The sequence below is a fragment of the Pyxidicoccus xibeiensis genome, assembly GCF_024198175.1.
Classification (GTDB): Bacteria; Myxococcota; Myxococcia; order Myxococcales; family Myxococcaceae; genus Myxococcus; species Myxococcus xibeiensis.
Genome location: NZ_JAJVKV010000002.1, coordinates 748,090 through 978,775, shown reverse-complemented (window position 1 = coordinate 978,775; position 230,686 = coordinate 748,090). Strand labels below are relative to the sequence as shown.

Genomic DNA, 230,686 nt, shown 5'->3' with positions numbered 1-230,686 from the left:
ATCTGCGCGGCCATCAGCGAGTTGCCGCCCAGCTCCAGGAAGTCGTCGTGGATGCCGAAGTCCGCGCGGCCCAGCCGCTCGCGCCAGATGGCCAGCACCTTGCGCTCCACGTCCGTGCGCGGCCCGGCCTTGTCCGCCGGCAGCTCCACCGCGGCGAGCGCCTCCAGCGGCTCCTCGCGCGGCGCCGTGACGGACGGTGCTGGCGCGGAGGCCACCACCGTGGGCAGGTCCATCGTGAAGGTCTGACGCTCGAACGGGTACGTGGGGAGCGGCAGCCTGCGGCGCCGCTCGTGCGCGTAGACGCCCTTCCAGTCCGGCCGCAGCCCCTGCTCCCACAGCGCGCCCAGCGCCTCCATCAGCGTCGCGTGCTCGCCCGCCTTCGCGCCCGCGCGCGGCGACGACGCCACCACCCGGGCCCCCTGCCCCTTCAGCCCCAGCCGCGCCAGCGCCGTGAGGTTCTGGTCCGGCCCCACCTCCAGGAACACCGTGCAGCCTTCCGCCTTCAGCGCCTCCAGCCCGTCCCCGAAGCGCACCGGCGCCCGCATCTGCCGCGCCCAGTACGCCGGGTCCGTCGCCTCCTCCGCGCGAATCCACGTGCCGGTGACGCTCGACACGTACGGCACCTGGGGCGCGGACAGGCGCAGCCCCGCCACCACGCGCCGCAGCTCGTCCATCAGCGGCTCCACGGCGGCGGAGTGGAAGGCATGGCCCGCCGGCAGGCGCAGCACGCCCACGCCGCGCGACGCCAGCTCGCGCTCCAGCGCCTCCACCTCCGGCGTGGGGCCGGACACCACGCAGCGCTCCGGCCCATTCACGGCCGCCAGCGACAGGCCGCCCGTCAGCAGCGGGCGCACGTCCTCCTCCGCGCACCCCACCGCCGTCATGCTCCCGGGCGGCATGCGCGCCATCAGCCGGCCGCGCGTCGCCACCAGCACCAGCGCGTCCTCCAGCGGCAGCACTCCCGCCAGGCACGCGGCCACGTACTCACCGAAGCTGTGACCCAGCAGCGCGTGCGGCTTCACGCCCCACGCCTCCCACAGCTTCGCCAGCGCGTACTCCACGCAGAACAGGGCCGGCAGCGCGTGGCGCGGGTCCGTCAGCAGCTCGCGCGCCTCCGCCTCCGTGCCCGGCGCGGGCAGCAGCAGCCTTCGCACCGAGGCCGCCAGCGCCGTCCCCAGCCCTTCCAGGCAGGCGTCCACGGCCTCGCGGAAGACGGGCTCCGCCCCGTACAGCTCGCGCCCCATCCCCACGGACTGCGCGCCCTGTCCGGGCAGGAGGAAGGCCACGCGCCGCTCGCGCGCCGCCTCCAGGTCCTCCACGACGTGCGACTTCCCCGGCGTGCGCAGCCGCGACAGCAGCTCCGCCCGGTCCTTCGCCACCACCGTGCGCCGGTGCTCGAAGGCCCGGCGTCCCACGTTGCGCGTGAAGGCCACGTCCGCCAGCGACACGGTCTCCGGCGCGGACTCCAGCCAGTCCGCCAGCTCGCGGGCCGTTGCCTCCAGCGACTTCGCCGTGCGCGCGGACAGCGTGAAGAGCTGCGTGGGGCGGGCGCTCGGCGCGGAGGGCGGCGCCAGCGGGGCCTCCTCCAGCACCGCGTGCGCATTGGTGCCGCCAATGCCGAACGAGCTCACCGCCGCGCGCCGGGGCACGTCCCCGCGCTTCCAGGGCGTGCGCTGGCCGACGACGTAGAAGGGGCTGTTGGCGAAGTCGATGGCCGGGTTGGGCCGCTCGAAGTCCACGGTGGGCGGCAGCTCTTCATGGTGCAGCGCCAGCGCCGCCTTGATGAGGCCGGCGACGCCCGCCGCGGTGTCCAGGTGCCCGATGTTCGTCTTCACCGAGCCCAGGCCGCACCAGCCCTTGCGCTGCGAGTGCTGCCGGTACGCGCGCGTGAGCGCCGCCACCTCGATGGGGTCGCCCAGCGCGGTGCCCGTGCCGTGCGCCTCCACGTAGCCGATGTCCTCCGCCTCCAGCCCCGCGTACGCCAGCGCCTCGCCGATGACGCTGGCCTGTCCCTCCACGCTGGGAGCCGTGTAGCCCACCTTCAGCCGGCCATCGTTGTTGATGGCCGAGCCGCGGATGACCGCGTAGACGTGGTCCCCGTCCCGGAGCGCGTCCTCCAGCGGCTTGAGCACCACCACCGCCACGCCGTTGCCCGGCACCGTGCCCGCCGCCTTCGCGTCGAAGGCCCGACAGCGACCGTCCGGCGAGAGGATCATCCCGTCCTGGAAGAGGTAGCCCGTGCGCTGCGGCAGCGACAGCCGCACCGCGCCCGCCAGCGCTACGTCCGACTGGCGCAGGATGAGGCTCTGACAGGCCATGTGCACGGCGACGAGGCCCGTGGAACATGCCGTGTACACGGACAGGCTCTCGCCGCGCAGGCCCAGCTTGAAGGAGGCCTTGGTCGCCAGGTTCTCCCCGGTGGTCCCCAGCAGCTCGTAGAGCGACGCGGGGTCCAGGTTCCCCTGCCCCAGCAGCCCCACCGAGTGCAGCGACGCCCCCGCGCCCGCGTAGAGGGAGATCTTCCCCGGGAAGCGCTCCGGGTCGCACCCGGCGTCCTCCAGCGCCGACCACGCGCACTCCAGGAACACGCGCTGCTGCGGGTCCATCCACCGCGCCTCGCGCGGGGCCACGTCGAAGAAGCCCGCGTCGAACGTGTCGCCGCCCTCGAGCACGCCGGCCGCCGGAACGAAGTCCGGGTGCTTCCTCACCGACTCCGGCGTCAGCGGAGATGCCTCCAGCGTTTCCGGTGCCAGCCGGGAGATGGAGCCCACGCCCTCGCGCAGGTTGCGCCAGAAGGCGCGCACGTCCGAGGCGCCCGGAAAGCGCCCCGCCATGCCGATGATCGCGATGTCATTGCCCGTGATGCCGCTGCCTTCGCCCGTCTCGTCGTGTTCAGCCATGGCCTCGGGGATTCCTTCCTCCGCGGCGCTGGAGGGCCTGACGGCGGGCCTCCGCGCGATCCTGGTGCTTCACGTCTGCTTCCCCTTCCGGCCGCGCATCGGACGACAACCTCCGGGCGAGCGCGTGGACGGTGGGATGTTCGAAGAAGTGGGTGATGGGGACGTCGCGGCCCAGCGCCTCGCGCAGCCGCGAGCACGCCTTCACCGCGCCCAGCGAGCTGCCACCCAGGTCGTCGAAGAAGTGCGCGTGCACGTCCACCACGGCCAGGCCCAGCGCCTCCGTCCAGGACTTCGCGATGGTCTCCTCCAGCGGCGTGCGCGGCGCGCCGTCGGCCGCCACCGTCCGCGTCGGAGCGGGCAGCGCGCGCCGGTCCACCTTGCCGCCGACGGTCATCGGCAGCGCCTCCAGCGAGACGATGTCCACGGGCACCATGTGCTCGGGGAGCCGGGCCCGCAGCCGCGCGCGGACCTCGCCCGGTGGCAGCGGCTCGCCGGGGCCGGGCACGACGTACGCCACCAGACGCGCCTCTCCGTCCGCCGGAGGCTTCCACACGGAGACGTGGGCCTGGAGCATGCCGGCCAGCTCCCGCAGCGCGACCTCCACCTCGCCGGGCTCGATGCGGAAGCCGCGCAGCTTCACCTGCGCATCCGCGCGGCCCACGAAGTCCAGCCGACCGTCGGGCCGCCAGCGCACCACGTCTCCGGTGCGGTACAGCCGGGCGCCCGGCTCGCCGCCATACGGGTCCGGCACGAAGCGCTCGGCGGTGAGCGCGGGCTGGCCCAGGTAGCCGCGCGCCAGGCTGGGGCCGCCGACGTACAGCTCGCCGGTCACGCCCACGGGCACGGGGTTCAGCGAGGCGTCCAGCACGTAGGACTGGAGGTGCGCCATCGACCGGCCGATGGCGGGCAGGCCCGGCTCGTCAGGAGGGTTGAACTCCCACGTGGCGCAGACCGTCACTTCCGTGGGGCCATAGCCGTTGATGAACGTGCGGCCCGTGCCGAAGCGGGTCACCAGCTCGCGCGGGCACACGTCGCCGCCGGTGATGAGCACCGCCAGGTCCGGCAGTGGCGCCTCCGGCAGCAGGGTGATGACTGAAGGCGGCAACAGCGTGCAGGTGATGCGCTCTTCACGGAGGAGGCGGTGCAGCACCTCGCCCGCGAGCACCTGTCCAGCGGGCGCCACGTGCAGCGCCGCCCCCGAGGTGAGCGCCATCACGTACTCCCAGACCGACATGTCGAAGGCAGGCGAGGAGAACTGGAGCACGCGTGAGCCAGGCCCCAGTCGCAGCGGCGACGTGGAGCGCGCCAGGTGCTCCAGGCCCCGGGTCGGGACCACCACGCCCTTGGGACGCCCCGTGCTGCCGGACGTGTAGATGACGTACGCGGCCCGGTCGAGTGACGGCGTGACGGACGGAAGCGTCTCGGCCGGTGCTCCGGCGAGCACCTCCGGCGCGCCGTGCTCCTCCCAGCGGAGCAGTTCCACGCCCGCGGGCAGGGACAGCCGCTGAGCGAGCCGGCCCTGCGCCAGCAGCACCCGCGCGCCGCAGTCTCCCAGCATCCACTCCAGGCGCTCGGCGGGCGAGGCGGGCTCGAACGGGACCACCACGCCCCCGGCCCGGAGCACCGCCAGGAAGGCCACCGCCGCCTCCGGCCCGCCGCGCTCCAGCAGGACCGCCACGCGCAGCTCCGGCCCCACGCCCTGCCGGGCCAGTCTCGCCGCGAGCCGGTCGACCCAGGCGCTCAGCTCGGCATACGTCCACCGCCGCGGGCCCGCGACGAGCGCCACCGCGTCGGGGGTTCGTGCCACCCACGCGTCGAAGTGGTGGAGCAGGCCTCCCTCCTCCGGCACGGCAGCGACGGAGGCCGCACCGCGCCCCAGCTCCAGCAGCGCGCGCCGCTCCTCCGCGTCCAGCACGGGCAGCTCCACCAGCGGCAGCTCCGGAGCGGCCGCGGCGGCCTCCAGCAGGGCGCGCAGGTGGCGCGTCATCCGCGCGATGGCGTCGGCATCGAAGAGGTCCGCGCAGTACTCCAGGCTGGCCGCGAAGCCTCCGTCCACCTCCGCCATCATCAGCGAGAGGTCGAAGGCGGCGGAGCGGCTTCCCAGGGGAACGGACTCGAGCTCCAGTGCGCCCAGGCTGACGCGCGCACCCTGCTCTCCGAGCGCGAAGGCGCCCAGCGGCTCGCGACCGGGCCGGCCGGTCTGCAGGGCGAACATCGTCTGGAAGACGGGGGCGCGGGACGGGTCTCTCCGAGGCTGGAGCCACTCGACGAGCCGCGCGAAGGGAAGCTCCTGGTGCTCCAGCGCCTCCAGCACGGTGCCGCGCACCTGGGCCAGCAGCCCGGTGAAGGTCAGCGCTCGCGGCAGTTGCACGCGCAGGGGCACGGGGTTGACGAAGTAGCCCGCCTGCCGGGACAGGTCCGCGCGAGTCCTCCCCGCCGTGGGGATGCCGACGACGACGTCCTCCTGCCCCGAGTAGCGGCGCAGGAAGGCGAGGTACCCGGCCAGCAGCACCATGAATGGCGTGGCGCCCTGCGCGTTCGCCAGGGCCTTCAGGCGCGCGGCCGTCTCCGGCTCCACGCGGAAGGAGCTGCTGGCGCCACGGAACGACTGGAGCCGGGGACGCGGCCGGGACGTGGGAAGCTCCAGCACGGGCAGCTCACCGCCCAGCCGCTCGCGCCACCACGCATGGAGCGCCTCGCCGCGCGCGCCCGTGTACCGGGACTGCTGTGCCTGGAGGATGGGAGGCGCCGGCGGCGGTGGCGGCAGCAGCGCGGCGGGGAGGCCCCGACTCTCCGCGGAGTAGAGCGCGCCGAGCTCCTCGGCCAGGACCTCGAGCGACCAGAAGTCGGTGACCAGGTGGTGCAGGACCATCAGCATCACGGCACCGCCCGGGGCACCGGTGAACAGGCGCACGCGCACCAGCGGCCCGCGCTCCAGGTCGAAGGGACGGTGGGCCTCCGCGTCGAGCCGCTCGCGCAGCGCCTCCGCCGTCAGCGCGGAGGCCTCCTCCACCTCCAGCGCGGGGGCAGAGGCGGCGGTCCGGAGCGCGGGCGCGCCCTGCTCCTCGGGGAACGCGGAGGAGAGCGCCGGGTGACGGGCGACGAGCGTGGAGATGGCGCGTCCGAGGACGCCCGCGTCGACAGGCGCCGTGAAGCGCACTGCGCGAGCCACGTGGTACGCCGTGCTCCCCGGGGCCATCCGCTGGAGGAACCAGAGCGCGCGCTGGCCGTCGGACACGAACGTCGCCGCGTCGGCAGAGAGGCCGCCCTCGACACGGGGCTCCGAGGTGACAGCCGCGTCGCGGCGCTTGCGCTCCACCCACTCCGCGACCTCACGCAGGCTCGGTCCCTGGAGGAGCAGCGCGGGAGGCAGCGACACACGCCAGCCCTCCTCCACCGCGTGCAGCACCTCCAGCGCGCGCAGCGAGTCGAGGCCGTAGTGGGTCAGCGGCGCGTTCACGTCCAGCTCCTGCGCGCTCACGCGCAGCAGCCGCGACACCCGGGACACGAGCCAGGGGAGCACTTCTCCTTGCGCGGCACCGTCTGCTCCCGGGGCCCCCGGCGTGACACCGCCGGCCTCGGCACCCTGCTCCGGCGGAGCCTTCATCCTCCTCGCCGACGCCGTGCCTCCGCCGTCGGAGGCGCGGTCCTCCGAGGCATCATCCAGCCGCGCAGCGGCAGACCCACCTGGCAGGTGCGCAGCCGATGCGCCCACGCGCCCCTGCTCGGGCGCGGCAGCCACGGCCGCCGCCGACAGGCCCTCGCGCCCTTCCCGCCCCGCTCCTGGCGCACCGGCCCCCGCCATCGCGCCCTGGCGGTCCTCCTCCGCGCCACCAGTCCCCTGCGCCAGCGACGCGCCCTCGCGCCACTCCCGCACCACGTCGAGCGCGCCCGCGAGGAACGCCTCGCGGGTGGCCCGGCGCTGCACCTTGCCGCTGGACGTCTTGGGCAGCGAGCCCGCAGTGATGAACACCACCGAGTGCGCGGCCACCCCGTGCTCCTCGGCAAGCACCGCGCGCACGCGCGCGAGCACCGCCTCCACCTCGCCCGCCACCTTCGCGGAGACCTCCTGCACGAGCGCCAGCCGCTCCTCGCCGTCCACCTCCACCGCGAACGCGGCGCCACAGCCGGGGCGCAGCCCCGGGTGGCAGCGCTCCACCGACAGCTCCAGGTCCTGCGGGTAGTGGTTGCGCCCGCGCAGCACCAGCACGTCCTTCAGCCGCCCGGTGACGAACAGCTCGCCGCCGTCCACCACGCCCAGGTCCCCGGTGCGCAGGTACGGCGCCTCCTCCGGCGCCGCGCCCGCCAGCCGCCCGTGGAACGTGCGCTCCGTCTCCTCGGGCCGCTGCCAGTAGCCGTCCGCCACGCTCGGGCCGCGCACCCAGAGCTCCCCTACCCGGCCCGGCGCGCTGGGCCTGCACGTCTCCGGGTCCACCACGCGCAGTTCCTGCCCGCCCAGCGCCGTGCCACACCCCACCAGCACGGCCTCCACCTCGCCGTCCCCCGGGGCGCGCGCCTCGCCGTGCCGCAGCGCCTCTCGCGAGAGCCGCTTCACCACCGGCGCCGCCGTGCGCGCTCCGCCCGTGACGATGAGCGTCCCCTCCGCCAGCCCGTAGCACGGGTAGAACGCCTCTCGCCGGAAGCCCGCCGGCGCGAACGCGTCCGCGAAGCGCTCCAGCGTCTCCGTCCGCACCGGCTCCGCGCCGCAGAACGCCACCTCCCAGCGGCTCAGGTCCAGCGAGGCCCGCTCCTCCGGCGTGCTCTTGCGCACGCACAAGTCGAACGCGAAGTTGGGCCCGCCGCTCACCGTGCCGCCATGGCGGGACACCGCCTCCAGCCACCGCATGGGCCGCTGGAGGAAGGACAGCGGTGGCAGCAGCACCGTGGGGATGTCGCGGAACAGCGGCTGGAGGATGCCGCCAATCAGCCCCATGTCGTGGTACGGCGGCAGCCAGATGATGCCCACGCCCCCGGGGCGCGCGTCGAACCCGCGGGCAATCAACCCCGAGTTGTGCAGCAGGTGCCGGTGCTTCAGCACCACGCCGCGTGGCGTGCCGGTGGAGCCGGACGTGTACTGGAGGAACGCCACCGCGTCGCCCCGCAGCTCTGGCGCCCGCCACGCCTCCGCCTCCTCCGCGGGCACCGCGTCCGTGGCCAGCCAGCGCAGCGCGCGCAGGTCCGGCGCATCCTCCGTCAACGGCTCCACCAGGTCCGCGATGCCCGTGGTGGTGAGCGCCACGCGGGCGCCGCAGTCCGCCACCAGCGCCTGGAGCCGGGGCAGCGTGCGCCCCAGCCGCATCGGGTCCGGCGGATAGGCCGGCACCGCGACCACGCCCGCGTACAGGCAGCCCAGGAAGCCGAGCACATAGTCGCGCCCCGGCGGGTACAGCAGCAGCGCGCGCTCGCCCGGCGCCAGGTGCCGCCGCAGCAGCGCCGCCACGGCCCTCGCGCCCGCATCCAGCTGCGCGTAGGTGAGCGTGTGCTCGCCTTCGTCTTCCAGGAACGTGAAGACGCGCTCACCGGGCTGCGCCGCCGCACGTGCGCGGCATACGTCCACGAAGGTGGAGTCCTCGGGGCAGACGAATTCGGACGCGGGCTCGGCGCGAGTCGGCAGGTGCATGTCGGTGTCCCGGGGGGGCCTTCCCAGGAGGACGCTGCAGTCGGAACTTCGCGGCACGGCCCTTGGGAAACCCGGGGCGCCCTCCACTCCGCTCCGCTCAGCGCCCCCTCGGATTCCACGTACATCTAGCGGATTCTCGGCGGTCAGAAAAGACGCCAGTTCCGTATGACCCACCCATCCAAGGTATGACGCGACGCATGGGCGGCGAAGTGGACGTGTGCCTTGCCCGCACCCGGCATCAAGGAGGAAATTTCCGATGAAATTCACCAACCTGGGACGCACCGGCCTGCGGGTGTCCCGCATCTGCCTGGGCTGTATGAGCTACGGCACGCCCACCTGGCGCCCGTGGGTGCTGGACGAAGAGGCCGCGCAGCCCTTCTTCCGCCGCGCGGTGGAGCTGGGCATCAACTTCTTCGACACCGCGGACATGTACTCCAACGGGGTGAGCGAGGAAGTCACCGGCCGGGCGCTGCGCAAGTACGCCCGCATGGACGAGGTGGTGCTGGCCACCAAGGTGTACTTCCCCATGGGGGACGGGCAGAACATGCGCGGCCTGTCGCGCAAGCACATCGTCCAGGGCTGCGAGGCGAGCCTGAAGCGGCTGGGCGTGGAGGCCATCGACCTCTATCAAATCCACCGGATGGACCCGAACACGCCGCTGGAGGAGACGCTGTCCGCGTTGGACCAGCTCGTGCGCCAGGGGAAGGTGCGCTACCTGGGCGCCTCGTCCGCGTATGCGTGGCAGTTCGCTCGGGCGCTGGGCGTGGCGGACCTGCGCGGCTGGTCCCGCTTCGTGTCCATGCAGGGCCACTACAACCTCGTCTACCGCGAGGAGGAGCGGGAGATGCTGCCCCTGTGCGAGGCGGAGGGCATCGGCGTCATCCCCTGGTCTCCCCTGGCGCGCGGCCTGCTCGCGGGCTCGCGCAAGTCGCTCACGGACCGGGCCTCCACGGCTCGCGCGAAGTCGGACACGTACTCGGGCCAGCTCTATGACCAGCCCGGGGACTGGGAGGTGGTGCAGGCCACCCAGGCCGTGGCCACCGCGAAGAACGTGCCGCCCGCGCAGGTGGCGCTGGCGTGGCTGCTGTCCCGGCCCGCGGTGACGGCGCCCATCATCGGCGCCACGAAACCGGAGCACCTGGAGGACGCCGTGCGCGCGGTGGACCTCAAGCTGACGGCGGAGGAGCTGAAGGCGCTGGAGGCGCCCTACAAGCCGCACGAGGTGCGCGGCGTGTGAGCCGTGCCGGGCGGGGGCCCCTGGGCGAAGTCAGGGGCGCCACGGCCGGGGAGTCGCAGGGCTTCAGAGGTCCAGCCGGGCCTCGCGCATCAGGGCGCGCGAGGCAGCCGCCGCAGCCACTCCGCCGCCGAGCGCAGGTCCGCCTCGAAGTGGATGCGCGCCTCCGCCCGCTTGCGCGGGTCCGGCATGCGCAGCAGCGCCGAGGGATGGAACGTGGCCATCCACCCGTCCGCCCACGGCGTCTCGAACACCTGCCCCCGGCTGAGGTGGATGCGGAAGCCCGGCCCCAGGAACGCCTGCGCCGCCGTGGCCCCCAGCGCCAGGATCATCCTCGGCCGCACCGCCGCCACCTCCGCCTCCAGCCACCCCCGGCACGCCAGCACCTCCGCGCGCCCCGGGCTCTGGTGCAGCCGCCGCTTCCCGCCCTCCCCTGGCGTCCACCCGAAGTGCTTCACCGCATTCGTCACGTACAGCTCCGAGCGCTTCAGCCCCGCCCGCCCCAGCACCTCGTCCAGCAGCTGCCCCGCGGGGCCCACGAACGGGCGCCCCTCGCGGTCCTCCCAGTCTCCGGGCTGCTCTCCCACCAGCATCAGCGCGGCCCCCACCGGCCCCTCGCCGAACACCGCCTGGGTGGCCCGCTCGTGCAGCGGACACGCCTGGCATGCCCGCGCCGCCTCCGCCAGCGCCGGCAGCTCGCGCCGCTCCGGAAGCCACGCAGTGGCCGCGGACACCTCCCGCACCGGCGCCACCATGGCCGAGGTGCGCGTGGGCGCCCGCCGCACCAGCTCCGGTATCAGCCGCGCCTCCGGCAGCGTGGGCCAGTGCTTCTTCGGCAGCTCCGCCCGCATGGCCCGCACGTTGAGCCGCGCCGGGTTGAAGATGGACGCATAGTACGTCCCCCACAGCGTCTCCAGCGCATCCCCCTCCGGAGCCTCCGAGCGCGACACGCCGTCCCCGAAGGACAGCCGCTCCAGATCCCAATGCACGCACGCGTCCGGCGTGAGGATGCTCCAGCGCATGGACGGGAAGCGGCGCACGAAGAACGGGGCCACGTGCCGGACGATGAGGTGGTCCGGCCGGTGCCACGCGATGAAGTGCTCCACCCCGTCCCGCTCCACCCGCCGGAAGCGCACGAAGGCCGTCATCTTGTGCGCGTCCCGCCGCACCGCCCGCTCCATCATCCGCAGCCGGTGCACGTCCACGTCACTGTCCACCTCCAGCAGCTGGCGCTCCCCGTGCGTCAGCCGCCACAGCACCCGGTACAGGAGCGCCCAGCGCCCGGAGTCCCGGTGACACGCCACCTGCTCCGCCAGCCCCAGGAAGTCCCGGGGCACCGCGGGCGCCGGCCCCCGCGCGGGCGCCAGCTCCGTCACCGGCGCCCCCACCGCCAGCAGCGAGCCCTGCCGCGCCCGGGCCTCCTCGAAGAGCACCCGCTCCGGCGGCTCTCCGAGCGCCAGCAGCCCGCGCGCCACCGTCCGGAAGGACGCCAGGTCCGGCTCCACGCTCACCCGCATCAGAGCTCCCCCGAGTGCGCGGAGGCCGAGGCCTCGAAGAGGGACAGCTGCGACGCCGGCCGCACCCGCTCCACCAGCCGCTCCGTGTCCAGCAGCAGCGTGGGCCGCCAGTCCGCCGTGACGATGAAGGGCCGCGCCCGCCGCAGGGGCACCTTGAGCCGCACCAGGTCCGCCAGCGTCACCGCGTGCCACCGGCGGATGCGCACCACCCGGTCCACCGTGCGCACACCCAGCCCCGGCACCCGCAGCAGCAGCTCCCGGGGCGCCCGGTTCAGGTCCACCGGGAACATGTCCCGCCGCCGCAGCGCCCACGCCAGCTTCGGGTCCACGTCCAGCGGCAGGTCCGGCTGCTCGGGCGGCGCCAGCTCTCCCACGCGGAACCCGTAGAAGCGCAGGAGCCAGTCCGCCTGGTACAGCCGGTGCTCGCGCACCAGCGGCGGCGACTTCGCCGGCAGCCGCACGTCCGAGCGCGGAATGGGGCTGTAGGCCGAGTAGTACACCCGCTTCAGCCCGAAGCGCGTGTACAGCCGGTGCGCCGTGTCCAGGATGGCCGCGTCCGGCGACGGCGTGGCCCCGACAATCATCTGCGTGCTCTGCCCCGCCGGGGCGAAGCGGGGCGCCTTGGGGCTCTGCGCGCGCTCCGCCTTCGCCTGCTCCAGCCGCGCATGGATTTCCCCCATGGTGCGGCCGGTGACGGCCAGGCTCTTCTCCGGCGCCAGCCGCTTCAGGTCCGCCTCCGTGGGCAGCTCGATGTTGGCACTCAGCCGGTCCGCGTAGCGCCCGGCCTGGGCAATCAGCTCGGGGGACGCGCCCGGCACCGCCTTGAGGTGGATGTACCCATGGAACGCGTGCTCCTCGCGCAGCAGCCGCGCCACCTGCACCATCTGCTCCATGGTGTAGTCCGGGCCCTTGAGCACGCCGGAGCTGAGGAACAGCCCTTCGATGTAGTTGCGCCGGTAGAAGTCCAGCGTGAGCCCCACGACCTCCTCCGGCGTGAAGCGCGCCCGGGGCGTGTCGCTGGAGATGCGGTTGACGCAGTACTGGCAGTCGTAGACGCAGAAGTTGGTGAGCAGCACCTTCAGCAGCGACACGCAGCGCCCATCCGGCGTGTAGCTGTGACAGATGCCGCTGCGCTCCACGCTGCCCAGGCCCTCCGGCGGCGCGGGCTCGCGCTTGCCCCCACTGCTCGCGCAGGAGGCGTCGTACTTCGCCGCGTCGGCGAGGATCTGCAGCTTCTGGCGGACGTCCATGGGCGCTCGGTGGTGACGTTCAGGAAGCCCCTCCAGGCCCCCTCCCCTCACCCCACGTCCTACCTGCCCGGTCTGACATCCCCCACCCTGCCTGTAGCGTCCGACCGGGCAGGCCCCCGCTCGTGGCCTGCCCGGCAGGAGTGGGTCCGGGTCCCCCGCCCGGCTAGAAGCCCACGCGCGTCATGGTGAACGGAACCGGCGCCGCCATGCCGCCCTTCACCAGGACGATGCCGGTGATCTTCCCGGTGATGGGGCTGCGCTGGAGCTGGGTGATGGCGTAGTAGTCCCGCTCCGCCCCCGCCAGGTCCTTGAAGACGATGAGGGCGCCCACCGCCGGGTTGTTGGGCAGCGCCCAGAAGGTGCCGGACTCCGTGTTGCAGCCGTAGAAGGGACAGACGCGGCTCACCGTGCGGACGTAGCTGCCCTCCACCCGGTCCACATGCTCCACGCCCGCCAGCGTCATGGAGGTGAGCTCCCCCGCGGCGGCCGGCGGCCAGTAGCGCGTATAGCTCCCCAGCAGCCCGGCGAGGCTGTCCGGCGCCTCGTACACGGCGGCCTCCGCCGTCTCCAGCGCCTCCGCGCCCGCGGGCCCCTGCGGCTCCTGACCTCCGCAACCCGAGACCAGCGCGAGCCCGACGAAAAGACTCCCAAGACGACCCACTGAGTGCATGCGTTCCCCTGAGGTGTGGTGGAGCAGTGAAAGCCTGAGTTGAATACTGATTCAGGTTTCAGAACCACTACCGGCGCGTCACGGGTCGGTCAAGAACCCACAGGGTCCGCGAGAACCCTGGAATTCATTTAAAAGCCAAAATTACACGCTTAATCTGCCAGTTGCGTATTTCACGCCAAGTGTGGTTTCTTGCCGCGCGTCGCCTGTCCCTTCCAGGGGGGCGATTTCCTCGCGGTGCAGGAGCACGCCATGTCCTCAGGTCCTTACCGAAGGCGCCTTTTCCACGCGGTGGTTGTCATGGGAGCCCTCACCGGCTCCACTGCCCTGGCCGCGACGTTGGAGGCCGACGAGCATCGCAACTACGACGCTCGTGAGCGGTACAACGCGCAGGCCCGCTTCGGCTTCTCCGTGACGCAGCAGGACGGGGTCGCCGCGCTGCGCCAGAGCGTGCCGGAGCTGCTGGTGGAGACGGACGAGTCCAACGGCCTGGTGCGCTCGCTCACCAACCCGGTGGGCGCGCTGTCCGGGCCCTCCAGCGGTGATGCGCTGGCCATCGGCCTGGACTTCGTCCAGAAGCACCGCGAGGCGTTCGGCCTGGAGCTGAGCGACCTGGCCAACCTGCAGGTGACGGACCGCGTCTATTCGAAGGACAGCGGCATCACCAACATCTACCTGCGCCAGACGCACAAGGGGCTGCCCGTCTACAACGCGCAGCTGCAGCTCAACGTGGACGGCGAAGGGCGCGTGCTCAGCGTGCACAGCGACTTCCTGCCCTCCATCGACAGGGCGCTGGCCGGCGTGGAGCCGCGGGTGAGCGCCGCCGAGGCCGTCGCGGGCCTGGCGAAGCACCTGGGCGTGTCGCTCAAGAGCGCGCCCCAGGGCCTGAAGCCCGAGCCCGGGGTGGAGCAGCAGACGCGCGTGGAGGCCGAGGGCCTGTCCACCGAGCCCATCAACGCGAAGCTGGCGGTGCTGCCGGTGCGCCGCGGCGAGGCGCGCCTCGTGTGGCACTTCCAGGTCCACACCCCGGACCAGCAGCACGACTTCGACGTGACGGTGGACGCGCAGACGGGTGAGGTCTGGACGCGCTTCGACTGGGTGGCCTCGGACAGCTACAAGGTCTACGCGATGCCGGTGGAGAGCCCCAGCCACTCCTCGCCCGCGACGCCCTCGGACGGCCGCACGACGGTGACCAACCCCGCCAATGCGCTGGCCTCGCCGTACGGCTGGCATGACACGAACGGCGTGGCCGGCGCCGAGTTCCTCATTCCGCGCGGCAACAACGTCCACGCGTACGAGGACCGCGACGCCAACAATGCTCCGCCCGCGTCCGAGCCCAGCTGCGGCTCGACGCTGGCGTGCAGCTTCGCCATCAACCTCTCGACGGGCGCGCCGTCCACGTACATCCCGGCGGCCGTCACCAACCTGTTCTACTGGAACAACATCATCCACGACGTCACCTACCAGTACGGCTTCAACGAGCTGGCCGGTAACTTCCAGGTGAACAACTACGGCCGCGGCGGCCTGGGCAACGACGACGTGCGCGCCGAGGCGCAGGACGGCGGCGGCACCAACAACGCCAACTTCTCCACGCCGCCGGACGGCCAGCGCCCGCGCATGCAGATGTACATCTGGACGGCGCCCACGCCGGACCGGGACGGAGACCTGGACGCGGGCATCGTCGTCCACGAGTACGGCCATGGCATCTCCAACCGCCTGGTCGGCGGCCCCAGCAACGTGTCGTGCCTCACCAACCGCCAGCAGCCGGGCGAGGGCATCAGCGACTTCCTCTCGCTCTGGTTCACGGCGCTGCCGACGCACACGGCCGCGCTGGGCCGCGGCGTGGGCACCTACGCGCTGAACCAGCCCACCACCGGCGCGGGCATCCGCACCCAGCGCTACAGCACCAGCTCGACGGTCAACACGTGGACCTACGCCAGCATCAACGGCATGGCCGTGCCGCACGGCGTGGGCTCGGTGTTCGCCCAGGCGATGTGGGAGGCCTACTGGGCGCTCGTCACCCAGTACGGCTTCAGCGCCGACTTCTACAACGCGACGGGCACCGCGGGTAACCAGCGCTTCATGAGGTACTTCATCCAGGGCCTGAAGAACACGCCGTGCAGCCCCACCTTCACCCAGGTGCGTGACGGCATCATCACGGCGGCCACGTCCATCAACGGCGGCGCGGACGTCTGCCGGCTGTGGACCGCGTTCGCCGCCTTCGGCCTCGGCACCAACGCCGTGTCCGGCGGCTCCGCCAGCACCACGCCGACCAACGGCTTCTCGAAGCCGGCCACCTGCCCGTAAGGCGGCCCGCCCGTAGCACCTGACACATCCGACGTACCCGGGCCGGGTGGGCTTCTCGCGAAGCCTGCCCGGCCCTTCGCTTTCCGGGCCTCATGGCAGGCCGTCCAGGAGCGAACGGGAGGACTGCCGGGACGCCTGCTCCAGGGAAGCGGCCCGCCAGGCGAGGCACCGGGTGCGAAACGAGGGCGGTGCATGTCTCCTGACAGGACGTTGTCAGGAGGGGGGGCGCACTGTGCAGGGCGTGGAGGTCGGGCCGCGGGCACTCCCGCTCGCGCCTCGGGCCTCCGGACATGGAGCCTGTCATGAAGCGCCCTGACGCCCTCACCTGGTTCGAGATTCCCTGCACGCAGCTGTCCCGCGCCGCCACCTTCTACGAGCGGATGACGGGGCTGACGCTCAAGCGGGAGAGCTTCCTGAACGTGCCGCACGCCATCTTCACGACCCAGGGCGTGGGCGGCGCGCTGGTGGAGGACCCGGACAACAAGCCGAGCCCCACCGGCCAGCGCATCTTCCTCAACGCCGCCGGGGAGCTGGACGCGTGGCTGGAGCGCGTGGAGGCCGCCGGCGGCAAGGTGCTGCTGCCCCGCACCTCCATCGGCCCCCCGGGCTACATCGCCATCATCCAGGACACCGAGGGCAACCACGTCGGCCTCCACACGCCGCTCGCGGCCTAGCCGGACTCCCGCGCCATGCGCCGCGCCGATCGCCTCTTCCAGGTCGTCCAGCTGATGCAGCGCCAGCGGCTGGTGAAGGCCGCGCAGCTGGCGCGGAAGCTGGGAGTCTCCGAGCGCACCGTGTACCGCGACGTCAGCGACCTGGCCCGCTCCGGCGTCCCCATCCACGGGGAGGCCGGCGTGGGGTACACGCTGGACCGCGGCTACACGATGCCGCCGCTCGCCTTCAGCGAGGAGGAGCTGGAGGCCCTGGTGCTCGGCGCACGCATGGTGCAGGCGGGCGCGGACCCGGCGCTCGCCCGCGCCGCGGACTCCGCGCTCACGAAGATTGCCGCCGCCCTCCCCATCTCGCGGCGCGACGAGCTGGCCGCCCCCGCCCTGATGGTACCGCTGGGGGGCAGCGACGCGCGGCGGCCGGGAGCCCCGGGCCCCACCCGGGCGGAGGGCCTCCCACGAGGCTGCCCGACCGCGGGCCCCGACGTCCGCGCGCCGGCCCTGCATGGGCTGCGGCGCGCGGTGCGGGAGCGGCGCAAGGTGCGCTTCCGCTACGACTCGCTGGACGGCGAGACGTCGCTGCGCACCGTGTGGCCCCTGGGCCTGACCTTCTGGGGCCGGGTCTGGTCGCTGGCCGCGTGGTGCGAGCTGCGCGACGACTTCCGCACCTTCCGCGTGGACCGCGTCGACGGGCTCGAGACGCTTGACGAGCCCTACCCCCTCGTCGCCGGCCGCACGCTGGAGGACTTCCTGCGGCTGGTGCGGGCGAGCGTGGCGGGGGACGCGCCCGCGGCGACGCCGCGCCCGAGCCGGGCCACGGCCGTGTAGCCGCTCAGTCCTCCTTCACCAGCGCGTCCACCTGCTCCACAAGGCCGTCCGTCTCCTCGAAGAAGGTCTCCACGGGCTGGGTCCCCGCCAGCCGGAAGGCCGGCGGCAGCAGCGTCCGGGGGAAGTCCAGCTCCGGGCTGAAGCTCTCGTTGCCCAGCAACTCGTCCGCGCGCGACAGCCCCCCGAAGACCAGGGTGACGACGGCGAGCACCCGCACCAGCCGGCGCGGGTCCCACCGCGTCACGTAGCGCAGGTGCCAGAACAGGCCCCAGCCCAGCAGCCCCAGGAAGGCGACGTGGTGGAGCGCCGACAGGCCGCTGCCCAGCGCCAGGCTGAAGCCCACCAGCGTCAGCAGCAGGGGCAGGACGAAGGCGCCCAGCAGCACCAGCGAGCCGATCGCGGCGTGCGAGCGGTAGTGGAACTGGCGTCGGGCGATGCGGCTCGCCACCGACCAGCCGCCGGCCCACAGGAGGACGAGCGCCAGCGGGATGACGACGGACACCACCAGCTCGCTCCAGTCGGTGCGGCCGTAGTTGGTGAGGTACGCCTCCAGCACGCTCGCGCCCAGCAGGGCGGCGAGTGCCAGCGCGAACGTCCGGGGCTGCTCGAACACGCGAGGCCGGGGCGCGGTGGGCGCGGGCCCCACGACGGTGTCCTCCACGGGGTGGTTGCGCGCGCGGAAGCGCAGCACGGTGTCCCCCACGGCCACGCGCGTGTCGGGCGTCAGCTCCAGCTCGGCAAGCGGCGCCCACGGGTCGACGCGGTACGTGCCGTTGTGGCTGCCCACGTCGCGCAGCACCAGGGCGCCGTCCTCGCGCCGGTCGATGCGCAGGTGCTCGGCGGACACCTTCGGGTCGTCGAGGATGACGTCGTTGCCATAGCCGCGCCCCACGCTGGCGGGGAAGCGCTCCAGGCGGTGGCGGGCGTGGACGGCGTCGCCCTCCAGCACCTCCAGGAAGATCACTTCGTCCACGACAGCCCCTCCAGGTAGCGACGGGCAATCCGGCGGCCATTGTCCGCGGTGAAGCCGGCCAGGGTGAGCGACGTGTCCAAGCCGCTGGTGCCCGCGTTCAGCGTGGCGGCGCGCAGCACCACGTCATAGAGGCCCGGGAACTTCCGGTACGCGCGCAGGCACAGCGCGGTGCGCACGGACAGGCCGCCCACGTCCACGAACTCGGACCGGCAGCGGTAGTTGGTGACGTCCTGGCGCGTGGCCTCCACCGGGTCCGGGTCGTTGGAGAACAGCGCGCTGTACAGCGCGGAGAAGCGCAGCGGGCCCAGCTCCTGGCTGGTGGCGTGCTGGTGCAGGAAGGACACCACGCCCGTGCGGTGGCGCGAGGACAGGTAGATGTCCTCCTCCGACGAGCACTGGTAGTTCGTGACGGTGTACGGCACCTCCGGGTCGTGCGGCGTGTCGCCCCAGCACTTGAGGAAGGGGCTCCAGCGGCCGGGGACGCGGTAGCCGCCCAGCGCATGCTTCGGCGGCGGGGCCGACAGGAGCTGCTCGGTGAGCCGCTGCTGGTTGTCCATCAGCTGCGCGCGCACGCCGTCCAGCAGGGCCTGCGGGTCCTCCGCCTTGCGCTGGAGCGCGCGGGCGAGCAGCTCTCGCGCGTAGCGCACCGGCACCAGGAAGCCCACCTGGTTGCCCATGGTGGCGACGTTGACGCCCACCACCCGCCCCTCGCCCGTGAGCGTGGGCCCGCCGCTCATGCCGGGGTTGATGGCGCCGCTGAAGTGGAGCCGCTCGTAGAGGGCGTCCTGGATGAGGCCGTTGTAGGTGCCCTCGACGATGGTGGTGCCCAGATCCCTGGGGTTGCCCATGGCGAACAGGCGCGCGCCGTGCGGGGGCTCGCGCTCCTCCAGGGCGAAGAAGTCCTTCACGGGCGTGGCGAGCCGGATGACGGCCAGGTCGTGCACCACGTCCACGTCCACCAGCTTCACCGGCACGGGCTCCCCTCCGCCCTTCAGCACCAGCTCCGCGGTGTAGTCCTCCGGGTGGATGACCACGTCGGAGACCACGTGGTAGTTGGTGATGGCGTGCCCGTCGGCGGAGACGAAGAACGCCGAGCCGATGGACGAGCGCGTCCCGGACCGGCGCTCGATGATGCGCACCTGGGCGACGCGGCCCTCGATGCGCTGGAACAGCTCGTGCGTGGCCGGGGGCAACGCGGCGATGGGCACCGGCGCGGGCTCGGCAGGCTCGGCAGGCTCGGTCGTCCCGGCGGATGGAGGCGGCCCTGGCTCCACCGGAGGCACCGGCGCTTGCGCCAGCACGGCGGCGAGGATGAAGGCAATCATGGATGCCTCCCACCCTACCCCAGCGGGCCCTGCCCGGGGCGGCGAGCCACGGGAAGAAGCGGCCGCAAGGGACGGGCCGGCGGCCTGCCTCGCAGGCTGGCGCTCCGTCCCAGGCGCTCGCTGGCGCCACGCCGGGTTGCGTACCCCTCCGCCAGTCCCGGGATGTGACGGGCGCGGAGCACCCCTCGGCTCCCTCCATGGCACCCAGGTGTCCTGACAGCGGACCTCGGGGCCCGTGGGACGCCATTCACTTTGGAGGCGCCGCACTCCATCCCTGTGGAGGGCCGCCATGGGATTCCCGCCCGCCCTGGACCACCAACGGACGGGGCCGCGCAAGGCGCCGTCGCTCCACCTCCCCCCACCCCCTCCCGGATGCATTCATGAACTACCGCTCGCGACATTCCGTGCCCCTTCCAGCGCTTCCGCGGGACGCGTCCAGCGCCACGCGCACGCGCCCCTCCCACCGCGTGCGTGCACGGACTCCAGGCCCCCGCCTCCTGACGCCCGCCGACACGCCCCTGCGGCTCGCCCTGCGCGCCACGGCCGCGCTCATCTTCTTCGTGCTGGGCTACCTGAAGTTCTTCGAAGCCATGCCCCTGGGCACGGATGCCGTGTCGCTGCCCGTGGGCGTGGAGGGCTTCGGCATGTACCTGGCCGCCATCGGCGTTCCCTTCCCGCTGTTCAACGCGTACCTCGTCTGCCTGGTGGAGATGATCTGCGGCACGGGGCTGCTGCTCAGCGCCTTCCTGCCCGCCCCCGCCCTCCTCACACGCCTGAACGCACTGCCGCTCTTCGTCGCCATGACGGTGGCCATCGTCACCGTCGGCCTGGGCAATGCGCTCGGAGACCCCGTCACGATGAATGGCATCGCCGTCACAGAGCAGGCCTGGAGGCTGCCCGTCGAGGTGGTCCAGTGGCTCATCACGCTGCTGCTCCTGTGGAGGCCCGTCCCCCTCGACGTGCTCTCCGCCGTTCCGGTGCCAGAGCGGAGCTCCTGAACCTCCCGCCCCGAGCCCACGGGGAGGCGCTGCCGCCGTCTCCGGGCTGTCGGTCGGACACGACTGTCAGTTGGAGTGCTCGGCCGGTTCCATGGGAACGGCCGAGCAGACGCGTCTGCCCTTGGCGACAGGTCACTTTTGTCGCCGCGGCCCCTCCATCGCTTTGCGGCGGGAAGAGCCCCGTCGCCTCACTCAAGGCAGGTCGACATGGTTCATCACGGCGCGATGGAAATCCGAGGCATCAACCCTCCCAGGTCCCGGTACTACGACCGGGGGCAGTTCGGCAGGCTCTTCCCGGGGCTGCCCCCCTTCGCGGCGGACAGCCATCAGGTCCGGGAGGCGCTCCTGGAGCTGGGCAAGAAGGGTGGCGTGATGGATCCGGGCACGACGGACCCGAGCAAGAACCCGGAGAACCCCGCGAAGCTGTCCGCGGGCTTCACCTACCTGGGACAGTTCATTGACCACGACATGACGTTCGACCCGACGTCCAGCCTGGAGCGGCAGAACGACCCCGAGGCCGTCGCCAACTTCCGCACGCCCATGCTGGAGCTGGACAACGTGTACGGCTCCGGCCCCATCGCGTCTTCGCACCTCTACGACGCGAGCAAGCCCGGGAAGCTCCTCATCGACGCGGCGGCCCCGAGGGATGTGCCGCGCAACAGCCAGCTGCGGGCGCTCATCGGGGACCCTCGTAACGACGAGAACGTCATCGTGTCGCAGCTGCACGTGGCCTTCCTGAAGTTCCACAACGCCGTCGTCGACCACGTCATCTCGAAGGGCGGGGTGCCGCGCGGCGAGGTCTTCGCGGAAGCCCAGCGCATCGTCCGGTGGCACTACCAGTGGATGGTGGTCAACGAGTTCCTCCCCCACATCGTGGGCGAGTCGCTGGTGAAGGACCTGATGAAGGACGATTGCCACAACCGGTGCTACCGGTGGAGGCATGAGCCCTTCATCCCCGTGGAGTTCGCGGTGGCGGCCTACCGCTTCGGGCACAGCCAGGTGAAGGGAGGCTACCAGGCGAACACGACCTTCGCGGCTCCCGTCTTCGACATCACCCTGGACCCGTCGCTGCCGGATCCGAACGACCTGCGAGGCGGCAGGCGCGCGGAGCGGCGGTTCGTGGAGTGGAAGTTCTTCTTCCGCATGGGGACCGACCCCGCGCCCAACCTGCCGCAGATCGGCCAGCGCATCGACACCAAGCTGTCGACCGTCCTGTTCGAGCTGCCCTTCGGTCCTCCGGGGCTGCCTGGAGCGAGCCCGGCGTCCCTGGCGCAGCGCAACCTGCTGCGGAGCCTGGCCTTCGGAATGCCCTCGGGACAGGACATGGCCCGCGCGCTGCGCATCAAGCCCCTGCAGGCCGATGACCTGGCGGACGTGAAGCACCTGAATCTCGACCGCTCGACCCCGCCGTGGTTCTACATCCTGCGCGAGGCCGACAGGTGCGAGGAGGGCAAGCGGCTGGGCCCCGTGGGAGGCCGCATCGTCGCGGAGGTGTTCCTCGGAATGCTCGAAGGGGACCGGCTCTCGTACCTGCGGGCAGACCCCGACTGGAAGCCCTTCCTGGGAAGGAAGCCCGGCGACTTCTCCATGGGCGAGCTGCTGAGGTTCGCCGGGGTGGCGTAGCACGCCGCCCCTTCCAGCCACCGCAACCGTGCACCCGCGAGAGGACAGACGATGACCGCGAGAACACCCCGGGGCGCTCAGCCGCCACCACGTCATGGAAGCGTCCTCCCGGCCCAGGGCAGGGGCCCGCTCCGCTTCACCCCCTGCTGGAGGCTCCGCTCGACGCGGCCCGGGCGGGTCCTGGGCGCTCCCGTGCCGGCTCCCCGGTCCGTCGAGACGGACGCCGTGGCATTGGTGTGCGTGGGCCTGTCCCACCAGACGGCGCCGCTGGCGGTGCGCGAGCGGCTGGCGATGAGCGAGGCCCGGCGGCTGGAGCTGCTGGGCCGGTGGGGGCGGGCCCCCGACGAGGCGATGATCGTCGCCACGTGCAACCGGGTCGAGGTGTACGTGGCCACGCAGGACGCGGCGGGTGCGCGGGCCCGGGTGCGCGAGGAGCTGGAGCGGATGGGCGGGCCCGAGCTCCAGGGCTACCTCTACGAGTACGAGGGCACCGGGGCGCTGGAGCACCTGTTCCGGGTGGCCTGCAGCCTGGACTCGCTGGTGCTGGGCGAGTCGCAGATCCTGGGCCAGGTGAAGACCTCCTTCGAAGCGGCGCGGCGCGCGGGCGCCGCGCGTGGGAGGCTGGCCCGCGCGTGCGCGGCGGCGTTCTCGTGCGCGAAGCGCGTGCGCACGGGGACGGCCATCGGCCGGGCGCCCACGTCCATGGCGTCCGCCTCCGTGGCGCTGGTGTCCCGCGAGCTGGGTGACCTGTCGGACAAGACGGTGCTGATGGTGGGCGCGGGAGAGATGGGACGGCTGGCGGCCCGGCATCTGGGACAGGCGCGGGTGGGACGGCTGCTCGTCACCAACCGCACGCGGGCGCGCGCGGAGCTGCTGGCCGCGGAGGTGGGCGGTGAGGCGAGGCCGTTCGAGGCCCTGCATGCGCTGCTGGAGGAGGCCGACGTGGTGGTGTGCTCGACGACCTCGCCCGTGCCGCTGTTCACGCGGCGGAGCATGGGCGCGGTGGGCCCGGCGCGGCGGTTCCGCCCGCTGCTGATGGTGGACCTGGCCGTGCCCCGGGACATCGCTCCGGACGTGTCCGAGCTGGGGTGGGTGTCCACCCATGACGTGGACGACCTGCAGCGCTTCGTCGCGCGCAGCGCGGCGGCACGCGCGGAGGCGGCCCGCGCGGCGGGCGTGCTGGTGCGGCAGGAGGTGGGGCGCTTCATGCGGGCCGAGGCGGAGCGGGACGGACCGCGGATGCTGGTGGAGCTGCGCCGGCGCGCCGGGCACATCGCCCGGGCGGAGGTGGAAAGGACCCTGGCGACCCTGGGCCCGGACCTCACGGACAGGCAGCGCCAGAGCGTGGAGGCCCTGGCGCGCGCCATCGTCAACAAGCTGCTGCACGCGCCGACCTCGTGCCTGCGCAGGGAGGCTCACGGAGCGGATGGCCAGGCACTCTCCGAAGCCGCTGCCCGGCTGTTTGGCCTCGGCGCAGGGTGATCGAAGCCCGCGACCCGGAGTCCTCCGAGCGAGCAGCCACACGTCGGGTGTCGGTCCTGGCCTCCGGCGGAAGCGGCGGAGAACAATCCGCCCGGCAGCGACAACACCTCAGCCTGGGAGACATTGGGACATGGAGATCAAAGGCACGGCCTTCCTCGCGCGGCACGAGTCGGTGGTGGCCGACTTCGGCGAGCCCGCCTGGCGCTCGTTCCTGACGGAGTACGCGAAGAAGGACCCCGTCTTCGCGAAGCCGGTGCTGCCGATGACGTGGATTCCGGCGGACGCCTACGTCCGCTTTTCCGAGGCGCTGCTGGCGCGCTTCTACAAGAACGACCCGAAGGCCTACTGGACCTTCGGGGAGAACGCCGTGGAGCACGCGCTCACCAAGGGCCAGCTCAAGGCCATGTTCAGCCAGGCCGACCATCACCGCTTCCTGCAGTTCTTCCCCGGCGTGTGGAAGGCCTACTTCAGCGCGGGCAGCGCCCTGGTCGAGCCGGGCGAGGGCCGCGCCGACCTGCGCATCACCGGCGTGCCCATGCCCCACGCGTACTTCGAGTTCATCACCATGGGCTTCATGAAGCACGGGCTCGAGGTGCTGGGCGCGAAGCACGTGCGCTCCGAGCGGCTCAAGGGCTTCTCGCAGGGCGACGCGGAGTGCCACTACCGCTTCCACTTCGTGGGCTGAGCCCGGGGCCTCACGCGCCCGGGTCCTGGCGCACGCGCCGCCTCCGCCACGCCGCGTAGGACGCCACCAGCGCGCCGGCCAGGGCCCCCGCGAGCGCGCCCAGCAGCCTGCGCGGCACGGGCCCTGGCGCGTTGGTCGACTCCAGTCGGAACGTCTCCAGAGAGGCGCGGATGCGCGGGGCCAGCTCCTCCCAGCGCACCGCGGGCGCGCTCACCGTCACCACCGCGTGGCGCCCCTCGGACGCCAGCGCCGCCACCAGCACCGTGCGCACCTGCCCCGCCTCGCGCAGCGTGCCCAGCACCTCCACGCGCGGCACGGCGCCGCCCAGCCGCTCCACGCGCTCGGGGGACAGCGTCAGGCCCAGCTCGCGCTGGAAGTGCTGCATCACCGCCGCGGCGAAGTCGTCCCGCGCGGAGGGGCTGGCGGAGAAGCTCCGCTCCACCACCGACACCAGCAGCGTCGCCGCCTCCGGCCCCTCGCCGTCCGCCAGCGCCGCGGACAGCGCGCGCGGCGCATCCGACTGGAGCGCCACCGCGCCCGCGCGCGAGCCCGCGTACTGCTCCCAGCGCACCATGTGGAAGCCCTCGGGCGGGCGGAACTGGTAGCCGTCGCGGCGCAGCTCGGAGCCGAGCGCGCCCGTCAGCGCCAGCAGTCCCACGACCAGGAGGGCGGAGTTCACGGCGGCCAGCATAGGTCCGCGCGTCACCCACGCGCCTTCGTTGTGACATCCCCCAACGTCGCGGGTAACCTCCCCGGCTCGATGAACCCAGCCGCCCGGGCCGACATGGAGGCACGCGCCGACCGAGCCCTGCGCCGGGGCGAGATTGCCGAGGCGCTCGGCCTCTACGAAGCGCTCGCCCGCTCCTTCCCGGACGACGAGGCCCTCGCCCTCAAGCTCGCCAACCTGCGTGACTCGCTCCAGCCGTCCGAGCTCCAGGCCCTCCTGGCCTCCCGCCCACCCGAGGAGGCCTCCCTTCCCCTGCCCCCTTCCTCACCCGTCCAGGAGGGCGAGCGCCTCTTCGCCCTCGGGGACTACGTAGGGGCCGCAGCCGCCTACCGCCGCGCCCTCCAGGAGCGTCCGGACAGCGAGCTGCTCAAGGAGCGGCTGATCGAGCTCTACCGCCTCGCCCGCGAGATGCCCCTACAATCCCCCACAGACAAGGCCCTCCCGAAGGAGCCCGAGAACCGCCTCCAGGCCCTGCTGGACCGGGTCGCCGCGCGCCGCCGGCTCAAGCGAGATTGACGGAAGGCCCCGTATCCACTCGCAAATCCGCCAAGCCGGGTGATTCGCGCGTTGCACCCCCCGGGGGGCACCCCTAGAATCAGGTCCGACGTTCCTGTCATGGTGGTACCCCGCCCCTCTGACACCCGCGTCCGACCTGTATGCCCCGCTCCCTGCGACTCGGAGTCCTCACCGGTGGTGGCGACTGCCCCGGGCTCAACGCGCTGATACGTGGCCTCGTGAAGCGGGGAACGCACGAGTTCGGCCATGAGTTCGTGGGTATCGAGAACGGCTACATGGGTCTGGTCGAGCCCGGCCTCACCCGCCCCCTCACCGAGGAGGATACCCGGGGCATCCTTCCCAAGGGGGGCACCATCCTCGGCACGTCCAACAAGGCCAACCCCTTCGCCTACGCCTTCCATGAGGGCGGGCGCTGGGTGGAGCGGGACGTGTCCGACGAGGTCCTCCGCCGGTGCGAGGAGCTGAAGCTGGACGGGCTCGTGGCCATCGGCGGTGACGGGACGCTGTCGATTGGCCACCGATTGGCCGAGAAGGGTCTCAAGGTGGTGGGCTGCCCGAAGACCATCGACAACGACCTGTCCGGCACGGACCAGACGTTCGGCTTCGACACCGCGCGGGTCATCGTCACCGAGGCGTTGGACAGGCTGCACTCCACCGCCGAGGCGCATGACCGCGTCATGGTGGTGGAGATCATGGGCCGCCACGCCGGCTTCCTCACCCTGGAGAGCGGCATCGCCGGGGGCGCGGACGTCATCCTCATCCCGGAGATTCCCTACAAGGTGGAGTCCATCCTGGAGAAGATCCGCCGCCGCGCCACGCGCCGCCGCAGCTTCTCCATCATCGCCATCTCCGAGGGCGCCTTCCCGGAAGGCGGCGCGCTGGCCGTGCTGGAGAAGGCCGAGGACGTGCCCGGGCGCGGCGTGGTGCGGCTGGGCGGCTCCGGCAAGGTGTGCGCGGACCTGCTGGCGCGGCACCTGGACGCGGAGATTCGCGTGACGGTGCTGGGCCACGTGCAGCGCGGCGGCAGCCCCAGCGCGGAGGACCGGGTGCTGGCCACCCGCTACGGGTGCAAGGTGTTGGATCTCGTGCGTGACGGGCAGTGGGACCATATGGTCGCGCTGCGCGCCGGGGAGATTGTCGCGGTACCGTTGGCCGAGTCGCGCAAGGAGCGCCGGGTGGACCCGTCCGGTGAGCTGGTGCGCTTCGCGAAGAGCATGGGCATCAGCTTCGGGGACTGAGGGGGAGGACCGCGCGACACCATGACGCTCGTCGGCCGCCATATCGGTCGCTATCGCATCCTCGAGCAGCTCGGCTCGGGGGGCATGAGCGTCGTGTACAAGGGGCTCGACACCGCCCTGGACCGCGAAGTCGCGGTGAAGGTGCTGCACCCGCACCTGGCCGGCAAGGACGAGTCGCGGCGGCGGCTCGCGCGCGAGGCCCGCGCGGTGGCCAAGCTGCACCACCCCAACATCCTCGAGGTCTTCGACTTCTCCTCGGCGGACGCGCAGGACGCGTTCATCGTCACCGAGTACATCCGCGGCCAGACGCTCAAGACGTTCCTGGACGAAGGCCCCATGGACCCGCCGGAGCTGGCGGCCATGGTCATCCACGAGCTGGCCGCCGCGCTCGCCCATGCCCACGAGGCCGGCGTCATCCACCGCGACCTCAAGCCGGAGAACGTCATGGTGCGTGAGGACGGCGTCCTCAAGCTCATGGACTTCGGCATCGCCCGGCTGCTCGACATCGAGGAGCGGATGACCGTCACCGGCACGCTGGTGGGCTCGCCGGCCCACATGGCCCCGGAGATCATCGAGGGCCTGGAGGCCGGCCCCGAGGCGGACGTCTTCAGCGTGGGCATCATGTTCTACGCGGCGATGACGGGCCGGCTGCCCTTCACCGCCACCAACACCACGGCCACGCTCAAGCGCATCCTCGACGGCGACTACGAGGACCCGCGCCGCCGCGTGCCCACGCTGTCGGACGAGCTGGCGGACATCTGCGCCACCTGCCTCCAGCGCGAGCCGGAGCGGCGCTACCCGGACGCGGCCAAGCTGCGCGACGCGCTCGCGGACTACCTCGCGGGCCTGGGCTTCGCGCGCGTGGGCGAGGAGCTGGTCTCCTTCTTCGCCGACCCGCAGTCGTACCGGAAGCTGGCCCGCCAGCGCATCGTCGCCACGCTGCTGGAGCGCAGCGAGCGGCTGCTCGCGGAGAAGCGCACGCCGCGCGCCCTGGGCTGCCTCAACCACGTGCTCGCGCTGGATGCGACCAACGCCCGCGCGCTCGCGCTCCTCAAGGGCCTGCGGCGCGCCCAGCGCATCAAGAAGTGGCAGCGCCGGGGCCTGCGCGCGGGCCTCGGACTGGCCGCCGTCGCCGTGCTCGGCCTGGGCGGGTGGAAGGCCCACCAGTCGCACGCCACCCCGGCGCCCACCGAGGGTGGCACGGCCGGGACGACCGGCGGCGCGACACCTCCTCCCTCCGACGGCAGCAGCGCCAACGGCCCCGCGATGACGCGTGACCCCTCGCGCCTGCCCGACGGCTCTGACGACGGAGCGCCCGAGCAGTCGCGGACGCCGCCTCCCGGCACGCCCCCGGCCCTCGTGGACCGGGGCCCCGACGGCCCCCGGCCGCCGGCCTCGCGAGGCGCCCTCCCGCAGACGCCTCCCGGCGGCCTCACGCCTCCGCAGGACGCCAACCCGAGCACGGGAGGAACGCCCCGGCCCACGCCGGCCCGCGCCGCGGCACCGGCCGAGCGGGCTCCGTCGGAAGAGGCCGCCCTGCGCAAGCCGCTGCTGCGCAAGGTGCCGGTGTCCATCCTGGTGCGCCCCTTCGGCATCATCCGGGTGGACGACGGCCCGCCCAGCCCGCAGCCGCTCGCGCAGCACGCCATGGAGCTGCCGCCGGGCCGCCACTCCGTCACCATCTCGTGCGACTACTGCGAGGACGTCGTGGACACCATCGACGTGAGCGCGGAGGGGGAGAACCTCTTCCACCTGCGCGCCCAGCCCAAGCCCGCCCTGCTCTCCTTCGAGTACGAGCCGGCCGGCGCCACGGTGCGCGTGGGCGAGCAGCTGCGCACGGCACAGGAGAGCCTCCAGTCGCCCTTCGAGGTCCGCTCGCCCAGGGGCCCCGCCGGCTTCCAGCACACGGTGGTGGTGGACATCTCGCACCCCGGCTACCAGCCGGAGCGGCGCGTGGTGCACCTGCGGCCCGGGACGCCCACCATCCTCCGAGGGAGCCTCCTCCCCGAATGAGCCGCGGACTCCTGCTCCTCCTCGGGACGCTGGCCCTGGTGGCCCCGCGCGTCGCCCTCGCCCAGGCCCAGGACTCCGGGGACCCGGAGGTGGCCGCGCTGCGCGCCAGCTTCGAGTACGGAAAGTACGCGGAGGTGCTGGACCGCGCGGGCGCCCGCATCGACCGGGGCGGCCTGGCCGAGGACGAGCTGGTGGAGCTGCACAAGCTCGCCGGCCTCGCGGCCTTCAACCTGGGCCGCATGGAGGACGCCACGCGCCACCTGCGCGCGCTGCTCCGGTTGGACCCGGACTACGGCCTGGACCCCTTCGTCGTCCCTCCCCCGGCGGTGACCTTCCTGGAGGACCTCAAGGGGGAGATGACCAGCGAGCTGGAGTTCCTCCGCCAGGAGCGGCGGCTGCGCCAGGAGCGCGAGAAGGCCGAGGCCGAGCGCCGCGAGCGCGAGCGCCTGGAGGCCGAGGTGCAGCGCCGCCGCGCCGAGGAGCTGGCCAGTCAGGTCACCGTGCGCACCGTGGAGAAGCGCAACTTCCTGGTCAACTTCGTCCCCTTCGGCGCCGGGCAGTTCCAGCAGGGCCGCAACAGCCTGGGCATCGTCTTCGCCGCCACGGAAGGCGCGCTCGCGGTGACGAGCATCATCTCCTTCTTCGCCTACGAGTCGCTCTTCGAGGAGCAGGACATCCCGCTCGACAACGTCCTGGACCCGGACGGCCGGGCGACCGTCAAGGTCCGCTTCATCCCCACCAGCCGGGGCCGGCAGGCCGACACCTGGCAGTTGCTCAAGCTGTCCTCGGCCGCGGGCTTCTACACCGTCTACGCCCTGGGCGTGGTGGACGCGCTCTACCACCACGAGGACCAGGTCATCCGCACCACCGTGGAGCCCCGCGCGGAGCTGCCCGCCGCGGCGCCCTCCCCGGCTCCGCTTCCGAGCCGCACCTCGGCCGCACCCGGTACCCAGGCTCCCAGCGCTTCCGCGCGGGTGGGCCTCTACCGAACCTCCGGCGGACTCGGCGCCGGCCTCACCCTCTTCTTCTGAGTCTTCCGCTCCAGGTACGCGAAGCCATGGCCAGCCTCACCGTCCGCTCCCCCGATGGCAAGGTCCGCTCGGTCTCCCTGCTCAAGCGCATCACCAGCATCGGCCGGGGCCGCGACAACGACGTCCAGCTCGAAGACCCGGGTGTGCCCGACAGCGCCCTGCACGTGACGTTCGACGGCAGCCGCTACGAGGTGGGCAGCCTGGGCGCCACGTTCCACGTCAACGGCAAGAAGCGCGACGCCCACGCGCTGTCCACCGGCGACGTGGTCCGCGTGGGCGGCACCGAGCTCATCTTCGCCCGCGAGGACGCGCCCCGCGCCCCGCCGCCCCCGCCCGTCACCCCGCCCCGCGAGGTGGTGCGCACGTCCAACCCGGACTCGCACACCTCGGAGCTGCCCGGCGTGCCCGGCCGCGAGCTGGTCCTGCTGCGCCGGCTCACCGCCTTCAGCGAGCGGCTGCTGGGCCTCTACGACGTGGAGCGCATCCTGGAGGGCCTGATGGACGAGGCCATCGAGGTGACGCGCGCCGACAAGGGCTTCCTCATCCTCATGGAGAGCGGCGAGCCGCGCGTGAAGGTCGCCCGCAACGTGGCCCGGGAGAACATCGAGGACGCGGTGGAGAAGCTGTCGGACTCCATCATCGCCAAGGTGGTGGCGGACCAGAAGCCGCTCATCGTCGCCGACGCGGTGGACGCCCCGGAGTTCAAGGCCAGCGAGTCCGTGGTCAACCTGCGCGTGCACTCCGTCATGTGCGTGCCGCTGATGCACAAGGGGGATTTGTTCGGCGTCATCTACGTGGGCAATGACCGGCTGGTGAACCGCTTCGAGCCCAAGAGCGCGGACATGCTCACCATCTTCGCGGCGCAGGCGTCGCTCGTCCTGGCGAACGCGATGCTGGTCAACGACCTGAAGCTGGACAACACGGAGCTGCGCCGGAAGCTGGAGGACCAGCGCTATGGCGACATCGTCGGCGCGTGCCAGGGCATGCGCGACGTGTACAAGCGCATCGACAAGATTGCGCCCACGGACATCTCCGTGCTCATCACCGGCGAGACGGGCACCGGCAAGGAGCTCATCGCCCGCGAAATCCACCGCCGCTCCCCGCGCGTCAAGGGCCCCTTCATCACCATCAACTGCGGCGCCATTCCGGAGAACCTCCTGGAGAGCGAGCTGTTCGGCCACGTGAAGGGCTCTTTCACGGGCGCGGTGGCCACCAAGGCCGGCAAGTTCCAGGCGGCCATCGGCGGCACCCTCTTCCTGGACGAGATTGGCGAGATGCCGCTCCAGCTCCAGGTGAAGCTCTTGCGCGCGCTGCAGGAGAAGATTGTCTACAAGGTGGGAGACAACCGCGGCGAGCCGGTGGACATCCGCGTGGTGGCCGCCACCAACAAGGTCCTCGAGGACGAGGTGAAGAAGAACACCTTCCGCGAGGACCTCTACTACCGCCTCAACGTCGTCACCCTGAAGCTGCCGCCCCTGCGCGAGCGCGGCGAGGACGTGGTGGTGCTGGGCAAGTTCTTCCTCCAGAAGTACGCGCGCGAGTTCAACTCCAAGGCCAAGGGCTTCACCCCCTCCGCCGCCGTCTCCATGCGGAAGTACGGCTGGCCTGGAAACATCCGCGAACTGGAGAACCGCTTGAAGAAGGCGGTGGTGTTGGCGGACAAGCCGCTGCTGGGCCCGGACGACCTGGACCTCAAGCCGGAGAACCTGGAGCCCATCATGCCGCTGCTCCAGGCCAAGGAAGAATTCCAGAAGCGTTACATCAACGAGGTGCTGGCCCGGAACAACGGGAACCGCACGAAGACAGCCAAGGACCTGGGCGTGGACCCGCGCACCATCTTCCGCCACCTGGAGAAGCTGGAGGCGGAGAAGTCGGGCCGGCCCCTGCCGCCCGAGGAGGGTGACGAGCTGCTCTAGAGGAGCGGCCCGCACGGACGATGGAAGGCACGACGCGGCGATACAGGTGGCCGGCGCTGGTGGTGGCGGCGTGGGCTGCCACGGGCTGCCTCATTCCCCAGGACGACACCCAGCTGGAGGGTGTGCCCGCCTTCATGAACCGGCCCCCCCGCATCATCGAGAGCCTGGTGTCGCCCCAGCAGCGCATCATCTCCGACTTCGGCGCGGGCGCGTGCGACCTGACCTTCGAGGTCGTCGTCGAGGACCCCGACGTGGACGACCGCATCGTCGTGCACTGGTACCTGGACTACAACCCGCAGGACCCGCGCGGGCCCTACCGGCAGTACGAGCTGTCGGGCGACTCGAGCGGGCCGCGCCGCTCGGACCGGGGCTCGCTGCTCATCAGCCTCGCGTCGGCCAACAGCCCGCTGGGCACGTCGGGCCCGCACCTGGTGGAGGCGGTGGTGTCGGACGCGGAGCTGGTCAACCGGGTGGCGCGCTCGCGCCCGGTGCAGCTGCCCGACGGCACCTTCATCGAGAACCCGGGCTACGTGACGACCTATGCGTGGGTGGTGAACACCGTGCAGGGGGACTGCCGGTGAGGCCGCCGCGCCGCGCTTCGTGGGCGCTGCTGGGGGTGCTCGCCGCCGCCGCCGGGTGCGCGCTGCTGGAGGACGAGCCGGACCCCAGCACGCTGGTGTGCCGCACGGATGCCGAGTGCGGGGCCAACGAGGTCTGCTTCCCGGACGGGTGCGGAGACCCGGGCCGGGACATCGTCGTCGAAGTGACGCCCAACCCCGAGGAGGGCCTGCACGCGCAGGACTTCCCGGTGCCCGACCTGCGGCCCGAGCAGGACCTGACGCTCTTCGGCCCCGCCAGGGTGCTGGGCCGGGTGGTGCGTGCCACGTCGCTGCCGGAGGCGGACGGGGGCGTCGCGACTCGGCCCTACTCGGAGCCGCTCCACCTGCGCGCCACCGGGCAGAGCGCCCTGCTGCCCGGCGTGGCGCGGCAGTACGACGCGACGCTGGTGCCCATCAACGGCACCTGGGCGCTGCCCGTGGGCACTGGCGACTACACGGTGACGCTCACCGCCGCGGACGCCGAGGTGCCTCCCGTCCGGGGCCTCAGCCACCTGGAGCCGGGCGCCGAGGTGCCGCTGGAGCTGGTGCTGCCCGCCCCGGACGCGGTGGCGCCCCTGCGTGGCCGGGTGGTGAGGCAGGGGGACGTGCTGGTGGACTCGCCGCTGGAGGTCCAGGCCCTGGACGCGGACCTGACGCCGCTGTCCCAGCGCGTGCCGGTGGTGCGGGGCTCGGGGGACTTCACCCTGGTCATTCCGGCGGAGGCGGCGCAGCGCTCCGCCATCCTCGTGCGGGTGACGAGCGCGGGCAGCACGCCGTGGGTGCCGCAGAAGACCTTCACCGTGGACCCGCGCGCGCCGCTCACCGAGCCGCTGGAGCTGGGAGACACGGGCGACCCGGTGCGGCTGACGGGCCGGGTGGTGGGCCCGGACGGCAGGCCGGTGCCGGGCGCCACCGTGGCGCTGCGCGGAGAGGTCGCCGGAGGGGGCACGTTCCACGGTCCGCTCGCGACCACCGGCACGGACGGACGCTTCGGGGTGGACACGCTGCCGGCGGTGCCCGGGGGGACGCTCCAGCTGGTGGTGGTGCCGCCCTCCGGCCTCGCCGCGGGGCTCACCGTGCTGCCGGTGGAGGTGCCCGCCACGGGCGCCACGCTGCCGGACATCGTCTGCGCCACCCGGCGCGTCGTCAGCGGCGACATCCTCCTGCCGGACAGCACGGAGGCCGCGGCCGGCGTGCGCGTGGTGGCCGAGCCCATCGACGAGGTGCCGGGCTGGCCCCGGCCTCCGGGCGGAGGCGAGGCGCTGGGCACCACGAATGACCAGGGGACGTTCGTGCTGAGCCTGGACCCGGCCGTGTACCGGGTGGACTTCCTGCCCCCGGACACCCGCCCCCGCGTCAGCCGCGTCATCACCGTGCTGCCCGGTGACGACACCGAGCCGCAGGAGCTGGCCACATTCTCCCTGCAGAAGGGCCGCACCGTCACCGGCCGCGTGACGGACGGCGCGCGGGCGCTGCCGTATGCGTCCATCCGCTTCTACCGGGTCGTCACGCTGGAGGGGCGGCCCACGACGGTGCTGCTCGCGCAGACGGTGTCGGACCACCAGGGCCGCTACACCGCCCTCATCCCGGTGCGCTGAGCCCTTGCTGGCTCAGGGGAGCCGGCCGGCACCGGGGCTGCGCTTCGCGGTCTCGAAGGCGTCATGCAGCGCGTCCACCGCGCCGCCCACCTCGCCCGCGTACTGCACCGCGTGGATGGTGTAGAGGTCCTGCACGCCCTCCAGGCGACGGAAGACGGCGCGCAGGGGCTCGCGCTCCCTCGAGTTGAGGGCGCACTCGGACTCGCGCTGGCGCAGCCGCTCCAGCCACGCCGTCCGGAAGCGCATCCACTCCTGGTCCACGTCCTGGGCGGGCGACACGTTCACCAGCTTCTCGCGCCCGGACTCCAGCTCCGTCCACAGCGTCCGCGCGCCGTCCAGGCACTCGCGGAAGGTGAGCGCCTGGGTGGCGTTGGGCGGCTTCTCCGGCGTCATGGCCGCCACCGAGCGGCCCACGCTCCAGAGAATCCAGATGGAGAAGAGGGTGGTGAGGAGGATGTACACCCCATACGCGGCACCACGGTAGCGGCGGAAGCGGGGGTCTTTCCGGGGGTCGGGAGCGGACACGGGGCCCAGGTCTTACGACCGTGGACCCCGTGTGGCAACGCTTCCGTGTTCCCACCGTTGACGGGTGGGAGGTGGCGCGTCCCCCACCGTCCTCCGGTGGGGGTGGGACGACACCGCGTGGCCCGACTACTGGCCCGCGGGGGTCGCGACCTGCGCGGGGGCGGCGGCGGGCGCGGCGCCCGGGGCAGCGGCGGCGGCCTCCGGGTTCATGACGCGCTTCACCGTGGCGATGCGGCCCCGGTACTGCGGCTGGTACTGGCTGTTCGGGTAGGTGCCGGCCGCGTCACGCGCGGTCTCCAGCGCCTTATCGAACTGGCCGACCTCCTGGTACGACTGGGCCAGCAGCAGCATGGCGTAGTCACGCGTCTTGGAGGCGCGGTCGCCCTCGACGAAGCGGGCCAGCAGGGGCACGGCCTTGTCGTGCTTGCGCGTCTGGTTGTACGCCGTGCCCAGGAAGAAGGACGCGTCCAGCGCCTGCTCCTGCGGCGGGTTCATGGCCAGGAAGCGCTCCATCTCCGTCACGACGACGTCCATCTCGTTCTTGCGGAAGGCAATCTTCCCGCGCTCGAAGGCGGCGTCGCCCGTCTCGCGGCGGAGCACGGCGGCGCGGTCGTTGAGGGCCTGGCGCTCCAGGGAGCTCAGGCGGGACGTGTCCAGCTTCACCAGCGCGTCGATGCCCTTGAGGCGCTCGTCACCGGGGAGGTTGGTCATCATCTTGTAGACTTCGGACGCGGCGCGCTGGGCCGTCTGGTGCGTCGCGGTGTCCGCGCGCTGCTTCTCCAACTGCCCGGTGAGGTCGGCGACCATCTTCTCCAGGCGCTCGCGCTCGCCCGTGGCGCTGGAGCTGCGCGCGCTGGTGATCATCAGCGCGGCGCCCACGGCGATGACGGCGAAGAGGACGTAGGCCGCGGCGGAGGAGATCCACTGCCGCTTCTGGAAGTCCTCGTGGCGCTTGCCCACCGCCTTCACCTCCGCATGGAGGTTCTTCAGCAGGTTGTCGCTCTTGATGACGAGGTTGCGGGCCTCGACGATCTCACGGCGGAGGTCCGCCAGCTCCTTCTCAACGTCTGTCTTGGGCTGCTCTGGCATGGACATCTTCCTGGGCGTGGAAACGATCTCGGCCGACTCACGCATCGTAAAGAGTTCTCCCGGGCGTATGGCGATAATTTCCGGAGCGGAACACCGCCGTCACGGCGGTCCATTTCCGGTAGCCGACAGCCCGAGTCTCGACCGCCTGCCCGCTCTACAGGCCGGAGGGCAAGGGCCGGGTGGGCTCCGCCGGGAAGCTGTAGGTGACGCCCAGGGTGAGCCAGTTGCCGCCCGTGCTGAAGGAGCTGGTGGGCGGCTTCTCGTTGCCCGGCTCCAGGGGGTGGACCACCGGCCCGCGCGCGAAGGCCAGGCGGTACTCCGCCGTGAGGCCCCAGCGGGGAGACAGGCGCAGGGTGGCCCCCAGGGAGCCGACCCACGCCTGGGTGGTGGCCTCCTGGACCTTGTCCCCCTGGCGCTTCGAGGAGACGAGCGAGGGCCCGGTCAGGATGCCGGCGAAGGGCACCAACCCGTACGGCCCCACCTCGGGCAGCACCGTCTGGAAGCGCAGCCCCACCAGCGCGCCGAAGCTCAACGTCTCGAAGCGACGCTCGGTGATGACGTCCGAGCCCGCCTCCCGCTCGTTGAGGTACAGCCGCCCGCCGGTGGCGAACAGGTCAATGCCCAGTTCCACCATGTCGGTGATGGCGAAGGCGAACGAGCCCACCACCAGCGGCCCTCCCGCCGCCTCGCGGGCGCGCGGCAGCCCCGCGTTCAAGGGGCGCCCGTACCAGCTCGTGTAGAGCGTCTCGTTGGAGGTGACGCGCCAGCCGCCCTGGATGGAGATGCGCCCCACCCCATTCAGATCCGTGGAGACCTCCTCGGCGGCGTCCTCGGGCGCCTGGGCGTCCTGGGCGAAGGCGGGGGCGGCGAGCAACAGGGAGAGCGTCGGCAGGAGGCGGCGGAGCATCGAAGGGAACTCTGGCGTCAGGGACGCTTGGGGCACAGCGCGATTTCCAGGAAGGTGGTCCGCTTGCGGCGCAAGGTGGCCAGCAGGCAGCGCATGGCGCAGCCGGCGCCATACTCGCGGAGCACCACACCCAGGTTGGCGACCACGTCCCGCAGGGTGATGACGCCGTGCATGTGCCCGCTCCCGTTCGTTGCCGTGAGTGCTCGTGCCGTACGTCCTTGCTGGGTCCGCCCCGTGCTACAGGCGTGTGGCGCACGGTAGCAGCGACCTCCCACGCGTCAATTTTCCGGACGCGCAAGGGCCCGGCGCGACTGGGGATTCCGGCCGCCCGGCTCGGACACAGGCGTCAGCGGGCGCGGCGCTCCAGCTCCAGCAGGGGCATCTCCAGCACCACCACCGTGCCGTGGATGCAGGCGGGGTGGAAGTCCGCGCGGTCCAGCTCGCCGAGCAGCGCGCGGAACTGCGCGTCGGTGAGCGGCGAGGCCCCGGCGCGGCGCGCGGCATGGCACGCCATCACCCGCACCGCCTCCGCCAGCGAGACGGCGTCCAGGGTGGCCCCCTTCGGCGGGAGCGCGCGGGCCAGCGCCTCCAGCAGCGAGCGTGCGTCCACGCCCTCCAGGCCCGGAGGCACCGTCTTCAGCGCCACCGTGGTGCCGCCGAAGGGCTCCAGGTCGAAGCCCAGGCGGGACAGGGCCTCGCGCCCCTCCACCAGCGCCTTCGCGGCCGGCACCGGCAGTTCCAGCGTAGTGCCGAACAGCGACGGTGGCGGAGGCGCCTTCGCGTCGTCCAGCGCGCGCAGGTAGCCCGTCAGGCGCGCGCGCTCCAGCGCGGCGTGCGGGTCCAGCACCACCAGCGTGCCGCCCGGGCCCTCGCACACGTGGAAGCGGCCGCCCAGCAGTCCCAGGGGCCGCAGCGCGGCGAAGTAGCCCGGCGGAGGCGCCTCGTTGAGCTGGGGCTGCGCCTGTCCGAAGGCCGGCGCCTGGCCCGGGCTTGCGGCGAAGGGCAGCGCGCCCGGCGCGGCGCCCGGAGGCATGTTCCCCGGCACATAGGGCCCCAGCGGCGCCCGGCCGCTCCCGGCGGGCCCGGCCCCCGGCGCATCCATGGCGGTGGGCAGCGGCGCGCCCCAGGTGGCCTCCTGCGCGCGGGTGAGGAAGCGCTCCACGGCGAGCGCGTAGTGGGCGGCCTCGCGCGGCTGGCCCGGCTGGGGCGCCCCACCCTCCGGCACGGCGCCCAGCCACGGGGCGGCGCGCAGCATGCGGGTGAGCGCGGCCGTCACCGCCTCCTGCACGCCGCGCGCGTCGGCGAAGCGCACCTCCTGCTTCTGCGGGTGCACGTTGACGTCCACCGCGCGCGGGTCCACGTCGATGTGGAGCACGACGACGGGCTGGCGGCCCGCGGCGAGGAAGTCCTGGTACGCGCGCTGGACGGTGCCGATGAGGCCCCGGTCCCTCACGTAGCGGCGGTTGACGTAGGTGTAGAGGCCGCGCGCGTTGTTGAAGGTGAACTCGGGCGACGCGGCGTAGCCGGTGACGGCGATGCCCAGCCGCCGCTCCTCCACCGGGAACAGGTGCGGGTGCGCGGTGGGGCCCAGGGCCGCGGCGATGCGCTCGCGCGGGTCCTCCGGGCAGGCCGCGCTGGAGAAGAGCGTGGCGCCGTCGTGCGAGGCGAAGAAGCCCACCTCCGGGTACGCCAGCGCCAGGCGCACCACGGCCTCCTCCGCGTGCTTCAGCTCGGTGTCCCCGCGGCGCAGGAACTTGCGGCGCGCGGGCACGTTGAAGAACAGGTCCTCCACGCTGATGACGGTGCCCGTGCGCGGCGGCGCGTCCTCCACCACCGGCGCCCCTCCCCCCTCCACCGTCACGCGCGTGCCCACGTCCGCGCCCACCTCGGCGGTGTGGAGTGTGAACCGGGAGACGGAAGCGATGGCCGGAATCGCCTCGCCCCGGAAGCCCATGGAGTCGATGTGGAAGAGGTCGTCCAGCTCGCGCAGCTTGCTGGTGGCGTGACGCTCCAGGCAGGCCACGGCGTCCTGCCGGCCCATGCCGTGCCCGTCGTCGGAGACGATGATGCGGTCCACGCCGCCGCCCTCCAGCTCGACGCGCACGGTGCTGGCACCCGCGTCGAGCGAGTTCTCCACCAGCTCCTTCACCACGGAGGCGGGGCGCTCCACCACCTCACCGGCGGCAATCTTGTTGATGAGGACGTCACTCAGACGCGCGATGCGGGCCATGGCGATCGTTCACCCTCCGCCACCCAAAGGACGTTGTCCAGCGAGTCGGCACGGGTGGCGGCTGACATTCCCGGGCGTCTGGGCTAACACCCGCCACCGCGTATGGACGTGTCACGACCAGGCAAGGGGCGGCTGCGCGTCGCCGTCACCGGCGCGAGCGGCGACTACGGGAAGCTGCTGCTCCAGCGGCTGGAGCGCGACCCGGACGTGGAGAGCATCCTGGTACTGGACGTGGCACGTCCTGAAGGTGCCAAGGTGGAGTACCACCGGGTGGACCTCACCCGGTACGACGCGGAGGCGGAGCTCACGGACGCGCTCAGCGAGCGCCCCGTGGACGCGCTCTACCACCTGGCCTTCCTGTACGGCCCCATCCGCAGCGGCTCGCTGGCGCACGAGCTGGAGGTCATCGGCACCATGAACGTGCTGACGGCCTCAGGCCGGGCGCGGCTGCCGCGGCTGGTGGTGCCCTCCATGACGGCCGTCTACGGCGCGCGCGGCAACAACCCCGCGCTCTTGCGCGAGGACTCGCCGCTGCAGGGCTGTCCGCACAGCCGCTTCGTCACCGACAAGGTGGAGGTGGAGGGCCAGGTGCGCGCCTTCCGCGAGCGGCACCCGGACATGCGCGTGCTGGTGCTGCGCTTCGCGCCGGTGCTCGGCCCTTCGGTGGACAGCCCCGCCACGCGCCTGTTGAAGCGCGACCTGGTGCCCACGCTGCTGGGGTTCGACCCGCTGTGGCAGGGCCTGCACGAAGAGGACGCCGGCCGGGCGCTGCACCATGCGCTGCGCGCGGAGGCCTCCGGCGAGTTCAACATCGTGGGACGGGGCGTCCTGCCGCTGTCCGGCCTCATCCAGCAGGCGGGTGGCCGGCCGCTCCCCCTGCCGGGGCCGCTCTTCCGGGCCGCCCTGCACACGCTGGATGTGGTGGGAGCGGCCACGTTGCCCGTGGCCCTCCTCGACTACATCCATTACTCGTGGGTCGCGGACGGCGAGCGCGCCGGGTCCGTGCTCGGCTTCATTCCCTTCCATCACGTCAGGGACGCCGCTGCGGCGCTGAGGAGGAGCTAGTCATGGCCAAGGGTGTCCTCGGGAATGATCCCTTCCAGCGCGGTGCCGCGTCCCGCGACGGCGAGCCCGCCGGCGGTGCGAAGGACGCCGACAGCGCGAGCACGCGCTCCGGGCGCAAGGCCGCCGCGAAGAAGTCCGCGCCGGCGAAGCAGTCCTCACGGGTGAAGGAGGGCGGAGGCAAGGCGGCCTCCGCTTCCGGGAAGAAGCCCGTGGCGGCGAAGGCGGACGGCTCGGCCGGCAAGGGGCGCAAGGCGCCCGCGTCACGGGAGCGCAAGCCCGCGGCCGGCGGCAGCGCGCCGCGTCCGTCCGACTCCGCGCGCATGACGGAAGAGGAGCCGGGGCTGCCGCTGCGAGAGCCGGCCGCGCCCGTCACCCCGCGCCGGCCGCCTCCGGCGCGCAAGCCGGTGCTGTCGGACGAGGCAGGCGCTCGCACCCCGAAGCAGCGGGAGGTGGACCACGCGCTGGCCGAGGCGCTGGCCGCCGAGGTGGCCGAGGCCACGGCGAAGGTCGCGGTGGACGAGGCCCTGGAGCGCCAACATGGCCAGGGCCCCGAGGCGGACGTCGACCGGCTGATGGCCACGGAGCTGGCCACCGAGCTGGCCGAGGCCGCCGTGGAGGAGGTGCTGGACCACAGCCCCTCCACGCAGCGCCCGGAGCGTGAGCGCGAGCTCGCGGCCACCGTCGCGGCGCAGGTGGCCGAGGCCGCCGCCGAGGTCGTCGTGGCCGAGGTGCTGGACCGCCATGCCGCCGCGCAGGCCCGGGGCTCCGCCGAGGACTTCGACGACGAAGCCTCCGAGTCGCCCGACGGCGACGAGGACGGAGAAGGGCTCGAGCCCGACGGCGCCTATGACCTGGAGGCCGAGGCCGAGGGAGGCTTCGGCCCCGCCGGGGACGACGAGCGCGACGACGAGGAGGACGAGGACGACGCGGAGGACTCCACCTGGGACACGTCCGGGATGGAGCTGTCCGTGACGCTGTCGGTGACGGAGGCCAGCGGCGACGGAGACACGTCGGGGCTGGAGCCAGAGGTGGAGGTGCCGGACGCCACGCGTGACGAGTTCCCACCGGGCCGCCGGGGGCCGCTGTCCCTGGTGCCACCGCCCCACGCGAGCGAGACACCGAGCGAGCCGTTCTTCACCGAGCAGGTGCGCGAGCCCGAGGCGCCGCGTCCGCTCGCGCAGCGGGCCGCGGGGATGCTGTCGCTGGCAAGGGACATCGCCGGCCAGGCGCTGGCGAGCGAGGGGCTGGGCCGGGCCATGGGCGCGATGAACGGGCTGATGGGCGCGGTGCGCGCCGGGCTGGGCACGGGCGGTGGCGCCAGCATCGACGAGTACGGCAAGGACCCGTCGCTGGTGGAGCGCCTGGACCCGGTGCTGGAGTTCCTCTACTCGCAGTACTGGCGCGTGGCCGTGCAGGGCGTGGACCACGTCCCGCGCGGCGCGGCCATCCTGGTGGCCAACCACTCGGGTGCCCTGCCCTACGACGGGCTGGTGATGTCGCTGGTCATCTCGCGCGAGCGCCCGGACCTGCGCGAGGCGCGGTGGCTGGTGGAGGACCAGGTCTTCCACGCGCCCGTGCTGGGCACGCTCTTCAACCGCCTGGGCGCGGTGCGGGCCTGCCCGGAGAACGCGCTGCGGCTGCTCGACGAGCAACGCCCGCTGGTGGTCTTCCCGGAGGGCTACCAGGCCCTGAGCAAGCCCTTCGCGGAGCGCTACAAGCTGAAGCGCTTCGGGCGCGGCGGCTTCGTGAAGCTGGCGCTGCGCACCGGTGCCCCCATCGTCCCGGTGGCCATCGTCGGCGCGGAGGAGACGTCCCCGCTGCTGGGCCGCCTCCCCGCGTCCTTCCTCGGCCTGCCCTTCGTGCCGCTCACCCCGCTGGGGCCGCTGCCCCTGCCCGCCAAGTGGAGCATCCGCTTCGGTGAGCCCATGAGCATGGACGGCCTGTCCCCGGAGGCCGCGGAGGACCTGGGCGAGGTGCAGCGCCTCACCGAGCGCACCCGCGAGTCCATCCAGGGCATGCTCCAGTCGCTGCTGCGCGAGCGCCGCTCGGTGTTCGCCGGCTGAGACGACGGGGGGCCCGGGGCTTCCGGAACGCCGGAGCCCCGCGGGGCTGGGAGCCGTGCTCAGCCCACCACGCGGTTGCGGCCGGCTGTCTTCGCCTCGAAGAGGCGCTCGTCGGCCGTGCGCACCAGGTCCGCGGGCTCGCGGTGCTGGGGCTCCAGCGTGCAGATGCCGAGCGACACGGTGACGGGGATGACCTGCCGGTCGAACTCGAAGCGCTGCTTCTCCACCAGGCGCCGCACCTTCTCCGCGAGCTGCCGCGTGCCGCCCAGCGACACCTCGGGCAGGAGGATGGCGAACTCCTCGCCGCCGTAGCGCGCGAACACGTCCTCGCGGCGGATCTTCGTGCGCACCGTGGACGCGAGCTGCTTCAGCACCGAGTCCCCGGCCAGGTGCCCGTACCTGTCGTTCACCTGCTTGAAGTGGTCGATGTCCAGCAGCACCAGCGACAGCACGCGCTCGTAGCGCCGGCTGCGGGACAGCTCGCGGTCCAGCTGCTCGTCGAAGTAGCGGCGGTTGTAGATCTGCGTCAGGCCGTCCATGGTGGTCAGCCGGTAGATCTCGTCGTGGTACGCCGCCTCGATGTTGCCGCCGGCGATGTACTTGAAGATGGTGCGGCCAATCTTCACCAGGTCGCCGTTGCGCAGCTCGCGCCCGCCTTCCACCAGCTCGTCGTTGATGAACGTGCCGTTGGTGGAGCCCAGGTCGCGGATGCGCACGCCCTCGCGCGTGTTGGTGATGCCCGCGTGGTTGCGGCTCACCGACTCCTGGTCGATCTGGATGTCCGCCTTGGAAGAGCGCCCGATGAGCGTCTCCTCGCGCGTGAGGTCGAACTTCCGCCCCAGGTCCAGGCCGTAGATCACCACCAGCGCCGCGTCGAGGTTGACCGGCCGGTCGGAGATCTTCGAGATGACCGTGACGACCGTCTCCTTCTGCACCCTGCCTCCCGGTAGCCCAACGGTATCACCCGGTAAATCCTGAAAGCGAATCTCACTGCGGGAGCCCGGGTGGGGAACTCCCGCAGGTGGAGCGGCGACCTACCACGTCCTACGCCATCACGGGATATCCACGCCACGCACGGCGGTGACGGGCGGGCGCAGGGGGATGCCTGCGGGGTCCGCCAGCTCCGCCACCAGCCTGACGCCCGTCCCCGAGCAGCCAGGTGGGAGCTGCAGCTCCACCTCCCCGTCCCCCTTGGGGACGGCCTGGTCTCCGGTCAGCACCGTGCCCTCGCAGCCGGTGCCCCCGCGCAGCACCAGGCGCACCTGGCCGTCCACGGGGCTTCCCGGCCCGGTGCTCGGGCCCACGCGGAAGCCCGTGACGCGCACCCGCACGGCGCTGCCGCGGACGAGCCGCTGGCCCTCCAGCTCCGGGAAGAGCCACGCCACCTCCGGGCGCCCCACGTCCAGCGAGGCCATCGCACGCGTGAGGTCGCCCAGGCGCTCCCACCCGGGGCCCTCCGCCGCGGCCAGGCGGGCCGGCCCCAGGCCGTCGCCCGGGGCGGTGTCCGCCGTCACCGTCAGCACCTCCACCAGGAGCGACGCGCGTGAGCCCTCGAGGTCACCGGAGTACGTGCGGTCCTCGAAGGGGGCGGGCACGCGGGGCACGCGCAATCCCTCACGGGCCTGCTGCGGCGTCGCCACCACCGTCCACCGGCGGCCGGAGCGGGTCGTGAAGACGACGCGCACCAGCGTGGCCTTCGCGTCCACGTCCGCGCGGAACTGGCGGCCGGCCAGGCCTCCGTACGTGGCGGTGTCGAAGTTGTAGCGGGCGTCCTCGGGGAGCTGGAGGAAGGCCGTGCGCAGCTCCACGGGCCTCGCGCCCGGCGGGTCGAAGGTGGGCCCGGCCAGGTCGGCCAGCAGCGTGGTGGTGGCCACGGCGGAGGCCGCGTCCTCGTCGCGCGGGCCCGAGGTGGCGGACACCACGAGCCGGTACGGCTGGCCCTCCAGGCCTCCATGGGCGGGGGCCATGCGAAGCAGGATGAGCCCGGGGCCGCCCAGCCGGTTGTCCACCCAGTCCGTGTTGGGGTCCCTGGGGTTGAGATTCGGGGCGGCGCCCAGTCCCAGCGGCACCCGTCCCCGGCCCGGCGCCTGCACGGTGGCCAGGACGTAGGCGCGGTTGAGGTACAGGCCCCGGAAGCGTGGCAGCGCCGGCACCCGCACCGCGAAGGGGAAGGCCAGCCGCACCCCGCCCTCCGCGAAGGACTCGGTCCGCGAGAACTCCACCGCCGCCAGGTCCGGCTCGCCGGAGGCACCGAGGGGCGTGGACGCAAGGGTGAAGCGCGTGTCGCGCAGCACCGTCGACTCGAAGGTCTGCGACCACGGCAGGACGCGCCCCAGCAGCAGCAGCGCGTCCCCGCCCTGCTGCAGCCCGGTCAGGGGCACCTGACGCAGGGGCAGCTCTCCGGTCAGCGCCCATGCGACGCGGGTGCCGCACGCGCCGGTGCGCACCCCGAGCTCCGGCTCCAGCACGTCCGCCAGCGGTGCATCACAGACGCCGGCCACGCCGGGCGCGGCCACCTCCAGCGGAGGCGTGCCGGCCAGCCAGATGGCCACGGAGGACGGCAGCCGCAGCGGGCTCCGGCTGCTGCCCGCGCCGACCTGCACCTCGCGCTCCGGCCCCAGCAGCGTCTGCGGTGCCGCGTCCGAGGGGAGGCCCGGCAGCGCCAGGCCCGTCAGCGCCAGCCGCAGCGACGCGACCTCCGGCGCCTTCGGGTCGGCGAAGGTGCCACGCACGCCACCGAAGCGGTCCAGCGGGTTGCGCCGCAGGGCCAGCCGGAGGTCACGGGTGCCCGTCGCGTCATGGCCCGCCAGCGTGAGGTACCCGTAGTCGGCGTGGAAGACGGACAGCGACACCTCGCCCGTGGCCGGCACCCAGGCCGCGCCCTCCGGGCCCGTCACCGCGCTGGCCGTCACGACGCCCGCGGCATTGGACACCGCCACGGTGGCGAGAGGCAGCGGGCGGCCCGTCAGCTCGTCCACCGCCAGCACGCGCACGCCTCCCGGTGGCACCTCCGCGGGCAGCACGGTGACGCGGGCGCGGCAGGTGACGTTGCCCACGCGGGCCTCCACCGCGTCGCGCTCCACGCCAGGCTCGGCGAGGACGAAGGTGGCGCGCACTCCCTCACCGCCCCCCGTCACCTCCCGCGAGCGCGCCTGCCACGTCACTCCGGCGCGCGGCACCACCGGCGCGCCCCGAGCATCCCGGGCCCACACGTGGAAGACCATGGACAGGCCCGGACGGCCGACGACCACGTCCGGCGTCACCTCGCAGGCCGCCGCCGTCTCCGCGGCTGGAGCCGGGATGCACGCCCCATCCCGGCACACCGTGCCCGCATACCCGGCGCAGTCCGCGTCGGCGGCGCACACGGCGGGCATGCACCGGCTCATGTCGCACTGGCAGCCCAGCGGGGAGTCGTCACATTGGGGCAGCGCGTACTGCTGGCCCCGCCGCTCCCGTGCGCAGTCGGTGCGGATGCGACACGCGGGCTCGCAGCGCGAGGCCACCGTGTCACAGAAGAAGATCGCCGGGTCCGGACAGTCCTGGTCCACCGCGCAGCTCAGCGGCGGCAGGGGTGGAGGCTCGGGGATGGCGGGCCCCGGAGCCTCGTCCGCCGCGCAGCCGGCCAGGGCCAGCAGCACGCAGGCGAGGCCGGCCAGCAGGTGGGTGCGCGGTGAGAGGCTCATGCGATGCGACTCCAGGGGGACCGTCCGCGACCTTACAGGCTGGCAGCCCGCTGTGCGACGGTCCATGACACCGTCCGCCGTCCTTCCGACAGCGACGGTGCCCGCCCGCCCGCTGTTCACCCTCACGGCACAATCGCCGGTTGGCTTTCCGGTGGCAGGGAACCATGATCGCCCCCATGGCGCGCAGCGAGCCCAAGACCCTGGAAAGCCTCCTTCCCCGTGTGCTGGCGCGCCTCGCCGGAGAGTCCGGCCGTGGCCATGCGCTGGCGCCGGTGTGGGCCTCGGTGGTGGGGGCCAACCTGGCCCGTCATACCTCCCCACACGCCCTGTACGGCACCACGCTGGTGGTGGCTGTCGAGGGCGAGGCGTGGGCGCAGTCGCTGGAGGCCGAGTCGGCCTCGCTGTGCGAGCAGCTCAACGCGCGGCTGGGGCCGGGCACGGTGACGGCCCTCACCTTCCGGGTGCAGCCGCGATGATGGCCGTCCTGGCGCTCGGCGTGCTGCTGGCCGCGACGCCGGCTCCGGCACCCTCGCCCGTGGACGCCATGGAGCGTGAGGCCAACCAGCACGTGGTGCGCGAGTTCGAGCGCGTGGGCCGGCGCGCCCCTTCGCGGGACGCGGCGCTGGCGGCGGCGGCGCGGCGGCTCGCGCGGGAAGCCCTCACCGAGTACCCCACCGGCGCGCCGGACCTCTTCACGCTCACGGAAGCCGTCAGCGACGCGGGGGCTTCGGACCCGTCGCCGCGCACGCTCGTCATCCGCGCGTGGGCGCACCGCCATGCGGTGGAGACCTTCCTCGCCCGCGCGGACTTCAACGTGGAGCGCGCCTCCCACTTCGGCGTGGGCATGGCCCTGGACGGCGAGCGCGCCGCGCTGCTGCTGCTGCTGGCGGACCGCAAGGCGGAGCTGCAGCCCTTCCCTCGCACCCTTCCCGGAGAGAAGGCCGCGCGCACCCTCTGCGGCAGCCTGGTGCCGCCGCTGCGCAAGCCGGAGCTGTACGTCACGCGTCCGGATGGCGAGGTGGACCAGGTGCCCATCTCCCGCCGGGGCGGCGACTCGCACTTCTGCACGCGCCTGGAGCTCTCCACGCCCGGCAGCTACACGGTGGAGGTCGTGGGCCGTGGAGAGGGAGGCCCCGAGGTCGCCGCCCTCTTCCTCACCCAGCTCGGCGAGCCCCGGAAGCGGGACTCGCGCGCGCAGGACGTCGAGCCCACCACGCTGCACGACGCCCGCGTGGCCGTGTACGAGCGCATCAACTCGCTGCGCAAGGCCCACCGCCTGCAGCCGCTGGCGCCGGACCCGGTGCTGGAGGGCGTGTCCCAGGCCTACAGCGACAAGATGTCCGCCGAGGGCTTCTTCGCCCACGTGGCCCCGGACGGCTCCACGCTGACGAAGCGGCTGCCAGCCGACGCGCGCTATGTGCGCGCGGGGGAGAACCTGGGCCTCGCGTCGGGGCCGCTCGCGGCGCACTTCGGCATCGAGCACAGCCCCGGCCACCGCCGCAACCTGCTGGACCCGGGCTTCCGCTTCATGGGTGTGGGTGTCGCCTTCCAGAAGGTCGGCGGGCGGGACGAGGTCATCCTCACCGAGGTCTTCACCGCCGCGTCACCGTCGACGCAGGAGCCGGACGACCCGAGGCAGGAGGCCTACGACGTGCTCACCCGCTGGCGCGCCACGCGCAAGCTGCCGCCCCTGGAGCGCAGCGCGGCGCTGGAAGCGCTGGCAACGGCCCACGCGAAGCGGGCGCTGGAGCTGGACCAGCCCTCGGCGCAGCCCGGTGAGAATCCACTCCACGAGCGCGCCTTCCAGGCCCTGCCGGACGCGGGGACGGTGGCGGTGGATTTCTTCGTCGTGTCTGACCCGACGGCCCTGCCCGAGTCGCGCAGCCTCGCGGATGCCACCCACAACCGCGTGGGCGTGGGCGTGGTGCGGGGAGACTCCCGTCGCTTCGGCAAGAAGCAGTACTGGGTCGCCGTCATCTACGCCGCGGTCCACTGACGTGGCGCCCCTGTCCCAACACAGGGGCTGCCCCGGGACCAGGACACATTCAGGACTGTCAGACGGGACGGCGCTGCGTGGCGTAGGCCTCGAGCCCCATCTGGGGCGGCGCCACGTGCTGGTACATCGGGCACTTCATGCACGTGAAAGACTGCCAACCCCGCCGGACGGCCTCGTCCAGACAGTTGTCATAGTGGTGGCAGTTCAGGTTGCGATGCGTCTCGACGCCGGCACGCTTCGGCCCGGCCTCGGGGTTGATGGTTTGCGGCAGATCGGCTGGACACGGCTTCATGGAGCCCTCCCTCTGAGCTGATTCCCCCCCCGAGCGCTGTGAACGAGCAGTGCTACCGGACGACGGACCCGCCTACGCAGCGGGTGGACCGGAGTGGCGCGTTACGGCCGCGCAAACTAGTGATTCACTCCAGGTGTTGCAATGGGCCGACGTTTCCTACCCAAGAGCACGTAATCGTCTGGACTCTTTCAACGAATGTTGACGGTTCCGAACAGCATGGGTTCCGTCCCGACGCCGCGCGGATCTAGGACTTGTCGAGCCTGCTGTCAAACCACCCCCCCTCCAAGGCAAGGGGAATGATCGGCTGGCCCGTCTCGTTGGCAGGCCGCAAAGCCGCGTCAGGAAAGGAAGACCACATGAGTTGGACAGGGCTGGTGGCGGGGCTGGTTGCGGGAGTGGCCCTGGGGCAGTCCCCAGCGACGCTGGAAGCAGTCAGGCTCCACAAGCCGGAAGCGGCGGGCCTGGCGCGAGCGGAGCTGGAGGCCTGCGTGGCGAAGAAGTGCCCCGATGCTGGCCGATTAGCGCTGCTGGCGGGCACCCTGGCGCTCTCCGACGGGCAGGCGGCCGAGGCGAGGGCGCTGCTGTCCGCCCACCCCGCTCCCGCGCCCCTGGCGCCCTTCCATGCGTTCTACCTGGGGCAGGCGCGCTTCTATGCCGGTGACGCGACGGGGGCCGCGGGCGAATTTTCCAGGGTGCTGGCAGCCCAGCCTCCGGCCCCCGCCGAGCTCGCCGCCCGGGCCCGTGCCCGGCTGGGTGAGGCACTGCTGAAGGCCGGCAAGGCGAAGGAGGCCTCCGGGGTGCTGGAGGCCGCCGCCAAGGCCACACCCACCCCGGAGCTGCTCTATCAGCGCGGCCTGGCGCGTGGCGCCTCGGGCAACCGCGCCGGCCAGGTGGCGGACCTCCTGGCGGTGGCGCTGCGCTTCCCCTCGCACCCCTACGCGGACGAAGCGGTGAAGTGGCTCACCGAGGGGAAGAAGCCCGCGGCGACGCTGGGCTTCGCCGAGCGCACGCGCCGCGCCGAGGGCTTCCTGGACGCGGGCGCGCCGCAGCGGGCGCTGGACGAGCTGGACCTGCTCGAGGGCACGAAGCTGACGAAGGCCCAGCGCCCCAAGGTGTCGCTGCTGCGCGCGCAGGCCCTCTTCGCGCAGGGGAAGCTGGAGGACGCGCAGAAGGCCCTGGCCCTCGCGGAGAAGGGCCCGCCGGACGTGGCCGCCGAGGCGGCCCTGGTGGTGGCGCGCCGGGCGCTGCGGAGCGACGACAACGTGAAGGCCCGCGTGCTGATGGCGGCGCTGGACGTGAAGTACCCCTCGCAGCCCGCGGGTGACGAGGGCGCCTTCTTCGCGGGCTGGTTGGACCTGCAGGGCGGCCGGTTCGCGGACGCGGTGAAGTCCCTCACCGCCTTCACCGAGCGCTACCCGCGCTCGCGCCGCCGGGACGAGGGCCTGTGGTTCCGCGCCCTGGCGCACCTGCGGCTGGAGGAGTACGCGAAGGCACGCGAGGCGCTGGAGGCCCTGGTGACTGCCTTCCCGCGCAGCAGCATGGTGCCGCAGGCGCGCTATTGGATGGCGCGCAGCCGCGAGCTGGGCGGCGAGAAGGCGGACGTGGTGGCGCCTGCGTACGAGGGGCTCATCACCACCGCGCCGGCGTCGTTCTATGCGCTGATGGCGGCCGAGCGGCTCAAGGAGCTGGGGCGCGCGCCGCCCGCGCACTTCCCCCGCCCGCCCAAGCAGCTGGAGCTGCCGCGCCCGCCGGAGCTGGAGCTGGCGGTGGAGCTGACGCGCGCGGGCCTGTTCCGCGACGCCGCGGACGAGGTGGAGGCCCACGCGGCCCGCCTGCGCACGGCCGACCAGGCGCTGCCCTTCGCGCACGCGCTGCTCAAGCTGGGCGAGTACGGCCACGCGCACGCGGTGGCGGCGCGGCACCTGTGGGGCCGGGCCTTCGGCTCGCGCGAGCCGGACGCGCTGGCGGCCTTCTACCCGCAGGCCTACTCCAACGCGGTGGAGCAGGCGGCGGCCTCGCACAAGGTGGACCCCTTCCTGGTGTGGGCCATCATGCGGCGGGAGAGTGCCTTCAAGCCGGAGGTGATGAGCGCGGCGGACGCGCGCGGGCTGATGCAGATCATCCCGCCCACGGCCACGGCGATTGCCGAGCGACTGGAAGAACCGGCGCCCGCGCCCGCGGACCTCTTCTCCCCGGAGCGCAACATCCGCTACGGCGCCTGGTACCTGTCGCGGCTGATGCAACGCTTCTCGCACCCGGTGCTGGCGGCGGCGGCCTACAACGCGGGGCCGGGCCCGACGGTGAAGTGGGCGCGGGAGCGTGGCTCGCTGCCGTTGGATCTCTTCGTGGAGACGATTCCGTTCAAGGAGACGCGCGGCTACGTGAAGCAGGTGGTGGCGGACCTGTTCCTCTACCACGCCTTCTACGGCAAGGCCGGCACGCCGCTCCGGCTGTCGCTGAAGGTGCCCGAGCCCTCCGTCGAGGGCGTGGACTTCTGACGCGCGCTACTTCCGCGCGGCCATGAGGCGGAGGATCTCCGCCTCCAGCCGGTGCACCACCTCGGACAGGGGGCTCGCGCTGGAGTCGATGCGCACGGCGTCCTCGGCCGCCTTCAGCGGGGCCACGGCGCGCGCGGAGTCGTCCTTGTCGCGCTTCATCTGGTCCGCGAGCACCTCCTCCAGCGTGCTCTCCACGCCCTTCTGGAACAGCTCCTCGAAGCGGCGCCGGGCGCGCACCTCGGGGTTGGCCTCCAGGAAGAACTTGGCGTCCGCGTCGGGGAACACCACAGTGCCGATGTCGCGCCCCTCGAGGATGGCGCCCTTCCCGGACTCCAGGGCCAGCCGCCGCTGCAGCTGCAAGAGCCCCGCGCGCACCACCGGGCGGCCGGACACCTGCGACGCGGCCATGGAGATTTCGGGCGTGCGGATGTCCCCGGACACGTCCTGCCCGCCGAGGAACACGTGGTTCTCCTCGCCCACCACCTGGAAGTGGATGTGCACGCGGCCCATCAGCTCGCCCAGGCGCGCGTCGTCGTCGAAGGCAATCCGCTCGCGCGTGGCCATCAGCGCCACGCAGCGGTAGATGGCGCCGGTGTCCACCAGCGCGAAGCCCATGCGCCGCGCCAGCAGCTTGGACACGGAGGACTTGCCCGCGCCGGCGGGGCCGTCGATGGCGACGATGAAGGGACGCGCGCTCATGTGAGGATCTCCTTCAGGGCCTTCACGCACCGCTCGTTCTCCGCGGGCGTCCCCACGGAGATGCGCAGGCAGTTGGGGAAGCCCTGGCCCGCGAAGGGCCGGACGATGACGCCCTTGCGCAAGAGCAGCTCGTACAGTTCCACCGCGGGCCGGCGGAAGTCGGCGAACACGAAGTTGGCGTGGCTGTGCGTGAGCGAGGCGCCCAGCTTCGGCAGCTCCTCTCCGTAGTAGCGCAGGCCCTCGCGGTTGTTGTCGCGCGTGCGCCGCACGTGCTCGGCGTCGTCCAGCGCGGCCAGCCCCGCCGCCTGCGCCACCACCGTCAGGTTGAAGGGCATGCGCGTGCGCTGCACGTAGGACACCAGCTTCGCGTCCATGACGCCGTAGCCCAGCCGCACGCCGGCCAGCCCGTGAATCTTGCTGAAGGTGCGCAGCGCCACCAGGTTGGGGTGCTTGCGGAACAGCTCCACCGCGCTGGCGTAGTCGGGCCACTCCACGAACTCGAAGTAGGCCTCGTCGTGGACCACCAGCACCTCGGGCGGCACCGCGGCCAGGAACGCCTCCAGCGCCTTGCGCCCGAAGGCCGTGCCCGTGGGGTTGTCCGGGTTGGCCAGGAACACCATCCGCGTGCGCGGGGTGACGGCCCGGGCCATGGCCTCCAGGTCGTACTGGTACCCCTCGCGCATGGGCACCTCCACGAAGGGGCGCCCGTGCGCCTGCGCGGAGATGCGGTACGCGGAGAAGGAGCCCTTGCAGAGGAGGATCTCCTCGTCCTGCGTGGTGAAGGTCCGGATGAGCAGCTCGATGAGCTCGTTGGAGCCGCTGCCGAGTACGACTTCCTCCGGCCGCACGCCCAGGTGCGTGGCCAGCCGGCGCACCAGGTGGAAGGACGTGGCGTCCGGGTAGAGGTGCGCTCCGCTGGACGCCGCGCGCATGGCCTCCAGCGCGCGCGGCGAGGGCCCGAGCGGGTTCTCGTTCGACGCCAGCTTGATGACGCCCTTGAGGCCGAACTCCCGCTCGGTCTCTTCGATGGGCTTGCCCGGCACGTACGGCTTGAGGGTCTCGACGTAGGGAGGAACGAGAGGTCGCATGAAGGCCCTGGAAGTAATGCTTCAGCGACCGGAGAACACGCCGAGGGCGCGGAACTTGTCGTAGCGGTCCTTCACGAGTTCATCGGGCGACAGCTCGGCCAGCTGGCCCAGGAGCTTGCGCAGCGTCTTGCCCAGCGCCTCGGCCGCCTTCGCCGGGTCTCTGTGCGCGCCGCCCGCGGGCTCGGGCACCACCTCGTCGACGATCTTCATCTCCAGCAGGTCCTTGGCCGTGAGCTTCATCGCGTCCGCCGCCTTGTCCGCCTTGGTGGCGTCGCGGAAGAGGATGGAGGCGCAGCCCTCCGGGGAGATGACCGAGTAGACGCTGTTCTGCAGCATCAGCACGCGGTTGCCCACGCCGATGGCCAGCGCGCCGCCCGAGCCGCCCTCGCCCACCACGGTGGAGATGATGGGCACGCGCAGCCGGCTCATCACCTCCAGGTTGACGGCGATGGCCTGCGCCTGCCCGCGCTCCTCCGCGCCGATGCCCGGGTACGCGCCCGGCGTGTCGACGAAGGTGAGGATGGGCTTCTCGAAGCGCTCGGCCAGCTCCATGAGCCGGCGGGCCTTGCGGTAGCCCTCCGGGCGCGGCATGCCGAAGTTGCGCGCCATGTTCTCCTTGGTGTTGCGCCCCTTCTGGTGGCCCATCACCATCACCGGCTTGCCGTCGAAGCGCGCGAAGCCGCCCACAATCGACGGGTCCTCGCCGAAGTGCCGGTCGCCGCACAGCTCGACGAAGTCGGTGAAGAGGAACTGCACGTAGTCGAGGAAGTAGGGACGGTTGGGGTGGCGAGACATCTGCACCACCTGCCAGCGCGTCAGGTCGCTGAAGATCTCCGTCTGGAGCTTCTTCGCCTTCTTCTCGAGCTTGGAGATCTCGGACGTGAAGTCCGCGGAGCCGCCGGTGGACAGGGCCTTGAGCTCATCGATCTTCTTCTCCAGCTCGATGAGGGGACGCTCGAACTCGAGCGCATAGGTGGTACCGATAGCCATGCGCCGGGACTAGCATCCCGGTATGGCCGCTTTCAACGCGCAAGAGGTTACGCACCGCGTAGAATCGACCGGCCATCCCCTCCGTCGGAAGGTCCATGCTCCCCGCCCTGCCACTGCTCGTCCTGGCCCTGGCCTCCGCCGCGCCCGCCCCTGCCGCGAAGGCGCTGAACACCGAGGGCTTCCGCCTGTACCAGGCCGGCAGCTACCCGGAGGCCCTGGAGAAGTTCCAGGAGGCCGCCCGCCAGGCCCCGGACTATGCCCTCGCCCGCTACAACGTCGCCGCCACCTTGGGGCTGCTGCGGAAGAAGGGGCAGGTGTGCCAGTACAGCGCCCACCGGGACGTCATCGTCGAGCACCTCACCCAGGCGGTGAAGCTGGACTCAAGGCGCCTGGCCCGGGCCAAGGTGGACGCGGACCTGGACCCCATCCGGGACACGCTGGGCTGGCAGCGCCTGCTCGGCCGCACTCCCGAGCGGGAGGCCGACGTCCCGCTGCTGCTGCGCGCGGTGTCCTGGTTCGGCCCGGGCGTGGGCGTCTACGGCAGCACCCAGGGCCTGCGCTTCCATGCCTCCGACAGGGTGGTGCTGTGGACGAAGGTGGTGGGCGAGGACGGCGTGCCCCGCCCCCAGCAGACGTCCGGCACCTACCAGGTCCGCGGACGAAAGGTGGAGCTGCGGCTCAAGGGCCGGGCGCCGCTGACGGGCACGCTGACGCAGAAGGGCGCCCTCACCTTCCCCGAGCTGGGCACGTTCACCGACTCACCGTCCGAGTGCGAGGCCTGAGACACCCGGTGCCCCAATGACGTCCCGCCACCACTCGGGGTGATGGGGCGCGCACGCTTACACGTAGGCAGCCGGTGGCCGCCCTTGGCGCTCACGACGCAAGTGGTCATGGTGCGCGGCGGGGGCGGAGGGGGAAGTCGTTCGGGGTGGTTTCCAGGGCGTGGGGAGTACGTGGCGGCGGGCCCCCTTTCCCCCGACGTCTCCGTGAGGCGACACCCCTGTCGGGGCGTCAGCCGTCACGGTGAAGCAGACCTCAGGCCGCCTTGATCTTCGCGGCGGGCGGGGACAGCGCGTACCACGCGGTGCGGAACGCCTTCAGCTCGCGCAGGCCGGCCGGGTGGCGGCCGAGCGCCGGCGCCATGGTGACGGGCAGGCCCAGCTTCTTTTCAATCGCCTTGGCCGCGTTGAGCTCCAGCTTGCGGCGGTTCTCGCACTTCTCGCAGGTGGACTTGGGGCCCACGCGGTTGACGAGCACCCGCTCCACGGGGAGCTTCTTCTCCTTGAGGTACTCCACCAGCCGCTCGGTGCGGGCCGCGGCCAGCTCCTCGCCACGGGTGACGACGACGAAGCGCGCCTCGGTGGGAGAGGCCAGCGCGTCCTCGAAGCGCTTCACGTGCTTGATCATCGCCGCGATGTCGTCCGCCAGCTCGCCCAGGCCCTTCGCGCGGTGCTTGCTCAGCACGGTGTGCAGCGTGCCCAGCCAGGCCTTGGCCGTCTCCGCCAGCTCCACCACGCGCACGGACGTCACCACCGGCGACGAGTCCACGACGATGCGCTTGAAGCGCTCCTGCACCAGCGCGTCCGTGAGGCAGGACAGCGCCGCCAGCTCGTCGATGCCCGGGGGCGCGCACTCCAGCAGGTTGCGCAGGTAGACCAGGTCCGCCGGCACGTCGTTGCCCGCCTTGGGCGCGCCCTCGAAGGCCTTCTCCGCCTTCTCCTTCACCCGCTTGCGCAGGGCGTTGAACCAGCCGGCCATGTCCAGCTCGCGCGCGTACAGGCCCTTGGTGCCCTTCACCTGCGTCTCGGTGTCCGTCAGCCGGCTCTGCAGCACGTCCGACAGCGAGTGCGCCGGGTCCGTGGAGATGAGGAGCACCGGCCCCTCCTTCTCCGTCAGCGTCACCGCGGCCGCGGCGGCACAGGAGCTCTTGCCAACCCCGCCCTGGCCCACGAAGAAGATGAGCCGCGTGGGAGGCAGCGGCGGCGCGGCGATGGGAGGCATGGACGGCGCGCGGACCAGCGCCGGCGGACCTTCCGCGGCGGCGAACTCCAGCGCCTTCGTCTCCTTGCCACCCGCCCACGCCTTGGCGAACAGCGCCAGCCCGTCCAGCCCGCGGGGCGCCACCTCGCGCCGGCCCAGCAGGTGCACCGGCACCGCCTTGTCCAGCGCCTGGAACTTGCGCACGTGCGGCGCCTGCAGCCCCCGGCGGCCCTGGCACGCCGGGCAGCCGTCGCGGTCCTCGACCTGGTTGACGATGATCTCCGTCACCGGGATGCCGCGCTCGCGCAGCTGGGTGAAGAGCATGCGCGTCTGCGCCTCGGGCACCGGCTCCGCCAGCGCCACCAGGTGGAAGGCCGTGCGCGCCGGGTCCTTCACGAGCGCCAGCAGCTTCTCCGCCTTCGCGCCCACCTGCTCCAGGAAGCCCGGCTCCGCGGCGGCCTCGGCGGCCTTCTTGCCCTTGCCCGAGGTGGCCGGCTTCTCACCGCCCGCCTTCACGAAGCCCAGGAACTTGCGCAGGCCCGCCGGCAGGTCGAACAGCCGCAGCGTGTGGCTCGTCGGCGACGCGTCCACGACGATGCGGTCGAACTCCTTGTCCTTGCCCTCCAGCAGCCCCACCACGTGGAAGAGCCCCACCAGCTCCTCCAGGCCCGGCACGGCCTGCTGGTACAGCTTGCCCATGTCCTCGTCGGAGATGTGCTGGCCCTTGTTCGCGGCCTTCGCCAGCGCGGGCAGGTAGTCCGCCAGGAAGGGCTTCATCAGCGCGGCCGGCTCCAGCTCCAGGCCCCACACGCCACCCTCGCCCTTGCCCGGCACCAGCTTCGTCGGCTTCGCGGAGAGCTTCTTCTTCAGCAGGTCCGACAGGGAGCGCACCGGATCCAACGAGACGAGCAGCACCCGTTCTTTCGGCGCATCTTCCGACAACCGCAACGCGTACGCTGCCGCGAGCGTGGTCTTGCCTGCCCCGCCCTTGCCGCCGAAGAAGTGGAGAACTCGCGCGTCGCTCATTGGGTTGTGGCCTTCCTTGTGCCCCCCCGGCGGCACTGATGCAGACTCCTGGACAGCCAGAGAAGAAGGCGTCGGAGTTGCCCGATGCGTAACCTCTGCGGCCGGGCCCTCCCTGTGGGTGGGAGATTACCGCAGAATCCCCCGCCCAGAGGTCAAAAGTCAAGAATTGACGCGGGGTTTCGAGGTCGGGGGGAGCCCCTGACAGCCCCCCCTCCGAGCCCCGCCAGGAATGCGGAAGCCGGAGGGGATTTCCTACCCGTCAGGTCAGCGGACGACCATGCTGTTCGCGCCCAGGGGCCCGTCGCTCCCCTGCCCGCCGAGCGGGCCTCCATCCCGGACGGGGTTCTGCTGGGCGCGAGCCTCCGCGGCGTACCGATTGAGCTTGTTGTAGAGCGTCTTCTCGCTCACCCCGAGCACCTCGGCCGTGCGGGCCTTGTTGTTCCCGTTCCGCTGGAGGCTGCCGAGGATGTACTCCCGCTCCACCGCGTCCAGGCTCAGCCCGAAGGGCAGCCGGAAGGTGTGGCGCTCCGGGGCCTTGCCCGCCATGTCGGGCGGCAGGTGCTCGCGGGTGATCAGCTCCCCGTCGCAGAGGATCACCGCGCGCTCCACCGCGTTGCGCAGCTCGCGGATGTTGCCCGGCCAGTCGTAGTTCTTCAGGACCTCCATGGCCTCCGGGTGAACCCCGCTCACACGCTTGGCGGAATCCCCGCGGTACTTGTCCACGAAGTGCTGGACCAGGATGGGCACGTCCTCGCGCCGCTCGCGCAGGGGCGGCAGGTGGATCTGGAACACGTTGAGGCGGAAGTAGAGGTCCTCGCGGAACCGCCCGTTCTTGATCTCCTGCTTGAGGTCGCGGTTGGTGGCGCACAGCACGCGCACGTCGACTTCGATCTCCACCTTGCCGCCCAGCCGGCGCAGCCGCCCCTCTTCCAGGACGCGCAGCAGCTTGGCCTGCAGCTCCAGGGGAATCTCCCCCAGCTCGTCCAGGAACAGGGTGCCGCCGTGCGCCATCTCGAACACGCCGGGCCGGCGCTGATCCGCGCCGGTGAAGGCGCCGCGCTCGTGGCCGAACAGCTCGGACTCGATGAGCGTGTGGGGGATGGACGCGCAGTTGATGGCGATGAAGGGCTTGTCCCGGCGCAGCGACAGGTTGTGCACCGCGCGTGACACCACTTCCTTGCCAGTGCCGGACTCGCCGCTGATGGACACGCTGGCCTTCGACGGGGCCACCTTCTCCACCAGCTCGATGACCTTGCGCATGTTCGCCGACTGGGCGATCAGGTCCGACGAGCCGAGCTGCTTCAGCCGCCTGCGCAAGGTCTGCACCTCGCGCATCGTCTCCTTCTTCTCCAGCGCCCGGTCGATGCAGACCTTGAGCCGCGCGGTGTCCAGCGGCTTGACGATGAAGTCGTAGGCTCCCTCGCGGATGGCCTCCACGGCCGCGTCGATGGTTCCGCGCCCCGTGAGGAAGACCACCGGGCAGTCCGGCAGCTCCTCCTTCAGGTTGCGCAGGAGCCACAGGCCATCCGTCTCCGGCATGGCCAGGTCCGACAGGACGACGTCCGGTCTGAACTCTCCTGCCTTGCGGAGTGCGTCGTGCCCGTCGAATGCGATCTCGACCTTGTGACCCCAGGTGCTGAGCATCTCTGCCAGCGCCTCGCACGTGTCGCGTTCGTCATCCACGGCCAGGATTCGTGCGCTACCCAAGATGAAGACCTCCCGTACTGCGTCGTGACGCGAAGTTGTCTGAAGCGAAATCGAAACCCGGAGCGAGAGCCGCCAGCACGGCGCTCAGGCCCGGGGGAAGACCAGGCGGCAGTGGCCGCCCCGCAGGTGCAGCTCCACGCCCAGCTGCGCACAGCGCAGCTCCAGGGCCGCCACCGCATCCGGCATGGACTCGGCGGTGGCACCCGCGGAGTCCTCCACCTCCAGCACCGCCGCCCCGCCGTCCGCGCGCACCATCACCCGCACCGAGCCGCCCCCTTCCGCCCTGCGGAAGGCGCGCAGCAGCGCCTGGATGATGAAGAAGCCCAGCTCCGACGTGTCCCCGAGCCGCACCAGCACCCCGGCCTCCACGCCCACCTGCACCTGGACCCGGCGCTTGCGGCTCTCGTGGGACAGCACGCCCAGCGCCCGCGTGGTGGTGTCCGACAGGTCGGCCTCGCCCGGCGCACCGCCGCGGTGGACGACGAAGTCGGAGAACAGCCGGAGGATGCCGTCCACGCGCTGGATCTGCTCGCGCATGGCCTTGAGGTTCTTCTCCTGCGACGGCGGCACCTGGCCGGTCTCCGCCTTCAGCTTCTCCGACAGGACCTCCAGGTGGATGGCCAGCGCGTTGAGCGGGTTCCTCACGTCGTGCAGCAGGCTGTCCATCAGCGTGGGGACCGCGCCATAGCGGGCCGCGCCCACCACGGGATCCGTCACATCCTGCACGGAGGGAGCGCTATTCGACACTGCCGTCGAGCTAACCAACGGTAACTCCTCGGGAATTTTTCGCCTCGCCACGCCGCCGCCCTTACCGGAGCCAAGAGTTAGGGAGCCCCTTTCGGAACGTCAACCCTGGGTCGGTAATTCTTGCCGGAAGCGGCAAATTCCCGTGGAGGGACGCCCACTTGAATGAGCTCCCGAGTGTCCTTCAGCAGACGTTTTCCGGCGTGTGGCGATCACTCCGCCCCGCGCGATGTCCGGCGCAGGACGGAGGTCCGCGTCACAGTCCGCTGGCAGGGGGCCTGGCGGCCTCGCCCAGGCCGACGAGGTCCAGCTTGAGCCGGCCGGCGTACTCGAAGATGCGTGGATCCCGGTAGAACTCGCCGAAGACGATGCGCACCAGGCCCGCGTTGGCGATCAGCTTGAAGCACGGCCAGCAGGGACTGGCGGTGGTGTAGATGGTCGCCCCGTCGATGCTGACGCCGTTGGTGGCCGCCTGGATGATGGCATTGGCCTCGGCGTGGACGGTGGCCACGCAGTGGCCGTTCTCCATCATGTGGCCCACGTCGTCGCAGTGCGGCAGGCCGCGGATGGAGCCGTTGTAGCCGGTGGACAGGATGGTGCGCCCACGGACGATGACGGCGCCCACATGCTTGCGATCACACGTGGCCCGCGTGGCCACCTGCTTCGCGATGTCCATGAAGTACTGGTCCCACGAAACACGTCCGGACATCCCGCACCTCCGGGGCCGGATGTACCCTGGCCCCGGACGCTGTCGAGCTTTCGGCCGGAGCCGGTGTCGGCTGTCGGGGCTCCGGTCCTGCGCGGCGGCTAGCGGCCCGCTGCCTGGGCGACGCCGCCCTCGGTGGCCGCGGGGCGCTGGATGAGCCGGCCGAAGCCCTTGGCCTGGAGGAACTGGCGCACCTTGGCGCTGGGCGCGGCGAACGTCTCGCCGGGCATGGGCACGTCGAAGCTGTAGTTCTGTTCCTGCACCTCGAAGTCCACCTTGGCGGTGCGGTAGCCCTCGACGATGGCCAGCAGCCGGCCCGTCTCCAGGCTGAAGATGCCGCCGCCGGACGCGCCATAGCCGATGGGCGCGTCCGTCTTCACCATCTTCGGGCGCTTCGTCTCGCGGTCCCACTCCACCTGGGACAGCATGCCGCCGGACAGCGACAGCGCGCGGCCGAAGGGCGACGCGGCGACGACGACGTCCTCGCCCAGCTCCAGCTCGGCGTCATCCGCCAGCTCCACCGCCGGCAGGTCCAGGCCCGTCACGCGCACCAGCGCCAGGTCCAGGTCCGGCACCTGGCCCTTCGCCACCACCTCGCCGGTGTGCTCGAGCACGTCGCCCCGCCGGTCCACCATCACCCGCAGGACGGGGTCCTTCAGGTGGCCCAGCTCCACCGCGTGCGCGTTGGTGACGACCCACGCCACCACCCCGCCCTTCTCGTCGCGCTCGGTGCCCACCACGACGCCGGACGCGGTGCTGCGCGCCTTGCCCGCTTCGGCCACCTGCAGCCGGACGTTGTGCGGGAGGATGCGCCGCACCATCTCCTTGCGGGACGGACGCGCGGCCTCGACCGCCGCCAGGACGCGCTCCACCACCGGGGCCGCCTGGGGCGCCGGAGCGCTGGAGGCCTGCTGCGAGGGAGCACTGGCGCACGACACGAGGGTGAGCAGGGCGGGGACGCCCAGGAAGAAGCGGCTCATCGACTCTCCGGTAGAGGGGGACGACCTACGAGGCTGCAACCCACTTGCAGCTCGAATCATCCCGGGCCCTCTCCGGCATTGGAAGCAGACGACCGGCGTGGCCCCGGCCGCCTGCCCGCTCATGGCCCCGCGTTCTTCACCCGTAGCGCTTCTTCATCAGGAACAGGATGGCGTCCTTCGCGCAGAACTCGCAGTAGCCGTAGCGCTCCGCGAGCGTCTTCAGCGTGCTCTGCACCTGCGTCTGCTCGCGGGGGGTGAGCTGGCCGCGGTCCTCGGAGAGGTACTTGAGGACGTTCTCCTTGTTCTTGCGCAGCACCCGCTTGCGCTCCTCGAAGTAGTGATCTCGCAGCCGCCGGAACATGTCCGGGAAGATGCGCGGGTAGTCCATCGTCGCGTCCGGGTTGTCCAGGCGGTGCGCGCCGATGGACGAGATGAGGCCGCGGCGGAACTCAGCGGGGTCCTCGCCCTTGGGCATGATGATGGCCTCCAGCTCCGCCATCCGGTGCTCGTCCGGCTTCTCGTTCTCACCGGTGACGCGGTTGCGCATCTTCTCCCCGCGCACCCAGTGGCTGACGCTCTGGATGTAGCGCTCCACCAGCTCGCGGTACTGCCCTTCCGACACCAGGCCCATGGACTCGCGGACCTCGGAGTCCACGCGGTCCAGGTACTCGGCCTCCGCCACGCGCACGAAGGCCTCGTGGTCGTGGTAGCCGTCCACCACCTCCTGGAGGAGGAACTCGTAGACGCTCTTGTCCTTGCAGATGGCGTCCAGCTCCTCCAGCACGGCCAGGGCGTTGAGGCACTTGTAGTCGGGGTTCTGCGCGGCGTTGAAGAGCGCCGTCTTGATTTCGCGCGCGCTGGCGCCGGAGCGGCCCTCGTAGTTGGGGTACGCGTCCGACTCGGTGAACAGCTCCTCGCGCAGCTTGCGCAGCTCCTTGGTGTTGGCCAGGCTGAGCCGGTCCGGGGGCGCGCCCTCCTCGTAAAGGTGCAGCTTCTCCACCGGGGTGACGTGGTCGATGAGCTCCTTCACGTCGTTGGGGTAGCGGTCCGGAATGGGCTTCTTCAGGCGGGTGAGCACGGCCCACATGGCGGCCAGCTCGGTGGCGTGGGGCGCCACGTGCTTGCCCACGGTGGTGGACGTTATCTGCGCGTCGTAGATCTGCTGCTCCGTCCGGTAGCGGCGCAGGTAGGGCACGCGCACCAGCTCGATGCGGCCCTTGAAGGACGCGAAGTCCGGCAGCTCCTTGAAGGCGCCCAGGTGCTTCTCGTTGGCGGAGGCGATGAGCACCTCGTCCAGTTGGAGGACGAAGGGCTCCAGGGGCACCTCGCCCGTCTCGCTGAAGCCCAGCAGGTACTTGAAGGCCTCCAGGGGGCGCTTGAGCAGGTCCGCGTACTCGATGAGCCCCCGGTTGGCGTGGACCAGGGGGCCGTGCGGCTCGTAGAGCACGGTGCTGTGCAGCGGCGCGGGCACGTTGAGCTGGGTGCGGTCCGCGGTGATCTGCTGGACCATGGCGTCCACGCTCATCTGCGGCTCCACCGTCACCGTGCCCACCTGGTAGCGGCGCGACACGTAGAAGCGCTCCACCTGGACGTGGCGCATGACCTTGAGCCAGTCCCCGCCGTACGAGTTGAGCAGCGCGGTGTAGATGCGGCGGCACTTGGAGCACAGCTCGCCGTCACGCACGTAGTCGGAGAGGATGAAGTCGCCCGTCTCCCCGTCCCCCGTGCCCAGGCCCTTCTTCTTGAGGGCGGACTCCAGGAGCTTCCGGCGCTCGCCGGGCGGGACGGCGAAGAGCGGGTGGTCCCTCAGCTCGCAGGGCATCCGCAGGTCGATGGACTCCGCCTCCAGGTGCGCGTAGGTGGTCACCTCCTCCTGGCCGGGGGCACGCTCGCCGAAGCCGATGGAGCCCTTGATGAGCTTCTCGGACGGGAAGACCCAGGCGATGCGGTAGAGCGCCCCCTGGGGCTGCCGGGAGTACGCCTCCATGCCCTCCTTGAGGGCGTTGACGAGCGTGGACTTGGCGCTGCCGTTGGGGCCGTGCAGGAGGATGAGCTTGTTGATGCGGCCGGCGCGCACGAAGTTGCCGAGCAGCCGGTAGATGGCGTTCTGCACCTCCTCCTGGCCGGCCACCCGGCCGTCCCGCTCGGAGCCCGGCGCGTCGAAGACCTTGAACCGCCGGATGGTGCCGGTGGGGTGCGTCACCGTCTCCGTGCCGAAGTGGTCCATCACGTCCCGCAGGTACTGGGCCGCGTTGCGCGCCTGGGCGCGCGGGTCGTTGAAGAAGAGCGAGAGGTATTCCTCGAACGAGAGGATCGACCGGTTCTTGACGAAGTCGGCACTCACCTGCGAGCCGACCTCTTGCAGATAGCCCTTCGCGTCCACGCTGCTCTCCTCGTACGGGGTCAGTTCGATCTAGCCATGGCGCCGGACGGCCGCACGACCGCGACGGTGGGAGAAGTCTTCCGCCCGCCCGCCGGAAGTCCAGGCCCTCCCAGGGCTTGTGTTCGGGGCCCGCCAGCCCGGGGGCGCCGCCAGGCCCCCTGCCCTCCCCGGGAAGTGGAACAGTGGCCTTCCCCCGGGTTCCGCCAGGGGGAGCGGGCGGGCCTCCCAGCCCCCCACCTGAGGAGGCAGGGGGCCTGGACGCAGGCCCGGAAGTGTGCGGACTCGCGCACCCGCGCGGGCTGGGGTACGGTCCATTGCTTCTCTGCGGCGCCCCCCACCCGGAGTCCACACACGATGCACAAGGAGCCCATCATCGGCATCGACCTCGGCACGACGAACTCGTGCGCGGCGATCGTCGAGGACAGCGGGAACGTCAAGCTCATCCCCTACAAGGGGGGCGAGTACACCATCCCCTCCATCTTCGCCATCGACGACAAGGGGAACGAGCTGATCGGCTACGAGGCCAAGCGCCAGTGGCAGCTCAACCCGCGCAACACCGTCTACGGTTCGAAGCGCCTGGTGGGGAAGCCCTTCAGCAGTGACGTCGTGGACACGATGAAGAAGGTCGTGGCGTACAACATGCGCCCCGGCAAGAAGAACGACGTCACCCTGGACGTGGGGAAGAAGGAGTTCACCCTCCAGGAGATCAGCGCCAAGGTCCTCGGGAAGATCCGCGAGGTCGCGTCGAACTACCTGAAGATGCCCATCAAGCGGGCGGTCGTCACCGTCCCGGCCTACTTCAACGACCGGCAGCGCCAGACGGTGAAGGACGCCGGGAAGCTCATCGACCTGGAGGTGGTGCGCATCATCAACGAGCCCACCGCCGCGGCGCTGGCGTACGGCGTGGGGAAGAACCTCAAGGAGAAGGTCGTCATCTACGACCTCGGCGGCGGCACGTTCGACGTGTCCATCATCGAGATCCGCGACCGGGTCTTCGAGGTGAAGTCCACGGGCGGCGACGTCTTCCTGGGCGGCATCGACTTCGACAACGCCATCATCCACCACGTCCTGAAGGACTTCGCGGCCAAGACGGGCATCGACCTGGCCACGGACCCGGTGGCGATGCAGCGCATCAAGGACCTGGCCGAGCGCACCAAGATTGACCTGTCCGCGCGCGACGAGGTGCCCTTCAACATCCCCTTCATCACGATGACGGCGCAGGGCCAGCCGCTGAACATCGAGATGAAGTTCACCCGGAAGATGCTGGAGCAGCTCACCAACCAGTTGGTGGACCGCACCCTGCAGATGGTGGCGCGGGTGCTGGTGGACTCCGGGCTGTCCACGAAGGACGTGGACGAGGTGATGCTGGTGGGCGGGCAGACGCGCATGCCCATCGTCCAGGACCGGCTGACGAAGTTCTTCGGCAAGCCGCCCAGCAAGGGCGTGCATCCGGACGAGGCGGTGGCCATCGGCGCGGCGCTCTACGCGCACTCGCTGCAGGACGACACCAACCTGCGCATCCAGCTGCTGGACGTGATTCCCATGGCCATCGGCCTGGAGAAGGCCGGCGGCGCGTTCCACGTCGTCTTCCCGCGCAACGCACCCATCCCCAACGCCAAGCAGCTGCTGGCCACCACCAGCGTGGACAACCAGACCGAGCTGGCGGTGCGCATCTACCAGGGCGACAACGAGCTGGTGGCCCGCAACGACCTGCTGGGCGAGTTCACGTTCTCCGGCATCCAGCAGGCCCGCGCCGGCACCGTGCAGGTGGAGATCACCTTCGACGTGAACATCGAAGGCATCCTCACCATGCGCGCGAGGGATCCGGCCACCGGCCGGGAGATGAAGACCACGGTGCGCGTGACGTAGTCCCGCGAAGCCGGGGCCGCCGCCCTGCCCTGGCTAGCGGGACGGCAGCGCCGCGAGCCCGGGCGTCCCGGGCTCCTCGGGGGGCTCGGACGCCACGAAGGGCGTGGGCTCGTCCGGGGCGACGCGGCTGTCGCCCTCGCGGCGCACCAGCGCGAACAGCTCCATCGGCGTGCCGACGCCGGGCACGAGCTGCTCTCCCAGCGGCGTGTACTCGAAGGGCTCTCGCGAGCGCTCGCGGGCCCGGGCGCTGACCAGCACCTGCCCCCGGGAGGCCAGCGCCGCCAGCCGCGCGGCCGTGTTCACCACGTCGCCCAGCACCGTGAAGTCCAGCCGGCCGGACGCCTTGGCGCCGACGCTGCCGGAGACCAGGTCCCCGGAGTCCAGGCCGATGCAGACGCCGTGCGCATATGGGGCGTGCTCGCCGCCCCGGTCCGCCAGCGTCCCCAACTGCCGCCGGATGGACAGGCACGCCTCCATGGCCCGGTCCACGTGGCCCGGCCCCCGGAAGACGGTCATCACCGCGTCCCCGACGAACTTGTCCACCGTGCCACCCCGGGACAGCAGCTCCGGGACGATGGCCTCGAAGTTGGCGTTGAGCCGGCGCAGCGACTCCGCGGGCGCCTCCTGGTGGAAGACGGGGGTGAAGGCGTCCACGTCGATGAACACCACCGTGCCCTCCACCCGCTCCCCCGCCAGCGCGTCCGAGCCCTGCAGCAGGGGCGGCAGCCGCTCCAGCACCCCGCCCGGCACGAACATGCGCAGCAGGCCGTTCTCCTCCGTGGAGCGCACGGTGCTGCGCAGCTCGCGCACGTGCTTCAGCGTCTTGACGAGCGTCGCCTCCAGGTCCGGGAAGTCGATGGGCTTGGTGATGAAGTCGTACGCGCCCCGGTTCATCGCCGTGCGGATGTTGTTCATGTCCCCGTACGCGGAGACGATGACCACGCGGGTCAGCGACGTGACTTCACCGATGCGCGACAGGAAGGTGAGCCCGTCCATGCGCGGCATGTTGATGTCGCACAGCACCACCTGGGTGTCGGGGTGCTGGCGCAGCTGCTCCAGCGCCTCCTCGCCGTCGGCCGCGAAGAGGAACTCGTAGACGGAGCGGCGGATCTGCTTGCGGAAGCTCTGCTCCATCAGCACCACGACGTCCGGCTCGTCGTCGACGACGAGGATCTTCGCGGGGCGCGACGGCCGGCCCGCCTCCACCCGGGAGGTGAAGGCCGAGGCCAGCTCGTGCGCGGACTGGAAGCGCCGCGCGGGGTCCGGGTCCAGGGCGCGGGCGAAGAAGGCGTCCATCTCCGCGCCCAGCTCGGGCACGAGGCTGGAGGGCGCGGGGGCGGGCGGGGGCGCGTTGCCCAGGCGCATCTGCCGCAGGGACTCCAGGGGGAACGGGTGCTGGCCTGTGAGCGCCCGGTACGCGACGACGGCCAGGGCCCACAGGTCGCAGCGGTGGTCCAGCCGGGGCTCGATGCCGCGGAGCTGCTCGGGGCTCATGTAGCGGGGCGTGCCCGCCATCCCCTCTTCGGGGTGGGGCTTCGCCGCGCCACCGGACATCAGCAGCGCCAGCCCGAAGTCGAGGACCTTCACCAGCTCGCCGCTCGCGGTGCGCGCGAGGAAGAGGTTGGCGGGCTTGAGGTCGCGGTGGATGACGCCAGCGGCGTGGGCGGCCGTCAGCGCGCGCGTGGACTGCGTGAGCAGCCGCTCCACCATGGCCAGCGACAGGCGGCCCCGGCGGTTGAGCAGCGCCTCCAGGTCCTCCCCCTCCAGCAGCTCCATCACGATGTAGGGCGTGTCGCCGGAGAGGTCGCAGTCATGCACCTGGATGACGTGCGGGTTCTGGAGGCGGGCAATGGCCTGCGCCTCCCACTCGAACTGCTGGCGGGACAGCGGGGCCGGGGCGGCGTGCGACGCCATCAGCTTCACCGCCACGCGCCGCTGGAGCTTCGGGTCCAGCGCAACCCAGATGGTGCCCATGCCGCCGCCGGCGAGCTTGCGCTCCAGGACGTACCTGCCGCCAATGGTCTGGCGCTCGGACATGCCGTGTTCATCCATGGTGGTGGCCTCGGGGGGGTCCGCCCCGTGCCGCGAGAGCGGGGGCTCTCGCGGACCCGGGAAGCTTCTCACACCGGTACACCGGTTGTACCGCGTGAAACAGGTGTCACCGCTTCCTCCCAGAGCGGACGGCCGGCCGGCCGACACGGCGCTGTCGACACGCGTGATACCTTGCCGCCCCCCTTCCCCGACGCGGCGTGCCCTCGCCCTGCCCCCAGGAGCCGTCATGCGTGAAGCAGACTCCGCCATGAAGAACCCCGCTGCCCCCGCCCTTCCCGAGGAGCTCCCCGCAGACCCGCGCCAGCCGGACGGGCACGGGTATCCCGGGCTGAACGTGCCCCCGGGCCTGCGGCCGGGGATGCCCCGGAACACGATGACCACCAGCCCGGTGGAGTACGTGGACGAGCCCCTGAAGGTGCTCGCCGGCGCGCTCCCGCCCGACCTGCAGGGTCACGTCTTCGTCGCGGGCCCGAGCGTCCACGCGGGCTCCCCCGCCCTCGCCTCGGACGGGCTGGTGCTGCGGCTCGACTTCCTCGGGGGCGGGGCGAAGTTCACCTCCGCCACCATGCGCACGCCGTCCTACTACGCACGTCAGTCGGTGGACGCGGGCGCCACGGCGCGCGGCCCCCTGACGCGCTACCTCAACCAGTTCCGGGACACCACGCTGGCGGATGTCTCGCTCACGCTCGGCGTCCAGGAGACGCCGAACACGGCGCCCTTCCTCGTCGAGGGCGAGAAGATGCTGCTGGTGACGACGGACGCGGGGCGCCCGTGGGCCATCCACCCGAAGACGCTGGAGGCCTACACGCCGCTGGGCTACCGGCGCGAGTGGAAGACGGCCATCCCCGCGCCGTGGGCCTTCCCGCTGCTGCAGAGCACCGCGCACCCGGCGTTCGACCCGGAGCCCGCCCAGCCGATTTCGCCCGAGTCACCGAACCAGCAGCGGCCGCGCCTCTTCTTCACCAACCACGGGCCGAAGTGGCCGCTGGGCGCGGGCTACACACAGCTGGTGAGCTGGGACACGTGGGAGAACCGGCTGCACCACTGGAAGCTCATCGACGCGGCCACGGGCAAGCCGGTGGTGACGGCGTCGCTGCACCAGATTGCGGCGACGCGCGACTACGTCATCCTCCTGGACTCGAACTTCCCCATCAACTTCTGGCAGATCGCCAGCCAGGCGGTGGCGCCGTGGCTGCCGGGCTCGAAGCGGCTGGTGGAGTGGCTGACGGCGGAGCCGTCCTATCCGCAGGCGGTGTTCTGGGTGGTGCGGCGCGCGGACCTGCGGCCGTCTCCCGGCACGATGGACGCGGAGGACCCGCCGGCCATCATGGCGCACCGGTTCCAGTCGGGCGGCGGCGGGCTGCACTTCGCCGCGGTGTACGAGAACCCGGACGACGTCATCACCCTGGTCGCGGGGCACTCGCCCACCGAGGACCTGTCCCACTCGCTGGAGGAGGGAGAGCTGCTCATCAACGGCAACCGGGTGCAGGACTGGCAGGTGGGCATGCCCACCGCGGTGCCGGTCACGCGCAGCTCGCTGGGCGTGCACAAGATCGACATGAAGCGGCTGCGCATCCAGTCGGCCCTGTACTCGCACGACGACTTCACGTGGGGCCTCACGGTGTTCTCCAACGCGGGCCTGGTGAATGGCGAGCTGGAGACGCACCTCAGAATGAACCACACGCCGGTGAACGAGGTGGTTCCGCGCGAGGAGCTGGCGCTCTACTTCAACTCGGACGGCTTCACGGCGGACATGGTCCCCGAGGCGCTGTACCAGCTGTACAAGCCGATTGTCGGGGACAGGGACTCGCTGCCCATCCAAGAGGGGCGCGCGGCGAGCTTCTTCAAGTTCTACGTGCACTCGGGGCGCTTCGAGGGCTACGTGCTGCCCACCGGCTGGTTCGGCTTCGCGCCGCAGTTCGTGCCGAGCGCGCGCTTCCCGGCGGTGTCGCACTGGAAGGGCTACGTGGTGGCGCTGGTGGTGTCGGACCCGACGCCGGACCTGCCCGCGGACTCCACGGGTGACGAGGTGTGGATCTTCGACTCGCAGGACATCGCGAAGGGGCCCATCTGCCGGCTGGGGAGCCGGAACTTCGACATCGGCATGACGCTGCACACCACGTTCCTGCCCACGGGGCTGCTGGCGGAGCTGGACGGGCATGACCCGAACCAGGCGCCCTACCGCGTGGACGTGGAGAAGGACTTCGACCTCGAGGAGATCGAGAAGACCTACCTCGAGTGGCCGGAGACGCTGCTGCCGCGTGTGCCGAGGGCGCTGTTCGCCCCGTGGCGGCTGGGCGTGAGGTGGGCGCTCAACTTCCCGAAGCTGCGCGAGGTGCTCGAGCAGGACGTGTACCCGCACTTCCCGAAGCGGCGCTGAGCAGGGGGCCGAGGGGAGCGGACGCTCAGGCGGCGCGGGCGATCACCGTGTCGACGATCTTCGCTGAGCAGAGCACTGCGGGCAGACCCGCTCCGGGCGCGTGCCCACACCTACCAGAGCAGGACAAGCGCTCTCTAGAGTCCATCGGGTGCCGGTAACCTATCCAGCCCGTCTACGATTACCCAGCAACCAGCGCGGCCTCAAATCTACTAGGATTCAGTACCGCACTTTCCACCCCTTATGTGACCGCATGTCCAACAAATCACGACTCAGGGTCAATCTTTCAATCCGCAACCACGAGGGCACCCGCGGAACCGCCTTGGCAAACACGCTCAAGCGCCTCGCCCTAGTGTTCGACGATATTTACATTACACCGCCAAACGCAAGCATCCTTAACGAGTCATTCCTCAACAACCCCCAATACGTAACCACCGCCCCAGACGGTAAAATAATAATACACGCAGACAAATTCAACTACTTCCGAGACACAACCGAAGCATTCGAGCTAACATTTGAAAGTTTCCGCAACTCAGACCTAAAGGAAACACTACTCTCCTTCAGGGAGGCAGGAATCATAAAAAACCCAGACACGAACAAAACAGAAGACACCAAAGAGATAGCCGAACTTAGAAACAGAATCGTCGCAAACGACGTCTCCGACAAGGAATTCAACAGACTCAGCAAAACAAAACAAACCGACTACGCCCTTGAGAACAACATTAAAACAATCATGCTTAAACGGGCGGACGAACCAGACGACAAGGGAATTGTAGTGCACACCTTTCGAGATCCACCAGCCGTATTCGACTCAAAATCCATAACCAGAGACCTATTCAATTCCGAGCGCCTCGAATCCGCACCAGTATTCCTGGAGCCAACTCATCGCGCAGAAATAGAATACAAATACAATCAGTACAAAAACGGGCTCGATATTCTCAGAAGATACCACCCGAATGCCTTAACAGAACTCGACTTCAGGAGCAAACTGGGAGAGGTGGCATTCACAGTCTCCAATGAGCTGTTTGACAGCGGAGCCCTATCGCTTTGCACGCCTGCGGAAATCATAAAATACAGAGTCGCAATGGAAGAGGCTCGCCTCAAATATGTATCTGGCGACATCATCAACATTGCCTCCATGATCAAAGACAGCCCATGGAGCCCTCAAACACGACTAGAGATCTCCAAGTACATAGTCGGCAAGCTAAATGTCGATCTTAAGCAGTATGAATCCCAATCAAAAAATACCTACCGGAAATTCTTTGGCCAAATCGCAACCCACACCGCAAGCATGGCAATCGGGGGAGGAATTGGGACTCTTCTGGGAAATATCCTTCCAAACAGCAGCCCATGGAGCCTGGTGCTCATTGGCTCTCTCGTAGGAGCAGCCAAGGAGAGTCCTCAGATTGTAAGATCCATCGTTGACATGTGGCTACAAAGAAAGACCGACCGAGGCAGCGCAATCGCATTTGTGGCTGAATTCGAGAACAGGACATCCATCAAGAGGCGCAAGCAATTAATGGGAATAGAAAAGTAAGTTCGATAGTTCTGCGGGCTAGCATCATGCGCGGGCAATCACCGTATCGACAATCTTCGCCGAGCACAGCACCGCGGGCAGGCCTGCTCCGGGGTGCGTCCCCGCCCCCACCATGTACAGCCGCTCCACGTCCTCGCTCTGCGCCTGGGCGCGGAGGAACGTGGTCTGCATCAGCGTGGGCGCGAAGCTGAACGCCGCGCCCCGGAAGGACCGGAGGTCGTCGCGGAAGTCCGCCGGCGTGAAGACGCGCGAGGTCGCCAGCTCCTCGCTCAGCCCGGGCAGCACGGAGCCCGCCAGCCGCTCCTCCAGCGCACGGCGGAAGGGCTCCGCGCGCACCCGCCAGTCCGTGCCGTCGCCCAGGTGGGGCACCGGTGCCAGGACATAGAACGCGTCGTGTCCCGGCGGCGCCAGGGCCGCGTCCGTCGCCGTGGGCCGGTGCAGGTAGAGCAGCGGCTCCTGCGAGGGCTGCCCCTGCCCTTCCAGCCCGGAGAACATGCCCCGGAAGTCCTTGCCGAACAGCAGCGTGTGGTGCGCCACCGCCGGGTACTGCTTGCGCGTGCCGAAGTACCAGAGGAACACGCTCATCGAATAGCGCGCCTTCTGGATGCGCGCGTCCGTCCAGTGCCGCCGCGCGTGCCCGGGCAGCAGGTACCGGTACGTCCACGCCGCGTCCGCGTTCGACACCACCGCATCCGCCGCCAACCACGTGCCGTCACCCAGCCGGACACCCGTGGCCCGGCGTCCCTCCAGCGTGATCTCCGTCACCTCGCTGCCGTACCGGACCTCGCCGCCCAGCTTCTCCAGCAACGCCACCAGTCCCCGCACCAGGGCCCCCGTCCCGCCCACGGGGAAGAACGCCCCCCACCTGCGCTCCACGAACTGGATGGACGCGTACACCGCGCTCGCGGGGGTGAAGGGACTTCCACCGATGAGCAGCGGGTGGAAGCTGAGCGCCTGCCGCAGCCGCTCGTCGCGCACGTGCCGGGACACCAGCCCGTACATCGTCCGGAACGCCTCATCCCGCACCAGCGCCGCGGTGAAGGGCGCCAGGCTCAGCAGGCCCGGCACGGGCGCGCTCATCAGCGGACCGATGCCCGCCTCGTACATCCGCTCCACGCGCTCGCACAGCGAGTCGAAGCCCGTCTCGTCCCCGGGCGACAGCCGCCGCACGGACTCCCGCATCTGCTCGCGGTCCGTGTGGTAGTCGAACGTGGCGCCATCCGGGAAGCGCATGCGGTAGAGCGGCTCCACCGGTCGCAGCTCCACGTGGTCCGCGAGCCGCTGGCCCGCCAGCGCCCACAGCTCCTCCAGCAGATGCGGACACGTGATGACCGTGGGCCCCGCGTCGAAGGTGAACCCGTCCTGCTGGAAGGCGTTCGCCCGCCCGCCTGGTCCGTCCCTCCGCTCGAGCACCGTGACGCGCCAGCCTCGCGCCGCCAGCCGTACCGCCGCCGCGAGCCCTCCGAACCCGCTGCCGATGACCAGCGCTCGCCTGCCGTCGTGTCGCGTTGCCACACCTGCCGTGCCAGAGGGTCTCATCACCGTGCAGCTTCCATCGCACACCCGGGCCACGCGCTCCACTCCTGCCGGCCGGGTCTGCGCTTCCGACCCGGGGGAGGTGTTGTTGCTACCCCTGGGGGCCAGGGCTAGCCTCGCTCCGCAATGAGGGGCGCGCCCCTGGCGCACGGGTGTACGCAATGACTGAAGTCGCCGGCTACCGCATCGTCAGGGAGTTCGCTGGCTTTGGCCCCTTCCAGTTCCTCCGAGCCACGCGCGAGGAAGACGGCGCGGCGGTCACCCTCAAGGTTCCCGCGCCCTCCTCTCCGCCATCCATCGCCGCGCGCCTCCGTCATGAGCTCGAGCTGACGCAGCACCTGCGCATCGACGGCGTCCTCCAGCCCCTCGCGCTGGTGGAGCCGCGCACCGGCCGCCTCGCCCTGGTGCTGGAGTCCTTCGGCGAGGCGACGCTCGCACAGCGCCTGTCCCAGGGTCGGCTGGAGCCTCGCACCGCCTGCCGCATCACCCTGGCGCTCGCCCGCGTCCTCGGCGCCGTCCACGCGGCGGGCATCGTCCACCGCAACCTCCACCCCGGCTGCGTGCTGCTGGGCCCCGGCGACGAGGCCTTGAAGCTCACCGGCTTCTCGCTGGCCACCCGCCGCCCCCGCGCGGAGGTGGCTCCCGTCGCGCCCGACCGCCTGGAGGGCACGCTCGAGTACCTGTCGCCCGAGGGCACGGGCCGTACGCACCGCAGCGTGGACTCGCGCAGCGACTTCTACTCCCTGGGCGTCGTGCTCTACGAGCTGCTCACCGGCCGCCGCCCCTTCGCGGACACCGACGCGCTGGGGCTCATCCACGCGCACGTGGCGCTTCCTCCCCTGCCTCCGGGCTCGCTCGTCCCCGGCCTTCCCGCACCGCTGTCGGACATCGCCCTCAAGCTGCTCGCCAAGTCTCCCGAGGACCGCTACCAGAGCGCGTACGGCTTGGTCGCGGACCTGCGGCGCTGCCTGGACGGGCTGGAGGGCACGGGCAGCGTGGCCCCCTTCGCGCTCGGCACGAAGGACGTCCCCGAGCGCTTCACCGCCCCCGAGCACCTCTACGGCCGCGAGAAGGAGCAGGCCGGACTGAGGGAGGCCTTCGAGCGCGCCGCCTCCGGCCGCTCCGGCTTCGTCCTCGTCTCGGGCGCGGCGGGCATGGGCAAGTCCGCGCTCACCGGCACCCTCAAGCGCTCCGTCTCCGCGCGGCACGGCCTCTTCGTCCGCGGCAAGTACGACCAGCTCCTGCGCGACACGCCCTACAGCGGCATCTTCGAGGCCTTCCGCGAGGTGGCGCGCAGCCTCCTCGGCGAGGAGGAGCAGGCCCTGGACGCGTGGCGCCGCCGGCTGCTGGACGCCGTGGGCGGCATGGGCCGGCTCGTGGTGGACGCCGTGCCACGCATGGCCCTGGTGCTGGGTGAGCAGCCCTCCGTCCCCGAGCTGGGCCCCGCCGAGTCGGAGCTGCGCTTCCAGCTCGTGCTGCGCAAGCTGGTGGCCGCGCTCGCCACCCGTGAGCACCCGCTCGTGGTGGTGCTGGACGACCTGCAGTGGGCCGACAGCGCCAGCCTCCAGCTGCTGCGGCTGCTCCTCTCCGACCGCGACATCGGCCACCTGCTGGTGGTGGCGGCCTGCCGCTCGGAGGAGCTGTGGTCCGAGCACCCCGTGGAGGGACTCGCCCGCGCCCTGCAGGAGGACGGCACGCCCGTCCACCGCGTCTCCCTGGAGCCGCTGTCCGCCGAGCACGTGGCCCGGCTGGTGGCGGACGTCTTCCCGCCCGCGGCCGGACAGCCGGACGCGCAGCTGGGGGCGCTGGTGCTCTCGCTGACGGAGGGCAACCCGTTCTTCGCCGTGCAGCTGCTGCGGACATTCTACGAGCGCGGCCTCGTGCGCTTCGACGCGCAGGGGGGCGGCTTCCGCTGGGATGCGGGCGCCCTGCGCGGTCAGGACTTCAGCGACGGCGTGGTGGCGCTGCTCACCTCCCGCATCCGCGAGCTGAGCCCCACCGCCCAGGCCCTGCTGCCCGTGGCCGCCGCGCTGGGCCACAGCTTCGACCTGCGCAGCCTCGCCATCGTCCTGGAGCGCCCGCCCGCGGAAGCCGCGGCGCAGCTGGGCGAGCTGCTCCAGGCCGGACTGGTGACGCCGCTGAGCGAGCCCGAGGCCGAGGCCGAGGCCGGCGGCGCCTACCAGTTCACCCACGACCGCGTGCAGCAGGCCGCGCTGGAGCTGACGCCCGCCGAGGCCCGGCCCCAGCTCCACGCCCGCATCGGCCGCCTGCTGCTCCGGCACACTCCGCCCGAGCGGTTGGATGAAGGGCTGGTCGACGTCGTCAGCCACTTCCATCTGGCCCTCCCCGTGCTGACGGACCCGGACGAGCGCTACCGCGTGGCCGCGCTGGACCTGCGCGCGGGCCGGAGTGGCAAGTCGCGCGGCGCGTGGGCGTCGGCCCTGCGCCTGCTGTCCACCGGACTGACGCTGGTGGGCGAGGATGGCTGGAAGAAGGACCGCCGCCTCACCTTCGACCTGCACGTGGAGGCGGCGGAGGCGGCCTACCTCGCGGCGGACTTCGACCTGATGGAGCGCCTGGCCGCGGCGGCCCTGGCCCATGCGGCGGACGGCGCCGAGGAAGTCCGGGTGCAGGAGGTCCGGCTGCAGTGCTACGCGCACCGCGGCGAGCACGCGCGCGGTGTGGACCTGGGCCTGGAGGTGTTGCGCAAGCTGGGCCAGCCGCTGCCCGCAAACCCCAAGCCCCCGCACGTCCTGGCCGCCGTGGCGAAGACGAAGGTGCGCCTGGGCCTGCGCAAGCCCGAGGACCTGGCCTCGCTGCCGGAGTGCACGGACCCGCTGCTGCTGGCCACGCTGCGGCTGCTCGTGAAGCTGTCCTCGGTGGCCTTCATGGCCCGGCCGCTGCTCTTCCCGTTGGTGGTGCTGCGCATCCTCCAGCTCACCATCCGCCACGGGGCCACCGGCGTGGCCGCCTTCGGGTACGTGGGCTACGGGCTGATGCTCAGCGTGCACCTGGGCAACCCCGAGGAGGGCTTCCGCTACGGCCGGCTCGCGCTGAAGACGCTGGACCGCTTCCAGGCGGAGAGCCTGCGGTCCATGGTGACGTTCGTCTTCAACCTCTTCATCCGTCACTGGAAGGAGCCGCTCTCCGCCTGCATCGACGACTTCTACTCCGCCGCCCGGAAGGGCCAGGAGACGGGCGACATCGAGTACTTCGGCTATGCCGCGAGCGCCGGCTGCGCCACCTCGCTCATCGCCACCGACGGACTGGCGGAGGCCGGCCCGCGCATCGACCGCTACCGCGACGCGCTCGCCGCCCAGCGGCACAAGAACGTGCCCTTCGTCGAGTACATCCGCCACACGCTCGACACGCTCACCGGGACCTTCACCGGGGACGCGGACGCACGCGAGGAGGAGCTGGTCGCTCCGTACCGCCAGCTCGGCTACACCAACGGCATCGCCACCTGTGACGTGCTCCGCACGCTGCGCCGCTGGCTGTCCGGTGACGCGCTCGGCGCGCTGGAGAGCGCCTCCGCCGTGGACGCCCAGGCGGAGCTCATCGCCGGGCAGATCTACTTCCCCTGGTACAAGTTCTTCCAGGGCCTGGCCCTCATCGCGCTCCACCCGTCGCGCGGCCCGCTGGAGCGGCTGCGCATGTCGCGCTCCATCGACGCCATCCGCAAGGCCATGCGCGGCTGGGCCCGCATCGCCCCCATGAACTACGGCGCCCGCGCGGAGCTGCTGGACGCGGAGCGCGCCCGCCTGGACGGCCACCTGGACGACGCGGCGGACGGCTATGACCGCGCCATCCGCCTGGCCCGGCAGCACGAGCTGTCGCTCGACGAGGGTGTGGCCTGTGAGGCCGCGGCCCGCTTCCACCTGGCCCAGGCCCGCGAGCGCGTGGCCCGCGCGTACCTGGAAGACGCCCGCACCGCCTTCCTGCGATGGGGCGCCCGCGCCGTCGCCGCGCGCCTGGAGCGCGAGCACCCGCGCCTGCTGCCCTCCGCGCCCGCCGCCGCCCAGCGGACGGACGAGGTGGCGGGGACGTCACTGGCGGCCCTGGACCTGGAGTCGGTGCTCAAGACGGCCCGCGCGCTGTCGGGCGAAATCGTCCTGGACAAGCTGCTGCGCAAGCTGATGACGCTGGTCATCGAGAACGCCGGTGCGCGGCGCGGCTTCCTCATCCTGAAGAAGCCCGAGGGCCTGTTCATTGCGGCCGAGGGCTCGGTGGACGGCAGCGGCGTGGTGGAGCAGGCGTTGCCGGTGGAGTCCTCCACCGCGCTGCCTGCCTCCATCATCCACTACGTGGTGCGCACCGGGGAGACGGTGCTGCTCCACGACGCGGCGACCGAGGAGCCCTTCTCCGAGGACCCGTACATCCGCGCCGCCCGGCCCAAGTCCGTGCTCTGCAGCCCGCTCTTGAAGCAGCTGTCACTCACCGGCGTGCTGTACCTGGAGAACGACGCCACGCCCGGGGCCTTCACCCGCGAGCGGCTGGAGGTGCTGCGGCTGCTGTCGTTCCAGGCCGCCATCTCCCTGGAGAACGCCGGCCTCTACGCCAGCCTCGAGGACTACAGCCGCACCCTGGAGCGCCGCGTGGAGGAGCGCACCGCCGAAATCCAGCACAAGAACGCGGAGCTGGCGGACACCCTCACCCGCCTCCAGGAGATGCAGCGCCAGCTCGTGGCCCAGGAGAAGCTCGCGTCCCTGGGCGCGCTCACCGCCGGCATCGCCCACGAGCTGCAGAACCCGCTCAACTTCGTGAACAACTTCTCCGAGTTGTCCTCACGGCTGGCCCGCGAGCTGGAGGAGTCCCTGCGCGCCCTGGCGAGCCGGCTGGATGCCCAGGCCCTGCAGGACGTGCTGGAGCTGCTGGAGGACCTGCGGCAGAACTCGCAGCGCATCAACACCCATGGCAAGCGCGCGTCGGACATCATCAAGACGATGCTGCGGCACTCGCGCCGCTCCGAGGGGACGCGCTCCCGCGCGGACCTCAACGCGCTCATTCGCGACAGCCTCAACCTGGCCTCGCAGGGCCTGCGCAGCCGCCCGGGCGGCGCCAGCGTGGTGACGGAGTCCGACCTGGACCCGGGCGTGGGCACCGTGGAGCTGGTGGCGAGCGACATCAGCCGCCTGTTCATCAACATCCTCGAGAACGCCTTCTACGCCACCGTGCAGAAGCAGCAGGGTGCGCCCCCGGGCTTCGTCCCGCGAATCCACGTCCGCACCCGCCGCCAGGGCGACAAGGTGGAGCTGCGCGTGCGCGACAACGGCTCCGGCATCCCCGAGCACATCCGCGCGAAGCTCTTCGACCCCTTCTTCACCACCAAGCCCGCCGGCGTGGGCACCGGCCTGGGCCTGTCGCTCTGCCACGACATCGTCCAGGAGCACCACGGCGAGATTCGCGTGGAGAGCGAGCCCGGCGAGTACGCCGAGTTCATCATCACCCTGCCCGCCGCCCCTTCCGCCTCGTCGGGCGCCGCCGCCTGAAAAAGCGAAGGCCCCGCTTCCCACGCGGGGGAAGAAGGGCCTTCCTGCTTCAGGAGCCGAAGCGGCGCGCTACGCCGTCTTCTTCTCCTTCTCCATCACCAGCTGGGGCGGCTCGTGCTTGGTGATCACCTGCTCGGTGATCTTGCACTCCTTGACGCCCTCGCGGAACGGCACGTCGTACATGATCTCCAGCATCGCGTCCTCCAGGATGGCGCGCAGGCCGCGCGCTCCGGAGTGACGGCGCATCGCCTCGCGGGCGATGGCGCGCAGCGCCTCCTTGGTGAAGGTCAGCTTCACCTTCTCCATCTCGAAGAGCTTCTGGTACTGCTTCACCAGCGCGTTCTTCGGCTGCGAGAGGATGATGACCAGGTCCTCTTCCTTCAGGTCGTTCAGCGTGGCGATCATGGGCAGGCGGCCGATGAACTCGGGAATCATCCCGAACTTCATCAGGTCCTCCGGCTCCGTCAGCGCCAGCAGCTCGCCGACGCTGCGCTCCTCGCGGTGGGTGATCTTCGCGCCGAAGCCCAGGCCCTTCTCACCCACGCGGCGCTTGATGACGCCGTCGATGCCGTGGAAGGCACCGCCGCAGATGAAGAGGATGTTCGTCGTGTCGACCTGGACGTACTCCTGCTGGTTGTACTTCTTCCCGCCGCGCGGCGTGACGTTGGCGCGGGTGCCCTCGATGATCTTCAAGAGCGCCTGCTGCACGCCCTCGCCGCCCACGTCGCGGGTGGCGCTCGGCATGTCACCCTTGCGGGCAATCTTGTCGATCTCGTCGATGTAGACGATGCCGCGCGCCGCCTTCTCCACGTCGTAGTCGGCGTTGTGGAGCAGGTTCTGGATGATGTTCTCCACGTCCTCGCCCACGTAGCCGGCCTCGGTGAGGCTGGTGGCGTCGGCGATGGTGAAGGGGACGTTGAGGAACCGCGCGAGCGACTGGGCCAGCAGCGTCTTGCCGCTTCCCGTGGGACCGATGAGCAGGATGTTGCTCTTGCTCAGCTCCACGTCCTCGCCGCCGGGCGCCTTCACCCCGGGGCGCGGCCGTGCGGCCGGCTTCTTCTGGTAGATGCGCTTGTAGTGGTTGTACACCGCCACCGCGAGGACCTTCTTCGCCTGGTCCTGACCGATTACGTAGTCGTCGAGGAACGCCTTGATTTCGGCTGGCGTCGGCAGGCTGACCTGCGGCTTGCCCTCTTCGCGCTCGTTCTCGTCCGCGATGATGTCGTTACACAGCTTGATGCATTCGTCGCAGATGTAGACAGTCGGGCCCGCGATGAGCTTGCGGACCTCGCGCTGCGACTTGCCGCAGAACGAACAGGACAGGTTGACGTGGTGCTCCTTCTTCACTGCCGCCTCCGAGTTCGCCGACTCCGGCCCAGCCGAAGCCTACTTCGCCGTCCACCGCTCCCCTACCCTCACGGCCTGCCCACGTCTCGAACAGCCGTCAGGCCCACCTACATGGGGCCCTGAACCACTATAGGGCCCTCCCCCTCGGGCAGGAAGCCCGGCGGTACAGGCCCGTTGCCGAGCGTACAGCCCCGGCAGCGGGTCAGCGTTCAGTAACAGCGGTTCAGGCGTCCGTCACGCCCGCGGCGATGTCCTCGACGTCCTCGGCCAGGGCGGCCGCCCGCTCGGCGACAGCGTTCGGGATCCGACGGCACCCCGCCAGCTCACTGGCGAGCTTCCGAGCGGTCTGCGCCAGTTTCCGCACCTGGGCGCTCTCCGGGGGCGGCTCCGGCGCCGGGCGGGGAAACCGCTCGGAAAACTCCTTCTTCAGCTCTGTCGGGGACTTTTCCGGGCTCCAGATGCTGTCGCGGAGGGACTTGTATTCGGTGGGGGACAGTTGACCCCGCTCCTCGGCGTCCGCCAGCACTTCGATGACCTCGAAGGCGGGGGCCTTCTCGGGGAACTCCTGCGCCTTGAGCTCCTCTTCGGGCTCGTGCTTGGCCAGGAAGCTGAACGAGCGCGTGAGCTTCAGGGCGGTCTGCTTCTTGATGTGCAGTTCCTTGAGACAGTAGGCCTCGAAGGTGGGGTAGCCCCACTCCTCGAACTTGGCCTCGTCCCGGACCTGGACGAGCAGCTGGCCCAGCTCGGCCCAGGTGGACTTGAAGCGCTTGGCGGCCACCAGCACGGTGTGCCGGAAGGTACCCGGGGGTACGCTCAGCGCCTTCTTCGCGATTTCGGCCTCGGCAACGGATGCAGCAGCGGACATGGCCCAGGTATCGGCCATGCCCGGGGGGTGGGCAAGAAACTGGCCCTACCCCCGCTTGCCGATGTTGAACGTCAGGCCGACCGTCGCCCGCTCGCCCTCGTAGGGGCGGAAGGGCCACTTCTGGAGCTCCACCAGCAGGCAGTCGTAGAGCGGGCCCTTCTTGAACTGGGGGTTGTCCACCCAGAGCTTGCTGACCCGGCCGTCGTTGCCGATGACGAACTCCAGCGGAATCTTCGCCGCCAGGCCCGGGCTGCGCTCGGCCTCTTCCCTGAAGCACCTGGAGAGCGCGGACCGGTTGCCGGAGACCACCTTGTTGATGGACGACTGGTCGAACGACTGGGCCACCTGCATGCCGTCCGGGTCCGTGGCCACGCTGCCCGCGGGACGCGGCGGGCGCCGCTCCTCGGTGCGGGTGGTGGACGCCATGGCAACCCTGCCCGGGCCGCTGGTGCCGGTGGCGGGCTTCGTGCCGCTGGCGACCGCGTCGGGGCGCTTCGTCCCGTTCGTCGGATACTCGAAGAGCTCCTCGTCGTCCGGGCGCGCCTGGGCCACGCGGATGACGATCTCCTCCCCGCCGAAGTCGTCCTCGAGCTCCCCGCCGCCTCCGAAGACGCCGTGCACCGCGACGTTGCGGGCCAGCTGCAGGCCGAAGAAGCCCAGCACCAGCACGCCGACGCCGGCCGCGGTGCCGAGAATCTTGAGGCGCTTGCGTGACTTCGCCCGCTCCACCACGACGGCGGCGTCCACCCGCGCGCGGGCCTCCGCCCGGGCCACGTGCACCCGGAAGGCCTCCACGTCTCCCAGCCGGTGGAAGTCGCGCTCCCCCGCGAGCGCCACCGGCGTGTCCGGCGTCAGCTCTCCCGTGGTGAGCTTCTCCACGAGCTGCCCGCCGCTCACCGGTCCGAGGACCAGGTCCCCCTGTCGGAAGAGCCAATGACCTTCCACATCCACCGCAAAGTCTTGTCCGGCCGCCATTTCGCGCGCGAGTATCCCGCGTTCCCCCACACACTCGCAACGGCGTGCTCCCTTCGACCTCCAGACGGATTCCTGTCGCACTGTGGATCTGGTACCGCGGCGGAAACTTCCGAGGCTTCCAGCGGCAGCCTGCCGGCCCCACCGTGCAGGAGGCGCTGGAGGGCGCCCTCTCCTCGGTAGGGGTCCCCGCCACCATCATGCCGGCGGGGCGCACGGACCGGGGCGTCCACGCGCGGATGCAGGTGGTGAGCGTGCGGCTGGAGCCCGGCGACTCGGCGGACGCGCTCGCCCGGCGGCTGCCCGAGCGCCTGCCCCCCGGCCTGGGCCTGGTCTGCGTGCGCGTGCCCCGCTCGTTCCATGCCCAGTGGAGCGCCAGCGGCAAGGCGTACCGCTACCGGCTGCGGCTGGGGGGCGCGAGTGACGCGGCGTGGGCGCCGTACGCGCTGGACGTGCCCGCCGAGCCCCTGCTGCAGGGGGCCGGAAGGCCGGTGACGCCCGAGCGGCTCGAGGAGCTGCTCGGCGCGGCGGTGGGCACGCGGGACTTCATTGCGTTCCATGAGAAGTCCAGCCCCCGCAAGCCGCGCACGCTGGAGTCCGCCACCCTGCATGAGCTGGGCGGTGGGCTGTACGAGGCGAGGCTGAGCGGGGACGGCTTCGCGCGCTACCAGGTGCGCTACCTGGTGGGGAGCGCGCTGAAGGTGGCGGCGGGACTGCTGCCGGAAGCGGAATGGAAGGCGGCGCTGGAGTCAGGGGAGGCCATCGAGGGCTTCAAGGCGCCCGCGCACGGCCTGATTCTCTGGGAGGTTCGCTACCCTCCGGGAGTGGACCCCTTCTCCGCCGGGGAGCGCCTGCATCCCCCGGGGCTGCCGCTGGAGCCACCCTTCCTTCCATAGGTGACACGCGGCGGGGTCCGGTCGTGGCCGTCAGTCGACGAGCCGCTCTTCGTACTTCGCCAGCAGATCCGAGATGGCCTCTCGCAGGTACTCGCTCTGACGGATGCGCGTGGTGCGCGACAGCTCCTTCAGGGCGTCGAGCTTCTCGCGGTTGAGCCGGAAGACCACTGAGGTGAGGCGGGGATTCATGTCCAAGTGCGCGACCTCCTACAGATGCGCACACCATCTCACAGACCTGTCGGATCGCAACAAATTCACTGCTGCGAACCTACCGGGAAGATCCACTGCACCCCGGTGAAGACTTCGGCGTCTGCCCGCAGGCCCGAGCCGAACCCGAGCGTGAGGCCGAGTCCTCCGAAGACCGCGAACCGCTCGGAGAAGGTGTGCCGCAGGCCCAAAGCTATGCGAGGCCCCACCCACGGCCCAGAAAACGGCCTGATCATCGCGCCCAGGTCGAAGAAGCTCTGCCACGCGTCCTGGCCGAAGTAGCTCCGGTAGCCGCCCACCAGCGAGAGATCCGGCCCGCGCAGGCTGCCGCGGATCATCAGGAAGACCTCGTCCCCGTCGTAGCCCACCGTGCGCGTGCCCCCGAGGTCCAGGTGCACGTCCCCGCCGGACTCCACGTCTTCGTCGGAGCGGTTGATCAGCTCCGCATAGGATGCCCCCGGCCCGAGGAGCAGCGACAGGGCGCGGCGCTCGCGGTAGGGCCCGTCGACATACTCGGCGGCGGAGGCGACCGCGGGCAGGGCCGCCATGATCACGGGCAGCACCGCGCGGATCATCCGTGTCAGGCCTTGCTCCCTTCCAGACGTCATGGACCGCTCGCGAATCATCGGTGGGCGGTGACTTCTACCAGCCTTCGATGAGCGCGGATGAAGGGTCCGAGGCGACCCCTCTGTCTCTCATTTGACAATACAAACCCGCATCCCTAGGGTCCGCCGCCTCGCAAGGAGTTTCAATGAGGAAGTTCAATTGCAGTGTCATTGCGCTCGCGCTGCTGGTGTGGGCGTGCGGCGGGGCCTCGTCGACGGAGCCGCGGGAGCCCCTGGCCCACGAGGGAGTGATCCAGCTTCCGCTGACCACGACGAGCGCGGACGGCCAGCGCTACCGGCTGGTGGGGGCGACCTTTGCCATCACCGGGACGCAGTCGCTCAACATCACCGACACCTCGGTGGACACCTTGAGCGTGCCGCTGCCCGCGGGCCCCTACTCCATCCGGCTCGAGGGAGAGTGGCGCATCGAGCGCGTTGAAGCGCCCGGACAGACGGTGCCGGCCAGTCTGATGTCGCCGAACCCGATGGCATTCTCCCTGTTGGAGGGAGAGACGCGCACGGTGCGCTTCCTGTTCAAGGTCCCCGGAAACGGCACCGCGGACGTGGGCTTCACCGTGGACTCGGGGGGCTGGCTCTCCGGCACGTTCGACTTCGACCCGCTCCCGCAGCCGGAGCCCTTCAATACGCTCGGGGAGCTCGCGGGGCGGAGCGTGCCCTTCATCATCAGCTGGAATACGGCGACGGTAACCAGGGTCGGGGGCCCCCGGGGGTTCGAAGTGCGCACGGGCCCCATCACCGTCCAGTTCGGAGGTCCCTACTCCGAGCTCCTGCACGACCGCCTCGCCCCGTCCTTTGAACAGGGAGGACCCATCAACTTCTCTCTCCTGGCGTTCGAGTACGGGGAGGTCATGTTCATCCCCTGGGCGTTTCACTCGCGCGAGAGCGAGAACTACGAGCTGGGCCTGGAGTCGGTCGACGTGACCTCCGGAGGGCTGGACGCGGAGGGTTATCCCTCCTTGCGGCCGGTCAACTTCGAGACCCCCTTCCGCCTGATGCAGGTGACTCCTGACAATTTTGGGCGCGCGGAGGGCACGGTGCGCGTGAACCTCTCTGTCCGGTAGACGGGTTCCCTCAACGCCATGACGAGCCCGCGGCCCATCCGGTCGCGGGCTTTTTCTTTGCCGTGAGTGAAGACAGAGGGTCGGCCTCTACCCATGCCCACCGAGCGGCGGTCCCCTCGTCCGCTCACACTCACAGTATGTGCGAGCACTGGCGCTGAGCGTCTTGAGCCTGACATCAGCCCAGGACGAAAATACCGTCATTCCTGAAACGGCGTGCAATCCCTTCATCAGGGTCTTCCAGGTCGGAGGCCCGCGGCGGGAAGCAGCGCCCAGGGCACGAGGAAGCCGTGGCCTTCGAAGTGGATGAGCACACCGTAGCCGCTGACGTGGAGTCCCTCTTCGCTCCGGATTCCGGCCCCGGTACCGGGAACAGCAGCCCCTCCAATCCGTCTTTCGGGGACACGTCGTCGGAGGGCGCGGACCACCTGCCCCGGCCGGGCACACGCATCCACCACTACGAGCTCATCCGGCAGCTCGGCAGCGGCGGAATGGGGACGGTGTTCCTGGCGCGAGACACGCGGCTGGGCCGGCGCGTGGCCATCAAGTTCCTGCACACCACGGACCCGGACGTCACGCGGCGCTTCATCCGCGAGGCCCAGGCCACCGCGCTGTGCAGCCACGAGAACATCGTCATCATCTACGAGGTCGGCGAGTTCCAGGGCAGCCCGTACATGGTGCTGGAGTTCCTCCAGGGCCAGCCGCTCAACAAGCTGGTGAAGGGCAGCCAGCGCCTGCCGCCCACGCGCGCCGTGGAGCTGATGGTGCCCGTCGTCCGGGCCCTGGCGTGCGCACACGAGCGGAAGATCGTCCACCGCGACCTCAAGCCCGACAACGTCATCGTCACCGACTCGGGCGGCATCAAGGTGCTCGACTTCGGAATCGCCAAGGTGCTCCAGGGCGGCGACTCGACGGTGGACGTGGACCTCGACGTGGCCGCGCCCTCCCCTGCCGCCGCGCCTGGCGCGTCCGAGGACAGGAGCGAGCTCACCCGCTCCGGCGCCATCATGGGCACGATGCCGTACATGTCCCCGGAGCAGTGGGGCATCGGCGTGGAGATCGACCACCGCACGGACATCTGGGCGGTGGGCATCATGCTGTTCCGGATGCTGGCCGGGAAGCACCCGTTGGATCCGCTGTACGGCCCGCAGCTCATGGTGACGGCGCAGCTCGACGAGCCCATGCCGCGCCTGGGCGACGTGGCCCCGGACGTACCGCCGGACCTGGCGGCCGTCGTGGACCGCTGCCTCTACAAGCTCAAGGACCTGCGCTTCCCGGACGCGGCGTCGCTGCTGCGCGCCCTGGAGCCCTTCCTCCCCGGGCGCTACACCCGCGAGCTGCGCATCGACGAGAGCCCCTACGCGGGCCTCAGCTCCTTCCAGGAGTCGGACGCGGACCGCTTCTTCGGCCGCTCCCGTGAAATCGCGGCGCTGGTCAACCGCATCCAGGACCGGCCGCTGATGGCCATCGTCGGCCCGTCCGGCACGGGCAAGTCCTCGTTCGTGCGCGCCGGCCTCGTCCCGGTGCTGAAGCGCTCCGGCGAGACGTGGGAGTCGCTCGTCATCCGCCCCGGCCGCCAGCCCCTGGCCGCGCTGGCCAGCATCGTCGCGCCCCTGGTGAGCAGCTCCACCACGCTGGAGGGCGACATCCAGGAGCAGCGCCAGCTCGTCGAGCGCCTGGCCCAGGAGCCGGGCTATGTCGGCACCGTGCTGCGCAGCCGCGCCCGCCGCTCGCGCCGGAAGCTGCTCTTGTTCGTGGACCAGTTCGAGGAGCTCTACACCCAGGTGCCGGACGTGCAGGAGCGCCTGGCGTTCACCGCCTGCCTCGCGGGCCTCGCGGACGACGCGACGTCTCCGGTGCGTGTCGTGCTGTCCATCCGCTCCGACTTCCTGGACCGGGTGCCCGAGGACGAGCACTTCATGGCGGAGCTGAGCCAGGGGCTGTTCTTCCTGTCCCCGCCCAACCGCGAGGGCCTGCGCGACGCGCTGGTGCAGCCGGCGGAGATGGCCGGGTACCGCTTCGAGACGCCGCAGCTCGTCGAGCACATGCTCGGGCACCTGGACGCGACGCAGGGCGCGCTGCCGCTGCTCCAGTTCGCGGCGACGCTGCTGTGGGAGCAGCGCGACACGGCGAGCAAGCTGCTCACCGAGCAGAGCTACGACTCCATGGGCGGCATCGCCGGCGCGCTCGCCACGCACGCCGACAGCGTGCTGGAGGAGCTGTCCCCCACGCAGCGCACGCTGGTGCGGGCCGTGTTCCTGCGCCTGGTGACGCCGGAGCGCACGCGCGCCATCGTCTCCATGGGCGAGCTGCGCGAGCTGGCGAAGGACACCGGCGAAATCCAGCGGCTCATCGACCACCTCGTCCAGGCGCGCCTGCTGGTGGTGCAGACGGGTGGCGGCGCCACGGGCGCGACGGTGGAGCTGGTGCACGAGTCGCTGCTGCACAGCTGGCCCACGCTGCGCCGCTGGCTCGACGAGGGCCAGGAGGACTCGGCCTTCCTGGAGCAGTTGCGCAACGCGGCCCGGCAGTGGCAGGCGAAGGGCTTCGACGCCGGCCTGCTGTGGCGCGGCGAGGTGGTGGAGGAGGCGCGGCGGTTCCAGCGGCGCTACCGGGGGGAGCTGCCGCAGCTGCAGCGCGACTTCCTGGAGCACGTGCTCGCGCAGGAGCAGAAGGCCGCCCGCCGCCGCAAGGCGCTGGTCATCGGCTCCACGGCCTTCCTCGGCCTGCTGGCCATCGCCGCGGTGATTGCCCTGGTCATCATCCACCAGGCGCAGCAGGAGGCCGAGCGCCAGGCCATCATCGCCCGGAGCGCCGCGTCCGAGGCGCGCGAGGCGGAGACGGTGGCGCGCACGCGCCTCGCCGAGGTCCAGGCCAAGGAGCTGGAGCGGCAGAAGGCACAGGAAGCCGCCGAGGCCGCCAACGCCCAGGTCGCCGTCACCAACGACGAGCTGGTGCGAAAGAACGACGAGCTGCTGGACGCGCTGGAGAACGCCAACAAGGCCCAGCTCCGGGCCCGCTTCGCGAAGCGGTACGCGGAGAAGAACGCGACGGCCGCGCGCCAGGCACAGGACGACGCCATCCGCGCCGCCCAGCAGCTCCAGTCCCTGCTGCGCCGCGAGCAGGACCGCGTGCAACGCCTCCAGTCGCAGCTCGGCAGCCCCGTCATCGACGAGTTGAAGTGAAAGCCCCCCACATGCTGATGAAGAGCTCCACGATTGGCCTCGTCCTGTCGCTCGCGCTGCTGGCGCCCTGGACGGCGCCCTCCGCCTCCGCGCAAGACGCCGCGTCCCCCACCACGGCCACCGGGAAGAAGCGCATGCGCAAGGCCGCGAAGGTGTCCCCGGCTCCGAAGGCGCCGAAAGCACCGAAGCTCGGGAAGAAGCGCCCGGTGAAGACCCCGGCGTCTCCCGACGCGGCGTCCGCCACCGCGAAGACGAAGACGAAGACGAAGCGCCTGAAGAAGGGCGCGGCCGTGGAGCCCGTGGTCGCCGAGCCCGTGGACGTGCCAGCGGCCGTGGAGCCCTCCCCGGCCACGGTCGCCACGCCGGCCCCTGCCGAGGCCGAGCCCACCGAGCGGACCTCCTCGGTGGTGCTGTCCGGTGACGAGCGCCCCTGGGCACGCGGCGTGTCGCAGCAGCGGCAGCAGCTCGCCATCGACCTGTTCCGCACGGCCAACACGCTCCTGAAGGAGTCGCTGTTCCCGAAGGCGGCGGAGCAGTACCGGCAGGCGCTCACGCACTGGGACCATCCGGCCATCCACTACAACCTGGCGCTGGCGCTGCTGAACCTGGACCAGCCCATCGAGGTCCACCAGCACCTGGAGGCGGCGATGCGCTACGGCGCGGCGCCCCTGGACACGGAGAAGCTGGAGAACGCCCGCGCGTACAAGACGCTGGTGGAGAAGCAGCTGGCGCGGCTGGAGATCACCTGCGAGACGCCGGGCGCGTCCGTGGTGATGGACGGCCGGCCCCTGTTCGTGGGCCCGGGCCGCTTCGAGGGGTGGGTGCGCGCCGGACCGCACACGCTCGTCGCCACCGGCGAGGGCTACCTCACGCAGGACCAGAGCCGCACCCTCTCCCCGGGCGAGCGGACGTCGCTGGACCTGCGCCTGTTCACGTCGGACGACCTCATCCAGTACCGGAGGAAGTGGTCCGCGTGGAAGCCGTGGGCGGTGGTGGGCACCGGCGTGGCGCTCGCGGCCGGCGGCGTGCTGCTGCACTCGGGGGCGCGCAGTGACTTCGAGAAGTTCGACACCGCCATCGCCAGCTGTGGCGGCTGCGTGCCGGAGCCGGCCGTCGCCGACCATCGTTCCCGGGGAGACACCCTGCAGACAGGGGCCTTCGCCGCGTACGCCGTCGGCGGCGCGGCGGTGGTGACGGGCGCGGTGCTCGTCTACCTCAACCGGCTCCAGCCCATCCAGGTCGACCCGTCCGAGGCCGCGAAGGCTCCGAAGTCCACGGCGAGCGTCACCCCCTACCTCGGCGCTGGCGGCGGTGGCGCCTCCGCGACGTTCCGCTTCTGAGATTCCCCATGCGACGTCTCTCTTCCCCTTCCCTGCTCCTGCTGCTCGCGCTGGCCATGCCGCTCTTCGCCTGCGTGCAGCCGGAGAGCGTGACGTGCCCCTCCGGGCTCGTCTGTCCCTCCGGCCAGCAGTGCGCCGCGAACCAGGACATCTGCATCCGGACTTCCTGCGGCGACGGCGTCATCCAGGCCGCCGAAGACTGTGACGACGGCAACGTCCGCGAGGGCGACGGCTGTAGCGCCGACTGCGCGTCCAACGAGTCCTGCGGCAACGGCACCGTGGACGTCGCGGCCGGCGAGGTCTGCGACGACGGCAACACCCGGAACGAGGACGGCTGCAGCGCGGACTGCCGCTCCAACGAGCTGTGCGCCAACGCGACGGTGGACAGCGCCGTCGGCGAGAAGTGCGATGACGGCAACTCGCGCTCGGGCGACGGGTGCAGCGCGGACTGCCTCTCCACCGAGTTCTGCGGCAACCGCTACGTCGACACGTCGAAGGGCGAGAAGTGCGACGACGGCAACAACGAGAGCGGCGACGGGTGCAGCGGTGACTGCCGCTCCGAGGAGTCCTGCGGCAACGGTGTCGTGGACGTCGCGGGCGGCGAGAAGTGCGACGACGGCAACAACGTGAACGCCGACGGCTGCAGCTCCGACTGCCGCTCCGACGAGTCCTGCGGCAACGCCATCCTGGACACCGCCGCCGGCGAACTGTGCGACGACGGCAACTCCGCGGACGGCGACGGCTGCAGCTCCGACTGCCGCTCGGGCGAGGGCTGCGGCAACGGCGTGCGCGACCTGGACGAGGAGTGCGACGACGGCAACAACATCGACACCGACAACTGCCTGCGCAACTGCAAGCTGCCCCGCTGCGGCGACGGCGTGACGGACCGCCAGTCCCCCGGCCTGGAGCAGTGCGATGCCGCGGGCGAGTCCCCGGAGTGCAACGCCAACTGCACCGCGCACGCCTGCGGCGATGGCTTCGTGAACGTCAGCGCCAGCGAGCAGTGTGACAACCCGGGCGCGACGGACACCGCCAACTGCGACGGCGACTGCAGCATCGCCTTCTGCGGAGACCGCTACCGCAACCCCGCGCGCGGCGAGCAGTGCGACACCGGCGGAAACTCCGGCACCTGCGACTCCGACTGCACCACGCCCCTGTGCGGAGACGGCCTGCTCAACACGGACGCCAGCGAGGCCTGCGACTCCGGCGGCGAGTCCTCCTTCTGCGACTCCGACTGCACCCCGGCCTTCTGCGGTGACGGCCGGCGCAACACGGCCGCGCGCGAGGAGTGCGACGACGGCAACGCCACCGAGGAGGACGACTGCCTGGCCACCTGCGTGCGCAACACCTGCGGCGACAACTTCGTGGACACCCAGGGGCCGGACCTCGAGGCGTGCGACGACGGCAACCGCTTCTCTGAGAACGAGTGCCCGTACGGCACCCGCACCTGCACCCGCTGCAACGCCGCCTGCACCGCGCCCCTGCCCCTCACCGGGCGCTACTGCGGTGACGGCGCCCGGAACGACGCCAGCGAGGTCTGCGACGACGGCAACACCGCCACCGAGTCCGAGTGCGCCTACGGCACCCGCAACTGCACCACCTGCGACGCGACCTGTGCGACGGCCCTCACGCTCACCGGACGCTACTGCGGCGACGGCGCCCGGAATGACGCCAGCGAGGTGTGCGACGACGGCAACACCGCCACGGAGTCCGAGTGCCAGTATGGCACCGAGAGCTGCACGCTCTGTGACAGCGCCTGCGCCAATCCCCTGCCCCTCGCCGGCCGCTTCTGCGGCGATGGCAGCCAGAACGACGCTCGCGAGCGCTGCGACGACGGCAACAAGGTGACGGAGACGGAGTGCGCGTACGGCACCCGGAACTGCCAGGCGTGTGACGCCACCTGCACCGCGTCGCTCAACCTCACCGGCCGCTACTGCGGTGATGGCTCCCTCAACCACCCGAGCGAGGTGTGCGACGACGGCAACACCACCACCGAGACCTCCTGCCAGTACGGCGACCGCACGTGCATGGTGTGCAACGCCACCTGTACCGAGCTGGTCCCGCGCACCGGCCCCTTCTGCGGCGACGGCTTCCAGGCCCCGAACGAGGCGTGTGACGACGGCAACAACGTCACCGAGACGACGTGCGACTACGGCACCCAGAGCTGCGTGGGCTGCAACGCCACCTGCACCGGCGTGCTGAGCCTCACGGGCCCCACCTGCGGCGACCGCATCAGGAACGGCAACGAGGTCTGCGACGACGGCAACACGACGACGGAGGACTCGTGCCCCTACGGGACGGCGGAGTGCACGCTGTGCCGGTCCGACTGCATGGAGGAACTGGAGCTCACCGGCCCCGTCTGCGGCGATGGCTTCAAGAGCAGCGTCGAGGTGTGTGACGACGGCAACGTCGTCACCGAGACCTCGTGCGACTACGGCACGCGGAGCTGCACGGGTTGCAACGCCACCTGCACCGGCGAAGTGAGCCTCTCCGGCGCCTACTGCGGCGACGGCTCGCGCAACCACCCGAGCGAGGCCTGTGACGACGGAAACGGCATCGAGGAGACAGAGTGCCCCTACGGGCAGCAGACCTGCATGCTGTGCAAGGCGGACTGCTCGGACACGCTGGCGCTCACCGGGCCACACTGCGGCGACGGCGAGCTGAATGGCGGCGAGGCGTGCGACGACGGCAACGCCGATGCCTGCGGCGCCTGCAGCCTCACCTGCTCGCGCACCCAGCTGGCCCCCGCCCGGGGCCGCATCCGCGCGGTGGCCAGTTCGGAAATCCGGGACGGAGAGGTCTTCTTCATCTCCGACGGCATCAACTCCTTCACGGTGTTCGAGCTCGACAGGGGAACCAACCACAATCCGGCCCACATCCGCGTCGCCATCGGCACCAGCAGCACGGAGTCGCAGGTGGCCCAGGCCATCGCCACAGCCGTCCTGAGCGCCCCCAACCTCGACATCACCGCCACGGCCACGGCAGGTTCGAGAACGGTGGAGCTCGTCAACGACCTGAACGGCTCGCACGGCAACCAGACCATCGTCGAGGGCGTTCAGAGCCCGCGCTTCGCGGTGGAGAACATGTCCGGCGGCGCGGGCCAGGACTGCCTGGAGGGAACGCGCTGCACCCAGGACGTGGACTGCGCGCACGGGCTGGAGTGCGCTGACAGCGGGCTGTGCGCGGTGGCGCCCCCCTGAGCTCCCGGGCTCTCGAGGCAGGTCCGCGGCGAGTTTGCCGTTGACCTGCCTCCAGGAAGCGCACTTGGCTCACGGCACCTGACCGTGAAGAGGTGCGTGCATGAGGAGTGGGCTGTCGTGGTGCGTGGGGCTGCTGTTGCTCGTGGCGGGCTGCGCCACGGTCCACGTCCCGCCACCACCCCCGCCCGCCCCGGCCGTGGAGCCGCCACGCCCCCTGCTCCGGGTGTATCGGCGCCTGCCGGATGGGACGCCTTCCGAGGCGGGCCTGCTGCCGGTGCAGGAGTCCGGCTCCCAGCCCCCCACCGAGGGTGAGTGGTACGCGGAGCCGCTGGAGCCGGTGAAGACGGAGGACGCCGCGCGCGCCGTGGCCGCGGTGCTGCGCGACCACCGGGTTCCCGGGCTCTCCTTCGCGGACGTGGGCCTTCCCGCGCCTGCGCTGCTCTCGATGCTGGTGGAGGGCACGAGCCTCCGCTCGCTCCATGTGACTGGCACCGACTTCGGGAACGCACACCTCGCCGCGCTCACGGGCGCGACCGGACTGGAGGCGCTGCACCTCGACGGCACGCGCGTGAGCGACGCAGGGCTCACGCACCTCCGGGGCATGGCGCGCCTGGCGGTCCTGGAGCTGAGCGAGACGGCCGTCTCCGACGCGGGCCTGGCTTCCCTGGCCGGCCTCACCACGCTGCGCCGGCTCACACTCGCGGGCACCGCCGTGAGTCCTGGCGCACAGGCACTGCTCGCGGCACAGGCGGAGCTGGAGTGGCTGGACCTCTCCGACACGACGGTGGATGACACCGTGCTCGCGGCCCTCCCCGGGGCCCGGCTGCGGACGCTCATCGTGAGCGGCACCCGGGTGACGGACGCGGGGCTGCGCGCGCTGCGCGGCCTGCCGGACCTGACGTGGCTGGGCCTGGCTCGCACGAGTGTCTCGGACACGGGCCTCGTCCACGTCTCCGAGCTGCGCGCGATGGAAGCCCTCCACCTGGGCAGCACCCGGGTGACGGACGTGGGGCTGGCCCACCTCGTGGACCTGAAGGCCCTGCGGGCCCTGGTGCTCAGCAGGACCCGCGTCCGCGGGCCGGGGCTCCGCCACGTCGCGGGACTCACCCGCCTGGAAGCCCTCCACCTCGATGACACCCGCACCGACAACGCGGCGCTGCGACATCTGCAAGGTCTCACGTCCCTGCGCGAGCTGGAGCTGTCCCGCACCGCCGTCACGGGCGCCGGCCTCCCGTCCCTCTCCGACCTGGGAGTACTCGAGGTCCTCGGGCTGTCGGGACTTCAGGTGGAGGACGCGGCGCTCGTGGTGCTGGCTCCGCTCCAGCAGCTCTCCCGGCTGGACCTTGGCGCCACGCCCATCGGCGTGGATGCGCTGAAGCACCTGGGTCCGCGCCCGGCGCTCCGTCACCTGGACCTGAGCCGGACCGGCTTCAGCGACGAGTGGGTCCCCGCACTCCAGGCCTTCCCGCATCTCCAATCCCTGCGCGCCGCGCGGACGCTCCTCACGGACCTGGGACTGGGCCGGCTCGCGGCCCTGCCGGAGCTGGAGGCCATCCACGTCTCGGGCACGCCCATCAGCGGCTCGGGCCTTCCGGCCCTCCAGGGGCTCGCGCGGCTCACGACGCTGGACCTGGGCGCGACGTGGCTGAGCGACGGCGAGGCGAAGGCGCTCCAGGACCTCGCGAAGCTGACCTGGCTGAGCCTCGCGGGCACGAAGCTCGGAGACCCGGTGCTCCCCCACCTGCCGGGCTCCCTGCGGACACTGTACCTCACGCGCACGAAGGTCACCGATGCGGGACTGACGGCGCTCCACCGGCTGCTGTCGCTGCGCGAGCTCGACCTGCGTGGGACGGCGACCACTGACGCGGCCCGGGACGCCCTCGCCCGGGAGCGGGGCATCCGCTTCGTCTCCTCGCCGTAGACGGCTTCAGCTCACCACGGGCAGCGCGAAGCCCTCGGCCTTGCCCGTGCCGGGACGGGCCACGCCGGCCGCCTCGTTCATGCGGCCGGAGCGGAACGGCTCCAGGTCCAGCGACACGAACTTGAAGCCCAGCGCCAGGAAGGCCCGGTTGATCTGCTGGCGCACGTCGGCGGAGAGGAACCGCTCGTACTCCTCGGCCGCCACCTCCAGCCGCGCCACCTCCTGGTGGTAGCGCACGCGGAACTGGCGGAAGCCCAGCTTGCGCAGCTCGGACTCGGCGGAGGCAATCTGGATGAGCCTGTCCCGCGTCACCGCCGTGCCGTAGGGAATGCGCGACGCCAGGCACGCCATCTGCGGCTTGTCCCAGGTGGGCAGCCCCAGCGACTGGCTCCACGCGCGAATCTCGTCCTTCGTCAGCCCCGCCTGCGCCAGCGGCGACACCACCTTGTGCTCCTGGGCCGCCTTGTGGCCCGGCCGGTGGTCCTTGAAGTCGTCCGCGTTGAAGCCGTCCAGCACCACCGCCAGGCCCAGCTCGCCGCGGCGGGCCTCGCAGATGTCGTACAGCTCCGTCTTGCAGAAGTAGCACCGGTTGGTGGGGTTGGCCGCGTACTGCGGATTGGCCAGCTCGTTGCTGCCCACCACCACGTGCCGGGCGCCGATGCGCTCCGCCAGCTCGCGCGCCTCCTGGGCCTCCTCGGGCGCCACCGACGCGGACAGCGCGGTGAGCGCCAGGGCGCGCTCCCCCAGCTCCTCCACGGCGACTTTCAGCACGAAGGTGGAGTCCACTCCGCCAGAGAACGCCACCAGCGCGCTGCCGTGGGCGCGCAGCGCGGCGCGCATCGCCTCCAGCTTGGGGCGCGAGGACTCACACAGGGCCTGGATCCGCTCGGGGCTCAGCATGGGGGGACTCCTAAAACGGAAGGGCCCCGGATTGCACGCCTGATGCGCGGCAACCTGGAGCCCTTCAGGGGTTGGAAGCGAGGGCCGGCTCGGCCCCGCGCTCAGCGGGCCTTGTTCTTCGCCGGCTTCTTGGCGGCGGCCGTGGGCTTCGCCACCCGGGCCGCGCGCGTCGCAGGACGGGCCTTGGCGCCCTTGTCCGCCTTGGGAGCCTTCGCGGCAGGACGGGCCTCGTCACCGCGGCGGGCCTTGGCGCCCTTGTCCGCCTTGCCACCCTTCTCCGCCTTGCCGCCCTTCTCGGAGCCGGAGCCGCGCTCCTCCTTGGCCGGCAGCGGGTTGGCCTTCATCTTCTTGCCGGTGATGATCTTCAGCTCCTCGGTGTTCATGTAGCCGAGGTCCAGGAGCGACTGGAAGATCTTCGCCGCGCCGTCCTCCACCGACTCGACGTCGGAGTGGATGGTGACCTCCGGCGAGTTGGGCGGCTCATACGGCTCGGTGATGCCGATGAAGTTGGGGATCTCCCCGTTGAGCGCCTTCTTGTACCGGCCGGTGCTGTCGCGCTCGATGAGCTTCTCGGTGGGGCAGTCGACGTACACCTCGACGTAGCGGCCGATGGCGCGGCGGTTCTCCTCGCGGCCCTGCTTGTACGGGCTCACGCAGGGAACCAGCGCGGCCACGCCATTGCGGGTCAGGAGGTTCGCCACGAAGCCCAGGCGGCGGACCACCGTGGTGCGGTCCTCCTTGGCATCGCTCAGGCCGGCCCAGAGCGCCTCGCCAAGCTCGCCCTCGTCGAGGATCTCCACGTTGCGGCCAACCTGCCGCAACCGCGCCGCGATGTACGCAGCCGTCGTGCTCTTCCCGGTCCCGGACATGCCGGTCAGCCAGAGGGTGAAACCAGTGTTGGGGGCCATAAGCCTGTTCAACTCCCTGCGTCCGGAGCGCTTTTTGCAAGCTCCGTGTGGACGCCGCAATCCAGAAGATGCGCGTGGTTATAGACGAAAACCCCCTCACTTGACAATTGACACGCACCTTTCCGCAGGTGGGGGTGACGAGCAGCCAAGTGCCTGCCCCTACAGGGCTTTTTCGTTTCTGAAATGCCTTTTTCAGCCCTGATGGGACGTGAAATCGCCTCCGGTCCACTCGTACTCACACACCCAGATCACACAGCCTTGGTGTACGGATCCGATGAGGTAGGAAACTCCGGGCAGTAATGGCTCACCCGCCGGGGCGGCCTGTACGAGATCTTCGCGGGAAAAGGTAGGGGGTGCCTCCACATGCGAGTGGAAGACGCACACCACCTGCTCTCCCCGTGCGTCCGCCTCCGTGGAGACCGCCAGCCACTCCTCGAGTGAGAAGGCGTAGGCAGTCCGGGGACGGGGAGACACGTTGCGCAGTGGGCGCACCCGCCAGGGCCCGGCGTCTCCAGCACGGAGAATCACCCCGCAGCCCTCGTGCGGGTAGGCGGCCTCCAGGTGCCGTGTCACCTCGTCGCGCACGGGCTGCGGCCAGCCGGGCTCGGGCCAGCGGCTCACGGCTGGAGCAGCTCCGTGCTGGCCGCGCAGCGGGCACACCGCCGGAGCTCGAGGGGCTCCACCGCCCCTGGCGCGAGCAGCCACCGGCCTCCCAGCGCGGGCTCCATGCCCAGCCGCAGCCGCTGGAACACGAGGGCGCCCAGCGCCCCCAGCGCCACGCCCAGGGCTCCATCCGGAGGCTGGACGAGGTGCCGCACCGTCTCACCGAAGCACCACACGCACCCGTCGGGGCCCCGGAAGACGACCGCCGCGCGCATGCCGTCGCCGCCAAGGGCCACCCAGGGGGCCTCGCCGCTCCAGGCCGCGGGCAGCTCCGCCACCAGCCCCCCGCCCCGCCCGGCGCCGGCCGCGTCCGGGTTCAGCTCCGGCACTCCCCGGGACAGCGCCTCCGCCGCGGGACGGCCCACGTCGTCCGCGGCCACCAGGAAGCCGGGCGCCCAGGGCCCCAGCGGCAGCGAGCCCGTGCCGGACACCGGCGTGCCACCGCCCGCGAGGTACGCCGCCGCCGTCATGCCCGAGGCCCCGGTGGCGTCCACGCGCGTCGCGCCTGCCAGCAGGGCCTCCTGGCCCCGGCCACCCACGTCGCGCAGGAGGATCTGCCGGGAGTAGCGGAGGATCTGGTCTTCGCGCAGCGCCATGGTGGAGCTTCAGCCTCCCGCCATCGCGGGGATGAGGGTGAGCCGGTCCGCGTCCTTCACGGGCGTGTCCAGCTCGCCCAGGGCGCGGATGTCCTCGTCATTGAGGAAGATGTTGACGTAGCGGCGCACGGCCCCGCGCTCGTCGAGCACCCGCGCGCCGATGCCGGGGAAGCGCGTGTCCAGGTCCTTCAGCACCTCGCGCACGGTGGCGCCGGAGGCGGTGACCTCCGTCTGGTTGCGCGTGAGCGGCCGCATGGGAGTGGGGATGCGGATGGTCGCCATGGCTTATCTACCCTGCTTGCGGAGCACCAGCCGGTGCGTCCCGTCGGGGCGCGCATCCAGGGACACGACCTCGTGGCCCTCTTCGCGCGCGTTGCGTGGCACGTTCTTCAGCGGCTCGGCACCCCGGAGGAGCACCTCCAGCAGCGCGCCGGACTCGAGCGCTTCCAGCTTCAGCTTGGTGCGCACGTAGGTCATCGGGCAGACCTCGCGGGTGATGTCGAGGGTGGCAATCGTCGCGCCCGGCCCCGTCGTTACCTCGGACATGACTCGACCTCGCGCGCGGCCTCCGGGAAGGCCGGAACGGCGGTGACCTGGCAGCCCGGACAGTCCGGCGCGCGCTCCACGCGGACGCGGCGCCCCAGCAGGGACACGCCGTCCAGCACGTGCAGGGTGGCCTCGCCAGGAGCGGGTCGCGCGGCCCCGGACAGCAGCTCCAGCGCGAGCAGCGCCTGCACCGCGCCCACCAGCCCCGCGAGCGAGCCGAGCACTCCCGCCTGCGCGCACGTGGGCACGGCATCGGGCGGGGGCGGCGCCTCGTACAGGCAGCGCAAGCACGGCCCGCGAGGGTCCACCCTCATGGCCTGTCCCTGCATCCGCAGCACGCCGCCATAGACGAGCGGCACGCCGGTCAGCACCGCGACGTCCGACAGGAAGAACTTGGTGGCCACCCCATCCGTGGCGTCGATGACGGCATCGTGCGCGCGGAACAGGGCCTCGGCGTTGCCGGCGTCCACGCGCTCGGGCAGGGCCTCGGTGCTCAGCGTGAGGAAGGCGCGCGCCAGGCCCGCCGCCGCGGACTCGGCCTTGTTGCGGCCCACGTCCTGGGTGCGGTGCCAGAGCTGGCGTGGCAGGTTCGTCACGTCCACGCGGTCCGGGTCCGCCAGCGTCAGGTGGCCGACACCGGCCTGGGCCAGGGCCAACGACGCCGGACAGCCCAGGCCTCCCGCGCCCACCAGCAGCACCCGGGCGCCTTCGAGGCGCGAGGCGTGGGGGATGCGGGGGTGGTGGTCGGTGTCGTGGCCGTGCATCGGATTGCCCCTCCGCGAAGGGGTCGGAAGCGAATAAGGTGCGTGCCCCTGCGTCCGACCGTGAAGAAGGGCGCAGGCGCCCACCCACACGTGCCGCCTCGCGCGGACCTCACCTGCCAGGACATATGAGAAACCTGCCCGGCGTGCTCGTCTTTTCCACCGCCCTCCTCCTCGCGGTCGGCTGCCACAAGAACACCGGCGAGACGGCTGGCCCCGGCGATGCCGCCTCCACCGCCGACACCCGCGATGCCATGGAGGCCGGGAAGGACGCGGGCGTCCCCTCGGAGGGCACCCAGACGGGCACCCACCGTGGCGCCCTCACCGGCACGGAGGACGCGGGCACCGCCATGGGTGACGCCGGCGCCCGCGCCGCCGGCAAGGGCACGGTCGGTGCGAGCCGCGAGGCCCAGGAGGCCTGCGTGGACCGCTGGCTCCAGTCCCAGAAGCTCGACAAGTATGGCCATCCCGAAGGCACCATGTACGCGGGCGGCACGCCGCTCTTCGACGAGCGCACCGGCGAGTCGACGGACCGGCTGGACTACGTCTTCAAGCGCAAGCCCGAAGCCCGCGAGGCCTGCGCGGGCAGCGCCCCCACGAAGTGAGCCCCAGGGGCCCCGGGCGTGCCTCCTCCCCCACCATGGAAGGAGGCGGGCCGCCCCCGGGATTCCCGGACACCCGGCCGGTCCCTTAAGCTGCCTGCCCGATGAACACCAATCTCGCGCTGGGCGAGGAGACACCAGCCAACGACCTGCGCGCCCGCGTGCGGGAGGTGCTGGAGCGCCGAAAGCTCACGGACAGCGTGTCCGCCGAGCAGGCCACCGCCTCCTGGGAGCAGGACCGCTTCGTCGCCCGCGCCCGTGCGCTCTTCTACGCGCGGATGATGTTCCTCACGCTGGGCCTGCTCATCCTCGCGGTGCCCGCGTGGAGCGGCTACTTCGGCCTCACCGGCCCGTTCGCCTTCGTGGGCTACTTCACGATGCTGCTCTACAGCGTCGCGAACCTGCTGGTCATCGACCACCCGAAGGCCGGCCGCTGGGTGACGTACACCACGCTCTGCCTGGACCTGAGCATCATGGTCGTGCTCATCGCCAAGCCCCAGGTGGGCGGCGGTCTGCAGAGCCCGCTGCTGGCCACCCAGCTGCTGTTCACCACGCTCTTCTCCATCCTCTACCCCAAGCCGCTGGCCATCCTGCCGCCGCTGCTGGCGCTGCCGATCACGACGCGCCTGGACCTGCTCCTCAACCGCTCGGTGACGGCGGTGGAGCTGCTGACGCTGCTCTGGTACCTCGCGCTCAACTTCATCATCGTCTACGTGCTCGTGTACCTGAACGAGCGAGAGGCCACCGCTCACCGTGAGGTGGTGTCGCTCCAGGGAGACCTGAAGGAGCTGGCGGTGGTGGAGGAGCGCAACCGGCTGGCTCGGGAGATCCACGACGGCCTGGGCGCGTCGCTCTCCTCGATGATCATCCAGGCCGAGTACATCCTGAACCTCACCCGCGAGGACGGGCTGCGCTCGGAGATCCGCGAGCTGAAGCTCACCGCGGAGGAGTCGATTGAAGAGCTGCGCCGCAACCTGCGGATGATGCGCGAGGACTTCGAGCTGGCGCAGGGCCTGGAGGACTACGCGAAGACGTTCCGGGATCGCACCGGGATGGACATCCGCTTCGAGCGCACGGGCCTGCAGCGCAAGCTGTCGCCGGACGCGCAGCTGGCGCTGTTCCGCATCCTCCAGGAGTCCCTGTCCAACGCGGTGAAGCACGCGGAGGCGAAGGCGGTGCACGTGCGGCTCGACTACAGCGAGGACCGGGTGCACCTCATCGTCCGCGACGACGGCAAGGGCTTCGACCCGAGCCGCACGCCGCGCGGCCACTACGGCCTCTTGAACATGCGCGAGCGCGCCATGAAGCTCGGCGGCCAGCTCATCGTGGACTCGTCGCCGGGCACGGGTGCCCAGGTGGCCTTCTCCCTTCCCTGCCTTCCCGCCTGACCGGAGCCCTCCGTGGACGCCCCGCAGCCCGCCGCCTCAACGCCCATCCGCGTCTTCGTGGTGGAGGATCAGACGAAGATCCTCAAGAACCAGCTCCGCCTCTTCGAGGGCCACCCGGACATCGACATCGTCGGCACCGCGCTGTCGGGCGAGGCCGCGATGGACGAGGTGCCGAAGCTGATGCCGGACGTGCTCCTGCTGGATTTGGGGCTGCCGCGCATGAGCGGCATCGACGTGACGCGCGAGGTGAAGGCGCGCTTTCCGAAGATTGAGATCCTCATCTTCACCATCTTCGACGAGGAGGACAAAGTGCTGGAGGCGGTGAAGGCCGGCGCTTCGGGCTACCTTCTCAAGGGCGCCCCGGTGGACAAGATCATCGAGGCCATCAAGGAGGTGCGCGCGGGCGGCACGGTCATCCAGCCGAACCTCGCGCGCCGCCTGCTGCGCCACTTCCGCGTAGATCCGGACGCGGGCCCCGTGCCCACCGAGCCCGTCGCCGCCCCGCCCGTCGCGCCCGAGCCGCAGCCCGAGCAGTTCGTCCCGGCGGCGGAGCCACTGCTCAAGCCGCTGTCGGACCGCGAGCGGGAGATCCTCCAGCTCATCGCCAAGGGTGTCTCGAACAGCGAGGCGGCGCGACTGCTCAGCCTCAGCAAGGCCACCATCCGGACCCACCTCGAGCACATCTACCGGAAGCTGGAGGTGACCAACCGCGTGGAGGCCGTCACCGAGGGCATCCGCAAGGGCCTGATCTCCGTGTGAGCAGGGCCGCTGGATTTGTTTGGCGCTGCGGGACTCACGGCTTTTACCGGCTTCACTCGCAACTCCCGATCCCAGGCCTCGATAACTCTCTCGAACTGAGAAATCCGCCCCACCCCCCGGGCGAGAGAGAGAACGAGGCCCCCCAATGCTCAAGGTCGGTTCGCGCGGTTCCGATGTGACGCGGCTTCAGCAGACCCTGGCTCGTGCTGGCTACAACCCGGGTGGTACGGACGGCATCTTCGGTGCGAACACGAAGGCGGCGGTGGTGCGCTACCAGCGTGCGCACGGCCTGGCGGCGGACGGCATCGTCGGCAACAACACGGGCAGCAAGCTGTTCAAGACGCGCAACGACGACTTCTGGGATGGCAAGCCGGACGGCGTGGGTGGCACGCCGGGCAGCTTCCCGGTGAACGGCAGCAACCGGCAGAAGCTGGACTACGCGACGAACCTGGCCCGGCAGATGGGGCTGAGGATCACGTCCACCACGGGTGGCAAGCACGCGCCGGGCTCGTACCACTACAAGGGCCGCGCCATCGACGTGGCGGGCAGCCCGTCGAAGATGGCGGAGTACTACCGCCGCCTGGCTGGCACACGTCCCACGGAGCTGTTCTACGACCCGCAGGGCGGCATCAAGAACGGCCGTCCGATTGGCGCCATCGGTGGCCACCGCGACCACGTGCACATCGCGTACTGATTCGAGCGCGGCAGAGCCGTGAAGCACCGGGCCCGGTGGGAGCGAGACTCCCTCCGGGCCTTCGTGTATCCGGAGGTTCGGTTGTGCTACCGAGGCATGCATGGCTCCACGGTGGATGGCGCTGTTGCTGGTGGCACTGGCCGGGTGTAGCGGGACGACGCGGGTCGTGCGGCTTGAAAATGCACCAGGCGCGCCGCTGATTCAGGTGTCCCCTGCTTCGGGGGTCGAGCCCGCCGAGCTCGATGAGGACGAGGTCCAGGAGGCGCTGACGGAGCTGGCCCGCGAGGTCCGGCCCTCGTCTCGGCCCCAGGCCGCAGCCCTGCGCTTGTTCGCGATTGAGGCGCGCAGTGGTGCGTACCTGTTCGATGTGCGCAGCCGACGACTCACGCCGCTGACGCCCGGCGAGCATCCCGTGCTCGACCCGCAGGCGGCGGACGTGGAGCTCACGCGCCGCTACCTGCTCTGGTGCGCACGCACAGGGAGGAACGGAGACTGTCTGGGGTTGCTGACGGAAAGCCCTTCGGTCACCGGGGATGCCCGCTTCACGCTGGCGCTGGCGATGGCCAAGGGCGCGGTACTCGACGAGATGGCGGAAGCGTTCAAGGACATGGCCGAGCCGGAAGCGATGCTGGCGGCGGCACTCTGGACGGCGGGCATGTACGCCATCTTGTGGACGGTGCCCGAGCCCGCGACCAAGGGCGTAGCGGCAGCATTGACGGCGGCACTCATTGGCTATGTGGGCCTGGATACCTTCTACACGCTCATCGCTGGCTTCCAGCGATTGATGGAGGCAGTGGACCGTGCGGTGACTTTCGATGAACTACGCGTGGCCGGAGAACAGTTCGGCAAGGTGATGGGGAGGAACGCGGCACGCGCGTTCGCGATGCTGGCGACGGCGGTCATTGGCAGCACGGCCGCGACCTTCAGCGCGAGGCTCCCGACCCTTCCCGGGGCTACCAAGGCTGCGGTGAACGCCGAATCACAGCTTCGGGTCGCCTACGCTGTAGTCGGCGAGGTCCAAACCGTGGGCGTGGTCGCCGATGGCCTGGCAATTGGCCTTGCACCTGGGGCACTGGCGATGGCCTCGCGGGGCTCGCGCGGCGGAAGGAGCGCGCCAGCCGGCTACAGAGAATGGCAGACGCACGGCGGCCTCTATAAGGGCAGAGGTAGCGCTGGCAAAGGGAAGGAATGGCACCACATCGTCGAGCAAACAGAAGGAAATATTCAGCAATTTGGACCTAAAGCCGTACACAACACCAGGAACGTCATCTCCCTGGACAAGGCGCTGCATGACCTCATCAGTGCGTTCTATTCCAAGAAGCGCCCTCGAATCACGGGCTCGACTGACCTGACCGTGCGCGAGTGGCTGAGCACACAATCCTACGCAGCACAGCGTGATTTTGGCGTGCTCGCCATTGAAATGATCAAGCAGGGAGTATGGCGATGACATTGGAAGATCTTGTCCGAGAGTTTGCTGAGAACGTAACGGCTCAAACCAACGCCATTTCTCGAGGCGAAGCTGGACTCGAAGATACGTATGGAGACCGATATATCGCGGCGTTCAAGGAACTCCGGTCACGAGGCGACACCGGCAGGGATGCTCTTGCTGTCCTCCTAAAGCATCCGAATCCAGATGTGCGGACGACTGCTGCGGCGTTCTTGCTAAGGCACCGAACTGCCGAGGCCAGAACAGTGCTGGAAGAAGCGGCGTTGGGACAGGGGCTGGTCGCGTTCGAAGCGCAGCAAGCGCTAAAGCGATGGGAAGAAGGGACCTGGGCTTTAGACCCAGAGTAACGCCATGAGCCTTCAGCCTCTTCCTCCACGTCCCCCACCAAGCCAACCGCTGAGCCTGCCGGCATCCCTTGCGCCACACCGGGCCGTTCTGGAGCGTTCGCTGGTTCCCTGCATCTACTTCGACAAAGTCGAAGGCCCCCAGGGCCCGCGAGGCTGCCGTTACGGTGGCCTGCCCTTCCTGCCACCCGGAACACCGTGGCCACGCTCACCGGAAGGCCCACTCCACTTCCTCGGGCAGCTCGACTTCGCGGAACTGGCCGGCTGCCGAGGAGCGATGTTGCCCGAGCTCCCCACGGAAGGGCTTCTGGCTTTCTTCTATGACGTGGAGAACCAACCCTGGGGTACCGAACCTCCTCACCGGACATTCTGCAAGCTCATCTACGTCCCACCGGGAGCCGAGCTCGTCCCGCTCTCTCCACCCGAAGAACTGATGCAGGCCGAGCGGCCGGTCCTCCCGATTCGCCAGCTTCATCCGACCGTGGGCCTTTCCCTGCCAGGTTGGTCCGACATCAACGCCCCCGTGGACCCGGACTTCTGGAGCGAAGAGCAAGGCGAGGACATCATCGAACTCCGTCGCCAGTTGATGGGAACCGACACGGCGGACCGGGGGGCTGATCAGCTTCGCGGCCATCCCAACTGGTGGCAGGAAGATGGGCGTATCGATGCGCAGCTCGCGTCGAATGGGCTCGACGCCTACGCCTCGGAATCGACTCCAGAGGCGGAACGTCTTCGGCCCGGAGCCAAGGGGTGGAACCTGCTCTGGCAGGTGGGCACGGACGAGGCCATGGGCTTCGTCTGGGGCAGCTATGGCACGATCTACCTGCTCATCCGAGACGAAGACCTGCTTGCGCGCCGCTTCGAGCGGGCCTGGCTGATTCTCCAGTGCTCCTGAGACTCGAACTCAAGGCCGCACCGCCCCCGCCGCCTCGATGATCAAATCCGCATACCGGTTCACCGGGTCCTCCGGCACCGTGCCATCACGGAAGTAGAACGTGTGCGCGTCCCACGCGTCCGGCCGTGAGTCATTCGCGAACATCCACAGCGCCCCGCCACCCACGCCCTGCTTGCGCAAACACTCCAGCCAGCCACGGTACAGCGCGCGGCGCTGGGACAAATCCAGGCTCCCCTCGTTCCGCAGTCCCAGCTCCCCTACGAACAGCGGCTTGCCCAGGCTGCGCGCAATCGCCGCGTGCTCGACAATCCACCGCGCCCCTGCCATCGCCGTCCCCGGACCATCCAGTCCCCACGCCTCCGGATAGAAGTGCACCGACGCGAAGTCGATGAACGGCGACGCCGTGTTCCGCGTGAAGCTCGAGCCCGGCGTCCGCAACATCGGCGTCCCCACCGCCGCCCAGAACGTCGCGTCGTAGCCCTCCGGCGACGGCTCGAAGCCCTCCTCCCCCGTGCCCACCAGGTGACCCGGCGCCTGCGCCTTCACCTCCCGCGCCACGTCATCCACCCACGCCCGCAGCCGCGCCCCTTCCCTGTCCAGCCCCCACCCTCGCGGCTCGTTCAGCAGCTCCCACGCCAGCACCGCCGGATGGTCCCCGTAGCGGATGCCGTCCACCGTGTTCACCCGATTCAGCACCCGCGCCACGTGCGCCTTGTAGTGCGCCACCACCGCCGGCTCCGTGAAGAACCGCGGGTCCCCCTCCACCGGCCCGGGCAGCCCCGCCCAGGCCACGTACTGTCGCGCACCGCCGTACGCGTCCCAGTAGTTCCCCAGCGTGAGCACCAGCCGCACCCCGTGCACCCGCGCCCGCGCGAGCACCCGGTCCAACCCTTGGAACGCCACCTCGTCGTACTGCAGCGGCCCCACCTGGATGGCGCTGTCGCCCACCTTGTCCACCGCGTCGTTGTGCCCGTTCGTGCGCACCGCGCGCACGCCCAGCGCCGCCGCCTTCGCCAGCACCTCCTCCACCACCGCCGACTCCGGCAGGCCCCGCCGCACGTCGCGCGTCGCCTCCTCCTGGAGGAAGTACGCGTTCAGCACCATGCTGCCCGAGGGCAGCCGGTCCAGGTGCTGCGGCGCCTCGCTCGCGCAGTCGGCCGCCACCGCCTCCAGCATCACCGGCTCACCCTCGCCACAGGCGCTGAGAACGACGGCCAGCGCCACGGCGGTGCTCCGGAACGGTGAGGACATGCCCCCATGCTACCGGCCGCACGTGCCCCGCGCACCCGCCCCGGAAGTTCGGCTAGCTTCTCCCCACCATGGAGCTCCGACTCGAAGGCGTCACGAAGACCTATCCCAACGGCACCCGCGCGCTGCAGGGCGTCTCCCTCACCATCCCCCGGGGCATGTTCGGCCTGCTGGGCCCCAATGGCGCCGGCAAGTCCACCCTCATGCGCAGCATCGCCACGCTGCAGGACGTCGACTCGGGCACCATGACCTTCGACGGCATCGACATCCGCCGCGACAAGGACCGCCTGCGCGAGGTGCTCGGCTACCTGCCCCAGGACTTCGGCGTGTACCCCAAGGTGTCGGCCTGGGACATGCTCGACCACCTCGCCCAGCTCAAGGGCCTGGCCCAGCGCCGGCCGCGCCATGACGCCGTGAAGGCGCTGCTCCAGAAGACCAACCTCTGGGACCACCGCGACCGCCGGCTCGGAGGCTTCTCCGGCGGCATGAAGCAGCGCTTCGGCATCGCCCAGGCCCTGCTCGGCAACCCCAAGCTCCTCATCGTCGACGAGCCCACCGCCGGCCTCGACCCCGCCGAGCGCTTCCGCTTCCACAACCTCCTCGCGGAGATCAGCACCGACGTCGTCGTCCTGCTCTCCACCCACATCGTCTCGGACGTCGCCGACCTCTGCCAGAACATGGCCGTGCTCGCCCACGGCACCGTCGTGGCCAGCGGTCACCCGCTCAAGCTCGTGGACGCGCTCGGCAACCGCGTGTGGAAGCGCTTCGTCAACCAGCCCGAGGAGCTGGACGCCCTCTCCAAGGAGCTCCAGGTCATCGCCGTGCGCCGCGTGGCCGGCCAGCGGCTCGTCCACGTGCACTCGGAGAGCCCGCCCCCCGGCTTCGAGCCCGCGAGCCCCGACCTGGAGGACGTCTACTTCCACGCCCTGGCCCAGGCACAGCCCCAGGCCCGGAAGCAGGCGTGAGAGGACTCTCCATGTTCAGCGCGCTCATCACCTTCGAGCTGTGGCGCCGGGTGAAGATGATCTCCACCTGGGTCTACGCCGCCGTGCTGGCCGGCGCCGGCCTCATCCTGATGCTCGGCGCGGGAGGTGTCTTCAAGAGCTTCTCCGTGGGCTCGGGCGCCGACCGCGTCCTCGCCAACAGCCCCTACCTGCTCTTCAACTTCATCTTCATCATCTCCCTCTTCGGCCTGCTGATGGTCGCCGCCGTCTTCGGCCAGGCCGCCAGCCAGGACTTCAACCACGGCACGTGGATGCTCATCTTCACCAAGAAGGTGAAGAAGGCGCCGTACCTCCTCGGCCGCTTCGCCGGAGCGTTCCTCTTCAGCTCGCTGCTGATGCTCGCCATCCTCCCGGGCATGCTGCTGGGCGTGGGCGTGGTGTGGGTGGTGGACGCGTCCCAGCTCACCACGCACCAGACGGCGGCGTACCTGTGGCCCTACGTCATCGGCGTGTGGCCCTCGCTGTTCGCCGTCGGCGCGGTGTTCTTCGCGCTGGCCGCGCTCACCCGGCGCATGGCCCCCGTCTACGTGGGCATGGTGGTGCTGGTGCTGGGCTACCTGCTGCTCGGCATGGTCATCACCGACGTGCAGCACCGCGTGCTGGCGGCCATCCTGGACCCGTTCGGCTCCATGACGTTCGACCACGTGACGCGCTACTGGACGCCGGCCGAGCGCAACCGGGACCTGGTGCCCCTCTCCGGCGTCATGCTGGCCAACCGCGCGCTGTGGCTCGCCGTGGGCGCCGCCCTGCTCGCCCTCACCGTGGCCCGCTTCCGCCCGGCCGTGGAGGAGCACCGCGGCGGCCGGAGCGCGGAGCACGAGGAGTCCTCCAGCGCCCCCGTCGCCATCCCCACCGTGGCGGCGGCCCCCACCACGGGCAGCTGGCTGCGCACCGCCCTCGACGCTGGCTGGCTGGCCTTCCGCGACGTCCTCCGCTCGCCGGTGTACTGGTGCTTCGTCGTGGCGGGGCTCGTCTTCGTCATCCTCGGCACGCTCGTCATGAAGACCCTCTTCGGCACCCCCACCTACCCGGTGACGTGGCAGGTGCTCGAGGTGGCCACGGGCATGTTCCGCCCCTTCGTGCTCATCACCCTCACCTTCTACGCGGGCGAGCTGGTGTGGAAGGAGCGCGACGCGGGGCTGGGAGAAATCATCGACGCGACGCGCGCCCCCACCTGGGTGGGCTACGCCTCGAAGCTCGGCGCTTTGCTGATGGTTGCCCTGTCGCTCAAGGTCGTGGTGGCGCTCGCCGTGCTGACGTCGCAGCTGGGCCGGGGCTTCTTCGACATCGACTGGCCGCTCTACTTCACCCAGCTCATCCTCATGGGCTTCCTGCGCGACGTGCTGCTGGCCGTGCTGGCCTTCTTCGCCCAGGTGCTCATCCACCAGAAGTACCTGGCCTACCTGGTGATGGTGCTCTACTTCGTCTCCCAGGCCGCGCTCGGCTTCCTCGGCGTGGAGGACAACCTCCTGCGCTACGCCGCCGAGCCCGCGGCGCCGTACTCGGACATGAACGGCTATGGAAACTTCCCCGCCGTCATCCTCTGGCACCGGCTGTACTGGTATGGGCTGGCGGGCATCCTCGTCGCCGCGGGCTACCTGCTCACCGTGCGCGGGCGGGAGACGCGGTGGCGCGAGCGACTGGCGGCGGCACGGGCCCGGCGCTCCACCGCGTGGACGCTGGCCACCGCGGTGTCGCTCCTGCTGTTCCTCGGGGCGGGCACCTTCATCTACTACAACACCCACGTCCTCAACCCGTACGTCACCGCGAAGGACCTCGAGCGGGCCACCGCGCGCTACGAGAAGGAGTACAAGTCCTACGCCGACCTGCCCATGCCGCGCATCATCGCGGCGGACGTCGCCTTCGACATCTTCCCCGAGGAGCAGCGCGCCGAGGCGCGAGGCACCTACCGCCTCCGCAACAAGCTCGAGGAGCCCATCGCGAAGGTGCTCCTCTCCATGAACACCGACGTGCGGGTGCGCAAGCTGTCCGTGGCCGGCGTGGAGCAACCCGCGCAGCATGACAAGGAGCTGGGCACCTACGTCTTCGAGCTGCCCTCGCCCCTGGCCCCGGGCGCCGAGGCCGACCTCGTGTTCGACCTGGAGCTCGGCCCCCGGGGCTTCAAGCACGGCGGCCCGAGCCAGGCGGTCGCCTACAACGGCACGTTCTTCAACAACGACAACCTGCCCAGGCTCGGCTACCAGTACGACGCGGAGCTGCAGCAGGACAGTGACCGCAAGGAGTACGGGCTCGCGCCGAAGGAGCACCTGTATCCGGACCGCGATGACCCCAAGGCGATGCAGGTGAACTACATCCGCCAGGACTCGGACTTCATCAGCTTCCAGGCCACGGTGAGCACGTCGCCGGACCAGCTCGCGGTGGCGCCGGGATATCTGGAGAAGGAGTGGACCGAGAACGGCCGGCGCTACTTCCGCTACAAGATGGACCAGCCCATCCTCAACTTCTTCTCCGTCCTGTCCGCGCGCTACACGGTGATGCGCGACACGTGGCGAGACGTGAAGCTGGAGATCTACCACCACCCCACGCACACCTTCGCGCTGGACCGGATGATGGCCGGCATGAAGGACGCGCTGGAGTACTGCAGCACGAACTTCGGCCCCTACCAGCACCGCCAGGCCCGCATCCTCGAGTTCCCCCGCTACGCGACGTTCGCCCAGTCCTTCCCCAACACCATCCCCTACTCGGAGGCGCTCGGCTTCATCGCCCAGGTGCGGCAGGACCACCCGGACGACGTGGACTTCCCGTACTACGTCACCGCCCACGAGATTGCCCACCAGTGGTGGGCGCACCAGGTGGTCGGCGGCCGGGCGCAGGGCGCGGCCATGACGTCCGAGACGATGTCCCAGTACGCGGCGCTGATGGTGATGAAGCACCGCTACGGGCCGAACAAGATGAAGCGCTTCCTCCGGTTCGAGCTGGACCGCTACCTCGCGGGCCGCGCCGTCGAGCGGAAGAAGGAAGCCACGCTGTCACGCGTCGAGAACCAGCAGTACATCTATTACCAGAAGGGCAGCCTGGCCATGTACGCGCTCCAGGACTTCATCGGCGAGGAGCGGGTGAACCGCGCGCTGCGCCGCTACGTGGAGAAGGTGCGCTTCCGGGGCCCGCCCTACACCGGCTCCGCGGAGCTCATCGGCTTCCTGCGCGAGGAGACGCCCCCGGAGTACCAGTACCTCCTCGAGGACCTCTTCGAGACGATCACCCTCTACGACAACCGGGCCGTGTCCGCGACGGTGCGGAAGAACGCCCAGGGCACGTGGGACGTCACGCTCAAGGTGATGGCGAAGAAGTTCCGCAGCGACGACAAGGGCGCGCAGCAGGAGCTGGAGTTCAGCGACTGGATGGACGTCGGCGCGCTCGACGAGAAGGGCGAGGCCGTCTTCCTGGAGAAGCGCAAGGTGGCCAAGGGCGAGTCGGAGGTCACCTTCACCGTGCCCGTGAAGCCGGCGCAGGTGGGAGTCGATCCGCTCAACAAGCTCATCGACCGCACGTCCGACGACAACGTGACGCAGCCGACCGAGGGCGAGCCCCTCGCGATGGGGACGCCCTCCACGCCGTGAGCGCACCGGCCCTCCCTGGCGGACAGCCGCCGGGGAGGCGCCGCGCTACCAGCGGATGCGCAGGTCGAAGCCGTTGGGCGGCTCGAAGCGCTCCAACTCCACGCGCGGCGCGGTGGCGCCGGCCTGGCGCAGGGCTCCCTCGCAGGTGCCCGCGGCGGCGTCCGCCGGGAAGGGGTAGCCGCGGAAGCGGACGCGCCAGTCGGCGGGCCCCAGGGACTCGGTCTGGATGTCCACCGGGGACACCACCGAGCTGAAGCTGAGCCCCACGCGCTTCATCGCACGCTCGGGGCCGGCCATCTTCAGCGCCACGCCCACCACCCGGCCCACCAGCGTGTCGAAGTAGGCGCGCACCATCTCCCGCCCCAGCTCCCTCAGCGCCTCCTTGCGCTCCCGCCCCGGGAAGAGGTGGCGCACCGCCGCGTCCTGGCAGGCCAGGTACACGGAGGCCGGATAGGTCGCGCGGGGCTTGTCCACGTCGTACCCCGCCGAGAGGTACGCGGCGCGGAGCTTCGTGTCGGGCCTGGTGAAGCGGACGAGGGACTCGAACAACGTGGACTGGACGATGACCTCGGTCGGCATGTGGGGCCACGCTATGGGAGTCGGGGCAACCTGTGAAGTCGGCCCCCTGCCCTCCAGGCAGGCAGGACCTCCCGTGAACGGATGGCCGCCTGTCCCCTGTCACGCCTCCGACTCATCCCCATCTTGGTCGGAGACCTTTTCACGAACGGAGGCGGTGATGAGCACGCGAAAGCCGAACCAGCCAGAGAAGACTCCGGAGACCCGGCAGGGCGCGGGCGAGGAGGAGCCCATCCGTCACAAGGGGCCCGACCGGGCCACGACCGAGGAGAAGCACTCCGGGCCCCAGCCCGACGGCAACGGCGCCACCGGCGAGCCCCCGGCCTTCCCGACGCACAACTGAAGAGACCTTCAGCGCTGAAAAGACGACGGGCCCGGCATGCGACACGCCGGGCCCGTCTCGACTTCAGGCCCCGAGGGCCGTGACGACTAGAACCACTTCGGCGACGGACGGCGCGGAGGCGGCGGCGGGGCGTCTGCGCCCTTCGCCTGCGTGCCGGTGGCCGCCGGACGGGGGCTCATCGCCGGCCCACGCGACGGCTGGGAGCTACGGCCGGAGCCACCGCCTCCACCGCCCTGGCCGGAGCGCCCGCCACCATCGAAGCGGCCTTCACCCCTGCCGCCTCCCGAGCTCCCACGGCGCCGCGACGGCCCCGAGGGATGCCCACCACCACCGCCACCACCACCCGAGCCCCGGGCCTGCCGGCCACGGCCGCCACCCCGGCCCGAAGGCGGAGGGCCGCGGTCCGGCTCGGCGGGCGCCGTGTAGTCGGCGGGACGGGGACCCGTCTTGCCCGCGCGGTACGGGTGGTCCTCCACCACGGGCACGCTGCGGCGGATGGTGCGCTCGATGTCGCGCAGGTACGCGCGCTCCTCGCCGTCGCAGAACGACACGGCGATGCCGCTGGCGCCCGCGCGGCCGGTGCGGCCGATGCGGTGCACGTACTGCTCGGGCACGTTGGGCAGGTCGTAGTTGATGACGTGGCTCAGCCCGTCGATGTCGATGCCGCGCGCGGCGATGTCCGTGGCCACCAGCACCCGCAGGGAGCCAGCGCGGAAGTCGTCGAGCGCACGCTCACGGGCGTTCTGGCTCTTGTTGCCGTGGATGGCCGCGGCCTGCACGCCCGCGCCCTCCAGCTGCTTCGCCACGCGGTTGGCGCCGTGCTTCGTGCGCGTGAAGACGAGCGCGCGGGCGATGCGGCCCTCCTTGAGGAGGTGCGTCAGCAGGCCGCGCTTCTGCTCGCGCTCCACGAAGTACACCTGCTGGCTCACCGTCTCCGCGGTGCTGGAGACGGGCGTCACCTCCACCCGGATGGGGTTGGTGAGGATGTTGCGCGACAGGTCCACGATTTCGGGCGGCATCGTGGCGCTGAAGAAGAGCGTCTGCCGCTTCGGGGGCAGCGCCTTGATGACCTTGCGCACGTCATGGATGAAGCCCATGTCGAGCATGCGGTCCGCCTCGTCGAGCACGAACACCTCGAGCGAGCGCAGGGACACGAAGCCCTGGTCCATCAGGTCCAGCAGACGCCCGGGCGTGGCCACGAGCACGTCCACGCCGCTGCGCAGCGCCTGCACCTGGGGCGACTGGCCCACGCCGCCGAAGATGACGGCATGGCGCAGGGGGAGATTCTTGCCGTAGTTGGCGAAGCTCTCACCGACCTGCCCCGCCAGCTCGCGGGTGGGGGTGAGCACGAGGCAGCGCACGGGCCGGGCGCCGCCCGCGGGCGCCTTGGCGGAGAGCCGCTGGAGGATGGGCAGCGCGAAGGCGGCCGTCTTGCCGGTGCCCGTCTGCGCCACGCCGAGGATGTCCTTGCCGGCCAGCGCATGCGGGATGGCCTTCTCCTGGATGGGAGTCGGCGTGGTGTAGCCCTCCGCCTTGACGGCGCGCAGGAGGGTGTCGTGCAGCTGGAGTTCGTCGAAAGTCATGTCGTCCTGGCAAACGGTGAGCCCGCCCCCTCAGAGAGTGAGGGGGCCCGCGCAGCGTGCCCAGCCGGTCTCATTACCGGGGGCACCTGGCGGTGCGCGGTCAGACCCGATTGGCCGAACCGCTTTGGGAGCGTGGTGGAACAGGGGGGCTACCCCACCCATTCCTTTGATAACGCCGGAGGACCCTGCCCGCTCCCCGCGTTGAAGTCCCGTGAAATCAATGACTTGACACACGTTTTCTCGGGCTGGCGTCCAGGTCCGGGCAGCGCACGGCCTCCCGGTGCCCCTCTTCCTGGGGAAACACTGGAAAGCGGGAAAGTGAGACACCCGCCCTTGGTAAGGTCCGGGGCCATGTGGCGAGAGCCGAGCCTCGATGACTTCGTCCTCCTGAAGCGGCTGGCGCTGGGTGCCATGTCCGAGGTGTTCCTCGCCGAGGTGAAGGGCGCGCAGGGCCCGGACCGGCTGGTGGCGCTCAAGCGGATGCGCCCGGAGGTGGCGGGAGACGAGGCCTGGGTGCGGCAGTTCCTGGACGAGGCGCACCTGGCCAGCCTGCTCAACCATCCGTCTCTCGCGCGCCTGCGCGCCTTCGGCCAGCAGGACGGCCTGCTGTTCCTCGTGTTCGAGTACGTGCACGGCCTCACCCTGGCCCAGCTCCTGGAGGCGCGCCGCGCCGCGGGGCACGGGCCGCTGCCGTGGCCTCCGGCCGCGCGCATTGCCTCGCACGTGGCCGAGGCCCTCGGCTACCTGCATGCGCTGCGAAGCCGGGAGGGACAGCCGCTGGGGCTCGTGCACCGCGACCTCCATCCGGGCAACGTGATGGTCGCCGACACCGGCGCGGTGAAGCTGCTCGACGTGGGCATCGCGTGCAGGGCGGGACGGCTGGCGGAGACCCTGCCCGGCACCGTGAAGGCGCGCCTGGAGTACGCCGCGCCGGAGCAGCTGCGCCAGGAGCCGGTGGATGGCCAGACGGACGTGCATGGCCTGGCGCTGCTGCTCTTCGAGCTGCTCTCGGGCGTGCAGCCCCAGCGGCGGCCCCATCCGGCGCGCACCCTGGAGGCGGTGCTGACGGAGGTGCCCGAGGGCCTCGAAGTCCTCCGTCCCGCGGTGCCGGAGGTGCTGCGGCGCTGCGTGACGGCGGCGCTCGCCAAGGAGCCCGGGCGCCGTCCTTCGCTGCTGGAGCTGCGCACCGCGCTCGACCAGGCCCTGCGCACGGCCGGAGCCCCGGTGATGGGCCTGCCCGAGCTGGCCGCGCTGGTGGCGCCCTGGCTTCCCGGCTCCGGGCGCCTGCCCTGGAACCCCGGGGGCTCGTCAGCGGACGTCATCACCGCCCGGACCCCCACCGCGCGCACGTCGCCGGAGCCGAAGGGCTGAGCCTCAGTCTCCGCCCTTCAGTCCGTAGCGGTTGAGCAGGCCGTGGACGTGGCTGCGCGCGAGCCCCGCGGTCCGCGCCACCTCCGAGATGTTGTTGCCGCACTTCTCGAGCAGCGCCGTGAGGTACTCGCGGGTGAAGGCCTCCACCATCCGCTCCTTGGCCTCCTTGAATGTCAGGCCGCTCAGCTCCTCCGACATGGCGGGGGGCGCGCTGCCCACGGGCCGGGCGTCCGGCAGCTCCACGTCCCCGGCCGCGAGGACGCGGTGCACGAAGTTGCGCAGCTCGCGCACGTTGCCCGGCCAGTCGTAGCCGACCAGCCGCTTCACCAGCTCCTCCGTGAGGGGGAAGTCCGGCTGACCGGCCTGCGCGAAGAGGTGGCGCGCCAGCAGCGGGATGTCCTCCGAGCGCTCGCGCAGCGCGGGCACCCGCACCGGCACCACCGCGAGCCGGTAGTACAGGTCCGCGCGGAAGCGCCCCGCGGCCACCTCCGCCTTCAAGTCGCGGTGCGTGGCGGCCACCACGCGCACGTCCACGCTCCGCGCGGCGTTGTCCCCCACCCGGCGCACCGTGCCCGACTCCAGCACGCGGAGCAGCTTCGGCTGGAGCTCCAGGGGAAGCTCGCCCACCTCGTCGAGGAAGACGGTGCCGCCGTGCGCCTGCACCAGGTGGCCGTGGCGCTCGGCGTGCGCTCCCGTGAAGGCGCCCTTCGCGTGGCCGAACAGCTCGCTCTCGATGAGCGAGGGCACCACGGCGCCGCAGTCCACGATGACGAACGGGCCGGCGCTCCGGGGCGAGGCCTGGTGGAGCGCCTCGGCCAGCAGCTCCTTGCCGGTGCCCGTCTCTCCCAGCAGCAGCACGGAGAACGAGGAGCGCGCCGTCCGCTCGAGCACGCCGAAGAGGCGCTGCATCACCGCGCTCTGCCCCAGCGCCCGGCCAAAGGACGTGAGGGGCGTCGCGGCCTCGCCGTCCTCGGCGGGCTCGGGCAGCACGAGCAGCGTCGTCTTGCCCAGCGTGAAGCGGGCCTCGCTGGCCACGGTGACTTCGTGGATGCGCACGCCCAGGGACCAGGTGCCGTTGCGAGAGCCCACATCTCGCACCCGCACACCCTCCGGGCGGGCCTGCAGCTCCAGGTGGACGCGTGACACCGTCGTGTCACTCAGCCGCAGCCCCCCCTCCACCTGCGTCCCCACCAGCAGCGTGCCTTCGAGGAGAAGCTCCCGCCGCGCATCGGGCCCTGTCTCCACGATGACGCGGAAGCGCGGGCCGCGCACGGCAGGCTGCCCCTCCGCCAGTGCACCGGGTGAGAACGGTTCGGTGGAGGATGCGCCCATGGGGTATGGCAACATAGGGCCGTCCATGGCGGCCTACAAGCAACCCTCGGCATGTGGCTCCTGCGGGGGGCCCATCCCCTTTCCGGGGGCCTCCTGTACGGAGTGCACCGCCATCACCCAGCACGCCGGCGAGGCCGGGTGGCGCGCTCGCACGCCGACGCGGCGCCCGCTGCAGCCCGGCGACGTGCTGGAGGGCAAGTGGCGGCTGGAGGAGCTGCTGGGCGCGGGAGGCATGGGGCAGGTGTACCGGGCCCGAGATCTCGCGCTCGAGCGGAGCGTGGCCATCAAGCTGCTCCACGACGCGCTGTGCGAGGACGCGCAGAGCGTGGCGCGCTTCGAGCGTGAAGCACGGGCGATGGCGCGGCTGGAGCACGCGCACATCACGCCCATCCACGCCGTCGGCCAGCAGGCGGGGCGGCCCTTCATCGTTATGAAGCACCTGGAGGGAATGTCCCTGGCGCGCTACCTGCGCTCGGTGCCCGGCCCCCTGCCCGTCCCCGAGGTGCTCGCCCTGGCCCGGCAGCTGTGCGCGGGGCTGGAGTTCATCCACGGGCGCGGCTGCGTCCACCGCGACATCAAGCCGGGGAACATCTTCGTGTCACCGGGCGGGCACGCGACGCTGCTGGACTTCGGCATCCTCTGGGAGCACCGGGGCGCGGAGTCCACGGGCAGTGGCGTGCGGCTCGGCACGCCCAGCTACATGGCGCCGGAGCAGGCGCGAGGAGAGCCCGTCGATGGCCGCGCGGACCTGTACTCGCTCGGCCTGGTGTTGCTGGAGGCGCTGACGGGGCTGGCGCCTTCGAGCACGTGCCGGCTCCTCGGTGACGGGCCCGAGGGCGCGGTGCGGGCGCTGCGTGAGCAGGCACCGTGGCTTCCGGCTCGGCTGGCCTCGGTGCTCGTGCAGGCCACGGCGCTGAACCCGGAGGCGCGCCACAAGAGCGCGCTCGCGTTGCTGACCGCGCTGGAGACGGCGGAGCGTGCGGGCACCGCGGCTCCCGGGCCCGTGGTCAGCGTGGTCAGCGTGGTCAGCGTGGCCGCGGAGCCGCGTGCCTCCGCACCGCTTCCGCGCGCACCGGAGAAGCGCGGGCTTCGCATGCCGGTGGCGATAGCGGGGGGCGTGGCGGTCGCCGCGATGCTCGTGCTCGGAGTGGTCGTTCCGTGGAGCGCGGGTGAATCGTCAGCGACGACGGCTCCGGGCTCCCTGACGGAGTCCGCAGTCGTTCCGGCTCTGGCTCCGGCTGCATTCGCCCACCCCGCAGCGGCTGGGTCTGGCGGTCCTCCGCCCTCTTCGACGACGGCAGCCGCGCCTCAGGCTTCAGGTTCCGTAGCGACTCCTCCCGCCACTTCAGCTCCGACCCCGGCGACCTCCGCGACTTCGGCACCGGACGCCAGGCGCCCACCCTCCGCTTCCGCGCCTCCAAAGGTGCCGCCTTCGAAGCGGAAGCCCGCGTCGCCTGCCCGCGCCGTGTCGCGGTCCGCGCAGCCGCGCGGCTCGACCCGCACCGAGGCCCCCTCGGCGGCATCCGCGGAAGGCGACTCCAAGCCCAAGGCCGGCAAGGGGCGGGGCGAGCTGCGCGTCGTCACGGTGCACGCAGGCCGGACGGTCTGGGCCAACGTCAGCGTGGACGGCAAGCACCACGGCGCCACCCCGGTGTCGCTCGACCTGCCCGAGGGCCGGTACTCCGTGCGCGTGGAGCGCGGCGGCTTCGCTCCCGTCGAGCGTGCCGTCGATGTTTCCCCGGGCACGAAAGCGGTGGTACGCATCGAGCTTCACGAATGAGCGCGACCCTGCTGGTGATGTCCCTGCTGCTCTCCGCGAGTGCGCCTGTAGAGGAGCCGCGCGAGCTGGACGCAGCCCTCCAGGCACTGTCCGAGGGAGACTTCGAAGCCGCGCTCTCCCACGTGGACAAAGGGCTGCAAAGGACGCGGGAAGAAGCCAGCGAAGCACGGCTGCACCTGGTTCGAGGCGAGGTGTACGCGGCGCTGCGCCAGTACACCCAGATGGAGGCCGCCTTCGCGCAGGCGCTCGAGTCCGACCCGGACGTGCGCCTGGACCCGGAGCGCGTCCAGCCCACGGTGGTCACCCTCTTCGAGAGCCTGCGCGAGCGGCTCCGCGGAGAGCTGGTCATCGACGTCGAGCCCGCGGGCGCGGACCTGCGGCTGGATGGCCAGCCGCTCGGACAGTCACCCTGGCGGGGCCCCGTGCCCATCGGCACGCACACGCTGGACGTGGGCTCGGGAGTCACCACGCTCGACGTCACGGTGCGCCCGGGCAGGGTCGAACAGGTCCGCGTCGTCCTTCCTCCGACGAGCCTTGAAGCCCCGTCGCCTTCGGGGCTCGCCTTCGGCGCCCAGGTGCGGGCCGCGCTGGGCCTGGCCCCGCTGTCGGGCGTGGGCCTGGAAGCAGGAGGAAGACTGGCGGGGCGCTACCTCTACGGCGAGCTCAACGCGACCGCGGGTCGGCGGTTCGGCGCCTCCGCGCGCCTGGGAGTCCAGGCTCCGGAGCTGGTGGGACCGGTGACGCTCTTCCTCTCTCTCGATGGCTACGCCCTCGCGAAACCAGGCCTGTTCGGTGCCGGAGTGTCGGCGGGAGCCAGCCTCCCCCTCTCCTCGCGGCTCGCCCTCTTCGCCGAGCTGAGCGGACGCTGGCTCCCATCGGACTCCGACTACGAAACCACGCACCTGCTGGGCGTGTCCGGACTGCGCTTCACGCTCAGCAGGTAGCTGCCTCCCGAGCCGACCTCACCTGCCTGTCGGCCCGGGGCAGCGGTCCACCGCTCAGAAGAGCTGCTGGTAGCGCTCCCCGGAGCATCGTGCCGCCGTCTGGCAGCACGGCTCCGGGGAACGGTCCACCCTGCGTGACTAGCGGAACACCGTCAGGTCCACCCGGTCCGCGTTGATGACGTAGCCCGAGGACGCCGTGTTCTTCCGGCCCGACACCGTCACCGTGAGCGTGTGCGGCCCCGCGCTCAGCTGCGGACTGGTCCACAGCAGCTTCTGGTCCTGGCGCGTGGAGGCGTAGAAGTCCACGTCCACCGCCGCACCGCCGTCGATGGACACCGACGCAATGCCGTGGTGCGAGGCCGCCGAGCCATACAGCCGCGCCTGCGTGCCGCTGAAGCGCACCGAGAACGCGGCGCCCGTGGCCGACGCGTAGTGGTCATCCTGCTGGTACTTGCCGGTGCCCGTGCCCGTCTGCCACGTGCCCGTGTACTCGAACTGCTCCAGCCCGGTGCCCACCACCGCGTCGTTGACCTGCACGTCGACCGCCGTCGCACCCACCGTCACGGCGACCGTGGCGCTGGTGCCCCAGTTGCCCGCCGCGTCCCTCGCCTTCGCCACCAGCGAGTGCTGCCCGGCCGTGGCGTTCCAGGTGAAGGCATAGGGCGAGCTCGCGTCCTCGCCCAGCTTCACGCCGTCCACCCACAGCTCCGTCAGCACCACGCCGACAGCGTCGGTGGCGGACACCTGCACCGCCACGTTGCCCGGCGCCACGGTGCCACCCGTGGGCTGGGTGATGCCCACCGTGGGCGCCGTCGTGTCACCCTGGGCCGGCCGCGTCACGTCCACGCGGTCCGCGTTGATGACGTAGCCCGAGGACGCCGTGTTCTTCCGGCCCGACACCGTCACCCGGAGCGTGTGCGTGCCCGCGGCCAGCGTGGGGCTGGTCCACAGGAGCTTCTGGTCCTGACGGGTGGCGGAATAGAAGTCCACGTCCACCGCCGTGCCGTTGTCGATGGACACCGAGGCGATGCCGTGGTGCGGCGCGGCCGAGCCGTAGAGCCGCACCTGCGTGCCGTCGAAGAGGACCGCGTAGGAGGCATTCGCCGCGCTGGAGTAGTGGTCGTCCTCCTCGTACTTGCCGGCGCCGGTGCCCGACTCCCACGTGCCCACGTACTGGAACTGCCACTGCCCGCTGCCCACCGTGGCGTCGTTGAGCTGCACCGTGCCCGTCGGCGGCGGAGGCGGCGGCACGTTGGCCAGCGGGAAGTCGCGAATCATCGGGACGATGGGGTCATTGGGCCCGAAGGTGTGCTCGCACGCGGTGATGGAATTGGGGCCCCAGTTCCAGACGAAGACGGCCGCCGCGCCGCCCGCCAGGTACTGCTGGAACTTCTGGCGCATGGCGTCCCGGCGCGTGGTGGGGTTCGTCCGGCAGTTGCTGGGGGCCGCGTTGATGCCGGTCTCACCGATGATGAGCGGCTTGTTCAGCGCGTTCATCGCGCGGATGGAGGGCCCGAAGTGCGGCGAGACGATGGTGTTGCCGTTGTTGTAGTCGTAGTCGTACTCGTGGAGGCTGCCCACGTCGATGTTGGGGAGGTCGTGCAGGCTCCGGAAGCCCGCCTCGCCGTCGTAGGCCCACGGCGCCCACGAGCCCGAGCTGATGAGGTGGTTCGGGTCGATTCCCTTGATGGTGGTGCTGATGTCGCTGAAGAAGGTCTTGATGGTGGCGGTGTTGGCGTCACCGGGCTCGTTGATGATTTCCCACATGCCCACCGACGCGGAGTCCCGGAAGCGGGTGACGACCTCGCGCACCCAGGGGACGTAGTTCGTCCGGTAGCCGCTGGAGTACCAGGAGGGCTGCTTGCCGCTGCCGTCCGAGCCGTTGTAGCCGTCCCACTCGCCGCAGTAGCTGCGCCCGTCGGCGAGCGTGAGGATGAGCTTCTGGTTGTACTTCTCGGCCGCGCGGACCACCCGCTCGATGCGCGCCAGGCCCTGCGGCCTGAACGCCCAGGTGCGCGTGAGGCTGTTGGGGCGCTGCCCCGCGAAGAAGGCGTCCAGCTGGGCGTCGGTCGGGACCGCGCCACAACCCGTCAGCGAGAAGGCGTTGACGCCCACCATCTGGTAGGGCGCGCCATTTAGGTAGAGCTGCTTGCCCTGCCGGTAGAGGAAGTTGGCGGGGACCGCCGCCTGGGACTCGGACTCGAGGTTGTCCTCGGCTGCTTCTTCGGGAACCGCGTTGCACGCGGCCAGCAGGGAGAGGGCGGCCAGGCCGATGAATCGACGAACTGGGGGGAGTGTTCGCATGAGACGTTCTCGGAGTTGATGAGGAAGCAGGACCTCGCGGCCCCACGCCGCCCTCCTTGAGCAAGCCCGGGGCCACTCCGGGCGCGCCCGTAGATTCCAGGGGTTACGCAGGAGCGGGCCCGCTCCTCCACCGCAGGTGTCCTGTCGAGTGAACAGCTCCTGTTCTCTCGACAGGACAGGTCCCCGGAATGCCGCCGTGGTAGGGAACGGGCTCGTGCGTCAACGCGTCGTCGTCACGGAAGACCCCGAGGGCCTGCGCACCCTGCGCTTCGAGCAGGGCGGCGCGCGCCAGAGCGTGGTCTGGCCCGGTGAGCCGCTGCGGCTGGAGATTCCGTACACGCGGATGTCCATGGCGGGGCTCGCCTTCGTGCCCGAGCCCGAGCGCATCCTCGTGGTGGGCCTGGGCGGCGGCGCCATCCCCATGTTCCTGCGCGCGGTGCTCCCAGAGGTCGCCATCGACGTCGTCGACGTGGAGCCCGACGTGGTGGAGGCGGCGAAGCTCTACTGCGGCTTCCAGGAGGACGACGCCCTCCGCGTCCACGTGGCGGACGGGCGCAGCTTCATCGAGGCCTCCGGCCCGGCGTACTCCCTCATCGTCCTGGACGCGTATGGCCCCGACAACATCCCCCCGCACCTGGCGACGCGGGAGTTCCTGGGCGCGGCGCGCGCACGCCTGACCGCGGATGGCGCGGTGCTGGGCAACGTCTGGGAGTCGGTGTCCAACCCGCTGTTCCCCTCCATGCTCCGCACCTGGCGGGTGAGCTTCCCGCAGCTTCACCGGCTCGACGTGCCGTCCACCACCAACCGCATCCTCGTCGGCCTCTCGCACACAGAGGCGTACTCGCACGTGGACCTGGTGGACCGCGCGGCGCGACTCGAGCGCGAGCTGGGCCTGCCCTTCGAGCTGGGCCGGATGGTGTCGCGCGGTCACCGGCAGGTGCCCCGGCGCGTGAAGGACGGGCACATCCTCACCGACGCGGCGCTGGACTGAGCCGACCGGCAGGGCCCCGGAACCGTCGTCGCGGTCCCGGGGCCCCTCACGTCACTTCACCTCACGCACGCGCTTCGGCCTGGGCCGCGTAGAGCGACTCGGGCACCGGCTCGTACGCACCCAGGCGCATGCTGGCCTGGGCCCGTCCCTGCGTGCGGCCGCGCAGGCCCGTCACGTAGCCGAAGAGGCTGGCCATGGGCACTCGCGCGGAGACGACTCGCACCACCCCGCGCGCTTCCATTCCCAGCACCCGCCCGCGCCGCGCGGACAGGTCCCCGAGCACCTCGCCCAGGTACTCCTCCGGAGTCGTCACCTCCACGTCCATGACGGGCTCCAGCCCCTGGAGGCCCGCGCTCCGCACCGCCTCCTGCAGCGCCAGGGAGCCGGCCATGGAGAACGCCTGGGGCGTGGAGTCCTTCACGTGCGTGCTGCCATCCACCAGCCGCACCTCCACGTCCACCAGCGGGACGCCGTCCCGCACGCCGCGCTCCATGGCGCCGGCCACGCCCTTTTCGATGGCGGGGACCAGCTCCCGGGGAATGTTGCCACCCCGGGTGTCGTCCACGAAGACGAGCCCCGCCCCTCGCGGCGCCGGACCGACGTCCAGCACCACGTGCGCGTACTGTCCGGGCCCGCCCGTCTGGCGGACGTGGCGGTACTCCTGGCGCACCTTGCGCCGGACCGTGTCGCGGTATGCGACCTTGGGCTGTCCCACGCGGGCCTCCACTCCGTACTCCGTCAGCAGTCGGGACACGATGACCTCCAGGTGCAGCTCACCCATGCCGGACAGCAGCACCTGGCCGCTCTCCGGGTCCACGCCCACTCGCAGCGACGGGTCTTCCGCCGCCAGCCGATGCAGGCCCTCTTCCAGCTTCGGAAGCTCCGCGGGAGAGCGCGCCTCCACGGCGAGCTGCACCACGGGCTCCATGACTCCCAGCGACTCCAGCACCACCGGAGCCTCCGGGTCGCACAGCGTGTCGCCCGTGCGCACGCCCTTCAGGCCGAGCGCCGCGCAGATGTCTCCCGCATGGACCTCCGCCACCTCCTCGCGGCGGTTGGCATGCATGAACATCAGGCGCCCCACCCGCTCGCGCCGGCCGGTGACCGGATTGATCAGGACGGTGCCCGCGCGAAGCGTGCCCGAGTAGACGCGCAGGAAGACGATGCCTCCCACCGCCTTGTCGCTCATCAGCTTGAAGACGAGCGCGGTGGGCGGGCCCGCGTCCGACGCAGGACGGGAGACACGCTCGAGCGTGACAGGGACACAGCCCTCGACGGCGGGAAGGTCCGACGGCGCGGGCAGGTAGTTGACGACGGCATCCAGCAACATCTGCACTCCCTTCTTCTTGAAGGCCGACCCGCACAGCACCGGCACCAGGGTCCGCGCGAGGGTGCCCGCGCGCAGCGCGCGCTCCAGGTCCTCGGCGGTGACTTCGTCCAGCCGCCCTTCCACGAACTTCTCCATCACCGTCGCATCCACGTCCGCGCACGCCTCGATGAGCCGCAGGCGCAGCCGCTCCGCTTCCTCCCGCGCCTCGGCGGGCACGGGCTGCTCGTCGCCGTAGCGGCCCTCTTCTCCCTCGAAGAAGACGGCCTGCATGCGCACCACGTCCACGAGGCCACGGAAGTCCATGCCCTCGCCCAGGGGGAGCTGCACGGCCACCGGATTGGCGCCGAGCCGCTCTTCGATGGACGCCACGCTCATCGCGAAGTCCGCGCCCACCTTGTCCATCTTGTTGAGGAAGGCGATGCGCGGCACGTGGTACCGGTCCGCCTGCCGCCACACCGCCTCCGACTGGGGCTCCACGCCCTGGCTGGCGTCGAACACCGCCACCGCGCCGTCCAGCACGCGCAGAGAGCGCTCGACTTCGATGGTGAAGTCCACGTGTCCCGGCGTGTCCAGGATGTTGATGCGGTGGGGCACGCCCGCCGCGCTGCCGCGCGTGGGCTTCCAGGACGCCGTGGTGGCCGCCGAGGTGATGGTGATGCCGCGCTTCTTCTCCTCGGGCATCCAGTCCATCTCCGTGGAGCCGGTGTGCACCTCTCCCGTGGAGTGGATGCGACCGGTAAAGAAGAGGACGCGCTCGGTGAGCGTCGTCTTCCCCGCGTCGATGTGGGCCATGATGCCGATGTTGCGGTACCGCTCGATGCGAGTGCTGCGGGACATAGAGGACTCCCGTTCCCGTCGGGCAGCGAGGCCCGCGGGTGGTGTGTGAAGACACACTGGTTGCGTTGAAGGACGCGAGACGGGCCGTGCCTCAGGCACACGCACGCGCGACACGCCGGAGGGGCACGACAGGCCCGCTCAGGGACGCGTGAGGACACACGAGGGCACAGCGAGAGCGATGGCGGAGCCGGAGCTCACGGAACGCGGGAACCAGCCAACCCGCGAACCGGAGGACACCGGTCCGCCTGCTCAAATGTCGAGCAGAACCTCGTGACGGGGGGCGAGGCACACGTCCGCCGCCGGCGCACAGATGCGCGCACTCAGCAGGGCGATGTTGGAAACGGGCCTCATGATGCACATGAGGTAAAGCACCGGCGCCCGCTTGTCAACCCAGGGGCAGCTCGCGCGCGAACTGCGTGCGGTAGCGCCCCTTCAGCGCATCGAGCGCTTCACGCATCCCGGCCGCGCGGTACTGCTCGGCGAGCAGGCGCCACGCCTCCGCGTGCAGCGGCTCGAGCGTGACGACGCGCTCCAGGTGCGTGCGTGCCTCCTGGCGCGAGCCCGCATTCACCGCCAGCCACCCGAGGATGAAGTGCGCCTGGACGGCTTCGTCGTGCACGGCCACCGCCTTGCGGCACGACGTGCGCGCCGGCGCCAGGCGGCCCGAGCGCAGGTGCAGCTCGCACTGGAGCACGTGCACCACCGCGGCCCTGGGGAACTCGCGCGACAGCCACTGGAGCTTCGCCTGGGCCTTCGCCACCGTGCCCTTGTCGAGCTGCGCCTCCACTTCCTTCGCGGCGCGGACGAGCTCGCCCTCGCGCTCCACGGGCACGCCGCTCTGCTGGGAGTCCACCGGCAGCGCCACCCAGCGCCGCGTCTGCGAGGCCCAGGTGAGCACCTTGCCCGCCTCCTTCACGCCGGCGGCCTTCGCCGCCACCTGCTCGGCCCAGGTCAGGGCTCCGACCTCCTTGAAGAGGATGGCCAGGTCTGCCCAGAGGTCATGGCCCGCCGCGGGATGGGCCTCCGCGCGCTGCCGGACCTGGACGAGGTACGCCTGTGCCTCGGCCCGGTTCCCCTGCTCCAGCTGGCTCCGGGCCAGGTACATCAACGGAACGGGCTGCCAGGGGAAGCGTGTGGCGATGGCCTCACAGCGCTCGCGCGTGGCGGGCAGCTTCGGCGCGGTGCGGACGGCCAGGTAGCACGCCGTCGACTGCACCTCCTCATGATCCGGATGGCGCCGGGCCACGGGCTCCAGCCGCTGCGCGGCAACCTCGAAGCGGCCCTCCCTGTCGAGCGCGAGGACCTCGTCGACCACCTGTCGGTCCACGGGCGGCAGCGGCGCGGGCCCGCGCTCCGGCGTCAGCTGACCCGCGGCGTTGCGCTCGGCCCAGGCGATGACCTCCTGCTTCTCGGGGCCGTCCCAGTCCGGCCCCTGGATGGACGCGAGCTTCTCCTTCAGCTCGAGCGCCCAGGCCTTCCGGGCCGCGGCATCCCTACGGCCCTGGGGCAGGTGGCGCAGGCTGACGGCGAGCAGCTCCAGCGTCTGCGGAGGGAAGGCCGCCTGGTTCGTCGCGTAGTGCGGGTACATCATCCAGGCGGAGTCCTGGACGTGGAACGCGCCGAGCGTGTGCGCCCACTCGTGGAGCAGCACGGACGTCTCCTTGTGCAGCTTGCGCTCGTGGTACAGCGTCTCGCGCTCCTCCGCCGGCAGGTGGGTGAGCGCGGCCATGATGTTGCGCACCTCCTCCGGGTTGCCCATCTCGCGCAGGACGAAGTGCCGGCCGAACATCCGCGCCAGTCCCAGGTGGTCCTGCGAGGTGCTGAAGACCTTGAGCCGGGACACCAGACCGATGACGAGGTCCACGTCCTCGCCCGGGTCGAGCGCCTCCAGCTCCGCCAGCGTGTCGTCGAGCGCGCCCTCCGAGCTGCGCCGCTCCCACTGGTGCGTCGACTCCAGCTCGAACACCACCCCGAGCGGCGCACGCACCACCGCGCTGGCGCGCTGGAGCTGGCTGACGATGCTGCTGCGCCAGCGCATCACCTGGTCCCGGTAGTCGGAGTCGACGTACACGCGGACGCGCAGCTTGCGCACCGGGCCGGAGGCGGACGCGGAGGACGCCTCCAGCTTCTTCGGGGCGAGCTGCTTCGCGTACTCGCGCTCGTAGTCCACCGGCCGCTTCACACAGGCCACGCCCGCCAGCACGAGCAGGACGGACAGCGCGGCCCCTCGGCCGGCCTTCCACGACAAAGGGCTGCGCTCCATCGAGAATCCCCTACGGCCCGTCCCGGAAGAGTGCGACGAGCCTCCTCCTGGCGCCTGGCCATCCATCAAGACGTCCTGCCCCCGCTTCCTTGCGGGGGCGACCCACGCGTGACGGCGGTGGGGCACGGAATCTGACAGAGGTCCGCGCTCGCGGTCACCCGAGTCACGCGACTCCCGGGTGGGCGGCTACCCTGCCCTCAGGTGCTGAGGGCGCGCACGCGCGCGGCGAGGTTCTGCGTGAAGAGGCGGAAGATGCGCAGCGCGGCGGCCTCGTGCGTGTCCAGGTAGTGCTGGAAGCCGGCGCGGGTGATGCGCAGCGCGCGGACGGCCGTGCGCGCGCGCACCTGCGCGGAGACGGGCGCGTCCTGCACCAGGGAGATCTCCCCCAGGTACGCACCGGGCCCCAGCGTGTTGAGCAGCCGCGCGTCGGGCTCCGAGCCGCTGTAGACCTCCACCGTGCCCTCCAGCAGCACGAAGAGGCCCACGCCCTGCGCGCCCTTCTCCAGCAGCACGGCGCCGGCGGGGATGAGCACCTGCCGGGCCACGCGGTAGAGGTCCTTCATGTCGTCCAGTGACAGCTCGCCGAAGATGGGGATGGCCTTCAGGTAGCCATAGCCATTGGCCTCCGGGGCCGCCGCGCTCGCGGGCAGCCGCGCGATGACCGCCTCGGCCTCCGCGTCCATGCCCATGCGGCGCAGCAGCCGCGCCTTCTCCGTCGCCAGCGCCGGGTCCGCGCGCGCCGTCTCCGAGCCGCGCAGCGTGTCCGCCAGCAGCGCCAGCGCCCGCCGCGTGAAGCCCTCGGCGTCCAGCAGCTTGCACATGCGCAGCACGGACTCCAGGTGCCGGGGGTCGCCCGCGGGCACGCTGCCCAGGGCCTCCACCTCCGCGTGGGACTGGCCCAGCTCGCGGTAGAGCATCGCCGCCTCGTAGGGGCGCCCCAGCCGGACCAGGCACTGCGCCATCGGCTCGCGCGAGCCCAGGCCCCGGTACACCTCCAGCGCCCGCTCCAGCGCGCCGCCCCGCTCGAAGGCCGCCGCCGCGCGCTCCGCCTGACCGGCGCGCAGGTACGCCTCCGCCGCGTCCACGTACTGCCCGCCCTGCACGTACAGCTCCGCGACCAGGCCTTCCGCGCCGCAGCCATTCAGCATCCGGGCCGCGCCAGCGAAGTCGCGCGCCTGCCGCATCACCTCCGCCAGCCGCTGCCGCTCCTGCGCCGGGGACTGCGCGGCCTCCTTCTGGATGCGCTCGCGCTGCGCGGAGCCGAGCTCCTCGTACAGCTGGGCCGCCCGCTCCGGCTCCGCGAGCATCATCAATGCCTGCAGCGCCTGGAACGCACCTTCACCCAGCCCGCCGTCCTTGAGCCTCTCCGCCTCGGACCCTGACATCGCTCGTCCCCCCGATTCCGGGATGTTGGACCACCGCTCGGGGGCCGGGAGGTGCCCGGCCCCGCGCCCCGGAAGACAGGGCAAGGCTATACCACCGCGGCAGGGCCTGGAGGCGAAACCCTGGAGGGGGTGTCGGCGCGTGGACGCCCGAAGGGCGCGTCAAGCCGTACCCTCCTGGGCACTTCACCGCACGAACATCAGCTCCGTGTCGAAGATGAGCACCGAGTGCGGAGGAATCACCCCGCCCCCGCCGCCGCGCTCGCCATAGCCGAGCTCCGAGGGGATGACGAGCCGCCGCGAGCCGCCGACCTTCATGCCCTCGATGCCCTCGTCCCAGCCCTTGATGACCGCGCCGACGCCCAGGGTGAAGCTGAGGGGGGCCTCGTCCCGGCTGCTGTCGAACTGCGTGCCGCTCGGCAGCCAGCCGGTGTAGTGCACCTGGACGCGGCGGTTGGGCTGCGCCACCGCCCCGGTGCCCGGGTCTCCCAGGTCCTGGATGTACAGGCCGCTGGGCAGCCGCGTCATCGCGGACAGGTCCACGCCCAGCGCCTCGGCATACGTCACCTTGGTGGGGTCACCTGAGTCAGGATTGCCGGCGTCATCTCCACAGCCGAGCAGGGGGAGCAGGAGGGCACAGAGCAGCAGGGAGCGGAGCATGTCGTCCTCGGAGAAGTGCGGGCCGGAAGTCGGGCTCGCGAGCGACGGAAGACTGCCCCGGCCCGGCACCACACGGAAGGGGCCAGGCGGCCGGGCCACGCCTGCCACCCTGGAATACAGGGGCGCGTGGGCCCGACTTCCATTATTCAGGAGGCCTCGATGCCACGCTGGCTCAGCTTCCTCCTGTTCTTCATTCCGGTGCTCGTGCTGCTCGCGGCCGGGCACGTCTACCTCTACCGCCGGCTCGTCCGTGACGTGACGGAGCGCCGGGGGCCGCGCCGCGCCGCCCAGGTCCTGTTCGCGGTGGGCTTCGCGGGGGCCATCGGCGCCCGGGCCCTGGGCGCCATCCTCCCGTCGGAGGCGTCGCGCCTCATCGGCATCGGCTTCCTCGCCTGGATGGGCCTCATCCTCTACCTGCTCGTCTTCACCCTCGCGGTGGACGTGGCGCGGGCAGCGCTGGCCTGGAGGGCGCGGCGCAGGGCGCCCGTGGCCCCGCCGTCGGAGCCGCCGTCCCCGGAGCGCCGGGCCCTGCTCACCCGAGGCCTCGCCGTCGGCGCCGGCATGGCGGGCGCGGCGGTGAGCTCGTATGGGGGCTGGCGCGCGTTCCATCCGCCCGACGTGCGCGACATCCCCGTGCGCCTGCCCCGGCTGCCCAAGGCGCTGGAGGGCTTCACGCTGGTGCAGCTCACGGACATCCACATCGGCGGCGTGCTGCAGCGCCGCTTCGTGGACGAGCTGGTGTCGCGCACCAACGCGCTGAAGCCGGACCTCATCGCCATCACCGGGGACCTGGTGGACGGCTCCGTGGACGCGCTGGGGCCGTTCGTCGCGGGCTTCGGCGGGCTGCGCGCCCGGTACGGCACCTTCTTCGTCACCGGCAACCACGACTACTACTCGGACGCGGACGCGTGGGTGGCCTTCATGGAGGGCCTGGGCATCCAGGTGCTGCGCAACCGCTCGGTGTCCATCGGCGGTGGCCCAGCGTCGTTCGACCTGGCGGGCGTGGACGACTGGAGCGCCCACCGGCTGGGCGAGCCCGGCTATGACCTGGACGCGGCCCTGCGCGACGTGCGCCCGGACCGGGCCTCGGTGCTGCTGGCGCACCAGCCGTCCAACTTCGACGAGGTGGCCCGGCGCGGAGTGGGGCTCCAGGTCTCCGGCCACACCCATGGCGGGCAGATGTTTCCCGGCAACATCGTGGGCGACGTCATCTGGGGCGACCGCAACGCGGGGCTGAGCCGGACGGGGGACTCGCTCATCTACGTGAGCCGGGGCTGCGGCTTCGTGGGGCCGCCGATGCGCGTGGGCGCTCCGCCCGAGATTGCACGACTGGTGCTGCTGCCCGGCTGAGAAGACTTGCCACCGGGCCCGCGGGCGGCCTTGCATGGCCCCATGCTCCGCGGGCCCCACCCTCCCCTCCCCTCCTGGCCGACCGGAATGGACGTTCCATTCCGCTGCCCGCCCGCCGACCTGCCCTGCGGGGCAACGCCTCCTGACTTCCCTCGTGTTTCCGCCAGCTTGGCGACGCCCTCCAGGCACCTCGCGGGGCCGGAAACATTTTCGGGGATGGGCCGTACGGGAGACGGGTGATGGGGAGTCCGACGGACGAAGAACTCATGGAACGGTTTCGCGACGGAGCACATGACGCCTTCGAGGCCCTCTTCGCCCGGCACTCGGGGCGGGTGCAGGGCTTCCTGGCGCGCATGGTGCGCAGCGGCCCGCTCGCGGAGGACCTGTTGCAGTCGACCTTCCTGTCCGTCATCCGCTCCCGGGGCCGCTACGAGCCGGGCACCCGCTTCGTGCCGTGGCTGATGACCATCGCCGCGAACGCCGCGCGGGACGCCCTGCGCCACCAGCGCCACGTGGACGCGTACGCCTCCCACGAGGACGTGGCCTCGCCAGGCTCGGTTCCGCCCACCGCCAGCGACCCCAGCCTGCGCCGGCACCTGCTGGATGCGCTGCAGCAGCTCCACCCGGACCACCGCGAGGCGGTCGTCCTCAGCAAGGTGGAGGGCTGGTCCTTCGAGGAGATTGCCGCCCTGCGGGGCATCAGCACGGGCGCCGCGCGCCTCCGGGCCCACCGCGGCTACGAGAAGCTGCGCGAGCTCTTGGGCGCGCTGGAGGAGGCACGATGAGCCGGCCTCCCGACCTCGACTCGCTCCTGTCCGAGCAGCCCCCACCCGACGGTGGCGCCGCGGCGCGCGTCCTCGCGGCGGCCCGAGGGGAGCTGGCGCTGCGGCGTCCCGTCCGCCCCTGGCGCACGCAGGCCCTGTGGCTGATAGCGGCCTCGGGGGGGATGGTCCTGCTGATTGCCGCGGTGATGCTGGCGACGGGAGCCGTCACCGGCACCGCGCTGCTCGGCCGGGCCCATCTGCTGGCGCTGCTGCTGGGCACGGGCGCGGTGTGCGCGTGGGGCGCGCTGTCGCCTCGCGGGCGCTGGCTGCAGCGCGGCGGCGTGGCCCTGTCGATGCTCACCGCGACGGTGCTGGTGCTCGCGCGCGGGACGCCCCAGTCCACCCCCACCCTGCCCGGCTGGGTCTGCACGGCCGGCCACGTCGCGGTGGCCCTGGTGCCGCTGGTGGTGGCGCTGGTCGCGCTGCGCAGCGCGGTCTTCGAGCCCTTGCGGAGCCTGGCGGCCGGGCTCGCCGTGGGCACGACGGGGGCCCTGCTCGGTGAGCTCGCGTGCGAGCAGGACTGGCGGCATGTCGCCGGCTACCACCTGTTCGCGTGGGGCACCGTCGTCATCGTGTCGGTGGTCATCTCCCGGTCGCTCAAACCCCGCTCCTACGCGCCATGACCCAGGACCCCTCGCTCATCCTCTGCAGTGACGTGGAAGGCGCGCCGGTGCGGCTGGGCGAGTCGGTGAAGATCGTCAGCAGCTCGGCGGACGGCACCATCAGCCTGAGCTTCCTCGGGCAGACGGGCGTGGTGGTGGGCCTGGTGTTCGACGACCCGGCGACGCAGTACCCGCAGGACCCGCTCATCCAGGTCCGCGTCGAGGGGCTGGGCGAGGACCTCTTCTTCCCGGAAGAGCTGGAGCTGGCGCCGGCATGGGCACGCAGCCTCATCGCCCGGCACCGGAAGACCACACGGGAGGTCGGCAGGACACCGCCACACCCCTGAGCCGCCGCTTCACGTGGAGCAGCTTGCAAAACGGCCCCTGTCCGGGAGGGGTGCGGCATCGGTGCTACCGTTTCGCGGGTGCAACCTGGCCCCATCCCGGACTTCCGCCCGCTCGGCCGCAAGGCCTATGGCTCCATTCCGCACCTGCCCGGCTCTCGAACCGGCCCCGCGGACCGCCACCTCTCCCCTGCCCTGGCACGCCTCTGCACCGAGCGGGTCCGCGACGCGCGCGACCACGTGGTGGTGCTGGAGAAGCTGGATGGCTCGTGTGTGGCCGCTGCCCGCATGGGGGACTCGGTGGTGGCCCTGGGTCGTGAGGGACGCCTGGCGGCGCAGTCACCCAACGAGTCACGCCGGCTCTGGGCCGCCTGGGTCGCCGCGCACACGGAGCGCTTCCTGGCCGTGCTCCAGCCCGGAGAGCGGCTCGTCGGCGAGTGGCTGGCCCTGGCCCATGGCACCCGCTACGCACTGCGCCACGAGCCCTTCGTCGCCTTCGACCTGATGCGGGACGGTGAGCGGCTGCCATGGTCCGCCGTGGTGGCACGCGCCGAGGCAGGTGGCTTCGTGACGTCGGGCGTGCTCCACGAGGGCGGGCCGCTGGGAATCGCGGCGGCGCTGGAGCGGCTCCAGGCGGGCGGCTTCCATGGCGCCCTGGACCCGGTGGAGGGGGCCGTCTGGCGGGGGGAGCGGCGGGAGGGCGACGCTGTCAGGGTGGACTTCCTCGCCAAGTATGTACGGCCGGACAAGGTGGATGGCAGCCTCCTACCGGAGAACACAGGGCAGGCCGCCGTGTGGAACTGGCGCCCCCAGGCGCCGCAGCCGTAGGAGGGCCCGCCGTGGCTCGCGCGATCTTCGTCACCGGGAACCAATACAAGGCCGACGAGGTGGCCCGGCTGCTCGCCGGCCTCGACGTCGAGTGGCGGAAGCTCGCGCTGCCGGGGCTGGAGGAGACGGCGCCCGAGGGTGGGCCCATCGACCTGGCGGCCCTGGCGAAGCGCAAGGTGTTGGCGGCGTACGGGGTGCTCGGCGTGCCGTGCTTCGTGGAGACGACGGCGCTGGAGCTGGAGGGTGGCCCCGCGCTCACGGGCGCACGCTTCAAGAAGCAGCTGCTCGCGCAGGGCGAGCGCGCCCTGCTGGCCGCGCATGGAGGCCGCCGGGGCCGCACGCGCGTGGCGGTTGCGTACTCGGAGGACGGAGCTCCAGAGCGCGTGGCCCTCTTCGAGGACGCCATCGAGGGCACGCTGCTGCCGGAGCCTCGCGGCGAGGGCGGCCATGGCTGGGACCGGGCGTGGCTGCCGGACGGCTACCAGCGCACGCTCGGGGAGATGCCGAGGAACAAGTTCTTCCTCAACATGCGGCACCGGCCCTACCTGGAGCTGGCGGACCGGCTGCGGACCCAATCGCAGGGCGGCGCCTTCGAGGCGCACATCACCGTCTCCGCGCGCTCCGAGGAGGACCTGCGGCGGTTTCGCGCGTTCTGCGACGCGGCGGCGGTGAAGTGCATCTTCATCGAGCTGGGCCGGGGCGCGGAGCCCTTCCAGCCGATGACGGCGTCGTACCACCACGGGACGCTCCGGCAGGCACGTGAGGAGGTGCAGGCCATGGCGCGCGCACTGGCGGCCGAGGGCTTCGACGTGACGCGCCTGAAGCTCGAGGCGCTGGGAAAGAATCGGGAGATGCCCGAGGACGACGCGACGGCACAGGCGCAGCCGGCGAACTACTTCGAGTTCCACGTGAAGGCGCTGCTGCCTTCCGAGAGCGCGGACGTGGAGGCGCTGCGGGCGCGGTGTGAGCGGCATGGCGCGCACCTGTCTCGCAACGCGCGGAAGGTCCGGGACGACGGCGCGTCCGAGCGCTTCGTGACGCTCCGGGTGTACGGCCTGGGCCGGGCGAACGCGGACGCGCGCTTCACGGCGCTGCTGGCGGACCTGGCGGGACTGGGGCTGACGCTGACCCAGCGGCTGCGGGAGTGGACGGTGTACGACTCGAACCACGGGTTGGACCGTGGCTGGCTGGAGGGTGCGAAGTGAGCGCCCATGAGCTGCCACTGCGCGCGGGGGCCGCCGTGCTGCGGCGCCTCGCACGGTCCTCCGAGGTGGAAGCGCTCGTGCTGCGGGGCGGGCTGATGATGCGCCTGTGGAGCGGGCAGGTGCCGCGGCCGGTGGAGGACCTGGACTTCCTGGCCCGGTTCCCCTTCGACGCGGCGGACACCGTGAGGCGGTTGGACGCCGTGCTCGGGGTGGACGTCGATGATGGGTTCTCCTTCTGGGCGCTGAGGTCCGAGGTCATCTGGGCGGAGACGGCGTTCCCCGGCGTGCGCGTCTTCGTGGAGACGCGGCTGCCCGGCGTGGACGAAGTCTTCGAGCTGCGCATCGACACGGGCTTCGGCGACCCGATGGACCCGGGACCGGAGTGGACGGAGTACGACGTCGGGGAAGGCGGCGCGGCGCGGGTGCTCGCATGTCGCGCGGAGACGCTGCTGGGCTGGAAGATGCACGGCCTGTTCGAGCGTGGGAAGGGCCGCTTCCGCCCCAAGGACCTGTTCGACGTGTACCTGCTCACACGCCACGCGCCGCTGGACCCGGCACTGTTGCCACGCGCGCTGAAGCTGGCGTTCCAGTCGCGCGGGGACTCGCTGGAATTGATGGAGCGCCTGATGGCGGGCGAGTTCGGCCGGAGCCCGTGGAGCAACGAGAAGTGGGCGCGCTACCGGAGCAGCCAGCCGGAGGGCCGGCCCGAGGCACTGGCGGAAGTGGTGACAGCGGTCGCCACCGCGCTCCGGCCTGTCTGGGAGACAGCGCGCGCCCCTCTACGCACCAAGGTGTAGAGGGGAGTCCACCCCTCATTCTCACCGCGCGGTAGACATTTCCCCTGGCGTATCAGTGCTGTGATTGCTGTTAACATCGCAGGCATGCACTGGCACCTGCACTCGAAGCGCGCGGCCGTGCTGACCGTGCTGCTCGCGATGTCCGGCCTCGCCGGAGTCGACGCACACGCTCAGCAATGCACTCCCGAGCCGCCTCCACCGGTCAAGCCGCTGAATGACCGGATGAGTGATACACGGCTCCTCCGGCGCATCGTGCTCGGGCTCACGGGGACGACGCCGACCGTCGAGCAGTACGAGGCGATGGCGGCCGCGGCCACGCCTGAAGCCCGCGAAGCGCTCCTGCGCTCGACGCTCGATGCCGCGCTCGCCTCGCCGAAGTTCTACGAGCGGATGCTGCGCTTCGGGCACGAGTGGATCGCCGTGGGCGCGTACACGACCGGAGCTGCTGGCGACGCGTACCAGGGCGACATGTCCGGCCACCTCCACAGGTGCGCCGGCAACACGCCGCACGCGGGCGCGTACTACCACGTGAGTGAGTTCGGCTCGAAGGACCCGACCAGGCAGTGCAGCAACCAGGATCCAGACGGCAACCCCGCCGTGCCCGAGGTGCACACCGTCGAGCCCTGGTGGGCGCCGGGAACCACGGTCTCCGTGCTCGGCAAGGCCGGCTCCAACGTCACCCAGGTCGTCGACTCCGGAGGAAAGCCGGTCGACTGCGGCATTGCGAATGGCGGCTACTACGACCCCGGGCTGCCCGCGGGGTGCGGCTGCGGACCGAACCTGGTGTGGTGCTCGCCACTCTCCGGCCTGGGCAGCAACGGCACTCACGACCTCAACATCCAGCGGCGCCATCCGTACGAGGAGCCTGCGCGCCTGTTCGCGCACCTCGCATGGCACGACCGGCCGCTCTCGGACCTCATCATCGGCAACTACACGGTCGGCACCAACTGGCTGCGCGCGCTGTACGTGCGCTTCGGCCGGCAGATGGGCAGCAACGCGCTGGACGCGAATACAAAGTGGTGGCGCCCGGACGCGGACAGCGCCCCTCGCGACCCGATGCACCCGGCGCCGAATGATCCGCAGGCATGGCGTGAGTTCGTGGTCGAGGACCTGGAGCCCTTCCACCTCGCGCTGACCAACGACCGGGTGCGCTCCGGCAGCATGGACCGCACCTACCGCTACGATCCCCGGACCACGACCGAAGCGCCCAAGGGCCTGCCCGCCGCCGGGGTGCTCACCATGATTGGCGCGATGTCCTCCTTCCCGCGCGAGCGCGTCCGGGCCGCGCGCTTCCTGGAGATCTTCGCCTGCCAGAACTTCGCGCCGCCTCCCGCGGACGTGCACTTCCCCCCGTATGAGGTAGACCCGGCCACCGGCGGGACGTGCCTGCACTGCCACAAGACGCTGGACCCCGCGGCCATCTCCTTCAAGCGGTGGGACTTCACTCCGGCTCCGAGCTACTACGTCCCGTGGCCGTTCATCCCGGGCCTGGGCCGCTACCGCGTCACGAAGGAGTGGCTGTCCGGGCAGTACCCGCACATCGGCAACATGCCGGGCTTTCGCTGGAAGAACGCGTTCCTTCCCAACACCCTGCTGACCCCGGTCACCCCCGAGCAGATCCAGGCCAATCCCGAGGCCGTGCTGCTCGACACGATGCCCGAGTCGTACACGCTGCTCGGCGAGCACGGCGACGGCACGATGGGGCCGCTCGGGTTCGGAAAGCTCCTCGTCCGCTCCGGCGAGTTCGACCGCTGCGCCTCGCGCAAGCTCTACGCGATGTTCGTCGGCCGGGAGCTCAACCCGGCCACCGAGAAGGGCTTCATCGACAAGCTCGCGAGGGAGTTCGTCGCCGGGGACCGCAAGCTCCGGCCGTTCCTCCGATACCTCTTCGAACAGCCCGAGCTGAGGAGGGGCCTGTGATGAGCACCTTGCGTTCGCAGTGGAGAGCCGCCGCGCTGTGCCTGCTCCCCCTCACCCTGGCGGGCTGCTTCAATGACGACCTGCCCCGCGCCAGGGACCTGGGCCCGTCTGCTGGTGGTGGGAGCTGCGAGGCCCAGGGCCGGAACGATGAAATCCGGCTCGCGCTCGCGCCCGCGTGCGAGGGCTGCCACGTCACCGGCAACAAGCCCTTCTTCGCCTCGCTCTCCGCGTTCGAGACCGGGCTCGTCTACGACGAGAAGTACGTGAAGCGCGGGGACCCCGGCAACAGCGTGCTGGTCCAGATGCTGAAGGGCGTCGCCCCTGGCAGCTATGCCCAGATGCCGCCGGGCCAGCACTACAATGATCTCGTCGCCAGCGGCCGCGTCACGCTGACCATCGAGCAGGTGGAAGCCTGGATTCAGGACCTGCCGGCTCCGCCCGAGCAGCTGGAGACGCCGTCGCCCGCCGAGTTCCACGTCCGCCGGCTGACCGCCGAGGAGATGGTCGTGAGCCTGATGGAGCAGCTCGGGCTCACGCTCGAGGACTTCGTCAGCACCAGCGACCCCAACTGGCGCAACACGGCGTACACCGTGAATGGCGGCAAGTTCTTCGTGTGGCCCGGTGACTGGTCTCCCGGCATCTCGGGCCAGTACGTCTCCGACTCGCGCACCCCCGAGCGGTTCGAGGCGCTCGGCGGCGGCAACTCCCTGCTGTACCGCAAGCGGGACGTGGGCTTCGGCCCCTCCGCCGCGCAGGTGCTCGTCCAGATGTCCCAGGCCTGGTGCGCGCGTGCGGTGGACAAGCGTAACAACACCGCGGTGCTGCGCCACGCGACGCTCGCCGACACCTCGACCAAGAACCCGGACGCCGTGCGAAAGAACCTGACCACGCTCTACCTGCGCATGCTCGGGCAGCCGCCCTCGGAGGCGGAGGCGAAGGCGCTGTACGACCAGGTCTATCTCCCGCTCGAGCAGCAGAACACGCGCCTCGCCTGGATTGGCGTCTGCGCGGCGCTCATCCGCCACCCGCTGTGGATTACCTACTGAGCCGAGGACACCATGACGAACACCTCTCGTCGCACGCTGCTCAAGTGGGCCGTCGGAGCGGGGCAGCTCGCGCTCCTCGAACGGGCGGGGCTCCTCGGCTCGGGCACCGCACATGCCGCGGGCACCGACGGCCCCTCACGGCTCGCGGTGCTCTACATCCCGGGAGGCTACCGGCCGGCGTACTGCTTCACCCCGATGGAGGACGCGGAAATCCCACTCTGTGTCCCGGCGCCCGCCGGCTACAGCGGCGAGCCCGTCTTCTTCGATGCGAGCAAGGTGGTGAGCCTCGCGCCCGCGAACGGCCCCTACAAGCCGCTGCGCACCTGGCAGTCCTGGAACCCCCAGGACCCCGCCGCACGCAACGGCTTCAGCCCGCTCATGTACGGCTACTCGCACTTCGCGCTGCATGAGCAGCTGAGCGTGCTGCACGGCATCGACCAGGGCACCAACGACCACGCCAGCGCGTTCATCTCCGCGATGTGCGGTGTGGCAGGTGCGGACTACCGGGCGCCCGCCGTCCACTCGGTCATCGCGAACCACCTGTTCGAGAAGTACCGCGAGAGCAGGCCGCTGCCGTTCGTGGTCGTCAGCGGCGACCGGGGCGCGCCTTCCGGCATGGGGCTGCCTTCCCACGCCTCGCCCGTCCGCGTTCCGTCCATCGAAGCGCTCAAGCCGATGCTCTCCGCGAAGCCGGCGGACAACGCCTGGTGGACGGGGCTCGACGCGCGCACCGAGGCGCCCGAGCTGGACGCGCGCGGCCGGCCCACCGGGAGCAACCTGAAGGCGACCACGGTGGAGCGCTTCTCGCTGTCTCAAGCCCAGCAGCTGATGGACCGCTCGACGGCGAAGGTGGACAACTACCTCGAGGGCCTGCATGGCTCGCTGTCGTCCGTCTCCCGTGTGCTGGCGACGGATGTCGTGTCCGTGCTGGAGGGGACGAAGGGCATCGACGCGCTGAGGACGAACCGCCCCGCTTACCTGGCGAACTACCTCAACGAGACGTTCACGTACACCTTCGGGCTCGCGAACTTCCATCTCACGGGGCTCGACCCGCGGATGGACCTGGCGCTGCGCCTGCTCAAGTCGGACCTCTGCACCTCGGTGCACGTCTCGCTGCAGCTCGACTTCGACACCCACAACGCCCATGGCCATGCCTTCAGCTGCGCGCATGGCCGCGGGCTGATGGACTGCGTCGCGCGCTTCCTGGGTGAGCTCAAGGCCTCGCCCGCGCCCGGCAAGCCGGGCAAGACGCTGCTCGACGACACGCTCGTGCTGGTGATGAGCGAGTTCGGCCGGAGCTGGGCCTCCCGAGGAAGAGACGGCACCTACTCCCTGCCGGATGACCACCACCCCTACACCTCGGTCAGCTTCGCGGGCGGAAACGTGGCCGGGAACCGGCAGGTGGGCTCGTACACGCCGCGCGGGCTCGGCGTCCCGGTGGACATCATCGAGGAGAACGGACAGGCGTCGAAGCGCGTGCCCAGGTCCGCGGACGTGGTGACCACCGCGCTGCGCATCATGGGCATGGAGACGCACGACTTCTTCATCCCCGGCGGCTACGGCGAGGTCGTGGGCCTCAGGAAGGCGTAGGGCCGGCCGTTCCCGGCCCTGGCGCCGTCACAAGTCCGTCCTGACCACTCCTCCCATGCGGAGGAGTGCGCATGGACCTTCCTTCTGAGCTCCAGGTAGCGACACCTGCCCGGTATCCCGCCCGCATGCTGTCATTGCTGCCTCACGAGGAGGGAGCGCACGGCATTCCCGCCATCCAGGACTGGGGCCGCATCGTCTCCTTCGAGCCCTCGCTGTATTTCAGACCCAGGGACCTGGACTCGCTCGGCCGGTTCCTGACCACGCTGCTCGGAGGGGGCTTCCCCCAGCGCCGGGTCCGCATCCCCGGCAGCCTGCACTCCTGCTCGCGCATCTGTGAGTCGGACGCCATCCTGGACGTGAGCGCCCTGCCCAGGACGCTGGAGTACAGCGAGGACCACCGGGCCGTCACCGTGTCGGCGAACTGGCGCCTGCACGACTTCCTCCTGGAGTTGAGCCGGCACGGCCGGGCACTTCCTGCGACGGGCGGCACCGATGAGCAGACGCTGGCGGGCCTCATCTCCACCAACACCGCTCCCGCCACGCCCCAGGTCACCCTCTACGATACGCTCGAGTGGCTCGAGTACCTGTCACCCGGCGCGGACGGCGCCTCCTTCGTGGAGAAGCGCGTCTCCCGGGACGACCCCACCTTCCTCTCCGTCGTCGGCTCGCTGGGCGCCATCGGCGTCCTGACGCGCGCCCGTTTCCGGCTCATCGACGAGCCCTTCTTCGAGACCCGGCAGCAGGTGCTCCCCATCGACGAGGTGCTGGGCGACCTCGAGCGCACGTCCCGCGAGTACGACTTCTGGCGCATCGACTGGATACCGGACTCGAGGAACGGCCTGCTCTGGACGGCGAAGCGCATCCGCCGAGCGAAGGCAGACCCCGACGGCGACTACCCCGCGGACCAGGCCGCCAACATCCTGGAGGCGGTCTTCGCCTTCTATGACAGGTTCACCCGTGGCGCGGGGGGACCGCTCCTGGATGACTTCATGCGGCTGACCTACCGCATCATCGCGGCGACCTACGGCGAGACGCGGGCGCGCGGCCCCCTGCGCAACATGCTCCCGGTGGACCGGCGGACGCCTGTCCGTGTGGCGATGGCGGAGTGGAGCTTCGACCCGAGCGACCTGAAAGCCGTCCTCGCGCTGTGCAGGCAGTACTTCGGCGAGGCGGGCTGGCCCAACTTCCCCATCGAAATCGAGCTGTCGCGCACGGACAGCTACTCCATGTCCGCGTGGAACTGGGAGGGGCTGGAGTACGTGGTGAAGTTCAACTTCATGTACCTCACCGACGTCTGCAAGACGGACGCGGAGAAGGCGCTCATCTCCACGCACCTGAGGGGGCTGTGGAACCGCCTCCTGGCGAAGGGGATTCCGTTCAAGGCGCACTGGGGAAAGCTCAACTTCATGGACCCCGCCTTCGTTCGCGAGCACTACCGGATGGATCGGTTCCAGCCGCTCATCCAGCCCCTGTTCCTCAACGACTACCTGGCCGAGCGGCTGGTATTGCCGCCGGCGCATTGAGCTACCGGCGCTCGCTGTCGAGGTGGCGCATCTGCTCCGGCGCGTAGCGCTCGCCGGAGATGGACCCCAGCGACTCCAGCGCCGCGAGGTCCTCCTGCGACAGCGGGCGGCCCAGCGCGCCCAGCGCATCCTCGAGCTGCGCCACCGTCCTCGAGCCCACCACGGGCACGAAGCCGGGCTGCTTCGCGAGCACCCAGGCAATCGCGAGCTGCCCCGGCGTCATCCGCCGCTCCTGGGCGAAGCGCTGGAGCGCGGCCACGACACCCTCGTTCTTCTCGCGGTTGGCACCGGTGAAGCGTGGCAGGTAGGCGCGGAAGTCGCCCTGCCCCTTCGGCTTGCTCCCCGACAGCAGCCCTCGCGAGAGGACGCCGTAGAGCGTGGCGCTGATGCCCAGCTCCTTCAGCACGGGGAAGATGTCCGCCTCCGGCCCGCGGCTCGCCAGCGAGTACTCAATCTGCAGGTCCACGATGGGGTGCACCTTGTGCGCTCGGCGGAGGGTCTCCACGCCCACCTCGGACAGGCCGATGTGGCGCACGTAGCCGGCCTTCACCAGGTCGGCGATGGCGCCGATGGTGTCCTCAATGGGAACGGCCGGGTCCAGCCGTGCGGGGCGGTAGATGTCGATGACGTCCACCCCCAGCCGCTTCAAGCTGTAGGCCGCGAAGTTCTTCACCGCCGCCGGGCGCGTGTCCACGCCGCCCCAGCTGTTGTCCGGCCCGCGCAGCGCGCCGAACTTCACGGAGAGCTGGACGCGCTCCCGCCGGCCGGCGATGGCTCGCCCGACGAGCAGCTCGTTGTGGCCCATCCCGTAGAAGTCCCCGGTGTCGATGAGCGTGACGCCCCGGTCGATGGCCGTCTGGATGGTGCGGATGCCCTCCGCGTCATCCGACGCTCCGTACATGCCCGACATGCCCATGCAGCCCAGCCCGAGCGGGTAGACCTCGGGGCCCGTGGAACCCAGCTTCACCGTGCGCTGCGCCTGCTTCGTCTCTTGCGTGCCCATGTGTCGTCCCTCCGTGATGGAAGGAGATTCATCATTCGCCACCCTGAAATCCATTGAATAGGATGTATCTCACTCATGCATGGCATCTATGGAAGGAACCTGGACCTCAACCTGCTCCGTGTGTTCGTGGTCGTCGCGGAGGCGGGCAGCGTGACGGCGGCGGCGGACCGCCTCTACCTCACGCAGCCGGCGGTGAGCGCGGCGCTGCGGCGGCTGGCGACCACCGTGGGGGTGCCGCTGTTCGTGCGCTCGGGACGGGGCCTGGCGCTCACCACGCGCGGCGAGCGCCTGCTCGCTTCCGCGCGACCACACCTGGGGGCGCTGGTCGACGCCGCGCTGTCACCGGCGACGTTCGACCCGAAGACGAGCGAGCGGACGGTGCGGCTCGGCCTCTCGGATGTCACGGAGGCCTGGCTGCTGCCGCCGCTCCTGCGAATCCTCGCGAAGGAGGCGCCGCGGATGCGGCTGGTGGTGCTCCCGGTGCAGTTCCGCACCGTGGCGGAGGCGCTGGCCACCTCGGCCGTGGACCTCGCGGTGACAGTGGCGGACGAGCTGCCCGCGGGCACGCGGCGCCTGGAGCTGTTCAACAAGGGGTTCGCGTGCGTGTACGACCCGCGCCACGCTCGCGTCGGCAAGCGCCTCACGCTGGAGCGCTACCTGGAGCACGAGCACGTCATCGTCTCCTACAACGGGGACCTGCGGGGCGTCGTCGAGGACCACTTCGGCGTGCAGCGCCGGGTGCGCGTGTCGGTGCCCACGTTCCAGAGCATCGGGGCCCTCGTGGACGGCAGCGCCCTGCTCGCCACGGTGCCGCTGGTCGTGGCGCGCGACATCCTTGCCCTCCGCCCACACCTCCGGACGACGGCGGTCCCCCTTCCGCTGCAAGGCACGCCGCTGGAGGTGCTCTGGCGAGGCGCGGTCGAGGATGACGAGGCCATCCGCTTCATCCGCGAGCGCATGGTGGAGGTGACGAAGCAGCTGCGGCTCGGGGAGTGAGCACTCGCACGCCCTGGCCCGCGCGTTCAGCGCTCGCGGAAGACGGCCTCGATGTTGTTGCCGTCCGGATCGAGCACGAAGGCGGCGTAGTAGCCCGGCGGGTTGCCCTTGGAAGTCGAGCGGATTCCGGGCGGGCCGTTGTCCGTCCCACCGGCCTTCAGGGCGGCGGCGTGGAAGGCGTCGACCTCGGCGCGGCTCTTCGCCGCGAAGGCCGTGTGCTGCTTCACGCCATGCGGGTGATAGCGGTCGATCCAGAAGACCGGGTAGTCGAGCCCATAGCCGATGCCATCGGTCCCCTCATTCGGAGGAAGCTGCATGGACCGGCGGAGGCCGAGCGCACCCAGCGCCGCATCGTAGAAGGCGGCGGAGCGGGCCATGTCCGCGACACCGATGCCTGTGTGGTCGATCATGAAGAGCCAGGAGAAGACGGGCTCAGGGTGATGTCAACACGATCAGGGCGTGCCGAAGGCCAGGCCTGGTCCGTTCGCGGCAACGAAGCACTGCGTCCGCCGTTACCCCTTGAAGAACCGCTTCCCCGCACACCTTCGGACATCCCCTCCCCACCGTGCCAGCCATTACCCCTTGAAGAACCGCTTCCCGGCCTCTGGCCGGAGGACGCTCTCTTCAATCGCGCTCTTGAAGTCCTCCAGCGAGTGCGCCTCGGCGATGGGGACCTTGAAGCTCGCGGGCGCGGACAGCGCCGCGATGTTGCGGAGCATCGGCAGGTCCTCCGGCTTCGGCGGCTCGAAGAAGTACCGGTACACGTACGCCCCGAGGCGCAGGCCCTTCATGAGGATGTCGAAGTTGTGCAGCTCGAACTTCTGCGCGCTGTAGCCGCCGTACACGATGACCTGCCCGCCGAAGGCGCTGCTGCGGATCAGCTCCCCCAGCAGCGGCCCGCCCACGCAGTCGATGATGCCGCTGACGCCCTGCCCTCCCGTGAGCTCGAGGAGCCGCTGACCCACGCCCTGTGTCCCGCCCGACAGCTCGAGGACCTCCGAAGCCCCCAGGGCCTTCAGGTCGAGCCGCGGCTGCACCCGCCTGACCAGGGACACGACCTTCACGCCCCGCGCCCTGGCCAGCTGCAGGAGCATCGTCGCCACGGTCGAGTTCCCAGCCGTCAGCGCCAGCCACTGGCCGGGCTGCACGCGGGACTCCTCGAGCAGGTCCCACGCGGAGATGAGATTGAAGAACTGGGCCGCCTTCTCGAGGGGGTAGTCCGGAGGCAGCGGAATCAGCCGCTCCGAGGGAACCACGACGTACTCAGCCCAGGTATCGACATGGCTGAACGCCACGAGCGTTCCCGGCTCCAGCGAGACGCCCCTCCCCACCCTGGCGACGATTCCCGCCCCGTGGTTGCCGGCAATCTGCCCCGGCAGCACGGGCTTCGCCGGCTCCGGGTACAGGCTCTGGATGAAGAGGAAGTCTCCCGGGTTGATTGAAGCGGAGACCATCCTGACGAGGACGTGTCCCTCTCCCACTTCGGGAACCGGGACCTCGCGCAGCTGAAGCACCTCCAACGGCGAACCAATCCTGTCGAACACGAGCGCCTTCATTCCTGCCTCCCAACGGGTTGCAGGAACTCCTGCCGCCGTCGGGAGCGGATGGCGCGCACGAACGGACACGCGCTGAACACGTTCGGACGCGAAAGCCCGGCTCGCGCTCAGCGCGTCTCGCTCTGGAACGCCTTCACCAGCGTGTTGATGCGCCGCCCGCTGGGGTCCTCCTTGCGCGGGTCGGCGATGACGAGCACCAGCTTGCCGGAGACGACCGTGGAACCGACGGAGTTGCCCACGAGCTTCCAGCCGGCCTCCTCGGCCTGCTGGGCCTTCTCGGTGCTCTCGAAGGTGCACACCGTGGCCTCCAGGCCGCTCACCTTGCCGGCCTGGCACTTGCCACCGGGCAGCTTCTCGCCCGCGTCGGTGAACGCGGAGGGCGACTCACCCGCCGCCTTCCACGCAGCCACCACCTCATCCACACCGCTGGAGCAGCCCGCCACCAGCAGGGCCATCAACGGGAATGCCGCACGCCGCATGCTCAGTGCCGTCCCTTGTGCTTCTTGTGCTTGTGCTTCTTGTGCTTCTTGTGGACGTGGTGCTCGCAGTGGTCGTGGTGCTCGTGGACGACGCGCTCCTCGCGGATGATGACCACCTCCCGCTCGGGCGGCGGAGGCGGAGTGCCCACCCGCACCTCGACGCTGGGCATCGGGATGTTCAGCCCCACCTGGATGATGGGACCCCGGTACTCGGGCGGCGGGGCCACCCTCACCACGGGGCGCGGGGTGTTCCACGTGCGGTACACCGAGTTGACGCGCACCAGCTTCGGGCTCTCCTGCCTGTACTCCTCAGGGTACTCGCCCGCGTAGTAGGAGACGTCCTCCTTCTCCACGAACTCATGGCGAGGGGGCGGCTCGTACGCGTGGTAGTGCGGCCCGTCGTGGTAGCAGTACTCCACCACGTCCACGTCCACCTCGATGTTGATGAGCACGTTGAGCACCACGGGGTGGTGCCCATAGTAGGAGTGCTTCGGACCCTCGTAGCCGAAGGGCGTCGGGTCGCCGATGAAGACGTAGACGTTGTCTCGCGTGCGGTAGAGCACGTCGGCATTCACCGGCGCGGCGGTGTGCACGTGCGTCGTCTCGATGTGGCACAGCCCGTCCGGGGGCTGCCCCGTGCGCGGATGCATGCCCGCGTACTTCCACTGCTTCGCCTCGGCCACTCCGGCGGCGGCGAGCAGCAGCAGCGCGGACAGGCCGGCGAGGTTCATTCGTGACATGGGGGTTCCTTCTGGGGGACGCACGGTATAGCGGACCCCGAGCGTCTGGTGTCGAGCACACCCCGGAGCGCGATTCCCACACGGAGTGTCTGTCCGGCTGCTCTGGGAGCAAGCCCCGCACAGCCACCCCAGAAGATTTCTACGTCGCGACACTCCGCAGCAGGATGCGCGCGCCGGAGTAACCTCCACCCCTGTCTCCAGATGCTTCCCTCTCCCCACATGCTCCGCCGCTGGCTGCTCGCGACTACGGGCGTGCTGACCGCCCTGGGCGTGGGCGTGGAGGTCGCGTACTACACGCGGGACGCCCGGACGCCGGAGCCCCTCGTCTCGTTCCTCTCCCTCAGCTACGAGCGGAACCTGCCCACCTGGTACGCCTCGGGGCTGCTGCTGGGCTGTGCGCTCCTGCTCGCGGCGATTGCACGCATCGCCTGGCTCGCGCGCGCTCCGGGACGCCATCACTGGTGGGCGCTGGCGGGCGCATTCGCGTACCTGTCGATGGACGAGAGCGTGGGCCTGCACGAGCACCTGGGAGGGCTGCTCTCGCTGGGCGGCGTGCTGTTCTTCACGTGGGTGGTGCCGGCGGCCATCATCGTGGCGCTCGGTGGGCTCGCGTTCCTCCCCTTCCTCGCGCGGCTCCCGTCGCGTCGGCGCGGACAGTTCATCCTGGCGGGCGTGCTGTACGTGGGTGGCGCGCTGCTCATGGAGCTGCCGCTGGGGTGGTGGACGGAGCAGCACGGCAACGACAACCTCGTGTACGCGCTCATCGACCACGTGGAGGAGGCGCTGGAGCTGGTGGGCGCCAGCCTCTTCCTCGCGGCGCTGGCGGAGGAGCTGGGCGAGCGCGTGGTGCTCACGGCGCGAGAGGAGGCGGCGGCACATGGGCCGGCCCCAGACAGCCCTCGCTGAGCCGGAGCGCCCGTTAGAGGCCGTGCGTGAGGTGCCTCCGGCGCCCGCGCGCTCGCCGTACATCGTGGGCCCTGCCTTCGACTGGGCCTTCTTCCTGCTCCCGCCCCTGCTGGCACTCGGGCTGGGCATCACCATCTCGGGCACGGCCTTCAGCGACGACCCCGTCCGCTTCTTCGGCCAGGAGAAGACGCGGGCCGGGCTGATGGTGGGGAGCATCATCCATGCGCACCTGGTGGCGGTGTTCTTCCGCAGCCATGGCAACCCCGCCATCTTCCGCCTGTACCCGCTGCGCTTCGTGCTGGTGCCCGTGCTGGCGTGGGCGGCCATCCGTGGCTCCGCCGTCATCGCCGTGGCCGCCACCGTGCTCGCGACGTTCTGGGACGTGTGGCACTCGGGACTGCAGACGTTCGGCCTGGCGCGCATCTACGACCGCAATCGGGGCAACCCGCCCGCCATGGGACGGCGGCTCGACTTCTGGCTGAACCACCTGCTGTACGCGGGCCCCATCCTCGCGGGCGCGACGATGCTGGACCACTTCAGCAGCTTCGAGGGCTTCGACGCGGTGGGCATGCCGTGGCTCGCCTCCGTGCCGGCCCACATGACGGCCACCCATGGCCTGTGGACGCGGGCCGTGCTGGCGGTGGGCGGCGCGTTCCTCGTGTTCTACGTCGTGGCCTCGGTGCGCCTGGCGAGGCAGGGCCACCCGCCCTCCTTCCACAAGGTGTTCCTGCTGGTCACCACGGGCGCCTGCTCCATCTACACGTGGGGCTTCAACACGTGGGGTGAGGCGTTCTTCATCATGAACCTGCTCCACGCCGTGCAGTACCTGGCGCTGGTGTGGGCCATGGAGGGAGACCGCCTCCGGGAGCGGCTGCGGCTGCGGGGGCGCGCCCTGGCGCTCGCCCTCTTCCTCGGCGCCGTGTTCGCCTACGGCGTGGGCGCCGAGCTGCTGGACCCGGACCTGGAGAGCCTGTGGGCCTTCACCCTCGTCGTGTCCCTGATGCACTTCTGGTACGACGGCTTCATCTGGTCCGTGGCGCGCAAGCAGGTGTGAAGGCACGCCGGACCCAGCCTCCGTTCCCGGAGCGGGCTTGTTATCGTGCGCGCCCATGAATGAGCCCACTGCCGTTTCGGACCCCCGCATCGGCTCGGTGCTGCAGGAGCGCTACCGCATCATCGAGCGGCTCGCCGCGGGCGGCATGGGCGTCATCTACCGGGGCGAGCGGCTGGAGGTGGGCAGGCCGGTCGCCATCAAGTTCCTCCATGCCTGGGCGGCGCGGGACGAGGACTTCCGGAAGCGGTTCCATGTAGAGGCGCGGGCCACGAGCCGCCTCACCCATCCGTGCTGCGTGTCCGTCATCGACTTCGGCGTGGACCAGGACTCGCCGTACATGGTGATGGATTTCGTCACCGGAGAGACGCTGCGTGGCCTGCTGCGCGACGGAGCGCTGCCGCCGGCCAGGGCGCTGAGCACCGTGCGGCAGGTGCTCGCCGGTCTCGCCCACGCTCATGCGCAGGGCATCATCCACCGGGACATCAAGCCCGAGAACATCATCGTCACCCATGCCGTCGGCCTGGGGGAGCAGGTGCGCATCCTCGACTTCGGGCTGGCCAGGCTCCGGGACGAGGTGTCCGGCCTCACCTCGGGGAACATGCTCGGGACTCCCTCGTACATGGCCCCGGAGCAGATCCAGGGCGAGCCGGTGGGTCCACCCACGGACCTGTACGCCACGGGCGTGCTGCTCTTCGAGCTGCTCACCGGCAGGAAGCCCTTCGCGGCGTCCGGCACCGCGGAGCTGCTGCGCATGCACCGCGAGGTGGCCCCGCCCTTGCTGCGCGACGTGGCCCCCGACGCCGGCTTCTCCGCCGAGCTGGAGGCGACGCTGGTGAAGGCGCTGGCCAAGGCCCCGGCGGACCGCTTCCAGTCCGCGGCGGAGTTCCTGGCCGCGCTCGAGGCGGCTCCAGCGCTCTCCAGCGCGAAGGCGGGAGTGCAGGACGCGCCGACACCGGCTCGGAGTACCGACGCTTCAGTGCCTTCGCGGCCCACGCAGTCGGGGGAAGTCAGCGCGGCGGCGGCGGCGGTCGAGAAGCGGAACGAGCCGACGGAGGTCATCCCCGCGAAGCAGCCCTGGGCCGCGTCCAAGGTCTCCACCCGGCAACCGTCGTTGCTCGCGACGGCGCGCTCACGCGCGACGGTGGGAGTCACGGCAGGCGTCATCCTGCTCGGGGCGGGCCTCGCCTGGTGGATGGCGTCAACGTCCTCGCGGCGCTCGGCCGCCTCGGGTTCGTCGAGCGGGGAGTCGCGGGAGCAGCCCCGGACGGACTCGACGCCCACGCGCGCCTGGCAGCCCGTTCCTGAAGCGCTCCCCGGTATCGAGGAGGTGCACGGGCACATCAAGGCCCAGCGAAGGGACCCGGCCCTGGCGGCCTTGAAGAAGCTGGCCGCGAGGCACCCGAAGAGCGCCTACGTCCGCTACCTGGAAGGCAACGTCAACTTCGACAACCTCCGCTGGGTGGACGGCGTGGCGTCGTACCGGGCCGCGCTGCGCAACGACGCCGCGTACCGGAACGCGCCCGTCGTCATCCAGAACGCCATCCGCTGCCTCGTCAGCGACCGGTTCCACGACATCTGCCAGGACTTCCTCCGCGAGGATCTGGGCGACGCCGCCGTGCCGTACCTGGAGGAGGCCGCCCGCTCCGACCCCATGGCCAACGTGCGGACCCGGGCCGCGGCGCTGCTCCGCCGGCGTTAGGCTCGAGGCCATCGCGAGTCCAGGCCGAGCCCGCGGAAGGGAGCTTCCGCCACCCTCTGCACCGACTCGCTGGAGTCCGCCTGCAGGGCTGTAGGCACGTGGGCCCACGGGGGGGAGGCAGCTGAACGCCGTGGCCATTGGCGCCCCCTGCCGGTCTTCCGCCGGAGGTTTCATCATGACTCGATGGTCAGCGGCAGTGCTGGTGGCGCTCACCCTGGTGGGCTGCGGAGAGGACGAGCCGCCACCGTCTCCGGGGCGCTTCGGTGAGGTGACGAGCGCGGTGGTGCTGGTCAACCCGGTCATCAACCAGGCCTCCACCACGTCGGTGGTCACAGGCAGCGAACGCGCGGACGTGGAGTTCCAGGCGGAAGACCTGCCCGTTCGGCGCGTAGTCTCCGACGCGGGGACCGCTGTCCGTCATCGAGGGCAACGTCACGGTGCCCAGCTCCAGCGCGGTGCTGGTGGACAACACGGGAATCCCCTGACGCGGCACCGTCAGTTGATGTTGTACCAATGCGCGTAGAGGTACAGGAACAGCCCCTGGAGGAGCGCGCCCGCGAGCACAGCGGGCATCAGCACTCCAGGGCGCCGGGCCGCCCATGCCCCGAGCGGAAGGAACGCGGGCCAGCATGACGCCGCGTAGCGGCCGAGGCCCGCCAGCCCCACCGTCCAGATGGTCAGCATGAGCCCGAGCGCGAAGGGCGCCAGCACGCGCCACCGCGCCTGCCGGAGCAGCAGCACCGCACCCACGCCGGGCACCAGTGAGAACAGCACGTAGAGGTGGACCTCCAGCGGCAGCGCGCCACCTCGACCGAGGTCTCCCAGTCCGGCCCAGGCGAACTTCCCCCAGCCCTCCTCGCGGTGCGTCCACCACGCGAGAGGCTCTCCGCGCGTCTGCCCCAGGTAGAGCATGTAGAGCCCCACGAACACGAAGGGCAGCGCCAGTCCGAGCACGGCGAGACTCGACAAGAAACGCCGGGGAGCAGCACCGCGCTCCCGCACCTGCGCGGCCAGCAGCGACAGGCCCGCGACAATCGTGAGGTGCCGAGCGAGCACGCCCAGCCCCAGCACCGCGCCCGCCGCCACGTGCCGCCCGCGCAGCGCGAGCAGCATCGCCCCCGCGCTGGTGAGCACCATGAGGGACTCGGGGTAGCCGGCCGCCTGGAAGAAGGCGAACGGGAACGCGGCGAACAGCAGCAGCGCTGACCGCGCCACCTCCTCGCCATCCAGCTCGAGGAACACGCGGTACACCGCCACCAGCGCGCCCAGCCCCGCGAGGTTCGCCACCACCACGAGGGCATGCGGCATGGACAGGCCCGTGAGCAGCGCCAGCCCCTTCCCCAGCAGCGGGAAGAGCGGGAAGAAGTTCGTCCAGAACAGCTCGCGGTACCCGTGCAGCGCGATGTTCGCGTAGTACAGGCAGTCCCACCGGCACAGGCCGCCCAGCGAGGGCACGTCCAGCAACGCAGGGCCCTCGAAGTGGAGCCGCGGGTCCACGCGCAGCGACACGCTGGTGAACGCGAGCAGCGCCACGCGCGTGAAGACGAACACCGCCAGGGGGAAGGCGGCCCAGCGCAGTCGGTTCATGGCTGCTCGCGAGGGACCGATGGGGGCACGAGGCGGGCCATCACCGGCGCCGCCACGGCCAGCAGTCCGTACACGGCCGCCGCGCACACCAGCGTCACGCGGATGCCCGAGGACACCGAGAGGAAGACCGCGGCCCCCGAGCCCACGACGGACATCACGCCGTTGACGCCCCAGCACCACGCGGCAGCTTCAGGAGCCAGCGCCAGCACCCGACGCAGCCCCAGCGGGAAGAGGAACCCGAGCACGATGCCCGGCAGGCCCGCCACCAGCACGCACACCAGGGCGCGCTCCAGGAACGGACGGGCCAGCACCGCGGAGATGGCCGCGGGAGGCACCAGCGCCCAAAGGCCGATGACCAGCGCGGCCAGCCCCGGCAGCAGCCGCAAGGTCTTTCCCGACGTGGGGTCCAGGCGCTCGGACAACGTGGCGCCCAGCCCCGCCGCCAGCGTGAGCGGTGCGAGCGTCAGCGCCAGCGCCCAGGTGGGGTCCCCGAGCAACAGGTGCAGCCGCTGCGCGGTGGCAATCTCGAAGAGCATGAACCCCGCGCCCAGCGCCGCGAACCACGCGGGCACCATCCACCGGCCCGCGGGCGACAGCGGCGCCAGCGTGCCCTTGCGCCGCCACAGCGGTGGGAGAATCCAGAGCGCCGCCAGTATCGCCGCCGTGATGAACGCGAGCGCCACCGCGCCCACCGCGACCACGTTGCCACGCAGCATGCCTCCGCCGCCCTCTCCCAGCAGCGACTGGATGCGTCCCGGAGACAGCCATGCGGACAGCGGAACCTGGAGGAAGAAGTAGGGCCGGTCGTCCGTGGACGCCGTCAGGTCGATGCCCGCCTCCCGGGACAGCGCCTCCACCTTCGCGTCGTCCTTCGCCAGGGCCACGGCCGCCAGCCATTCCGAAGCGGGAGGCTCGCCGGGCGCCAGCAGCAGGCTCAGGCCTCCCGAGCGCGCACGCTCGCGCATCACCGCGAGGTCCTCGGGCCGCAGCGGCGAGGGACTGACGAGCAGGTTGGCCAGCGACTCGCGCGCCACGAGCAGCATGTGGCGCGACGGGTCCTCCACGCCCCGGTCCCTCAGCGCCGACGCGGCCAGGGACACCAGGCGGGCCACCTCCAGCGGGCGCTCGGGGTCGTACCAGCGCGAGAAGCTGACCAGGCCCTCCGGCTGGAGCTTCTCCAGGAAGAGCCGCCACGCCTCGCGCGTGTAGAGCGAGTTCTCCGTCAGCGTCATCGCGCCCATGCCCGTCGACGCCCACGTGTCGACGAGCGAGGCCATGATGACCTCGAAGCGCCCCGGGCTCCGGGCCAGCCACGAGCGCCCGTCCTCCGCGTGCAGCTCCACGCCAGGCTGTGTGGCCAGCGGTGAGTACTTCCCCAGCGGGCCGCGCACCATGTCCAGGATGAGCGGGTTGACCTCCACGCCGACGACGGACGGGTGGTCGTAGAGCAGCGCGGTGGCGACGTCGCGCCCTCCGCCAACGCCGATGACCAGCACGTCGCCCGTGGGACGCAGCCAGTGCGCCGCGCTGGTGAGGTCGAAGCGCAGGTAGTCCAGCTCGGGACGAAGCTGCGTGAAGGCGGGGCTCGCGGTGCCCGCCTCGCCGTCGATGACCAGGAACGCCTGGGGCACGGGCGCGGCGGGCGCGTCCTGGAGCGCGGCCCAGTAGATGGGCGGGACGCGGTGGAAGCGGCTGGCCCGGACGTGGGAGATGGAGTTCCACCCCTCGGCGGCGGCCGGGCCGGAGTCGGGCGGCGGCACCTTGGAGTGGCGCAGCGCCAGCGCCCCCGGAGAGAGCACGAGCGGGAGGACCAGCAGCGCCATCACCCCGGCCTGGAGCCTGCCCCTGCGGGAGCTTGCCAGCGCGAGCATGGCCAGCAGGGGAAGCAGGGCCGTGGCTGCGAGCGCGCGCGGGGCACCGAGGTACGCCAGGGCCGGCGCGGCCAGCAGCGCACCGGCGGCGGAGCCCGCGAGGTCCGCGCCATAGACGAGCCCGGGCCGCTGCGCGCGGGTGAGCAGCGCCGCCAGCGCCGCGCCCTCCGCCGCAAAGGGCAGCGCGATGCCGACCGAGAGGCGCAGCAGACTGACGAGCGTCTCGGACAGGCGCGTCAGGTCCAGCACGATGGGCACATGGACGAGCGCCGCCGTCACGACACAGATCAGCAGCGAGGCCAGGGCCAGCGCCGCGGTGACGGAGGAAGACAGCCGCTCTGGCGAGAAGCCTCGCGGCCACAGGTGCACGGCCAGCGCGCCCGCGCTCATCCCCAGCAGCCCCAGCGTCAGCGCCAGGTAGCCCAGCGAGTACCACGTCGTCACCGACAGCAGCCGCGCGATGAGGATCTCCTGCGCCAGCAGTGCGGATGCAACGAGGGCCGCGGCGAGGGGGGCACGCGTGAGGGGAGCGGGCGAAGTGCTCATGTGCGCCCCACCCTAGCCCGGATCAGCGACTGGGAGGATGCCCGTCCACAAGGGAGCAGCCTCGGCGGGCCCAGGGACAGCGGGGCCTCAATCCCTGTCATCCAGAGCAGGCACACGCCCGGTCTCCAGGAAGGCGATGTAGCGCAGCAGGTACTCCTCGGCTCCGTGCTCCAGGTAGTCCAGCCATCGCCTCGTCGCGACGGTGGGCACGTGCCGCTGCTGCTGCTGCCACTCGGCATCGAGCTCACTCCGCGACCGGCCTCCGAGCCGCCGCAGCGCCTTGTCGTACTCGGCGACCGTCTCGCGGAGCTGCTGGTAGCCGGGCTGGATGGCCCCCCACCACGAAGCCACGAGGGAAGGTGTCCAGTACTCGTTTCCATCGAAGGCGTATTGCGACACCACGTTGAGCTCCGCGGCGTCGACGAGCTGTCGCAGCTCGTACTCCGTGGAGGCCTGGCGGAAGATGAACTCGCCCTGGGCGTCGTGGAGGTACACGTTGTTCGGAGCCGCCTCGGGCCCCGTTCCACAGGCGTCGTCTTCGGCGACGTAGAGCGGCCCGGGGATGCCCCACGGCTGACGGCCCTTCCATCGTCCCAGGAACGGCTCCGTGTCCTGGGTGAAGCCCCAGCGCCGCAGCACTGCCACGGCATCCAGGAAGGGCTCGTTCACACGCTCCGGAGTGGCCATGCCCTCGACATAGACCGAAATGGGTGGGGCAGGACGGGCACGCTCGAGCAGTACTACGTCCTCATCCCCCAGCCGCCCTCCCCTTGACACCTTAGGGGAAGGCGGGGGACTCTCCCCTAAAGCGTTGAGGGGAGAGCCGGACGCATGGCGGACACGTCGCTGGAGCTGGTGCAGGGCACGCTGGACGTGCTCATCCTGAAGAGCCTGTCGTGGGGCGCGCTGCACGGCTACGCGGTGGCGGAGGCCATCGGCGAGCGCAGCGGCCAGGTGCTCAAGGTGGAGGAAGGCGCGCTCTACCCGGCACTCCACCGGCTGGAGAAGCGCGGCCTGCTGGAGGCGGAGTGGGGCCTGTCGGAGAACAACCGGCGGGCAAAGTTCTACAAGCTCACCTCCGCCGGCCGCGCCCACCTGCGCGCCGAGGCCCAGACGTGGACGCGCTACGCGGCCGCCGTCTCGCGCATCCTCGAGGCCGCCTGAGGCACCCCATGCGACTGCCTCCTGGCTTCAAGCGCCTGCTCAAGCTCGCCGTGCGCCCGCGCGCGGTGGAGCAGGACGTGGATGACGAGCTGCGGTTCCACCTCGAGCTGCGCGCGGAGAAGCTCCAGCGCGAGGGCCTGTCCCCCGCCGAGGCGCGAGAGACAGCGCAGCGCGAGTTCGGCGACGTGGAGCGCGTGCGCGCCGAGTGCGTGCGCCTGGGCCATGAAAGGGCGGCGGAGATGAAGCGAAGCCTGTTCCTCGACGCGCTGGCGCAGGACCTCCGGTACGCCCTGCGCACGCTGCGCAAGGCACCCGCCTTCGCCCTGGTGGCCATCCTCACGCTGGCGCTGGGCATCGGCTCCACCACCGCCCTCTTCAGCGTGGTGCGCGGCGTGCTGCTCAAGCCGCTCCCCTTCCCCGCCCCGGAGCGCGTGATGCGGTTGTGGCAGGCGAGCCCCGCGCTGAGCTCGCCCCGCGTCTCCCTCTCCCAGAATGACCTGGACGACTGGAAGGCCCGGCAGCAGTCGTTCTCGGACATCGGCGCGTGGTGGCACGTCGAGAACATGTCGGGCGTGGACCTGAGCGGCCTCGGGGATCCGGAGGAGCTGTCGGCCACCTACGTGACGGACGGCTTCTTCTCGACGCTCGGGATGGCGCCGCAGCTCGGCCGCGCCATGCTGTCGGAGGAGCACCAGGCCGGCCACGATGCCGTGGTGGTGGTGAGCCACGAGGCGTGGACGCGGAGGTTCGGCGCGGACCCGTCACTGGTGGGACGCACCCTCACGCTGGACGGCGAGCCCCACACGGTGGTGGGCGTCATGCCGCCCTCCTTCACCTTCCCCTCCGAGAAGATGGACGTGTGGCTGCCGCTGTCGCGCATCAACGAGCGCAGCATCCCGCGCACCCGCTTCAATCGCTTCCTCAACGCGGTGGGCCGCCTGAAGCCCGGCGTCACGGTGGAGGCGGCGCGGCTGGAGCTGGGCGGAATCGCCCGGCAGCTCGCCGAGGCCTACCCGGAGAGCAACGCCCAGTACGGCGCCATCACCGTCCTGCCCCTGCACGAGGCCATCACCGGCGACGTGCGCACGGCCCTGCTCGTGGTGCTGGGCGCAGTGGGCTTCCTGCTGCTCATCGCCTGCGCCAACGTCGCCAACCTGCAGCTCGCCCGGGCCACCCTGCGGGACAGGGAGCTGGCGGTGCGCGCGGCGCTGGGCGCGGGACCGGGACGGCTGGTGCGCCAGCTGCTCACCGAGAGCCTGGTGCTCGCGGGCCTCGGCGGGGGGCTCGGCGTGGCGCTGGCGGTCTGGGGCACGGAGGCGCTGGTGGGCCTGTCCCTGAAGCAGCTCCCCCGGCTGCGCGAGGTGCAGGTGGACGGCGAGGTGCTGGCCTTCGCGGCGGCGGCCACGGTGCTCACGGGGCTGCTCTTCGGGCTGCTCCCCGCCCTACGCGCGAGCACCACGCAGTTGGAGGCCGTGCTCAAGGCGGGCGGGCGCGGCACGGTGGGCGGTCGAGGGGCGCGGCTGCGCGGCCTGCTGGTCGTCGCCGAGGTGGCCATCGCGGTGGTGCTGGCCACGGGCGCGGGCCTGGCCACGCGCAGCCTCGCGAGCATGCTGTCGGAAGACCCGGGCTTCCGCGCGGAGGGCGCCGCGGTGGTGAGCTTCTCCGTCCCGCCCCCGAAGCGGGAGCGGCTCCGGGAGTACCTGGCCGAGGTGCTGGAGCAGGTCCGCGCCCTGCCGGGCGTCGAGTCCGCGGCCATGGTGAAGACCCTGCCGCTGGAGAACGTGGGCGAGGACCTGGGCTTCAGTCGTCCGGACCATCCCGAGGACGAGGCCAACCCGCCGCACATGTCGATGATGCACGTGAGCACCGATTACTTCCGCACGTTGGGCATTCCGCTGCTGGGCGGCCGGGTCCACGAGCCCACGGACACGCAGGACACGCCCCTGGTGCTGGTGGTGAACCAGACCTTCGCCCGGCGCTTCTTCCCGGGCGAGGACGTGGTGGGGAAGAGCATCAAGCTTGGAACCACGGAGCTCACCATCGTCGGCATGGTGGGTGACGTGCGGCAGGCCGGGCTGGCCGAGCCGGTGCCGCCGCTGGCCTACCTGCACCTCCAGCAGTCTCCCCGGGGTGCCATGAACCTGGTGGTGCGTGGCCAGGGTGCGCTGCTACCCCTGGCCGCCTCCGCGCGGCAGGCCATCTGGTCCGTGGACCCCAGCCAGACCATCAGCCGCATCACCACGCTGGAGCAGGTGACGGCGGAGGCGGTGACGCGTCCCCGGCTGCTGGCCATGATGCTGGGCCTGTTCGCGGTGCTCGGGCTGGCCCTGGCGGCGGTGGGCATCTACGGCGTGCTGGCGTACACGGTGAGCCAGCGGCAGCGGGAGCTGGGTGTGAGGCTGGCGCTCGGGGCGCAGCCGGCGGACGTGCTGCGCCTGGTGCTCAAGAGCGGCATGGCCCTGGCCGGCGCTGGCGTCGCGATGGGCGCGGTCGGAGCGCTCGGGCTGTCACGGGTCATGGGCAGCATCCTCTACGGCGTGGCACCGCATGACCCGCTGACGTTCGGCGCGGTGACGGCGCTGCTGCTCGCCGTGGCGCTGCTCGCATGCCTCATCCCCGCGCGCCGGGCCATGCGGGTGGACCCGGCGGTGACGCTGCGCGGAGAGTGAGCGGACCTCAGCGTGCCGTGCCGCGCTGAGCGGACTCCACCGCCCTGCTGATGGCGGCGGAGTCCGGGAGGATGCGCCGGGCCTGGTCGGCCACCTCCAGCGCGGCATCCACCTTGCCCTGCTCCCCGAGCGCAGCAATCCAGCCCGCCCACGCCTCCTCCAGCAGCGACAGCGCCGCGCTGGCGGCGGAGGCGAACGCGCCCTCCGCCTCGGTGGGTTCCTTGCGGACCGTGGCCAGGAAGCGGCCGAGCTCGAGGAGCGGCTCCGGTGCTCCGGCGGAGACGTCGACCGCGGTGCGGAGCGAGTACTCCGCCTCCGCGAGCCGGGCGTCGGGATCGCCCGCAGTGTCCAGGCCCGTCAACAGGGCCCGGCTCAGGGACAGGAGGTTGGGGACGAAGGCGGGACACTCATCCGCCACGTCGCGGTGTGCGTCGATCCGGCGGGAGTCCTCCGCCGGCTCCGCGTTCGCCGCCTTCCACTTCCGTCTCAGCTCCTCGGACGTCCAGTGCGCGCTCATGGCCGTACTCTAGGCCCGGAACGCGCACCGTGCGCCAGTCCTCAGGGCAGGTTCGGGTCGCCTCCGATGCCCTTGAACGGATTGAACGTGTACGTCGTCGAGAAGCGTGAAGACGGGCTGAAGTAGTACGCCGCGAGCTTCGCCGGGTCCGTGGCCAGCTCGCCGCGCAGGATGGGCCCGTCGTTCTGGTCATCCCAGCCCCAGGGCGCGTTCGCCGAGTTCGTCCCGCACTGCCCCGCCACCAGGCCACACCCTCCGCTGGTGTCTCCCCGGAACGTGCCCTCCGACGCGAAGAGCGTGGTGAGGCTCCGGCGCGGCCACAGTCCCTCCGAGCCGTAGATGTCCACGAGCTTGTAGCGCACGTCGGAGTCCGACGGAGACGAGGGCTCCTCCGCGGTGCTCAGCGACGGGAAGTACTTCACGCCGTCGCCGACGATGTCGTAGGCCGGCCACGCCTTGAGCCCGTGGCCCTTCGCCTCCTGCGCGGTGATGGGGTGCTGCACGCCCTCGAAGAGCGCCATCGACAGCTTCCCGTCCAGGTTCTCCGAGCCCGAGCCAACAGGGCTGCCATCCGGCACGAAGGAGAAGAAGTCCTTGTGCGCCACCGTCACCGCGCCGATGAGCGCGCCGTACTCCGTGCCGTTGCGCTCCACGACGAGCATCACACCCTCGCCGTCGTTCTCGTGCTCCGAGTCGAAGATGTTGTCGGACCAGTCGCGCGGGTGGAAGAACGTGTAGACGAGGTACCAGTGCGTGCTCGTCTCCACCAGCGAGTGGTACGCATGCGCCGTCAACGGCCGCGACGCGGTGTTCTCCCAGTTGTTCGTCCCGCTCCAGTCCCCGTCGAAGTCCACGCGGGTGAGGTAGTCCGACCGGCCCGACAGGCTGTGCGAGCCCGTCACGTCCACGTCCTGGTAGTGGATGGGCGCCCAGCGCTTCGCGAGCGCGGCCCGGAACGCCGTCGACGAAGGACCGCCCGCCAGCGCCGAGCTCGAGGACCCAAAGTCATCCTCTTCCAGCACGCCCTCTCCGCAGGCGGTGAGCAGCAGCACGACAACCGGGACGAGGGCGCGCACGAAGGCGCCATGAGACGGACGACGGACGGAGTGCATGGGGGTCCTCCCTTTCAGGAGGATCCCTAGACTAATTCATGGATAATTGGGAAATACGATTTTGCGGTTTACCCGCTTTTCACGCCGCGCCCGGTCCTCAGTACGAGGCGGTCAGGCCCCAGTGGAGGCTGGAGTAGGTCTCCTCCGCGACGCCGCCAGCGCTCCACCCCTGCCTCGTGCCGGCACCGGAGAAGGTGTCCTGGTAGCGGGACAGCCGGAAGCGGACCGAATAGCCGAAGGGCCCCCAGACCTCGCCGGCCACGCCCAGCTCCGCCTCCCAGCCGAAGCTGGACACCGACGCGCCGTACTCGCTGACCTCCAGGTCCAGCGCGCCGCCCTCGTCGTCGAAGCCCTGCCCCGGCTTCGGACCGATGAAGACCTGCCCCGCGCCCTCCAGGCGCACCGAGCGCAGCAGCGGCACGGACACCTCCAGGCCCACCGCGGGGAACAGCCGGTGCGTGCCCTGGAGCGGGCTGTCCGCGGACTCGTCCACGTGGAAGGCGCGCGTGAGCAGCCCGGCGCGCAGCCCCGCGTAGCCCAGCAGTTGCCGGGACTCGCCCAGCCCGAAGAAGTAGCGGTACAGCGCCTGTGCGGTGAGCACCGAGTCGGTGGCCACCACCTCGCGCGTCACCGACTGGCCCGCGTCCCCCACCAGCGTCACGTCGGTGGACGCGTACCCTCGCCGGTAGCCCAGCCCCAGGCCCAGCCCGCGCAGCGCCGAGGTGTGGCGCGCCAGCGGCAGCAGTTCCAGCTCCGCGGACACGCCCAGGTACGGCGCAGAGGACGTGTAGTCCACCGTGTCACCGAGCTGCTGCTCCGGCGGCTTCCGGTCGTACTCGCCACACGACTTCACCCCGGGGCGCGCGCAATACCGGCGCCACGTCGTCGTGCCGCCGAGGAACAGCCGCGCCAGCGGCGGACGCTCCGGCTCGGGGCCCACCGTTCCACCCGAGCCCGTGTCCAGCTTCACCTCCAGGAACGGGGCCTCCGGCTCAGAGGGCGCCTGAGCCACCTGCGGTGGCAGCTCGGCGGGGACGACGTCCGGCGCGGGTGAATTGCGCGGCGCGGGCACCGACGAGGCGATGGCGAGCGCCACCTCTTGCCCATTCGCGGCGGCCAGCGCCGACGGAGAGGCCAGCACCACCGCCAGGGCAAGGCACATGCCCCCGCGGACCATCGCGTGTCCGGTGTTCATCATTCGCCTGCGAGGTTCACCCACCCCGCAGGCGAAGTCCAGGTTCGGCGCCCGGCCCCTCAGGCGTTCAGCGTCGCAGGGGCGCCGAGCTGCGCGTGGCCCACGGGCAGACCGGACGACTCCGGCACATGGGAGGGCGACGAGTCCGCCGCCGCATGCGCCTGCGTAGCCGCCAGGTGCTCCGCGCGACCGATGCCCAGGAAGTCACGGCGGTAGATGCGCACCATCGCCATGAAGATGGACGCGATGAGCGGGCCCACCAGCAGCCCCATCATCCCGAACACCGCCAGCCCGCCGAACATCGACAGGAAGACGAGCAGCGGGTGCAGCGCCATGCGCGAGCCGCACAGCTTGGGGCGGATGAAGTTGTCGATGCTGCTCACCAGGAAGGTGCCCCAGGACAGCAGGAACACGCCCTCCGTCACCTTGTTCGCGGCGATGAGCACCACGCCGATGGGGCCCCACACCAGCGCCGTGCCGCCCACGGGCACCAGCGCCACCAGCACCATGGCCGCGCCCCACACGCCCGCATGCGGCACACCGGCGAGGAGCAGCCCCAGGAAGCCCACCGCGCCCTGGATGAGGGCCGTGACGGTGTTGCCGTAGACAATCGCGTAGGCGACGTCGGTGAACTCGCGCGAGAAGGCCTCGAAGTAGCGCTTGTCCAGGGGGATGAGCCGCATCACCTCGCCCACGAGCCGGCGCCCGTCGAGGAAGAAGTAGTACATGGCCACGGTCATCATGAACATGTTGATGACCAGCTCGGTGCCCGCGCCCACCAGGTCCTTGAGCAGCGCCGCGCCGCCCGTCACGGCCGCCATCAGCGCCCGCTCCGTCTCCGCGCTCTCCGGATCCAACCGGATGTAGCGGCTGAAGCCCCGGGGCAGGCTGGACGCGAACTGGTGCCGCAGGTCCACCTGCTCCAGCAGGTCCTGCGCCTGGCCCACGAACTGGAGCACCTCACGCGCCACCATCCACCCCACCAGCGCCAGCGGCGCCAGGATGAGGAGGAACACCGTGAGGGTGGACAACCCCGCGCACAGGGACTTGCGGCCCCGGAACTTCTGGCACAGGTAGTCCTGCACCGGCATGAACAGCACCACCAGGAAGCCACCCAGCAGCACCGGCATGAGGAACGGCAGCAGAATCCTGGAGAAGAGAATCAACGCCAGGGCGAAGAGCCCGGCGAATACGAAGTTCGACCACCGCCGCGAATCACCCACCGCCCCACCCCACCCGCCCCGCGAGCCCACACCCACCAGCCGACCCCAACCTAGGAACCGCGCTTCCATCCGGGAAGTCCGGGTTCCCCTTCGGAGAGGTACCCTGCAATGACTTCTGGACGTTTGGCGCTCGCGGGCGCCGCCGTGATGACGGCCGTACTCACCCTCACCAGCCCGGGTTGTGGCGACGGCGCCACACCGTGTACCGACTGTCCGCCCCTGGAGGGCCGCTATCGGATGGGGTTCGCCGGAGACGCGGGCGTGGGCGGCGACTGCGCCACACTGGGCGTGGCCCTGCCCCGCGACAAGCCGCTGAACATCGCCCGCACGGGCGACCGGCTCACCGGCACGCTGGAGGGGGTGTCCCTGACGGGCTCCGTCTCCGGCCAGGGCACCTTCAGCCTGGCGGGCACCCTCGCGGGCGGTACGGATGGGGGCCGCACGGACACGCTGAGCCTGGCCGGTCGCTACACGCCCTCCGTGGCGGATGGCGGAACGGCCCAGCTTGCGGGGACCTACACCGGCACCTTCTCGCGCACAGGGCCTTCCGGCCCCCAGCGCTGCAACGTCGTCAGCCCGTTCTCGGCGACCCGGGAGTGATGGCCACGGGTCGCACGAGGCCGGGACGGGCTACTTCTTCTTCGCGTCGGCGGCCTTCGCCTCGGCCTTCTGCTTCTTCGCGCGCTTCTTCCAGGCCTGCTTGATCTTCATCTGCACGCGGCGGTGCTTGCTCTTGCTGCGGGCCATCGTTGACTCCTGTGCTCCGATAGGGAGACGTGAAAAGGTGGGCTTAACTATCAGAACCCGATGGGCTCCCGGAAGAGGAACCCTCCGGGGGGGCTGCCGGAGGGGCTCCAGGAGCCTCTTCCGGGGCAGGCCGGGTGGGGTACGGGATGCCCTCCGCCCCTCGGACCTGGGTAGGTCTGGCCGAGGACACCGTCACCTCCCCCTCCCGGTCCTCGTCGCTCGGCCGCTCGCGTGACGCGGGAGCGCTGCTCTGCTGGGGCCGCTTCTTCACCGAGGCGAAGATGGGCTTGCACGCGTCCAGGAAGCGGCGGACCTCGTCCAGCGGGAGCGCCGGGCAGAAGTTGTCGTTGGCCCCACGCATGGAGGTGGCCATGCACATGGCGTTGAGGATGGCCTCCTCGGTGGCCTCCATCACCGCCTCGTAGAGGGGGTCCAGGCGCTGGTCCAGCAGCAGCTTCAGCTTGTAGACCATCTTCTGCGTGCGCCTGGGGATGATGTTCGCCGTGGAGAAGCCGACGACGATTTCGCCCGAGCCGTGCGCCGCGTAGCTGCCCACCCGGCCGATGCCCAGCGCCACCCGCTTGCAGATGCGGTTGATCTGGTGGCTCAGGAGCGGCGCGTCGGTGGCCACCACCGCGATGATGGAGCCGTACGTCTGGCCGCGCTTGGGCGCGCCCTTGAACTTCTCCGCCAGCACCTCGCCCACGGGCAGGCCGCCCACGCGCAGGTTGTGCATCTTCCCGAAGTTGGACATCACCAGCACGCCCAGCGTGTAGCCGCCCAGCACCTCCGGCAGCTTGCGCGACGACGTGCCGATACCGCCCTTGAAGTCGCACGTCACCATGCCGGTGCCGCCGCCCACGTTGCCCTCGGCCACCGGGCCGCTGGCGGCGTTGCGGATGGCCTCGTAGACGTGCTCCTCGCGCACGTGCCGGCCGGAGATGTCGTTGAGCCACGAGTCGTCGCACTCGCCCACCACGGGGATGATGACGTCGTGCTCCCCGCCGATGCCGGGGTAGCGCTCCACCAGGTGGCGCGCCACGCCGTCCGACACCGCGCCCACCGCCATGGTGTTGGTGAGGAGGATGGGCGTCTCGATGAGGCCCCACTCCATGAGCTGCGTCATGCCGGAGACCTCGCCCGCGCCGTTGAGCACGAAGCCGCCTCCCGTCATGCGCTCCATGAAGATGTTGCCGTTGTTGGGGAGGATGGCGGTGACACCGGTGCGCACCGGGCCATGGCCGGGCCGCAGCGGGCCCTCACCCTGGATGAGCGTGCTGTGCCCGACGAGGACGCCCTCGACGTCGGTGATGGCGTTGAACTTTCCGGGCTTGAAGCGCCCCAGCGGCAGGCCCAGCTCCCGTGCACGGACGCGAGGCCCTTTTTCCTCGGGGATGTTCACCATAGAGGGCGGACACTAACCGACCAACCCCCACCGTCAACCACTCCGCGCGCGGCCTGTCAGGGTGTCTTCGCGCGCGGGCCCGCCCGTCCGGAGTCCGGGCCGGCGAAACGGCGACGCCCCGTCCCGGCCGCCAGGGAGGCGAGCACGAGGCGGGGCGTCAGGTCGCTCCGGTGAAGCTCAGGCCTTCGCTTCCGCGCGCGGCGGTGCGTCCGGGGACGACGTGCCGTTGCCATTGCCGGAGCCCTGGGCCGCCGGAGCGGACGCGGGCTGCGCGGCTGCGGCAGCGCCCTGCTCCTCGAGCGGCAGCCCCTTGCGCAGCACCGCGGACGGGTGCTCCGTGGCCGCGCGGCGCGCCTCGCGCTCCTTGTAGCGGCGGATGGCGGGGGCCATGATTTCGCCGATGAGGCCGCGGTAGTCCATGCCCGCGCCCTGGGCGATGAGCACCAGGTCGCTCCAGCCCGGCGTCAGGCCCGGCAGCGGGTTGCACTCGATGAAGTAGATGCGGCCCTTGTCGTCCATGCGGAAGTCGATGCGGGCCACGTCGCGGCAGCCCAGCGCCATGAACGAGTTGCGCGCCGCGGTCCGCAGCTTCTCCAGCAGCGAGGGCTCCAGCTTGGCCGGCGCGTCGTAGCGGATGCGGTCCGTCCAGTCGAGCTTGTGCTGGAAGCTGTAGACGGGGTTCTTCTCCGCCTTGTCGAGGAAGACGATCTCCATCGGCGGCAGCACGCGCGGGCGGCGCTCGCCCAGCAGGCCCACGGTGAACTCACGCCCGCCGATGTACTCCTCGATGAGCGCGGGCTGCTGGTACTTGCTGGCAATCTCGCGCACCACCTCGCGCAGCTCCGCCTCGCTGTGGCAGACGCTCTTGGTGACGACGCCCTTGGAGCTGCCCTCCGCCACCGGCTTCACGATGAGCGGGAAGGAGGTGAACTCCTTGTTGAGCCGCTCCTTGCCCGTGGCCATCAGCTGGAAGTTGGGCGTGAGGATGCCGGCCTGCCGGACGATCTTCTTCGCCAGCGCCTTGTCCAGGGCAATGGACAGCGTCGCCGGGTCCGAGCCCGTGTACGGGATGTCCAGCAGCTCCAGCATGGCCGGGACCTGGCTCTCGCGGTTGCGGCCCTTGAAGCCCTCGGCGATGTTGAAGACGATGTCGAGCGGCGTGCTGGACAGCACGGTGGGCAGCTCCGCGGTGGCCTCCAGGTCGATGACCTCGTGGCCCCAGGACGCAATGGCCTCGCGGATGGCCTGCAGCGTGTTGGGCGAGTCGTACTCGGCCTCGCTGTCCTCCACCGCCTCGGCGCTGGCCATGGGCTTCACGCGCTTGACGTTGTAGGTGAAGCCCACGCGCAGCGGGCCCGTCTTGCGCGCCGGCTTGCCCTGGCGCTTGCCATCCTTGATTTTGTAGCGCTTCGCCGCGCTCTGGATGATGGAGTTGATGACCCCGTCCAGGTGCAGCCCGTCCAGCTCCGCGGAGGCGTAGATGCCCGCGCCCGGCTCCAGGCTGGGCAGCGCGTTGATCTCCAGGAAGTACGGCACGCCCGCGTCGCTGAGCCGGAAGTCGATGCGGCCCAGGTCGCGGCAGTCGAGCGCGGAGAAGATCTTCTGCGCCATCTTCCGCACGTCCTCCGCCGTACGGGCCGGAATCTGCGCCGGGGCGCGCACGCTGACGGCGTTCTCCTTCTTCGTCTTCAGCTCGTAGTCGTAGATGGCGTACTTGCGGCCCGCCGTGACGGCCGGGTCCACCACGTACTCCACCGGCGTGAGCACGCCGTCGTAGTCGTTGTCCACCGCCGCGAGGAAGGGCACCGTGAGGTCGCGCCCGGCGATGAACTCCTCCACCAGCACGCCGGCCGGGTACTTCTCCAGCGCCGAGGCCACCTTGGCGCGCACCTCGTCCAGCGTCTCCGCGATGGAGTCCTGGGTGATGCCCTTGGAGGAGCCTTCGAAGTTGGGCTTCACGATGACGGGGAAGCGCAGGTTCTCCGCGGTCAGCTCGCTGAGCTTCTCCACGTACTGCCAGCCCGGGGTGCGGATGCCCTGCTTGGTGAGGACCAGCTTGGTGAGCTGCTTGTCCAGCGTCACCGCCAGCGCGTACGCGTCCGAGCCCGTGTACGGGAAGCCGAGCTCGTCGAAGAGGGCCGGGTAGAAGGCCTCGCGGAAGCGGCCGCGGCGCCCCTCGGCGGTGTTGAAGATGAGGTCGGGGCTGTAGGCCTCCAGCCGCGCCACGGTGCGCGAGGCGGGACCGCTCACCTCGAAGCGCTCCAGCCGGTGGCCGAGCCGCTCAATCGCCGCGGCCAGTGCGTTGACCGTCTCCTGGGTGTCGAACTCCGCTTCTTCTTCTGAATCGGACAGCCTGAGATTGTGGGTCAGCGCGATGCGCACGGCGGCTCCCTTCTCTTCTTCAGCGAGCGACCACGGCGCACCTTCGCCGCGGACATGATTCTTCCCGGGGCGCGCTGATGCGCCACGGGCGTGCGGGCTGCAACGGTTGCGCCCGCGACAACCTTCCCGTCCACCACCTGCGTCTGCGCCCAGGTATCACCGAGCCGCCAGCCGAGCGGATCCCTCACCACGCGCCACGCCTCCACCCCGCCGATGACGAGCAGCCCGGCGCCCGCGGCCACCAGGCCCAGCGGCTCCGGCATCATTCCCAGCAGGACGATGAGCGCGAGCGGCGCATTGCGAAGCGTGCTGTCGCGGTGGCGCGCCGCCGACTGCGTGGGCAGGTGCATCACCTTCACGCCGAAGATGCGCTTGCCCACGCTCTGGCCTTGAATCATCCCGTCGGCCAGCAGCAGGAACAGCAGCGCCACCACGCCGCCCGCTGCGCCGCACACGACGTACAGGCCCCAGGCCACCCCCACGTCGACGACGCGGGCGCCCAGGCGCAGGAAGAGCGACGCCTTCGGGTAGGGCGAGCCGGGCTCGGCCTCGCCCGCGACGATGCGCAGCACCCGCCCTCCGCTGCGACTGGCCGCCATGACCGCGGGACCGCGCTCGGCGCTCACTCCTCGGGCTCCAAGGTGAGACCCTCCTCGTGTGGCTCGGGCTCGTCGAGGCCCGCCAGCCGGGCCAGGCGCTCGTGCGCGCTCAGTGGATGCACCATGGGCGCCGCCCACGCGGCGTGCTCCTGCGTCTGGCCGGCGGCGAGCGCCGCGGTGGGGCTGCCCGTCTCCGACATGCGCAGCAGCCGGTTTCGCGCGGCGTCCACGTCAGGCTCGGCGGGGCTGCCCTCGCGGGTGAAGAAGACGAAGGCCATGGCCGGCCGCTTGGAGGACTCACGCATGGCGAACTGCACGCCGTCCAGGTTCCAGCCCTTCGACGTCCACTCGTTGAGCGTGCGCTCCAGGGCGCCCTCGTCCACCGTGGAAAGCTCCACCACTTTGTACTGCAACGGACCTGGGGCGCGGATGACGGGAGCGTGCCTGGCGCCAGGGCGCTTCCCCGTCCCGCGCTGGCGTTGGGGCGGGGGCTTCTCGGACTTGCGTGCAGGCCGCTTCTTCTTGGTGGGCATCGTGCGCGACTCATTTGGACGCAACGCGGCGCGCGGATCAAGCAGCAAGCCGCGCGACGTGCGTCTGGCTGTTGTCTACAGGAGCTTCGCGGCTTCCAGGGCGTGGTAGCTGATGATGAGGTCGGAGCCGGCGCGCTTGATGGAGGTGAGCGTCTCCAGCATCACGCGCTCGTAGTCGATCCACCCGTTCTGCCCGGCGGCCTTGAGCATGGAGTACTCGCCGGAGACGTTGTAGGCGACCACGGGCAGCTCGAAGCGCTCGCGCACGGCGCGGATGACGTCCAGGTAGGCCAGCGCGGGCTTCACCATGATCATGTCCGCGCCCTCCTCCACGTCCAGGGCCGTCTCCTTGAGGGCCTCGCGCACGTTGCCCGGGTCCATCTGGTAGCCGCGGCGGTCGCCGGACTTCGGCGCGCTCTGGGCCGCCTCGCGGAAGGGGCCGTAGAAGCCGGAGGCGTACTTGGCCGCGTAGGACAGAATGGGGATGTCGGTGAGGCGGACCTCGTCCAGCGAGCGGCGGATGGCGGCGATGCGCCCGTCCATCATGTCCGACGGGGCGATGATGTCCGCGCCGGCCTGGGCGCAGGTGACGGCCATCTGCGCGAGCAGCGGCAGCGTGTCGTCGTTGAGGACGTGGCCCTCCTCCAGGATGCCGCAGTGGCCATGGTCGGTGTACTCGCAGAGGCACACGTCGGCGATGACCTGCAGGTCCGGCTCGGCGGCTTTGATTTCGCGGATGGCGCGCTGGACGATGCCGTCCTGCGCATAGCCCTGGGTGCCGCGCGCGTCCTTGTGGTTCGGGATTCCGAAGAGGAGGACGGAGGGCACGCCCAGGGACTTCGCCAGCCGGGCCTCGGCCACGGCGTGCTCGAGCGACAGGTTGAAGACGCCCGGCATGGAGGCGATGGGACGGCGCACGTCCCGGCCTTCCACGACGAAGAGGGGGTAGATGAAGTCACCCGGCTCGAGGCGCGTCTCGCGCACCATGTCTCGCAGGGCGGCGGTACGGCGGAGGCGGCGGGGGCGGTGGACGGGATAGGCCATGGCGTCACCGGTATAAACCGGCGGCGTCCGGCAATCATCGATTCCGTACGCCTGGCCGGCCGCTCAGCCTGCGACGAGCCGCCAGCTGCGCTGGTGCCGCATGTTCTCCCGGGCCCGGCGCTCGGCGCGGCGCTCCGCGAGGTCCGCCTCGTGCAGGGCGCGGGCGTAGCGCACGCGCGCCGCCTCCGTCCCTGCGGCCAGCCCCTGTTCAGCGGCCTCCAGCTCACGGCGGGCCTCCTGGAGCTGCGGGTCGAGGCGGATTTCGGACGTCATGGGGGATTCCTCCTGTACGCGGAATGAGCCGGGCTCGGGATGCATGTGACGGGCCTTGGAGCCCCAAGGAGTACAAGCACGCGGAAGGACGGGGTGTCGCGGCGCGGCAGGGACGAAAGGAGTGCGAAACGGGTTTCCCAGGTGCGCGAAACCGGTGGCACGGAGGGTGGAACGCGCGCTCCCCCGGCTGGCTGCCCTGTATCGAACCGGGTGAGGCAATCGCCGGCCGCTCCGGTCGTCTACAGTCGCAACCGTGACAGAGCGACTGCCAGCCATCGAGGTGAAGGGCCTGCGGAAGACGTACCGGCGTCCGTTCCGGAAAGTGGGGACGGATGCCCTGCGGGGCATGGACCTGACGGTGCCGCAGGGCAGCGCGTTCGGGCTCATCGGCCCCAACGGCGCGGGCAAGACGACGTTCATCAAGAGCATCCTCGGCATCGTCCAGCCCACGGAGGGCACGGTGCGCGTGCTGGGAGGCTCGCCCGAGGACCCGCGCATCCGCGCGCGCATCGGCTACCTGCCGGAGCGCTTGCACCTGCCGGGCTCCTGGTTGCCGACGGCGTTCCTGGGGACGGTGACGCGGCTGAAGGGGCTGAAGGCGGACCCCGCGGGGAACCTGCGCCTCTTGGAGCGGGTGGGCCTGGCGGACGCGGTGGGCCGGAAGATTGGCGGCTACTCCAAGGGCATGCGGCAGCGGCTGGGGCTGGCGGCGGCGCTGGTGGGCTCCCCTTCCCTGCTGATTCTGGACGAGCCCACGGACGGCATCGACCCCATGGGGCGGCTGGAGGTGCGGCGGATTCTCCTGGAGGAGGTGCAGCGGGGAACGACGCTGTTCCTCAACTCGCACCTGCTGGCGGAGACGGAGCGGGTGTGTGACCGGGTGGCGATCCTGGCGGACGGGCGCGTGCTGCGCGAGGGCCGGCTGGAGGACCTGGCGCGCGGCGGGGCCCGGTGGATGGTGCGCTTCGCGCCCGGGGTGGACTCGGGGGCGCTGGTGTCGGCGGGCTTCGCCCGGGGGAGCACGGACGGCATGTACCACGTGGAGGCGGAGGACCCGCCGGCGCTCAACGCGGCGTTGGACAGGGCTCGCGCGGCCGGGGCGCTGCTGGTGGAGCTGCGGCGCGACGGGACGGACCTGGAGTCGGTGCTGCTGGGGACGGTGGCGCGGCCGCCGGAGGCGGTGGCGGCGAATGGCTCGGGGACGGCGGTGTCCGGTTCGGCGGGGGTGGCGGCGTGAGCCCGGTGTTCGGAATCGCGGGGTACGTGCTGCGTGAGGCAGTGGCGCGAAAGTTCATCCTGGCCTTCATGGTGGGAATCACCCTGGTGCTGGCGGTGGTGGCGCTGAGCCTGCGCATCGAGGTGGTGGACGGGGCGCTGGCGGCGTCACGGCTGTTCGGCGAGGAGATTCGCGCGAGCATCCGCTCCGTCGACGTGGCGCTGCGGCCCGTGTACATGGCGGCGGCGTACATCGTGTTCTACGGGGGCATCCTCTTCGGCATCGTGGCGTGCTCGGACTTCGCGCCGTCGCTGCTGTCGCCGGGGCGCATCGAGCACCTGCTCGCGCTGCCAATCCAGCGCTGGCACCTGCTGGCCGGGACGTTCCTGGGGGTGATGACGCTGGCGGTGGGCGGGACGCTGTATGGCACCACGGGGCTGGTGCTCATCTTCGGGGTGAAGGCGGGGTACTGGACGGCGGGGCCGCTCATCGCCGGGCTGATGGCGTGTGTGGGCTTCGCGGCGGTGTACGCGGTGATGCTGACCACGGCGACGCTGGTGCGCAGCGCGGCGCTGTGCGCGGCCTCCGGCGGCCTGTTCCTGGTGGGCGGCATCATCGCCGGGCACCGGAAGGACGTGGCCCTCTTCTTCGAGGACGGCGTCAGCCGGAGCGCCTTCGAGGCGGTGACGCTGGTGCTGCCGAGGCTGTCCTCGCTGGCGACGGCGGCGGGGAACATCTCCGCGTCGATGCCGCTGGAAGTGAAGTCACTGGGCATGCTGCTGCTGGGCGTGATGGTGTTCGGATTCGGGGCGCTGGCCGTGGGGTTCTGGCGCTTCGAGGGAAAGGACTACTGACGTGGAAAACCGTCAACGGCGTCGGGTGTGGCTCGGGGTGGCGGGACTGCTGTTCGTGCTGGCCGCGGTGCTGATGTTCACCGGCCAGGGCGACGAGCCGACCCCGGAGGCTCCGAAGGTGGAGTTCCCCCGGCGGATGCGGACGCCGGAGCGCGAGCGTGCCGAGCGGCGCAAGACGTGGGTGATGCCGGCCGCGCCGGATGCGGGCACGGTGGCCCAGGAGCGGCAGCGTCCTCGAGATCCCCTCCTGGCGGCGCTGCCTCGGGGTCAGGGAAAGACGGCGGTGGTCATCGAGGCGAATGCGCTGCGGCACTCGCCCATTGGCGAGCTGCTGCTGGACTGCCTGATGCGGGACGGCGGGAAGGAGCTGGAAGAGTTCCGCTCGAGAAGCGGCGTGGACCCGCTGAAGGACCTGGACCGGCTGGTCATCACGGATGACGGGGTCATGCTGTCGGGGAACTTCGAGAACGCGAAATTCGGGGACCTGATGGGCGACACCCAGTCGACGAACTATGGCGACGAGGGCTCGCGGGTCTACGAGCCGGGGCAGAGGATGGCAAGGCTCGCGGATGGCGGCACCGAGATGCGGCAGGGGCGCAACGCGGTGGGCATCTGGAACAACCAGCTCGTGATGTTCGGCGGGTCGACCGATGGAGTGAGGGCGGCCATCGACCGGGTGGAGGGGCGCGGGCCGGACGAGCCGCCAGTGATTCCTGAGGGCAGCACCTACGGCGAGATGTACGGTGTGCTGCCCGTGGAGATGATCGCGAAGCTGTTGCCGCCGGAACAGGCGGAGCTGGCGCAGCGGCTGCGGGACGTCGCGCAGAACGTGGAGCTGCACGTGGACGCGAGCTCGGACGTGGCGCTGGTCGCGGAGGTGCGCGGCTCGGACGCGGAAAAGGTGACGGACCTGGGCAAGTCCCTGGGCGCCGCGCTGTCCCTGGCGCGCCTGAAGGCGCAGGCGGAGGGCGAGAAGGACGTGGCGCAGCTGCTCGACTTCGCCAAGGTGCAGCCGGATGGTGAGTCGTTCAGGCTGGAGATGGCGGTGCCGCTCGAGGCGCTCAAGGAGCGGCTGGCGTTCTGCAAGGAGGAGCGGCAGGCCGCGGACGCGTCGGTGCCGTAGTCGTCTCGGACAGGACTTCGCGCCCCGGCCTGAGACGTGAGGCGGCCCCGCGCAGACGGTGAGGCCCTATCTTCTCCAGTTGGCCCGGGATAACTTCGTGCGGTAACGCCGGTAGCCGTCGGAATTCCCCTGCGGCCGTCTCTGGCGCGCGAAAATCGGGGGCGAGCAGTGCTGTCGCGGGCGGACCGAAGTCTTCGCTGGGACGTGCTGGAAGAGCATGTCGCTGAGGCCTGCTTCCTCTGGACCCACTGGCAGTCTGCGCTCTCCTCTCCTGTCCACACCCTGGCAGACGTGGCAGAAGGCCCGGAACAACGACTACGTGCCCATCTCGACGCCATCGTGTTCGGGGGGAAGCGGGTTGCCGACCTCCTGCTGAAGCCCGCGTTCGAAGAAGGCGACGAAGAGCGCCTCCGCGTCGCGAGCTTCTGCCTCCTGCGCGAAGGAGAAGGCGCGGACGTCGACCTCGTCCTGCGACACTTCGTGGAGGGTGGCGCGCCGCTTCGAGCAATCCTTCAACAGCCCCTGGAGCTCAGTGAACGCCCCGGCCTTTCTCGCGCGCTCGCTCCCCTGCTCGCAGCCTCAGACGCTGCCCTGCGAGCCAACGTGCTCGAAATCCTGGGCTTCCGTCGAACCCACCCTGCCGTTCCTTTTCAGCAACTGCTGACCGACCCCAGCGTGGAGGTGCGAGCCGCAGCCCTCCGCATTGCACACTTCTGGCCCCAGGAGGTGCCGCCAGGGCTGCTTCAGCAAGCTCTCACGTCGTCCGATACCCGGGAGCAGGTGGCCGCCATCCCCCTGGGGCTCATCCTGGATGACAGGGCAGCATGGAAGGCCTGCCAGCAACGGCTCGAACAGCCAGGCGCGGCGGGTGACCTCGCTCGTGCGGCCCTTGCCTGCCGGGGTGACGCGCACGATGTCGAGGCGCTCCTGGCGCTGCTGGAGATTCCAGCGCTCAGACGCGAGGCGCTCTGGGCACTTGGCTTCACCGGCAGGGTGGCCGCGGCGCAGGCCTGCCTGGCGTGGATGCAGAAGGCTCCCCTCGCCGCAGTGGCGGCGGAGGCGTTCTGCGCCATCACGGGGCTGGTCCTCGAAGGACCGCTGACGAAGCCGCGAGACGAAGCCGACGAACCGGCCGACGAAGCGCTGGATGCCGACCTCCAGCCCGATCCGGACAGGAAGCTCCCCATCCCTGAGCCGGCAGCGGTCGCCGCTTGGTGGCACCAGATGCAGAAGGGGCTCCACCCAGGCACGCGCCATCTGGGCGGGCAGCCTCGCACCCAGGAGCGGTTGGTGGCGGCGCTCACGGATGGGCCGATGCGGCGCAGGCCCATCCTCGCCCTGGCGCTTGCCATCACCAGCCGGGGCCGGCAGCAGGTCGAGCCACGGGACTTCAGCCATATCCAGTACGAGCAACTACGGGGAGCGCGCCGCTGAGAACGGTCCACCCTGCCGGAGAAAACCGATGAGCACGAGCGTAGGCGTCAACAAAATGTCGGTCGTCCACCAGAAGTCCAACGGCACGACAGTCGCCGCTCCGGATGTCTGCAAGACGCCGAGCCCCGCCGGACCGGTACCCATTCCATACCCCAACATCGCGCGTTCGGCGGATACGGCCAAGGGCAGCAAGACTGTGGACGTGGAAGGCAATCCCCTCTGCGTCAAGGACTCCAACTTCAGCACCAGCACGGGAGACGAGGCAGGAACCGCCGGTGGCGGTGTCGTGTCCGGCAAGACCAAGGGGGAGGCGGAGTTCGTCAACTACTCGTTCGACGTGAAGGTGGAGGGCAAGAACGTCGCGCGGGCCATGGACCTGATGCTCCACAACGACAAGAACACGCCCCCCTTCCCGCTCATCCAGCCGCCTGTCATCGCCATGGGCAAGAGCTCTGGTGGTTGCTACTGCCTCGCTTGCAAGGACGATGTGTAGCCACGGCAGCCCCAGGAGGTACGCGCCATGCCCAAGAATCCGGAGCATCTAGCCAGTCCCGCGGAGCAGGTGCTGCACAAGCAGATCAACGGCGCCGAAGAAGGCGGTGCATGCCTGACGGGCCACTCCACCAGCTATAGCGACGCGTGCAGTTGCACGTACCGCTGGCAGGTGGTGCGGGAGTCCCGGCGCAACCGGCGTGCTGTCTACAACAAGGTGCCCGTACTGAAGCAGCAGCAGGAGCGGGAGTACCGAGCGAAGGACCCCGCGCTCCCGCAGGGCTCCATCCCCACGTCCTACAACCCGGCAAAGCATGCCAACTCCAACCTGCAATACGGCCCGTACATCTCGCTCCCCCAGCCCGGTGACTGGCAGGTCTTCGGGCCGACCCGCGCCGACATGAAGGACGCGGCGGGCAACACCATTCCTCCTGGCGCGAACTTCACCAAGTGGACGTGGCCCTACTGGAACAACGCGCACCACATGATTCCCAAGGGCACCTTCAACGGGACCATCGACGACATCGATGACCTGGACTGCCGCGAGCTCGTACGAGTCGGACTGCTGCGTGCGGAGTACAACGTCAACCACCACATCAACATCATCCTCCTGCCCATGGACCAGGAGGTCGCGCGGGTGATGGAGCTTCCCCGCCACCTCATCCGTGACGAGGAATTCATCCGCATCGAGATTGGCTCGAAGTATTTCAACCACGGGGCCTACAACCAGAACGTCAGGACCCGGCTGGAAGCCATCATCGACTCGTTCAGGGCCGCAGTTGACCGGGAGCGCCCGGAGAACTGCAAGGCCTGGCCCATCGTCAAGCTGTCGAAGAAGCGCTTGGAAGTCCTGTCGAAGCACTGCTACGCCGAGATCATCAAGTTCGGGACGAAGAGTCCCGGCTCCGCCATCTCCGACATGCCCCCGCTCAGCTCCAGCGCGCTGCGCAACTGAGGCAGGCCCAGGAACCCATGGACTACTTCCAGATCAATACGAGCCCCGCCGTTGATCCCAGCTATTGCGTCCTCTACCGGGAGCCCCTGGGCACCAACATGCTGAGGTACCGCATGTCAACCGGCATAGCGATGGGCGACAAGTACCCGCCGGACGCGAAATGGTACATGAGCGACGAGTCTCCCGGTATCAAGATGCCCTCGTTGATCGCCACCGTCACCAACATGCTGGTGGTGGAGCGGCGTATGAAGGAGGTCATCGAGCGCACGGGAGTGCCCATGGAGTGCCTGCCTTTCACACTCCATGACCACAAGAAGCGTGTGGCCAGAACCGACTACTTCATCATCAACCCGCTGGGCTCGTTCGACTGCCTCGACCTGAAGCAGAGTGAAATCATCTACGACGACGACGAGGTCGTCGCGGTGGAGAAGCTCGTCCTCTCTCCGGAGAAGCTACGGGCGGCACCCGACATCTTCCGCGTCAAGGAAGACCCGCATGTCTACGTGCTCAGCCACCGGCTCGTGGATGCGCTCCGCCAACTCGAGCCCACCAACGTGTATCTCACGAAGCTCGAGCAGTCCGCTTAGCGCGCGAGCGAATCCACCCATGTATGGTACCCCGCTATTCCTGATTGAGAAGTCCTGCGGCATCTCCCTGCAAGAAGCTTTGCCCGTGGTCCTCTCCAGGAAGGTGACCCACGACCAGATGCGTGGGTTCTGTACTCTCTACCGCCGGATTGGCGTGGCCCGCCTCTTCTCGACCGGACTTCCGGATGACTACTTCGAGAACCTCTCAAAGAGCGCTCGTGCGTTTCTCTACTTCCTGGAGGGGGCGGACGACAGGGCGAAGTTGACCAGCAGGTCCGAGCCATTCTTCGATGCCATCGCCTGCGATGATCTCCCAGCGGCGAAGGGCATTGCACACCACTCACGACAGACCTGGAACGCCGGGGAGGAGTACGAAGAGGACTTTCTCTACGTCGCCTTCCTGATGAAGCGCTTCGCCGCCGACACTTCCAGGGAGTCGCTCGAGGCTCTGCTCGCGCGATACGAGCAGGTCCTTCAAGGTGCGGAGGATTCCAGACTGGACCTGTGTCGTGCCCTCCTTTCCGCTGAACAAAAGCCGTTTGATGTCGCGCTGACACGGCTGGTGGAGGAACGGGACCGAGACATCCGCAAAAAGCTCGCGAACGAACGGCTGTCCCCGGATGATGTGACCACCACCGCCAGGATCTGGATTGAACTACTGGCGCTGCTGCGCCTCGCCGAACAGACCGGGCTCGCCTTGGCCGAGCACTACCTGCTGGCGCCATCCATCGCCCGCCGTGTGAACAGAGCCCGTGCTCCATCCCCTGACGCATGGAGGCAACTCCGCTCGTATTACGAGCTCGGCTGAGGCTTGGATTCGAATGAGACTCTGCGTGACGGGATTGGGGATGGTCAGTGCATTGGGGTACGGGGTGGTCGGAAGCACCGCGGCAATGCGCGCCGGCATCGTGCGCCCGTGGCCGCTGGACGGCCTCGTGGTCGATGATGGGGAGGGCGAAGCAACGCCCGTCGTGGGCTACCCGGTAAGAGCCTATGCGGAGGGTTTCTTCCAGGCAGGCGCCTGGGTCCGGCTCGCAACAGGTAGCTTCGAGGACCTGGCGCACTCCTCGGGGCTGCCACCAGTCTCCGACGTGGCGTTCTGGCGTCGCACAGGCATCATCACCCTGGGGCCGCTCATCGACGAGGAACGATTCCTGTTTTCTCTCGATAGGGTGCCGAACGCGATGTTGGAGCACTTCGCTTGGCCCCTGGTGCGGCTGCTCAAGCTCCCAATGCCTCTCGACCAGGTGTGGGCGCTCGCCAGCGGCCACTGCGGTCTGGTGGAGGCCCTCCAGCTTGCTGAAAAAGAGGTGTCCGCGCGGCGCCTGGACCGCGTCGTCGTCCTCGGCGCGGACTCATATGTGGATGCCCTATCGCTGGACTGGCTTGCCCAGCACAGGCGCCTGAAGACACCCACCCGCCAAACAGGAACCATTCCTGGAGAGGTCGGCGCCTGCCTCCTCTTGGAATCGGAGGTCGCGGCCCGAACACGCGGAGCGCTGATTGGGGGCCAGGTCGTAGCCGCCACACTGGGAGCCGCCATCACCGGAAATCGACCGCGTCCTCCCATCCTTGGGCGGGCGCTCGCTGATGCAGTGCTGAGTCTGATTCCAAAGCCCCAGCGGGAGCAGTCCTTCCGTGGAACGATGCTGCTCGACCTGAACGGTGAAGAGTGGAAGGCCCAGGTGTGGGGACATGCCCAGGTACTGCTCTCCGAGCACCTGGACCTGAGCCGATTCCAGGTCCTGCTGCCGTGCGAGTCCCTGGGAGAAACGGGCGCCGCGAGTGGACCTGTCGCCGTCTGCCTGGCAGTCAGCCAGTTCCTCCTGGGGGACACCGCGAGGGAGCACGTCGTCAGCTGCTCTATCTCGGATTTGGGGCGAGTGGGTACGGTGCTGCTCCAGCCGGCTGCCCCGCCACGTCTCCATCCCCCAGCCCGCTCATGAAGACGGCGGCGCCTCGCCCGCTCATCGCACGCGCCTTGCCGGTGAACGGACGCATCAGGCGCGAAGCGCTGCTCACCCGATCATCGCGCGCACTTCCTCGGTGAACGCGTGCTCGTCGTCCGCATGCAGCACGAGTGGGGGCAGCACCATCAGGTCGGCCCTGCCCCCCTTCACCGCGTGGAGCAGCACCAGCTTCGCGGGCCGGTCTCCACGCGGGTGCACCCAGCGCACGGTGCGCGGCTCCAGCCCATGCGAGCGCAGCACGGCCACCAAGTCGCTGAAGCGCGAAGCCGGATACACCACGCACAGCGACCCGCGTGACACCAGCAGGTGCTCCGCCGCGCGTGCCACGTCCGGCAGCTCACACGTCACCTCGTGCCGGGCAATCGCCTTCTCCAGGGACAGACTCGTCCGCCCAGAGGCCCGCGAGCGGTACGGCGGATTGCTCAGCACGTGCGCGAAGCTGCCCGCGGGAAACTGCTCCTCCACCCGGCGCAGGTCCCCCTGCACCAGCGACACCTCCCGCTCGCACCGGTTCAGGTAGACGTTGCGCTCCGCCAGCGAGAACAGCCGCGGCTGCAGCTCCAGCGCGGTGATGTCCTTGCGGCCCAGCCTCCGCGCGAGCACCAGCGGGATGATGCCGCACCCCGTCCCCAGGTCCATCAGCCGGCCCCGGAGCGCCCCACCCTCGTACACCGCGAAGTGCGCCAGCAGCACCGGGTCCAACGTGAAGCGGTAGCCCAGGCGCCGCTGCAGCACCTGGACCTCCCCGCCACAAATCGCATCGAGGGTCTCCCCGGGCCCCGGCTGGAGCTCGAGCCGCACGCGCCGGGGCCAATCCGGCAGGGTTCGTGTCAGGACCCTCACGGAGTGAAGTTAGGCTTCACGATCCAGGAACAGAAGGCCCGCCGGTGGAAGTGGCTCCACCCGGAGTGTCCTCGGCGGCAGTGTGGCCTGCGCCTCCATCACCGCCCTCACCTCCCACACAGGCGGAGGGTTGAGGGCAAAGCCCGCCTGGAAGGTCCCCCCCTGCACCCCGTTCACCAGCGCCTCCAGCCCCTGTACCGGGAAGACCTGCGGGTGCCCCGGCGCTTCCGGGTCCTTGATGCCCAGCACCGTGCGCAGCACCAGCGCGTTCAGCAGCGCGAGGTCCAGGCTGCGCAGCGTCGGATTCCGGGGCGCCCCCTTCAGGTGCGCCAGGTCCAGTCCCTGCCGGAAGCGCAGGATGCGGCCCCGCCCCTCCGGCAGCACCAGCAGCACCGCATGGTGTCCGGTGATGAGCGTCGCCAGGCGCTCGCGCGCGGCGGCCATTCCTCGCGGCGTGTCGAGCGGCTCGTCCAGCTCGTACACGCGCGCATATGCCGTCACCAGCGTGAGGAAGGTCTCCTCCTTGAACGTCTCCACTCCCTTGAGCGCGCGGTGGATGGGCTGCAGCTCCAGGCCCGGGTCCGACAGCGGGACAATCGCCGCCAGCGTGGGGCCCGCCTCGTCCAGCGCTGACAGCGGCCGCATGGGCGCCTCGTCCAGCACGGCCTGCAGGCGCTTGGACACCGGCGACGGCTCGATGCGCTTCAACGCCACCAGGTGCCTGTCGTACTGCCCCTGCCACACCGTGACGGCCCGCTCGGAGGCCTCCGCCAGCAGGCCCCGCAGGACGCCATGGTCGTCCGCGGTGAGCGTGACGGCCGGCTCCGCCTCCCAGGCCCGGGGGCGGTACGGGTCATGCTCCAGCGGCGTGCCCGCGTCCGCGTTGAGGGAACACAACAGGAAGCGCACCGGCGGCCCGCCCAGCTTCCCGGCGGGGCTGTGCAGCTCCACCAGGTACAGCGCCGGCCGCGCGTCCCGCAGGAGCGCGCCCGACTCCCGCAGGCGCCGTAGCTCCGCCGTGGGGTTGGCGGCCTCCAGCAGGGGCCGCACATGGGAAGGCTGAGGCACCGCGTTGCTCCGCGGCACGTAGTCGCTGGGCTCCAGCCGCTGCCCCAGCGAGGCCAAGAGGGCCGTGAAGGGATGAACGCGCGCCATGTCGGGGGGAAGGTGATGCTTCCTGCCCCGCTGTGCCATGGCGCACGCCCGGTTGCCCTACAGCCCGTCTACCACCAGACGTTCTTGTACGGCCGCGCCTTCGACGAGCGGCCGGGCAGCTTCAGCGCCGAACGGTCCACGCTCTCCTCCCACAGCAGGCTCACCGTGGTGATGGCGCCCGCCGAGCCGAGGAACGACAGCACGTAGGGGGTGGACTGGTCGAACCCACCCAGCACCAGGCCGGAGATGAGCAGCACCGCCGCGCCCACACCCGCGCCGAAGATGTCCGCGCGGAGAATCTGTGAGGGTGTCGGGTTGTACCGCATGGTCGCCAGCGCCAGCGCACCCGCGCCGATGCCCGGGGCCAGCAGCAGCGTGTCGCGCCACGTCTTGCCCGACACGTCCGTGCCCGAGAAGTGGATGATGGCCATCAGCAGCGCGGCATACGCCATGCCCCAGCCCGCGCCCGACGAAATCAGCAGGCCGTCGTTGAGCGGCAGCTGCCCGCCGCCGAGCCCCGCCGTGAGCCACGCGCCCAGCTCCGCGCCCAGGAAGGCGGACCAGGTCAGCACGCCCGCGTCCTGGGTGAACAGGTCCATGAAGCCCGCCATGAACATGCCGCCCACCATCGAGTTGGCGATGCCAAACGAGGCCATGGGCCGGTCCACCCAGTTGTTGAACTGCCACCACGCGGCGGCGCCGAAGCCCAGGCCCGCGCCGATGAGCGTGCCCGCCAGCATCGCCTCGCGCGAGCTCTGGTCGAAGTTGAAGTCGTTGGCGAAGGCCTGGGTGAAGAAGCCGCCCATGGCTCCCAGTGTCGTGTGGTGCACGATGAAGGTCATGCTGCCCGGGCCGGACAGGAACGGGCCCTGCCGGGGCCGGCCATCCAGCAGCACCCCGGTGTCCTCACCCGGAGGCACGGCGGAGGCCGTGGCCTTCTCCGCGTCCGCCCTGCCCTCGGGCGTCAGCGGAGCCTGCGGCTCGGTCACCAGCGAGCCCGGATCCGGCGGAAGCCGGGGCGTGTCCCTTCCCGAGGGGTCCTGCGACGTCGGAGGCTGCTGTGCCGACGTGGGCGGGGAGCTCGGATCCGCGGGCTGCTGCGGCGGCGGATACGCGTTCTGCGGCGGCGGATAGGACGGCTGCTGCTGCGGCGGCGGGTAGTTCGGATCCGCCGGCTGCTGCGGCGGCGGATATGCGTTCTGCGGCGGGTAGCTCGGATCCGCGGGCTGCTGCGGCGGCGGGTACGCATTCTGCGGAGGCGGATAGGACGGCTGCTGCTGCGGCGGCGGGTAGTTCGGATCCGCCGGCTGCTGCGGCACCTGCCCCTGGGGAGGGGACGCGGGCGCGGGAGCCGGCGCGGGCTCCTGCGGCTGCACGTACCCCTGCTGCGCGGGTGGCTGCGCATACGTCGGCTGCTGGGGGGCGGGGTACTGAGAGGGCGCCTGTGCACCAGCGATGGCCGGGATGACGAGCGCGACGGCGAGGACGGCGACGGAGACGCAGCTCCAGGTTCTCGGATGTGGCACGCAGACAACTCCTTGGGTCCAGCCGGGCGGGGAGAAGACCACAACCAGCGCCGCTGCGCCGGTTTTTGCGCGCCTTCCTCCGCTTCCGGTCCGTTCACAGGCGTGCACTTTTCCTCCGCGACGCGCAGCGGGCTCGCGCATCCGTGAAACAAGATGCCCGTCGGGTTCTCGTGGTCCGAGCTTGGGGTCGACTCCGCGCGTGTCCAGGTGGTGAAGGACGTTCCCCTTCCCTCCGGACGCCGCGAGTTCGTCCTCTATTGGTGCATGGTCAACCATCGCCTGGAGGAGAACCACGCGCTGGACGCGGCCATCGCCCTGGGCAACCACCTGGGCCTGCCCGTGGTCGTCTACCAGGCCCTCCGTCCCGACTACCCCTTCGCCTCGGACCGCTTCCACGCCTGGGCCCTGGATGGAATGGTCGACCTGACGGGCGCCTGTGCCGCGAAGGGCCTGCCCTACTGGCTGGAGCTGCCGCGAAGCGCCCGCGAGCACCGCCCCCGGCTGGCGGAGCTGGGCCGCCGCGCCGCCGCCGTCGTGTCGGACTTCTTCCCCACGTACATCATCCCCGGCCACCTGCGCGGCGCCGCGAAGGCGCTGGACGTGCCGCTGTTCGCCGTGGATGCGTCATGCGTGGTGCCCATGCAGCGCATCCCCACCGTGCAGGCCGGGGCGTACACCCTGCGCCCCAAGCTGCGGAAGCTGTGGCCGGAGTACCTGGGCCGCACCCTCCCCGCCCGCCCGGTGAAGTCCGCCGGCGGCCTCAAGCTGGAGCCCGGCTTCGAGCCCTCGGATGCGCGCGCGGCCCGTGACGCGCTGCACACCTTCGACATCGACCACTCGGTGGCCCCCATCGGCGAGCGAGGCGGGCGCAAGGCGGGGCTCGCGGCGCTCCAGGCCTTCATCCGCGCGAAGCTGGAGGGCTACGACACCGAGCGGAGCGACCCGGGCCGCGCGCACCAGTCCGGCCTGTCCCCGTTCCTCCACTGGGGCAACCTCTTCGCGGGAGAGGCCGCGAGCGCCGTCATCCGCGCGGCCGGCACGGACCACCCCGCCGTGCGCAGCTTCCTCGAGGAGCTGCTCGTGCGCCGCGAGCTGGCCTTCAACTACTGCTTCCACACGCCGGGGCCCCGGCAGCTCACCGTGGAGTCCCTGCCCGCCTGGGCGCGCAACACGCTGTCCACGCACCAGCAGGACGCCCGCGACCACCTCTACACGCTGGAGGAGCTGGAGACGGCCTGCACCGGTGACGGGCTGTGGAACGCCGCCCAGCGCGAGCTGCTGGCACGCGGCCGCATCCACAACTACCTGCGAATGCTCTGGGGCAAGAAGCTCCTGGAGTGGAGCAGCACCCCCGAGGAGGGCCTGCGCCGCATTGCCCTGCTCAACGACAAGTACGCGGTGGACGGCAGGGACCCGGCCAGCGTCGCCAACTTCATGTGGGTGCTGGGGCTGCATGACAGGCCCTTCCAGGAGCGGAAGGTGCTGGGGAAGGTGCGGCCCATGAGCTCGCCGCGCACCGCGGAGAAGTACGACCTGGCGCCCTACATGGCCCGCTGGGGCCGCCCCGGGGACCCGCCGGTGAAGCTCAAGCGCGTCCGGAGCGTGCCCGCCCGGTGAGCAAGCCTGTTGACATCCGCGCCTCCAAAAGTGAGACGGCGGTTCCATTCCCGCGCCGGGGTCACTAAAGCCACGGACGGGTCACCGACATCAGGAGCCGGGCCATGGGCATGATGAAGTTCGATATCCCCCACTCCCTCCCGAAGGAGGAGGTCAAGAAGCGCGTCGAGCAGCTGCTCCAGTACTGGAGCAACAAGTACGGCGTGAAGTCGGACTGGCAGGGCGACGGCGCGAAGATTGCCGGGAAGGTGATGGGCATCCAGATGGATGCGTCCTTCGTCATCACCGACAACCAGGTGCAGGGCGAGGGCACCGACCCCGGGCTCCTGCTGCGCGGCAAGGCCAAGTCCTACCTGCAGGACAAGTTCGCCTCGGTGCTGGACCCGAAGAAGAGCCTGGACCAGGTGAAGGGCAACCTGGCCTGAGGGCTTCGCAGCCGCGGCCCCTGCCTCAACGCAGGGGCTGCTCCTCCAGCGCGGCCAGGGCGTAGCGCGCCGCGCGGGAGATGGCGTCCGCCGAGTCAGGCATCTCCGGGTAGTGCCCGGCCAGGGGCCGCTGCGGGAAGCGCAGCTGGGCGATGGCATTGCGATAGCACCGCCGTGCCGCGTCCGGCTCCTGCGAGCGCTCATGCACCTGGGCCAGCAGGTAGTGGCCGATGGCCAGCGTGGGCTCCAGGAACAGCGCCTTGCTCAGCTCCGAGCGCGCCTCCTTGAGGTTCCCCGCCTGCAGCGCCGCCACGCCGCCGAAGATGCGCGCCTCCACGCACAGCGGCTCGCGCTGGATGGCCTGCGCGAAGGCTTCGCGCGCCTCGGGGATACGGCCGGTGAGCGAGAAGAGGTTGCCCAGCGTGAGCAGGGCGTCCAGGTCACTCGGCTCGTCCACCAGCAGGCGCTGCACGCCGGCGATGGCGGCGGGGAAGTCGCCCTGGGTCATCTTCCGCACGGCCACGGCCAGCCGCTCCGCGGGCGGCAGCAGCTTGGGCCACGTCGTCACCGGGACTTCGCCCGTGGTGGTGCGCGGGGGCGCCACCTGGGGCAGCGGTATCTCCTGGGTGATGCGCGGGCGCGCGGAGTCCTGGGGCCCCACCGCCGGTAGCTCCTGGGTGATGCGCGGCCGCGCCGAGTCCCCCGGACGCGGAGCCGGCCCCTGCGCCCGGGGAGGCACCGCCGCCGAAGGCCCCGTGCCCGGAGCGTGCGCGGGCCGCTTCGCGGTGGGGCCGGCACCCGCGGGCGTCCCCTGCCCTCGCGCGCCCTGGGCGCCAGCGGCGGCCGCGGCCTCGGCCTGGTTCTGGATGCGCCGGCGGAGGTCCGCGGCGAAGGACTCGGGAGTCTCCTTGCGCTCGGGCAGCTCCGGCTCACCCGGGTACGGGGTGATGCGCAGCGGGGGCGCGCGGTGGGCCTTGTCGCTCAGCGGACGGCGGTACACGAAGGCGCCGTCCACCTCGATCATCTCGAAGCGGTCATAGACCTTGAAGAGGCTCTCCGAGTAGCCCAGGAACAGCAGCCCGCCCGGCCGCAGCGCGGCGAGGAAGCGGTCCATCAGCCCGCGGATGGTGGGCAGGTCGAAGTAGATGATGACGTTGCGGCAGAGGATGAGGTCCAGCGTGGACAGGCCCACCTTGTCGAAGACGGGGGCCGCCAGGTTCTGCCCGTCGAAGCGGATGTAGTCGCGCAGCGCGGGCAGCGCCTCGTAGCCGTCCTCCACGGGGCGGAAGAAGCGCCGCAGCCGCTCCTGACCGATGCTGATGCAGCGGCGCGACGTGAAGCGCCCCTGCCGCGCGGCGTCCACCGCGGCCAGGTTCAGGTCTGTGGCCAGCAGGTCCACTTCCATGGACAGCGCGCCCAGCTCCGCCAGCACCATGGCCACGCTGTAGGGCTCCTCACCCGTGGCGCAGCCCGCGGACCAGACGCTCACCTTGCGCATCTCCCGCCGCGAGCGCGTCACCAGCTCCGGCAGCACGCTCTTCTCCAGGGCGCGGAACTGCTTGGCGTCCCGGAAGAACTCCGTGTGCCCCACCGTCACCAGCGGCAGCAGCGAGCGCAGCTCCTCCTCGCCGCCCGGCCCCGTCAGGCGCTGGATGTACTTCTCCGGCTCCTCCACGCCCAGCACGGGCATGCGCGTGGACAGCGCCAGCCGGAGGCTGTGGAAGCCGTCGGGCGTAATCTTGAGGCCCGCGCGCTCCAGGAGGAGCGCGGCGAGCTGCTCGAGCACCTTCTTGCTCGCGGTCAGCACGCGTCCACCCACTGCACGAGCATGGGGCCAATCCGGTCCAGCGCCAGTACCTCCTGTGCGGCGCCCAGCTGCACCGCCTCGCGGGGCATGCCCCAGACGACGGACGTCGCCTCGTCCTGAGCGATGGTGCGACCACCCCGCTCACGAATCTCCTTCAACCCTCGCGCGCCGTCGCGCCCCATACCCGTCAGGATGACCCCGATGCAGCGCGAGCCGAAGGCCTCGCCCGCGGAAGTGAGCAGCATGTCACACGAAGGCCTGAAACCGCGCAGCGCGGGCCCGGAGTCCAGCTCCAGCCTGCCCTCCGGTCGGACCAACAGGTGACTGCCAGACGGTGCGATGTACACCGTCCCGCGCTCCATCACCACCCCGTCCTCCGCCTCCTTCACCCGCAGCGCCGTCTCCATCGCCAGCCAGTGCGCCAGGCCCTCGGTGAAGCCCTCGCTGATGTGCTGGCAGTAGGCGATGGGCGCGGGAAAACCCCGGGGAATCGTCCGCAGCACCTGCGCCACGGCCTTGGGCCCGCCCAGCGACGCGGCGATGGCCACCAGGGGGAACGGCGGCGGCGGAGCGTCCTCCCGGGGCGTCCGCTGCCCCGGCCGGGTGTGCACCTGCCGCACCGCCTTCACCTGCGCCAGCATCACCAGCTTGCGGGCCACGTGCGGCCAGAAGTCCGCCCCCGGAGACGCCGGGCGCTCCACCACGTCCAGCGCCCCCAGCGCCACCGCCTGGAAGGCGTCCTGCCCGGAGAGCACGCCCGGGTGCAGCGCCAGCACCGGCACCGGGCGCTCCACCATGACCTGCTCAATCGCGTCCAGCGACTCGCGGGCGCTCAGGTCCACCAGCAGCACGTCCGGGAAGTGGCGCTGCACGGCCACCAGGGCGTTGGCGAAGTCCACCTCCGCCGGCCCCACGGGCACCAGGGACTCGCCGTCGAAGAGGCCGCGCGCGGCGAGCGCACGCAGCCCCTTGCCCACCATGAGCACCCGGAATGCCATTCCCGCTGAAGCGGCGCCGCCCAAGCGTGGCTCCTCAGGTCAGCCGATCGATGGCCTGCGCGAGGACCTCCACGCCCAGCTCGCCCTTGACGAGGTAGGCGTCCGCCCCCGCGTCCAGGCCGCGCCGCTTGTCCTCGGGTGAGGCGAGCGAGGACAGGATGATGACCGGGATGCGGGCCACCGAGGGCGTCGACTTGAGCCGCCGCGCCAGCGAGAACCCGTCCATCTTCGGCATCTGCACGTCGGTGAGGATGAGGTCGTACGTGTTGTTCTGCACCTTCGCGTATGCCTCCTCGCCGTCCTGCGCCTCCTCGAGCGAGTGGCCCAGCGCCTTGACGAGCGCGCCTTCCGTGGCGCGGGCGATGGGAGAGTCGTCCACCAGCAGCACCCGCAGGCGGCGGGCCGCCGGGGCCTGGGTGACGGGGCGCGCCATGCGGCGCACTTCCGCCATGATGTCCGGCACGTGCAGCAGCACGGCGATGCGGCCGTCCTCCAGCGCGGCGGTGCCGGCGATGAAGGGCGCGCCCTTGAGGAACTCGCCGCCGCAGGGCTTCACGGCCACCTCGCGCTCGTCCACGAAGCCGTCCACCACCAGGGCCGCGTGGTCCTCACCGTGACGCACCACCACCGCGGGCGGCTTGTCGAAGCGGTTGCCGCCATTGAGGCCCAGGAGCGGCCCCAGCGCCACCAGCGCCGTGGGCTTGCCACGGTGCCGGACGGCCAGCGTGCCGAAGATCTCCAGCCGGTCATCCGGCTTGACGCGCATGACGGCCTCCACGTCCGCGGCGGGCATGCCGTAGACGTCGTCGCCCAGGCGCACCAGCAGCACCTTCATCAGGGCCAGCGACTGGGGCAGCCGCAGGGTGATGGTGGTGCCACGGCCGATGCGGCTGATGACGCCCACCGAGCCGCCCAGCTGCTCCACCTTCCGCTTCACCACGTCCATGCCCACGCCGCGGCCGGACAGCTCGCTGACCTGGTCGCGGGTGGAGAAGCCGGGGCGGAAGATGAGCTCGATGGCCTCGCGCTCGGACAGCGCGGCGGCCTGCACCTGGGTGATGAGGCGCTTGCTCACGGCCACCTGGCGCAGCCGCTCCGGGTCGATGCCGCGGCCGTCGTCCTCCACCTCGATGTGGAGCATGTCGCCGTCCACGCGCACCCGGATGCGGATGCGCCCGGTGGCGGGCTTGCCCAGCTGCTGGCGCGTGTCCGCGGACTCCACGCCGTGGTCCACCGAGTTGCGCAAGAGGTGCACCAGCGCATCACGCACGTCGGCCAGCATGGACCGGTCCACGCCGATGTCGGCGTTCTCGATGACCAGGTCCACTTCCTTGCCCTGCGTGCGGGACATCTCGCGCACCGCGCGGGGGAAGGCGTCGAACACGGTGGCCAGCGGCACCAGCCGGGCCTCGGCCACGTGGTCCGCCATCTTGGCGAGGTTGCCGTGCAGCGTGTTGATGCCGTCGTCGTTGCGCCGCACGAAGCGGAACGCATCGTCGCGCAGCATGTGCAGGTCGCTCTCCACGCGGTCCAGCGCGACGCGCACCTGCGCGGGAATCTCCACCTGCTCCGCCAGCCGCAGGAAGCGGTCACCCAGGCGGCTGAAGCGCTCGAACAGCGCCTCCGTCTCCGAGCTGCGCAGCCGGCCGCGGGCGCTCTCCACGAGCAGGTCACCGGCCAGCAGGCCCAGTGAGTCGAGCACCTCCACGTTGACGCGGATGCTCCGGTCCGCGATGGCGGACTTCGCCGCCGCGCCGGGAGCGTCGTCCTCGCGGCCCGGCGCATGGGCCTGGGCCGCCGCCTGCGCAGGAGCCTCGGGGGCCTTCGGCGCGGGGGCCGGGGCCGCCGCCACGGGAGCAGCAGGTGCCGGGACCGCGGGCGCGGCGACCGGAGCCCGGGCAACAGGCGCCGCGGGCTTCGGCTTGGGCCCGATGGAGGGCGGCGCCTGGCCGGAGACCTCCGCGAGGGCCTTGACCATGTCCTCGCTGGCGGGAGTGCCGGTGTTGGCGCCCTCCAGGTCCTCGTTCAAATCCGAGAGGACATCACACGCCCTGAGCAGGACGTCGGTGGCAATCTCGGTGGCCGTCCTTCCCTCGCGCTCGGCGCGCAGGACGTCCTCGGCGGCGTGCGCCAGCTGACCGATGACGGGCAGGCCCAGCATGCGGGCCTCTCCCTTCATCGTGTGCAGCTCGCGCGCGACGTCCTCCGCGGCCTGGTCCGCGGTCTCCTTCTCCAGGTCCAACACCCCCAGCTGAATCTTCTGGAGACGGTCGGCGGTGACCTCCTGGAACTTCTTCAGGAGGGATTTCTTGAGAGCCTCGGTGTCCATGGCCGGCGTTCGCCCCTCCCTTTCCAGGAAGCGCTAGTCGGCCTTGAAGCGCTTGATGAGCTCTGCGAGTCGGCCCGCGAGCTGCGTGAGCTCCGACGCCGCGCCGGTCGCCTGCTTCGACGCCTGCGTCGTCTGGCGCGTCACGTCCTCGATCTCCGCCATGGACGCCACCACCTGCTCCGTCGCCGTGCGCTGCTGCTGCGTGGCGAGGTTGATGACGCGCGCCGCGTCGCTGGTCTCCTGCACGCCGGCGAGGATGCCCTCGACGGCCTGCGCCGCCACCGCGCCCAGCTTCTCGCCGGACTCGGTCGCCGCCTTGGAGGCCTCCGCCGCGCCGGCCGCCGCGGCCGTCGCCTCGCGAATCTCCGTGATGAGGTTCTTGATCTCCTTGGTGGAGTCCAGGACGTTCTCCGCCAGGCGCCGCATCTCCGCCGCGACGATGGAGAAGCCCTTGCCGGCCTCACCCGCGCGGCTGCCTTCCAGCGCCGCGTTCAGCGCCAGCAGGTCCGAGCGGTCGGCAATCTCGTCGATGACCTCCACCACGGTGCCGATGCGCTCGACGCGCTTGGACAGCTTGGCGATGGAGTCCGCCACCGCGACGCCGTCGCTGCGGATCTGCTGCATGGCCTGGATGAACTCGCCAATGGCGCCCCGGCCCGCGCGCGCCGCGCCGAGCGTCTCCTCCGCCACGCGCGCCACGCTGCCCGCGTTCTCGGCAATCTGCGCGGACGCGTGCTTCAGCTCCTCCATGGTGGCGGTCGTCTCGTGGATGGCCGCCGCCTGCTCCGTGGAGGACGTCTCGTGCTGCGTGGACGCCGCGAGCACCTGGTTGGCGGACGAGGACAGCCGCAGGGCCGCCTCGTTGATCTCCCGCACGAAGGTGCGCAGCGTCTCGATGACCTTGCCGAAGCCCTCGAGCAGGGGCCCGAGCTGGGGGTCTTCGGTGCTGGTGTTCCACCGGGACAGGTCACCCTCGCGCACCAGGCCGATGAGCGAGTCGAGAGCCTGGTCGATTTCCTGCGCCGACACCTGCTTGCGGTGCTCGGACGCGGCGAGGTTGTCCAGCACCTGGTTCAGCAGGTGGGCCATCTCCTCGCCACCGGGCCCGGCCAGCTCCTTGGGGACGCGGGCCTGGAGGTTGCCGGACAGCACCGTCAGCAGCGTGTCGGTGAAGGCCTTGTACTGGGCCGGGTTCGGTGCCGGGGCGGCGCTGGCCTTGTTGGAGGCGGCACCAGCCTTGGAGGCGGGGGCCTTCCGGGCGGCGCGAGCCTTGGACGTAGACTTGTTTTCGGGGGTGTCCAGGGACATTGCGGTCAGTGCCTTCCTTGAGTTCCTTGGGTCCTGGCGGTTTCGACCAGGTCGATGAGCAACACGGTGCGCGCCTCTTCGAGGCACACGCCGACGGCATACGGGGCCGCGCCGGCCGTGGGGGGCATCCGGCGCAGCGAGGACAGAGGGATGGTGCGGACGGCGTGGACGGCATCCACCTTGAGGTGGCCCTCGCCCTCCGGGGTGTCGAAGACGATGGCGCGGTGGCCGCGGTGTGGCAGTCCCAGCTCGGGCAGCGTGATGTCCTCGGGCAATGAGCGGTCGATGCGCACCACCTGCGAGGCATCCGTGCCGTACAGGGAGTCGCCGATGTCGAAGAACAGGATGTCCACCTCCTCCTGTTCCTGCGCGGCGTCGGACTCGTCTTTCATCGAGCCACCGCGCGCTGCCGGGCCGTCTGCAGCAGCTTGGAGAAGTTGATGAGGTTGATGGAGTCCTGGCTGCCGCCGCCCTGCACCACGCCCAGCAGGTGCTCTGCGGCGGCGTCACCGCCCAGCGGCGGAGGGAGGATCTCTGAAACAGGGATGCGGCGCAGGCCCAGCACCGTGTCCGCCACCACGCCGGCCACATAGCTGCCGGTGATGCCAACGAACAGGCGGGTGCGCGGGCCGATGCGGGCCTCTCCCTTGGAGAGGAAGCGAAGCAGGTCGACGACGGGGAGCACCTCGCCGCGGTGGCCCGTCACCCCCATGATGAAGGAGGGGGTCCTCGGCAGGGGGGTGAGCAGGCCGGCACGAAGAACTTCGAGCACGTTCTCGCTGGGAACACCGAGACGCAGCTCGCCCACCCGGAAGCAGAAGAACTCCTGCTCCGGTCGGGCCTGCGCGGCCAGGGCGCGGTCCGGGGCCATCCGGAGGGCCCGCTGGAGGGGTGTCGGGGTCGTGATCAAGGCGGCAAAGTATCCGGAGGGGACGAAAACCGGTCAAGTGGACGCGATAGCACGGCCGCTCGGTCGCCGTTTCGATGGTCCGCGCTGGTTCAAAGGTGTAGGGTTAGCGGGATTCCTTTGAGGAGGACGATGTCGCGCGTACTGGTCATTGACGACAGCCCGATGCTGGTGGAGCTCACCGTACGGGCACTGACCGCCGCTGGCTACCAGGCGAGCGGCGCGCAGGACCTGGCCAGCCTCGACCAGAAGCTCACCGAGGGGCCGTTCGCGCTCATCCTCATGGACGTGAACATGCCGGAGATGTTTGGCGACGATGTCGTCGAGTATCTCCGGAGGCAGAAGAAGGTCACCTCCAAGCTGGTGCTGTACTCCGACATCCCCGAGGCCGAGCTGGACGCCAAGACCCGGGCCTCCGGCGCGGACGGCTACATCCTCAAGAGCGGAGGGCTGGAGGCGGTGCTGGGCGGGGTCATGGGTCTGATTGGCCCCCCTGCCCTGGGCATCCCCACGGCCGTGCCCGCCCCGGCGGCGGCGCCCGCGGCTCCTGCGGCGCCCCAGGCCCCGGCGGCGACCACCGGCCTTCCCAAGGCCCCGGCCACCGCGGGCGGGCGCAAGCCGCGCATCCTCATCGTGGACGACAGCGAGATGACGGCCCGCATCATCGAAGCGGACCTCGTGTCCAAGGGCTTCGAGGTGCACGTGGCCGACACCGCGGACAAGGCCACGAAGATCATCCTCAAGAAGCAGACGCGTCCGGACCTGGTGCTGCTGGACGTGCGCATGCCCAACGTGAATGGCGAGCAGTTCTGCCGCTTCATCAAGAGCAACAGCCTCTTCAAGGGCATCAAGGTGCTGCTGTGCTCCGGGGAGAACGTCGAGGAGCTCCAGCGCATCTGCCGCGAGGCGGGCGCCGACGGCTACATCCCCAAGGACGCGGTGATGGGGAACATGGTCGCCAAGGAGCTGCTGCCCCCCAGCAACGAGTAGCCTTCCGCGTCCGGGCGCCCGGCCCTGTGGCTACGGGCGCCCCGCCGCGTTCTCCCGCTCGTCCAGGCCGCGCGCGAAGTTGCCGATGACGAGCCCCGGCCGCGCGGCCTTCAGCCGCTGCAGCAGCGTGCGGATGCCCACCGGCTCTCCTCCGGCGCCCCTGTCGCGCGCCACCTCCAGGTACTGGATGGGGTCGATGCACAGCGAGCGCGTCTGCACCTGGTCCACGCGGTACTTCTTCACCAGCCGCTCCAGGGCCTTCACCTCGCCCTCGCGGTCCGTGACGCCGGGGAACAGCAGCAGGTTGAGCGCCAGGTACGCGCCGCGCTCACGCGCGAGGGCAATGGACGCCTCCACGTCCTCCCAGCCGTACTTCACCGGCTTGTAGTAGGCCTCGTAGAGGTCCTTCACCGCCGAGTTGAGGGACACGCGGATGGCGTCCAGCCCCGCGTCGAAGAGGGCCTCCAGGCCGCGCGTGAGGCTGGCGTTGGTGTTGATGTTGATGGAGCCGTGCTTCGTGTGCGCGCGCATGTAGCGGATGGCCTCGGCAATCTGCTTCCAGCGCGTGAGCGGCTCGCCCTCGCAGCCCTGCCCGAAGCTGACCATGGTGCGGCCCGGCGCGTGCTGCAGGTGGTACAGGCCAATCTGCCCCATCTCCTCGCCGGTGGGCCCGTCGTCCATGCGCTCGTGCGAGGCGGGCGGGCCGTCCGCGGGCTGGTCGGAGATGCAGCCCACGCAGCGCGCGTTGCACATGACGGACGCGGGGATGGCGGCCTCGTCCCGCAGGTAGAACGTGTTCTGCGACGTGAAGCACCGGTAGATGAGCGCGCACGTCTTCAGCTGCTTCAGCACGCGGTTGTCCGGGAAGCGCTCCATGTGCTGCTGCACCAGCGCCTTCATCTCCGGCGTGGAGTAGCGCTCCGGGTCCCAGTGCGAGCGCCGGTCCGTGTGGATGGCCCAGGCCACCGGCCCCTCGCCCACCCACGCCGCGGCGGTGTACGCCCACTGCGGCAGCACCGGCCCGTTCCCCTTCACCTCGCCGGGCAGGAACGTCCGCGTGTACCCCGGCGGCAGCAGCGCGCCCACCGCGTTGGGGACGAACGTCTTGCCGCCCACCTTCATCTCCCGCACCAGCTCCAGCTCGCCCGTCTCCGGGTGGAGCCCCACCGGCAGCCGGCCGGGCAGGTGCACCAGGCGCCCGGCCGACGGCAGGGGGATGGGCTTGTCCTGGGGAGGAACGAGCTCCTCGCCACTGCGCAGCGTGGCGAGCAGGTACGGGTGCTCCATCACCTTGCCCTTGGGGTCGGCGAACAGCAGCTTCGGCGCGGACGTCATGCCCCGTTAACTACCATCCACCCCGCTTCTCTTCGACGCCGAACCGCGCCCCTTGAGCCGCATTGCGTCCAACGCCACGCGTCATTTGCGAGGCCCAGTCCGTCTCACCGGAGGCATGCGCGGGGCTTCCAGCGGCGCCTTGATTCCCCCGGGGTTTTGGATAGGGTCCGCGCGCTTTTTACGTCCCAGAGCGGGACGTTCCCCCTGGAGGCAGTCGTGATCGTCGGAGTTCCCAAAGAGATCAAAACCCGTGAGTACCGCGTCGGCATGGTCCCCGCGGGCGTGCGCGCGCTCACGAGCGCGGGCCACACGGTGCTGGTCGAGACGAACGCTGGCATCGGCTCCGGCATCCCCGACTCCGAGTACCAGCGCGTTGGCGCGCAGATCATCGCCACCGCGGACGAGGTCTGGAAGCGCGCGGAGATGGTCGTCAAGGTCAAGGAGCCCATCGCGCCCGAGTACGAGCGCATGCAGCCCGGCCAGATCATCTACACGTACTTCCACCTGGCGGGCGTGGACCCCGAGCTGACCAAGACGCTCATCAAGAAGAAGGCGACGGCCGTCGCGTACGAGACGCTGCAGCTCGACGACGGCAGCCTGCCCCTGCTCAAGCCCATGTCCGAGGTGGCCGGAAAGATGGCCATCCAGGTGGGCGCCGCGTGCCTGGAGAAGGCCCACGGTGGCAAGGGCATCCTCCTGGGCGGCGTGCCCGGCGTGCGCCGCGGCCGCGTGACGGTCATCGGCGGTGGCGTCGTCGGTCTGTGCGCCGCCAAGGTGGCGGTGGGCATGGGCGCCGAGGTCACCATCCTCGACGTCAACCTGGAGCGCCTCACCTACCTGGACGACGTGTTCCTCGGCCGCACCAGCGTGCTGGCGTCGGACACGGAGAGCATCGCCAAGTCCGTGCGTGAGTCGGACCTCGTGGTCGGCGGCGTGCTCATCCCCGGTGGCAAGGCCCCCAAGCTCGTCTCCGAGGCCCTCATCGCCGAGATGAGCCCCGGCTCCGTCGTCGTCGACGTCGCGGTGGACCAGGGCGGCTGCATCGAGACCTGCAAGCCCACCACCCACGACAACCCGACCTTCGTCGTCCACGGCGTGGTCCACTACTGCGTGGCCAACATGCCCGGCGCGGTGCCCCAGACGTCCACCTACGCCCTCACCAACACCACCCGCCCCTACGCGCGGAAGATCGCCGACATGGGCCTGGTGGAGGCCATCAAGTCGGACAAGGCCCTTGCCCGTGCCATCAACACCTACAACGGCCACATCACCTACGAGGCCGTCGCCAAGGACATGGGCTACGAGTACGTGCCGCTGACGGACGCGCTCGCCGGCCGCAAGTAGGCCCACCAGGCAGGCATCCAGGCAGCACCCGGCGGGGGAGGTTCGGATGGCGACATCCGGCCTCCCCCTTCGTTATCTATCCTGGGGAATAAGTTCTTCCGGCCGGCGTCTGGTGTTCCCGAAGCGGGCGTGCGGACGGGTGATGTTGGGATGGTGCTGTTGCTGCTTCTGTTCCCGTGCATACATTGATGGGCAGGCGACAACTCATTCCCCAATTGTTTCGGGCCCTTGGAAGGCGGGACATGTTGGACTTCAGGCAACCCAACCGAACGAAGCAGGAATTCGAAGAGCTGGCGCTGGCCCACCTGGACCCGCTCTATTCCGCGGCCCTGCGGCTGACGAAGAATGAGCGCGACGCGGAGGACCTCGTGCAGGACACCTGCATGCGGGCCTACCGCTTCTTCGACAAGTTCGAGCGGGGCACCAACATCAAGGCCTGGCTCTTCAAGATCCTCACGAACACCTTCATCAACCGCTACCGCCGCAAGGTGAAGGAGCGCACGGTGGTGGAGGGCGTGGAGCGCGAGGCGGTGCATGAGCGCTTCGTGAGCCGGGACGCGACGGACTTCGCGGCCAACCCGGAGCAGTACTTCTTCGACCGGCTCCTGTCGGACGACGTGCTGCGGGCCATCGACTCGCTGCCCATCGACTTCCGGCTGGTGGTCATCCTCGCGGACCTGCAGGAGTTCTCCTACAAGGAGATCGCCGAGATTCTCGAGTGCCCCGTGGGCACGGTGATGAGCCGACTGTTCCGTGGCCGGAAGTTGCTGCAGAAGAACCTTCGGGACTATGCGCAGGGCCAGGGTGTTTTCCGGCATGATGGTGACCCCGTCCCTGCCCCCGCAGACCTCGAAGAGTATCGACGCAGGAAGAAGACGGGGTAGAAACAGGTTCCTCCCGCGCCCACATGACCTGCCAGGAACTCGATCGGCTGCTCTATCCGTACCTCGACGGTGAATTCCAGCCCGAGGAGCGGATGGATCTCGAAACCCACCTCTCCGGGTGCGCTGACTGTCAGCGCCGCGTCGAGGAGGAGAGGCACATGCAGCAGGCGCTGCGGCGTGCCGCGCGCCACTCCGTGCAGGGGATGCGGGCTCCCGCGTCCCTGCGCGCCGGCATCCAGATGGGGCTCCACCGCGAGCAGCGCCGCGCCCAGTACGGCGTGTGGCTGCGCGCGGGGGCCATGGCCCTGGTGGTGGTGACGGTGGGCGGCGGCTGGGTGGCGTACCAGTCCGAGCAGCGCGAGCGCTCCGCGCGGCGCGAGGTGGTGAAGCACCACAGCAAGATTGTCGGGATGCCCTTCGACTTCGACGCGAAGGACAGCTCCCCCGAGCAGATGGCCGAGTGGGTGCAGAGCAAGGTGGACCGCCGCGTCACCCTGCCCCAGCTGCCCAACGCCAAGCCCCTGGGCGGGCGCCTGTCCATCCTCAATGGCCGGGAGGTCGCGTACATCAGCTACGAGACGCTGCCGCGGCACGAGGGAGAGCCGGGCCGCCGCCTCGGCGTCTTCGTGCTCCCCGACGGAGAGCCGGGGCCCAGCGTCCAGCCGCTGGAGGCGGTGGAGGTGGCGCCCACCGAGGGCTTCAACGTCGTCACCTGGCGGGACGCGAAGGACGAAATCGTCTACGAGATGGTGACGGACATGGACGAGGACGACATCCGCCGGATGCTCGCCGCGCGCGACAGCGGCGCGACGCTCGCCCAGAAGCAGCCGCCGGTGGAGACCGAGGAGCCGCTCTTCTCGCATCCGCCCGCCTCACGCCCGCAGCAGAGCCGCCCCTTCTCCGTCGCACCGGCGACCTACTCCCGGTAGCGCCGCCCTCCGCGACGTCGAGAAACGTCTGCTGCCTGACGCCTGCCCGCCCGCCGGGCAGCCGGGATTCCGTCCGGTCCGAACATTGACGGTCCCGTGCATGGCCGATAGCCTCGACAGCGTATTTTCCCTTGCGCGCCGCCGCCTGTGTGGCGCACCCGCGCGCACCGCACTTCCAGGACGGGCCGTCCCTCCATGTCGAAGAAAATCCTGATCGTCGAAAGCGACACCGCCCTCTCCGCCTCCCTGCGCCAGGCCCTCGAGGGCCGGGGCTTCACGGTGGACGAGACCACCGACGGCAAGGGCAGCGTGGAGCAGATCCGTCGCGACCGGCCGGACCTCGTGGTGCTCGCGGTGGACCTGTCCGCCGGGCAGAACGGGTACCTCATCTGCGGCAAGCTGAAGAAGGACGACGACCTCAAGAACGTCCCCATCGTCATCATCGGCAACCCGGACGGCTTCGCGCAGCACCGCAAGCTGAAGGCGCACGCGGACGAGTACGTCGCCAAGCCGGTGGATGCCGCGCTGCTGGTGGAGCGCGTGGGCGCGCTCATCGGCTTCCCGGAGTTATCCGCCACCGAGGACGTGGTGGACGAGAGCCTCACGCTGGACGCGCTCGGCGACGAGCCGATGACGGCGGACTTCGGTGAGGAGATCTCCGTCGACACCGGCGAGGAGGCCGCGGTGCAGGGCGAGGAGCTGGACCTCGACGCCGCCTTCAGCGACATGTCCGCGCCGGAGAGCGAGCCCGCCATCGAGGAGGAGCCCGTCGTCGCTCCGCCCGACGCGGTGGTGGAGGGCGTCGAGGAGGACTTCGCCTCGCTGGACTCGCTGGGCACGGACGCGGACGACGCGCTGGACTCGCTGGATGACTCGGAGAAGACGGTGGTGGGCTTCATGCCCGCCCCCGCGCCGGTGAAGCCTCCGGAGCCGGTGAAGCCTCTGGAGCCCGTGAAGGCCCCGGAGCCCGCGCCCCGCGCCGTCACGCCGCCCCGCGCCGTCATGCCGCCCGCGCGCACCACGGCGCCGGCGACGGCCCCCGCGGCCCCTGTCACGTCCGCCGCGGATGCCGCCGAGCTGCGCAACCTGCGCGCGAAGGTGGCCGAGCTGCAGGCGTCGCTGGAGGACTCGCGCGGCGTGGCCAGCCAGGCCGACGACCGCGTGCGCGAGCTGGAGGCCGAGCTGGAGAGCAAGGCCACCGAGCTGGAGACGGCACGCGCGGCGACCGGGAAGAACGACAAGGACACCTTCGCCCTGCGTGACGCCGTCAACAAGCGGGACAAGGAGATCCTCCGCCTCAAGACGGAGCTGAACCAGAAGGACCAGGAGATCGTCGAGCTCAAGGACCAGCACCTGGAGCTGGAGCAGAAGTCCAGCACGGCCGAGTCCGAGATTGCCCGCCGCGACGCGCAGATCAAGACGCTGACGTCCAAGGCGGACACGCTGGCCGCGGAGCGCAAGCGCGTGGACCAGCAGCTCGCCACCGCCAAGGAGGAGGCGCGCGGCGCCACCGCGCAGCTGTCCGCGCTCCAGGCGGAGCTGGACCAGCACCAGTCCCAGGCGCAGGCGTACAGCGCGGAGCTGGAGGAGCTGCGTGGCCGTACCGGTCAGCTCGAGGCGGACGTGCAGGCCGCCCAGGAGGAGGCCGAGGCGCTGCGCGCCCAGGTGGACTCCGCCCAGCGCGACGCCGAGGCGCTGCGCGCCCAGCTCGAGCAGGCCCAGACGGAGCTGTCCGAGCAGAGCACCCGCGCGGCCGACGAGGCCGACGAGCTGCGCAAGCGCATTGGCGAGCTGGAGGCCGCGGCCGTCCGGAACGAGGAGCGCGTGACGAAGCTCTACGCGCGCATCAAGAACGACGAGAAGCTGCGCGAGAAGACGAAGAAGGCCATCGCCATCGCCCAGCAGCTGCTCGACGAGCCCGCCTCCGCCGTGGTGGACGACGCGGACGAGGCCGCGGCCTGAGTCACACCCCGCCCCGGGCCGCCTGAGGCGGGAGCCCGGGGCACTCCCCCCGCCGCTACTCCTGCTTCTTCGGGGCGGTCTTCTTCTCGTGCAGCTTCTTCGCGAAGGACTGCACGGCGGCGGGCACGTTCTTGTCGCGGCTGAGGTCCTTCAGCTCGGCGTCGCGGAACGTGTTGAGGAACCGCATGGTGACGGTGAGCGGCACCTTGGGGTTCTTCACCAGCGCGAGCTTCACCTTCTGGTTCTTCGTCCACTCGCGGTTGTTGTAGATGACGCGCAGCACGTCATCCATCATCGCCTTGTTGGCCGCGCAGGACAGCACCTCGCCGTCGGTGATGCGCGGGCTGCGGATGACGGCCACCGCCACCAGCTTGTTCGTCTCGCGGATGAGCGCGCCACGGGCCTCCTTGTTGCCCAGCGTGGCCAGCTTGATCTTCTCCGCGATGGACATCTTCATGATGCGCTGGGAGAGCGTCAGGCGCTTGCCCTCCTCCATCGGCGCGGCGCCCTCCTCCGCGGCCTCCTGGAACTCCTGGAGGACCTGCTCGGCGGTGGGGCCCGGGTCCGGCGGAGCCGCCGCGGCCTGCGGGCCGAAGACGCGCACGCGCGCCGTCTGCATCTGCGGCACGTCCGCCATGATGAGCCCGCTGCGCACCGCGAAGTCGCAGACGCTGTCGGTCAGCGTCACCGGGACGTTGGGGTTGGCGCACAGGTTGCGGAGGATCTCCTCGTGGCGCAGCAGGCGGAGCTGGTTCTGACCGATGGTCTCCGCCAGCTTCCCGCTGCAGTCCTTCGCGACGTCCGCGACGGCCTCGTCCGGGGTGCTGGCGTTGAGGACCAGCATCTCCGCGTAGGCCTCCTTGCCCTTGAGCAGGCCCAGGAAGAAGCCCAGCACGGGTGGCTGCACCTCCTCGTCGCGCACGGCGGAGCCGAGAATCTTGTCCGGAAGGCCCGCGGCCGTCTTCGCCGCCGTCTCGCGCACCGCCGCGTCCGGGTCGAAGGTGAGCATGAACAGCGCGCCGAGCATGTCGGACGGGCTGAGCGGCACCAGCGACTTGGCCGCCATCATCCGCAGCGGCACCGGCGCGGCCGGGTCCACGTGCTTGCGCAGGTTGGGCGGCAGGAACTCCGCGTTGAAGGGGCAGCCGGGAGGCGGCGCCGGGACGTTGTTGGGGGCGGCGGTGGTCATGATGCGTGATTCCTTCCGTAGATGATTCTCAGGCCCTCGAGCGTGAGGAACTCGTCCACCTCGTGGATGGCCCTGGACTCGCTCGCGACGAGCGCGGCCAGTCCTCCGGTGGCGACGACGCGCACCGGGAAACCCAGGTCCGCGCGCATGCGGTCGCAGATGCCGTCCACCAGTCCCACGTAGCCGTAGACGAGGCCGGACTGGATGGAGTGCACCGTGTTGCGGCCGACGACGTGCGGGGGCCGCGCGAACTCCACGCGCGGCAGCTTGGAGGCATTCTGGAACAGGGCCTCCATGGCGATGTTGATGCCGGGGCAGATGGCGCCCCCCAGGTACTCGCCCTTCGGCGAGACGGCGTCGAACGTCGTCGCGGTGCCGAAGTCCACGACGATGACGCCCGAGTGGTGCTTCTCGTAGGCGGACACCGCGTTGACGATGCGGTCGGCGCCCACCTCGCGCGGGTTGTCGTAGAGGATGGGCATGCCCGTCTTCACGCCCGGCCCGACGAACATGGGGCGCGTGCGGAAGTAGCGCTCGCTCATCTTCTCCAGGTTGAACTGGAGCGGCGGCACCACGCTGGACACCACCACCGCGGACACCTTCGCCGCGTCCACGCCGCTGTGGACGAAGAGCTGGCGCACCAGGATGCCGTACTCGTCCGAGGTGCGTCGGGTGCTCGTCTCCACGCGCCAGTGGTCCAGCAGGCGCTTGCCCTCGAACACCCCAAGGACGGTGTTGGTATTGCCAACGTCGATGGCCAGGAGCATCACGCCGCGCACTCTAGCGCGAAGACCGCGTCCACGGGCTTCACACCCCGCTCCTACCCGGCGCGCGGCTTCCGGGGCCGGAGCTGCTCCACGTCCCCCGCGAGCACCCGCTCGAGCGAGCCCCCCACCGTCCGCACCAGCAGCGCCCCGGAGGGGTCGATGTCCTCGGCCACGCCTCGCAGCTCCTGCCGGTCCGTGCGCACCAGCACGTCCTGCCCCAGCGTGGAGGACAGGGCCTTCCAGCGTGCACGCACCGCGTCGAAGCCGTCCTCCAGGTACCTGTCGAGCCACTCCTCCAGCCGCGTCCAGAGGGCGGCGGCGAAGCGCGCCCGGGGCACGGGCTTGCCGGTGGCCAGGGACAGCGAGGTGGCCATGGACCGCAGCTCCTCGGGGAAGTGCTCGGTCCGCGAGTTGAGGTTGACGCCCACGCCGACCACGACGAAGTGGACGCGCTCGGGCTCGGCCGACAGCTCGGTGAGGATGCCTGCCACCTTGAGCCCGTCGAGGTGGACGTCGTTGGGCCACTTGATGGCGGCGTCGGTGCCCCAGTCGCGCAGCGTCTCCGCCAGCGCCACGGCGGCCACCAGCGTCAGCTCCGGGGCGCGCTGCGGCGGCAGCTCCGGGCGGAGGATGGCGGAGAAGTACAGGTTGAGGCCCGGCGGGGACACCCAGACGCGGCCCCGGCGCCCCTTGCCGGCCGTCTGCTGCTCGGCCACCACCACCTCGCCGTGCTCGGCGCCGTCCTGGGCCAGCCGGAAGGCCACCTCGTTGGTGGAGCCCACCGAGTCGTGGTGGTGGATGGCACGCCCCAGCTCACGGGTGGAGAGCAGCGGGGACACTTCCAGCGAGGTGAGCCGGTCCGGGACGCTCACCAGGCGGTAGCCCCGGGACGGCACCGCCTCGATGCGGTAGCCCTGGGTGCGCAGCGCTTCCATGCGCTTCCACAGGGCCGCACGGGACAGGCCCAGCTTTCCGGAGAGGGCCTCTCCGGAGGTGTAGTCGCTGCCACTCTCGGAGAGGAAGCCCAGGATGAGCTCCTCCTGCGTCTGCTCGGTCGACTCGACGGGCATGGCAACACCTCGGCTGAGACCTCCAGGGTACGGAGGGGCGGCCGGGCTTTCAACCGGCCGGAGGGGCCTCGCCACCCTGCCCGGCGCCGCCGGTGGAACGGAGCTTCCATTCCGTCAGCTCCAGCCGGGCCTGGGGGATGCGCTGGCCCTTGGCCTCCACGTCCACCTCGATGCGGACGATGCCCACGCCGGAGGCGAAGGTCTGGGTGTTGACCAGCGTGGCATCCGCGTCGATGCGGTTGCGCGCCTCCACCTGGACGCAGTTCTGGAAGGTGCCCGCGGGGGCCTCGCAGGGCACCCCGGCCTTGAGGATGCGGTAGCGCTCCGTGGACGACACGGACACCACGTTCGTCCACGCATGCCCCTCCTGGACGGGCCCGCGCAGCAGGTAGCGCTTGGCGTCCCTCAGGCCGTAGCCGTCCACCGCGAGCTGCCCCTTCCCGCTGTCGTGGAAGTAGCCGTTCTCCTCGCGGAGGATCTCCACGGTGACGGTTTTGTCCTCGGCGCCGTTGATGCGGTACTTCCAGCGGTTGCCCACCGCGAGCGGGTAGTACTCGGACACGTCGTTGGGAGTCCGTGTCACGGGGGCCGGCTCCACATTCTTCGAGCAGCCACTGCCCAGCACCAGGGCGGCCAGCACGGCCACCCCGCCCACGCCGAATGAACGCTTCATCTCGATGTCAGTCCGCGTGGTCCGGGCCACGCGCCTCCGCGGTTGGGGGCCTGCGTGATGCGTAGAGGGTGTCCAGCGCCTGCTGTGCCGCGGCCTGGACGGCGGGCGCGTCGTGTCCCTGCGCCACCGTATAGAGGTACGCCTCCGCCTCCGGGCCGCCAATCTCGCCCACGGCGAAGACGATTTCCTGCACGAAGCCGACGTCGCGGCCCCGCGCCAGGTCGATGAGCACGGGCACGGCGACACGCGCCTTCATCTCCACCAGCGCGCCCATGGTCTTCCGCACGCCGTCGGCGTCGGTGGCTTCCTTCAGTCGCTCGATGAGCAGCGGCGCGGCGGCGGGGTGCTGGCGCTCGGCCAGGGTGCGCAGTGCGAATTCGCGGATGCGCGAGTCGTCGGCCCGCAGGTCCTGCACGAGCGCCTCGTCGGTGCGCTCCAGCGCGGCGAGCTGCAGCACCGCGGAGTCCGTCACCTGGCGCAGCACATTCTGCAGCGCCGCGCGCATGGCGGCCTGCCGCCCGGCGGGCGTGTCCTCCAGCACCGGCGCCTCGCCCAGGCCCACGACTTCATAGTGCTGGGGAAGGTCCCCGCCGAAGCGCTCCAGCTCCAGGTTGGCGCCCACCTCGGCGAAGCTGCGCGGGTCGCCGTCCTTCAGCACCTCACGGGTGAAGGGCACGTCCAGCGTCAGGCGCCAGGGGCGGGGGGCCTCGCGAGGCGGCTTCTCCGCCTTCGACTCGAAGCGGCCGGAGGCCTTGAGCGCCTCCGTGAACAGCTCGGCGACCCCTTCCGGGGCGAGGCCCAGCAGGGCGTTGTCCCGCAGGGTGGCGCCGGAGACCTCCACCGGCGCTACCGGGTAGCGCGGCGCCTGCGAACGACAGGCACCGAGCAGGACGACGCAGGAGGCGAGCACCAGGGCCGGCTTCATCGCCCCTCCAGGTTAACACCTGGGACGCGAGCGCGCCGGCCATTCCCTCCCCTCCTGGAAGGCCGTGTCAGCCCTCGCCCCCTTCGGACGAGCCCGGGGCGGGCGGAGGCGTCTCCCGACGCTCCCGGGCCTCTCGCACCTCCTGCGACTCGCCGGCCTGGACGGGCTCGGTGGGGGCAGGCGTGGCGGGCTCCTCCACGGGAGGAGGGGCATCGACCGGCGCGGTGGCCTGGGGAGGCTCGATGGCGGGCTCGATAGCGGGCTCGGCGCCAGGCTCCGTGGCGGGAGCGGCGGTGGCCTCGGTGGCTCCAGCGGCGTCGGAGGCCGTGGAGGGCACGGCTTCAGAAGAAGCTCCACCCTCCCCCGTGGCAGGCGCGGCGGTGGCCTCACCCGTCGGAGCGGCAGCCTCTCCACCCGGAGCGGCGGTCCCCGCCTCCCCGTTGGGAGAAGCTCCCGGCGCGGCGGCACCCGCCTCACGGTTGCCACGGCCGCGGCGGCCCCGACGACGGCGGCGGCGGCGCTTGCGGTCACCCGCGGCGGCCTCGGCACCACCCTCGCCAGCGGCCCCTTCGGGACGGGGGGCGCCGGCCACGAAGGCGCTGGCGGCCTCGAGGTCGTCGTCCTCACCCTCGTCGTCGTCCTCGCCCTCCTCGTCCTCGCCCGCCTGCTGGGCAGGCGCGGAAGGCGCGGCGGCGGGTGCGCTCGCCCGGGCCTCGGCGGGGCCGGCGGACGGGGTCTCCGCGTCCTCGGCCCCCTCCTCGGTCGTCTCCTCGCTCTCGCGAGCCTCCCGGGCCTCGCGCTCGCGGCGGCGCTTCTCGCGCGGGCGCTCACGCTCGGTGGCGGCGGCCGGGGTGCCCTCGGCGGACTCCTCCCCCTCGCCCCGCGCCTGCTTCTCGCGCTGGCGCTCCTCGCGGCGCTTCTGGGCCTCCTCGGCATCCAGCTTCGCGGCCTCGAAGAACTTCTCGTCGACCTCGTACAGCTCCACGCGGGTGACGGTGACGGCCGTCTCTGCCTCGAGGAACTTCTCGCCCAGCGCGTCGCCGCACCAGAGCATCACCAGCGAGCCGTTGGCCTGAGCCTCGGTGCGCGCGTCGCCGCGCACGTCCCCGGCGCTCACCAGCAGGCCCACCTGCGCGGAGTAGTGGCCCAGGTCGCGCCGCAGCTCCTGCACGCTCTTGCGGTCGATGGCCGGCGCGCCCTTCAGCATGCGCACCGCGTAGCGCAGCTCCACGCTGCCCTCGCGCTTGCGCGCGGTGAGCAGGGGGCCTTCCTTGGAACGCTTGGCCACCTTCAGCTCGCGGAAGCCCAGCCCGTGCATCATCTTCACCACGGACTTCTCGAACGTGCCCACGTCCAGCTCGCCCAGGCGCTTGCGCAGCCCGCGCGCCACGGCCCGGCGCGCGTCCTTGAGCGTCGTGCGCAGCGTGGTGAGCAGCGTGGCGTCCGCCAGCGGCTCGGCGGCGGCTCCGGCGGCCGGCTTGCCCAGCAGCGGACGTCCGGACTCCAGGGGGATGCCCAGCGCCTGTGCGAAGGCGGCCTGCAGCTCCAGCGGCGGGGCCTCGCTCGGCGCGCCCGCGCGCTCCAGCGACACCTCGCCGGAGTCCTTGTTGAAGGCGTACTGCGGCCGGCGGCCCGCGTCGATGCGGCGCTGGTTGTCCTCCAGCAGCGCGGTGAGCACCGCCTCCACCGTCGTCTCCTCGGCGCACAGCTCCTTCGTGCGGGCGCGCTCGATGATCTGCTCGGTGCGCAGGGCGACTTCCGCCTCGCTGAGGATTTCGAACACCACCTCCGGCAGGGGCGGGAAGCGCTTGCGGCGCCCTCCCCGCTCCTCGTCCTCGTCGCGGCGGCGCTTGCGGTCGCTGCCACGGCCCGCCACCCGCACGTTGTCCGTGCGAGGTTCAGGGTGGCGCTCCGCCGGCCGCAGCGGCGGCAGGTCCTCTTCCGGATGCGGCTCCACCACGCCCGTCTGCGCCAGGGCCTCCACGTCCTCGGGAATCGACCAGTCCACCAGGGCGAAGGTGTCCTTCGCCGTGACAATCACCTTGCGATCCCGCGTGCGGCGCGCCATGGCAGCAAGGCGCGACAACATCGTCACTTCGGGCGTCTTCCCTACGTGGGAGAGCAGGCTCTGTTGGATGGACTTCTCAGTGATTTCGAGAAAATGGAGGGGACGTCCTTCGCTCTCCAGCACTCGGAGCGCGGCCTCGTAGAATGTCATCGAGTATTCCCCAAGAATTCCGAACGGTTACAAAAATGTAGGTCCGTATGGGTGGCGGATGCTAGCCATCGCTAAACTGGCTTGTCAACGAACGGAAGATGACCCGCGGAAGATGACTCGCATACGCATCGGACAGCGTTGGAAACGCGAACCCGCGGCTTCCCCGCTCGATTCCATCGCACTGGAATTGGACGGGGTGGACCTTCTGTCCGGGGCCGTGGAGGAGTCTCTAGCAGAAGTGGTGCCCTCACTGGTGCGCTCAGTTGCTGCCATTTATGGCGGACGGCGGCGGCTTGCCCAGGTTTCGTTGCCGGAAGCACACCTGGAGCTGGTGCTGCGGCGGGTGGGCCCGGAGGTGGAGCTGCTGGTGGCCAGCCTCGCCCGCCCCGCCCGGCTGCTGCGGCCCCCGGTGCGCGTGGACGTGGAGGAGCTGGCCGAGGCGGTGCGCGAGGGCGGAGAGCGCTTCCTCGCGGACGTCACCCGGGTGGGCCCCAGGGGGCTGTCCAGCTCGGTCGCCCAGGCGCTGGGGGAGCCGCTCAAGGCGCTGCGCCGGCCCGGCCGACCTCCCGAGGAGACCCCCGGCCCGGCCTCCCTGAAGCGGGTGGAGCCGCCTGAAGTCCCCGGCTTCGGCTTCGAACTGCGAGACGCGGGCGCCGCCTCGGGCCGCGCGGGGGAGCGGGGCACGGCCGGGACGCTGGCGCCGCTGCTGGCCGCCGGGGAGGTGTGGCTGTCGCTGCCGGGCCGGCCCGAGGCCTGGCGCGTGCCGGGGCCGCCCTTCCTGTCGGTGCTGGAGCTGTCGCGGCAGGCGGTGGAGCTGGCCCGCGCGGTGGAGCTGGGCGAGGAGCGCTTCGAGCTGGCCCCCGCGGGCGCGCGGCCGGCGCTGGTGCTGGACCTCAAGGCGGGCAAGGCGAAGCCCGGGCGCACCGGCACGCCCTTCCCGCTGGAGGGAAAGACGCTGGCCGGCGCCCTCTTCCACCTGGGCGAGGCCCTGGCCGCGGCCTTCGCGGAGGCGGACCGGGCCCAGGTGGGCAACCCCTACCTGGTGGAGCTGGCGGAGCGCTGCCGCGAGGGCCTGTCGCACCTGCGCGGCGCGGTGCAGCCCCCCGAGGCCGAGGGCGCGGCCCGCGAGCGAAAGGCCCGCGCGGGCCGGGGCACCTCGAAGCCGCTGAAGGTGCCCGGGCGGCTGCGCCGGCTGCGCTTCGACAAGCTGTGGGAGAAGCGGGGGCTGGCGGACGCGGAGGAGGCGCGGCTGCTGCTGGGGCGGCACGGGCCGGTGTACTGCGCGCCGCAGCTCGCGTCGGCCTTCTCGCGCAAGGACGGCGCGCTCCTGTGGAAGCGCGCGGCGGCCCTGGGCGTGGCGGCGTCGGCGGACGGGCACGCGGTGGCGGCGGACATGACGCGTGTGTACGGCTTCACCGGCCGGGGTGCGGGCGCGCGCTGGCTGCACGACCACGACGGCATCCCCCTGGGCCCGCTGCTGCTGCGCAAGGACGGGCTCTTGCTCACCCTCTCCGAGGACCGCACCGTGGTGGCCTTCGCCGAGGCCACCGGCCGCGAGGTGTGGCGCCTGGCGCCGCCCCGCACGCAGCGCAGCTGGCTGTCCACCCAGGGCCACCGCGCGCTGGTGGGCACGGACTCGGGCTACCTCTATGGCCTGGACCTGGGGGACGGCCAGGTGCGCTACCGGATGCGCGCGCCCATGCCCTTCCACTGCGCGCCGGTGCCGTGGGGCCGGCGCTTCCTGGCCATGCTGGGGCGGGGCTCGCACTGGGCGGTGCTGCTCGCGGACGCGCACACCGGCGAGTCGGTGTGGACACACGAGCCCGACCTCACCCACCCCTCCCTGCCGCTGCCGGTGGGCAACCGCGTCTTCCTCGCCGGAGAGCGCGAGCGCGAAGGCACGTTGCTGTGCCTGGACTCGAAGGGGCGCCGCGTCTGGGAGCGCCCCCTGAACCTGGGGCCGGGGCCCTATGCGCTGGCGCCGCTGCCTCGCGCGGTGGTGGTGACGAGCGCCTCCGGGGCCGCCGCGCGCGTGTCCGCCTCGGGGACCGTCGACTGGCGCGTGGGGGCCGCGGGCGAGCCGCTCATCGGCGCGCTGCCGGCCCGCACCGCGCGGGGCGTGACGCTGGTGCCGGGGGAGCGGGTCCGGGCAGTGGACCCGCGCGGCGGGCAGGTGCTCGCGGAGGTCCGGGTGGGCGTGGGGCTCGTCGCGCTCCAGGCGGACGTGCGCCTCAACCTCTACTTCCTGGACGACGCCGGCACGCTGTCCGCGTACCGGCTCGCTTCACACTTCACCGTGGTGGAGTGAGCGCGGGGGCCTCTCGCGCTCACCCTCCCCGGCGGACGGCTACTCGTTCTTCGCCGACTTCGGGTCGATCTCCTCCTCGGGACGCTCCTCCTGGGTGGCGCCCTCCCAGGACTCGCCGGCGCCCAGCTTCCACTCGGAGGGCACGTCCAGCTTCCACAGGTAGGTGGCCGTCGCGTCGCCGCCCGAGGCCGAGCGCGAGGAGACGTTGATGGTCATCTCCATCTTCGACACCTCGTTGGGCATCAGGTCCAGGTCGTAGTGCCCCAGCACCATCTGCGGGGGGAACTGCGCCACGAAGCGCTCCGGGTGGTCCACCTTCATGGACGGGTCGGCGCCGCGCATCTCGCCCAGCAGCTTCCCCTTCGCGTCGGTGAGCTTCCACACCGTGTCGAAGGTGGCGCTGGTCACCATCTTGCGCACCTTGCCCTCGTCCTTGAGCGAGCGCTGCGCGCCCCAGAGCGCCAGCTGCAGCCGCACCTGCGGCTTGCCCATCACCATCACCACGTCGGAGGACACCACGTCCAGGCGCATGCCCTTGTCCGTGGCCGTCCACACCGGGCTGTAGCGGCCCTCGCGCAGGCTGTCGAACGTCTTGCGCGTGTACTCGTAGAAGGCCTTCTTGTCTCCGGCGCGCTCGTCCTTGCTCGCCTCGGCGCGCTTCTCCAGCTCCTGGAGGTAGCCGTCGAACTGCTTGTTGCCGGCGAACTGGGTCAGGTGGTCATCCACCTGCTGGAAGTACGTCTTGAAGAAGGGCTTCAGCTCGTCGCGGTAGGCCGCGTCGTTGGGGTTGGTGCGCATCCAGCCGACGCGCTCCAGGTACTCCGCCTGGATGCGCTGCGCGTCCGCTTCACGCTGCGCCTCCCGGGCCCTGGTGCTGGCGGTGCGGTAGCTCATGACGGCGGCCAGCAGCACGCCCGCGATGATGACGATGACTCCGAAGTAGCGCTTCACGAGGCTGGCTCCTGTGCGTTGGAGCTGGCAGTGATATGAAAATTCCCCACCGTGATCCAGGCCACCGGCACCCACCTGTTCTCCGTGCCGCTTCCCTTGGAGGAGGGGGAGCTGCTGGGCAATCCCCAGGTGGCCTGGCAGACCTACGGGGAACCGTCCGACGGCAAAGCGGTGGTGTTGCTGCACGACCTGTCCCACTCGCACCGGGCGTTGGGGCCGGAGGAGGACAGCGCCTACCAGCCTTCCGGGTGGGCAAGGGCCCTGGTGGGCGCGGGCCTGGCCCTGGACCCGGAGAGCATGCCGGTGGTGGTGCCGGGGCTCTTGGGCAGTCCCTTCGGGACCACGTCGCCTGCCTCGGTGGACCCGGCGACGGGTGAGCGCTGGGGCCTCAACCTTCCGCCCCTCACCGTGCTGGACATGGCGCGCGGGGTGTCCGCGTCGCTGCGCGCGCTGGGACTCACCCGGGTGCGCGCGCTGGTGGGCGTGGGACTGGGCGGCAAGGTGGCGCTGCGGCTGGCCGCGCTCTTCCCGGAGCTGGCGGGCGGCGTGGTGACGCTGGGCACGGCGCGCGCGCTGCCGGAGGGCGTGCGCGAGAAGCTGGGCATGGCGTGGCAGCTGCTGCGCGCGGACCCGGACTTCCGTGAGGGCCTCTACGGGCCTGACGCCATGCCGCACAAGACGATGCGCCGGCTGCGCCTGGACTTCCAGAAGCTGCTGTACGGGCGCGAGCACCTGGCCGCGCGCTGGCCGGACGCCGAGGCGGCACGGAGGGCGCTGGAGGCGGAGGCGGACGCCTTCGCCGACGTGTTCGACCCGGTGTCCTGGGCGATGCTGTGCTCGGCCTACGCGGGCAGCGACGTGGCGGACTGCTTCTCGCAGATTCGCGCGCGGGTGCTGCTGGTGGCCGGGGCCACGGACGCGCTGGCGCCGGTGAACCGGGTGCGGGACACGTACCACCTGCTGAGCGCGGCGGGCGTGAGCGCCCGCTTCCTGGAGCTGCCGGGACCGGGGGACCACGGCGCGCTGCTGGACGACGCGGAGCGGCTGCACGTGCCGCTCAGCGACTTCCTGCGGCGCTGCTGACCGGACTACTCGGTGGGCGGAGTGCCGGAGAGCTTCGCGCGCAGGGCGCCCACCAGCATGCCGATGGCTATCTCGTTGTTGCCGCCGTGCGGGATGATGATGTCCGCGAAGTGCTTGGACGGCTCCACGAAGCCCATGTGCATGGGGCGCACGTGGCGCAGGTACTGGCTCACCACGTGGTCGAAGTCGCGGCCGCGGTCCTTGATGTCGCGGGTGAGGCGGCGAAGGATGCGCAGGTCGTCGTCCGCGTCCACGTAGATCTTCACGTCCATCTCGTCGCGCACCTCCTTCATGTGCAGGACGAGGATGCCCTCGATGAGGATGAAGTCCCCGGGGTCCACCCGCATGGTGCGCGGCTGGCGCGACGACGTGACGAAGTCGTAGACGGGCTTCTGGATGGCCTTGCCGGACTTCAGCTCGCGCAGGTGCTGGACGAGCAGCTCCGTGTCGAACGCGTCCGGGTGGTCGAAGTTCACTTCGCGCCGGTCGGCGAGCGGGAGGTCCTTCAGGTCCCGGTAATACGAGTCCTGATCGATGAAGGCCACGCGACAGTCGGCCAGTGCCTCACGGACCTTGCGGGCCACGGTGGTCTTGCCGGACGCGGTGCCACCCGCAATGCCGACGACGAGGGGGGACGCCATGGTCGCGCGGACTACCCTACCGGGCGGGCCAGCGCAAGGCTCCAGTCCGATTCCAGACGAATCACCCCCGGCGGATCAGCCCGCGCCCCTGGGCCTCGGCGAGCAACCCGGGAGGAACCTGCTCCACGGGCATGGGCAGGAAGGTCAGCTTCCGAAGCCACTCGGCCAGTCCAGGCGTCACCGTCACCACCTCGTGACCCGCGGCCCGGCGCCGGACGACGAAGTGCCAGGGCCCGGGGCCCGGCCTGCGCGCCACCTGGGCCAGCGTCTCCAGGCCGGACACCTCCAGCGTGCCGCAGGCCCACGCACGCGCGGTGAGATGGCGGCGCACGGCGCGCGCGGCGAAGACCAGCTCGGACAGGTCCGCCGGGAGCGAGCCCGGCCTCACCTCCTCCACCAGGCCCACGTGCCCGGGCCCTGGCGCGGGCACCCGCCGCATGAAGAGCGTGGGCAGCAGCATCTCCAGCGCCAGCGCCGCGGAGCCGCCCTCGTCGGGCTGCTCGCGCAGCCGGCGCATGGCCCACACGGCGAAGGCCTGCCCCAGCGAGCGCCCTCCCCCACCGAACAGCCCCCGGAACTCGCGCGAGCCGGTGAAGGCCGCCAGCCCGTCCCGCGTCCCCGCGAGCAGCAGGCGCGTGAGCGGCCAGTCCCGGTCCAACGTCTCCGCCACTACGGCCAAGCGGAAGTCGAGGTCGGCCAGCGTTCCCTCCACGTCCTCCACGGAGGTGGGCGGCGCGGCGCCATAGCCCGCGTCGAACAACTCCCACGGCTTGCTGTCGCCCGTCAGCGGCGGCACGGTGACGTCGCGGGGCGCGCGCAGCGTCAGTGGCGGGCGCTCACCCGCGGGGACGAGCTTGCGAAGGCGGCGCAGCGAGACGAGCGCCACCTCTGGCGGATGCCCGTCCCCCTCGAAGGTGACGGCGCGCAGTGAGGGGCAGCGCGGCAGCAGCGACTCCAGCAGCTGGAACAGCTCCTCGCGCACCGGCTGGGTGTGGTCGTCCACGTAGAAGCGGCGCGGACCGCGCGACGTCACCACGCCGCCGGCGATGTGGACCTCGATGACCCTGTCCAGCGGGAAGCCGTCGAGTCCCGCGTCCAGCGGCAGGCCGGCGGAGAGCTGGTGGCTGAGCAGGTGCCCCAGGTCCAGCAGCAGCGGCAGTCCGGTGCGCGCGTGCAGCCGTGCCATGAAGTCCAGCACGTGCCACTCGCCGCGCCGCGCGAGCACGGCGGGGTTCTCCAGCACGAGGGGCACGGAGAGGTGCCGCTGCACGTGGAGCGCATGCGCGGCGCAGTCGATGAGGCCCGCCTCGTTGAAGGGCGGCGTGAAGTAGAGGTAGCCCGGGAAGGGCTGGCCGCCTACGTGCCACCAGCCCACGTCGTTGCCCACCCACGGGCTCTCCACCGTGCGCGCATGCGCGTCCAGCGCCTTCAGGTCCTCCACCGGCTCCAGCTCCGGGCCCCAGAGGTTGAGGTGCACGGGGTGGAAGAGGACCGGCACCTCCGCTCGGCGGCGCCACATCTCCGGGAATAGCGACGCATGCGCGCGGGCCTCGTCCAGCGAGAGCGGCGCGCTGTACTCCACGTAGTCGAAGAGGCCCGGCACCTCATCCAGCAGCCGGTAGGGCTGAGGCACGTCCGCCGTGCTCAGGTTGCTGCTCAGCCCCAGCCCTCGCCAGGGCAGCGTCCACGTGTCGCCGTCTGCTTGCGTCATCCCATGAACCTAGACGCGCTCCGCGGACACCGCCACGGGAGCCGTGCCTGCCTGTGGGATTGCGGGCGCCACATGGCCCACCCCAGGCGTCCCCTGACGGCAAGGCGCCCGCGTCCTCCGGCACCGACAAGACGTTGCGGCGCTGGGATGTGCCGGAACGCCCGAAACAGGGCCATGTGCTGACCGCGTGGAACCTGTTTCCGCATGCCGTTGTCGGAGTGCCTTGCGAATCCGAACAAGGGAGGCAGGGCATGAGGCGGAGCCAGCTGGCCGTCATGGGAGTCGTGTGCGCGCTCGCGGTGGGAAGCACGGTGTCGGGCTGTAGCTCACGAGACGAGGCGGAGCAGGCTGACTCCACCCATCGAATCGAGGCGAAGCTGGTGAGCCAGAAGGACGCCGCGAAGGTGGCGCCCTCCTCCAGCCCGCCGTCCTCCAGCGCGAAGCCCGTTCTCAGAGCGGCGCCCGACGCGACGCGGGCGATGAAAATCACCGGGAGCCCTGAGCTCTCCGCCCCGATGGGCACGGGCGATGGACAGATGGGAGCCCCCTCCCGGGCCGGCCCCGGCCCCGGCTCCATGCTCGGCCTGCGCGGTACCGCGTCGGGCGGAGGCGGCACGGGCTCGGGCAACGGCATGGGCATGGGAGGCCTTGGCACGAAGGGCCGCGGGGGCGGCACCGTGAGCTACGGCGCCTCCGTCAGCCTGGGCGGCAAGGGCGCCGTCTCGGGCAAGCGCATCGTCACGACCCTCTCCGGCTCCGGTACCGCGGCGCTCGGCGGCAACGTCGCTCCGAAAGAGCCCGAGGCCAACACCGAGGGCTACCAGGACCATGGCGTGAATCCCTTCGTCTCCGCCTCGGAGGACCGGCTGTCCACCTTCGCGGTGGACGTGGACACCGCGTCGTACACGCTGGCGCGGCGCAAGCTGGTCGACGGCGTCCTGCCCCCGCGTGAAGCCGTGCGCGTGGAGGAGTTCCTCAACTACTTCCGCTACACGTACCCGGAGCCCTCCGCCAGCAACGGCCCGCTGGCGGTCCACCTGGACGCCGCGCCGTCTCCGTACACGCCGGGCCGCCACCTGCTGCGCGTGGGCGTGCAGGGCCGCCATCTGAGCATCTCCGAGCGCAAGCCCGCGCACCTCACGTTCCTCGTGGACGTCTCAGGCTCCATGCAGTCACCGGACCGGCTGCCCCTGGCGAAGCGCGCACTGCGGATGCTGGTGGACCAGCTGCGTGACGGCGACACGGTGGCGCTCGTCACGTACGCGGGCAACGTGCGCCGGGTGCTGCCCCACACGGGCATGGAGCACAAGGCGCAGATCCACGCCGCCATCGAGGACCTGTCCGCCGGGGGCTCCACCGCGATGGCCTCTGGCATCGAGCTGGCCTACCAGGAGGCGATGACGGCGCTGGATGGCAGCTCCCTGTCGCGGGTCATCATCCTCTCGGACGGCGACGCCAACGTGGGCGCGACGAGCCACTCGGACATCCTGAAGACCATCCGCGGCCACGTGAAGGAGGGCATCACCGTCACCACCGTGGGCTTCGGGATGGGCAACTACCAGGACACGATGATGGAGCAGCTCGCGGACCAGGGGAACGGCAACCACTTCTACGTGGACTCGCTGCATGCCGCGCGGCGCATCTTCGTGAAGCAGCTCGGCGGGACGCTGGAGGTCATCGCGCAGGACGTGAAGCTGCAGGTGGACTTCGACCCGAAGCAGGTCGCCCGCTACCGGCTCGTCGGCTACGAGAACCGCGACATCGCGGACCACGACTTCCGGAACGACCGGGTGGACGCGGGAGAGATTGGCTCCGGCCACACCGTCACCGCCCTGTACGAGCTGGAGCTGAAGCCCGGCGCGGGCGAAGGACTGGCCACCGTGCGCGTGCGCGCCAAGAAGCCGCGCGGCGAGTCCGCCACCGAGCGCGCGTACCGCTTCCCCGCGAGCGCGCTCGCGAGCACGTTCCAGGAGGCAGGCGCCGACCTGCGCTTCGCGACGGCGGTGATGGGCGCGGCGGAGCTGCTGCGTCGCAGCCCCCACGCAGCGCGCTGGAGCTCCGACTCGGTGCGCGACATCGCCAGGGCCGCCACGCCCGAGGGAAATGCCGAGCGTGAGGAGTTCCTGACGCTGCTGGAGAAGGCCCGCCCCCTGCTTCGGAGCGTCGCGGCGAGGTAGTCCCCGCGCGGCGACTACGCGTCCAACCGGTCGGCGGGAATCACGCCCTGCTCGATGGCGATGGCCCGCAGCCGGGCCTTCACCCGCTGGAACTGCTGGCGCAGCGCCGTGGCGCGGCGGTTCAGCGCGTCGCGGGTGACGGACTCGTCCGGCTCCGCCATCACCCGGGCAATCTCCGTCCACGGCAGGCGCTGGTCCACGCGCAGCATCAGCAGCATCCGCTCGTGGGGCTCCAGCCGCTCCCGCAGCGCGCGGAAGCGCTCCTTCACCGCCGTGCGCTGCCAGGGCTGCGTGTCCGTGCGGTGCCGCTGCGGCTCGTTCGCCGCGGGCTCGCTCACGGGCTGCTCGCGCGACGCGGGCGTGTGGAGCTGGTGGTAGCACGCGTTGCGCGCCAGCCGGTACGCCCACGTCCGGAACGAGCTCTCCCACCGGAAGCCCGGCAACCCCTTCACCAGGTTCTCACTGAAGAGGCTGAAGGCGTCCTTCGCCAGCTCCGGGTGGTGGAGCACGGAGGCCATCAGCCTCCGTATCTCCGGCCCGTACGAGCGCATCGCCAGCTCCACCGCCTCGCTGTACTCACCTTGCAGACAGTGGCCATGCAGCTGCGCCTCCACCTGCTCGCGAGATGCGGGCGCACCAGCTCCCCGGACCTCGTCCGTCTCCACCGTCGGACCCATCATCGCGTCACGCTCCTGCTCCTCGCATGCCGGACGGAGTCACCCCGCCCATCCTGTGACGCCGCCCCTCGTCCCGCCTGCCCGCTCATGCGCCGGGCGCCGGTTCCTCCAGCTGCGTGCCCGGAGTCACCGGCAGCTCCACCCACCGGTGGCCGATGCGGTGCTCCCGCACCAGCCGGTCGTACCCCACCGCCCCCTGGGATGCCGCCAGTCGCAGCGCCCGCGAATACGCCTCGCTCGCCTCCCGCTCCCGGCCGAGCCCATGGAGCGCTTCCGCCTCCAACCCTCGCAGCACCACCTCGTAGGAGCGCTCGCCGGTCTCCTCGGCGAGCATCAACGCCTCGTGCACCGCCACCAGGGCCTCGTGCGACTGGCCCAGCAGCAGGTGGATTTCCGCCAGCATGCCCAGGTCGTGCGGCAGCCCCGCGTTGAAGCCGGCCCGGCGCCACTGCGCCATCGCCGCCTGCATCCGGGCCAGGCCCTCGCGCTCGCTGCCCAGCATGGCCTGGGCCCAGGCGCGCAGCAGCGCGGCCCAGCCCAGCCACAGCCGCAGGTGGTGGTCCCTGGACAGCGCGATGTTGCGGTCGCACAGCTCCAGCACCTCGCGAGGCTCGCGCCGCAGCTGGCCCGCCAGCGCCACGTAGAGCAGCGCGAAGCCCGTCGTGTTGGGGTGGCCGATGTCCATGGCCAGCCGCAGCGCCAGCCGTCCGTGCTCACGCGAGCGCTCCGGCGCGTCCACCACCGCGAACAGCATCGCCGCATACGCCAGGGCCGCCACGCGGGGATTCACCCCGTGCTTCACCGCCAGCACCTGGTGCTGCTCCAGCCCGAAGTCGGAGAACGCGAGCGCCAGCTCCACGTGCTCCAGCGCGGTGGGGACGTTGCCCCAGGTGAAGAAGTCGGCGGCCATCATCCGGTAGCCCAGCGCCAGCAGGTCGCGCTGGCTGTGCTGGCGGCCCAGCCTCACCAGCCGCTCCGCCATCTCGTGTGCCTCGTCCCACCGCGCCCGCGCGAAGGCGTACGCGAAGGGCACCCAGTAGGCGGGCTCCAGCCGGGGCAGGTCCTCCTCCAGCTCGCGCAGCAGCGCCCGCACCCGGGCGTACACCTCCTCGCCCTCCGGAGAGTGGTACCCCTGCACCTGCATCAGCGACCACTGCAGGGAGATGAGCAGCTTCAGCTCCTGTCCGGAGCGCTCGCGCGAGGGCGGCAGCGTGAGCAGCAGCTCCAGCGCCTGCCGCAGGTGGCTGAGGGCTTCCATGTTGGCCGAGCGCAGGCTGGCCAGCTCCCCCGCGCGCGCCCACCACCGGAGCGCCGCCTCCACCTGCCCCGACTCGGTGTAGTGCCAGGCGAGCAGGTCCGGCTGGGCCTCCGTCACCTCGGGGAACTGCTCCGCCAGCACCCGGGCGATGCGCCGGTGGTACTGGCGCCGCAGCAGCCGGGGCAGCGAGTCCGACGCCGCGTCCTGGATGAGCGCGTGCCGGAAGCCGAAGCGCGGCTCCGCGGCCTCCTCCGGCTGGAGCAGCCCCTCCGCGACGAGCCCGGCCAGGTCCTTCCTGAGGGCCGTCTCGCTCCGGCCGGACAGCGAGGCCAGCAGCGCGTGCGGGAAGCTGCGCCCCACCACCGCGCACAGCTGGGCCAGCTCTTTCTGGGGCGCGGGGAGCCTGTCCAGCCGCGTGAGGAGCAGCTCCCGCAGCGACAGCGGCACCGGCGACGTCCACGCGCCCGGGTCCATCTCCTCGTCGGAGGGGCGCTCCAGCACGGTGCGCGTCAGCTCCTCCGCGAACAGGGGCACGCCGTCCGTCTTGGCCACCAGGTGCGCCACCAGCGTCGTTGGCAGCGACTCGCGCCCCGCGGCCTTGCGGACCAGCTCCCCGGCGAGGGCGACCGGCAGCCGCTCCAGCTTCAGCTGGCGGACGTCGGCGCTCGCGTGCCAGGGCGGCCGGAAGTCGGCGCGCGCGGTGAGCAGCAGGCAGGCGCGCATCCGGGGCAGCTTCTCCAGCAACACGGTGAGCAGTTGCAGCGTGGACGGGTCCGCCCAGTGCAGATCCTCCATCTCCGCGAGCACCGGCCGCTCCTCGGCCAGCTTCATCAGCAGGGCCGTCAGCGCCTCCAGCGTCTCCTGCTTCAGCCGGTCCGGTGTGTAGCGCAGGTGCACCGCGCCCGAGTCCCCGGACAGGCCCACCAGCCCGGACAGCACCCACGTGCGCTGTTGGCCCATCCCGAGCGCACCCAGCCCCGCCTCCAGCTTCGCGCGGTGCTGCGTGGGCGTGCCCTCCACGTCCAGTTGGAGCAGGTGCCGCAGCAGCTCGATGATGGGCGCGAAGGCGCTGGTGCTCGACTGGGGCCAGCACTGGCAGCGCAGGCGGATGGCGGTGAAGGGGGACACGCGCTCGCGCACCTCGCGCAGCAGCCGTGACTTGCCCATGCCCGCCTCTCCGGTGACCAGGCCGCACACGCCGTGCCCGCTCCTCGCCTCCTCCCACCAGCCCATCAGTCGCTGGAGCTCCGAGCGCCGTCCCACCAGCGGCGTCAGCGGACGCGCCACGAGCGAGCGGTCGAACCGGCTCGCGGTGCGGCGCGGGCGCAGCAGCTGGTGCACGGACACGTCGCGCACGCCGGACAGGCCGGTGAAGCGCATGGGCGCCATGGCCTGCGTCACGAAGGCGCCGCGAATCAGCATGTGCGTGGAGCCGCTCACGCACACGGTGCCGGGCTCCGCCTGCCGGGCGAGCCACGTGGCCATGCGCGGGGCCTCCCCCTGGATGGACGTGTCGTCCAGCACCACCATGTCCGTGTGGATGCCCACCTTCAGGGCCAGCTCGCGGCCCGGTGGCAGCATCAGCGACTCCTGGAGCGCAGGCGCCACGGCCGAGGCCAGGCGCAGCCCCGCGTTCACCGCGCGCTCCGAGTCATCCTCGTGCGTCACCGGATGTCCGAAGCAGCCGAGCACCTCCTCCCCCACGCACAGGACGACGGAGCCCCCGTGCTCATGGATGACCTCCGAGCAGCTCCGGTGGAACGCGGCCTCCAGCTCGCCCACGTCCTCCGCGTCCAGCCGCGTGGCCAGTCCCGCCACGTCCGCCAGCCGGCAGGCGAGCAGCGTCACCTGCCGCCGCTGCGGGGCCACACTGCCGGTGGGCTGCCTCCGGGGCGCCAGCCCCTCCTCCACCTGCTGCAGCCGCTCGCGCAGCTCCACCGCCGAGCCGATGCGGTCTCCCGGAGACTTGGCCAGCAGCGAGCCCAGCAACCGGTCCACCATCTCGGGCAGCGTGGGGACACGCTCCCTCACCGACGGGGCCGGGTCGGCGGAGGTGACGCGGGCGCGAATCTCCTCGGGCGTGCCCTGATAGGGCGGCTCGCCGGTGAGCATCTCGAAGAGCAGGATGCCGGCGGCCCACAGGTCGGTGCGCGCGTCCTGGGCCTCGCCGCGCCACTGCTCCGGCGCCATGTACGGCGGCGTGCCCGCGGTGGACAGCGCCACGTCGGGCGGCGCGCTGGCGGCGGCGAGCCAGGCGAGGCCGAAGTCGAGGATCTTCACCACGCCCCTGCGGGTGATGAAGACGTTGCTGGGCTTCAGGTCGCGGTGGACGATGTGGCGCTCGTGCGCGTGCGCCAGCCCCGCGGCCACCGCGTCCAGGATCTCCATGGCGCGGCGCGGACCCGGCCGGCTCCGCCGGAGGAGCGCGGACAGGGACTCGCCCTCCAGGCACTCCATGACGAGGAAGGGAACCGGGGGCTCTCCCGGCGCGCTGCTCCAGACGTCCACGTTGAAGATGCGGACGATGTGCTCGTGGTCGAGCTGGGCAATCGCGCGCCCCTCCTGCCGCAGCAGCGCAATCATCGGCGCCTCGGCGAGCGACTCGTGCGGGACGAGGAACTTCAGCGCCACCTTCCGCTGCAGCACGGTGTCCTGGGCGCGGAACACCTGGCCCATGGCGCCGCCCCCCAGCTCCTCGAGCACCTCGTAGCGGCGCCCGTCCCGGTCTCCCAGCCACATGCCCGGCACGGGCAGGCGGGGCGGCACGGAGGAGCGCGCCACCTGCTTGAGGAAGGTGTCCTCGAAGTCCTCCAGGTCCTCGCGGAACTCCTCCAGGCCGAACGACTCCCAGTCCGGCTCCCGCGCTGGCGTGGGGCCTTCCGGTCTCTGCCCGTCACCGGTCCGTTCTGGCATCGCCGATTCCCCCACCACGGCACGCGCCCGCCAGGCTTCCAGGTTCAGGTTAGGAACGGACCTCGTGCACCACAAGGAGACGCCCGGGGCCTGCCCTGGCGGTTCTCCCGGGTGCATGGGCTTGCCCCACCCGCCGGTCCGGGACCGGTATCGCGGCACCTGTCTGCTTCCCAGCCCCCGGGGAGGTGCGAGCAGGCGCAGCCCCTGACGCCGTGCTTGTTCTCTCGCGCCCGTGCCGACGCCACATCAGGGAGTGCCACGGGCCGCTTCCGGTGAAGCTCGAAGCGCAGGGGGGATGTCCATGCACCATGGCACCACGACTGTCATCACCCGCATCCGTCCCGACGCGCTCCGCACCCTGGAAGCACGGCTGGCGGAGGCCTCGGCGCTCCGCACGTCGCTCTTCGCGGGCGTGCCCGGGCTCCACTTCGCACGCTGGGCCATCATCGACCTGACCGCGCCGGAGGCAGCGGAGGGCGACCGCGACCTCCGCCTCGTCTTCGGCGCGGACTTCAACGTCGCTCAGGTGGACGTCGGCGCCAGGGCAGACGCGGTCCAGCTGGACCGGAGCTTCCTGCACCACTTCGTCTCCTGGCTGCTGGAGCTGCGCGAGCAGGGAGCGCGGGCCGCCAGCGTGTTCGATGACCTGTACCGGACCTGCCCGGGCTACCCGGAGCAGGGGCTGGCGGCGCCGGCCGAGGTGGAGGACTGGCTGCTCCAGCACTGCGTGAGCGCCACCGCGCGGCACGTGGACTTCGCCTATCGCTTCGAGTCCCCCGACGAGCTCCGCGAGGCCGTGGACGTGCTTCGCGCGGTGAACGAGCACCTGGATGTCCGCGCCCCCCTGCTGAAGGAGACGCCCTGGCGCGGGCAGGCCGACGCGCTGCCGCACCTGCACCGTGAGCTGCGCGACGTGGCGCTCAGCGTCTCGTCCACCGTGGCCGACGCGCAGTGGACGCAGCGGCTGGCCTCGGCCCGGAGCGATGCGGCCACCGCCTCGCTGAGGTACCCGTTCTACCGCTACCTGTGGACCATCCCGGCCATCCAGGGGCTGAGGCTGTGGCTGGCCCTGTTCGGTCCGAAGCCCCCGGCGAAGGTGTGGGGCCCCTGCGCTCCGGAGCTGACGTCCCGCCGGAGCCCGCCGCCTCCGCACGACGCGATGGTGCAGCACCCGATGGTGCACGTGGCCCGCATCACCGGAGGCCGGGCCGCGGTGTGGCTGACGAAGCTCGCCCTGCCGAGCGTGAACCTGCGGCTGCGCCGCTACGTGGTGGGGCTCAACCACATCCGGACCATCCACTGCGCGCGCTGGCTGCTGCACGGGGATGCGCGCGGCGGGCACCACCTCCTCTTCTTCAGCAACTACGACGACAGCTGGGAGGCGTACATCGACTCGTTCGTGGACCACAAAGACGTGCGCGACTTCCTGGAGCTCATCTGGCGGCGCACGGAGGGGTTCCCCCAGAAGACGCGCGGCTTCGTCCCCACGCGGGCCTGGTGGGGGGGCTGGAAGAAGGGCCTGCCCGTGGAGCCCTTCAAGGCGTGGCTGCGCGGGCACGAAGTCCCCACGCAGGTCTGGTACAGCGCGGCCCTGGACGGAGGCCCGCGCCAGCGTCACTCCGTCGTCCTGCTGCACGACGCGCTCCGGCTGCGGGAGCTGCTCGCGCGCGAGCGCATCGACCGGCCGCTACGGGACTGGCCCGCGCGCCGGGCCCTCGCCACGTTCCTGTCCCATGGCGCCTTCGTCCCGGGCCGCGCGCTGCTCAGGCTGCCGGCCCTGCTCCACCACTCGCTGTCCGCGCTGGCCGCCGGCCTGCGGACCTGGAGGAAGCCCCGTGTACTCGACCGACCTGCCTTCCCGCCGTACTCCGCCCACGCACCAGGCGCCGCCTGAGCTCGACCTGAAGGACGTCCAGGGGCTGCTGCTGCACGGCTACCGGGAGCTGACGGAGCTCGCGCTCGTCTTCCTGCGCATCGACGACGCGCCCCTGTGCCGGCAGTGGCTCGGCGAGCTGGCCCGGGGGGCCATCACCACGGCGGACCCGGTGGAGCACCAGCGCAGGCGGCGCGAGCTCGGCCATGAATACTCGCGCGTCAACGTCGCGCTGACGCCCCGGGGCCTCGCCACCCTCGGACTTCCCGAAGAGGTGCTCGCCACCTTCCCGCTCGAGCTGCGCGAAGGCATGGCACGCCGCGCGCGGGAGCACCTGCGCGACGTGGACGCCAATGCCCCGGAGACGTGGCAGCTCGGCGGGACGCGCTTCGAGGACGACCTGCACGTGCTGCTCCTGCTCTACGCGTGGGACGCGCGCCGCATGGAGGCGCTGCTCCACGACTACCGCGCCCGCGCGGCGCAGCAGGGCCTGCGGGAGGTTCATCTGCAGCGCGGCTCGCGCAGGCACCGGGAGGGAGACCCCCATGGCTACTACCGGGACCACTTCGGCTTCCTGGACGGCCTGTCGCAGCCGCGCCTGGAGGGCTTCGAGGACCCGGCCGGGCACCCGCGCGACTATGACCGGCCGGTGAAGCGCGGGGAGTTCATCCTCGGCCACCTCAACGAGTACGGCGAGTATCCCCTGTCCCCCTGCGTGCCGGAGCGGCTGGACGCGGCGAACGCGCTGCCGCCGACTCCGGGCCGCGAGGGCTGGCGGGAGCTGGGCCGCAACGGGAGCTACCTGGTCGTGCGCAAGCTGGAGCAGCACGTGCGCGAGTTCGAGGACTTCCTGAGCGCGAATGCCTCGCTCGCACCGGAGGGCCGGCCCGAGGACCAGCGCGAGTGGGTGGCCGCGAAGCTGGTGGGCCGCTGGCGCAATGGCGCGCCGCTGGTGGCGAGGAAGCACGGCCCGCTGCGCCGCCTCCTCCCCTTCCTGTTCCGCGCCGAGAAGGCGAAGCCGCCCCACGTGACGGAGCGCACCCCGCGGGGCATCGACAACGGCTTCCGGTATGCGCGGGATGATCCTCGCGGCCTCGGCTGCCCGGTGACGGCGCACGCGCGGCGGTGCAACCCACGCGACGCCCAGCCTCCGAAGAAGACGACCTCGCTGGAGGTGACGCGGCGGCACCGCCTGCTCCGGCGTGGCTTCAGCTACTGGGATGACAGCGGCCAGGGGCTGCTGTTCCTCGCCTTCAACACCAGCCTCAGCCGGCAATTCGAGTTCATCCAGCGAAGTTGGATTCACTTCGACCAGCTCGGGGGGATGGAGGGCGCGGAAGACCCACTCTCGGGAGACGGCGGGGGAAGGCTCGTCATCCCCCAGCAACCCGTGCGTCAGTGTGTGGCGGATCTCCAGCGCTTCGTGAGCATGCGGGGAGGAGGGTATTTTTTTATGCCGGGGATGAACGCACTGAGGTTCCTCGCGGCCTGGGAGCCGGCACCTCCGGCATGAGGCGGGCCGCTGACTTCGCCGCCACGCGCCTTGTGGCAGACTCGCGAGCGGGGGCTGTCGGGTGCCACGGCTGTCACAGCTCCGCGGAGGCCGCACATGGCCAGGTGGGATGATCTCGTCCTCGCAGTGCCCAGACAGTCGAGTGGCAGGCTGGAGGCTCCGGCCGCGGCGATGCTGCTGGAGGCGCTCCTGGGAACCCAGGAGGAGCAGCTGACGCTGCTCCGTCAGCTCCACCGGGACGTGCGGCAGCTCCAGGAAGGGCCCTTCAACGCGGGCCGCATCCACCTGGAAGCGGCGATGAAGCCCCACCGCACGCGGGAGGAGCAGGTGGAGCTGCTCAAGTCCGCGCGAGGCAGCTTCACGGACGCGCTGGGCATGGAGCGGGACAAGGCGCGCAGCTCGCTCATCGCGCTGCACCTGGGCTTCAGCTGGCTGCTGCTGGGCGCGGTGAAGGACGCGCGCGAGTGGACGCAGCTGGCGCACCGCACGGCGGTGGAGGCGATGAAGGACATCCTCACCGAGGCCGCGGTCGACAAGGGCCTGACGCACAACCGCTACCTGGACCCCGCGCTCGTCTTCGTCATGTTCTTCACCAGCGCGGCCACGCTGGGCGCCGGCTATCTGTTCTGGGACCGCGTCATCAGCAAGCGCACCGACAAGGTGATGCGGCGGGCGCTGAACCAGCTGCAGTGCCTGGCGGACTACGTGGACACCGTCGGCGAGATTCGCGTCCGCCTGGGCGAGGTGCCCACGAACGTCCCCCGCTACGAGCTGACCCACGGCGTGGACGAGAGCCAGTTCCTCTCCCGCGTCACCATCCGCAAGCTCATCAGCGACCGGGAGGCCATGTACTTCAACGGCCGGGAGACCCGGAAGGTCACCTGGAACGACTCCGAGCGCTCCGAGGTGATTACCCGCGAGCTGCTCTGAGCGAGGCGCCCTGCCCCTTGAGCCCCTGCAATGGGGGCCCGGCTGCCGCGTACTGCTGGCATGCCGCCTCCGCCGTCAGCTTCGCCGACCCATCCCGTCAGGAGGAGCGCGGCGCACATTGCCTCCACGGATGTCACAGTCCCGTTTGACCGTCTTTTCAGGAATGCCCCGGTCAGTACGTCAGAGGGGGGCGCCATAGTGCGCGACTTCTTGAAAGGAGGGCGACGGTGATGGCTCAGACGATGCTCGTGTTCATTCCAGTCATTCTGCTGCTCGCCGCGGCGGTGATGATTCCTCGTCCCCGCCGGCGGTCGCGGCGTTGGTAGACGCAGGCGGGGCGCCCTCCGGGGCCCCCGCCCCTTCCGCCCGCTGCACGTGTTGAGCGGGCGCTCGTTGATCCAGTGGAACCCCCGGTCCAGGAGCAGGAGCTTCGAAGTGTCCACCTGCGTGAGCAGCTCCCGCGGGGAGCGGTCACCGAAGGCTCCCTCCAGGACCAGGGCCCCATCCTCCAGCTCGGAGCCGGGGCGATGCGGGCCCCAGATCGCATAGACTCGCCGCGTCCCTCCCGAGAGCGGAGCCCGTGGCCGAACGCCCCACCGTCCTGGTCGTCGATGATGATCCCCACCTGCGAGAAATCGTCCGCTTCGCGCTGGAGCAGGGCGGCTTCCACGTAGAGGAGGCCTCGGACGGCCGGGCGGCCCTGGCGCGGGTGGAGCGCGCGGTGCCCGCGCTCATCGTCCTGGACATCATGATGCCGGAGCTGGACGGGCTCGCCGTGTGCCGCGAGGTCCGCCGCAAGCACGAGCTGCCCATCGTCTTCCTCTCCTCGCGCGACGACGAGGTGGACCGCATCCTCGGTCTGGAGCTGGGAGGCGACGACTACCTCACCAAGCCCTTCAGCCCGCGCGAGCTGGTGGCCCGCGTGAAGGCGGTGCTGCGCCGTGCCCGCCCCGCCTCGCCTCCGGACGTCAGCGCGCCCCCGCAGCGACTCCAAGACCGGGGCCCGCTGCGCATGGACGCGGAGCGCTGGCGCGCGTGGTGGAACGAGCAGGAGGTGGTGCTCACCGTCACGGAGTTCCAGCTGCTCGCCACGCTCTTGCGCGTGCCGGGCAAGGTCTTCACGCGCGACGAGCTGATGACGCGCGTCTATGACGACGTGGTGGTGAGCGACCGCACCATCGACAGTCACGTGCGCCGGGTGCGCCAGAAGTTCGCCGCCGCGGGCGGAGAAGTCATCGAGACGGTGCATGGCCTCGGCTATCGGCTCGCCCTCCCCTAGCCTCCGCGCGCGCCCGCGCCTGTGGATGGTCTTCGCCGCCGTGGGCCTGGCCGGCTTCGTGCTCACGCTGGCGGGCCTGTCCTTCGTGCGCGTCTACGACGACCAGCTCATCCGGCAGACGGAGTCGGAGCTGATTGCCCAAGGCGCGGTGGTGGCCGAAATCTTCCGCGAGCGGCTGCGCGAGACGGTGGGCTCGCGCGACTACGGCCGGGAGCGCACCGCGCCCTGGCCCTTCAGCATCCCCATCGACGAGCGGCTGAGGCCCATCCTCCCCTCGCTGAAGGCGTCGGACACCGCGCTGCCTCCGGATGCCGCGCCCGCCCCCTCGCGGGTGCCCGCGGAGCCCCTGGCGTGGGAGGCCGGCGCGCGGCTGAATCCCCTGCTCGAGCAGGTGCGGGCCGCAACCCTCGCCGGCATCCGCGTGGTGGACACCGAGGGCGTCGTGGTCGCCAGCAGCAGCCCGGAGCTGCTCGGCGTCACGCTGCTGGAGCGCGTGGAGGTGCGGAAGGCACTGCGCGGCGAGCCCAACAGCGTGCTGCGCCGCCGCTATGCCGAGCCGGAGGACACGCCGCTGGCCTCCCTCAGCCGCGACACGGGCGTGCGCGTCTCGGTGGCCCTGCCCGTGCTGCAGGGGGACCGCGTCTGGGGCGCGGTGGTGCTGGCGCGCACGCCGATGACCTTCGCCAAGGCCGTCTACGCGGACCGGTGGAACCTCACCGCCACGGGCCTGGTGCTGCTGGGCGCGGTGGCGCTGATGTCGCTCGCCGCGGCCGCGCTGGTGGGCCGGCCGGTGCGGGCGCTGGTGAAGCAGACGCGGGCCATCGCCGCGAGCGCCCCCTCGGGCTTCGAGCCGGTGCCGCGCCCCGTGGTGGCGGAGCTGGCCGAGCTGTCCGAGGCGCTGGCGGGCATGGCCACGGCGCTCCGGGACAGGAACCAGTACATCCGCTCGTTCGCCGCCAACGTGTCGCACGAGTTCAAGACGCCGCTGGCCTCCATCCAGGGCGCGGTGGAGCTCTTGCGTGACAGCGCGGACGTCATGTCGCCGGAGCAGCGCTCGCGCTTCCTCGCCAACGTCGACGCGGACGCGCGGCGCCTGACGCGGCTGGTGCAGCGCCTGCTGGAGCTGGCCCGCGCGGACTCGATGACGGCCACGCCCGCGCGGGTGGAGCTGGCCCCGCTGCTGGACGGGCTCGCGGCCCGCGCCCGCGCCGAGGGCCTGGCGGACGTCCAGGTGGCGCCGGTACCGGCGGGGCTCGCGCTGTCGCTGCCCGCGGAGGTGCTGGACGACGTGCTGTGGCAGCTCGTCACCAACGCCCGCCAGCACGGCGGAGACAGCGTGCGCGTGGACCTGGCGGTGGAGGCGGACGGCGCGGGCCCGGTGCGCGTGGTGGTGCGCGACGACGGGCGCGGCATCTCCGAGGCCAACCGCGCACGCATCTTCGACGCCTTCTTCACCACCGCGCGCGAGCGGGGAGGCACCGGCCTGGGGTTGACCATCTCCCAGTCCATGCTGCGCGCGTTTGGGGCGGGGTTGGAACTGTTACCCCCGGGTGAGGCCTCCACCCGCGGCGCGGCCTTCGCCGTGGTGGCCGCGCCCGCGGACGGGCTTCAGCGGAAGTAGCTGTTGGAGATGTCCACCGAGTACCCCAGCTCCAGCGTGGGCGCGGAGGCCGCCACCAGGTACTGGCGGAAGCTCAGCTCCTTGCCGGGCAGCCCGGACGAGGCCGCCTCCGCCACGGTAGCGGCCTCCACCTGCTCCAGGCTGCCGCCCTCGCGGCGGTAGTTGAACACCGCCGGGAAGTGCGCGCGGGCGCGCAGCTCCGCCACGGGCCAGGACACGCGAGGCAGCGCCAGCTTCAGCCGGCCAGAGAGGTGGAAGACGCCCAGCTCTCGCGCCAGCACCACCTCCAGCGTGCCTCCCGTCTCGCCCAGCCTCGCGGGAGCGGCCTTGAGCTTCAGCACACCCTCCTGCGCCTCCACCGGCACGGGGATGGCGTTGAGGGTGACGCGCTCCAGGCGGTGGCCCTCGGGCAGCTCCAGCTCCAGCGGCTGCTCGCGGTCCAGGCTCAGCGAGTAGCTCACGCGCAGGGTGGCGCGCCCCTCCAGCGTGGACACCCAGGAGGCGTGGGCCTCGGTGATGCGCGGCTCCAGCGGCGGGCGCACCTGCGGCTTCTGGGCCCCCTGCGCCACCGCCGCGCGCCAGCCGACGCGCAGGCTGCCCTGCACCGGGTACACGGCATACGCCTCGCTCGCGGACGCGGGCAGCGGCTCCATCAGCGTGAAGACGGACGTGTCCGCCTCCAGCGCCAGCGGCACCGGGGAGACCTGGGGGCCGAAGCGCAGCTGCGCGCGGCGCTCGGGGCCCGCGCCCGGCGAGCGCACGGACAGGCTCACGTCGAACGCATACCGGCCCGCCTTCCGGGTGAGGAGGCAGAGGTACCCGTCCACCACGCCCACCGTGGCGTCCTCCAGCGTGGGCAGCTCGCTGGGATAGGTGTCCGCGTCCAGCTGGAGCAGGCGCACCTGCGTCCACCGCCCGTCCGCGAGCACCTCCACGTCGAAGTGCCCGTCCACCAGGAGGGCCTCCGACGACAGGCGCCCCTTGAGCTGGCTCTTCACCAGCGCCTCCGTGGGCGGGGGCGCGGGCTTGGGGGCCTCGCGCTGCGCGTACAGCGGGATGAGCTGGTCCAGGGGCACGGTGGCCGTGCCGCCAGGCGTGGAGGCCTGAGCGTCGGCCGTGGTCAGCAGGAGTCCGACGACGAGGGAGAGGGTGGACATGGCGGTTCAGCTCGCTTCCGGGGTGACAGGGGTGGCGACGGCGGCGGCGCGAGGCGGCTCGCCGGGCTGCGACAAGTCGGAGAGGAAGGCGCGCACACCGGCGCGGGTGGAGAGCACCATCAGCCCGAGCAGCGCGGCGAGGATCTCCAGCGTGTAGATGAGGCCGGTGTAGCCCTCCAGGATGACGGCGCCGGTGGGCACCACCAGCGTGGCGCCCCAGAGGCCGGCGAGCACGGCGGCGCGCTCCTTCGGGAAGAGCCACCGCGCATAGGCCACCGTCGCGGCGCCCAGGCCCGCCGCGGAGATGGCGTAGGCCGCATAGAAGTTCATGAAGGCGGCCAGGTATGAGAGCAGCACGAAGAAGAAGCCGTAGACGGCCGCGAGCAGATAGGCCTCGTGGACGGCCATGGGGCGGCGGTGGCGCAGGCTGAGCGCGGACAGCAGCGCCAGCAGGGCCAGGAAGGGCACCCACGCGCGGCTGGCCATGGTGGACACCATGACGTCGAAGGTCTTCTCCGACGGCAGGATGACGCCCAGGTTCACCCCGGACTCGAGCGACTTGAAGGCCCAGTCCAGCGTCACCCTGTCGCGCTCCGGCGTGACGGACGACGCGGCCAGCACGCCGGCCGGGTAGTCGTAGTTCTCCCCTCCCTCCACGGCGACGTGGAGGCTGACGTCGCGGGCCGGCAGCGCCGGGTCCAGGCGGTAGACGAAGGAGTCGAGGCCGCGCGCGCGGTAGCGGATGGCGAAGCGGGCCGTGGAGCCCTTCGCGATGCGGCCCGTCCACACCAGCCGGTTGCCGGACTCGCCCAGGTCCAGGCTGGACTCCTGGCCGTCCACCACGAACTGGAGGTCCGACAGGAGCACCTGCGACTTGTCCATCTCGATGGGGAAGATGAACGCCACGTCGATGTCGTTGCTCTCACGGTTGACCACCGCGTACTCGGCATCGAGCATGAAGTCGAAGCCGGAGAAGTACCGCAGGCCCCGCTTGCGGTAGTTCATCTGCGCCTTCACCTGGACGTGCTGCTGGTCGAAGGGCAGCGGCTTGAGCTCGGTGAAGATGGTGCCGCTGTTCACGTAGCGCAGCGACGGCGCGGGCTGCGTGACGGGTGCGCCCCAGCGGTCCTCCACCCCCGCGGCCAGCTCCGAGTTGGCGAAGTCCGTCCGGTCCGCCACCTGCCCGGCGATGACGGCCGTGGCGAAGACGACGATGAACAGGCTGCCGAAGACGTGGTGCGCGACGAGCCACCGCAGGGCCCGGCGGAGGGCCCCGTCAGGCGCCCGCGGGGAACGGGGAGGAAGGGGTGGAGCATTCATGAGCGCAGGATGGCGGCCCGGTGTGCAACCCGGATGGCCCCCCTGTGCGCTTCATGAGGAAAGATTGTGCGGAATTCGTGCAGGAGCGTCGGGCGCCCCCCGCCGGACGGCACGGAGGGCGCCGGACCTCCCCCCCCTCTACATCAGTGCGGCGACCGCAGGGCGATGTCGAACCGGCGGAAGATGCAGGACTGGTGCGCCACGGAGTACAGGTGCTGCGCGCGGTCACGCATCTCGTAGTAGTTGCGCGGCACGCCGCTCACCGGGTCGGCCACGGTGAAGGGGCCGGGGAAGCTCGCGGCGAGGAAGTTGGAGAGCCCGCCGCTCGGGTTGATGTGCATGAAATAGGTGTCCGTCTCGTCCGCGTGGCAGCCACTGCAGGTATTCAGCGAGAACTTGTGCCGCGCGTTGTTGTTGGTCACGCCCGGGGCCTGCCAGAACGTCGCCGGCGACAGCATCCACGGGTTGGAGCCGAGGAAGGGCTGGGACGCATAGGTGAGCGGGACGCTGTAGCTGTTGGCGAGGATGGCCGGCGTGTTGGCGTTGATGAAGTTGGCCAGCAGGGCGGTGTTGTTGTGGTAGTCGAGCGGCGTCAGCACCGTCGTAGTCTCCGACAGCAGGGACGGCGTCGGCGCGAGCCCCAGCCGGAACTCGCGCAGCTCCCAGCGCGGGTCGAGCATGTCCTCGTTGCTGCGGACCTGGTTGATGGCGCTGCCGTTGGGCTTCGCGGGCGCCGCGTTGGCCATCACCACCTGCTGCGTGAGGTTCTGCAGCGCGGCGTTGTAGGTCGCGCTTCCCAGGGCCATGCCCGACAGCGCCAGCCACTGCTGCGCCCAGGTCTTCACCTCGGGGCACGGCCTCTTGGGCACGCCGTACTCGTGGATGACCATGAAGCTGCGCATGTTGCACCCACCGCTGCTCTTGTCGACGACGGCGAAGACGAAGCGCAGCTCACCCGCGCCGGAGCCGCCGTAGCCCGCCGGGCCCGTGCCCTTGCCCAGGTCCAGCCGGTTGACGATGGCCACCAGCTTGAACGGCGACTTCGTCATGTCCAGCTGGCTGCCAATCCGCGGCCACGGGCCGAGGACCTTCGTGCTCATGGCCGAGCGCGGCGCGACGGTCCAGGAGTTGATGTTCTGGGGGGTGAGCCACTCGCGCAGCCACTGCTCGGTGAAGGCCGAAGGAGAGATGCCGGTCATCGGCGTGTTCGCCATCTGCGTCATCAGATGGTTGAACGTCCACACGCCATTCGGGTTGCCCGTGTTCGTGCACGGGTCATACGTGCGCGTCGGGTCATTGACGACGCTCGGGGCGTTGATGACGAGCGAGTGGGCCGGCTTGACGGCCTTGGTGATTCCCACGGGGAACAGCGGAATGGGGATGCCGGGCCGGAAGACGTCCCGGGACAGGGCCGTCACCGCGCGCTCCGAGACGAGCTCGCGGTTGTCGAACGTGGCGAAGGTGAGCTGCTCCTGGGGATTCTGCTGCTGGAACTCGACGATGCGGTCCTGCGTGGCCTGGTGGGACACGAAGTCGACGCTCGCGAAGGCGGAGAAGACCTGGTCTCCCGCCGTCTCGTCGCCGTTGGTGCCGGTGTCCCGCAGGATGACCTGGAGGCCCGAGTCGTCCACCACGGGAATCTCCCGGTGGAACTGCGCCTGGCCCTGGGCGAGCTTTGCCCGGACGAGGCTGCGCGTCTTGTTGGTGAGGGTGCTGTCGAGGGGAATGGCCTCGAGCGAGTCGAGGCGGATTTCGGGCAGGCCGGTGGGCTCCGTGTTGGCCTGCTGCTGCTGCTCCTGCATCGGTACGGACGGCTCCGTGGAAACGTCGCCACCACAGCCCACCAGCAGGGAAGCGGCGACGACTCCAGACCACGTCAAGCCAAGGAACTTCCTTGATGACCACTGCGCCATGGTTGACTCCTCAGGGGTGTGCAACCCCGGAGGACAGTGCAGTGCATGGGCCACGGGGGCGGCCGCGCGTCTCCGAGTCAACACGGGCGCGCACACCGCTCGCGAGTAGCACGGGATGTTACAAACGGCCCGGAAGTGTAGCGGCGCGCGCTACAAGGCACGGCGCGCGCGACACGGGAGCGAAGGCACGCGCACGCTCATGGCACCACCGTACGCCCTGTCCGTGAAGGGCGAGGAAACTGCCCTTCATCCAGCAAACATCTCGTCCCCGAAGGTCCCCGCGTTCCCCGATTCGCGCCCCGCTGGGAACTTCTTTTCCCTCTCCCTTCGGGCATGCGGATTGCTGAAGAACGGGCAGACAGCTGGGAGGGCGGATGCGGGGTGGGAGGAGCTGGGCGGCGGTCGTCGCCGTGGCGGTACTGCTGGGCGGATGCAGTGAGTCGTCCAACGACGAAGGGGACGGCACGGGCAAGCCGGACGGCCCCGGGCCCTGGCCCACCGACGCGGTGAAGGACTGGTCGGCGGCGTATGGCCTTGGCGCTGGAGTGCGCAGCGTGGGCGTCGACGAGGCCCACAACGTCTGGCTGCTCCGGGGCGACGAGATTGGCGTGCTGCGGCCCGGAGACTCGGCGCCCACGTGGACGCGGGGCGTGGGCCAGGCGGCGGGCGGCTTCGGGCGCGACAAGAAGGCTCTCGGCTCCACCGTCATCTGCGGCGGCGAGGCGGGCCGCGCGTACGTGGGCTACCACACGTACGAGCTGCAGCGGGAGGTGCCGGACAAGCCCCACGCCTACGTGCCCGCGCCCGGCGAGCCCCACCACACGCAGGCCCGCTTCGACGAGTACCAGAAGGGCGACCTGGACGTGGTCCGCCTGGGGGGCGACGGACAGGTGGAGCTGGAGGAGCACCTGTGGCGCAGCGTCGGCGTGTCGGGCGGCAAGCAACAGCTCGGCATCCGCAACACCAATGACTTCCACTACGACGAGGACCGCTCCGTCCTCACGTGCCAGCGGGTGATGCGCGGCAGGGACCGGGGGGATGTCTATATCGGAACCAACCACGGCGTGACGCTCATCCGGGGCCTCACCTACAACAGCCACCGCCACGCGGCGTGGTACGCGAATGGCGACTCGCTCCAGGCAGGCTTCAACTGGGGCCTCGGCATCGGGCCGGACGGCGAGGTGCTCGTCGCCAACGACTGGATGGTGGGCATCCTCCAGCCCAACGGCGTGCTGGAGGACTTCGACCGGGAGCGCACCTGGGACGGCCCGGTGCCCTGGACCTACAAGGGCCACAACGCCCAGCTCAACAGCCTGGAGGCCTTCGACTACTGGCGGGCCATTGCGCGCACGCGCCAGGGCGTCACCTGGGTGGGCAGCCGCGACTTCGGCCTGTGGCGCATGGACGTGAAGGACCGCTCCAGCGCGAACTACACCCGCGTCACCACCCTCCCCTCCGACAACGTGACGGCGCTCGCGGCCACCGACGGTGGCGAAGTCTACGTGGGCACGGAGGACGCCGGCCTGTGGCGCATCGAGGACGACGGGCAGACGCTCTCCGCCGTGTCCGAGGTGAAGGGCGAGCACGTGCTCCAGCTCGTCTACGACCCCACGGTGGCGCCCGCCATGCTCTACGTCCTCACCGACGCGGGCCTCACCGTCCTGCGGGAGGAGTGACGCCGGCACTCTGACGGAGTCCAGTCACCCGATAGCGATTGTTGTCCCTTGGCGATGTGCGCCGGGCGCGCCTTGACGCACCAGGGAAAACCTTGTTTCCCTGGTGCATGCTCAATCAAGACGCGGAGTACCAATCGTGCATCCAGAGCTCGGAGCGCGTTTCCTGGCGGGTGGATGACCTGCTGCCGAAGAACACCGTCATCGATTTCAGCCGGCGCATCCTCTCGGACGCGCTCATCGGCGCGGAAGGCATCCGCTGCCTGAGCGCGGACGAGAAGCTGAAGCTCAACCACATCCGCACGAACAGCTACGCGCACCTCTTCCTGTTCCTGGAGGAGTACGTCGTCGCCCTGATGACCCAGCGGGCCGGCCTCGAGCTCCATGGGAACCCGGTGCACATGCGCGCGCTCCTCCGCTTCACGGAGGAGGAGCTGAAGCACCAGCAGCTCTTCGCCCGCTACACCGCCCTGTTCGCGGACGGGTTCAAGCTGCAGCCGGCCCTGCTGGACAACCACGTCCAGGTGGCCCGCGCCATCATGTCCAAGTCGCCCCTGGCGGTGCTCATCTTCAACCTCCACATGGAGCTGATGACCCAGCAGCACTATGTGGAGACCATCCGCGGCAACGACGAGGAGGCGTTGGACCCGCTGTTCTCCAACCTGCTCAAGCACCACTGGATGGAGGAGGCCCAGCACGCGCGCATGGACTTCCTGGAGGCGCAGAAGGTGCTCGCCCAGCATCCGGAAGCGCTGGAGCAGGCCATGACGGAGTACGCCGAGCTCCTGACGGCGCTGCGGGGCACGCTCGTCGCGCAGCTGGAGCTGGACCTCCAGACGCTGGAGAAGGCCGTGGGGCGGACCTTCAGCGCGCAGGAGCGGAGCGAAATCCACGCGGCGCAGGAGCGCTCGTACGTGTGGACCTTCATCGGGATGGGGATGAAGGCCCCGCTCTTCCTCTCCCGCGTACGGGCGCTCTCACCGGTCGCCGAGCAGCGCGTCCTGGCGCTGGCGCCCACGTACTACTGCCAGTGATGGATGCGACGTCTTCCTAGTCCGCGCGCATCGCCTCGACAGGGTCCAGCTTTGCCGCGCGCGCGGCCGGGTAGATGCCAAACAGCAGCCCTACCCCGCAGCTCATCGCCAGGGCGAGCCCCACCGCCCAGGTCGGCACGTGCGTGGGCAGGCGCAGCACCCAGTCCACCAGGAACACCAGGCCGTAGCCCAGGCCCACGCCCAGCGCGCCACCGAACAGCGCCAGCAGCACCGCCTCCGTGGCGAACTGCCCCAGGATGCGCCGCCGCTTCGCGCCCAGCGCCTTGCGCACGCCAATCTCCTTCGTCCGCTCCATCACCGACACCAGCATGATGTTCAGGATGCCGATGCCGCCCACCACCAGCGACAGCAGGCACACGCCGATGCCGGCGATGGTGATGACGTCGGTGAGCTGGTTGAGCGACGCCGTCACCGACTCGTTGGTGTGCATCTCGAAGTCGCTGGGCATGTTCGCCGGCACGTCCCGCCGCCGGCGCAGCAGCGTGGCCACCTCGTCCTGCGCCTTCTGGAACAGGCCCGGGCCCTTCGCCTGCACGTCGACGTCCAGCGAGCGCGTCTTGCCGTAGAGCTGCTGGAAGACGCGCAGGGGAATCATCA

182 protein-coding genes (2 of these 182 running past the window's edge) are annotated in these 230,686 nt (G+C 71.0%); 90 read left to right on the top strand and 92 right to left on the bottom strand.

The features are described from left to right. Nucleotides 1-2,900, bottom strand: the start of a protein-coding gene (locus LXT23_RS11870; RefSeq protein ID WP_253980232.1) for a non-ribosomal peptide synthetase/type I polyketide synthase. It extends 8,608 nt beyond the left edge of the window; 2,900 of the gene's 11,508 nt are visible here — the first part of the coding sequence; its start codon is at nt 2,898-2,900; the stop codon falls past the left edge of the window. Continuing rightward, the gene (locus LXT23_RS11865; RefSeq protein ID WP_253980231.1) at nt 2,893-8,520 is read right to left on the bottom strand and encodes a non-ribosomal peptide synthetase; all 5,628 of its coding nucleotides are present in this window, start codon (nt 8,518-8,520) and stop codon (nt 2,893-2,895) included. The genes LXT23_RS11870 and LXT23_RS11865 overlap by 8 nt, the downstream gene beginning before the upstream one ends. 256 nt (nt 8,521-8,776) lie before the next feature. On the opposite strand from LXT23_RS11865, the gene LXT23_RS11860 reads away from it, so the two are divergent. After that, nucleotides 8,777-9,757, top strand: coding sequence for an aldo/keto reductase (locus LXT23_RS11860; protein ID WP_253980230.1), 981 nt, complete (start codon nt 8,777-8,779; stop codon nt 9,755-9,757). A gap of 89 nt (nt 9,758-9,846) precedes the next feature. Here LXT23_RS11860 and LXT23_RS11855 read toward each other — a convergent pair whose 3' ends face one another. The 3 genes from LXT23_RS11855 to LXT23_RS11845 all read right to left on the bottom strand — a co-directional run bounded on the left by LXT23_RS11855 (nt 9,847) and on the right by LXT23_RS11845 (nt 13,191). Next, complete coding sequence (locus tag LXT23_RS11855) at nt 9,847-11,271, bottom strand: UdgX family uracil-DNA binding protein (RefSeq protein WP_253980229.1); 1,425 nt, start codon at nt 11,269-11,271, stop codon at nt 9,847-9,849. Continuing rightward, on the bottom strand, nt 11,271-12,521 hold the full coding sequence (locus LXT23_RS11850; protein ID WP_253980228.1) for a putative DNA modification/repair radical SAM protein: 1,251 nt from the start codon (nt 12,519-12,521) through the stop codon (nt 11,271-11,273). Before LXT23_RS11850 ends, LXT23_RS11855 begins: the two co-directional genes overlap by 1 nt. A gap of 163 nt (nt 12,522-12,684) precedes the next feature. Then, on the bottom strand, nt 12,685-13,191 hold the full coding sequence (locus LXT23_RS11845; protein ID WP_253980227.1) for a hypothetical protein: 507 nt from the start codon (nt 13,189-13,191) through the stop codon (nt 12,685-12,687). Nucleotides 13,192-13,488: 297 nt separating this feature from the next. Between LXT23_RS11845 and LXT23_RS11840 the strand changes: the two genes are divergently transcribed. The 3 genes from LXT23_RS11840 to LXT23_RS11830 all read left to right on the top strand — a co-directional run bounded on the left by LXT23_RS11840 (nt 13,489) and on the right by LXT23_RS11830 (nt 16,991). Beyond that, nucleotides 13,489-15,495 (top strand): M36 family metallopeptidase, encoded by a 2,007-nt coding sequence (locus tag LXT23_RS11840; RefSeq protein WP_253980226.1) that lies wholly within the window; start codon nt 13,489-13,491, stop codon nt 15,493-15,495. A 302-nt stretch (nt 15,496-15,797) separates the two neighbouring features. Continuing rightward, complete coding sequence (locus LXT23_RS11835; protein ID WP_253980225.1) at nt 15,798-16,169, top strand: VOC family protein; 372 nt, start codon at nt 15,798-15,800, stop codon at nt 16,167-16,169. A gap of 15 nt (nt 16,170-16,184) precedes the next feature. Further along, a complete protein-coding gene (locus LXT23_RS11830) occupies nt 16,185-16,991 on the top strand; it encodes a helix-turn-helix transcriptional regulator (protein WP_253980224.1) in 807 nt (268 codons plus the stop codon). Nucleotides 16,992-16,995: 4 nt separating this feature from the next. Here the strand turns inward: LXT23_RS11830 and LXT23_RS11825 are convergent, their stop codons facing one another. Together LXT23_RS11825 and LXT23_RS11820 are read right to left on the bottom strand one after the other, a co-directional pair. After that, the gene (locus LXT23_RS11825) at nt 16,996-17,964 is read right to left on the bottom strand and encodes an FHA domain-containing protein (RefSeq protein WP_253980223.1); all 969 of its coding nucleotides are present in this window, start codon (nt 17,962-17,964) and stop codon (nt 16,996-16,998) included. Continuing rightward, the gene (locus LXT23_RS11820) at nt 17,952-19,289 is read right to left on the bottom strand and encodes a S1C family serine protease (protein WP_253980222.1); all 1,338 of its coding nucleotides are present in this window, start codon (nt 19,287-19,289) and stop codon (nt 17,952-17,954) included. Before LXT23_RS11820 ends, LXT23_RS11825 begins: the two co-directional genes overlap by 13 nt. Nucleotides 19,290-19,669: 380 nt before the next feature. Between LXT23_RS11820 and LXT23_RS11815 the strand changes: the two genes are divergently transcribed. From LXT23_RS11815 to LXT23_RS11800, 4 genes are all read left to right on the top strand, one after another. Continuing rightward, entirely contained in the window at nt 19,670-20,287 is a 618-nt protein-coding gene (locus LXT23_RS11815) for a DoxX family protein (protein WP_253980221.1), read from the top strand. A 225-nt stretch (nt 20,288-20,512) separates the two neighbouring features. Next, nucleotides 20,513-21,910 (top strand): peroxidase family protein, encoded by a 1,398-nt coding sequence (locus tag LXT23_RS11810; protein ID WP_253980220.1) that lies wholly within the window; start codon nt 20,513-20,515, stop codon nt 21,908-21,910. Nucleotides 21,911-22,135: 225 nt separating this feature from the next. After that, nucleotides 22,136-23,392: a glutamyl-tRNA reductase gene (hemA, locus tag LXT23_RS11805; RefSeq protein ID WP_323378901.1), complete on the top strand. Its 1,257-nt coding sequence runs from the start codon at nt 22,136-22,138 to the stop codon at nt 23,390-23,392. Between the two features lie 130 nt (nt 23,393-23,522). Next, nucleotides 23,523-24,077, top strand: coding sequence for a DUF2378 family protein (locus LXT23_RS11800; protein WP_253980219.1), 555 nt, complete (start codon nt 23,523-23,525; stop codon nt 24,075-24,077). A 10-nt stretch (nt 24,078-24,087) separates the two neighbouring features. Here the strand turns inward: LXT23_RS11800 and LXT23_RS11795 are convergent, their stop codons facing one another. Continuing rightward, the gene (locus LXT23_RS11795) at nt 24,088-24,768 is read right to left on the bottom strand and encodes a hypothetical protein (protein WP_256560797.1); all 681 of its coding nucleotides are present in this window, start codon (nt 24,766-24,768) and stop codon (nt 24,088-24,090) included. Between the two features lie 69 nt (nt 24,769-24,837). On the opposite strand from LXT23_RS11795, the gene LXT23_RS11790 reads away from it, so the two are divergent. From LXT23_RS11790 to LXT23_RS11760, 7 genes are all read left to right on the top strand, one after another. After that, entirely contained in the window at nt 24,838-25,320 is a 483-nt protein-coding gene (locus tag LXT23_RS11790; protein ID WP_253980218.1) for a tetratricopeptide repeat protein, read from the top strand. A 140-nt stretch (nt 25,321-25,460) separates the two neighbouring features. After that, entirely contained in the window at nt 25,461-26,558 is a 1,098-nt protein-coding gene (locus LXT23_RS11785) for a 6-phosphofructokinase (RefSeq protein ID WP_253980217.1), read from the top strand. A gap of 21 nt (nt 26,559-26,579) precedes the next feature. Then, nucleotides 26,580-28,571 (top strand): serine/threonine-protein kinase, encoded by a 1,992-nt coding sequence (locus LXT23_RS11780; protein ID WP_253980216.1) that lies wholly within the window; start codon nt 26,580-26,582, stop codon nt 28,569-28,571. Further along, the gene (locus LXT23_RS11775) at nt 28,568-29,602 is read left to right on the top strand and encodes a hypothetical protein (RefSeq protein WP_253980215.1); all 1,035 of its coding nucleotides are present in this window, start codon (nt 28,568-28,570) and stop codon (nt 29,600-29,602) included. The genes LXT23_RS11780 and LXT23_RS11775 overlap by 4 nt, the downstream gene beginning before the upstream one ends. Before the next feature lie 26 nt (nt 29,603-29,628). Beyond that, the gene (locus LXT23_RS11770) at nt 29,629-31,518 is read left to right on the top strand and encodes a sigma 54-interacting transcriptional regulator (RefSeq protein ID WP_253980214.1); all 1,890 of its coding nucleotides are present in this window, start codon (nt 29,629-29,631) and stop codon (nt 31,516-31,518) included. Between the two features lie 20 nt (nt 31,519-31,538). After that, nucleotides 31,539-32,099 carry a hypothetical protein gene (locus LXT23_RS11765; protein WP_253980213.1) on the top strand — a complete coding sequence of 187 codons (561 nt, stop codon included), beginning with the start codon at nt 31,539-31,541 and terminating at the stop codon, nt 32,097-32,099. Then, nucleotides 32,096-33,715: a carboxypeptidase-like regulatory domain-containing protein gene (locus LXT23_RS11760; protein WP_253980212.1), complete on the top strand. Its 1,620-nt coding sequence runs from the start codon at nt 32,096-32,098 to the stop codon at nt 33,713-33,715. The genes LXT23_RS11765 and LXT23_RS11760 overlap by 4 nt, the downstream gene beginning before the upstream one ends. A gap of 12 nt (nt 33,716-33,727) precedes the next feature. Here LXT23_RS11760 and LXT23_RS11755 read toward each other — a convergent pair whose 3' ends face one another. The 5 genes from LXT23_RS11755 to mutL form a co-directional block, all read right to left on the bottom strand. Then, nucleotides 33,728-34,240 (bottom strand): hypothetical protein, encoded by a 513-nt coding sequence (locus LXT23_RS11755; protein WP_253980211.1) that lies wholly within the window; start codon nt 34,238-34,240, stop codon nt 33,728-33,730. Between the two features lie 126 nt (nt 34,241-34,366). Beyond that, on the bottom strand, nt 34,367-35,374 hold the full coding sequence (locus LXT23_RS11750; protein WP_253980210.1) for a tetratricopeptide repeat protein: 1,008 nt from the start codon (nt 35,372-35,374) through the stop codon (nt 34,367-34,369). A gap of 109 nt (nt 35,375-35,483) precedes the next feature. Further along, the gene (locus LXT23_RS11745; RefSeq protein ID WP_253980209.1) at nt 35,484-36,236 is read right to left on the bottom strand and encodes a hypothetical protein; all 753 of its coding nucleotides are present in this window, start codon (nt 36,234-36,236) and stop codon (nt 35,484-35,486) included. 17 nt (nt 36,237-36,253) lie between these two features. Then, nucleotides 36,254-36,409, bottom strand: a complete 156-nt coding sequence (locus tag LXT23_RS11740) for a hypothetical protein (RefSeq protein WP_253980208.1) — start codon at nt 36,407-36,409, stop codon at nt 36,254-36,256. 173 nt (nt 36,410-36,582) lie between these two features. Continuing rightward, nucleotides 36,583-38,466: a DNA mismatch repair endonuclease MutL gene (mutL, locus tag LXT23_RS11735; RefSeq protein WP_253980207.1), complete on the bottom strand. Its 1,884-nt coding sequence runs from the start codon at nt 38,464-38,466 to the stop codon at nt 36,583-36,585. Nucleotides 38,467-38,568: 102 nt separating this feature from the next. On the opposite strand from mutL, the gene LXT23_RS11730 reads away from it, so the two are divergent. Together LXT23_RS11730 and LXT23_RS11725 are read left to right on the top strand one after the other, a co-directional pair. Then, nucleotides 38,569-39,531 carry an SDR family oxidoreductase gene (locus LXT23_RS11730; protein ID WP_253980206.1) on the top strand — a complete coding sequence of 321 codons (963 nt, stop codon included), beginning with the start codon at nt 38,569-38,571 and terminating at the stop codon, nt 39,529-39,531. A 2-nt stretch (nt 39,532-39,533) separates the two neighbouring features. Beyond that, nucleotides 39,534-41,594, top strand: coding sequence for a lysophospholipid acyltransferase family protein (locus tag LXT23_RS11725; RefSeq protein ID WP_253980205.1), 2,061 nt, complete (start codon nt 39,534-39,536; stop codon nt 41,592-41,594). A 59-nt stretch (nt 41,595-41,653) separates the two neighbouring features. On the opposite strand, the gene LXT23_RS11720 is transcribed toward LXT23_RS11725, so the two are convergent. Both LXT23_RS11720 and LXT23_RS11715 read right to left on the bottom strand, forming a co-directional pair. After that, entirely contained in the window at nt 41,654-42,529 is an 876-nt protein-coding gene (locus LXT23_RS11720) for a diguanylate cyclase (RefSeq protein WP_253980204.1), read from the bottom strand. A gap of 117 nt (nt 42,530-42,646) precedes the next feature. After that, entirely contained in the window at nt 42,647-45,277 is a 2,631-nt protein-coding gene (locus tag LXT23_RS11715) for a carboxypeptidase regulatory-like domain-containing protein (RefSeq protein ID WP_253980203.1), read from the bottom strand. A gap of 176 nt (nt 45,278-45,453) precedes the next feature. On the opposite strand from LXT23_RS11715, the gene LXT23_RS11710 reads away from it, so the two are divergent. Both LXT23_RS11710 and LXT23_RS11705 read left to right on the top strand, forming a co-directional pair. Beyond that, nucleotides 45,454-45,753, top strand: a complete 300-nt coding sequence (locus tag LXT23_RS11710; protein ID WP_253980436.1) for a DciA family protein — start codon at nt 45,454-45,456, stop codon at nt 45,751-45,753. Then, entirely contained in the window at nt 45,750-47,273 is a 1,524-nt protein-coding gene (locus LXT23_RS11705; RefSeq protein WP_253980202.1) for a CAP domain-containing protein, read from the top strand. The genes LXT23_RS11710 and LXT23_RS11705 overlap by 4 nt, the downstream gene beginning before the upstream one ends. A 58-nt stretch (nt 47,274-47,331) precedes the next feature. On the opposite strand, the gene LXT23_RS11700 is transcribed toward LXT23_RS11705, so the two are convergent. Continuing rightward, the gene (locus LXT23_RS11700; protein ID WP_164001952.1) at nt 47,332-47,565 is read right to left on the bottom strand and encodes a hypothetical protein; all 234 of its coding nucleotides are present in this window, start codon (nt 47,563-47,565) and stop codon (nt 47,332-47,334) included. 356 nt (nt 47,566-47,921) lie between these two features. On the opposite strand from LXT23_RS11700, the gene LXT23_RS11695 reads away from it, so the two are divergent. Beyond that, nucleotides 47,922-50,063 (top strand): transglycosylase SLT domain-containing protein, encoded by a 2,142-nt coding sequence (locus LXT23_RS11695; protein ID WP_253980201.1) that lies wholly within the window; start codon nt 47,922-47,924, stop codon nt 50,061-50,063. Nucleotides 50,064-50,069: 6 nt separating this feature from the next. On the opposite strand, the gene cmk is transcribed toward LXT23_RS11695, so the two are convergent. From cmk to LXT23_RS11680, 3 genes are read right to left on the bottom strand one after another with little or no spacing between them, the layout of a single operon-like run. Continuing rightward, complete coding sequence (gene cmk, locus LXT23_RS11690) at nt 50,070-50,762, bottom strand: (d)CMP kinase (protein ID WP_253980200.1); 693 nt, start codon at nt 50,760-50,762, stop codon at nt 50,070-50,072. Further along, a complete protein-coding gene (gene hisC, locus LXT23_RS11685) occupies nt 50,759-51,850 on the bottom strand; it encodes a histidinol-phosphate transaminase (protein ID WP_253980199.1) in 1,092 nt (363 codons plus the stop codon). The genes cmk and hisC overlap by 4 nt, the downstream gene beginning before the upstream one ends. A 21-nt stretch (nt 51,851-51,871) precedes the next feature. Further along, nucleotides 51,872-52,840, bottom strand: a complete 969-nt coding sequence (locus tag LXT23_RS11680) for an acetyl-CoA carboxylase carboxyltransferase subunit alpha (protein ID WP_253980198.1) — start codon at nt 52,838-52,840, stop codon at nt 51,872-51,874. Nucleotides 52,841-52,935: 95 nt separating this feature from the next. Here LXT23_RS11680 and LXT23_RS11675 point away from each other — a divergent pair, with 95 nt between their 5' ends. Then, nucleotides 52,936-53,622 (top strand): tetratricopeptide repeat protein, encoded by a 687-nt coding sequence (locus LXT23_RS11675; protein ID WP_253980197.1) that lies wholly within the window; start codon nt 52,936-52,938, stop codon nt 53,620-53,622. 253 nt (nt 53,623-53,875) lie between these two features. Here LXT23_RS11675 and LXT23_RS11670 read toward each other — a convergent pair whose 3' ends face one another. From LXT23_RS11670 to LXT23_RS11645, 6 genes are all read right to left on the bottom strand, one after another. Then, nucleotides 53,876-55,846 carry an ArsA family ATPase gene (locus LXT23_RS11670; RefSeq protein ID WP_253980196.1) on the bottom strand — a complete coding sequence of 657 codons (1,971 nt, stop codon included), beginning with the start codon at nt 55,844-55,846 and terminating at the stop codon, nt 53,876-53,878. A gap of 264 nt (nt 55,847-56,110) precedes the next feature. After that, a complete protein-coding gene (gene nla6 / locus LXT23_RS11665; protein WP_253980195.1) occupies nt 56,111-57,553 on the bottom strand; it encodes an enhancer binding protein Nla6 in 1,443 nt (480 codons plus the stop codon). Between the two features lie 84 nt (nt 57,554-57,637). Continuing rightward, nucleotides 57,638-58,270, bottom strand: coding sequence for a sensor histidine kinase (locus tag LXT23_RS11660; RefSeq protein WP_407692880.1), 633 nt, complete (start codon nt 58,268-58,270; stop codon nt 57,638-57,640). A gap of 283 nt (nt 58,271-58,553) precedes the next feature. After that, nucleotides 58,554-59,006: a deoxycytidylate deaminase gene (locus LXT23_RS11655; RefSeq protein WP_253980193.1), complete on the bottom strand. Its 453-nt coding sequence runs from the start codon at nt 59,004-59,006 to the stop codon at nt 58,554-58,556. Nucleotides 59,007-59,104: 98 nt separating this feature from the next. Continuing rightward, the gene (locus LXT23_RS11650) at nt 59,105-59,983 is read right to left on the bottom strand and encodes a S1 family peptidase (RefSeq protein WP_253980192.1); all 879 of its coding nucleotides are present in this window, start codon (nt 59,981-59,983) and stop codon (nt 59,105-59,107) included. 136 nt (nt 59,984-60,119) lie between these two features. After that, entirely contained in the window at nt 60,120-62,366 is a 2,247-nt protein-coding gene (locus LXT23_RS11645; RefSeq protein WP_253980191.1) for a PrkA family serine protein kinase, read from the bottom strand. A gap of 354 nt (nt 62,367-62,720) precedes the next feature. Between LXT23_RS11645 and LXT23_RS11640 the strand changes: the two genes are divergently transcribed. Next, nucleotides 62,721-64,235 carry an Hsp70 family protein gene (locus LXT23_RS11640; protein ID WP_253980190.1) on the top strand — a complete coding sequence of 505 codons (1,515 nt, stop codon included), beginning with the start codon at nt 62,721-62,723 and terminating at the stop codon, nt 64,233-64,235. A 33-nt stretch (nt 64,236-64,268) separates the two neighbouring features. Here LXT23_RS11640 and LXT23_RS11635 read toward each other — a convergent pair whose 3' ends face one another. Continuing rightward, on the bottom strand, nt 64,269-66,272 hold the full coding sequence (locus LXT23_RS11635; protein ID WP_253980189.1) for a protein kinase domain-containing protein: 2,004 nt from the start codon (nt 66,270-66,272) through the stop codon (nt 64,269-64,271). A 241-nt stretch (nt 66,273-66,513) separates the two neighbouring features. Between LXT23_RS11635 and LXT23_RS11630 the strand changes: the two genes are divergently transcribed. Together LXT23_RS11630 and LXT23_RS11625 are read left to right on the top strand one after the other, a co-directional pair. Next, on the top strand, nt 66,514-68,667 hold the full coding sequence (locus LXT23_RS11630) for a carotenoid oxygenase family protein (RefSeq protein ID WP_253980188.1): 2,154 nt from the start codon (nt 66,514-66,516) through the stop codon (nt 68,665-68,667). A 250-nt stretch (nt 68,668-68,917) separates the two neighbouring features. After that, a complete protein-coding gene (locus tag LXT23_RS11625) occupies nt 68,918-70,201 on the top strand; it encodes a hypothetical protein (RefSeq protein WP_253980187.1) in 1,284 nt (427 codons plus the stop codon). A 24-nt stretch (nt 70,202-70,225) separates the two neighbouring features. Here LXT23_RS11625 and crtI read toward each other — a convergent pair whose 3' ends face one another. Further along, entirely contained in the window at nt 70,226-71,716 is a 1,491-nt protein-coding gene (crtI, locus tag LXT23_RS11620) for a phytoene desaturase family protein (protein ID WP_323378898.1), read from the bottom strand. 182 nt (nt 71,717-71,898) lie between these two features. Here crtI and LXT23_RS11615 point away from each other — a divergent pair, with 182 nt between their 5' ends. Then, the gene (locus LXT23_RS11615) at nt 71,899-77,226 is read left to right on the top strand and encodes a trifunctional serine/threonine-protein kinase/ATP-binding protein/sensor histidine kinase (protein ID WP_253980186.1); all 5,328 of its coding nucleotides are present in this window, start codon (nt 71,899-71,901) and stop codon (nt 77,224-77,226) included. A gap of 69 nt (nt 77,227-77,295) precedes the next feature. Here the strand turns inward: LXT23_RS11615 and clpX are convergent, their stop codons facing one another. The 3 genes from clpX to LXT23_RS11600 all read right to left on the bottom strand — a co-directional run bounded on the left by clpX (nt 77,296) and on the right by LXT23_RS11600 (nt 80,413). Then, on the bottom strand, nt 77,296-78,573 hold the full coding sequence (gene clpX / locus LXT23_RS11610; RefSeq protein ID WP_253980185.1) for an ATP-dependent Clp protease ATP-binding subunit ClpX: 1,278 nt from the start codon (nt 78,571-78,573) through the stop codon (nt 77,296-77,298). A gap of 223 nt (nt 78,574-78,796) precedes the next feature. Next, nucleotides 78,797-79,456, bottom strand: coding sequence for a hypothetical protein (locus LXT23_RS11605; RefSeq protein ID WP_253980184.1), 660 nt, complete (start codon nt 79,454-79,456; stop codon nt 78,797-78,799). A gap of 27 nt (nt 79,457-79,483) precedes the next feature. After that, entirely contained in the window at nt 79,484-80,413 is a 930-nt protein-coding gene (locus LXT23_RS11600) for an AgmX/PglI C-terminal domain-containing protein (protein ID WP_256560719.1), read from the bottom strand. Nucleotides 80,414-80,457: 44 nt separating this feature from the next. Between LXT23_RS11600 and LXT23_RS11595 the strand changes: the two genes are divergently transcribed. After that, nucleotides 80,458-81,306 (top strand): tRNA pseudouridine synthase A, encoded by an 849-nt coding sequence (locus LXT23_RS11595; RefSeq protein ID WP_253980182.1) that lies wholly within the window; start codon nt 80,458-80,460, stop codon nt 81,304-81,306. A gap of 30 nt (nt 81,307-81,336) precedes the next feature. Here the strand turns inward: LXT23_RS11595 and LXT23_RS11590 are convergent, their stop codons facing one another. Together LXT23_RS11590 and LXT23_RS11585 are read right to left on the bottom strand one after the other, a co-directional pair. Continuing rightward, nucleotides 81,337-81,501: a ribbon-helix-helix domain-containing protein gene (locus tag LXT23_RS11590; RefSeq protein WP_141644788.1), complete on the bottom strand. Its 165-nt coding sequence runs from the start codon at nt 81,499-81,501 to the stop codon at nt 81,337-81,339. 59 nt (nt 81,502-81,560) lie between these two features. Next, nucleotides 81,561-82,088, bottom strand: a complete 528-nt coding sequence (locus LXT23_RS11585) for a hypothetical protein (protein ID WP_253980434.1) — start codon at nt 82,086-82,088, stop codon at nt 81,561-81,563. A gap of 176 nt (nt 82,089-82,264) precedes the next feature. Between LXT23_RS11585 and LXT23_RS11580 the strand changes: the two genes are divergently transcribed. The 5 genes from LXT23_RS11580 to LXT23_RS11560 all read left to right on the top strand — a co-directional run bounded on the left by LXT23_RS11580 (nt 82,265) and on the right by LXT23_RS11560 (nt 92,843). Further along, nucleotides 82,265-83,200 carry a hypothetical protein gene (locus LXT23_RS11580; protein WP_253980181.1) on the top strand — a complete coding sequence of 312 codons (936 nt, stop codon included), beginning with the start codon at nt 82,265-82,267 and terminating at the stop codon, nt 83,198-83,200. Between the two features lie 287 nt (nt 83,201-83,487). Further along, nucleotides 83,488-86,382: a serine/threonine protein kinase gene (locus LXT23_RS11575; protein ID WP_323378894.1), complete on the top strand. Its 2,895-nt coding sequence runs from the start codon at nt 83,488-83,490 to the stop codon at nt 86,380-86,382. An 11-nt stretch (nt 86,383-86,393) separates the two neighbouring features. After that, complete coding sequence (locus LXT23_RS11570; protein WP_253980180.1) at nt 86,394-87,722, top strand: peptidase associated/transthyretin-like domain-containing protein; 1,329 nt, start codon at nt 86,394-86,396, stop codon at nt 87,720-87,722. A gap of 8 nt (nt 87,723-87,730) precedes the next feature. Continuing rightward, the gene (locus LXT23_RS11565; RefSeq protein WP_253980179.1) at nt 87,731-90,922 is read left to right on the top strand and encodes a DUF4215 domain-containing protein; all 3,192 of its coding nucleotides are present in this window, start codon (nt 87,731-87,733) and stop codon (nt 90,920-90,922) included. Nucleotides 90,923-91,022: 100 nt separating this feature from the next. After that, a complete protein-coding gene (locus tag LXT23_RS11560) occupies nt 91,023-92,843 on the top strand; it encodes a leucine-rich repeat domain-containing protein (protein ID WP_253980178.1) in 1,821 nt (606 codons plus the stop codon). 6 nt (nt 92,844-92,849) lie between these two features. Here the strand turns inward: LXT23_RS11560 and larE are convergent, their stop codons facing one another. The 7 genes from larE to LXT23_RS11525 all read right to left on the bottom strand — a co-directional run bounded on the left by larE (nt 92,850) and on the right by LXT23_RS11525 (nt 97,220). Beyond that, the gene (gene larE, locus LXT23_RS11555) at nt 92,850-93,743 is read right to left on the bottom strand and encodes an ATP-dependent sacrificial sulfur transferase LarE (protein WP_253980177.1); all 894 of its coding nucleotides are present in this window, start codon (nt 93,741-93,743) and stop codon (nt 92,850-92,852) included. 101 nt (nt 93,744-93,844) lie between these two features. Continuing rightward, complete coding sequence (gene cysC / locus LXT23_RS11550) at nt 93,845-94,651, bottom strand: adenylyl-sulfate kinase (RefSeq protein ID WP_253980176.1); 807 nt, start codon at nt 94,649-94,651, stop codon at nt 93,845-93,847. A gap of 192 nt (nt 94,652-94,843) precedes the next feature. Continuing rightward, nucleotides 94,844-95,236 carry a M67 family metallopeptidase gene (locus LXT23_RS11545; RefSeq protein ID WP_323378923.1) on the bottom strand — a complete coding sequence of 131 codons (393 nt, stop codon included), beginning with the start codon at nt 95,234-95,236 and terminating at the stop codon, nt 94,844-94,846. Between the two features lie 32 nt (nt 95,237-95,268). Continuing rightward, nucleotides 95,269-95,910 (bottom strand): HesA/MoeB/ThiF family protein, encoded by a 642-nt coding sequence (locus LXT23_RS11540; protein WP_253980175.1) that lies wholly within the window; start codon nt 95,908-95,910, stop codon nt 95,269-95,271. 9 nt (nt 95,911-95,919) lie between these two features. Further along, nucleotides 95,920-96,192: a MoaD/ThiS family protein gene (locus LXT23_RS11535; protein WP_253980174.1), complete on the bottom strand. Its 273-nt coding sequence runs from the start codon at nt 96,190-96,192 to the stop codon at nt 95,920-95,922. A gap of 3 nt (nt 96,193-96,195) precedes the next feature. After that, nucleotides 96,196-96,456 (bottom strand): sulfurtransferase TusA family protein, encoded by a 261-nt coding sequence (locus LXT23_RS11530; protein ID WP_253980173.1) that lies wholly within the window; start codon nt 96,454-96,456, stop codon nt 96,196-96,198. Then, the gene (locus tag LXT23_RS11525; protein WP_253980172.1) at nt 96,444-97,220 is read right to left on the bottom strand and encodes a HesA/MoeB/ThiF family protein; all 777 of its coding nucleotides are present in this window, start codon (nt 97,218-97,220) and stop codon (nt 96,444-96,446) included. Before LXT23_RS11525 ends, LXT23_RS11530 begins: the two co-directional genes overlap by 13 nt. Before the next feature lie 125 nt (nt 97,221-97,345). Between LXT23_RS11525 and LXT23_RS11520 the strand changes: the two genes are divergently transcribed. The 7 genes from LXT23_RS11520 to LXT23_RS11490 all read left to right on the top strand — a co-directional run bounded on the left by LXT23_RS11520 (nt 97,346) and on the right by LXT23_RS11490 (nt 103,346). Then, nucleotides 97,346-97,822: a hypothetical protein gene (locus LXT23_RS11520; protein WP_253980171.1), complete on the top strand. Its 477-nt coding sequence runs from the start codon at nt 97,346-97,348 to the stop codon at nt 97,820-97,822. 101 nt (nt 97,823-97,923) lie between these two features. Further along, a complete protein-coding gene (locus tag LXT23_RS11515) occupies nt 97,924-99,207 on the top strand; it encodes a sensor histidine kinase (RefSeq protein WP_253980170.1) in 1,284 nt (427 codons plus the stop codon). Between the two features lie 12 nt (nt 99,208-99,219). Next, entirely contained in the window at nt 99,220-99,966 is a 747-nt protein-coding gene (locus LXT23_RS11510; protein WP_253980169.1) for a response regulator, read from the top strand. Between the two features lie 145 nt (nt 99,967-100,111). Then, complete coding sequence (locus tag LXT23_RS11505; protein ID WP_253980168.1) at nt 100,112-100,660, top strand: peptidoglycan-binding domain-containing protein; 549 nt, start codon at nt 100,112-100,114, stop codon at nt 100,658-100,660. A gap of 100 nt (nt 100,661-100,760) precedes the next feature. After that, entirely contained in the window at nt 100,761-102,107 is a 1,347-nt protein-coding gene (gene sitA5 / locus LXT23_RS11500) for a SitA5 family polymorphic toxin (protein ID WP_456105149.1), read from the top strand. Beyond that, entirely contained in the window at nt 102,104-102,454 is a 351-nt protein-coding gene (locus LXT23_RS11495) for a DUF2019 domain-containing protein (protein WP_253980166.1), read from the top strand. Before sitA5 ends, LXT23_RS11495 begins: the two co-directional genes overlap by 4 nt. A gap of 4 nt (nt 102,455-102,458) precedes the next feature. Beyond that, a complete protein-coding gene (locus tag LXT23_RS11490) occupies nt 102,459-103,346 on the top strand; it encodes a YwqG family protein (RefSeq protein WP_253980165.1) in 888 nt (295 codons plus the stop codon). Between the two features lie 9 nt (nt 103,347-103,355). On the opposite strand, the gene LXT23_RS11485 is transcribed toward LXT23_RS11490, so the two are convergent. Next, a complete protein-coding gene (locus LXT23_RS11485) occupies nt 103,356-104,597 on the bottom strand; it encodes a glycoside hydrolase 5 family protein (RefSeq protein WP_253980164.1) in 1,242 nt (413 codons plus the stop codon). A 68-nt stretch (nt 104,598-104,665) separates the two neighbouring features. Here LXT23_RS11485 and LXT23_RS11480 point away from each other — a divergent pair, with 68 nt between their 5' ends. Next, nucleotides 104,666-105,559: an ABC transporter ATP-binding protein gene (locus tag LXT23_RS11480; protein ID WP_253980163.1), complete on the top strand. Its 894-nt coding sequence runs from the start codon at nt 104,666-104,668 to the stop codon at nt 105,557-105,559. Beyond that, on the top strand, nt 105,556-109,179 hold the full coding sequence (locus LXT23_RS11475; RefSeq protein WP_253980162.1) for an ABC transporter permease/M1 family aminopeptidase: 3,624 nt from the start codon (nt 105,556-105,558) through the stop codon (nt 109,177-109,179). The genes LXT23_RS11480 and LXT23_RS11475 overlap by 4 nt, the downstream gene beginning before the upstream one ends. A gap of 45 nt (nt 109,180-109,224) precedes the next feature. Here LXT23_RS11475 and LXT23_RS11470 read toward each other — a convergent pair whose 3' ends face one another. Further along, nucleotides 109,225-109,758, bottom strand: a complete 534-nt coding sequence (locus LXT23_RS11470; protein WP_253980161.1) for a DUF2378 family protein — start codon at nt 109,756-109,758, stop codon at nt 109,225-109,227. 157 nt (nt 109,759-109,915) lie between these two features. Between LXT23_RS11470 and LXT23_RS11465 the strand changes: the two genes are divergently transcribed. After that, a complete protein-coding gene (locus tag LXT23_RS11465; protein WP_253980160.1) occupies nt 109,916-110,098 on the top strand; it encodes a hypothetical protein in 183 nt (60 codons plus the stop codon). A gap of 86 nt (nt 110,099-110,184) precedes the next feature. On the opposite strand, the gene LXT23_RS11460 is transcribed toward LXT23_RS11465, so the two are convergent. After that, nucleotides 110,185-111,681: a DEAD/DEAH box helicase gene (locus LXT23_RS11460; protein ID WP_253980159.1), complete on the bottom strand. Its 1,497-nt coding sequence runs from the start codon at nt 111,679-111,681 to the stop codon at nt 110,185-110,187. A 351-nt stretch (nt 111,682-112,032) separates the two neighbouring features. Here LXT23_RS11460 and LXT23_RS11455 point away from each other — a divergent pair, with 351 nt between their 5' ends. Next, nucleotides 112,033-113,052 carry a serine/threonine-protein kinase gene (locus LXT23_RS11455; protein ID WP_253980158.1) on the top strand — a complete coding sequence of 340 codons (1,020 nt, stop codon included), beginning with the start codon at nt 112,033-112,035 and terminating at the stop codon, nt 113,050-113,052. A gap of 3 nt (nt 113,053-113,055) precedes the next feature. On the opposite strand, the gene LXT23_RS11450 is transcribed toward LXT23_RS11455, so the two are convergent. Then, a complete protein-coding gene (locus LXT23_RS11450; RefSeq protein WP_253980157.1) occupies nt 113,056-114,324 on the bottom strand; it encodes a sigma 54-interacting transcriptional regulator in 1,269 nt (422 codons plus the stop codon). 58 nt (nt 114,325-114,382) lie between these two features. Between LXT23_RS11450 and LXT23_RS11445 the strand changes: the two genes are divergently transcribed. Beyond that, the gene (locus LXT23_RS11445; protein WP_253980156.1) at nt 114,383-116,164 is read left to right on the top strand and encodes a serine/threonine-protein kinase; all 1,782 of its coding nucleotides are present in this window, start codon (nt 114,383-114,385) and stop codon (nt 116,162-116,164) included. Then, nucleotides 116,161-117,108 (top strand): PEGA domain-containing protein, encoded by a 948-nt coding sequence (locus LXT23_RS11440; RefSeq protein WP_253980155.1) that lies wholly within the window; start codon nt 116,161-116,163, stop codon nt 117,106-117,108. The genes LXT23_RS11445 and LXT23_RS11440 overlap by 4 nt, the downstream gene beginning before the upstream one ends. Nucleotides 117,109-117,246: 138 nt before the next feature. Here the strand turns inward: LXT23_RS11440 and LXT23_RS11435 are convergent, their stop codons facing one another. Then, nucleotides 117,247-119,412, bottom strand: a complete 2,166-nt coding sequence (locus LXT23_RS11435) for an Ig-like domain-containing protein (RefSeq protein ID WP_253980154.1) — start codon at nt 119,410-119,412, stop codon at nt 117,247-117,249. 214 nt (nt 119,413-119,626) lie between these two features. Here LXT23_RS11435 and LXT23_RS11430 point away from each other — a divergent pair, with 214 nt between their 5' ends. Beyond that, entirely contained in the window at nt 119,627-120,403 is a 777-nt protein-coding gene (locus tag LXT23_RS11430; RefSeq protein ID WP_253980153.1) for a spermidine synthase, read from the top strand. Nucleotides 120,404-120,464: 61 nt separating this feature from the next. Here LXT23_RS11430 and fusA read toward each other — a convergent pair whose 3' ends face one another. The 4 genes from fusA to LXT23_RS11410 all read right to left on the bottom strand — a co-directional run bounded on the left by fusA (nt 120,465) and on the right by LXT23_RS11410 (nt 126,875). Further along, nucleotides 120,465-122,570, bottom strand: a complete 2,106-nt coding sequence (gene fusA / locus LXT23_RS11425; protein WP_253980152.1) for an elongation factor G — start codon at nt 122,568-122,570, stop codon at nt 120,465-120,467. Nucleotides 122,571-122,955: 385 nt separating this feature from the next. Beyond that, on the bottom strand, nt 122,956-124,818 hold the full coding sequence (locus tag LXT23_RS11420; protein ID WP_253980151.1) for a tetratricopeptide repeat protein: 1,863 nt from the start codon (nt 124,816-124,818) through the stop codon (nt 122,956-122,958). Between the two features lie 212 nt (nt 124,819-125,030). Further along, entirely contained in the window at nt 125,031-126,218 is a 1,188-nt protein-coding gene (locus tag LXT23_RS11415; RefSeq protein WP_253980150.1) for a cyclic nucleotide-binding domain-containing protein, read from the bottom strand. Nucleotides 126,219-126,401: 183 nt separating this feature from the next. Further along, a complete protein-coding gene (locus LXT23_RS11410; protein ID WP_253980149.1) occupies nt 126,402-126,875 on the bottom strand; it encodes an FKBP-type peptidyl-prolyl cis-trans isomerase in 474 nt (157 codons plus the stop codon). A gap of 159 nt (nt 126,876-127,034) precedes the next feature. Between LXT23_RS11410 and LXT23_RS11405 the strand changes: the two genes are divergently transcribed. From LXT23_RS11405 to LXT23_RS11355, 11 genes are all read left to right on the top strand, one after another. Then, nucleotides 127,035-128,225 (top strand): metallophosphoesterase, encoded by a 1,191-nt coding sequence (locus tag LXT23_RS11405; RefSeq protein WP_253980148.1) that lies wholly within the window; start codon nt 127,035-127,037, stop codon nt 128,223-128,225. A 239-nt stretch (nt 128,226-128,464) separates the two neighbouring features. Beyond that, nucleotides 128,465-129,010, top strand: a complete 546-nt coding sequence (locus tag LXT23_RS11400; RefSeq protein WP_253980147.1) for an RNA polymerase sigma factor — start codon at nt 128,465-128,467, stop codon at nt 129,008-129,010. Next, complete coding sequence (locus LXT23_RS11395) at nt 129,007-129,672, top strand: DUF1109 domain-containing protein (protein WP_253980146.1); 666 nt, start codon at nt 129,007-129,009, stop codon at nt 129,670-129,672. The genes LXT23_RS11400 and LXT23_RS11395 overlap by 4 nt, the downstream gene beginning before the upstream one ends. After that, nucleotides 129,669-129,998 carry a Carotenogenesis protein CarS gene (locus LXT23_RS11390; protein ID WP_253980145.1) on the top strand — a complete coding sequence of 110 codons (330 nt, stop codon included), beginning with the start codon at nt 129,669-129,671 and terminating at the stop codon, nt 129,996-129,998. The genes LXT23_RS11395 and LXT23_RS11390 overlap by 4 nt, the downstream gene beginning before the upstream one ends. A gap of 78 nt (nt 129,999-130,076) precedes the next feature. Next, nucleotides 130,077-130,823 carry an RNA ligase family protein gene (locus tag LXT23_RS11385; protein WP_253980144.1) on the top strand — a complete coding sequence of 249 codons (747 nt, stop codon included), beginning with the start codon at nt 130,077-130,079 and terminating at the stop codon, nt 130,821-130,823. An 11-nt stretch (nt 130,824-130,834) separates the two neighbouring features. Further along, nucleotides 130,835-132,028: a non-canonical purine NTP pyrophosphatase gene (locus LXT23_RS11380; RefSeq protein ID WP_253980143.1), complete on the top strand. Its 1,194-nt coding sequence runs from the start codon at nt 130,835-130,837 to the stop codon at nt 132,026-132,028. After that, a complete protein-coding gene (locus tag LXT23_RS11375; RefSeq protein ID WP_253980142.1) occupies nt 132,025-132,825 on the top strand; it encodes a nucleotidyl transferase AbiEii/AbiGii toxin family protein in 801 nt (266 codons plus the stop codon). The genes LXT23_RS11380 and LXT23_RS11375 overlap by 4 nt, the downstream gene beginning before the upstream one ends. Nucleotides 132,826-132,909: 84 nt before the next feature. Continuing rightward, nucleotides 132,910-134,745, top strand: coding sequence for a DUF1549 domain-containing protein (locus LXT23_RS11370; protein WP_253980141.1), 1,836 nt, complete (start codon nt 132,910-132,912; stop codon nt 134,743-134,745). Then, nucleotides 134,745-135,791 carry a hypothetical protein gene (locus LXT23_RS11365; protein ID WP_253980140.1) on the top strand — a complete coding sequence of 349 codons (1,047 nt, stop codon included), beginning with the start codon at nt 134,745-134,747 and terminating at the stop codon, nt 135,789-135,791. Before LXT23_RS11370 ends, LXT23_RS11365 begins: the two co-directional genes overlap by 1 nt. 12 nt (nt 135,792-135,803) lie before the next feature. Continuing rightward, nucleotides 135,804-137,381: a DUF1501 domain-containing protein gene (locus LXT23_RS11360; RefSeq protein ID WP_253980139.1), complete on the top strand. Its 1,578-nt coding sequence runs from the start codon at nt 135,804-135,806 to the stop codon at nt 137,379-137,381. A 71-nt stretch (nt 137,382-137,452) separates the two neighbouring features. Beyond that, nucleotides 137,453-138,904, top strand: a complete 1,452-nt coding sequence (locus LXT23_RS11355; protein WP_253980138.1) for a D-arabinono-1,4-lactone oxidase — start codon at nt 137,453-137,455, stop codon at nt 138,902-138,904. 1 nt (nt 138,905) lies between these two features. Here the strand turns inward: LXT23_RS11355 and LXT23_RS11350 are convergent, their stop codons facing one another. Then, nucleotides 138,906-139,907, bottom strand: a complete 1,002-nt coding sequence (locus LXT23_RS11350) for an aldo/keto reductase (RefSeq protein WP_253980137.1) — start codon at nt 139,905-139,907, stop codon at nt 138,906-138,908. Nucleotides 139,908-139,982: 75 nt separating this feature from the next. Here LXT23_RS11350 and LXT23_RS11345 point away from each other — a divergent pair, with 75 nt between their 5' ends. After that, nucleotides 139,983-140,903 carry a LysR family transcriptional regulator gene (locus LXT23_RS11345; RefSeq protein ID WP_253980136.1) on the top strand — a complete coding sequence of 307 codons (921 nt, stop codon included), beginning with the start codon at nt 139,983-139,985 and terminating at the stop codon, nt 140,901-140,903. A gap of 26 nt (nt 140,904-140,929) precedes the next feature. On the opposite strand, the gene LXT23_RS11340 is transcribed toward LXT23_RS11345, so the two are convergent. The 4 genes from LXT23_RS11340 to LXT23_RS11325 form a co-directional block, all read right to left on the bottom strand. After that, nucleotides 140,930-141,313, bottom strand: coding sequence for a VOC family protein (locus tag LXT23_RS11340; protein ID WP_253980135.1), 384 nt, complete (start codon nt 141,311-141,313; stop codon nt 140,930-140,932). Between the two features lie 165 nt (nt 141,314-141,478). Continuing rightward, nucleotides 141,479-142,459, bottom strand: coding sequence for a quinone oxidoreductase family protein (locus LXT23_RS11335; RefSeq protein ID WP_253980134.1), 981 nt, complete (start codon nt 142,457-142,459; stop codon nt 141,479-141,481). 107 nt (nt 142,460-142,566) lie between these two features. Beyond that, nucleotides 142,567-142,938 carry a hypothetical protein gene (locus tag LXT23_RS11330; RefSeq protein ID WP_253980133.1) on the bottom strand — a complete coding sequence of 124 codons (372 nt, stop codon included), beginning with the start codon at nt 142,936-142,938 and terminating at the stop codon, nt 142,567-142,569. A gap of 2 nt (nt 142,939-142,940) precedes the next feature. Beyond that, on the bottom strand, nt 142,941-143,678 hold the full coding sequence (locus tag LXT23_RS11325; protein ID WP_253980132.1) for a hypothetical protein: 738 nt from the start codon (nt 143,676-143,678) through the stop codon (nt 142,941-142,943). Nucleotides 143,679-143,897: 219 nt separating this feature from the next. Between LXT23_RS11325 and LXT23_RS11320 the strand changes: the two genes are divergently transcribed. From LXT23_RS11320 to LXT23_RS11305, 4 genes are all read left to right on the top strand, one after another. Continuing rightward, nucleotides 143,898-144,584: a hypothetical protein gene (locus tag LXT23_RS11320; protein ID WP_253980131.1), complete on the top strand. Its 687-nt coding sequence runs from the start codon at nt 143,898-143,900 to the stop codon at nt 144,582-144,584. Next, nucleotides 144,556-145,638 (top strand): hypothetical protein, encoded by a 1,083-nt coding sequence (locus tag LXT23_RS11315; protein ID WP_253980130.1) that lies wholly within the window; start codon nt 144,556-144,558, stop codon nt 145,636-145,638. Before LXT23_RS11320 ends, LXT23_RS11315 begins: the two co-directional genes overlap by 29 nt. 55 nt (nt 145,639-145,693) lie before the next feature. Further along, nucleotides 145,694-147,337: a serine/threonine-protein kinase gene (locus LXT23_RS11310; protein ID WP_253980129.1), complete on the top strand. Its 1,644-nt coding sequence runs from the start codon at nt 145,694-145,696 to the stop codon at nt 147,335-147,337. Between the two features lie 175 nt (nt 147,338-147,512). Continuing rightward, complete coding sequence (locus LXT23_RS11305; RefSeq protein ID WP_253980128.1) at nt 147,513-147,860, top strand: hypothetical protein; 348 nt, start codon at nt 147,513-147,515, stop codon at nt 147,858-147,860. Here LXT23_RS11305 and LXT23_RS11300 read toward each other — a convergent pair. From LXT23_RS11300 to LXT23_RS11290, 3 genes are all read right to left on the bottom strand, one after another. Beyond that, entirely contained in the window at nt 147,833-148,924 is a 1,092-nt protein-coding gene (locus LXT23_RS11300; protein WP_253980127.1) for a mannosyltransferase family protein, read from the bottom strand. The genes LXT23_RS11305 and LXT23_RS11300 overlap by 28 nt on opposite strands. After that, nucleotides 148,921-151,341, bottom strand: coding sequence for a polyamine aminopropyltransferase (locus tag LXT23_RS11295; RefSeq protein WP_253980126.1), 2,421 nt, complete (start codon nt 151,339-151,341; stop codon nt 148,921-148,923). Before LXT23_RS11295 ends, LXT23_RS11300 begins: the two co-directional genes overlap by 4 nt. A gap of 87 nt (nt 151,342-151,428) precedes the next feature. Then, complete coding sequence (locus LXT23_RS11290; protein WP_253980125.1) at nt 151,429-152,028, bottom strand: hypothetical protein; 600 nt, start codon at nt 152,026-152,028, stop codon at nt 151,429-151,431. 144 nt (nt 152,029-152,172) lie between these two features. Between LXT23_RS11290 and LXT23_RS11285 the strand changes: the two genes are divergently transcribed. Both LXT23_RS11285 and LXT23_RS11280 read left to right on the top strand, forming a co-directional pair. Then, nucleotides 152,173-152,505, top strand: a complete 333-nt coding sequence (locus tag LXT23_RS11285; protein WP_253980124.1) for a PadR family transcriptional regulator — start codon at nt 152,173-152,175, stop codon at nt 152,503-152,505. 8 nt (nt 152,506-152,513) lie between these two features. Then, complete coding sequence (locus tag LXT23_RS11280; RefSeq protein WP_253980123.1) at nt 152,514-155,174, top strand: ABC transporter permease; 2,661 nt, start codon at nt 152,514-152,516, stop codon at nt 155,172-155,174. A 7-nt stretch (nt 155,175-155,181) separates the two neighbouring features. On the opposite strand, the gene LXT23_RS11275 is transcribed toward LXT23_RS11280, so the two are convergent. The 4 genes from LXT23_RS11275 to LXT23_RS11260 form a co-directional block, all read right to left on the bottom strand. Further along, on the bottom strand, nt 155,182-155,691 hold the full coding sequence (locus LXT23_RS11275; protein ID WP_253980122.1) for a hypothetical protein: 510 nt from the start codon (nt 155,689-155,691) through the stop codon (nt 155,182-155,184). Nucleotides 155,692-155,732: 41 nt separating this feature from the next. Next, complete coding sequence (locus LXT23_RS11270) at nt 155,733-156,803, bottom strand: hypothetical protein (RefSeq protein ID WP_253980121.1); 1,071 nt, start codon at nt 156,801-156,803, stop codon at nt 155,733-155,735. A gap of 97 nt (nt 156,804-156,900) precedes the next feature. Next, the gene (locus tag LXT23_RS11265) at nt 156,901-158,001 is read right to left on the bottom strand and encodes a hypothetical protein (protein WP_253980120.1); all 1,101 of its coding nucleotides are present in this window, start codon (nt 157,999-158,001) and stop codon (nt 156,901-156,903) included. 56 nt (nt 158,002-158,057) lie between these two features. Further along, nucleotides 158,058-159,221, bottom strand: coding sequence for an AI-2E family transporter (locus tag LXT23_RS11260; protein ID WP_253980119.1), 1,164 nt, complete (start codon nt 159,219-159,221; stop codon nt 158,058-158,060). A 108-nt stretch (nt 159,222-159,329) separates the two neighbouring features. Here LXT23_RS11260 and LXT23_RS11255 point away from each other — a divergent pair, with 108 nt between their 5' ends. Further along, nucleotides 159,330-159,821 (top strand): hypothetical protein, encoded by a 492-nt coding sequence (locus LXT23_RS11255; protein WP_253980118.1) that lies wholly within the window; start codon nt 159,330-159,332, stop codon nt 159,819-159,821. A gap of 30 nt (nt 159,822-159,851) precedes the next feature. Here the strand turns inward: LXT23_RS11255 and LXT23_RS11250 are convergent, their stop codons facing one another. The 7 genes from LXT23_RS11250 to LXT23_RS11220 all read right to left on the bottom strand — a co-directional run bounded on the left by LXT23_RS11250 (nt 159,852) and on the right by LXT23_RS11220 (nt 166,204). Further along, nucleotides 159,852-159,968, bottom strand: coding sequence for an aminopeptidase (locus LXT23_RS11250; RefSeq protein ID WP_253980117.1), 117 nt, complete (start codon nt 159,966-159,968; stop codon nt 159,852-159,854). A gap of 43 nt (nt 159,969-160,011) precedes the next feature. Beyond that, the gene (locus LXT23_RS11245) at nt 160,012-161,373 is read right to left on the bottom strand and encodes a DmpA family aminopeptidase (RefSeq protein WP_253980116.1); all 1,362 of its coding nucleotides are present in this window, start codon (nt 161,371-161,373) and stop codon (nt 160,012-160,014) included. A 177-nt stretch (nt 161,374-161,550) separates the two neighbouring features. Beyond that, nucleotides 161,551-163,755: a D-alanine--D-alanine ligase family protein gene (locus LXT23_RS11240; protein ID WP_253980115.1), complete on the bottom strand. Its 2,205-nt coding sequence runs from the start codon at nt 163,753-163,755 to the stop codon at nt 161,551-161,553. Further along, complete coding sequence (locus LXT23_RS11235; RefSeq protein ID WP_253980431.1) at nt 163,740-164,354, bottom strand: RDD family protein; 615 nt, start codon at nt 164,352-164,354, stop codon at nt 163,740-163,742. Before LXT23_RS11235 ends, LXT23_RS11240 begins: the two co-directional genes overlap by 16 nt. A 23-nt stretch (nt 164,355-164,377) precedes the next feature. Continuing rightward, nucleotides 164,378-164,887 (bottom strand): hypothetical protein, encoded by a 510-nt coding sequence (locus LXT23_RS11230; protein ID WP_253980114.1) that lies wholly within the window; start codon nt 164,885-164,887, stop codon nt 164,378-164,380. A 75-nt stretch (nt 164,888-164,962) separates the two neighbouring features. Further along, nucleotides 164,963-165,931: a porphobilinogen synthase gene (hemB, locus tag LXT23_RS11225; RefSeq protein WP_253980113.1), complete on the bottom strand. Its 969-nt coding sequence runs from the start codon at nt 165,929-165,931 to the stop codon at nt 164,963-164,965. Between the two features lie 63 nt (nt 165,932-165,994). Continuing rightward, entirely contained in the window at nt 165,995-166,204 is a 210-nt protein-coding gene (locus LXT23_RS11220) for a hypothetical protein (protein ID WP_253980112.1), read from the bottom strand. 289 nt (nt 166,205-166,493) lie between these two features. Between LXT23_RS11220 and LXT23_RS11215 the strand changes: the two genes are divergently transcribed. The 9 genes from LXT23_RS11215 to LXT23_RS11175 all read left to right on the top strand — a co-directional run bounded on the left by LXT23_RS11215 (nt 166,494) and on the right by LXT23_RS11175 (nt 174,811). Beyond that, nucleotides 166,494-167,441, top strand: coding sequence for an ABC transporter ATP-binding protein (locus LXT23_RS11215; RefSeq protein ID WP_323378921.1), 948 nt, complete (start codon nt 166,494-166,496; stop codon nt 167,439-167,441). Further along, nucleotides 167,438-168,274 carry a hypothetical protein gene (locus LXT23_RS11210; RefSeq protein ID WP_253980110.1) on the top strand — a complete coding sequence of 279 codons (837 nt, stop codon included), beginning with the start codon at nt 167,438-167,440 and terminating at the stop codon, nt 168,272-168,274. The genes LXT23_RS11215 and LXT23_RS11210 overlap by 4 nt, the downstream gene beginning before the upstream one ends. A 1-nt stretch (nt 168,275) precedes the next feature. Next, entirely contained in the window at nt 168,276-169,397 is a 1,122-nt protein-coding gene (locus LXT23_RS11205; RefSeq protein WP_253980109.1) for a hypothetical protein, read from the top strand. 204 nt (nt 169,398-169,601) lie between these two features. Then, on the top strand, nt 169,602-170,831 hold the full coding sequence (locus LXT23_RS11200) for a TIGR02270 family protein (RefSeq protein WP_253980108.1): 1,230 nt from the start codon (nt 169,602-169,604) through the stop codon (nt 170,829-170,831). A gap of 28 nt (nt 170,832-170,859) precedes the next feature. Beyond that, a complete protein-coding gene (locus LXT23_RS11195) occupies nt 170,860-171,324 on the top strand; it encodes a DUF4150 domain-containing protein (RefSeq protein ID WP_253980107.1) in 465 nt (154 codons plus the stop codon). A 27-nt stretch (nt 171,325-171,351) separates the two neighbouring features. Beyond that, a complete protein-coding gene (locus LXT23_RS11190) occupies nt 171,352-172,278 on the top strand; it encodes an AHH domain-containing protein (protein ID WP_253980106.1) in 927 nt (308 codons plus the stop codon). Between the two features lie 113 nt (nt 172,279-172,391). Then, complete coding sequence (locus LXT23_RS11185) at nt 172,392-172,865, top strand: imm11 family protein (protein WP_253980105.1); 474 nt, start codon at nt 172,392-172,394, stop codon at nt 172,863-172,865. 19 nt (nt 172,866-172,884) lie between these two features. Further along, nucleotides 172,885-173,673: an Imm49 family immunity protein gene (locus LXT23_RS11180; RefSeq protein ID WP_253980104.1), complete on the top strand. Its 789-nt coding sequence runs from the start codon at nt 172,885-172,887 to the stop codon at nt 173,671-173,673. An 85-nt stretch (nt 173,674-173,758) separates the two neighbouring features. Then, nucleotides 173,759-174,811 (top strand): hypothetical protein, encoded by a 1,053-nt coding sequence (locus LXT23_RS11175; RefSeq protein WP_253980103.1) that lies wholly within the window; start codon nt 173,759-173,761, stop codon nt 174,809-174,811. 72 nt (nt 174,812-174,883) lie between these two features. Here the strand turns inward: LXT23_RS11175 and LXT23_RS11170 are convergent, their stop codons facing one another. From LXT23_RS11170 to LXT23_RS11160, 3 genes are all read right to left on the bottom strand, one after another. After that, entirely contained in the window at nt 174,884-175,636 is a 753-nt protein-coding gene (locus LXT23_RS11170; RefSeq protein ID WP_253980102.1) for a tRNA1(Val) (adenine(37)-N6)-methyltransferase, read from the bottom strand. A 51-nt stretch (nt 175,637-175,687) separates the two neighbouring features. Then, entirely contained in the window at nt 175,688-176,833 is a 1,146-nt protein-coding gene (locus tag LXT23_RS11165) for a DUF1015 family protein (RefSeq protein ID WP_253980101.1), read from the bottom strand. Between the two features lie 68 nt (nt 176,834-176,901). Next, nucleotides 176,902-178,359 (bottom strand): hypothetical protein, encoded by a 1,458-nt coding sequence (locus LXT23_RS11160; RefSeq protein ID WP_253980100.1) that lies wholly within the window; start codon nt 178,357-178,359, stop codon nt 176,902-176,904. A gap of 153 nt (nt 178,360-178,512) precedes the next feature. Between LXT23_RS11160 and LXT23_RS11155 the strand changes: the two genes are divergently transcribed. Both LXT23_RS11155 and LXT23_RS11150 read left to right on the top strand, forming a co-directional pair. Continuing rightward, complete coding sequence (locus tag LXT23_RS11155; RefSeq protein ID WP_253980099.1) at nt 178,513-179,976, top strand: deoxyribodipyrimidine photo-lyase; 1,464 nt, start codon at nt 178,513-178,515, stop codon at nt 179,974-179,976. Between the two features lie 104 nt (nt 179,977-180,080). Then, entirely contained in the window at nt 180,081-180,401 is a 321-nt protein-coding gene (locus tag LXT23_RS11150; RefSeq protein WP_253980098.1) for a polyhydroxyalkanoic acid system family protein, read from the top strand. Between the two features lie 25 nt (nt 180,402-180,426). On the opposite strand, the gene LXT23_RS11145 is transcribed toward LXT23_RS11150, so the two are convergent. Genes LXT23_RS11145 through LXT23_RS11120 form a run of 6 tightly spaced genes read right to left on the bottom strand, consistent with a single transcriptional unit; the run spans nt 180,427 to nt 187,714 of the window. Then, the gene (locus tag LXT23_RS11145; RefSeq protein WP_253980097.1) at nt 180,427-182,208 is read right to left on the bottom strand and encodes a CheR family methyltransferase; all 1,782 of its coding nucleotides are present in this window, start codon (nt 182,206-182,208) and stop codon (nt 180,427-180,429) included. Then, nucleotides 182,202-183,206 carry a chemotaxis protein CheB gene (locus tag LXT23_RS11140; protein WP_253980096.1) on the bottom strand — a complete coding sequence of 335 codons (1,005 nt, stop codon included), beginning with the start codon at nt 183,204-183,206 and terminating at the stop codon, nt 182,202-182,204. The genes LXT23_RS11145 and LXT23_RS11140 overlap by 7 nt, the downstream gene beginning before the upstream one ends. Before the next feature lie 34 nt (nt 183,207-183,240). After that, a complete protein-coding gene (locus tag LXT23_RS11135) occupies nt 183,241-185,535 on the bottom strand; it encodes a hybrid sensor histidine kinase/response regulator (protein WP_253980095.1) in 2,295 nt (764 codons plus the stop codon). A gap of 33 nt (nt 185,536-185,568) precedes the next feature. Further along, the gene (locus tag LXT23_RS11130) at nt 185,569-186,843 is read right to left on the bottom strand and encodes a methyl-accepting chemotaxis protein (protein ID WP_253980094.1); all 1,275 of its coding nucleotides are present in this window, start codon (nt 186,841-186,843) and stop codon (nt 185,569-185,571) included. A gap of 5 nt (nt 186,844-186,848) precedes the next feature. Then, nucleotides 186,849-187,235, bottom strand: a complete 387-nt coding sequence (locus LXT23_RS11125; protein WP_253980093.1) for a CheW domain-containing protein — start codon at nt 187,233-187,235, stop codon at nt 186,849-186,851. After that, nucleotides 187,232-187,714, bottom strand: a complete 483-nt coding sequence (locus tag LXT23_RS11120; RefSeq protein WP_253980430.1) for a chemotaxis protein CheW — start codon at nt 187,712-187,714, stop codon at nt 187,232-187,234. The genes LXT23_RS11125 and LXT23_RS11120 overlap by 4 nt, the downstream gene beginning before the upstream one ends. A gap of 168 nt (nt 187,715-187,882) precedes the next feature. Between LXT23_RS11120 and LXT23_RS11115 the strand changes: the two genes are divergently transcribed. Next, nucleotides 187,883-188,740 carry a response regulator gene (locus LXT23_RS11115; RefSeq protein ID WP_253980092.1) on the top strand — a complete coding sequence of 286 codons (858 nt, stop codon included), beginning with the start codon at nt 187,883-187,885 and terminating at the stop codon, nt 188,738-188,740. Nucleotides 188,741-188,770: 30 nt separating this feature from the next. Here the strand turns inward: LXT23_RS11115 and LXT23_RS11110 are convergent, their stop codons facing one another. Further along, nucleotides 188,771-190,075, bottom strand: a complete 1,305-nt coding sequence (locus LXT23_RS11110) for a radical SAM protein (RefSeq protein ID WP_253980091.1) — start codon at nt 190,073-190,075, stop codon at nt 188,771-188,773. Nucleotides 190,076-190,291: 216 nt separating this feature from the next. Here LXT23_RS11110 and ald point away from each other — a divergent pair, with 216 nt between their 5' ends. The 4 genes from ald (at nt 190,292) to LXT23_RS11090 (ending at nt 195,194) form a co-directional block, all read left to right on the top strand. Then, on the top strand, nt 190,292-191,419 hold the full coding sequence (gene ald, locus LXT23_RS11105) for an alanine dehydrogenase (RefSeq protein WP_253980090.1): 1,128 nt from the start codon (nt 190,292-190,294) through the stop codon (nt 191,417-191,419). Nucleotides 191,420-191,661: 242 nt separating this feature from the next. Then, nucleotides 191,662-192,303, top strand: coding sequence for a sigma-70 family RNA polymerase sigma factor (locus LXT23_RS11100; RefSeq protein ID WP_253980089.1), 642 nt, complete (start codon nt 191,662-191,664; stop codon nt 192,301-192,303). Nucleotides 192,304-192,326: 23 nt separating this feature from the next. Next, nucleotides 192,327-193,232, top strand: a complete 906-nt coding sequence (locus tag LXT23_RS11095) for an anti-sigma factor family protein (protein ID WP_256560716.1) — start codon at nt 192,327-192,329, stop codon at nt 193,230-193,232. 195 nt (nt 193,233-193,427) lie between these two features. Further along, a complete protein-coding gene (locus LXT23_RS11090; protein WP_253980087.1) occupies nt 193,428-195,194 on the top strand; it encodes a response regulator in 1,767 nt (588 codons plus the stop codon). Nucleotides 195,195-195,249: 55 nt separating this feature from the next. Here LXT23_RS11090 and LXT23_RS11085 read toward each other — a convergent pair whose 3' ends face one another. From LXT23_RS11085 to LXT23_RS11060, 6 genes are all read right to left on the bottom strand, one after another. Then, complete coding sequence (locus LXT23_RS11085) at nt 195,250-196,383, bottom strand: hypothetical protein (protein ID WP_253980086.1); 1,134 nt, start codon at nt 196,381-196,383, stop codon at nt 195,250-195,252. Continuing rightward, on the bottom strand, nt 196,380-197,150 hold the full coding sequence (locus LXT23_RS11080) for a type III pantothenate kinase (RefSeq protein WP_253980429.1): 771 nt from the start codon (nt 197,148-197,150) through the stop codon (nt 196,380-196,382). Before LXT23_RS11080 ends, LXT23_RS11085 begins: the two co-directional genes overlap by 4 nt. A 53-nt stretch (nt 197,151-197,203) precedes the next feature. After that, nucleotides 197,204-198,220 carry a biotin--[acetyl-CoA-carboxylase] ligase gene (locus tag LXT23_RS11075; protein WP_253980085.1) on the bottom strand — a complete coding sequence of 339 codons (1,017 nt, stop codon included), beginning with the start codon at nt 198,218-198,220 and terminating at the stop codon, nt 197,204-197,206. Between the two features lie 49 nt (nt 198,221-198,269). After that, nucleotides 198,270-198,923, bottom strand: a complete 654-nt coding sequence (locus LXT23_RS11070; protein WP_253980084.1) for a hypothetical protein — start codon at nt 198,921-198,923, stop codon at nt 198,270-198,272. Next, a complete protein-coding gene (locus LXT23_RS11065) occupies nt 198,901-199,818 on the bottom strand; it encodes a HEAT repeat domain-containing protein (RefSeq protein WP_253980083.1) in 918 nt (305 codons plus the stop codon). Before LXT23_RS11065 ends, LXT23_RS11070 begins: the two co-directional genes overlap by 23 nt. Before the next feature lie 67 nt (nt 199,819-199,885). Continuing rightward, nucleotides 199,886-202,036, bottom strand: coding sequence for an HTH domain-containing protein (locus LXT23_RS11060; protein WP_253980082.1), 2,151 nt, complete (start codon nt 202,034-202,036; stop codon nt 199,886-199,888). Nucleotides 202,037-202,148: 112 nt separating this feature from the next. Here LXT23_RS11060 and LXT23_RS11055 point away from each other — a divergent pair, with 112 nt between their 5' ends. Next, nucleotides 202,149-204,344 (top strand): outer membrane protein assembly factor BamB family protein, encoded by a 2,196-nt coding sequence (locus tag LXT23_RS11055; RefSeq protein WP_253980081.1) that lies wholly within the window; start codon nt 202,149-202,151, stop codon nt 204,342-204,344. Between the two features lie 39 nt (nt 204,345-204,383). Here the strand turns inward: LXT23_RS11055 and LXT23_RS11050 are convergent, their stop codons facing one another. Beyond that, entirely contained in the window at nt 204,384-205,295 is a 912-nt protein-coding gene (locus LXT23_RS11050; protein ID WP_253980080.1) for a type II secretion system protein, read from the bottom strand. A 51-nt stretch (nt 205,296-205,346) separates the two neighbouring features. On the opposite strand from LXT23_RS11050, the gene LXT23_RS11045 reads away from it, so the two are divergent. Further along, nucleotides 205,347-206,378: an alpha/beta fold hydrolase gene (locus LXT23_RS11045; protein ID WP_253980079.1), complete on the top strand. Its 1,032-nt coding sequence runs from the start codon at nt 205,347-205,349 to the stop codon at nt 206,376-206,378. Between the two features lie 5 nt (nt 206,379-206,383). On the opposite strand, the gene udk is transcribed toward LXT23_RS11045, so the two are convergent. Together udk and LXT23_RS11035 are read right to left on the bottom strand one after the other, a co-directional pair. After that, a complete protein-coding gene (gene udk, locus LXT23_RS11040) occupies nt 206,384-207,019 on the bottom strand; it encodes a uridine kinase (RefSeq protein ID WP_253980078.1) in 636 nt (211 codons plus the stop codon). Between the two features lie 61 nt (nt 207,020-207,080). Further along, nucleotides 207,081-208,730 (bottom strand): DUF692 domain-containing protein, encoded by a 1,650-nt coding sequence (locus LXT23_RS11035; RefSeq protein ID WP_253980077.1) that lies wholly within the window; start codon nt 208,728-208,730, stop codon nt 207,081-207,083. Nucleotides 208,731-208,981: 251 nt separating this feature from the next. On the opposite strand from LXT23_RS11035, the gene LXT23_RS11030 reads away from it, so the two are divergent. After that, nucleotides 208,982-210,907 carry a vWA domain-containing protein gene (locus tag LXT23_RS11030; RefSeq protein ID WP_253980076.1) on the top strand — a complete coding sequence of 642 codons (1,926 nt, stop codon included), beginning with the start codon at nt 208,982-208,984 and terminating at the stop codon, nt 210,905-210,907. A 14-nt stretch (nt 210,908-210,921) separates the two neighbouring features. On the opposite strand, the gene LXT23_RS11025 is transcribed toward LXT23_RS11030, so the two are convergent. Continuing rightward, entirely contained in the window at nt 210,922-211,587 is a 666-nt protein-coding gene (locus LXT23_RS11025) for an RNA polymerase sigma factor (protein ID WP_253980075.1), read from the bottom strand. Nucleotides 211,588-211,669: 82 nt separating this feature from the next. Continuing rightward, entirely contained in the window at nt 211,670-215,755 is a 4,086-nt protein-coding gene (locus LXT23_RS11020) for a protein kinase domain-containing protein (protein ID WP_253980074.1), read from the bottom strand. Nucleotides 215,756-216,056: 301 nt separating this feature from the next. Between LXT23_RS11020 and LXT23_RS11015 the strand changes: the two genes are divergently transcribed. The 5 genes from LXT23_RS11015 (at nt 216,057) to LXT23_RS10995 (ending at nt 222,971) form a co-directional block, all read left to right on the top strand. Beyond that, the gene (locus LXT23_RS11015) at nt 216,057-217,649 is read left to right on the top strand and encodes a hypothetical protein (RefSeq protein ID WP_253980073.1); all 1,593 of its coding nucleotides are present in this window, start codon (nt 216,057-216,059) and stop codon (nt 217,647-217,649) included. Next, nucleotides 217,591-219,141, top strand: coding sequence for a Dyp-type peroxidase (locus tag LXT23_RS11010; RefSeq protein WP_253980072.1), 1,551 nt, complete (start codon nt 217,591-217,593; stop codon nt 219,139-219,141). The genes LXT23_RS11015 and LXT23_RS11010 overlap by 59 nt, the downstream gene beginning before the upstream one ends. A gap of 96 nt (nt 219,142-219,237) precedes the next feature. Beyond that, a complete protein-coding gene (locus LXT23_RS11005) occupies nt 219,238-220,071 on the top strand; it encodes a hypothetical protein (RefSeq protein ID WP_253980071.1) in 834 nt (277 codons plus the stop codon). A 580-nt stretch (nt 220,072-220,651) separates the two neighbouring features. Next, on the top strand, nt 220,652-221,350 hold the full coding sequence (locus LXT23_RS11000; RefSeq protein WP_253980070.1) for a response regulator transcription factor: 699 nt from the start codon (nt 220,652-220,654) through the stop codon (nt 221,348-221,350). Next, the gene (locus tag LXT23_RS10995) at nt 221,319-222,971 is read left to right on the top strand and encodes a sensor histidine kinase (RefSeq protein ID WP_253980069.1); all 1,653 of its coding nucleotides are present in this window, start codon (nt 221,319-221,321) and stop codon (nt 222,969-222,971) included. Before LXT23_RS11000 ends, LXT23_RS10995 begins: the two co-directional genes overlap by 32 nt. On the opposite strand, the gene LXT23_RS10990 is transcribed toward LXT23_RS10995, so the two are convergent. From LXT23_RS10990 to LXT23_RS10980, 3 genes are all read right to left on the bottom strand, one after another. Then, nucleotides 222,959-224,128 (bottom strand): hypothetical protein, encoded by a 1,170-nt coding sequence (locus tag LXT23_RS10990; RefSeq protein ID WP_253980068.1) that lies wholly within the window; start codon nt 224,126-224,128, stop codon nt 222,959-222,961. The genes LXT23_RS10995 and LXT23_RS10990 overlap by 13 nt on opposite strands. Before the next feature lie 6 nt (nt 224,129-224,134). Beyond that, the gene (locus tag LXT23_RS10985; RefSeq protein WP_253980067.1) at nt 224,135-225,448 is read right to left on the bottom strand and encodes a hypothetical protein; all 1,314 of its coding nucleotides are present in this window, start codon (nt 225,446-225,448) and stop codon (nt 224,135-224,137) included. Between the two features lie 143 nt (nt 225,449-225,591). Continuing rightward, nucleotides 225,592-227,328, bottom strand: a complete 1,737-nt coding sequence (locus tag LXT23_RS10980; RefSeq protein WP_253980066.1) for a hypothetical protein — start codon at nt 227,326-227,328, stop codon at nt 225,592-225,594. 407 nt (nt 227,329-227,735) lie between these two features. Here LXT23_RS10980 and LXT23_RS10975 point away from each other — a divergent pair, with 407 nt between their 5' ends. Together LXT23_RS10975 and LXT23_RS10970 are read left to right on the top strand one after the other, a co-directional pair. Next, nucleotides 227,736-229,037, top strand: a complete 1,302-nt coding sequence (locus LXT23_RS10975) for a ligand-binding sensor domain-containing protein (RefSeq protein ID WP_253980065.1) — start codon at nt 227,736-227,738, stop codon at nt 229,035-229,037. Nucleotides 229,038-229,144: 107 nt separating this feature from the next. After that, entirely contained in the window at nt 229,145-230,068 is a 924-nt protein-coding gene (locus LXT23_RS10970; protein WP_253980064.1) for a diiron oxygenase, read from the top strand. A 16-nt stretch (nt 230,069-230,084) separates the two neighbouring features. On the opposite strand, the gene LXT23_RS10965 is transcribed toward LXT23_RS10970, so the two are convergent. Beyond that, nucleotides 230,085-230,686, bottom strand: the 3' end of a protein-coding gene (locus tag LXT23_RS10965) for an ABC transporter permease (protein ID WP_253980063.1). 631 nt of this gene lie beyond the right edge of the window; 602 of the gene's 1,233 nt are visible here — the last part of the coding sequence; its start codon lies beyond the right edge, outside the window — the gene reads right to left on this strand; the stop codon is at nt 230,085-230,087.

What these genes read in the sequence shown, in the direction of transcription:
- LXT23_RS11865 (WP_253980231.1), bottom strand. Translation starts at nt 8,520, where the DNA reads ATGCACCTGCCGACTCGCGCCGAGCCCGCGTCCGAATTCGTCTGCCCC.
- LXT23_RS11860 (WP_253980230.1), top strand. Translation starts at nt 8,777, where the DNA reads ATGAAATTCACCAACCTGGGACGCACCGGCCTGCGGGTGTCCCGCATC.
- LXT23_RS11855 (WP_253980229.1), bottom strand. Translation starts at nt 11,271, where the DNA reads ATGCGGGTGAGCGTGGAGCCGGACCTGGCGTCCTTCCGGACGGTGGCG.
- LXT23_RS11850 (WP_253980228.1), bottom strand. Translation starts at nt 12,521, where the DNA reads ATGGACGTCCGCCAGAAGCTGCAGATCCTCGCCGACGCGGCGAAGTAC.
- LXT23_RS11845 (WP_253980227.1), bottom strand. Translation starts at nt 13,191, where the DNA reads ATGCACTCAGTGGGTCGTCTTGGGAGTCTTTTCGTCGGGCTCGCGCTG.
- LXT23_RS11840 (WP_253980226.1), top strand. Translation starts at nt 13,489, where the DNA reads ATGGGAGCCCTCACCGGCTCCACTGCCCTGGCCGCGACGTTGGAGGCC.
- LXT23_RS11835 (WP_253980225.1), top strand. Translation starts at nt 15,798, where the DNA reads ATGAAGCGCCCTGACGCCCTCACCTGGTTCGAGATTCCCTGCACGCAG.
- LXT23_RS11830 (WP_253980224.1), top strand. Translation starts at nt 16,185, where the DNA reads ATGCGCCGCGCCGATCGCCTCTTCCAGGTCGTCCAGCTGATGCAGCGC.
- LXT23_RS11820 (WP_253980222.1), bottom strand. Translation starts at nt 19,289, where the DNA reads ATGATTGCCTTCATCCTCGCCGCCGTGCTGGCGCAAGCGCCGGTGCCT.
- LXT23_RS11815 (WP_253980221.1), top strand. Translation starts at nt 19,670, where the DNA reads ATGAACTACCGCTCGCGACATTCCGTGCCCCTTCCAGCGCTTCCGCGG.
- LXT23_RS11810 (WP_253980220.1), top strand. Translation starts at nt 20,513, where the DNA reads ATGGAAATCCGAGGCATCAACCCTCCCAGGTCCCGGTACTACGACCGG.
- LXT23_RS11800 (WP_253980219.1), top strand. Translation starts at nt 23,523, where the DNA reads ATGGAGATCAAAGGCACGGCCTTCCTCGCGCGGCACGAGTCGGTGGTG.
- LXT23_RS11795 (WP_256560797.1), bottom strand. Translation starts at nt 24,768, where the DNA reads ATGCTGGCCGCCGTGAACTCCGCCCTCCTGGTCGTGGGACTGCTGGCG.
- LXT23_RS11790 (WP_253980218.1), top strand. Translation starts at nt 24,838, where the DNA reads ATGAACCCAGCCGCCCGGGCCGACATGGAGGCACGCGCCGACCGAGCC.
- LXT23_RS11785 (WP_253980217.1), top strand. Translation starts at nt 25,461, where the DNA reads ATGCCCCGCTCCCTGCGACTCGGAGTCCTCACCGGTGGTGGCGACTGC.
- LXT23_RS11780 (WP_253980216.1), top strand. Translation starts at nt 26,580, where the DNA reads ATGACGCTCGTCGGCCGCCATATCGGTCGCTATCGCATCCTCGAGCAG.
- LXT23_RS11775 (WP_253980215.1), top strand. Translation starts at nt 28,568, where the DNA reads ATGAGCCGCGGACTCCTGCTCCTCCTCGGGACGCTGGCCCTGGTGGCC.
- LXT23_RS11770 (WP_253980214.1), top strand. Translation starts at nt 29,629, where the DNA reads ATGGCCAGCCTCACCGTCCGCTCCCCCGATGGCAAGGTCCGCTCGGTC.
- LXT23_RS11765 (WP_253980213.1), top strand. Translation starts at nt 31,539, where the DNA reads ATGGAAGGCACGACGCGGCGATACAGGTGGCCGGCGCTGGTGGTGGCG.
- LXT23_RS11750 (WP_253980210.1), bottom strand. Translation starts at nt 35,374, where the DNA reads ATGCGTGAGTCGGCCGAGATCGTTTCCACGCCCAGGAAGATGTCCATG.
- LXT23_RS11745 (WP_253980209.1), bottom strand. Translation starts at nt 36,236, where the DNA reads ATGCTCCGCCGCCTCCTGCCGACGCTCTCCCTGTTGCTCGCCGCCCCC.
- LXT23_RS11740 (WP_253980208.1), bottom strand. Translation starts at nt 36,409, where the DNA reads ATGCACGGCGTCATCACCCTGCGGGACGTGGTCGCCAACCTGGGTGTG.
- mutL (WP_253980207.1), bottom strand. Translation starts at nt 38,466, where the DNA reads ATGGCCCGCATCGCGCGTCTGAGTGACGTCCTCATCAACAAGATTGCC.
- LXT23_RS11730 (WP_253980206.1), top strand. Translation starts at nt 38,569, where the DNA reads ATGGACGTGTCACGACCAGGCAAGGGGCGGCTGCGCGTCGCCGTCACC.
- LXT23_RS11725 (WP_253980205.1), top strand. Translation starts at nt 39,534, where the DNA reads ATGGCCAAGGGTGTCCTCGGGAATGATCCCTTCCAGCGCGGTGCCGCG.
- LXT23_RS11715 (WP_253980203.1), bottom strand. Translation starts at nt 45,277, where the DNA reads ATGAGCCTCTCACCGCGCACCCACCTGCTGGCCGGCCTCGCCTGCGTG.
- LXT23_RS11710 (WP_253980436.1), top strand. Translation starts at nt 45,454, where the DNA reads ATGGCGCGCAGCGAGCCCAAGACCCTGGAAAGCCTCCTTCCCCGTGTG.
- LXT23_RS11705 (WP_253980202.1), top strand. Translation starts at nt 45,750, where the DNA reads ATGATGGCCGTCCTGGCGCTCGGCGTGCTGCTGGCCGCGACGCCGGCT.
- LXT23_RS11700 (WP_164001952.1), bottom strand. Translation starts at nt 47,565, where the DNA reads ATGAAGCCGTGTCCAGCCGATCTGCCGCAAACCATCAACCCCGAGGCC.
- LXT23_RS11695 (WP_253980201.1), top strand. Translation starts at nt 47,922, where the DNA reads ATGAGTTGGACAGGGCTGGTGGCGGGGCTGGTTGCGGGAGTGGCCCTG.
- cmk (WP_253980200.1), bottom strand. Translation starts at nt 50,762, where the DNA reads ATGAGCGCGCGTCCCTTCATCGTCGCCATCGACGGCCCCGCCGGCGCG.
- hisC (WP_253980199.1), bottom strand. Translation starts at nt 51,850, where the DNA reads ATGCGACCTCTCGTTCCTCCCTACGTCGAGACCCTCAAGCCGTACGTG.
- LXT23_RS11680 (WP_253980198.1), bottom strand. Translation starts at nt 52,840, where the DNA reads ATGGCTATCGGTACCACCTATGCGCTCGAGTTCGAGCGTCCCCTCATC.
- LXT23_RS11675 (WP_253980197.1), top strand. Translation starts at nt 52,936, where the DNA reads ATGCTCCCCGCCCTGCCACTGCTCGTCCTGGCCCTGGCCTCCGCCGCG.
- LXT23_RS11670 (WP_253980196.1), bottom strand. Translation starts at nt 55,846, where the DNA reads ATGAGCGACGCGCGAGTTCTCCACTTCTTCGGCGGCAAGGGCGGGGCA.
- LXT23_RS11655 (WP_253980193.1), bottom strand. Translation starts at nt 59,006, where the DNA reads ATGTCCGGACGTGTTTCGTGGGACCAGTACTTCATGGACATCGCGAAG.
- LXT23_RS11650 (WP_253980192.1), bottom strand. Translation starts at nt 59,983, where the DNA reads ATGAGCCGCTTCTTCCTGGGCGTCCCCGCCCTGCTCACCCTCGTGTCG.
- LXT23_RS11640 (WP_253980190.1), top strand. Translation starts at nt 62,721, where the DNA reads ATGCACAAGGAGCCCATCATCGGCATCGACCTCGGCACGACGAACTCG.
- LXT23_RS11635 (WP_253980189.1), bottom strand. Translation starts at nt 66,272, where the DNA reads ATGTCCGAGCGCCAGACCATTGGCGGCAGGTACGTCCTGGAGCGCAAG.
- LXT23_RS11630 (WP_253980188.1), top strand. Translation starts at nt 66,514, where the DNA reads ATGCGTGAAGCAGACTCCGCCATGAAGAACCCCGCTGCCCCCGCCCTT.
- LXT23_RS11625 (WP_253980187.1), top strand. Translation starts at nt 68,918, where the DNA reads ATGTCCAACAAATCACGACTCAGGGTCAATCTTTCAATCCGCAACCAC.
- LXT23_RS11615 (WP_253980186.1), top strand. Translation starts at nt 71,899, where the DNA reads ATGACTGAAGTCGCCGGCTACCGCATCGTCAGGGAGTTCGCTGGCTTT.
- LXT23_RS11605 (WP_253980184.1), bottom strand. Translation starts at nt 79,456, where the DNA reads ATGGCCGATACCTGGGCCATGTCCGCTGCTGCATCCGTTGCCGAGGCC.
- LXT23_RS11600 (WP_256560719.1), bottom strand. Translation starts at nt 80,413, where the DNA reads ATGGCGGCCGGACAAGACTTTGCGGTGGATGTGGAAGGTCATTGGCTC.
- LXT23_RS11585 (WP_253980434.1), bottom strand. Translation starts at nt 82,088, where the DNA reads ATGATCCGCGCGGTGCTGCCCGTGATCATGGCGGCCCTGCCCGCGGTC.
- LXT23_RS11580 (WP_253980181.1), top strand. Translation starts at nt 82,265, where the DNA reads ATGAGGAAGTTCAATTGCAGTGTCATTGCGCTCGCGCTGCTGGTGTGG.
- LXT23_RS11570 (WP_253980180.1), top strand. Translation starts at nt 86,394, where the DNA reads ATGCTGATGAAGAGCTCCACGATTGGCCTCGTCCTGTCGCTCGCGCTG.
- LXT23_RS11565 (WP_253980179.1), top strand. Translation starts at nt 87,731, where the DNA reads ATGCGACGTCTCTCTTCCCCTTCCCTGCTCCTGCTGCTCGCGCTGGCC.
- LXT23_RS11560 (WP_253980178.1), top strand. Translation starts at nt 91,023, where the DNA reads ATGAGGAGTGGGCTGTCGTGGTGCGTGGGGCTGCTGTTGCTCGTGGCG.
- larE (WP_253980177.1), bottom strand. Translation starts at nt 93,743, where the DNA reads ATGCTGAGCCCCGAGCGGATCCAGGCCCTGTGTGAGTCCTCGCGCCCC.
- cysC (WP_253980176.1), bottom strand. Translation starts at nt 94,651, where the DNA reads ATGGCCCCCAACACTGGTTTCACCCTCTGGCTGACCGGCATGTCCGGG.
- LXT23_RS11540 (WP_253980175.1), bottom strand. Translation starts at nt 95,910, where the DNA reads ATGGCGCTGCGCGAAGACCAGATCCTCCGCTACTCCCGGCAGATCCTC.
- LXT23_RS11535 (WP_253980174.1), bottom strand. Translation starts at nt 96,192, where the DNA reads ATGGCGACCATCCGCATCCCCACTCCCATGCGGCCGCTCACGCGCAAC.
- LXT23_RS11530 (WP_253980173.1), bottom strand. Translation starts at nt 96,456, where the DNA reads ATGTCCGAGGTAACGACGGGGCCGGGCGCGACGATTGCCACCCTCGAC.
- LXT23_RS11525 (WP_253980172.1), bottom strand. Translation starts at nt 97,220, where the DNA reads ATGCACGGCCACGACACCGACCACCACCCCCGCATCCCCCACGCCTCG.
- LXT23_RS11520 (WP_253980171.1), top strand. Translation starts at nt 97,346, where the DNA reads ATGAGAAACCTGCCCGGCGTGCTCGTCTTTTCCACCGCCCTCCTCCTC.
- LXT23_RS11515 (WP_253980170.1), top strand. Translation starts at nt 97,924, where the DNA reads ATGAACACCAATCTCGCGCTGGGCGAGGAGACACCAGCCAACGACCTG.
- LXT23_RS11505 (WP_253980168.1), top strand. Translation starts at nt 100,112, where the DNA reads ATGCTCAAGGTCGGTTCGCGCGGTTCCGATGTGACGCGGCTTCAGCAG.
- sitA5 (WP_456105149.1), top strand. Translation starts at nt 100,761, where the DNA reads ATGGCTCCACGGTGGATGGCGCTGTTGCTGGTGGCACTGGCCGGGTGT.
- LXT23_RS11495 (WP_253980166.1), top strand. Translation starts at nt 102,104, where the DNA reads ATGACATTGGAAGATCTTGTCCGAGAGTTTGCTGAGAACGTAACGGCT.
- LXT23_RS11490 (WP_253980165.1), top strand. Translation starts at nt 102,459, where the DNA reads ATGAGCCTTCAGCCTCTTCCTCCACGTCCCCCACCAAGCCAACCGCTG.
- LXT23_RS11485 (WP_253980164.1), bottom strand. Translation starts at nt 104,597, where the DNA reads ATGTCCTCACCGTTCCGGAGCACCGCCGTGGCGCTGGCCGTCGTTCTC.
- LXT23_RS11480 (WP_253980163.1), top strand. Translation starts at nt 104,666, where the DNA reads ATGGAGCTCCGACTCGAAGGCGTCACGAAGACCTATCCCAACGGCACC.
- LXT23_RS11470 (WP_253980161.1), bottom strand. Translation starts at nt 109,758, where the DNA reads ATGCCGACCGAGGTCATCGTCCAGTCCACGTTGTTCGAGTCCCTCGTC.
- LXT23_RS11465 (WP_253980160.1), top strand. Translation starts at nt 109,916, where the DNA reads ATGAGCACGCGAAAGCCGAACCAGCCAGAGAAGACTCCGGAGACCCGG.
- LXT23_RS11460 (WP_253980159.1), bottom strand. Translation starts at nt 111,681, where the DNA reads ATGACTTTCGACGAACTCCAGCTGCACGACACCCTCCTGCGCGCCGTC.
- LXT23_RS11455 (WP_253980158.1), top strand. Translation starts at nt 112,033, where the DNA reads ATGTGGCGAGAGCCGAGCCTCGATGACTTCGTCCTCCTGAAGCGGCTG.
- LXT23_RS11445 (WP_253980156.1), top strand. Translation starts at nt 114,383, where the DNA reads ATGGGGTATGGCAACATAGGGCCGTCCATGGCGGCCTACAAGCAACCC.
- LXT23_RS11440 (WP_253980155.1), top strand. Translation starts at nt 116,161, where the DNA reads ATGAGCGCGACCCTGCTGGTGATGTCCCTGCTGCTCTCCGCGAGTGCG.
- LXT23_RS11435 (WP_253980154.1), bottom strand. Translation starts at nt 119,412, where the DNA reads ATGCGAACACTCCCCCCAGTTCGTCGATTCATCGGCCTGGCCGCCCTC.
- fusA (WP_253980152.1), bottom strand. Translation starts at nt 122,570, where the DNA reads ATGTCCCGCAGCACTCGCATCGAGCGGTACCGCAACATCGGCATCATG.
- LXT23_RS11415 (WP_253980150.1), bottom strand. Translation starts at nt 126,218, where the DNA reads ATGTCAGGGTCCGAGGCGGAGAGGCTCAAGGACGGCGGGCTGGGTGAA.
- LXT23_RS11410 (WP_253980149.1), bottom strand. Translation starts at nt 126,875, where the DNA reads ATGCTCCGCTCCCTGCTGCTCTGTGCCCTCCTGCTCCCCCTGCTCGGC.
- LXT23_RS11405 (WP_253980148.1), top strand. Translation starts at nt 127,035, where the DNA reads ATGCCACGCTGGCTCAGCTTCCTCCTGTTCTTCATTCCGGTGCTCGTG.
- LXT23_RS11400 (WP_253980147.1), top strand. Translation starts at nt 128,465, where the DNA reads ATGGGGAGTCCGACGGACGAAGAACTCATGGAACGGTTTCGCGACGGA.
- LXT23_RS11395 (WP_253980146.1), top strand. Translation starts at nt 129,007, where the DNA reads ATGAGCCGGCCTCCCGACCTCGACTCGCTCCTGTCCGAGCAGCCCCCA.
- LXT23_RS11390 (WP_253980145.1), top strand. Translation starts at nt 129,669, where the DNA reads ATGACCCAGGACCCCTCGCTCATCCTCTGCAGTGACGTGGAAGGCGCG.
- LXT23_RS11370 (WP_253980141.1), top strand. Translation starts at nt 132,910, where the DNA reads ATGCACTGGCACCTGCACTCGAAGCGCGCGGCCGTGCTGACCGTGCTG.
- LXT23_RS11365 (WP_253980140.1), top strand. Translation starts at nt 134,745, where the DNA reads ATGAGCACCTTGCGTTCGCAGTGGAGAGCCGCCGCGCTGTGCCTGCTC.
- LXT23_RS11360 (WP_253980139.1), top strand. Translation starts at nt 135,804, where the DNA reads ATGACGAACACCTCTCGTCGCACGCTGCTCAAGTGGGCCGTCGGAGCG.
- LXT23_RS11355 (WP_253980138.1), top strand. Translation starts at nt 137,453, where the DNA reads ATGGACCTTCCTTCTGAGCTCCAGGTAGCGACACCTGCCCGGTATCCC.
- LXT23_RS11350 (WP_253980137.1), bottom strand. Translation starts at nt 139,907, where the DNA reads ATGGGCACGCAAGAGACGAAGCAGGCGCAGCGCACGGTGAAGCTGGGT.
- LXT23_RS11345 (WP_253980136.1), top strand. Translation starts at nt 139,983, where the DNA reads ATGCATGGCATCTATGGAAGGAACCTGGACCTCAACCTGCTCCGTGTG.
- LXT23_RS11340 (WP_253980135.1), bottom strand. Translation starts at nt 141,313, where the DNA reads ATGATCGACCACACAGGCATCGGTGTCGCGGACATGGCCCGCTCCGCC.
- LXT23_RS11335 (WP_253980134.1), bottom strand. Translation starts at nt 142,459, where the DNA reads ATGAAGGCGCTCGTGTTCGACAGGATTGGTTCGCCGTTGGAGGTGCTT.
- LXT23_RS11330 (WP_253980133.1), bottom strand. Translation starts at nt 142,938, where the DNA reads ATGCGGCGTGCGGCATTCCCGTTGATGGCCCTGCTGGTGGCGGGCTGC.
- LXT23_RS11325 (WP_253980132.1), bottom strand. Translation starts at nt 143,678, where the DNA reads ATGTCACGAATGAACCTCGCCGGCCTGTCCGCGCTGCTGCTGCTCGCC.
- LXT23_RS11320 (WP_253980131.1), top strand. Translation starts at nt 143,898, where the DNA reads ATGCTCCGCCGCTGGCTGCTCGCGACTACGGGCGTGCTGACCGCCCTG.
- LXT23_RS11315 (WP_253980130.1), top strand. Translation starts at nt 144,556, where the DNA reads ATGGGCCGGCCCCAGACAGCCCTCGCTGAGCCGGAGCGCCCGTTAGAG.
- LXT23_RS11310 (WP_253980129.1), top strand. Translation starts at nt 145,694, where the DNA reads ATGAATGAGCCCACTGCCGTTTCGGACCCCCGCATCGGCTCGGTGCTG.
- LXT23_RS11305 (WP_253980128.1), top strand. Translation starts at nt 147,513, where the DNA reads ATGACTCGATGGTCAGCGGCAGTGCTGGTGGCGCTCACCCTGGTGGGC.
- LXT23_RS11300 (WP_253980127.1), bottom strand. Translation starts at nt 148,924, where the DNA reads ATGAACCGACTGCGCTGGGCCGCCTTCCCCCTGGCGGTGTTCGTCTTC.
- LXT23_RS11295 (WP_253980126.1), bottom strand. Translation starts at nt 151,341, where the DNA reads ATGAGCACTTCGCCCGCTCCCCTCACGCGTGCCCCCCTCGCCGCGGCC.
- LXT23_RS11290 (WP_253980125.1), bottom strand. Translation starts at nt 152,028, where the DNA reads ATGGCCACTCCGGAGCGTGTGAACGAGCCCTTCCTGGATGCCGTGGCA.
- LXT23_RS11285 (WP_253980124.1), top strand. Translation starts at nt 152,173, where the DNA reads ATGGCGGACACGTCGCTGGAGCTGGTGCAGGGCACGCTGGACGTGCTC.
- LXT23_RS11280 (WP_253980123.1), top strand. Translation starts at nt 152,514, where the DNA reads ATGCGACTGCCTCCTGGCTTCAAGCGCCTGCTCAAGCTCGCCGTGCGC.
- LXT23_RS11275 (WP_253980122.1), bottom strand. Translation starts at nt 155,691, where the DNA reads ATGAGCGCGCACTGGACGTCCGAGGAGCTGAGACGGAAGTGGAAGGCG.
- LXT23_RS11270 (WP_253980121.1), bottom strand. Translation starts at nt 156,803, where the DNA reads ATGCACTCCGTCCGTCGTCCGTCTCATGGCGCCTTCGTGCGCGCCCTC.
- LXT23_RS11265 (WP_253980120.1), bottom strand. Translation starts at nt 158,001, where the DNA reads ATGATGAACACCGGACACGCGATGGTCCGCGGGGGCATGTGCCTTGCC.
- LXT23_RS11255 (WP_253980118.1), top strand. Translation starts at nt 159,330, where the DNA reads ATGACTTCTGGACGTTTGGCGCTCGCGGGCGCCGCCGTGATGACGGCC.
- LXT23_RS11250 (WP_253980117.1), bottom strand. Translation starts at nt 159,968, where the DNA reads ATGGCCCGCAGCAAGAGCAAGCACCGCCGCGTGCAGATGAAGATCAAG.
- LXT23_RS11245 (WP_253980116.1), bottom strand. Translation starts at nt 161,373, where the DNA reads ATGGTGAACATCCCCGAGGAAAAAGGGCCTCGCGTCCGTGCACGGGAG.
- LXT23_RS11235 (WP_253980431.1), bottom strand. Translation starts at nt 164,354, where the DNA reads ATGGCGGCCAGTCGCAGCGGAGGGCGGGTGCTGCGCATCGTCGCGGGC.
- LXT23_RS11230 (WP_253980114.1), bottom strand. Translation starts at nt 164,887, where the DNA reads ATGCCCACCAAGAAGAAGCGGCCTGCACGCAAGTCCGAGAAGCCCCCG.
- hemB (WP_253980113.1), bottom strand. Translation starts at nt 165,931, where the DNA reads ATGGCCTATCCCGTCCACCGCCCCCGCCGCCTCCGCCGTACCGCCGCC.
- LXT23_RS11220 (WP_253980112.1), bottom strand. Translation starts at nt 166,204, where the DNA reads ATGACGTCCGAAATCCGCCTCGACCCGCAGCTCCAGGAGGCCCGCCGT.
- LXT23_RS11195 (WP_253980107.1), top strand. Translation starts at nt 170,860, where the DNA reads ATGAGCACGAGCGTAGGCGTCAACAAAATGTCGGTCGTCCACCAGAAG.
- LXT23_RS11190 (WP_253980106.1), top strand. Translation starts at nt 171,352, where the DNA reads ATGCCCAAGAATCCGGAGCATCTAGCCAGTCCCGCGGAGCAGGTGCTG.
- LXT23_RS11185 (WP_253980105.1), top strand. Translation starts at nt 172,392, where the DNA reads ATGTCAACCGGCATAGCGATGGGCGACAAGTACCCGCCGGACGCGAAA.
- LXT23_RS11180 (WP_253980104.1), top strand. Translation starts at nt 172,885, where the DNA reads ATGTATGGTACCCCGCTATTCCTGATTGAGAAGTCCTGCGGCATCTCC.
- LXT23_RS11175 (WP_253980103.1), top strand. Translation starts at nt 173,759, where the DNA reads ATGCGCGCCGGCATCGTGCGCCCGTGGCCGCTGGACGGCCTCGTGGTC.
- LXT23_RS11165 (WP_253980101.1), bottom strand. Translation starts at nt 176,833, where the DNA reads ATGGCGCGCGTTCATCCCTTCACGGCCCTCTTGGCCTCGCTGGGGCAG.
- LXT23_RS11155 (WP_253980099.1), top strand. Translation starts at nt 178,513, where the DNA reads ATGCCCGTCGGGTTCTCGTGGTCCGAGCTTGGGGTCGACTCCGCGCGT.
- LXT23_RS11150 (WP_253980098.1), top strand. Translation starts at nt 180,081, where the DNA reads ATGGGCATGATGAAGTTCGATATCCCCCACTCCCTCCCGAAGGAGGAG.
- LXT23_RS11140 (WP_253980096.1), bottom strand. Translation starts at nt 183,206, where the DNA reads ATGGCATTCCGGGTGCTCATGGTGGGCAAGGGGCTGCGTGCGCTCGCC.
- LXT23_RS11135 (WP_253980095.1), bottom strand. Translation starts at nt 185,535, where the DNA reads ATGGACACCGAGGCTCTCAAGAAATCCCTCCTGAAGAAGTTCCAGGAG.
- LXT23_RS11130 (WP_253980094.1), bottom strand. Translation starts at nt 186,843, where the DNA reads ATGTCCCTGGACACCCCCGAAAACAAGTCTACGTCCAAGGCTCGCGCC.
- LXT23_RS11125 (WP_253980093.1), bottom strand. Translation starts at nt 187,235, where the DNA reads ATGAAAGACGAGTCCGACGCCGCGCAGGAACAGGAGGAGGTGGACATC.
- LXT23_RS11120 (WP_253980430.1), bottom strand. Translation starts at nt 187,714, where the DNA reads ATGGCCCCGGACCGCGCCCTGGCCGCGCAGGCCCGACCGGAGCAGGAG.
- LXT23_RS11115 (WP_253980092.1), top strand. Translation starts at nt 187,883, where the DNA reads ATGTCGCGCGTACTGGTCATTGACGACAGCCCGATGCTGGTGGAGCTC.
- LXT23_RS11110 (WP_253980091.1), bottom strand. Translation starts at nt 190,075, where the DNA reads ATGACGTCCGCGCCGAAGCTGCTGTTCGCCGACCCCAAGGGCAAGGTG.
- LXT23_RS11100 (WP_253980089.1), top strand. Translation starts at nt 191,662, where the DNA reads ATGTTGGACTTCAGGCAACCCAACCGAACGAAGCAGGAATTCGAAGAG.
- LXT23_RS11095 (WP_256560716.1), top strand. Translation starts at nt 192,327, where the DNA reads ATGACCTGCCAGGAACTCGATCGGCTGCTCTATCCGTACCTCGACGGT.
- LXT23_RS11090 (WP_253980087.1), top strand. Translation starts at nt 193,428, where the DNA reads ATGTCGAAGAAAATCCTGATCGTCGAAAGCGACACCGCCCTCTCCGCC.
- LXT23_RS11085 (WP_253980086.1), bottom strand. Translation starts at nt 196,383, where the DNA reads ATGACCACCGCCGCCCCCAACAACGTCCCGGCGCCGCCTCCCGGCTGC.
- LXT23_RS11080 (WP_253980429.1), bottom strand. Translation starts at nt 197,150, where the DNA reads ATGCTCCTGGCCATCGACGTTGGCAATACCAACACCGTCCTTGGGGTG.
- LXT23_RS11075 (WP_253980085.1), bottom strand. Translation starts at nt 198,220, where the DNA reads ATGCCCGTCGAGTCGACCGAGCAGACGCAGGAGGAGCTCATCCTGGGC.
- LXT23_RS11065 (WP_253980083.1), bottom strand. Translation starts at nt 199,818, where the DNA reads ATGAAGCCGGCCCTGGTGCTCGCCTCCTGCGTCGTCCTGCTCGGTGCC.
- LXT23_RS11060 (WP_253980082.1), bottom strand. Translation starts at nt 202,036, where the DNA reads ATGACATTCTACGAGGCCGCGCTCCGAGTGCTGGAGAGCGAAGGACGT.
- LXT23_RS11055 (WP_253980081.1), top strand. Translation starts at nt 202,149, where the DNA reads ATGACTCGCATACGCATCGGACAGCGTTGGAAACGCGAACCCGCGGCT.
- udk (WP_253980078.1), bottom strand. Translation starts at nt 207,019, where the DNA reads ATGGCGTCCCCCCTCGTCGTCGGCATTGCGGGTGGCACCGCGTCCGGC.
- LXT23_RS11035 (WP_253980077.1), bottom strand. Translation starts at nt 208,730, where the DNA reads ATGACGCAAGCAGACGGCGACACGTGGACGCTGCCCTGGCGAGGGCTG.
- LXT23_RS11030 (WP_253980076.1), top strand. Translation starts at nt 208,982, where the DNA reads ATGAGGCGGAGCCAGCTGGCCGTCATGGGAGTCGTGTGCGCGCTCGCG.
- LXT23_RS11025 (WP_253980075.1), bottom strand. Translation starts at nt 211,587, where the DNA reads ATGATGGGTCCGACGGTGGAGACGGACGAGGTCCGGGGAGCTGGTGCG.
- LXT23_RS11020 (WP_253980074.1), bottom strand. Translation starts at nt 215,755, where the DNA reads ATGCCAGAACGGACCGGTGACGGGCAGAGACCGGAAGGCCCCACGCCA.
- LXT23_RS11015 (WP_253980073.1), top strand. Translation starts at nt 216,057, where the DNA reads ATGCACCATGGCACCACGACTGTCATCACCCGCATCCGTCCCGACGCG.
- LXT23_RS11005 (WP_253980071.1), top strand. Translation starts at nt 219,238, where the DNA reads ATGGCCAGGTGGGATGATCTCGTCCTCGCAGTGCCCAGACAGTCGAGT.
- LXT23_RS10995 (WP_253980069.1), top strand. Translation starts at nt 221,319, where the DNA reads ATGGCCTCGGCTATCGGCTCGCCCTCCCCTAGCCTCCGCGCGCGCCCG.
- LXT23_RS10990 (WP_253980068.1), bottom strand. Translation starts at nt 224,128, where the DNA reads ATGTCCACCCTCTCCCTCGTCGTCGGACTCCTGCTGACCACGGCCGAC.
- LXT23_RS10985 (WP_253980067.1), bottom strand. Translation starts at nt 225,448, where the DNA reads ATGAATGCTCCACCCCTTCCTCCCCGTTCCCCGCGGGCGCCTGACGGG.
- LXT23_RS10975 (WP_253980065.1), top strand. Translation starts at nt 227,736, where the DNA reads ATGCGGGGTGGGAGGAGCTGGGCGGCGGTCGTCGCCGTGGCGGTACTG.
- LXT23_RS10970 (WP_253980064.1), top strand. Translation starts at nt 229,145, where the DNA reads ATGCTCAATCAAGACGCGGAGTACCAATCGTGCATCCAGAGCTCGGAG.